The sequence below is a fragment of the Burkholderia sp. ABCPW 14 genome, assembly GCF_001523835.1.
Classification (GTDB): Bacteria; Pseudomonadota; Gammaproteobacteria; order Burkholderiales; family Burkholderiaceae; genus Burkholderia; species Burkholderia mayonis.
In genome coordinates this window covers 1-187917 of the sequence record NZ_LOVS01000111.1, presented here as the reverse complement: position 1 = coordinate 187917, position 187917 = coordinate 1, and the positions used below count along the sequence as shown (strand labels likewise).

At 67.3% G+C, this 187917-nt stretch carries 173 protein-coding genes, 5 tRNA genes and 4 pseudogenes; 76 read left to right on the top strand and 106 right to left on the bottom strand.

What is annotated here, in order from left to right:
• The 13 genes from WS62_RS17335 to WS62_RS17275 all read right to left on the bottom strand — a co-directional run.
• Positions 1-513 (bottom strand): aminotransferase class III-fold pyridoxal phosphate-dependent enzyme (locus WS62_RS17335; RefSeq protein WP_156441025.1); only part of this gene is annotated, 513 nt, incomplete at its 3' end.
• 34 nt (positions 514-547) lie between these two features.
• Entirely contained in the window at positions 548-1882 is a 1335-nt protein-coding gene (locus WS62_RS17330) for a glutamine synthetase family protein (protein ID WP_066572997.1), read from the bottom strand.
• A gap of 32 nt (positions 1883-1914) precedes the next feature.
• Positions 1915-2709: a gamma-glutamyl-gamma-aminobutyrate hydrolase family protein gene (locus WS62_RS17325; protein ID WP_066573061.1), complete on the bottom strand. Its 795-nt coding sequence runs from the start codon at positions 2707-2709 to the stop codon at positions 1915-1917.
• A 290-nt stretch (positions 2710-2999) separates the two neighbouring features.
• Positions 3000-3203, bottom strand: a complete 204-nt coding sequence (locus WS62_RS17320; RefSeq protein ID WP_066572994.1) for a hypothetical protein — start codon at positions 3201-3203, stop codon at positions 3000-3002.
• A gap of 508 nt (positions 3204-3711) precedes the next feature.
• Complete coding sequence (gene hutG / locus WS62_RS17315; protein ID WP_066572991.1) at positions 3712-4515, bottom strand: N-formylglutamate deformylase; 804 nt, start codon at positions 4513-4515, stop codon at positions 3712-3714.
• A 262-nt stretch (positions 4516-4777) separates the two neighbouring features.
• Positions 4778-6160, bottom strand: coding sequence for a formimidoylglutamate deiminase (locus WS62_RS17310; RefSeq protein WP_066572989.1), 1383 nt, complete (start codon positions 6158-6160; stop codon positions 4778-4780).
• 13 nt (positions 6161-6173) lie between these two features.
• Positions 6174-7397: an imidazolonepropionase gene (hutI, locus tag WS62_RS17305; RefSeq protein WP_066572987.1), complete on the bottom strand. Its 1224-nt coding sequence runs from the start codon at positions 7395-7397 to the stop codon at positions 6174-6176.
• Positions 7398-7401: 4 nt separating this feature from the next.
• Complete coding sequence (locus WS62_RS17300; RefSeq protein ID WP_066573058.1) at positions 7402-8016, bottom strand: HutD/Ves family protein; 615 nt, start codon at positions 8014-8016, stop codon at positions 7402-7404.
• A 20-nt stretch (positions 8017-8036) separates the two neighbouring features.
• Positions 8037-9725 (bottom strand): urocanate hydratase, encoded by a 1689-nt coding sequence (gene hutU / locus WS62_RS17295; RefSeq protein WP_066572985.1) that lies wholly within the window; start codon positions 9723-9725, stop codon positions 8037-8039.
• A 42-nt stretch (positions 9726-9767) separates the two neighbouring features.
• Positions 9768-10463: a histidine utilization repressor gene (hutC, locus tag WS62_RS17290; protein WP_066494113.1), complete on the bottom strand. Its 696-nt coding sequence runs from the start codon at positions 10461-10463 to the stop codon at positions 9768-9770.
• 4 nt (positions 10464-10467) lie between these two features.
• Complete coding sequence (hutH, locus tag WS62_RS17285) at positions 10468-11991, bottom strand: histidine ammonia-lyase (RefSeq protein WP_066572982.1); 1524 nt, start codon at positions 11989-11991, stop codon at positions 10468-10470.
• A 488-nt stretch (positions 11992-12479) separates the two neighbouring features.
• Positions 12480-13271: a 4'-phosphopantetheinyl transferase family protein gene (locus WS62_RS17280; RefSeq protein WP_066572980.1), complete on the bottom strand. Its 792-nt coding sequence runs from the start codon at positions 13269-13271 to the stop codon at positions 12480-12482.
• A 95-nt stretch (positions 13272-13366) separates the two neighbouring features.
• On the bottom strand, positions 13367-14377 hold the full coding sequence (locus WS62_RS17275; RefSeq protein ID WP_066573057.1) for an alpha/beta hydrolase family protein: 1011 nt from the start codon (positions 14375-14377) through the stop codon (positions 13367-13369).
• A 10-nt stretch (positions 14378-14387) separates the two neighbouring features.
• On the opposite strand from WS62_RS17275, the gene WS62_RS38220 reads away from it, so the two are divergent.
• Positions 14388-14756: a hypothetical protein gene (locus tag WS62_RS38220; protein WP_231748323.1), complete on the top strand. Its 369-nt coding sequence runs from the start codon at positions 14388-14390 to the stop codon at positions 14754-14756.
• Between the two features lie 660 nt (positions 14757-15416).
• Here WS62_RS38220 and WS62_RS17265 read toward each other — a convergent pair.
• The 4 genes and pseudogenes from WS62_RS17265 to WS62_RS39040 form a co-directional block, all read right to left on the bottom strand.
• The gene (locus WS62_RS17265; RefSeq protein ID WP_066494119.1) at positions 15417-16130 is read right to left on the bottom strand and encodes an autoinducer binding domain-containing protein; all 714 of its coding nucleotides are present in this window, start codon (positions 16128-16130) and stop codon (positions 15417-15419) included.
• An 802-nt stretch (positions 16131-16932) separates the two neighbouring features.
• Positions 16933-17544 (bottom strand): adenylyl-sulfate kinase, encoded by a 612-nt coding sequence (gene cysC, locus WS62_RS17260; RefSeq protein ID WP_066572977.1) that lies wholly within the window; start codon positions 17542-17544, stop codon positions 16933-16935.
• Between the two features lie 130 nt (positions 17545-17674).
• A pseudogene (locus WS62_RS38670) lies at positions 17675-18187 on the bottom strand (FAD-binding domain-containing protein); the annotation flags it as partial.
• Positions 18165-18378: pseudogene (locus WS62_RS39040) on the bottom strand (deoxyribodipyrimidine photo-lyase); the annotation flags it as partial. The pseudogenes WS62_RS38670 and WS62_RS39040, both read right to left, overlap by 23 nt.
• Positions 18379-18876: 498 nt before the next feature.
• Here WS62_RS39040 and WS62_RS17250 point away from each other — a divergent pair.
• From WS62_RS17250 to WS62_RS17215, 9 genes are all read left to right on the top strand, one after another.
• On the top strand, positions 18877-20040 hold the full coding sequence (locus tag WS62_RS17250; RefSeq protein ID WP_066572971.1) for an alkane 1-monooxygenase: 1164 nt from the start codon (positions 18877-18879) through the stop codon (positions 20038-20040).
• A 636-nt stretch (positions 20041-20676) separates the two neighbouring features.
• Complete coding sequence (locus WS62_RS17245) at positions 20677-22965, top strand: nitric-oxide reductase large subunit (protein ID WP_066572968.1); 2289 nt, start codon at positions 20677-20679, stop codon at positions 22963-22965.
• A gap of 76 nt (positions 22966-23041) precedes the next feature.
• Positions 23042-23380: a metal-sulfur cluster assembly factor gene (locus WS62_RS17240; RefSeq protein ID WP_066572966.1), complete on the top strand. Its 339-nt coding sequence runs from the start codon at positions 23042-23044 to the stop codon at positions 23378-23380.
• A gap of 34 nt (positions 23381-23414) precedes the next feature.
• The gene (locus tag WS62_RS17235; RefSeq protein ID WP_066572965.1) at positions 23415-24536 is read left to right on the top strand and encodes a hypothetical protein; all 1122 of its coding nucleotides are present in this window, start codon (positions 23415-23417) and stop codon (positions 24534-24536) included.
• 145 nt (positions 24537-24681) lie between these two features.
• Positions 24682-25905 (top strand): NnrS family protein, encoded by a 1224-nt coding sequence (locus WS62_RS17230; protein WP_066572964.1) that lies wholly within the window; start codon positions 24682-24684, stop codon positions 25903-25905.
• A 349-nt stretch (positions 25906-26254) separates the two neighbouring features.
• Positions 26255-26491, top strand: coding sequence for a hypothetical protein (locus WS62_RS36560; RefSeq protein WP_156441023.1), 237 nt, complete (start codon positions 26255-26257; stop codon positions 26489-26491).
• A gap of 48 nt (positions 26492-26539) precedes the next feature.
• Positions 26540-28303 carry a ribonucleoside triphosphate reductase gene (locus WS62_RS17225; protein ID WP_066572962.1) on the top strand — a complete coding sequence of 588 codons (1764 nt, stop codon included), beginning with the start codon at positions 26540-26542 and terminating at the stop codon, positions 28301-28303.
• A gap of 2 nt (positions 28304-28305) precedes the next feature.
• A complete protein-coding gene (nrdD, locus tag WS62_RS38665; protein ID WP_082716550.1) occupies positions 28306-28518 on the top strand; it encodes an anaerobic ribonucleoside-triphosphate reductase in 213 nt (70 codons plus the stop codon).
• Between the two features lie 16 nt (positions 28519-28534).
• A complete protein-coding gene (locus WS62_RS17215; protein ID WP_066572959.1) occupies positions 28535-29254 on the top strand; it encodes an anaerobic ribonucleoside-triphosphate reductase activating protein in 720 nt (239 codons plus the stop codon).
• Positions 29255-29360: 106 nt separating this feature from the next.
• On the opposite strand, the gene WS62_RS17210 is transcribed toward WS62_RS17215, so the two are convergent.
• The 5 genes from WS62_RS17210 to WS62_RS17190 all read right to left on the bottom strand — a co-directional run bounded on the left by WS62_RS17210 (position 29361) and on the right by WS62_RS17190 (position 33705).
• Positions 29361-29807 (bottom strand): putative zinc-binding protein, encoded by a 447-nt coding sequence (locus WS62_RS17210; RefSeq protein WP_066572956.1) that lies wholly within the window; start codon positions 29805-29807, stop codon positions 29361-29363.
• 100 nt (positions 29808-29907) lie between these two features.
• Positions 29908-30387, bottom strand: a complete 480-nt coding sequence (gene ubiT / locus WS62_RS17205; RefSeq protein ID WP_059473858.1) for a ubiquinone anaerobic biosynthesis accessory factor UbiT — start codon at positions 30385-30387, stop codon at positions 29908-29910.
• Positions 30388-30442: 55 nt separating this feature from the next.
• Positions 30443-31330 carry a U32 family peptidase gene (locus tag WS62_RS17200; protein WP_066572953.1) on the bottom strand — a complete coding sequence of 296 codons (888 nt, stop codon included), beginning with the start codon at positions 31328-31330 and terminating at the stop codon, positions 30443-30445.
• A gap of 40 nt (positions 31331-31370) precedes the next feature.
• Positions 31371-32405, bottom strand: a complete 1035-nt coding sequence (gene ubiU, locus WS62_RS17195) for a ubiquinone anaerobic biosynthesis protein UbiU (RefSeq protein ID WP_066572948.1) — start codon at positions 32403-32405, stop codon at positions 31371-31373.
• Positions 32406-32493: 88 nt separating this feature from the next.
• Entirely contained in the window at positions 32494-33705 is a 1212-nt protein-coding gene (locus tag WS62_RS17190; protein WP_066572945.1) for an NAD(P)H-dependent flavin oxidoreductase, read from the bottom strand.
• A gap of 232 nt (positions 33706-33937) precedes the next feature.
• On the opposite strand from WS62_RS17190, the gene WS62_RS17185 reads away from it, so the two are divergent.
• Complete coding sequence (locus WS62_RS17185; protein ID WP_066572942.1) at positions 33938-35260, top strand: hypothetical protein; 1323 nt, start codon at positions 33938-33940, stop codon at positions 35258-35260.
• Here WS62_RS17185 and WS62_RS17180 read toward each other — a convergent pair.
• The 3 genes from WS62_RS17180 to WS62_RS17170 all read right to left on the bottom strand — a co-directional run bounded on the left by WS62_RS17180 (position 35237) and on the right by WS62_RS17170 (position 39476).
• Positions 35237-35926 (bottom strand): Crp/Fnr family transcriptional regulator, encoded by a 690-nt coding sequence (locus WS62_RS17180; protein WP_066572941.1) that lies wholly within the window; start codon positions 35924-35926, stop codon positions 35237-35239. The two genes, WS62_RS17185 and WS62_RS17180, sit on opposite strands and share 24 nt — an antisense overlap.
• 15 nt (positions 35927-35941) lie before the next feature.
• Positions 35942-37393 carry an oxygen-independent coproporphyrinogen III oxidase gene (gene hemN / locus WS62_RS17175; protein WP_066572940.1) on the bottom strand — a complete coding sequence of 484 codons (1452 nt, stop codon included), beginning with the start codon at positions 37391-37393 and terminating at the stop codon, positions 35942-35944.
• A 148-nt stretch (positions 37394-37541) separates the two neighbouring features.
• Positions 37542-39476 (bottom strand): methyl-accepting chemotaxis protein, encoded by a 1935-nt coding sequence (locus tag WS62_RS17170; RefSeq protein WP_066572939.1) that lies wholly within the window; start codon positions 39474-39476, stop codon positions 37542-37544.
• A gap of 562 nt (positions 39477-40038) precedes the next feature.
• Between WS62_RS17170 and WS62_RS17165 the strand changes: the two genes are divergently transcribed.
• The 7 genes from WS62_RS17165 to sufT all read left to right on the top strand — a co-directional run bounded on the left by WS62_RS17165 (position 40039) and on the right by sufT (position 47444).
• Positions 40039-41235 (top strand): NnrS family protein, encoded by a 1197-nt coding sequence (locus WS62_RS17165; RefSeq protein ID WP_066573046.1) that lies wholly within the window; start codon positions 40039-40041, stop codon positions 41233-41235.
• 454 nt (positions 41236-41689) lie between these two features.
• On the top strand, positions 41690-43144 hold the full coding sequence (sufB, locus tag WS62_RS17160; RefSeq protein WP_066572937.1) for a Fe-S cluster assembly protein SufB: 1455 nt from the start codon (positions 41690-41692) through the stop codon (positions 43142-43144).
• Between the two features lie 31 nt (positions 43145-43175).
• Positions 43176-43946, top strand: a complete 771-nt coding sequence (gene sufC / locus WS62_RS17155) for a Fe-S cluster assembly ATPase SufC (protein WP_066572934.1) — start codon at positions 43176-43178, stop codon at positions 43944-43946.
• A gap of 4 nt (positions 43947-43950) precedes the next feature.
• Positions 43951-45183, top strand: coding sequence for a SufD family Fe-S cluster assembly protein (locus WS62_RS17150; protein ID WP_066572932.1), 1233 nt, complete (start codon positions 43951-43953; stop codon positions 45181-45183).
• Positions 45176-46414: an aminotransferase class V-fold PLP-dependent enzyme gene (locus tag WS62_RS17145; protein ID WP_066572929.1), complete on the top strand. Its 1239-nt coding sequence runs from the start codon at positions 45176-45178 to the stop codon at positions 46412-46414. Before WS62_RS17150 ends, WS62_RS17145 begins: the two co-directional genes overlap by 8 nt.
• A complete protein-coding gene (gene sufU, locus WS62_RS17140) occupies positions 46411-46902 on the top strand; it encodes a Fe-S cluster assembly sulfur transfer protein SufU (protein WP_066572926.1) in 492 nt (163 codons plus the stop codon). Before WS62_RS17145 ends, sufU begins: the two co-directional genes overlap by 4 nt.
• Positions 46899-47444 (top strand): putative Fe-S cluster assembly protein SufT, encoded by a 546-nt coding sequence (sufT, locus tag WS62_RS17135; protein WP_066572923.1) that lies wholly within the window; start codon positions 46899-46901, stop codon positions 47442-47444. The genes sufU and sufT overlap by 4 nt, the downstream gene beginning before the upstream one ends.
• 229 nt (positions 47445-47673) lie before the next feature.
• Here sufT and WS62_RS17130 read toward each other — a convergent pair whose 3' ends face one another.
• A complete protein-coding gene (locus tag WS62_RS17130) occupies positions 47674-47970 on the bottom strand; it encodes a DUF2249 domain-containing protein (protein ID WP_066572921.1) in 297 nt (98 codons plus the stop codon).
• Between the two features lie 192 nt (positions 47971-48162).
• Here WS62_RS17130 and WS62_RS17125 point away from each other — a divergent pair, with 192 nt between their 5' ends.
• Entirely contained in the window at positions 48163-48648 is a 486-nt protein-coding gene (locus WS62_RS17125) for an RrF2 family transcriptional regulator (protein WP_010105195.1), read from the top strand.
• A gap of 152 nt (positions 48649-48800) precedes the next feature.
• On the opposite strand, the gene WS62_RS17120 is transcribed toward WS62_RS17125, so the two are convergent.
• Entirely contained in the window at positions 48801-49214 is a 414-nt protein-coding gene (locus tag WS62_RS17120) for a bacteriohemerythrin (protein WP_066494161.1), read from the bottom strand.
• 398 nt (positions 49215-49612) lie between these two features.
• Here WS62_RS17120 and cyoA point away from each other — a divergent pair, with 398 nt between their 5' ends.
• The 5 genes from cyoA to WS62_RS17095 all read left to right on the top strand — a co-directional run bounded on the left by cyoA (position 49613) and on the right by WS62_RS17095 (position 54972).
• Positions 49613-50503, top strand: a complete 891-nt coding sequence (gene cyoA, locus WS62_RS17115) for a ubiquinol oxidase subunit II (RefSeq protein ID WP_066572919.1) — start codon at positions 49613-49615, stop codon at positions 50501-50503.
• A 3-nt stretch (positions 50504-50506) separates the two neighbouring features.
• The gene (gene cyoB, locus WS62_RS17110; protein WP_066572918.1) at positions 50507-52519 is read left to right on the top strand and encodes a cytochrome o ubiquinol oxidase subunit I; all 2013 of its coding nucleotides are present in this window, start codon (positions 50507-50509) and stop codon (positions 52517-52519) included.
• On the top strand, positions 52519-53124 hold the full coding sequence (cyoC, locus tag WS62_RS17105; protein WP_066572916.1) for a cytochrome o ubiquinol oxidase subunit III: 606 nt from the start codon (positions 52519-52521) through the stop codon (positions 53122-53124). The genes cyoB and cyoC overlap by 1 nt, the downstream gene beginning before the upstream one ends.
• On the top strand, positions 53125-53457 hold the full coding sequence (cyoD, locus tag WS62_RS17100; protein ID WP_066485587.1) for a cytochrome o ubiquinol oxidase subunit IV: 333 nt from the start codon (positions 53125-53127) through the stop codon (positions 53455-53457).
• 384 nt (positions 53458-53841) lie between these two features.
• A complete protein-coding gene (locus WS62_RS17095; protein WP_156441021.1) occupies positions 53842-54972 on the top strand; it encodes a fatty acid desaturase in 1131 nt (376 codons plus the stop codon).
• 170 nt (positions 54973-55142) lie between these two features.
• Here WS62_RS17095 and WS62_RS17090 read toward each other — a convergent pair whose 3' ends face one another.
• The gene (locus WS62_RS17090) at positions 55143-55937 is read right to left on the bottom strand and encodes an ABC transporter substrate-binding protein (RefSeq protein WP_066485572.1); all 795 of its coding nucleotides are present in this window, start codon (positions 55935-55937) and stop codon (positions 55143-55145) included.
• A gap of 403 nt (positions 55938-56340) precedes the next feature.
• Here WS62_RS17090 and gstA point away from each other — a divergent pair, with 403 nt between their 5' ends.
• Positions 56341-56946, top strand: coding sequence for a glutathione transferase GstA (gene gstA, locus WS62_RS17080; protein WP_066572914.1), 606 nt, complete (start codon positions 56341-56343; stop codon positions 56944-56946).
• Positions 56947-56977: 31 nt separating this feature from the next.
• On the opposite strand, the gene astE is transcribed toward gstA, so the two are convergent.
• The 10 genes from astE to WS62_RS17030 all read right to left on the bottom strand — a co-directional run bounded on the left by astE (position 56978) and on the right by WS62_RS17030 (position 67692).
• Positions 56978-58027, bottom strand: coding sequence for a succinylglutamate desuccinylase (gene astE / locus WS62_RS17075; RefSeq protein WP_066572911.1), 1050 nt, complete (start codon positions 58025-58027; stop codon positions 56978-56980).
• On the bottom strand, positions 58011-59351 hold the full coding sequence (astB, locus tag WS62_RS17070) for an N-succinylarginine dihydrolase (protein ID WP_066572907.1): 1341 nt from the start codon (positions 59349-59351) through the stop codon (positions 58011-58013). Before astB ends, astE begins: the two co-directional genes overlap by 17 nt.
• A 13-nt stretch (positions 59352-59364) precedes the next feature.
• On the bottom strand, positions 59365-60828 hold the full coding sequence (astD, locus tag WS62_RS17065; RefSeq protein WP_066572905.1) for a succinylglutamate-semialdehyde dehydrogenase: 1464 nt from the start codon (positions 60826-60828) through the stop codon (positions 59365-59367).
• 5 nt (positions 60829-60833) lie between these two features.
• The gene (gene astA, locus WS62_RS17060; RefSeq protein WP_066572904.1) at positions 60834-61865 is read right to left on the bottom strand and encodes an arginine N-succinyltransferase; all 1032 of its coding nucleotides are present in this window, start codon (positions 61863-61865) and stop codon (positions 60834-60836) included.
• Positions 61862-62920 (bottom strand): arginine/ornithine succinyltransferase subunit alpha, encoded by a 1059-nt coding sequence (aruF, locus tag WS62_RS17055; protein ID WP_066572901.1) that lies wholly within the window; start codon positions 62918-62920, stop codon positions 61862-61864. The genes astA and aruF overlap by 4 nt, the downstream gene beginning before the upstream one ends.
• A gap of 34 nt (positions 62921-62954) precedes the next feature.
• Positions 62955-64190, bottom strand: coding sequence for an aspartate aminotransferase family protein (locus WS62_RS17050; protein ID WP_066572898.1), 1236 nt, complete (start codon positions 64188-64190; stop codon positions 62955-62957).
• Between the two features lie 215 nt (positions 64191-64405).
• Complete coding sequence (locus WS62_RS17045) at positions 64406-65449, bottom strand: GlxA family transcriptional regulator (RefSeq protein WP_197422859.1); 1044 nt, start codon at positions 65447-65449, stop codon at positions 64406-64408.
• Positions 65450-65476: 27 nt separating this feature from the next.
• Positions 65477-66271: an ABC transporter ATP-binding protein gene (locus WS62_RS17040; protein WP_066572892.1), complete on the bottom strand. Its 795-nt coding sequence runs from the start codon at positions 66269-66271 to the stop codon at positions 65477-65479.
• A gap of 21 nt (positions 66272-66292) precedes the next feature.
• A complete protein-coding gene (locus WS62_RS17035) occupies positions 66293-67006 on the bottom strand; it encodes an ABC transporter permease (RefSeq protein ID WP_066485545.1) in 714 nt (237 codons plus the stop codon).
• Positions 67003-67692: an ABC transporter permease gene (locus WS62_RS17030; protein ID WP_010105239.1), complete on the bottom strand. Its 690-nt coding sequence runs from the start codon at positions 67690-67692 to the stop codon at positions 67003-67005. Before WS62_RS17030 ends, WS62_RS17035 begins: the two co-directional genes overlap by 4 nt.
• A gap of 611 nt (positions 67693-68303) precedes the next feature.
• Here WS62_RS17030 and WS62_RS36550 point away from each other — a divergent pair.
• Positions 68304-68462, top strand: a pseudogene (locus WS62_RS36550) (IS110 family transposase); the annotation flags it as partial.
• A gap of 15 nt (positions 68463-68477) precedes the next feature.
• Here the strand turns inward: WS62_RS36550 and bamE are convergent.
• From bamE to hpnI, 5 genes are all read right to left on the bottom strand, one after another.
• Positions 68478-69038, bottom strand: coding sequence for an outer membrane protein assembly factor BamE domain-containing protein (gene bamE, locus WS62_RS17025; RefSeq protein WP_066573042.1), 561 nt, complete (start codon positions 69036-69038; stop codon positions 68478-68480).
• 477 nt (positions 69039-69515) lie between these two features.
• Positions 69516-70562, bottom strand: a complete 1047-nt coding sequence (locus tag WS62_RS17020) for an HpnL family protein (protein ID WP_066572889.1) — start codon at positions 70560-70562, stop codon at positions 69516-69518.
• Positions 70559-71446 (bottom strand): hopanoid biosynthesis-associated protein HpnK, encoded by an 888-nt coding sequence (hpnK, locus tag WS62_RS17015; protein ID WP_066572888.1) that lies wholly within the window; start codon positions 71444-71446, stop codon positions 70559-70561. The genes WS62_RS17020 and hpnK overlap by 4 nt, the downstream gene beginning before the upstream one ends.
• Positions 71447-71449: 3 nt before the next feature.
• On the bottom strand, positions 71450-72871 hold the full coding sequence (gene hpnJ / locus WS62_RS17010; protein ID WP_066572886.1) for a hopanoid biosynthesis associated radical SAM protein HpnJ: 1422 nt from the start codon (positions 72869-72871) through the stop codon (positions 71450-71452).
• Positions 72872-72987: 116 nt separating this feature from the next.
• On the bottom strand, positions 72988-74166 hold the full coding sequence (gene hpnI, locus WS62_RS17005) for a bacteriohopanetetrol glucosamine biosynthesis glycosyltransferase HpnI (RefSeq protein ID WP_066572884.1): 1179 nt from the start codon (positions 74164-74166) through the stop codon (positions 72988-72990).
• 672 nt (positions 74167-74838) lie between these two features.
• On the opposite strand from hpnI, the gene WS62_RS17000 reads away from it, so the two are divergent.
• On the top strand, positions 74839-75849 hold the full coding sequence (locus WS62_RS17000; protein ID WP_066572881.1) for an LLM class flavin-dependent oxidoreductase: 1011 nt from the start codon (positions 74839-74841) through the stop codon (positions 75847-75849).
• Between the two features lie 400 nt (positions 75850-76249).
• Here the strand turns inward: WS62_RS17000 and WS62_RS16995 are convergent, their stop codons facing one another.
• Positions 76250-77473: an alpha/beta fold hydrolase gene (locus WS62_RS16995; RefSeq protein ID WP_066572879.1), complete on the bottom strand. Its 1224-nt coding sequence runs from the start codon at positions 77471-77473 to the stop codon at positions 76250-76252.
• Positions 77474-77658: 185 nt separating this feature from the next.
• On the opposite strand from WS62_RS16995, the gene pdxY reads away from it, so the two are divergent.
• From pdxY to WS62_RS16975, 4 genes are all read left to right on the top strand, one after another.
• A complete protein-coding gene (gene pdxY, locus WS62_RS16990; RefSeq protein ID WP_066573040.1) occupies positions 77659-78522 on the top strand; it encodes a pyridoxal kinase PdxY in 864 nt (287 codons plus the stop codon).
• 490 nt (positions 78523-79012) lie between these two features.
• Positions 79013-81115 (top strand): phosphocholine-specific phospholipase C, encoded by a 2103-nt coding sequence (locus WS62_RS16985; protein WP_066572876.1) that lies wholly within the window; start codon positions 79013-79015, stop codon positions 81113-81115.
• 526 nt (positions 81116-81641) lie between these two features.
• The gene (locus WS62_RS16980; RefSeq protein WP_066572873.1) at positions 81642-82790 is read left to right on the top strand and encodes a branched-chain amino acid ABC transporter substrate-binding protein; all 1149 of its coding nucleotides are present in this window, start codon (positions 81642-81644) and stop codon (positions 82788-82790) included.
• A gap of 98 nt (positions 82791-82888) precedes the next feature.
• Positions 82889-84061: an NAD(P)/FAD-dependent oxidoreductase gene (locus WS62_RS16975; RefSeq protein WP_066572871.1), complete on the top strand. Its 1173-nt coding sequence runs from the start codon at positions 82889-82891 to the stop codon at positions 84059-84061.
• A 281-nt stretch (positions 84062-84342) separates the two neighbouring features.
• Here the strand turns inward: WS62_RS16975 and WS62_RS16965 are convergent, their stop codons facing one another.
• From WS62_RS16965 to WS62_RS16955, 3 genes are all read right to left on the bottom strand, one after another.
• Positions 84343-84804: a DUF2214 family protein gene (locus tag WS62_RS16965; RefSeq protein ID WP_082721037.1), complete on the bottom strand. Its 462-nt coding sequence runs from the start codon at positions 84802-84804 to the stop codon at positions 84343-84345.
• Between the two features lie 55 nt (positions 84805-84859).
• On the bottom strand, positions 84860-85747 hold the full coding sequence (locus WS62_RS16960; protein WP_066572867.1) for a hypothetical protein: 888 nt from the start codon (positions 85745-85747) through the stop codon (positions 84860-84862).
• A gap of 286 nt (positions 85748-86033) precedes the next feature.
• Complete coding sequence (locus WS62_RS16955; RefSeq protein WP_066485511.1) at positions 86034-87098, bottom strand: glycosyltransferase family 4 protein; 1065 nt, start codon at positions 87096-87098, stop codon at positions 86034-86036.
• A gap of 562 nt (positions 87099-87660) precedes the next feature.
• Between WS62_RS16955 and WS62_RS16950 the strand changes: the two genes are divergently transcribed.
• The gene (locus WS62_RS16950; RefSeq protein WP_066572865.1) at positions 87661-89514 is read left to right on the top strand and encodes an ABC transporter ATP-binding protein; all 1854 of its coding nucleotides are present in this window, start codon (positions 87661-87663) and stop codon (positions 89512-89514) included.
• Positions 89515-89847: 333 nt separating this feature from the next.
• Here the strand turns inward: WS62_RS16950 and otsA are convergent, their stop codons facing one another.
• The 3 genes from otsA to WS62_RS36545 are packed head-to-tail and all read right to left on the bottom strand — an operon-like array spanning position 89848 to position 92304.
• Positions 89848-91224, bottom strand: coding sequence for an alpha,alpha-trehalose-phosphate synthase (UDP-forming) (gene otsA, locus WS62_RS16945; RefSeq protein WP_066572864.1), 1377 nt, complete (start codon positions 91222-91224; stop codon positions 89848-89850).
• Positions 91221-92030, bottom strand: coding sequence for a trehalose-phosphatase (gene otsB / locus WS62_RS16940; RefSeq protein ID WP_082721036.1), 810 nt, complete (start codon positions 92028-92030; stop codon positions 91221-91223). Before otsB ends, otsA begins: the two co-directional genes overlap by 4 nt.
• A gap of 1 nt (position 92031) precedes the next feature.
• Positions 92032-92304, bottom strand: a complete 273-nt coding sequence (locus WS62_RS36545) for a hypothetical protein (RefSeq protein WP_156441020.1) — start codon at positions 92302-92304, stop codon at positions 92032-92034.
• An 83-nt stretch (positions 92305-92387) separates the two neighbouring features.
• On the opposite strand from WS62_RS36545, the gene WS62_RS16930 reads away from it, so the two are divergent.
• From WS62_RS16930 to WS62_RS16920, 3 genes are read left to right on the top strand one after another with little or no spacing between them, the layout of a single operon-like run.
• On the top strand, positions 92388-93044 hold the full coding sequence (locus WS62_RS16930; RefSeq protein WP_066572862.1) for an SCO family protein: 657 nt from the start codon (positions 92388-92390) through the stop codon (positions 93042-93044).
• 26 nt (positions 93045-93070) lie between these two features.
• Positions 93071-93517: a copper chaperone PCu(A)C gene (locus WS62_RS16925; RefSeq protein WP_066572859.1), complete on the top strand. Its 447-nt coding sequence runs from the start codon at positions 93071-93073 to the stop codon at positions 93515-93517.
• A 10-nt stretch (positions 93518-93527) separates the two neighbouring features.
• Complete coding sequence (locus WS62_RS16920) at positions 93528-94400, top strand: cytochrome c oxidase assembly protein (protein WP_066572855.1); 873 nt, start codon at positions 93528-93530, stop codon at positions 94398-94400.
• A 54-nt stretch (positions 94401-94454) separates the two neighbouring features.
• On the opposite strand, the gene WS62_RS16915 is transcribed toward WS62_RS16920, so the two are convergent.
• Entirely contained in the window at positions 94455-94961 is a 507-nt protein-coding gene (locus WS62_RS16915; RefSeq protein WP_066573021.1) for a GNAT family N-acetyltransferase, read from the bottom strand.
• On the opposite strand from WS62_RS16915, the gene WS62_RS36540 reads away from it, so the two are divergent.
• Positions 94960-95109: a hypothetical protein gene (locus WS62_RS36540; protein WP_156441019.1), complete on the top strand. Its 150-nt coding sequence runs from the start codon at positions 94960-94962 to the stop codon at positions 95107-95109. The genes WS62_RS16915 and WS62_RS36540 overlap by 2 nt on opposite strands.
• A 32-nt stretch (positions 95110-95141) precedes the next feature.
• Here the strand turns inward: WS62_RS36540 and WS62_RS16910 are convergent, their stop codons facing one another.
• Positions 95142-96008: a pirin family protein gene (locus WS62_RS16910; RefSeq protein WP_066572851.1), complete on the bottom strand. Its 867-nt coding sequence runs from the start codon at positions 96006-96008 to the stop codon at positions 95142-95144.
• A 126-nt stretch (positions 96009-96134) separates the two neighbouring features.
• On the opposite strand from WS62_RS16910, the gene WS62_RS16905 reads away from it, so the two are divergent.
• Both WS62_RS16905 and WS62_RS16900 read left to right on the top strand, forming a co-directional pair.
• The gene (locus WS62_RS16905; protein WP_066572848.1) at positions 96135-97040 is read left to right on the top strand and encodes a LysR family transcriptional regulator; all 906 of its coding nucleotides are present in this window, start codon (positions 96135-96137) and stop codon (positions 97038-97040) included.
• Between the two features lie 145 nt (positions 97041-97185).
• Positions 97186-97698 carry a GAF domain-containing protein gene (locus tag WS62_RS16900; RefSeq protein WP_066572846.1) on the top strand — a complete coding sequence of 171 codons (513 nt, stop codon included), beginning with the start codon at positions 97186-97188 and terminating at the stop codon, positions 97696-97698.
• A 266-nt stretch (positions 97699-97964) separates the two neighbouring features.
• Here the strand turns inward: WS62_RS16900 and WS62_RS16895 are convergent, their stop codons facing one another.
• The 6 genes from WS62_RS16895 to uvrC form a co-directional block, all read right to left on the bottom strand.
• Entirely contained in the window at positions 97965-98954 is a 990-nt protein-coding gene (locus WS62_RS16895) for a CPBP family intramembrane glutamic endopeptidase (RefSeq protein WP_066572844.1), read from the bottom strand.
• Positions 98955-99262: 308 nt separating this feature from the next.
• A tRNA-Cys gene (locus tag WS62_RS16890) sits at positions 99263-99336 on the bottom strand.
• A gap of 113 nt (positions 99337-99449) precedes the next feature.
• Positions 99450-99525: transfer RNA gene (locus tag WS62_RS16885), tRNA-Gly, on the bottom strand.
• 60 nt (positions 99526-99585) lie between these two features.
• Positions 99586-99661 (bottom strand) — tRNA-Gly (locus WS62_RS16880).
• 157 nt (positions 99662-99818) lie between these two features.
• A complete protein-coding gene (pgsA, locus tag WS62_RS16875) occupies positions 99819-100412 on the bottom strand; it encodes a CDP-diacylglycerol--glycerol-3-phosphate 3-phosphatidyltransferase (protein WP_066485484.1) in 594 nt (197 codons plus the stop codon).
• 135 nt (positions 100413-100547) lie between these two features.
• Positions 100548-102773 (bottom strand): excinuclease ABC subunit UvrC, encoded by a 2226-nt coding sequence (gene uvrC, locus WS62_RS16870; RefSeq protein WP_066572841.1) that lies wholly within the window; start codon positions 102771-102773, stop codon positions 100548-100550.
• Positions 102774-102933: 160 nt separating this feature from the next.
• Between uvrC and earP the strand changes: the two genes are divergently transcribed.
• The 3 genes from earP (at position 102934) to WS62_RS16855 (ending at position 106578) form a co-directional block, all read left to right on the top strand.
• Complete coding sequence (gene earP / locus WS62_RS16865) at positions 102934-104163, top strand: elongation factor P maturation arginine rhamnosyltransferase EarP (RefSeq protein WP_066572838.1); 1230 nt, start codon at positions 102934-102936, stop codon at positions 104161-104163.
• Positions 104164-104352: 189 nt separating this feature from the next.
• Positions 104353-104910 (top strand): elongation factor P, encoded by a 558-nt coding sequence (gene efp, locus WS62_RS16860; protein WP_066485477.1) that lies wholly within the window; start codon positions 104353-104355, stop codon positions 104908-104910.
• Between the two features lie 270 nt (positions 104911-105180).
• Positions 105181-106578, top strand: a complete 1398-nt coding sequence (locus WS62_RS16855; RefSeq protein ID WP_066572836.1) for a sigma-54-dependent transcriptional regulator — start codon at positions 105181-105183, stop codon at positions 106576-106578.
• 46 nt (positions 106579-106624) lie between these two features.
• Here WS62_RS16855 and nagZ read toward each other — a convergent pair whose 3' ends face one another.
• From nagZ to WS62_RS16745, 22 genes are all read right to left on the bottom strand, one after another.
• Positions 106625-107653: a beta-N-acetylhexosaminidase gene (nagZ, locus tag WS62_RS16850; RefSeq protein ID WP_066572835.1), complete on the bottom strand. Its 1029-nt coding sequence runs from the start codon at positions 107651-107653 to the stop codon at positions 106625-106627.
• Positions 107654-107680: 27 nt separating this feature from the next.
• Complete coding sequence (acpS, locus tag WS62_RS16845; RefSeq protein WP_010105321.1) at positions 107681-108112, bottom strand: holo-ACP synthase; 432 nt, start codon at positions 108110-108112, stop codon at positions 107681-107683.
• Between the two features lie 5 nt (positions 108113-108117).
• Positions 108118-108891: a pyridoxine 5'-phosphate synthase gene (gene pdxJ / locus WS62_RS16840; RefSeq protein WP_066572832.1), complete on the bottom strand. Its 774-nt coding sequence runs from the start codon at positions 108889-108891 to the stop codon at positions 108118-108120.
• Entirely contained in the window at positions 108888-109757 is an 870-nt protein-coding gene (gene recO, locus WS62_RS16835) for a DNA repair protein RecO (protein ID WP_066572831.1), read from the bottom strand. The genes pdxJ and recO overlap by 4 nt, the downstream gene beginning before the upstream one ends.
• Complete coding sequence (era, locus tag WS62_RS16830) at positions 109744-110643, bottom strand: GTPase Era (protein ID WP_059468917.1); 900 nt, start codon at positions 110641-110643, stop codon at positions 109744-109746. Before era ends, recO begins: the two co-directional genes overlap by 14 nt.
• 69 nt (positions 110644-110712) lie before the next feature.
• Entirely contained in the window at positions 110713-112176 is a 1464-nt protein-coding gene (gene rnc, locus WS62_RS16825; RefSeq protein ID WP_066572830.1) for a ribonuclease III, read from the bottom strand.
• A gap of 152 nt (positions 112177-112328) precedes the next feature.
• Positions 112329-113222 (bottom strand): signal peptidase I, encoded by an 894-nt coding sequence (gene lepB, locus WS62_RS16820; RefSeq protein ID WP_066572829.1) that lies wholly within the window; start codon positions 113220-113222, stop codon positions 112329-112331.
• Between the two features lie 15 nt (positions 113223-113237).
• Positions 113238-115031: a translation elongation factor 4 gene (gene lepA, locus WS62_RS16815; protein ID WP_066572828.1), complete on the bottom strand. Its 1794-nt coding sequence runs from the start codon at positions 115029-115031 to the stop codon at positions 113238-113240.
• A gap of 236 nt (positions 115032-115267) precedes the next feature.
• Positions 115268-115522, bottom strand: a complete 255-nt coding sequence (locus WS62_RS16810) for a glutaredoxin family protein (protein ID WP_082721034.1) — start codon at positions 115520-115522, stop codon at positions 115268-115270.
• A complete protein-coding gene (locus WS62_RS16805) occupies positions 115519-117027 on the bottom strand; it encodes a DegQ family serine endoprotease (RefSeq protein ID WP_066572820.1) in 1509 nt (502 codons plus the stop codon). Before WS62_RS16805 ends, WS62_RS16810 begins: the two co-directional genes overlap by 4 nt.
• Before the next feature lie 16 nt (positions 117028-117043).
• A complete protein-coding gene (locus WS62_RS16800; RefSeq protein WP_010116359.1) occupies positions 117044-118099 on the bottom strand; it encodes a MucB/RseB C-terminal domain-containing protein in 1056 nt (351 codons plus the stop codon).
• Positions 118100-118104: 5 nt separating this feature from the next.
• Positions 118105-118719: a sigma-E factor negative regulatory protein gene (locus tag WS62_RS16795; RefSeq protein WP_066573013.1), complete on the bottom strand. Its 615-nt coding sequence runs from the start codon at positions 118717-118719 to the stop codon at positions 118105-118107.
• Positions 118720-118802: 83 nt separating this feature from the next.
• Positions 118803-119402 carry an RNA polymerase sigma factor RpoE gene (rpoE, locus tag WS62_RS16790; RefSeq protein ID WP_066485440.1) on the bottom strand — a complete coding sequence of 200 codons (600 nt, stop codon included), beginning with the start codon at positions 119400-119402 and terminating at the stop codon, positions 118803-118805.
• Positions 119403-119492: 90 nt separating this feature from the next.
• A complete protein-coding gene (locus tag WS62_RS16785) occupies positions 119493-119966 on the bottom strand; it encodes a hypothetical protein (protein ID WP_066572818.1) in 474 nt (157 codons plus the stop codon).
• Positions 119967-119977: 11 nt separating this feature from the next.
• Positions 119978-121216 (bottom strand): beta-ketoacyl-ACP synthase II, encoded by a 1239-nt coding sequence (gene fabF / locus WS62_RS16780; RefSeq protein ID WP_066572816.1) that lies wholly within the window; start codon positions 121214-121216, stop codon positions 119978-119980.
• A 156-nt stretch (positions 121217-121372) separates the two neighbouring features.
• Positions 121373-121612 (bottom strand): acyl carrier protein, encoded by a 240-nt coding sequence (gene acpP, locus WS62_RS16775; RefSeq protein WP_004197638.1) that lies wholly within the window; start codon positions 121610-121612, stop codon positions 121373-121375.
• 144 nt (positions 121613-121756) lie between these two features.
• On the bottom strand, positions 121757-122506 hold the full coding sequence (fabG, locus tag WS62_RS16770) for a 3-oxoacyl-ACP reductase FabG (protein ID WP_066572815.1): 750 nt from the start codon (positions 122504-122506) through the stop codon (positions 121757-121759).
• Between the two features lie 53 nt (positions 122507-122559).
• Positions 122560-123492 carry an ACP S-malonyltransferase gene (gene fabD / locus WS62_RS16765; protein WP_066572813.1) on the bottom strand — a complete coding sequence of 311 codons (933 nt, stop codon included), beginning with the start codon at positions 123490-123492 and terminating at the stop codon, positions 122560-122562.
• A 73-nt stretch (positions 123493-123565) separates the two neighbouring features.
• Positions 123566-124555, bottom strand: a complete 990-nt coding sequence (locus WS62_RS16760; protein WP_066485429.1) for a beta-ketoacyl-ACP synthase III — start codon at positions 124553-124555, stop codon at positions 123566-123568.
• The gene (gene plsX, locus WS62_RS16755) at positions 124555-125661 is read right to left on the bottom strand and encodes a phosphate acyltransferase PlsX (protein ID WP_066572810.1); all 1107 of its coding nucleotides are present in this window, start codon (positions 125659-125661) and stop codon (positions 124555-124557) included. Before plsX ends, WS62_RS16760 begins: the two co-directional genes overlap by 1 nt.
• 139 nt (positions 125662-125800) lie before the next feature.
• Positions 125801-125980 (bottom strand): 50S ribosomal protein L32, encoded by a 180-nt coding sequence (rpmF, locus tag WS62_RS16750; protein WP_066485423.1) that lies wholly within the window; start codon positions 125978-125980, stop codon positions 125801-125803.
• A 101-nt stretch (positions 125981-126081) separates the two neighbouring features.
• On the bottom strand, positions 126082-126714 hold the full coding sequence (locus tag WS62_RS16745) for a DUF177 domain-containing protein (RefSeq protein WP_066572808.1): 633 nt from the start codon (positions 126712-126714) through the stop codon (positions 126082-126084).
• Positions 126715-127005: 291 nt separating this feature from the next.
• On the opposite strand from WS62_RS16745, the gene WS62_RS16740 reads away from it, so the two are divergent.
• Together WS62_RS16740 and WS62_RS16735 are read left to right on the top strand one after the other, a co-directional pair.
• On the top strand, positions 127006-127653 hold the full coding sequence (locus tag WS62_RS16740) for a Maf-like protein (RefSeq protein ID WP_066572806.1): 648 nt from the start codon (positions 127006-127008) through the stop codon (positions 127651-127653).
• Entirely contained in the window at positions 127650-128372 is a 723-nt protein-coding gene (locus WS62_RS16735; protein WP_066572805.1) for an SAM-dependent methyltransferase, read from the top strand. The genes WS62_RS16740 and WS62_RS16735 overlap by 4 nt, the downstream gene beginning before the upstream one ends.
• A 19-nt stretch (positions 128373-128391) precedes the next feature.
• On the opposite strand, the gene WS62_RS16730 is transcribed toward WS62_RS16735, so the two are convergent.
• From WS62_RS16730 to WS62_RS16715, 4 genes are read right to left on the bottom strand one after another with little or no spacing between them, the layout of a single operon-like run.
• Positions 128392-129393 (bottom strand): S49 family peptidase, encoded by a 1002-nt coding sequence (locus tag WS62_RS16730; RefSeq protein ID WP_066572798.1) that lies wholly within the window; start codon positions 129391-129393, stop codon positions 128392-128394.
• Between the two features lie 9 nt (positions 129394-129402).
• Positions 129403-129798, bottom strand: coding sequence for a Rieske (2Fe-2S) protein (locus WS62_RS16725; RefSeq protein ID WP_066572796.1), 396 nt, complete (start codon positions 129796-129798; stop codon positions 129403-129405).
• Entirely contained in the window at positions 129795-130454 is a 660-nt protein-coding gene (locus WS62_RS16720; RefSeq protein WP_066572794.1) for an HAD-IA family hydrolase, read from the bottom strand. The genes WS62_RS16725 and WS62_RS16720 overlap by 4 nt, the downstream gene beginning before the upstream one ends.
• 5 nt (positions 130455-130459) lie before the next feature.
• On the bottom strand, positions 130460-131362 hold the full coding sequence (locus WS62_RS16715; protein ID WP_231748324.1) for an RluA family pseudouridine synthase: 903 nt from the start codon (positions 131360-131362) through the stop codon (positions 130460-130462).
• On the opposite strand from WS62_RS16715, the gene WS62_RS39035 reads away from it, so the two are divergent.
• The 7 genes from WS62_RS39035 to WS62_RS16685 all read left to right on the top strand — a co-directional run bounded on the left by WS62_RS39035 (position 131330) and on the right by WS62_RS16685 (position 139480).
• The gene (locus WS62_RS39035; protein WP_269435284.1) at positions 131330-131458 is read left to right on the top strand and encodes a hypothetical protein; all 129 of its coding nucleotides are present in this window, start codon (positions 131330-131332) and stop codon (positions 131456-131458) included. The genes WS62_RS16715 and WS62_RS39035 overlap by 33 nt on opposite strands.
• Before the next feature lie 731 nt (positions 131459-132189).
• Positions 132190-135345 carry an Rne/Rng family ribonuclease gene (locus tag WS62_RS16710; protein WP_066572788.1) on the top strand — a complete coding sequence of 1052 codons (3156 nt, stop codon included), beginning with the start codon at positions 132190-132192 and terminating at the stop codon, positions 135343-135345.
• Between the two features lie 139 nt (positions 135346-135484).
• On the top strand, positions 135485-136597 hold the full coding sequence (gene moaA / locus WS62_RS16705) for a GTP 3',8-cyclase MoaA (RefSeq protein WP_066572786.1): 1113 nt from the start codon (positions 135485-135487) through the stop codon (positions 136595-136597).
• Positions 136598-136633: 36 nt separating this feature from the next.
• Entirely contained in the window at positions 136634-137257 is a 624-nt protein-coding gene (gene mobA / locus WS62_RS16700; RefSeq protein WP_066572783.1) for a molybdenum cofactor guanylyltransferase MobA, read from the top strand.
• A gap of 113 nt (positions 137258-137370) precedes the next feature.
• Positions 137371-138669, top strand: a complete 1299-nt coding sequence (gene moeA, locus WS62_RS16695; protein ID WP_066573011.1) for a molybdopterin molybdotransferase MoeA — start codon at positions 137371-137373, stop codon at positions 138667-138669.
• Between the two features lie 35 nt (positions 138670-138704).
• Positions 138705-138980 (top strand): hypothetical protein, encoded by a 276-nt coding sequence (locus tag WS62_RS16690; RefSeq protein ID WP_010105369.1) that lies wholly within the window; start codon positions 138705-138707, stop codon positions 138978-138980.
• A complete protein-coding gene (locus WS62_RS16685; RefSeq protein WP_066572781.1) occupies positions 138977-139480 on the top strand; it encodes a GNAT family N-acetyltransferase in 504 nt (167 codons plus the stop codon). The genes WS62_RS16690 and WS62_RS16685 overlap by 4 nt, the downstream gene beginning before the upstream one ends.
• A 225-nt stretch (positions 139481-139705) precedes the next feature.
• Here the strand turns inward: WS62_RS16685 and WS62_RS16680 are convergent, their stop codons facing one another.
• From WS62_RS16680 to pncB, 5 genes are all read right to left on the bottom strand, one after another.
• A complete protein-coding gene (locus WS62_RS16680) occupies positions 139706-141181 on the bottom strand; it encodes a DNA recombination protein RmuC (protein ID WP_066572778.1) in 1476 nt (491 codons plus the stop codon).
• Positions 141178-142167, bottom strand: a complete 990-nt coding sequence (locus WS62_RS16675) for a 2-hydroxyacid dehydrogenase (protein WP_066573009.1) — start codon at positions 142165-142167, stop codon at positions 141178-141180. Before WS62_RS16675 ends, WS62_RS16680 begins: the two co-directional genes overlap by 4 nt.
• Positions 142168-142240: 73 nt before the next feature.
• On the bottom strand, positions 142241-143680 hold the full coding sequence (locus WS62_RS16670) for a sodium:proton antiporter (protein WP_066572776.1): 1440 nt from the start codon (positions 143678-143680) through the stop codon (positions 142241-142243).
• A 70-nt stretch (positions 143681-143750) separates the two neighbouring features.
• Positions 143751-144413 (bottom strand): LutC/YkgG family protein, encoded by a 663-nt coding sequence (locus WS62_RS16665; RefSeq protein WP_066572774.1) that lies wholly within the window; start codon positions 144411-144413, stop codon positions 143751-143753.
• A 170-nt stretch (positions 144414-144583) separates the two neighbouring features.
• The gene (pncB, locus tag WS62_RS16660) at positions 144584-145783 is read right to left on the bottom strand and encodes a nicotinate phosphoribosyltransferase (protein WP_066572769.1); all 1200 of its coding nucleotides are present in this window, start codon (positions 145781-145783) and stop codon (positions 144584-144586) included.
• A gap of 85 nt (positions 145784-145868) precedes the next feature.
• Here pncB and WS62_RS38825 point away from each other — a divergent pair.
• From WS62_RS38825 to WS62_RS16620, 9 genes and pseudogenes are all read left to right on the top strand, one after another.
• A pseudogene (locus WS62_RS38825) lies at positions 145869-146134 on the top strand (hypothetical protein).
• Positions 146079-146375, top strand: coding sequence for a ferredoxin FdxA (fdxA, locus tag WS62_RS16655; protein WP_331460078.1), 297 nt, complete (start codon positions 146079-146081; stop codon positions 146373-146375). Before WS62_RS38825 ends, fdxA begins: the two are co-directional and overlap by 56 nt.
• A 109-nt stretch (positions 146376-146484) precedes the next feature.
• Positions 146485-146560 (top strand) — tRNA-Asn (locus WS62_RS16650).
• 88 nt (positions 146561-146648) lie between these two features.
• A tRNA-Asn gene (locus WS62_RS16645) sits at positions 146649-146724 on the top strand.
• Positions 146725-146862: 138 nt separating this feature from the next.
• On the top strand, positions 146863-147345 hold the full coding sequence (locus tag WS62_RS16640) for a CreA family protein (protein WP_066572767.1): 483 nt from the start codon (positions 146863-146865) through the stop codon (positions 147343-147345).
• A gap of 36 nt (positions 147346-147381) precedes the next feature.
• On the top strand, positions 147382-148347 hold the full coding sequence (locus WS62_RS16635) for an AraC family transcriptional regulator (protein ID WP_066572765.1): 966 nt from the start codon (positions 147382-147384) through the stop codon (positions 148345-148347).
• Between the two features lie 182 nt (positions 148348-148529).
• Positions 148530-149216: an AzlC family ABC transporter permease gene (locus tag WS62_RS16630; protein ID WP_442855089.1), complete on the top strand. Its 687-nt coding sequence runs from the start codon at positions 148530-148532 to the stop codon at positions 149214-149216.
• Positions 149198-149539 carry an AzlD domain-containing protein gene (locus WS62_RS16625; protein ID WP_066572763.1) on the top strand — a complete coding sequence of 114 codons (342 nt, stop codon included), beginning with the start codon at positions 149198-149200 and terminating at the stop codon, positions 149537-149539. The genes WS62_RS16630 and WS62_RS16625 overlap by 19 nt, the downstream gene beginning before the upstream one ends.
• A gap of 238 nt (positions 149540-149777) precedes the next feature.
• Positions 149778-150563: a DUF4088 family protein gene (locus tag WS62_RS16620; protein WP_066572760.1), complete on the top strand. Its 786-nt coding sequence runs from the start codon at positions 149778-149780 to the stop codon at positions 150561-150563.
• A 177-nt stretch (positions 150564-150740) separates the two neighbouring features.
• Here WS62_RS16620 and WS62_RS16615 read toward each other — a convergent pair whose 3' ends face one another.
• A complete protein-coding gene (locus WS62_RS16615) occupies positions 150741-151256 on the bottom strand; it encodes a hypothetical protein (protein ID WP_066572751.1) in 516 nt (171 codons plus the stop codon).
• Positions 151257-151562: 306 nt separating this feature from the next.
• On the opposite strand from WS62_RS16615, the gene WS62_RS16610 reads away from it, so the two are divergent.
• The 3 genes from WS62_RS16610 to fumC all read left to right on the top strand — a co-directional run bounded on the left by WS62_RS16610 (position 151563) and on the right by fumC (position 155241).
• Positions 151563-151784 (top strand): RNA-binding S4 domain-containing protein, encoded by a 222-nt coding sequence (locus tag WS62_RS16610; protein WP_066485599.1) that lies wholly within the window; start codon positions 151563-151565, stop codon positions 151782-151784.
• Between the two features lie 123 nt (positions 151785-151907).
• Entirely contained in the window at positions 151908-153302 is a 1395-nt protein-coding gene (locus WS62_RS16605) for an MATE family efflux transporter (protein WP_066485365.1), read from the top strand.
• A 526-nt stretch (positions 153303-153828) separates the two neighbouring features.
• Positions 153829-155241, top strand: a complete 1413-nt coding sequence (gene fumC / locus WS62_RS16600) for a class II fumarate hydratase (protein ID WP_066572746.1) — start codon at positions 153829-153831, stop codon at positions 155239-155241.
• A 385-nt stretch (positions 155242-155626) separates the two neighbouring features.
• On the opposite strand, the gene WS62_RS16595 is transcribed toward fumC, so the two are convergent.
• Together WS62_RS16595 and WS62_RS37455 are read right to left on the bottom strand one after the other, a co-directional pair.
• Positions 155627-156133, bottom strand: a complete 507-nt coding sequence (locus tag WS62_RS16595) for an acyl-CoA thioesterase (RefSeq protein ID WP_066572743.1) — start codon at positions 156131-156133, stop codon at positions 155627-155629.
• Positions 156134-156269: 136 nt separating this feature from the next.
• Positions 156270-156410, bottom strand: a complete 141-nt coding sequence (locus WS62_RS37455; protein ID WP_197422857.1) for a hypothetical protein — start codon at positions 156408-156410, stop codon at positions 156270-156272.
• A 235-nt stretch (positions 156411-156645) separates the two neighbouring features.
• Between WS62_RS37455 and WS62_RS16590 the strand changes: the two genes are divergently transcribed.
• Positions 156646-157356 (top strand): ArsR/SmtB family transcription factor, encoded by a 711-nt coding sequence (locus WS62_RS16590; protein WP_066572741.1) that lies wholly within the window; start codon positions 156646-156648, stop codon positions 157354-157356.
• A 160-nt stretch (positions 157357-157516) separates the two neighbouring features.
• Positions 157517-160114, top strand: coding sequence for a DUF6600 domain-containing protein (locus WS62_RS16585; protein ID WP_066572739.1), 2598 nt, complete (start codon positions 157517-157519; stop codon positions 160112-160114).
• A 100-nt stretch (positions 160115-160214) separates the two neighbouring features.
• On the opposite strand, the gene WS62_RS16580 is transcribed toward WS62_RS16585, so the two are convergent.
• Both WS62_RS16580 and WS62_RS16575 read right to left on the bottom strand, forming a co-directional pair.
• Entirely contained in the window at positions 160215-161186 is a 972-nt protein-coding gene (locus WS62_RS16580; RefSeq protein WP_066572738.1) for a thymidylate synthase, read from the bottom strand.
• A gap of 56 nt (positions 161187-161242) precedes the next feature.
• Positions 161243-162628 (bottom strand): sigma-54 dependent transcriptional regulator, encoded by a 1386-nt coding sequence (locus WS62_RS16575; protein WP_066572737.1) that lies wholly within the window; start codon positions 162626-162628, stop codon positions 161243-161245.
• A gap of 384 nt (positions 162629-163012) precedes the next feature.
• Here WS62_RS16575 and WS62_RS16570 point away from each other — a divergent pair, with 384 nt between their 5' ends.
• The 3 genes from WS62_RS16570 to WS62_RS16550 all read left to right on the top strand — a co-directional run bounded on the left by WS62_RS16570 (position 163013) and on the right by WS62_RS16550 (position 167899).
• A complete protein-coding gene (locus WS62_RS16570) occupies positions 163013-163525 on the top strand; it encodes a hypothetical protein (protein WP_231748322.1) in 513 nt (170 codons plus the stop codon).
• 1857 nt (positions 163526-165382) lie between these two features.
• Complete coding sequence (locus WS62_RS16555) at positions 165383-167179, top strand: sigma-54-dependent transcriptional regulator (protein ID WP_156441017.1); 1797 nt, start codon at positions 165383-165385, stop codon at positions 167177-167179.
• Positions 167180-167395: 216 nt separating this feature from the next.
• Positions 167396-167899 (top strand): dihydrofolate reductase, encoded by a 504-nt coding sequence (locus WS62_RS16550; RefSeq protein WP_066572718.1) that lies wholly within the window; start codon positions 167396-167398, stop codon positions 167897-167899.
• 140 nt (positions 167900-168039) lie between these two features.
• Here WS62_RS16550 and pmbA read toward each other — a convergent pair whose 3' ends face one another.
• On the bottom strand, positions 168040-169410 hold the full coding sequence (pmbA, locus tag WS62_RS16545) for a metalloprotease PmbA (protein WP_066572715.1): 1371 nt from the start codon (positions 169408-169410) through the stop codon (positions 168040-168042).
• Positions 169411-169554: 144 nt separating this feature from the next.
• Here pmbA and yjgA point away from each other — a divergent pair, with 144 nt between their 5' ends.
• Both yjgA and mog read left to right on the top strand, forming a co-directional pair.
• Complete coding sequence (yjgA, locus tag WS62_RS16540; protein WP_331460077.1) at positions 169555-170154, top strand: ribosome biogenesis factor YjgA; 600 nt, start codon at positions 169555-169557, stop codon at positions 170152-170154.
• Entirely contained in the window at positions 170132-170755 is a 624-nt protein-coding gene (mog, locus tag WS62_RS16535; protein ID WP_082721027.1) for a molybdopterin adenylyltransferase, read from the top strand. The genes yjgA and mog overlap by 23 nt, the downstream gene beginning before the upstream one ends.
• Positions 170756-170819: 64 nt before the next feature.
• Here mog and orn read toward each other — a convergent pair whose 3' ends face one another.
• The gene (gene orn / locus WS62_RS16530; RefSeq protein WP_066572709.1) at positions 170820-171425 is read right to left on the bottom strand and encodes an oligoribonuclease; all 606 of its coding nucleotides are present in this window, start codon (positions 171423-171425) and stop codon (positions 170820-170822) included.
• A 117-nt stretch (positions 171426-171542) separates the two neighbouring features.
• Between orn and WS62_RS16525 the strand changes: the two genes are divergently transcribed.
• The 3 genes from WS62_RS16525 (at position 171543) to WS62_RS16515 (ending at position 174126) form a co-directional block, all read left to right on the top strand.
• Positions 171543-172802 carry a M48 family metallopeptidase gene (locus WS62_RS16525; RefSeq protein WP_066572700.1) on the top strand — a complete coding sequence of 420 codons (1260 nt, stop codon included), beginning with the start codon at positions 171543-171545 and terminating at the stop codon, positions 172800-172802.
• Positions 172799-173743 (top strand): ribosome small subunit-dependent GTPase A, encoded by a 945-nt coding sequence (rsgA, locus tag WS62_RS16520; RefSeq protein ID WP_066572697.1) that lies wholly within the window; start codon positions 172799-172801, stop codon positions 173741-173743. Before WS62_RS16525 ends, rsgA begins: the two co-directional genes overlap by 4 nt.
• A gap of 65 nt (positions 173744-173808) precedes the next feature.
• Complete coding sequence (locus WS62_RS16515) at positions 173809-174126, top strand: putative signal transducing protein (RefSeq protein WP_066572694.1); 318 nt, start codon at positions 173809-173811, stop codon at positions 174124-174126.
• Positions 174127-174412: 286 nt separating this feature from the next.
• Here the strand turns inward: WS62_RS16515 and WS62_RS16510 are convergent, their stop codons facing one another.
• Positions 174413-175351, bottom strand: coding sequence for a CobD/CbiB family protein (locus tag WS62_RS16510; protein ID WP_066493472.1), 939 nt, complete (start codon positions 175349-175351; stop codon positions 174413-174415).
• A 102-nt stretch (positions 175352-175453) separates the two neighbouring features.
• Positions 175454-176137, bottom strand: a complete 684-nt coding sequence (locus WS62_RS16505; protein WP_066572692.1) for a CoA pyrophosphatase — start codon at positions 176135-176137, stop codon at positions 175454-175456.
• Positions 176138-177440: 1303 nt separating this feature from the next.
• Between WS62_RS16505 and WS62_RS16500 the strand changes: the two genes are divergently transcribed.
• Positions 177441-178034, top strand: a complete 594-nt coding sequence (locus WS62_RS16500; RefSeq protein WP_066572683.1) for a GNAT family N-acetyltransferase — start codon at positions 177441-177443, stop codon at positions 178032-178034.
• A 266-nt stretch (positions 178035-178300) separates the two neighbouring features.
• On the opposite strand, the gene rplS is transcribed toward WS62_RS16500, so the two are convergent.
• From rplS to rpsP, 4 genes are all read right to left on the bottom strand, one after another.
• Positions 178301-178690 (bottom strand): 50S ribosomal protein L19, encoded by a 390-nt coding sequence (rplS, locus tag WS62_RS16495; protein WP_066493469.1) that lies wholly within the window; start codon positions 178688-178690, stop codon positions 178301-178303.
• Between the two features lie 137 nt (positions 178691-178827).
• Positions 178828-179622 (bottom strand): tRNA (guanosine(37)-N1)-methyltransferase TrmD, encoded by a 795-nt coding sequence (trmD, locus tag WS62_RS16490; RefSeq protein WP_066572678.1) that lies wholly within the window; start codon positions 179620-179622, stop codon positions 178828-178830.
• 1 nt (position 179623) lies between these two features.
• Positions 179624-180313 (bottom strand): ribosome maturation factor RimM, encoded by a 690-nt coding sequence (rimM, locus tag WS62_RS16485; RefSeq protein ID WP_066572676.1) that lies wholly within the window; start codon positions 180311-180313, stop codon positions 179624-179626.
• 42 nt (positions 180314-180355) lie between these two features.
• Positions 180356-180610, bottom strand: coding sequence for a 30S ribosomal protein S16 (gene rpsP / locus WS62_RS16480; protein WP_004189402.1), 255 nt, complete (start codon positions 180608-180610; stop codon positions 180356-180358).
• Positions 180611-180775: 165 nt separating this feature from the next.
• Here rpsP and WS62_RS16475 point away from each other — a divergent pair, with 165 nt between their 5' ends.
• Both WS62_RS16475 and WS62_RS16470 read left to right on the top strand, forming a co-directional pair.
• Entirely contained in the window at positions 180776-181924 is a 1149-nt protein-coding gene (locus tag WS62_RS16475) for a PQQ-dependent sugar dehydrogenase (protein WP_066572675.1), read from the top strand.
• A gap of 109 nt (positions 181925-182033) precedes the next feature.
• The gene (locus tag WS62_RS16470) at positions 182034-182501 is read left to right on the top strand and encodes an NINE protein (protein ID WP_066572672.1); all 468 of its coding nucleotides are present in this window, start codon (positions 182034-182036) and stop codon (positions 182499-182501) included.
• 36 nt (positions 182502-182537) lie between these two features.
• On the opposite strand, the gene WS62_RS16465 is transcribed toward WS62_RS16470, so the two are convergent.
• Positions 182538-183698: a PA0069 family radical SAM protein gene (locus tag WS62_RS16465; RefSeq protein WP_066572665.1), complete on the bottom strand. Its 1161-nt coding sequence runs from the start codon at positions 183696-183698 to the stop codon at positions 182538-182540.
• Between the two features lie 110 nt (positions 183699-183808).
• On the bottom strand, positions 183809-184297 hold the full coding sequence (locus WS62_RS16460; RefSeq protein ID WP_059469407.1) for an Lrp/AsnC ligand binding domain-containing protein: 489 nt from the start codon (positions 184295-184297) through the stop codon (positions 183809-183811).
• A gap of 144 nt (positions 184298-184441) precedes the next feature.
• On the opposite strand from WS62_RS16460, the gene WS62_RS16455 reads away from it, so the two are divergent.
• Positions 184442-185728: a D-amino acid dehydrogenase gene (locus WS62_RS16455; protein WP_066572662.1), complete on the top strand. Its 1287-nt coding sequence runs from the start codon at positions 184442-184444 to the stop codon at positions 185726-185728.
• Between the two features lie 115 nt (positions 185729-185843).
• Here the strand turns inward: WS62_RS16455 and WS62_RS16450 are convergent, their stop codons facing one another.
• Entirely contained in the window at positions 185844-187634 is a 1791-nt protein-coding gene (locus WS62_RS16450; protein ID WP_066572657.1) for an acyl-CoA dehydrogenase, read from the bottom strand.
• A 104-nt stretch (positions 187635-187738) separates the two neighbouring features.
• On the bottom strand, positions 187739-187917 hold a 179-nt coding region (locus WS62_RS16445; RefSeq protein ID WP_197422856.1), incomplete at its 5' end, for an electron transfer flavoprotein subunit alpha/FixB family protein.

Genomic DNA, 187917 nt, shown 5'->3' with positions numbered 1-187917 from the left:
GCCGTGGTAGCCGTTCCTGCGCGAGATCACGACCTTCTTCTGCGGCTGGCTCTGCGTGCGCCAGTATTGATGGACGACGCGCAGCACCGTGTCGTTGCCTTCCGATCCGCTGTTGCAATAGAAGAAGCGATTGAACGACGGCGGCGCGATCTCGGCGAGCAGCGCCGACAGCTCGATGATCGGCGGGTGCGTCGTCTTGAAGAACGTGTTGTAGAACGGCAGTTCCTGGAGCTGCCGATACGCGGCGTCCGCGAGTTCCTTGCGGCCGTAACCAACGTTCACGCACCAGAGTCCGGCCATCCCGTCGATGATCTTGTTGCCGTCGGAATCCCATAGATAGACGCCCTCGGCCTTGACGATCACGCGGCTGCCGGCGCGATTGAGCGCGCCCATGTCGGAAAACGGATGGATGTGGTGCGCGGCGTCGAGCGCGCGGTACTGCGCGGTGCTGCGCTGCGACGCGGTCGCGCGCAGCGGCTGTACAAAAGCGATGTCTTCGGTTCGATACGTCACTTTGATCTCCTGAATGCGGCGCGCGAGCGCTCGCTCAAACGTGCAGCAGCAAATGCCTGCGCTCCCACGAGCTGATCACGCGGAAAAATGCTTCGTACTCCGTTTCCTTCAGCGCGAGATAGGCCTTCACGAATTTCTCGCCGAGCATCTCGGCGAGCGGCGTGCATGCGCTCATCAGCGTGAGCCCTTCCTCGAGATTGCGCGGCAACTGATACGGCAGGCTGTAGCCGTCGCTCGCGAGCGGCTGGGTCGGTTCGAGCGCCTGCGTGACGCCGAGATAGCCCGCCGCGAGCGTGCCCGCGATCGCGAGATACGGATTGCAGTCGACGCCCGGAATCCGGTTCTCGATCCGCCGCGCGGCTGCCACCGAATGTGGGATCCGGAAGCCGACCGTGCGGTTGTCGTAGCCCCACTGCACGTTGATCGGCGCGGCCATGAAGCGAGACAGCCGGCGATACGAGTTGATGTACGGCGCGAAGATCGGCATCAGCGCGGGCGTGTACTTCTGCAGCCCGGCGAGATAGCCGCGGAACATCGGCGTCACGTCGCCGCTCGCGTCGATGAAGAGATTGCGGCCCGTCTCGATGTCGACGATGCTCTGATGGATGTGCATCGCCGAGCCGGGCTCGTTCTCCATCGGCTTCGCCATGAATGTCGCGTACATGTTGTGGCGCAGCGCCGCCTCGCGCACCGTGCGCTTGAACAGGAACACCTGGTCGGCGAGCGCCAGCGCGTCGCCGTGCAGGAAGTTGATCTCCATCTGCGCGGCGCCGACTTCGTGGATCAGCGTGTCGATGTCGAGGCCCTGCAGCTCACAGTATTCGTAGATATCCTCGAACAGCGGATCGAACTCGTTGACTGCTTCGATCGAGTACGACTGCCGCCCCGTCTCCGCGCGCCCCGTACGCCCGACGGGCGGCCGCAGCGGCAAATCCGGGTCCTTGTTCATGTCGACCAGATAGAACTCGAGCTCCGGCGCGACGACGGGCTTCCACCCTTTCGCGCGATACAGATCGAGCACGCGGCGCAGCACGAAGCGCGGCGAGATCCCGACGGGCGAGCCGTCGAAATGCACGCAATCGTGAATCACCTGCGCGGTCGGATCGACCGCCCACGGAATCAGGCAGATCGTCGACGCGTCGGGCACGCACACCATGTCGGGATCGGTCACGCCCGTCAGCGTGCCATCTTCCGGGTAGTCGCCGGTCACGGTCTGCACCATCACCGCCTGCGGCAGTCGCATCGATTCGCCCGTTTCGAACTTGTTGCGCGGGATGATCTTGCCGCGCGCAATCCCCGCCATGTCGGGGATGATCGCTTCCACTTCGGTGATCCGGTGCTGCCTCAGAAAATCATCGATGTCTTGCATGTGAGCCTCTCTTCGATAAGCTTCGACGGCCGTCACGCGCGTGTCGCGCGCTCGGCCGCCCTGCGCATTCGGGCGCGGCACGCCGCGCCGAACACCGCAAAAATCTCTTGCGACAGCGGATTGCTGTCGAACCGCCATTCCGGATGCCATTGCACACCGAGCGCGAACGCGCGCGCGTCGCGCACGCCGATCGCTTCGACGAGCCCGTCCGGCGCGCGCGCCTCGACGGTCAGCCCGTCGCCGAGCCGTTCGATGCCTTGCGCGTGCAGCGAGTTGACTTGGACGGTTTCCGCGCCGTGCGCGAGGCGCTGCAGCAGGCCGCCCGGCTCGAGCCGGATCGGATGCGCGGGGCCGTACTGCACGTCGACCGACGCGGACAAGTCCTCGCGATGATCGGCATGGCCGCTCAACGCGTGCACTTCCTGATGCAGCGTGCCGCCGTACGCGACGTTCAGTTCCTGCATCCCTCGGCAGATCGCGAGCATGGGCACGCCGGCGTCGATCGCCGCGCGCACGAGCGGCAGCGTGGTCGCATCGCGTGCCGCGTCGTGCAGCGTGCCGGGTGCGCTCGCCGGGCCGCCATAGCGCGCGGGCTCGACGTTCGAATAGCTGCCCGTCAACAGCAGGCCGTCGACGAGCGCGAGCAGTTCGTCCGCGCGCTGCCGCGCGCCGAGCGCGGGCAGCACGATCGCAATCGCGAGCGCGCCGTCGGCGACCGCGGTCAGGTATTTCTCGCCCGCGACGTGCGCGACATGCAGGCCGACCGTCTTGCGATCCGCGCAGATGCCGACGACGGGCCGCCGCGCGGTGTCGATGCGTTCATCCATCGCGTTTTCTCCGATTCGATACGAGCGACGAACGCGCGCGCGGCACGTGCGATGCACCATCGCGCTCGCCGCAAAAAACGGGAACGACGTTGCGCACGAGCGCGCACGCTCGAACACGCACGCACGTTGCGGACCGCGAGATGAAACGTCGATTCGACGGATGCGCGCGTCGCGCGGCGACGCGACGGCCGCACTTCGCGCGACAGGGCGCGCGCACCGTCCCCTCGCACGCCTCGCGACATCGCGAGGCTGCGCAGCAGCGACGAACCGACGAGTGACGAAAAGAGGCGCTAGGGCAACAGCGAGGCGACGCCGTCGTCGTGAACCGCCATGTAGGCGCGTGCGGCGACCGCGTTGTGACGGCGCACGGAGCGCCGGGACACGGTGGTGAAGATGGACAGGCTTGGGCTGGCGAGAAACTTGCCGCAGCCGTCGTCGGCGGCATCGACGGCGTGCGGAAGATTCGCGCGCCGACTTCGATCCCGTCTGACCAAGGGGCCTTGGACTCTCACGATCACACTCGACTGACTGTTTAAAGTAATGAGCGCGGCAAGCGGCGATGCGACTTCGCATGCGCCGCCGCCCGGCCAGCCGGTCGATCGTCGCGAACGTCGCAGCAGCTCGTTCGCGCGTGGCGACGGCGTCGGAAAACGCCGCCGTTATCGATGTGACGGCTAGCTGACAATCAGCTTATCGTATCTGGAAACGCAGTCAATTCCGTTTCAAAAATACGGAACCAGGGTTTTCCCTGACTACGCTTCGGAAGCGATGCTGGAATATTCGACGACAAGTGTCGAGGAACGCACGCATCGCGCGGCATTTCCGCGCTATCCGATCGGAATCCGAAACATCTCCGCTTCGCACGCACGCATCGCGCGGCAAGCGTGCGAATCACGACCGAAGATCGCACCCGCCTCGAATCGCATGCGGCGGCGCGGCTCCGCACGCAGCGCGCCATCCCGAGCAACGCGCCACGAAAACGGGGCCGCCGCTGCAACGATGTCAACGATGCTCGAGCGCGGCCTTCAGGAGCGCCTCGAGCAGCGGCGCGATGCGCTGCGCCTTCGCTTCGTCGTACGAATAAGGCCGCGCCTCTTCCATGTAGGTCGCCTGCACGAGCTCGAGCTGCACCGACTGCACGCCGTTCTCCGGTGCACCGTAGTGCCGCGTGATGTAGCCGCCCTTGAAGCGTCCGTTCGCGATCGACGTGTAGCCGCCGTGCTTGTCGACGAGCGCGGCCAGCTTGTCGGCGAGCCCCGGCGCCGCGCTCGCGCCGCTCGACGTGCCGAAGTTGAAGTCCGGCAGCCGGCCGTCGAAGAAGCGCGGCACGTGCGAGCGGATCGAATGCGCTTCCCACAGCAGCGCGCGGCCGTGTTCGTCCCTCAGGCGCTGCAGCTCGCCGACGAGCGCATCGTGATACGGCGTCCAGTACCGCTCGCGACGGCGCGCGATCTCGGTGACGGTCGGCTCGTCGCCGTCCGCGTACAGCGGCGCCTTGTCGAACGTGTCGACGGGCACGAGGCCCGTCGTGTCCTGGCCCGGATAGAGGTTTGCGTCGTCGGGCGGACGGTTCAGGTCGACGACGTAGCGCGCATGCGACGGCACGAGCACCGACGCGCCGAGCGCCTTCGCGAAATCGTACAGGCGCTCGAGATGCCAGTCGCAGTCGTCGACGTAGCGCGCGACGGGCGTCATCGTCGCGGCGATTTCTTCGGGAATATGGGTGCCCGCGTGCGGTATCGACACCAGCAGCGGCAGCGTGCCGCGATGCAGCGTGAATACCGGCGGATGCGATGCGGTGTTCATGATCGTTCGACCTCGTTGATGATGCGGCGCCTCACGCGGCGCGCCGGCCGATCCGCGCCGCGCGCCGCGCATGCGGCGGCCGGTTGCGGCGCCGCGTGCGCGAGGCACACGGCTTGCATGCACTTCGTCTCGCCGCGCGGGCAGCCCTGCCCTCGCACCTCGCGCCGCATGTCGGATGCGGCGCGTATGCTAACCGTATTGCGCGGCAGCCGTGCTTCCGTACCTTCGTACCATCATGCGTTCATGCAATCCGGCTGCGTACTCAGCGCAGCAATTGCGCGAGCGCCGCGCGATATCCCGCGTACGCGGATTCCTCGTCGCGATGCCGGCGCGCGCTCACGACCTGCTCGCCGCCGACGTACACGTCGAGCACCGGCGTGTCGCCGTGCTCGGCGAACACCGCGCCCGACAGCCACGTATCGCTGCCGTGCTCAGCGATCGACGGATGTGCCGGATCGAGCACGATCCAGTCGGCGCGCCGGCCCGCTTCGAGCGCGCCGACCGGCCGGCCGGCCGCGCATGCGCCGCCCGCGAGCGATGCCGCGAACAGACGGTCTGCCACGTGAGTATGCGCCGAATCGGCAAGCACATTGCGCTCGCGCCGCACGAGCCGCTGCCCGTATTCGAGGAGGCGCAGTTCGGCGCGCCAGTCGACGGCCGCATGGCTGTCCGAGCCGATGCCGATCGCGCCGTCCGCCGCGAGATAGTCGACCGCCGGGAAAATTCCGTCACCGAGATTCGCCTCGGTCGTCGGACACAGGCCCGCGATCGCGCCGCTGCGCGCGAGCGCGCGCGTCTCGGCCGCGTCGAGATGCGTCGCATGCACGAGGCACCAGCGCGCGTTCACGTCAAAGCGGTCGAGCAGCCACTGCACCGGCCGCGCGCCGTACGCGCGCACGCAGTCGTCGACTTCCGCCGTCTGCTCGGCGATATGAATGTGCACGGGCGCATCGGCCGGCAATCCTCCGAGCAATTCGCGCAATCCGCTTTCCGACACCGCGCGCAGCGAATGCGGCGCGATGCCGTAGCGCAGCCCGCCGTGCTCGGGCAGCGCGCCGCGCAACTCGTCGACGAGCGCGAGCAGCGCGTCGGGCGTGTTGATGAAGCGGCGCTGGTCGTCGCGCGGCGCGCGTTCGCCGAAGCCGCTGTACTGATACGCGACGGGCAGCATCGTGATGCCGATGCCCGCGTCTTGCGCCGCGCCGACGACGCGCGCGGCCAGCTCCGCGCGCCGCGGATAGCGCGCGCCGTCCGGTGCATGATGGACGTAATGAAATTCGCACACCGACGTATAGCCGCTCTTCAGCATCTCGACATAGAGCCAGCGCGCGACCGCGGCGAGCGCATCGGGCGTGATCTTCAGCGCGAAGCGGTACATCAGGTCGCGCCAGCTCCAGAACGTGTCGGACAGGTTCGCGCGATATTCGGTGAGCCCCGCCATCGCGCGCTGGAACGCGTGCGAATGCAGGTTCGGCATGCCGGGCAGCAGCGGCCCGCTCGCGCGCGCGACGCCCGCAGGCGCCGCCGCGTTCGCGCGGACGTCGACGAGCGCGCCCGTCGCGTCCCAGCGCAGCAGCACGTCGCGCCGCCAGCCGCCGGGCAGATAGGCATGCTCGGCAAACAACATCGAATCGATCTTCGTCATGCTTGTCTTCCGGTCAGCGCGCATCGCGCGCGAATACCGTCACGCCGCCCTTCACGACCCGCTCGCACAACGGCCGGCCGAACCAGTACGCAAGCTCCGCGAGCGTCGCCACCGACCACACGGCGAAGTCCGCCTGCCGCCCCGGCGCGAGCGAGCCGTGCCGGTCGCTTGCGCCGAGCGCCGTCGCCGCATGGCGCGTGACGCCGAGGAGCGCTTCCTGCACCGTCAGCTTGAACAGCGTGCAGCCCATGTTCATCGTCAACAATAGCGACGTGAGCGGCGACGTGCCCGGATTGTGATCGGTCGCGAGCGCGATCGGCACGCCGTGCCGGCGCAGCAGATCGATCGGCGGCATTTTCGTCTCGCGAATGAAGTAATAGGCGCCCGGCAACAGCACGGCCGTCGTGCCGGATGCGCGCATCGCCGCGACGCCCGCCTCGTCCAGATATTCGAGATGATCGGCGGACAGCGCGCGATAGCGCGCGGCGAGCGCGGTGCCGCCGCCGTTCGACAACTGCTCCGCATGCATCTTGACCGGCAGTCCGCGCCGCGCGGCCGCCTCGAACACCCGCTCGCTCTGCGCGAGCGTGAAGCCGATCCGCTCGCAGAACACGTCGACCGCGTCGACGAGCCCTTCGTCGGCGAGCGCGGGCAGCATCCGATCGCAGACTTCGTCGACGTAGGCGTCCGCGCGGCCCGCATATTCGGGCGGCAACGCGTGCGCGCCGAGGAACGTCGTGTAGACGCTCACCGGGAAGCGCTCGCCGAGCTGCCGCGCGACGCGCAGCATCCGGCGCTCGCTCTCGAACTTGAGCCCGTATCCGGACTTGATCTCGATCGCGGTCACGCCTTCGGCGAGGAGCGGCCGCAGCCGCGCGGCCGCCTGCTCGAAGAGCATCGCCTCGCTCGCTTCGCGCGTCGCGCGCACCGTCGACACAATGCCGCCGCCGCGCTGCGCGATCTCTTCGTAGCTCACGCCGGCGAGGCGCCGCGCGAACTCGTCCGCACGCTGGCCGCCGTAGACGAGATGCGTGTGGCAATCGACGAGGCCGGGCGTCACCCATGCGCCGCGCAGATCCTCGCGCGCCCAGTGCACGTAGCCGGCCGGCACGTCGCTCGCGCGTCCGAGCCACGCGATCGTGCCGTCGCCGTTCACAGCGATCGCGGCGTCGGCGATCGTATCGTTCGGGTCGCCGTGCGCGCACAGTTTCAGGTTGTGCCAGAGAATCGATTTCATCCGCTCAAGCCTTGTCGTGAAGAAGCGTCAAGCCGACCGCGAGCAACGCGCCGTCGCCGTGGATCGTGCATCGTAGCTCGCCGTTCGCGGGATCGTCGAGGCGCAGCGTGTCGAACGGGCTCAGCACGACGGGCGCGCCATCGCCGAGATCGACGACGGGCGCACCGCTCGCGCAGAACAGCAGCACGGCATGCGCGCGCAGCGCATACGCCGCGCCGCCGCCGTGCCACGCGTCGACGCTGCCGCGCGCCGCGTCGCGCCGCGTCATCAAGTTGAAGTCGCGCGTCGGGCCGTCGTGCAGCTCGGCCGCGAGCGCGGTCTCGCCCGCGAATGCGACGCGATCGAGCGGCGCGCGCAGCACGTGCCGCGCGCCGCCCGGCTCGACGAGCGTCATCCCCGCGCCCGCGAGCAGCACGAGCGTGCGGTCGATGCCGTCGAAACGCGAGAACGGCCCCGGCTGCGCGATGTCCGCGACGCTCACGCGCCACGCGAAGGTGTCGAATGCGGCGCCGGTCGCGCGCTCGCCCGACGGATGCGCGGCGATCTCGCGCGTCACGCCGCCGCCATTCTTCCACGGCGATGCAACGAGCGAATCCGCGCGTATCAGCGTCGCTTGCATCGTAGACGACACCATCCGCGTCAGCGTCCGAGCATCGGCAGCTTGAGACCCGCTTCCTTCGCGGTGCGCTGCGCGAGCTCGTAGCCGGCATCCGCATGGCGCATCACGCCCGTGGCCGGATCGTTGAACAGCACGCGGCCGAGGCGCTCGTGCGCGGCATCGGTGCCGTCGGCGACGATCACGACGCCCGCGTGCTGCGAGAAGCCCATGCCGACGCCGCCGCCGTGATGCAGCGACACCCACGACGCGCCGCCCGCGGTGTTCAGCAGCGCATTGAGGAGCGGCCAGTCGCTGACCGCATCCGAGCCGTCCTTCATCGATTCCGTTTCGCGGTTCGGGCTCGCGACCGAGCCGGTGTCCAGGTGATCTCGGCCGATCACGATCGGCGCCTTCAGCTCGCCGTTCTTCACCATCTCATTGAACGCCTGGCCGAGGCGATAGCGATCCTTCACGCCGACCCAGCAGATCCGCGCGGGCAGGCCCTGGAACGCGATGCGCTCGCGCGCCATGTCGAGCCAGTTGTGCAGGTGCGGATCGTCGGGGATCAGCTCCTTGACCTTCTGGTCGGTCTTGTAGATGTCCTCGGGGTCGCCCGACAGCGCGACCCAGCGGAACGGCCCCTTGCCCTCGCAGAAGAGCGGCCGGATGTATGCGGGCACGAAGCCCGGGAAGTCGAATGCGTTCTCGACGCCCATCTCGAGCGCCATCTGGCGGATGTTGTTGCCGTAATCGAGCGTCGCCGCGCCGCGCTCTTGCAGCGTCAGCATCGCGCGCACCTGCACCGCCATCGACTGCTTCGCCGCCTTCACGATGCTGTCCGGCGCGACCTTCTGCGCTTCGCGCCACGCTTCGACGGTCCAGCCCTGCGGCAGGTAGCCGTTGACCGGATCGTGCGCGCTCGTCTGGTCGGTCACGCAGTCCGGCGTGATGCCGCGCGCGACGATCTCCGCGAACACGTCGGCCGCGTTGCCGAGAAGCCCGATCGACACCGGCTTGCCCGCGCGCTTCGCGTCGTCGATCATCGCGAGCGCTTCGTCGAGCGTCTTCGCCTTCTTGTCGACGTAGCGCGTCTTGAGGCGAAAATCGATCCGCGATTCGTCGCATTCGACCGCGATCATCGAGAAGCCCGCCATCGTCGCCGCGAGCGGCTGCGCGCCGCCCATCCCGCCGAGACCGCCCGTCAGGATCCAGCGGCCGCTCGGATCGCCGTTGAAGTGCTGGTTCGCGACCGAGAAGAATGTCTCGTACGTGCCCTGCACGATCCCCTGGCTGCCGATGTAGATCCAGCTGCCCGCCGTCATCTGGCCGTACATCATCAGGCCCTTGCGGTCGAGCTCGTTGAAGTGGTCCCACGTCGCCCAGTGCGGGACGAGGTTCGAGTTCGCGATCAGCACGCGCGGCGCGTTCTCGTGCGTGCGGAACACGCCGACCGGCTTGCCCGATTGGACAAGCAGCGTCTCGTCGTCGTTCAAGTCTTTCAGCGACGCGAGGATCTGGTCGAAGCAATCCCAGTTGCGCGCCGCGCGGCCGATGCCGCCGTAGACGACGAGCGCGTGCGGATGCTCGGCGACCTCCGGATCGAGGTTGTTCTGGATCATCCGGTATGCGGCTTCGGCGAGCCAGTTCTTGCAGTGCTTCTCGCTGCCGCGCGGCGCACGGATCACGCGGGTCGGATCGAGACGCGGATCGATGTGTTTCGGGTGATTCATGACGACTGCTCCCGGAAAGGAATGTGAAGGTTCGTTAAGCGTTCAGAAATGGCCGGTGAAGCGATAGCGGCTGCTCGGATGCCAGAGATTCACGACCGACGCGACGACGCCTTGCGACCATGTGCGCCGATGCAGCACGAGGCACGGCTCGGTCTCGCCCGTCTCGAGCTGCTCGCGCATCGCGCGCTCGGGCATCGCGGCCTCGATCCGGTACTCGACGCGCTGCAGCGGCGCGACGCGCATCAGGTACTGGTTGGGCGTGATCGTCGAGAAGTCCTGGTCGGCATAGTCCGCGGCGACGGCCGGATTGACCCAGCGCTCTTCGAGCTGAACCGGCTCGTCGTTCTCGTAATGCAGCATCGCCGAGCGGAAGATCTTCGTGTTGAGCGGCACCTGCATCTCGTCGGCGAGCGCATCGTCGGCCTTCATCGTGACGAGGTCGAGCACGCGCGCGTGGTGCTTGTGACCGCGCGCGGCGATCTCGTCGGAGATGCTGCGGATCGCGACGAGCGTCGATTCGTACTTCGGCCGCGCGACGAAGGTGCCCGCCCCCTGGATGCGCGTGAGCACCTGCTCGGCCGTCAGCTCGCGCAGCGCGCGGTTGACGGTCATCCGCGCGACCTTGAATTCGCGCGCGAGCTCGTTCTCGGACGGCACCTGATCGCCTTCCGCCCATTCGCCGGCGTGAATGCGATCGAGGATGAAGTCCTTGATTTCCTGATAGGCGGGCGTGCTCATCGTCTTATTGTTCCGATTCGAACGCGAGCGGGCTCAGCTTCGCGAACGCGCGCTCGCGCACGCGCTGCGCGATCACCGCGATGTCCGGCGCGAAGTAGTGGTCGAGGTCGTAGTGCGCGACGTCCGCGCGGATCGTCTCCATTGCCTTTTGCAGCTTCGGGCTCGTTTCGTGCGGCGCGCGCAGGTCGACGCCCTGCGCGGCGGCGAGCAGCTCGATCGCGAGGATGTGCGCGGTGTTGTCCGCGATGTCGGCGAGCTTGCGCGCGGCGAACGTCGCCATCGACACGTGGTCTTCCTGGTTCGCCGACGTCGGCAGCGAATCGACCGAGGCCGGATGCGCGAGCGTCTTGTTCTCCGACGCGAGCGCGGCGGCCGTCACGTGCGCGATCATGAAGCCCGAGTTCACGCCGCCGTCCTTGACGAGGAAAGGCGGCAGGCCCGACAGCGTCGCGTCGATCAGCAGCGCGATCCTGCGCTCGGCGAGCGCGCCGATCTCGGCGGCCGCGAGCGCGAGGTTGTCGGCCGCGAACGCGACGGGCTCCGCGTGGAAGTTGCCGCCCGACAGCACTTCGCCCGTGTCCGGGAAGATCAGCGGGTTGTCCGACACCGCGTTCGCTTCGATGAGCAGCACGCCGGCCGCGTGGCGCATCTGGTCGAGGCACGCGCCCATCACCTGCGGCTGGCAGCGCAGGCTGTACGGGTCCTGCACCTTGCCGCAGTCGCGGTGCGACACGTTGATCGCCGAGCCTTCGAGAAGCGAGCGGTACGCGCCCGCCGCGTCGATCTGGCCGCGATGGCCGCGCAGCTCGTGGATGCGCGCGTCGAACGGCTTCACCGAGCCCGCCGCCGCGTCGACCGACAGCGCGCCCGACACGAGCGCCGTGCGGTACAGGTCTTCGATCGCGAACAGGTTGTCGAGCGCGAGCGCGGTCGACGCCTGCGTGCCGTTCAGGAGCGCGAGCCCTTCCTTCGCTTCGAGCGTGAGCGGCGCGAGGCCCGCGACGCGCAGGCCGTCCGTCGCGCTCGCGCGCTCGCCGCGGATGAACACTTCGCCGATGCCGAGCAGCGCCGCGGACATGTGCGCGAGCGGCGCGAGATCGCCCGACGCGCCGACCGAGCCCTTGATCGGGATGAGCGGCAGCACGTCGGCGTTGAACAGCTTGACGAGCGCGTCCATCACGACGCGGCGGATGCCCGAGTGGCCGCGGCCGAGGCTCGACAACTTGAGCGCCATCAGGAGGCGCACGACGGGACGCGACATCGGCTCGCCGACGCCCACCGCGTGCGACAGCACGAGGTTCTTCTGCAGCAGTTCGAGCTGGTCGTGCGGAATGTGCGTGCTCGCGAGGCGCCCGAAGCCCGTGTTGATGCCGTAGGCCGGCTCGCCCTTCGCGGCGATGTCGGCGACGGCTTGCGCGCCCCGGTCGATCGCGGCGAAGCTCGCGGGATCGAGCGCGATCTGCACGTTCTCGCGGGCGATCCGGCGCAGTTGCGGGAGAGTCAGGCGGCCTGGGGTCAGCGTGATCATGAAGGGGTCCTGTCTATACAAGTTTCGGAGTGAGATGAAGTGTAGTGACTCGATGTTGTATAGACAACTTGTTTTTCAAAAATCCGGGCTAGGAGTTTCCCCTAACCCGGCGGGGTGCAAGATCGAATCGGGGACGGAGTGGCCGGACGGGCCGCAGCGGGCTCGACGCCGGGGTAGCCGGGATGGCTGGCGCGTTGCGGCGAGGCTTTCGATCGCCGATATCCGCGACGCGAATGACGGTGGCGCAGAGGCTTGCTCCGATGGCTGCCGCGACGTATCGCTATCGCTATCGACATGCGAAGCCGCGAGTCACCGGCGGCCGCGCAATGCGTCGATTGCTTCGATGCGCTGACGCTCGAGCGAACTCGGACGATCCAGACAACCCGGATGATTCGAGCAGCGGGCCGTCGATCCAGGCGGCACGGACGATTCAAGCTGCCGACGATTCGTGCGACTCGCTCGACGAATCTCCGCGAAACGCATCGCCGCTAGAACGCGCCGCCTTCCGCGCGCCGCCACGCGACGCACGCGGCGTAGCCGGCGGGCGCGTCGAGCCAGGCGGCGTCGAACGCCGCCGCGCCGCTCGCCGGCGCCGTCGGCTCGACGATGCCGACGACGGGCGCGGCCGTCTCGCTCGACGGCGCCCCGCCATCGAGCACCGAAAACGCGGTCAAGCCGCCGCCGATCCCGGTGCCAAGCGCTTTCAGAAACGCCTCCTTCGCCGCCCACACGCGATAGAACGCCGCTTCGCGCTCGCCGACGGGCAGCCTGTCGATCGCCGCCGCGTCGGCGGGCGCGAACACCGCGCGGCCGAGCGACTGCCAGTCGACGCCCGCGCGCCGCTCTTCGATGTCGACGCCGACGCGCGTCGCGCGGCTCCATGCAATCAGCGCGTGCGCGCCGGAGTGAGACACGTTGAAGTCGAGCGTCGGCGCAAGCGCCGCGTGCTCGGGCGCGAGCTGCGGCCGGCCGGACGCGTCGGTAGCAATCCGCAGCTCGGCGGGCGGCAGATCGAGCGCCGCGCCGATCAGGCTGCGCAACACGGCGCGCGTCGCCGCGCTGCGCAGCGTGTCCTCCGCGCGAACGAAACGGCGGGCGCGCTCGCGCTCGGCGTCGCTCAACCGTTCCAGCGCGCGCGTGCCGCGCGCCGCAGCGAGATCGAAATCGAGCCGCACGAGCCGCACGCCGGCGCGCTGCGCCGCTGCGGGCGGCGGCAGCTCGACGACGCGGTAGGCGTCGTCGTACGTGAGCGGCAAAGCGGCGTCGGTCGGCTGGCGCATCGGCGGCGGTGCACGTCGTGCATGAAATGGAAAGCGCTCGATGGTAACGGATCTTCACGCGCCGAGTCGCGCCGACCGCGGCCGACGCACGCCGCTCAACCGGCCGCCGTCCGTCCGCCCTCTTCCGCGCGCGCCACGCGGCCGCGCTCGTGCGCGGACGGCTGCCGATGGACGTCGCCCGGCGCGTCGGGCGCGAGCGCGCCCGTCTTCAGCCAGCCGAGCGCGATCGGCCAGAGCGTCTGCTCGAAGCGGCTGTGAAAGAACGCGAAATGCCCGATGGACGCCGTGCCGATCTGCTCGGGCGCGATCCGCAGATGCGTGACCGCGCTGCGCGTGTAATAGCCGAGCAGGCGTTCGACTGCCTCGACGCTGCCGAACTCGTCGTCCGACAGCCCGACGGCGAGCACCGGCGCGCTCAGGCGCGCGAAGCGCTCGACGAGATCGCGCCGCGCGTCGGCCGTCTCCGCGATCGGCCCGCGCACGTACGCGTCTTCGAAGCGCGGCCGGCTGCGGCACCACGACAGCGCGACGCCGCGCGGCGTGTCCTCCATCCAGCCGAGCCGCTTGGCGGGAACGTAGCCGAACAGGCGCGCGATGACGGGCATCAGCAGATGCCATTTGATCAGCATCCGCAGTCGATGCGAGCCCTTGTAATCGCGCCAGTACGCATATTGCGCGCCGACCGTAAACGCGCGCCGCACGAGCGCGTTCGATGCGGCAAGCCCGAGCGTGACCCCGCCGACGCTGTGCGCGACGACGTCGACCGGCTGGCCCGGAAACGTGCGCGACGCGTATTGCAGGACCGCGTCGCAATCGAGACGTCCCCAGTCGAGCCAGCTCGCGCGAAAGCCGGCGAGCGCGGCGGGCCGCGATTCGCCGATGCCGCGATAGTCGTAGACGAGCACGTCGCTGCCGTGGCTAAACAGATAGGCGGCGAAACGGAAGTAGTAGCGGCAGCGCACGGACGTCGCGCAATTGACGACCGTCACCGGCCTGCCGGCCGCCGGGCCGCGATGCCGCCACGCGAAGCCGCGCACGGGAAAGCCGTCGGCCGCCGGCGCGACGAAAGGCTCGGGCGGAATGGCGTCGGGCGGCTGGTCCGGCATGTCGTCTCCTGTGACGGTCGTATCGAGACGGCGCGCCGCGCGGTCGCATGAAGCGCCGGCCGGCGGCAGCCGTCGTTGTTTCGGTTTTCGACGGATCGGCGGGCGAACGTCCGGTGTTCGCTCGCCGAAATCGGGCGGCTTCGCGGCGCGCGAGATCGGCGCGCGAAAACAGCGCGCGTGCCCGTGCGTACGCTGCGTGCGCGCCGCCATCTGCTCAGGTTCTGCGTTTCGCCGCCTCGCACTCGGCCGGGCGAGCATCGCGCAGCCGCGCGCTTCCGGAATCGCCTATCGCACAAGTGATGCCGCGCAGCCGGACAATTCGGGAAGCAGCAACGATACGTTACTCGATTTGCGGAAAAGCAGCAGCGCGGTGCCGTAATCGCGCGATATGCCGGCGAGGGACGCGGAACGCGGAACGCGGAACGCACACGAAGCGCGACGCGCGTGCAACACGCGTCGCAACACGCGCAGCAGAATATATGCGCGCTTCTCCAAAGCAAGCGGTAGCGACGCCGTGCGAACGCCGATTCGCGCTGAGCGAGCGCTGCGTCGAAGATCAGTGGGATCGCCGTCCGATGCCGCGTTGCGGCGGCGTGTCGATGGGTCGAAATCCGGCTGTTCGGGAAACGACGATCGGACACCGCGCAAAGATATAAGAAACAACGTCGTCGCGCACGAATCCGTCAGTAATGCGCGATAACGGATGCCATGACGCGCGAACGCTGACGATACGGAAGCGCCATCGTTGCTCGCGAAATTCGGGGTTGGACATTCGGAGACGGGCGTTCAAGCTTCGATGCCGAGACGCCCGCATCGCGCTGGTAGCCGCCACGCACGTATTCGCCACAAAGCACAATCGGCCGCCGATCCGGCCCTCTCGCCCTCTCGCCCTCTCGCCCTCTCGCCCTCTCGCCCTCTCGCCAACGCGCCAACGCGCCACCGCGCCACCGCGCCACCTCACGTCCTTCAACGATACCGCGCGCGACTCGCCAATCCGGGCCCGCCCGCGCACGCTCGATGCGACTCCGCTCCACTCAGCTCAGCTCAGCAACCCGAGCATCGCCGCGCGCACGACGGCCGCCGTCTTGTTCGCCGTCCTGAGCTTGAGGATCGCGTTCTTCACGTGGAAGTTCACCGTATCGACGGAGATCGCGAGGATCTTCGAGATCTCGCCCGACGTCTTGCCGTCCGCTGCCCACTTGAGCACCTCGACCTCGCGCTCGGTCAGGCCGCGCTCCGGATCCGCCATCAGCTTCGGCAGCATCATGCGGCCGAGCGCGGCGTGCGCGGTGCGCACGAGCCAGCGCATCCGGTACTCCTTCGCGTCGAGCTCCGCTTCCGTCATCGGTTCGCCCGAGCGGACGAGCGCGAGCATGCCCATGCCGCCGTACGCGTCGAAGTTCGACTGCGCCCAGCCGAACCGCAGCCCGAACGATTGCGCCTCGACCCACATCTGATGCGCGGACGCGAACAGCGCCTCGGTCAGGACGATCGGCTGCTGCGACCGGCGGCCGTGCGCGAGGATCGGATCGACGTCGAGAAAACCCGCCTCTCCGTAGCGCCGCTTCCATTGCTCGGGAAAATTGCTGCGCGTCTCGATTCGCGGCCTCGACAGCGGCCACGGCACGCGCAGCGCATACGCGCAGTATTCGAAGTCGAGGGCCGTCGTGGCGGCTTCGATGCTCCGAAACGCCTCTTCCTCGGATCGGGCGCCGTCCAGCCCCGCCAGCAGGTCCTCTGCCCAATTCCCCATCGCCGCCCTCATCGGATCTCCATGTCCAGGCAAGCCGAAGTCTCGCGCGTCGGCGGCGCGAAGCGCCGCGTCCAATGTGTCGATGCGAGGCAGATCAACCGGCCCGAATGATCAGCGTGATTTTTATGATTGTGCTTTTTCAGCTCGTGTTTTCGTGTAATTCGATTCGAATTACACATGCGCGACCTCATTCGGGCAAATGAGATTTTTTCATTCGTCAAAACGGGCCCATACGCGGCTCGAATAGGCGACGGGATCGCTCAATGCTTCTATTGATTATTCACGTGCGTCACCGCGGATATCTCGAAAAAAGGCCGTTGCGCAAGCGCCGGCGGAACGGGCAACGCGTCTCGCTCGTGCTCGTCGGCACACGCGCCGCGCGAAGCTTGCGCGATGTCTCTTTTTTAACCGAAGAGTGAACCCGGATGAATTTCGCGATTGGCGCAATCGCATCGCCGAAAAGAAAAACAACGCGCGCTCGTCGCACCGCAATATACGTTCGGCAATGTCGGCCGGCCCGGTAATGCGAGCCGCGCGCGTCGCGGCAGACGATGGATGAACGCATGCAGTCGGCTGCCTGCGCGCGCCGCGCAGGCCCCTTTGCTCGGCGCCGATGTCGTCATCGGTGAGCGACATGGCGTGCACGCAGCGAACGCACGGGAAACGAAGCAGCGCGCCGGCATGCCCGTCAATGAATTGGAAAGCAGAAAGGAAGCGCGACGACAGGACCCGGCATGCAATGCATGCCGGGCGTGGCCGGCCGCGCGCCGGCAAGCCGGATGCTTCGCCGGCCGAACAATCGTCAGCCGGCGGGCCGCGCAATCGGAAATGGCGCGGACACGGCCGCAGCGAGCTGCGCCGGCAGCACGGTCACTTGGTTGAGCTGCGCCATGACTTCGCCAAGCGAAAACGCGACGCTGCAGTTCGTCGTGTCGATCGAGATGTCGGGTGCGACAGGCGGCTCGTAGGTGCTCGACACGCCCGTGAACTGCATCAATCGCCCTTGCTCCGCGCGCGCGTACATCCCCTTCGGATCGCGCGCGCGACACACTTCGAGCGGCGTCGACACATAGGCCTCGAAAAAGCCGTTCCCGACGATCGAGCGGGCGAGATCACGATGCGCCCTCAGCGGGGAGATCGTCGCGACGACGACGACGTAGCCTTCGCGCTGGAACAGCTTCGCGACGTGCGCGAAGCGGCGAATGTTCTCCATCCTGTCGGCGTCCGAAAAGCCGAGATCCGAGCACAGGCCGGTGCGCAACGTATCGCCGTCGAGCACGATCGCCTTCGCGCCGCTCTCGAGCAGCCGGCTCAGCAGAGCATTCGCGGTCGTCGTCTTGCCGGCCCCCGGCAACCCCGTCATCCACACGACCGGAGCAATCGCCTCCGGCGGAAATCCGCCATTCATGTCCATGCATTCGCCTCTATCAAACTGCCCCTGGCACGGAGCGAGAGTTTAACAACTGAAAAAGATTAAAAATGCGGTCTTTCCGGAATATTTCGGCCATATTAATTACAAAAGATTAAATGCACCAGATCAGGATTCACCTTACGGTCACCAGTGCATCGAGCGCCCGCTTGCGCGCGGCGTCGTGAGCGACGACCGGCAGCGGATAGGTATCGCCGAGCCGCACGCCCGCAGCGGCCAGTTGCGCGGACGGCGCGACCCACGGCTCGTGGATCGCGTTCGCCGGCAAGCCGGCCAGTTCGGGCACCCAGCGCCGCGCGTACGCGCCGTCCGGGTCGAACTTCTTCCCCTGCGCAATCGGATTGAAGATCCGGAAATACGGCGCGGCATCCGCGCCGCAACCCGCGACCCACTGCCAGTTCGCCGCGTTCGACGCGGCGTTCGCGTCGACGAGCGTATCCCAGAACCACGCGCCGCCTTCGCGCCAGTCGGTCAGCAGATGCTTGACGAGGAACGATGCGCATACCATCCGTGCACGGTTGTGCATCCAGCCCGTCGCCCATAGCTCGCGCATACCGCCGTCGACGAACGGATAGCCGGTTGCGCCGCGCCGCCACACGGCCAGCGCCGCGGGATCGTCGCGCCACGGCGAACGACGTGATCGTGTCGGCCTCGTCGCCGCTCAGCAGCACGAGCCCGCTGCCGAGCGCAGCGAGCGCCGCGTCGAGCGCGCGCAGCGCTCCGTGCCGCCACCAGCGCGCCGCGCAGCGAACGTGCACCGGCGCGCTCATCGAACACGTACACGCCGATCACGGGACGTCCCGACTCGGCGGCACGCACCAGCGCGGGATGATCGGACACGCGCAGATCGTCGCGAAACCAGACGACGGCGGGAGCGATCGAGAAAGCGGCGGACAAGTGGTAGACCTCTGCGAAAGAAAAATGAAATATCGTAAATGCGGACTGTATCGGGGCGAGTGCGGCGCGAGAACGGCGAATAAGCTCGCCATGCGGGAAAAACCCGCTCAGTATCGATCTTTCATCCTTCTTGCGCCGTCCCCAAATATACGGAATTACCCTCGGTTTTATACGTCATTCGTTTCGCAATCATGGAATACGCGGATGTTTGAATCATCGCTCGACGCAAGCGACATGGCGGCACCCCCGGCTGCTTCGCTGTTTGGAGGCCGCGCCCTAATCCGAATGTTTGGCTGAACGATAATTGAGCACGTATAAATCAGCGCAACGGGCATGAACTCGTCGGCGCGAGCGACAATTGCTTGCGTACGCAATAAATCGAAACACAACAAAATCGGTACCCAACAATGGAGGGTGACAATGGCAATTCAGCAACCGGCATCAACGGTCTGGACCGACACGAAGCGCTATTGGTGGCTGCTCGGCGCGCTGACGATCACACTGCCGCTCCTGGCCGCGTTCCTCGCGCTGTGGACCGGCTGGCACATCTTCTGGTGGTTCGGGCCGCTCTTCGCGTTCGGCGTCATTCCGGTTCTCGACATGCTGATCGGCGTCGACAGTGAGAATCCGCCTGACGCCGTCGTGCCTCAGCTCGAAAACGACCGCTACTACCGCTACGTCGTCTATCTCGCGACCTTCATCGTCTACGTCGCATTCGCGGGCGCGATGTGGATCGTAAGCACGCAGTCGCTCGCATGGTACGACTATCTCGGCTTCGCGCTGTCGCTCGGCGCGGCGACCGGCATCTCGATCAACACCGCGCACGAGCTCGGCCACAAGACGAGCCCGTTCGAGCGCTGGCTCGCGAAGATCACGCTCGCGCCCGTCGCGTACGGCCATTTCTTCGTCGAGCACAATCGCGGCCATCACGTGCGCGTCGCGACGCCGAACGATCCCGCGAGCGCGCGCTACGGAGAATCGTTCTGGGCATTCTTGCCGCGCACCGTGACCGGCAGCGTTGCGTCCGCGTGGCGACTCGAACGGGAGCGGCTCGCGCGCAGCAGCCGCTCGGCCTTGTCGTGGCGCAACGAAGTGTTGCAGTCGTGGGCGATGACGCTCGCGCTGTGGGGCGCCGCGATCGCGTTCGGCGGCACGAAGGTGATCCCGTTCCTGCTGATCCAGGCGGCGTACGGCGCATCGCTGCTCGAAGTCGTGAACTACGTCGAGCACTACGGACTCGGCCGCAAGCAGTTGCCGACCGGACGCTACGAGCGCTGCACGCCGCAGCATTCGTGGAACAGCAACCACGTGGTGACCAATCTGTTCCTCTATCAGTTGCAGCGCCACGCTGACCATCACGCGAATCCGACGCGCTCGTATCAGGCGCTGCGGCACTTCGACGATTCGCCTCAATTGCCCGCCGGCTATGCGGCGATGATCCTGCTCGCATACGTGCCGCCGCTATGGTTCAGGACGATGAATCCGCGCGTCGTCGCCCACTACGGCACGAACATGGCGCAATCGAACATCAAGCCTTCGATCCGGCGGAAAGTGCTCGCGGATCTGGCCGTCGCGAACACGTGACGATGCGGGCCGTCGCACTGCGACGGGTTCGCCGCATGACGAGCCGCGTGTGCGCGCTGTTGACGCGCGCCGCGGCTTTCTTTGTCGTTCAGATCGGGCGCGGCGCGGCATCCGGCGACGGGTTGTCTTGCTTCTCTTCGCCTTCCGCACTTTCTCGTCTTCACGCCCTCGCGCTTAAAGCCCGCTCCCGCTCGTTGGTTCACGTCAGCCGCCGCATCGTGGCCGTCGCCTCGCGCTGAACGTCACCCCGCCTCATCGCGCTCGCATCCACTGCGGCTTGTCTTTCCGACCACCAGACGCTCGGCTCGTCGGCTTCGCGCTTCGCCCGCACTGCGTGCGATCACGTCCCCCCTGCAACCCGCCTCGCGGCGTCATACCCGCCCGCGACCAATTGACACGCCGTCTTTGCCGTAACGCCCCGCGACCCAATATCGGCGCACCTTCACGGCCTGTCCCATGCGCGGCGCAACCGCGTCGCATCGCCCTGGCGCCGCATCGAGCCTTTACAAGCGCATACCCGTCTCATACCATCCACTAAAACATACATTTGTTGTGCACGTTTAATCGACGGCCCGTCATGCCGCCGTCGCATTGAACGTTTTCTCCACATTCCCCCCTCTTGAAAGGAGAGAGGTCATGCGCTCCACACGTCGTCTATGGACATGGCTCGGGCTCGTCTGCCTCGCGTCATTCGCCGTCCTGCTATGGCTCGGCAGAGACATCTATCTCACCGCACCGCCGATTCCGAACGCGGTCGTCAGCGAAAATGGGCGCGTCATTTTCACTGGCGAGCAGATCAGGCGCGGTCAGCAAGTGTGGCTCGCGTCGGGCGGCCAGCAACTCGGCACCGTCTGGGGCCACGGCAGCTACGTCGCGCCGGACTGGTCGGCGGACTGGCTGCATCGCGAAGCGCTCGAACTGCGCGAAGCGTGGGCAGGCCAGCAATTCGGCGCGCCGTACGCGAAGCTGCCGGTCGATCAGCAAGGCATGCTCGATGCGCGTCTGAAGCATGAGATGCGCGCGAACCGATACGATGCCGCAAGCGATCACCTCACGCTGTCGGACGTGCGTGCTGCCGCGACGCTACGAGTCGCTGAGCACTACGAAGCATTGTTCGGCACCGATTCGTCGCTCGACACGCTGCGCGATCAATACGCGATGACGGCGGGTTCGGTGCCGGGCGCGGCCGACCGCACCGCGCTCGCGTCGTTCTTCTTCTGGTCCGCATGGTCGGCCACGACCGATCGTCCGGGCGACACGGGCATCACGTACACGAACAACTGGCCGCACGAGCCGCTCGTCGGCAACACGCCGACGGCCGCGAATGGCATGTGGTCGATCGCGAGCGTGATCATCCTGCTCGGCGCGATCGCCGGGATGATCTGGTATCACACCGCGCACGGCGAGCACGACACGCCGCTCGCCGTGCCGACGAATGATCCGCTCGTCAACGTGAAGCCGACGCCGTCGATGCGCGCGACGAAGAAGTACTTCTACGTCGTGATCGGCCTGTTGCTCACGCAGGTTCTGATGGGCGCGATCACCGCGCACTATGCGGTCGAAGGCCACAGCTTCTTCGGCATTCCGCTCGCGGACGTCTTGCCGTGGATCGTGAGCCGCACGATCCACACACAGTTCGGTATGCTTTGGATCGCGACCGCGTGGCTCGCAACGGGTCTCTACATCTCGCCGCTCCTGTCGGGCCGCGAACCGCGCCTGCAGAAGCTCGGCGTCGACGCGCTGTTCTGGGCGCTGATCTTCATCGTCGTCGGCTCGACCGTCACCGGCTGGCTCGGCTCGCTCAAGCATCTCGGCACGAACTACGCGTTCTGGATCGGCAACCAGGGCCTCGCCTATACGAGCATGGGCCGCGTCTGGCAGATCCTGCTCTTCGTCGGCCTGCTGTTCTGGCTGTTCCTGATGGGACGCGCGCTGATGCCCGCGCTGAAGAACAAGGCGACCGAAGGCCGCGGCCTCATCGGCATGGTGTTCCTGTCCGCCGCATGCATCGGGCTCTTCTATGCATCGTCGCTCGCGTGGGGGCAAAACACGCACTACTCGATGATCGAGTACTGGAGATGGTGGCTCGTGCACCTGTGGGTCGAAGGCTTCTTCGAAGTGTTCGCGACCGCGGTGATCGCCCTCATCTTCGCGCGCCTCGGCCTCATCCGCTTCGAAAGCGCGAATCGCGCGATCGTGATGGAAACAATCGTGTTCCTGTTCGGCGGCATTCTCGGCACGCTGCACCATCTGTACTTCACCGGCACGACGACGTCGATCATCGCGGTGGGCGCCGTATTCTCCGCGTGCGAAGTGGTGCCGCTCGCGCTCGTCGGCATCGAAGGCTGGCAGACGTATCGCAAGTCGCACGCCGCGCCCTGGATCCAGTCGTACAAGTGGGCGATCCTCTGCTTCGTTGCGGTCGGCGTGTGGAATACCGTCGGCGCGGGCCTGCTCGGCTTCTCGATCAATCCGCCGATCTCGCTCTACTACGTGCAAGGCCTCAACATGACGCCCGCACACGGTCATGCCGCGCTGTTCGGCGTGTACGGGATGCTCGGCATCGGCCTCATGCTGTTCTGCCTGCGCGGCATAACCGCCCGCAGCGCGTGGAGCGATGGCCTGCTCAAGCCCGCGTTCTGGCTGCTCAACGTCGGCCTCTTCATGATGGTGTTCCTGTCGATCCTGCCGTCGGGCATCTATGAAGCGTATGCGAGCGTGACGAAAGGTCTCTGGTATGCGCGCTCGCCGGAGATCGTGCATGCGCCGATCATGAACGCACTCGTGTGGCTGCGCGTGCCGGGCGACATCGTGTTCGCGTTCGGCGTGCTGTATCTCGGCTGGTTCGCGCTGCGCCTGCTGCGCCGGCCCACGCCGTCGCAACCCGACGAATGCGCCGTCGGACAGACCGTGCAACGCACGTAAGCATCGTCACCTGAACTTGCCGGCCGCGCGCGATGCGCGGCCGGCCTTCTCCCCCTCCTTCCGTTCGGGGCCAACCATGTGCAATTCTTCAAGAATCCGAAGCGAAATGCCGGACGAGCGCGCGCTGCGCGACGCGCTCCGAGCCGTCATCGATCCGGAGATCGGCGTCAACATCGTCGACCTCGGTCTCGTCTACAGGATCGAACGCACCGACGAGCGCATCGTCGTGACGATGACGATGACGTCGCCCGCCTGTCCGATGGCGGGCGTCGTGATCGACGACGTGCAGGCGACGCTCGGCGACCTCACATCCGATGCGCTGCCCGTCGACGTCGATCTCGTCTGGGAACCGCCGTGGGCGCCCAAAATGATGAGCGACGCCGCGCGCGAACTGATGGGCTGGCCCATCGCGTAGCACGCTCGACGTCCTCCAAGCCTTGCGGACCGCCATGCGACCGACCGTGTCCCTCACTCGCCCGATCGTCCGCGTCGCGGCGGCCAGCATCATCGTCGCGCTGCTCGCGTGCGGGGTGTTGACGGGCCTCGCGCGGCTCGGTGCGACCGTGCCCACGCACGCCGCGTCGAAGCTCGCTTGGCATGGCGTCCTGATGATTCCGGTCTTTTTCGGTGCGGTGATCGGCATCGAGCGCGCGGTCGCGCTCGGCGCGCGCTGGGCGTATCTCGTGCCGGCCGCGGCCGTCGCAGCGGGCATCACGCTGCTCGCGGGCGCGCCGCCGGCGCGCGCCGCCGCGCTGCTCGTCGGCGCAGCGAGCGTCGCGCTCGCCGTCGGCACCGCGGTGTTGCGACGGCAAAGGGCGCAGTTTCTGTGGGTGCTCGCAGCAAGCGTCGCGTGCTGGTGGGCGGGCAACGTCGTCTGGCTGCTGACGGGCGATCCGTTCTCGGCCGTGCCATGGTGGCTCACGTTCCTGATCCTGACGATCGCCGCCGAGCGGCTCGAACTCACGCGCGTTCGCCCGCTGCCGCGCAGCGCGAGCGCCCTCTTCTGCGGCCTCGCCGCGCTGCTGCCTGTCGCCGCGGCGCTCGCGCCGTGGCACCCGCTGCCCGCGCTGCGGCTATTCGGTGCCGGCGAGTTGCTGCTCGCACTGTGGCTGATCCGCTACGACATCGCGCGCCGCACGGTGCACCAGCGCGGCCTCGCGCGCTTCATCGCCGTCTGCCTGCTGTCCGGCTATGGCTGGCTCGCCGTGAGCGGCGCGCTCGGTCTCGACGGCGCGCTCGCGCCCGGCCATCCGGCGCACGACGCCGCCCTGCACGCGCTCACGCTCGGCTTCGTATTCTCGATGATCCTCGGGCACACACCGATCATCGTGCCGGCCGTCGCACGGTTGCGCGTGGCATATCGGCCGTTCTTCTACGCGCCGCTCGCGCTGCTGCATGCGGCCGTCGCGCTGCGCGTCGCGGGCGGCCTCCTCGACGCGTTCACGCTGCGGCGCGCGGGCGGTGAAGCCGCCGCCGTCGCGATCGCGAGCTTCGCCGTGACGCTCGCGATCGGCATCGGGCTCGCGCGTCAAGCGAAGACGCGCCGAGACAGCGGCAAACGTCCCCTTTAAATCGCCATCTCCGCGACGTCAAAGGTCCGGCACGGCGGCCTTGCGCTCGAGCAAGGCCGCGGCCGTGCAATCTTGTCGCAGGGCTTGCGCGCGTTTCTTCTATATGATGCATTCAGAAAGCAACATATAGAAGAAGGGGAACGTCATGCTGCTCGCCCGCTCGACGGACCGCAACGTACTCGCGCAGCCGGACGGCCGCCGCAGCGCGCTGTGGTCGACCGGCTTCCGGCCTTTCTATCTGGGCGGCGCGTGCTTCGGCGCGATCGCGATGCTCGCGTGGCTCGGCGCGCTCGCCGGCCGCGACTGGGCTGGTCACGCGCCGCCGATGAGCGGCCTGTTCTGGCACGCACACGAAATGATCTTCGGCTTTGCCGGCGCGATCGTGTCCGGCTTCCTGCTGACGTCGGTGCGCACGTGGACGTCGACGAATCCCGCGCAAGGTCCGTCGCTCGTCGCGCTGTGGCTGCTGTGGCTCGCGGGCCGCGTGCTGATGTGGACGGGCCCCGGCTGGGCCGCGGCGGCCGTCGACATCGCGTTCCTGCCCGCGATCGCCTATGCGCTCGTCCGCGCGCTGGTCGGCGCGGAGAATCGCCACGGGATCTTCCTGCCCGTCGCGCTCGGCATACTCGCCATGCTCAACGCGCTATTTCACATAGGGGTCCGGCAAGGACACGCCGCATGGGCGCTGCGCTGCGCCGATCTTGCCGCGGGTTTGCTCGTGCTCTTCATCGTCATCATCGGCGGCCGCATCATTCCGTCGATCACGGCCGCCGCGCTGCCCCGGTTGCCGGTGAAGCAGTGGCGGATCGTCGAATCGTCGGTGATGTCGGTCACGTTGGCGGCGCTCGTAGTCGATGCGGCCGGCGCGCCCGCCTGGGCGATCGCCGCGCTCGCATGGACGGCCGCCGCGCTGCACGCGGCGCGGCTCGTCGGCTGGCGCTTCTGGGCGGTCGGGCGGCGGCCGATGCTGTCGATTCTGCACGTCGCGTATGCGTCGATCGCGGCCGGCTTCGCACTGACCGGCCTGAGCGCGTATGGGCTCGTCGCGCATTCGCTCGCGCTGCACACGTTCACGACGGGCGCGATCGGCTGTGCGATCGCCGGCATGATCACGCGCACTGCGCTCGAGCACACGGGACGCGAACAGGCCGCACGAGCCGCCGAACGCGTCTGCTACGGGCTCCTGATCGTCGCGACGCTCGCGCGCGTGCTCGGGCCGTGGCTCGCCCCCGCCGCGACCGCGCAGTGGCTCGTCGTCGCCGGCATCGGGTGGTCCACCGCGCTGGTCGTCTATCTGGCACGCTATGCCGGCCGTCTGATGTCGGCCGCCGCGATTCCATCCGGTTCGGACACGAAATCCGGCAAGTGAACGTGCTGCGCGGCGGTTACACGCGCTGCGCTCGCTTTCAACCGCCTCGTTCGCCGTTGCGCCGAAAGCGGAGCGCCCGCCGTTCATCGAATACGGATCGGTCGTCGTTCGTCGGTCGTCGGTCGTCGTGCGTCGGTCGTCGTGCGTCGTTCGTCGTGCGTCGTGCGTCGTGCGTCGTGCGTCGTGCGGCTGCGGCGAGTCGACCTCTTCGCTCATTCATCGCAGACCGCGTAATGCGCGGACGCACCCTACCGTAGTCGGCTCATCGTCGACGGCAAATCGGTCCGCACAAAATTGCATGTGTGCGAAGCAGCCCTCGATTCGTTACTCATGATTCGCTCGCGTTCGGATGCCGGACGATCGTGCATCGGCAACGCGCGCGCCGGCAAGCGTCCGTTCGACGCACGCCGAAGTCGTCCTGTCGATGCAGCACGACAAACTCGGCCATCCGTTCCTCTGTGGCGCCTTCGATCCGCGCAACCCGGTCGCCGATGTCGCAGCCCTAATTCGCCGCGCCTTAATCGCCGTCAAGCGCGCGCCAAACTTCGCCAGATCGCCGTTGACCCATACAACATCTGGTATTTAGCATTCATCCCGTCACCAGATTTTGTGCCACAAACAAAAGAGGCCCACGTTGTCCGAGACCACGCTCCCTTCCGTCGCGTCGAACCCGACGTCGCGCGACAAGCCGTTGATCGACGTCGAGACGTCGATCAACGAATACCTGGACCGGCAGGACTGGCGCGTCAACGCGAACGCGAACCAGGGCTACTCGCTCGGCGGCCTGATCCTGAACGTGTCCGGCAAGGTGATCGCGAATTACTGGCTGAGCCACGTGTATCCGGGCGAAATCGGCGAAGCGCATCGCAACGCGGATCTGCACATCCACGATCTCGACATGCTGTCCGGCTACTGCGCGGGCTGGTCGCTGCGCACGCTGCTCGCCGAAGGACTGAACGGCGTGCCCGGCAAGGTCGAGTCGGGGCCGCCGAAGCACATGTCGAGCGCGGTCGGCCAGATCGTGAATTTCCTCGGCACGCTGCAGAACGAGTGGGCGGGCGCACAGGCGTTCAGTTCGTTCGATACGTACATGGCGCCGTTCGTGCGCCGCGACGCGCTCACCTATGCCGAAGTCCGGCAGTACGTGCAGGAGCTGATCTACAACCTGAACGTGCCGTCGCGCTGGGGCACGCAGACGCCGTTTACGAACCTGACGTTCGACTGGACCTGCCCCGACGATCTGCGCGAGCAGGTGCCCGTGATCGCCGGCGGCGAGATGCCGTTCACGTACGGCGATCTGCAGAACGAAATGGACATGATCAACCAGGCGTACATCGAAGTGATGCAGGCGGGCGACGCGGCGGGCCGCGTGTTCACGTTCCCGATCCCGACGTACAACATCACGGCCGATTTCGACTGGCACAGTCCGAATGCCGAGCGCCTGTTCGAGATGACCGCGCGCTACGGGCTGCCGTACTTCCAGAACTTCATCAATTCGGAGCTGAAGCCGAACATGATCCGCTCGATGTGCTGCCGGCTTCAGCTCGACCTGCGCGAGCTGATGAAGCGCGGCAACGGGCTCTTCGGCTCGGCCGAGCAGACGGGATCGATCGGCGTCGTCACCGTGAATTGCGCGCGACTCGGTTATCTGCACGCGGGCGACGAGCGCGCGCTGCTCGCGCGGCTCGACGCGCTGCTCGACCATGGCAAGACCAGTCTCGAGATCAAGCGCGACGTGATCCAGCATCACATGGACAACGGGCTCTTTCCGTATACGAAGCGTTATCTCGGCACGCTGCGCAATCATTTTTCGACACTCGGCGTGAACGGCGTCAACGAGATGATCCGCAATTTCACACACGACGAGCACGACTTGACGACCGACTGGGGCCACGCATTCGCGCTGCGGCTGCTCGACCACGTGCGTGCGCGCATCGTCGAATATCAGGAAGAGACCGGCCATATGTACAACCTCGAAGCGACGCCCGCCGAAGGCACGACGTATCGCTTCGCGAAGGAAGACCGCCGCCGCTATCCGGACATCCTGCAGGCAGGCACGCCGCAAATGCCGTACTACACGAACTCGTCGCAGCTTCCGGTGGGCTTCACCGACGATCCGTTCGAGGCGCTCGAGCGCCAGGACGATCTGCAGCGCAAGTACACGGGCGGCACGGTGCTGCACCTCTACATGACCGAGGCGCTGTCGTCCGCCGATGCATGCCGGACGCTCGTCAAGCGCGCGCTCACCCGCTTCTCGCTGCCGTATCTGACCGTCACGCCGACGTTCTCGATCTGCCCGACGCACGGCTATCTCGCCGGCAGCCACGAGTTTTGCCCGAAGTGCGACGAAGCGCTGCTGCGTCGCAAATTGTCTCAACCCCAACCGATGGAAGCCTGAACATCATGACGACACTGCAAGCCAACAACCCAACCGCCCTCGCCGCGATCTCGCTGTCCGACGACGAGCGTCAACCGTGCGAGATCTGGACACGCGTGATGGGCTATCACCGTCCCGTGTCGTCGTTCAACGTCGGCAAGAAAGGCGAGTTCCACGAGCGCCAGTACTTCCGCGAACGCGAGTCCGGCGAAGTCGCGCTGCGCGCCGCGGCGTAAGCTCATCGCTCGCGCGATGAATCTCGCTCTCGCCCGGCGTCATCCGCTCAAGGTGGGCGGGCTCGTCCCGTTCACCGCGACCGATTATCCCGGCCAGTTCGCAGCGGTCGTGTTCGTGCAGGGCTGTCCGTGGCGCTGCGGGTATTGCCACAATCCGCACCTTCAGGCGCGCTCGCAACCGGCCGAATTCGAGTGGGACGCGCTGCTCACGTTCCTCGCGCGCCGGGTCGGCCTGATCGATGCGGTCGTGTTCAGCGGCGGCGAGCCGTCGATCGATCCCGCGCTCGCCGCGTCGATCGACGACGTCAAGCGGCTCGGATTCAAGGTCGGCATGCATAGCGCGGGCACGCATCCGAGACGGCTCGCGCATCTGCTGCCATCGCTCGACTGGATCGGACTCGACGTGAAGGCGCCGTTCGACGACTACGCGCGCACGACGCGCGTGCGCGCGAGCGGCGGCCATGCGCGGCAAAGCCTCGAAGCGGTGCTCGCAAGCCGCATCGCGTACGAATGTCGGACGACCGCGCATCCCGACCTGCTGCCCGAGCCGGCGCTGCTGCGCATCGCGCACGAGCTCGCGGATCTCGGCGTCGAGAATTACGTACTGCAAGTGTTCCGCACGCAAGGATGCGACGACGGTGCGCTGAATGCGGCGTCGCTCGCCGGCTATCCGAGCGATGCGCTGCTCGGACGGCTCGATCGTCTATTTGTGAATTTTTCGATTCGTCGCGGTTGAATCGGCCGGCGCGCGGCCAGTGGCGACGGCGACGCATTGCTGCCGCCACTCGATTGCCGATCGATTCGGATAGCCGACGAGCCGATCGCGCTTCGTTCGGCGTGGATCAGACTTTGTCGTGCGGTTCGGCGTCGATGTCGATGTCGGCGCCCATGTCGACGCGCGCCGCCTCGGGCTCGTCCTGCGCAAGCTTCAACGCCTCGCTCCGTGCAAGCGAAAGAACGCGATTCGCATCGTCCGGATCGAAATCCTCGTGAAAACGCTTCCTGACGCCATGCTCGCCGAGCTGCAGATGCGCATCCGGAACGATCCCGTGCCGCTCGAGGCTCCTCTTCGCGCACACGAGCGGGCAGCCGTCGATCGCGAGAATCGGCCGGCCCGAATGCGCGACCTTCAATAGCGACGGCACCTCGCCACCGACGCCCGCGATGCACGACATCTCCGCGTCGCCGCCGCGGTCGAGCCGCACCGCGACGTGATTCGCGAGTTGCGCGACGTTCGAGCATCCCGAGCAGGAATAGACGAGCGGCAGCGTTTTCGTTTCGTTCCTCATCCCGTTCTCCTGATCGACTGGCTCGGTTCGCGTACGTACTCGCGTACGTACTCGCGTACGTACTCGCGTGCGTGCTCGCGTACGTATGCGCGTACGTACGTCAGTCGGGCATCCCGCTGCGCTCGATCGGCCTCTGGCGGAACAGCCGCGTCGGCAACCATTGTTCGAGCGAAAACACCGACAGGTCGATCGCGTCGAGCGAGTTCTTCACGAGCAGTCCGAGTTCGGTATCGCCTTCCATCGTCAGGCGCCGGCTGAAGAACAATGTGTCCGGGTCCTCGCGGCGCTGCGACAGCAGATAGAAATCGTAGGCGGTCGCGCCAATCGTCAGATCGACGTCGCCGCGGCCGGGCAGCGGCGAGAACGCGCCGCGCCGGCAGACGAAATCGAATGCGATACCCGCATCCTTCACCTGGATGCGCAGCGGACGATTCTCCAGCAACGCAAGCGTCTCCGCGGGCAAGTGCTTGCGCAGCACGAGATTGATCCCGCCCGCGAGCAGCATCGACCCCGGATACGCGGGCAATGTCGACAGCAGCTTGCCGAGCGCGGGCGGCAATTGATAGATCGGGGCATTCATCGCGGATTCCTCACAAACCAATCGGAAGCGGCGCGGCGCATGCCGCGCCGCGGCTTCAATGCGCGACGCGCTCGAGGCCCGGCTTGCCGTGCCAGTAGCCGTTGCACGACGTCTCCGGCGTCCGCTCGTGCAGCGCCGCAAGCGCGTCGCGCATGCTCGTGCGGCCGATCAGGACGCCATGGAACGCGTCGATCACGTCGGCCATGTGCTGCGATTGCGGGCTCAACCTCACGACGTCGACGTTCAGCGCACGCAGCGCGTCGATCTCGTCGATCAGGTTGTAGACGCGCGCGGACTGCGTCGAGATGCCGTTGAGCACGAGGAACGGCTCGCCTTCGCGCGTGTTCAGCGGCAAGCCGTCCGGATGGTCCATGCACACGTACTGGCAGTTGTCCTTCGGGAAATTGCGATTCCGCGCGGTGAAGCAGCGTGCGGAGAACGCGAGCGGAATGCGCCCGTAGGCGAACACTTCGGTCTGCAGATGCTCCGGCCGATCGGCTTGCATCTTCGCGAGGCCCGCTTCGCTCATCTCGGGCGGCATCACCCAGCGGCGCGCGCCGAGCTCCGCGAGCATTGCGAGCGTCGGCGGGTTGTAGACGTTGAGCCACGGTCCCGCGACGAACGCGCGCGGCGCGTTGCAGCGCACGGCGCCCATGTCGTTCGCCTCGACCAGATAGCGGCCGTTCTCGGCGATCTCGCGCATCGTCTTCAGATCCCGGCCCGATTCCAGCAGCACTTGTGTCGACAGCACCACTTCCTTGCCGGCCGCGGCCAGCATGTCGGCGATCTCGAGCCAGTCCGCGAAGCGCAATTCGTGACGGCGCGAACAGACTGTCTCGCCGAGATAGACGATGTCGACAGGCGTCTCCGACATCGCCTGATAGAACTGCATCGTCGCGACGCGCGGCCAGTAGTACTGCACCGGCCCCAAAGCAATTTTCATGATCCTCGCTCCCGCATTCAGGCATGCGCCGTCATGCGTTTCATTTCCATGGCCGGTGGTAAGCGCCGAGCGTATGCTGCTGCCCTTCCGCGACCTTGTTCAATTCCGTCATCCAGGCGGGCTTCACGTAGTAGCGCGCGAGGTTCGCCGCACACTGATCGATCGCGTCGCGCCACACGCGCGTCACTTGCGCGACGTACGCGGGACTGCGCTGCCGCCCTTCGATCTTGATCGCCCGCACGCCGATCTGCATCAGCTTCGGCAGCAGCTCGAGCGTGTTCAGGCTCGTCGGCTCCTCGATCGCGTAGTAGCTTTCGTCGTCGACCGTGAAGCGCCCTTTGCAGAGCGTCGGATAGCCGGCGTTCTCGCCATCCGCGTAACGGTCGATCAGCACGCCGTTCAGCCGCGACTCGAGGCCGTCCGGCGTCTTCTGCCAGCGCACCGATTTAGCCGGCGAGCACACGCCCCGCGTGTTCGGCGATTCGCCCGTCGCGTACGACGACAGCGCGCAACGCCCCTCGACCATCACGCACAGGCTGCCGAAGCCGAACACCTCGATCTCGACCGGCGTATTCCCGGCAACCTGCTCGACCTGCGTAAGCGACAGCACGCGCGGCAACACTGCGCGCGCGATGCCGAAATGCTCGTGATAGAAATTGATCGCCTCGTAGTTCGTCGCAGAGCCCTGCACCGACAGATGCAGCCGAAGTTCCGGATAGCGCCGGTGCGCGAAGCGCATGAGCCCCGGATCGGCGACGATGATCGCGTCGACGCCCGCGTCCGCCGCGCGGCCGACCGCCTCCTGCCAAGCCGTCCAGCCGTCAGGCTGCGGATACGTGTTGAGCGCGACGAGCACCTTGCGGCCGCGCTCGTGCGCGTAGCGGATGCCGGTGTCGATCGCCTGTGCATCGAAGTTCAGGCCCGCGAAGTTGCGTGCGTTCGTCGCGTCGCGAAAGCCGAGGTACACGCAGTCTGCGCCGTTGTCGACGGCGGCCTTCAGCGCGGGCAGGCTGCCTGCGGGACACACCAGTTCGATTTGCGCGGCATCGGTCGCGCAGTGACTGCTTTGCGTCATAGCATGACGGCTCCATCAAAGAGAGGAGAAACCGCTCGCGGCATGCCGTCGAGCGGCGGGGATGGACATCGCCCGGGTCGAAGCGCCGTCAGCTCAGCGCGGGCAGCGGCACATGAGCCGGCTCGGGCGTTTCGGCTACGGCGACCGCGGGCGTCGCGCCCGTCAGCAGATAGTCGATCAGCTCGCGCGCGGAACGGATCTCGTGACCGAACGGCAGCGTTTCCGAGCCGCGGAAGAACAGGCCGCGCTTGATGTCGCCCGCGAGCGCGAACGCGAGCCGCGTATCGATGCAGAACTGGCCTTGCTTCGCGATGCCGTCGCGCAATCCGCATTGCTGCAGGCAGTCGAAGCCGACCAGACACTTGCGCGGCTTCGCCGCGCGCTGCAGCTTCTTTTCCCGTTCCAGATAGTTCGTGAGCCACGGGGTGCGCACCGCACGCGCGGGCAAGCCCGCGACGCTCATGAACGTGACGATGTCGTCGGGCCCCGCTTCGACGAGCACCTTCTTGAAGTTCGGATGCGCGTCACCCTCTTCCGTCACGGCGAACGGCGTGCCGAGCTGCACCGCGCTCGCGCCGAGCGCGAACAGCTGCCGCACCTGCTCGTGGCTGTGGATGCCGCCCGCCACGATGAGCGGAATGCGTTCACGCTCGATGCCGAGTTCCTTGAACAGTTCGAACGTGCCTTCCAGCACGGCGGGAAATGCGAAATTCGGATTGTTCAGGCTGTCCGTCGTCGGCGCGCCGAGGTGACCCGCCGCGTAGCGCGGATTCTCGATGACGACGGCGTCGGGCAGACGGTTCTTGCGCATCCACTTCTTCAGCACGAGCCCGATCCCGCGTGCATCCGACAGGATCGGAATCAGCGCGACGTCGGGAAAATCGGCGGTCAGCTCCGGCAAGTCGAGCGGCAGGCCCGCGCCGACGACGACCGCATGCGCGCCACTCTCGCACGACTGCCGCACGTACGACGCATACTCGGACAACGCGCGCATCACGTTGACGGCGACGAGTCCGCTGCCGTTCGCGAGCGACTTCGCCGCACGGACCTCGCGATCCAGCGCTTCGAGATTCGCCGCGTCGATGAGCGCGCGGTCGCGCGAGCGGCCGGTGCGCGCCATCAGATCGGGGTGATGTCGACGCAGGTCGACACTCGAGATCGTGCCGCACGCGCCGAGCGACGCGACGGTGCCCGCGAGCCGATGCGCGGACACGCCGACGCCCATCCCGCCTTGCACAATCGGCAGCAACGGCCTGCCCTTGATCACGAGATTTTCGAATGCGGTTTTGACGGCGGACACGGCGAATTCCTGAAAGGGGCGGCTTACGCCCGGTGCGTAAGTGTGCGGCCGAAACCGTTTCCGTCGCCTTAATCCGCGTCAAGATCTCTGTCTGGGCCATGCCCCTGACCGGGGTTATGATCAGAATACCGAAACATGGCTGCGTCGCGTCGCCACGCCTTGGTGTCGCGGCCGCGCGCAACGGCCGCCGCGCACGTTCCCGACGCCGCTCTCGGCCAGCATCTTCTCCGACATGCAGCGCAAACTCGAACTCGACCATTCCCCCGCGCTGAGCGCGCCGCTGCGCTTCTTCATCAGCGCGCCGCTCTTCGCGATCATCGCGGCAGGCGTGCTGCTGTGGGCCGGACCGGATGCGTTCGCGTCGCGCTGGTCGCCGTACGCGCTCGCGCTCGCGCATCTGTGCGCGCTCGGCATGCTCGCGACGACGATGATCGGCGCGATGATCCAGATCATGTCCGTCGCAGCCGGCATCCGGATCGCGTCGCCCGTCGCAAGTGCGACCGCGATCCATGCATGCCTGACGCTCGGCACGCTGCTGCTCGCGGCGGCGTTCGCGTGCGCGGCGCCTGCGTTGTTCGCGCCCGCCGCGCTCATGCTCGGCGCGGCGTTCCTCTGGTTCGCGCTCGCATGCGGGATCGGCTTCGCGCGTCACTGGCGGCGCATGCCGGCAGGCGCTGCGAGCGTGCTGCGCACCGTGCGCCTCGCATTGATCGCGCTCGCGGCGACCATCGCGCTCGGCGTATCGCTCGGGCTCGCGCTCGCGCTCGGCTGGCGTCTGCCCTTCTTCTCGATCGCGCTCGTCGATCTGCACGCGACCTGGGGGCTCGCCGGATGGGTCGGGCTGCTGACGATCGGCATCTCGTACCAGCTCATCCCGATGTTCCAGGTGACCGAACCCTATCCGCGCATCGTCACGCGCTGGCTCGGCCCATGCGTGTTCGCGCTGCTCGGCGCGGCGTCGATCGTCGCATTCGGATTTGCCGGCCGCATCGGCTTGGCCGCCGATGCGATCCGAATCGCGCTGTATACGGCGTACGCGGCATTCGCGGCGCTGACGTTTCATCTGCTATGGACCCGCAAGCGTCCCGACGCCGATACGACGACGCTGTTCTGGCGCACCGCGACGGCAAGCGTCGGATGCGGCAGTCTGCTCTGGATCGCGAATGCGGGCATCGGCGGCCGCGACGTCGCGGTCACGACCGGCGTGCTGCTGATGATGGGCGGCGCATGGTCGGCGATCAACGGCATGCTCTACAAGATCATCCCGTTCCTGCTGTGGTATCACGCGCAGAAGTCGAGTGCGAACGCCATTCCCGCGATGCCGAAGGTCAAGGACATGCTGCCGGACCGCATCGCCCGCCAGCAGTTCTTCGCGCACGCCGTGGCGCTGCTGCTGCTCGTCGCCGCGAGCGTAACACCCGGCGCATTCGCGCGGCCGGCCGCCGTCGCGCTCGGCGTGTCGGCCGGCTGGCTCGCCGTCAACATGCTCGGCGCGCTGCGGCGCTACGCGCAAGTCCGGCGGCGAATCGCGTCAATACTGCATCTCCGAGCGTAGACGGCTCACGTCGGGAATGAAGATGTCGCGACCATTGACGACGACGAGCTCACGCGTGCACAGATCGCGCAGCACGCGCGAGAAATGCTCCGGCGTGAGGTTCAGCCGCGACGCGATCGCCTTCTTGCCCGTTTCGAGGCGAATCTGCAGGCCGGACTCCGGGGGCGTATCGGTCTGTTCGAGCAGATAGCTGATCACGCGCTGCGTACCCGAGCGCAGCGAATACGTCTCGACGTCGACAACCAACTGATGCAGCCGCATGCTGAGGCTCGCGAGCATCCTGCGCGCGAACACCGGATTGTGATCGAGCTCCTCGATCACGGCGGCCTTCGTCACGTGCAGCAGCAGCGTGTCGGTGAGCGCCTTCGCCGTCACCGCATACGGCTTGTCCATGAACATCACCGCTTCGCCGAAACTGTCGCCCGGCCCGAGCAGACGCACGATCTTCTCGATGCCGAGCGGCGAGAACGAACTCAGCTTGATCTGGCCATAGACGATCATGTGGAAACCGCCGCACGAATCGCCGCGGCTGAACACCGTCTGCCCGCGCGGCGCCTGCACGCGCATCGTGCCGCGCGCGAGATTGTCGAGCTCGCCGCGCGAAAGCGCGCTGAAAAGCGGCAATTTCGAGAGGAAGTCCTGTACGGGAATCTTGCTTTCTTTCATCACGCCCCCCCCCGACTAGATCAGCTTCGAATAGGACGCCGAAGCGGGCCGGCCGAGATAGCCGTCGAACACCATGCCGATCGCGCGCACGAACATGCGCCCCTTCGGCGTAATGGCGATTCGGTCAGCGTCGATCGTCAGCAGGCCCGCTTCGCGATAGGGCTCGAGCCGCGCGAGCTCGGGCTCGAAATACCGTGCGAAGTCGATGCCGTGCTTGCGGCCGATCGCGGCGAAATCGAGCGGCGTGCTGCACATCACCGTCATGATGACGTCGCGCCGCAGCAGATCGTCGGGCGTCAGCGCGAAGCCGCGCTCGATCGGCAGGCGCCCGGCGTCGAGATGGCGGTAGTACGTCTTCAGCGAGCGCGTCGATTGGCTGTACGATGCGCCGATCTTGCCGATCGCCGAGATGCCGAAGCCGATCAGATCGCATTCGGCCTGCGTCGTATAGCCCTGGAAATTGCGATGGAGACTGCGTTCGCGCAGCGCGTTGCTCAGCTCGTCGGTCGGCTTCGCGAAATGATCGAGCCCGATGTACACGTATCCCGCATCGAGCAGCCGCCGCGTCGATTCGATGAAGATGCGCAGCCGATCCTCGGCGAGCGGCAGCTCCGGCTCGACGATCAGGCGCTGGGCCTTGAAGCGGCTCGGCAGATGCGCATAGTTATAGACCGCGATGCGATCGGGCGACAGCCGGATCACCTCGTCGAGCGTGCGCGAGAAGCTCGCGGGCGTCTGCCGCGGCAGTCCGTAGATCAGATCGATGTTGATCGACTCGAAGCCGGACGCTCGGCTCGCGGCGAGCGCGCGCTCGACCATCGGCAGCGGCTGGATGCGATGCACCGCTTCCTGAACGGACGGATCGAAATCCTGCACGCCGAAGCTCGTCCGATTGAAGCCGAGCTCCGCGAGCGCCTGCAGCGTCTGCTCGTCGACCGTGCGCGGATCGATCTCGACGCCGAGCTCCGCGTGCGGCGCGAAATCGAAGTGGCTGCGCAGCGCGCGCATCAGGCGCGCGAGCTCGTCGATCGCGAAGAACGTCGGCGTACCGCCGCCGAGATGCAGTTGCGTCGTCACGCGGTCGCGGCCGAGATGCGGCGCCGCGAGCTCCATTTCGCGGATCAGGTAGTCGACGTAAGCGCTCGTCCGGCTATGGTCCTGCGTGATGAGCTTGTTGCATGCGCAGAAGTAGCAGAGCGACTCGCAGAACGGCAGGTGCAGATAGACCGACAACGGCGGATTGCGTCCGGCCGCCGCGCGGCATGCAAGATGCTCGCGGTACGCGTTCTCGTCGAATGTATCGGAAAACCGGTCGGCCGTCGGATACGACGTGTAGCGCGGCCCTTGGCGATCGAAGCGCCGGATCAGCGCTTCGGAAATCTGAACGTCCGCGAACGCGGACACGTCGTGGTGGGGAGTGGGCGCGGTCGTATCCGTGCCGTCGTTCGAATGCGTCGTGATGTCCATCTGCTTGTACCCTGGCATGCCGCGCGAAACGCCGGCGTTCCATTGTCGGGCGAGCGGCACGGACGGACTTGATGTAAATCAACCTCCGACGTTGCACGCGCGCCGCTTGCGGCGCGGCGCGCGTGTACGCTGATGGGCTGGCCGTCCGCTACGCGAGCACGAAGCGCCCGACAAGCTGTCCCATGTGCTCGGCCTGTTCGCGCAGCGACGCGCTCGCGGCCGCCGATTCCTCGACGAGCGCCGCGTTGCGCTGCGTCACTTCGTCCATCTGCGTGATCGCCGCATTGACCTGCTCGATCCCGTCGCTTTGCTGCTCGGACGCCTTCGCGATTTCGCTGACCACGGTGTCGACGCTGCGGATCGACGCGTTCACGCTGTGGATCGCATCGTCCGCACGCTTGAACAGCGACGAGCCGTCGGTCACGTGCCTGATCGACTCGTGAATCAGCTCCTTCACGTCTTTTGCCGCGGTTGCGCTGCGATGCGCGAGCGCACGCACCTCGCCTGCGACGACCGCGAAGCCCTTGCCCTGCTCGCCCGCGCGCGCCGCCTCGACGGCCGCGTTCAGCGCGAGAATGTTGGTCTGGAACGCGATGCCTTCGATCACCGACACGATCTCCGCCATCTTGTTCGAGCTGTCGTGAATCTTCGTCATCAGCGACACCGCACGCCCCATGATCCGGCCGGTGTCCGCCGCGCGTTCGGATGCCTCGGCGCTCAGCGAGCTCGCATGCGACGCGTTCGACGCGTTGTGGCGCACCGTCGACGTCAGCTCTTCCATGCTCGCGGCCGTCTCCTCGAGCGACGCCGCCTGCGTCTCGGTGCGGCCCGACAAATCGAGATTGCCGGCCGCGATCTGCTGGCTGCCGACCATCACGGAATCCGCAACGCGACGCGTCTCGGTCAGCGTCTGCGCCCAGACGTCGAGCAGCGCGTTGAAGCCGTCCTTGATGAACGCGAATTCGTCGCTCCCGCGCACCTCGAGACGCGCGCGCAGATCGCCGTCGCCGACCGCGCGCATGCAGCCGGACAATTGCGCGACGTCGTCGTGCGTCGACATCGCGAACGCGACGAAGAGATACAGCGCGCACGCAACGAGCGCGACGCTCAGCGTCATGACCGCGATCACCTTCGTCTGCTCAGCGTGCGCGCGCTCGGCGAGGCGCTCGCGCAATTGCTCCGCGAGCACGCCGTGTGTGCGGTATAGCGCGTCGATCGCATCGGTGCCTCGCTGGAAGTACGTTTTCGCATCGATCGCCGCGTCGCCGCCCGCGAGCGACGCCACCGCGCGCTGAAATGCCGCGACCGCGCCGAGATCGGCGCCGTCCAGCGCCTGCGCGCCGCCGCTGCCGCCGAGCCCTGCTTTCATCCGCTCGAGATGATGACGGATCACGTTCATCTGCTCGGCGAGCCCCATTGCGCGCACCGCGAGTTCACGCTTGTCGGCGTCGCCGAACGAGCCGCCGCTCAACGCGGCCGAACCCTTGCCGCGCAGCACGCCGACAGTCTCGGCAGTGCCCGGCAGCACGAACAGCACCGAGTCGATCAGGTGATAGTTCGACGCATCCGGATCGATGCCGAGCTGCGACGCGACCGCGAGGTCCTTCTCGAACAGGAAGATCGAGTGTATGACTTCGGTATGCGAATTGAAAAGCGCAGCGGCGGGCCTATCGAGTCCGCCCGCCGCCGCCTTCGCATATTGGCTCGCGAGCGCGTCGACCGGCGCGACGACGTCGAATCTGCCGGTGTCGCGCACCTGCTGCTTCAAGGTCGACACGAAGCGATCCGCGGCTGCGTTCGCCGCATCGAACTTCGCGCGCATCGCGTCGTTGCCCGCGAGCACCGACGCGCCCGCGCCGCGCCGCACCTGCACCGATTTCAGCAGATCCTGCGCCGTTTCGAGGATCGTGATGCCGTCGCGTTCGCTTTGCGTCGTCGCATACGCGTGAAGTGCGGTGGCGAGCGTCGCATAGAGCGCCGCGACGAGCGGCACCATGAACAGCACGGCGAGAATCGCGAGCTTCCTGGGCAATTTCAAGTGCGCCATCACGCGCATTCCAGGTCCAAATAATTGCTTGCTCATTCCTGCCCCTTTTCGATGTGATGAGACGACCGTATCGGCCTCAGTGCTGTATACGGATCGATCGGCCCGAGACTTGAATAAAATCAATCATCGGATATCGACATCGAAAATATCTCCGCATCGTACAAATTGCGCCGCGCGCGGCCAATGCCGTTGTCGGCTACGGCGCGAAGCACGCCGGCGGCACGCACATGCTTCGAAACTCTGCGCACCCCGCGTCATTTGCGCGCATCCAGCGCGACGCCGGCCGCGCCATGCGTCGGCACGCCGCGAATGCGCTAATGCTCGGTTTTCCTGATCATCGTTTGACGCAAATCAAAAACAGCGTTCGATGTGGGATTCCGGCAACGCGCGACGCCGACGAATGCCGGCACGCCATCGCCGCATCGTGCATGTCCGAGGCCGGGCAATTCAGGCCCAGTCGTCTTCTGCTGCCTGCATCGCTCGCGACTACCGCGAAATCGCGACCCGTCGCCGCGCACCAACCCGCGCACAAACGTTGGACCTGCATCGATTCACACACTAAGATACATCGTAAATGCATCTTACGTGGAGCGCCAACATGAAGATCCCTCTCGCGACCCATCAGCCGACTCGACAACCCACCGGCCTGCCGATGCTGCGGCTCGGATTCTGGCCGTTCTATCTCGGCGGCGCGTATTTCGGGGCCGTCTCGATCGCGCTCTGGCTCGCATCGCTGCATGGCTATCCAGTCGCCGGACGGACGCCCGGCATGAGCGGCCTTGTCTGGCATGTACACGAAATGGTGTTCGGCTTCTCGACCGCGATCATCGTCGGCTTTCTGCTCACGGCAATCCGCGCGTGGACGTCGCGCGATACGCCGCATGGCGCGCAGCTCGCCGCGCTGTGGCTGCTGTGGGCCGCCGGCCGCCTTCTCGTCTGGGCGGGCCCTGAACCGCTCGCCGCCATCGTCGACTCCGCATTCCTGCCGGTCACCGCGGTCATCCTGTTGCGCGTGCTGCTCGCCGCGCGCAATCATCGCAACGTGTTCCTGACCATCGCGCTCTTCCTGTTCGGCGTGCTGAATATGCTCTTTCACTGGTGGGCCGCGCACGGACGCTTCGATCTCGCGCTGCAGGCCGCGTATGCGGCCGTCGGCTTCATCATGCTGTTCGTCGTCGTGATCGCGGGACGCATCGTTCCGACGTTCACGATGAACGCGATTCCCGGCTTCACGGTGAAGCGCTGGAAATTCGTCGAGACGCTGGCCGCGCCCGTCACCGTGCTCGCGTTCTGCGCGGATGCGACGAACTTGCCCGCCGCGCTCGTCGCCGCGATCGCGTTCGCGGCGGCCGCGCTGCACGCGATGCGCGTCGTCGGCTGGCGCTCGTGGCGCGTCGGCGCGCGGCCTATCCTGTGGATCCTGCATGTCGCGTATGCGTGGGTGCCGGTCGGCTTCGCGATGCTCGCGCTTGCCGCGCTCGACATCGCGCCGCACTCGCTCGCGATTCATGCGCTGACGGTCGGCGTGATCGGCTGCGCAATCGTCGCGATGATCACGCGCACCGCGCTCGGACATACGGGCCGACCGCCGCGCGCCGGGCCGACCGAGATCGTGTGCTATTGGCTGCTGATCGCAGCCGCGCTCGTGCGCGTGTTCGGGCCGTGGCTCGCGCCCGACGCGACGAGCGTCTGGGTCGATCTGGCGGGTGCGTGCTGGGTGGCGGCGTTCGCCGCGTATGGGCTGCGCTACACCGGCTATCTGACGTCGTCACGCATCGACGGCAAGGCGGGTTGAACCGTCGATTCGTCGCGACCCGATTCGCGACATCCGCGTGGTTCTGCCGCGGCAGAACGAGCGTCGAATGCCGCATTGCGCATCGATCGAACGACGAGAGACACGCGCTCCGATCGGGACGGACTCCGACCGGTTTTCGATCCGGCCCAACTCCGCCCCGACACCGTGCGAAAAGCCGCGCCGCGCCAGCAGGCATCCCGAGCGTGTCGCCGTCCGCCGCGGCAGCACGTTGACGGGACACGGCCCATGGCGCGTGCCGTCCGGCCCCGCCTCGCGTCTCATATTCAGATCGTAAAGACACGACTCGAAACAGGGTCTCCGCTCGATCGCTTGCGGCTCGTCAAATAGCTGCATACCATATACATCAATTAGATTCCAGACCGAATCGAGTCGCGTCCCGCGTTCCGTTCCGAACCGCATCGTCGCGACCGCCCTGCTCTACACGGATTCGCCCATGCTCAACGTCGACCAAGCCACGCCGCTCGCACGAGCGCTCGAACAATCGTATCGGCACGGGTTCGTGACCGACATCGAATCCGACTCGCTGCCGCCCGGTCTCGACGAGAACGTCGTCCGCGAGATTTCGCGTCGCAAGCGCGAACCGGAATTCCTGCTGAAATGGCGGCTCGCCGCGTTCGAGCGCTGGCTGACGATGTCGCCGCCCGATTGGGGCAAGCTGCGCATCGCGCCGATCGACTTCCAGGCGCAGTCGTACTATTCGGCGCCGAAATCGCTGAAGGACCGGCCGAAGAGCCTCGACGACGTCGATCCGAAGCTGCTCGAGGCCTACGAGAAACTCAACGTGCCGCTGCACGAGCGCGCGCGGCTCGCCGGCGTCGCGCTCGACGCGGTGTTCGACTCGGTGTCGGTCGGCACGACGTTTCGCGAGCAGCTCGCCGAAGCGGGCGTGATCTTCTGTTCGTTCTCGCACGCGGTCGAGCATCATCCCGAGCTGATCGAGCGCTATCTCGGCACCGTGGTGCCGCCCACCGACAATTTCTACGCGGCGCTGAATTCCGCCGTGTTCTCCGACGGCTCGTTCGTCTACGTGCCGGAGGGCGTGCGCTGTCCGATGGAGCTGTCTTCGTACTTTCGCATCAACGCGCAGAACACCGGCCAGTTCGAACGGACGCTGATCATCGCCGAGCCCGGCAGCCACGTCAGCTATCTCGAAGGCTGCACCGCGCCGCAACGCGACGAGCATCAGCTGCATGCGGCCGTCGTCGAGCTCGTCGCGCACGACGACGCGCACATCAAGTATTCGACCGTGCAGAACTGGTATCCCGGCGACGAGCGCGGCGTCGGCGGCATCTACAACTTCGTGACGAAGCGCGGACTCTGCGCGGGCGCGCGCTCGCACATCGCGTGGACGCAGATCGAAACGGGATCCGCGATCACGTGGAAGTATCCGAGCGTCGTGCTGCGCGGCGACGAATCGAGCGGCGAATTCCATTCGATCGCCGTATCGAACCACTATCAGCAGGCCGATACCGGCACGAAGATGATCCACCTTGGCCGCAATACGCGCAGCCGGATCGTGTCGAAGGGAATCAGCGCCGGCCGCGCCCAGAACAGCTATCGCGGCCTCGTGCGCGTCGCACGCAGCGCCGCGGGCGCGCGCAACCACACACAGTGCGATTCGCTGCTGATCGGCCCGCAGTGCGGCGCGCACACGTTCCCGTACATCGAGAGCGCACGCCGCGACGCCGTCGTCGAGCACGAAGCGACGACGACGCGCATCTGCGAAGACCGCCTCTTCTATTGCCGGCAGCGCGGCATCGATCCGCAGGAAGCGACGGCGCTCATCGTCGGCGGCTTCTGCCAGGCCGTGCTCGAAGCGCTGCCGATGGAATTCGCACTCGAAGCGAAGGCGTTGCTCGCGGTGTCGCTCGAAGGCGCCGTCGGCTGATCCCCCAAACGTGACGAACCGAGGAAGAACCATGAATCAATCCGAACCTCTGCTGCAGATATTCGACCTGAGCGTCGACATCGCCGAGCGCCGCGTGCTGCAATCGGTGTCGCTCGACGTGCCGGCCGGCGCGCTCGTCGTGCTGATGGGCGCGAACGGCAGCGGCAAGAGCACGCTCGGCATGACGCTCGCGGGCCATCCGGCGTATCGCGTCGCGCACGGCCGCGCGCGATTCGCCGGGCAGGACCTGCTCGCGATGAGCGTGCAGGACCGCGCGCGCGCCGGCCTGTTCCTGTCGTTCCAGGCGCCGCCCGACATCCCGGGCGTAAAGAACAGTCTTTTCATCCGAACGGCGCTCAACGCGGTGCGCGAAGCACGCGGCGATACCGCGCTCGATGCGGTCGACTTTCTCGGCGATGCGCGCGCGGCCGCCACGCGCGTCGGCCTGTCCGATGCGATGCTCAATCGTTCGATGAACGAAGGTTTCTCGGGCGGCGAGCGCAAGCGCAACGAGCTGCTGCAGCTCGCGCTGCTGCGTCCGCGGCTCGCGATGCTCGACGAGATCGACTCGGGGATGGACGTCGATGGCGTGCGCGCGACGATCGATCTCATCGGCCGGCTGCGTGAGCAAGGCACCGCGTTCGTGATCGTGTCGCATTACCTGCAGATGATCGAGTCGCTCGCGCCCGACGCCGTGCTGCTGCTCGATCGCGGTCGCATCGTCGAATCCGGCGATCTCGACCTCGCCCGCGAGATCGCCGCAAAGGGTTTCGTTCGCTCCGACGCGCTCGTGGAGGCCTGACGCGATGACGACGACAGACACCGACAGGCTCGCCGCCCGCCGCCAATTGTCGGCACACGGCTGGATCTCCCGCCGCGCCGAATCGTTCCGTCATCTGCCGCCGCCCGCGGCCGATGCGTGGCTCGGCGACGACGTTCACGGCGCACATGCAACCGATCTGCCCGCCGCACGCGCCGGCTGGATGCTCGCGCCCGTCGGTTCCGGCTCGCTCGAGCATGTCGATGCATGCTGGCTGAGCACCGCCGATCCTGACGAGCGCGCCGCGCTATTCGAGGATCTGCCGACGCAACCCGGCGACGACGCCGCACCGTTTTTCTGGGCGCATCGCGCGCTATGCGAAGCGGGCCTGCGTCTGCGCGTCGGCAGCGGGCCGGCGCGCCGCACACCCACGATGCTGCAGCTTCGGCTGCAACCGCATGCGGGCGTCGAAGCGCCGCTCGTCGTGATCGACGTCTTGCCCGGCGCGCACTGCATGCTGATCGAGTCGCACGAGCACGATCTCGCGGGCCGCAGCGGCCCGATCACGCAGAATCTGCATGCGTACGTCCGGCTCGGCGCCGGCGCGTCGCTCGAACATCTGCGCATCGCGACGCCCGGCGCGCACGACCGGATCGCGCATCACGTGCACGTGCGGCTCGAGCGCGACGCGCAATACCGGCAATCGCTGCTCGGCGCGGGCTGTGACTACCACCTGCAGCGCACCGTGCTCGATCTGCGCGGCGAACGCGCGCTCGCGCGCGCGTCCGGCGTGCTGTTCGCATCGGCACACGCGAAGCTCGAGCAGCAAGTGCGCGCATCGCACGCCGCGGCGCACACACAAAGCTCGATCGATACGCTCGCGCTCGCAAGCGGCGACGCTCAGGTCGTCGCGAATGCGTTTTCGTCGATTGCGGCGGGCGCGTCGGGCGCCGATCTTCGGCAGCGTCTGAGCGGCATTCCGACGAGCGGCGAGCCGCGCGTCGTGCTGCGACCGCATCTCGAGATCCATCACGACGACGTGCAGGCCGCGCACGGCGCGACGTGGGGCGCATTGCCCGACGACGCGCTCTTCTACGCATGCCAGCGCGGTCTCGATCGGCGCGACGCGCTGGCGATGATCGTCGCCGGGATGGCGCACGCGGCGCTCGCGCGCGGCATCGACACGCCCAGCACGCTGGAGACGCTCGGCGGCGACGCGCTGCTCGCGCGCGAAGTCGCACGGCACCTCGCTGAACGACCGGAGAGCCGTCATGGGTGACATGCCGCGCTCCACCACGATGGCGAGCGCGTTTCCGGCGCTCGCGCAGCGCATCAACGGCGTGCCGCTCGTCTATCTCGACAACGCGGCGACGACGCAGATGCCGCAGCCCGTCCTCGCCGCGATGCGCCGCTTCGACGAGCGCGATCGCGCGAACATTCATCGCGGCGTCCATACGCTGAGCCAGCGCGCGACCGACGCGTACGAGCATGCGCGCGATACGCTGGCGCGCTTCGTCGGCGCCGGCGCCGACCACCTGCTCGTCTTCACGTCCGGCACGACCGACGCGCTGAATCTCGTCGCGCAAGGCCTGTCGCTTCCGGGCCACGCGCCCGCGGTACTGCGCGAAGGCGACGAGATCGTCGTCAGCGCGCTCGAGCATCACGCGAACCTCGTGCCGTGGCAGATGGCCGCGCGCCGCTGCGGCGCGCGATTGCGGACCCTCCACGCCGATCCGCAAGGCCGTCTGCATGTGAAGGATCTCGAACGATTGCTGACGCCGCGCACCCGCGTGTTCGCGGTCACGGCCTGCTCGAACGCGACGGGCGAGCGGCCGCCGTACGAAGCGCTGCTCGCGGCCGCGCGCGCGGCGGGCGCGCTGACGGTGCTCGACGCGGCGCAGGCGGCCGGCCACGAAGTACCGGATGTGTCGGCGCTCGCGTGCGACTTCGTCGCCTTCTCCGGCCACAAGATGTACGGGCCGATGGGAACGGGCGCGCTCGCCGGCCGCCGCGAGGCGCTCGAGCGGCTCGTCCCGCTGCGCTTCGGCGGCGACATGGTGAGCTGGGTCGGCGAAACGGACGCAACGTTCGACGCATTGCCGGCACGGCTCGAAGGCGGCACGCCGAACGTCGAGGGCGTCGTCGGGATGGCCGCCGCCGCCGACTACATCGACGAAATCGGCCGTGCGACGATCGACGCGCACGTGCGCGCGCTGCGCGATCACGCGGCCGCGGGCCTCGCGGCGCTCGACGGCGTGACCGTGCTCGCCGAGCACGCATCGTCGGCGATCGTGTCGTTCGTCGCCGACGGCGCGCATCCGCACGACATCGGCACGTTGCTCGACGAGCGCGGCATCGCGGTGCGCACGGGCTACCACTGCGCGCAGCCGCTTCTCGAACGGCTCGGCTGCGGGCCGACGACGCGCGCGTCGTTCGCGCTCTACAACACGCACGACGAGGTCGAGCGTCTCATGGCCGGCGTCGCGCAAGCACTGAAGGTATTGCGATGAATTCGACTTCCTCCCTCGCTGCGCCCACCGACGCGCAAAGCACGCTCTATCAGGAGCTCATCGTCGAGCACAAGCGTGCGCCGCGTCACTTCGGCAAGCTCGGCGATCCGACGCACGAAGCGCGCGGACACAATCCGCAGTGCGGCGACGACCTGAAGGTGCAGTTGCGCATCGAAGGCGGCCGGATCGGCGACATCCGCTTCGACGGCTACGGCTGCGCGATCTGCATCGCGTCCGCGTCGATGATGACGGAGGCCGTGATCGGTCGCGACATCGAAGCCGCGCGGCAGTTGCAGCAGCGATTCCGCGCGGTGCTGACGGGCCAGGCCGAGCACGACGAAGCGTATCTCGGCAAGCTCGCGAGCCTCGTCGCCGTGCAGCGCTATCCGAGCCGGATCAAATGCGCGCTGCTCGGCTGGCATGCGCTCGCGCACGCGCTCGACACGCCCGCGGCCGCTTCGTCCGATCAGGAACCGCATACATCATGAGACGCCCGAAAGAAACTGTCATCGTGCAGCGAGCGGTCGCCGTCGAATGCGTGCCGTCCGGCGCGCCGCTCGACATTCCGGCGGGCACGATCGCCGAAGTGACGCAGGCGCTCGGCACGAACTTTACGCTCATCGTCGGCGGCCAGATGGTACGGCTGCGCGGCGCGGATGCGGACGCGATCGGCCGGGTTCCGCCCGAAACGATCGAAGCGCCGGACGAGGTCTCGCCGGACGAGGCCGAAGCGTTCATCTGGCAGACGCTGAAGACCTGCTACGACCCGGAAATTCCGGTCGACATCGTCGAGCTCGGTCTCATCTACGCGTGCACGATCGAGCCCGCCGAGCACGACCGATTGCGCGTATCGATCAGGATGACGTTGACGGCGCCCGGCTGCGGAATGGGCGAAGCGCTCGCCGACGAAGTTGCCGACAAGGTGCTCGCGCTGCCGTTCGTCGGCGAGGTCAACGTCGACATGGTGTTCGATCCGCCGTGGGATCGCTCGCGCATGTCGGAGACGGCGATGCTGACGCTCGGTCTCTGACGCGAAAGCGCCGTGCCCATGAAGTGACGAAACGCTGAAGCCGATCGCTCGCATCTTCCCGCCCGTGCTCGCGGGCGTTTTCTCTATCGGGATCGACGGCTTCGAAGCCAGGCGAAACGATGCGGGCCTGTGCGGAAGTATCGCGGGCCGCACGACACACCGACGCCCGCCCCCGGGTTCGCCGCAGCAACGCGACGCGACACACAGGCCGGACGTCACAGCACGCGATTCAACCGCCGCAGCTGCCGCCCGAACAGCAACTGTCGCCCGCGTCGTGCCCGAACGCGCCGTCGCGCTTCGCGATCTGCACGCGCCACTGCGACGGCCCGGCCTCCAGATAGGTCCATTCGAACGCATCGGCCGCACGCTCCTCGAGCTGATAATAAAGCGGCTTCGGATCGTGATCGTTGATGAGCTGCAATGCCTCGCCGTCGGGCAATGCGTCGAAGGTGCCGAAGATCAGCGCATGGCGCTTGTGATGAGGAATCCTACGAACGTCGATGATGGATGCGTACTGCGCGGTCATGACTTGGCTCTTGAAAAAGGAGAGGGATGCGGCGCGCGGCCGATGCGCAACGCTCGCCACCCGCCGGGAAACGCCGTTGGCGATCACCCGGCTTGCAACATGCATCGGTTAGCGATATAACGCGCATGTACTGCGCATGTTATAGCGCGCCACCCTCGATAGCAACATAAGACATGCATCTTTTTGCCACGTATGCGACTCTCTGAATACACGGACTACACGTTGCGCGTGCTGATGTACTGCGCGTCGAATCCGGACCGACTCATCACGATCGCCGAACTCGCCGAGCGCCACAACGTGTCGAAGAATCACCTGACGAAAATCGTCAACAGCCTCGCGCGCCAGGGCACGCTCGAGACGACGCGGGGCCGCGGCGGCGGCGTGCGACTCGCGCTGCCGCCCGGGCGCATCGGCATCGGCGACGTGATCCGCGCATCCGAAACCGACTTTCGTCTCGTCGAGTGCTTCGACCGGCACACGAACACTTGCATGCTCGCGGCGAAATGCCGGCTCGAGCGGCTGCTCGACAGCGCACTGCGCGCGTACTTCAAGGAACTGGACGGCGCGACGCTTGCCGATCTTGTCGGCCCACCGGCGAAGAACGGATTGAGCGCTGCCGAGAAGCTGCATGAGTTCGCGATCGCGATGCCGGCGAAGGGCGCTGCGCGAACGCGATGACGGGCATGCGTGCGGAAACGGACGAGCGACGCGCATCGCACTCGAACGCGAGCGCGAGCGACCCGCGATCGTTGCGCGGCTGAGCCAGCCGCAGCCGAGCCCGCTTCCGTTCATCGTCTCCGCGCCGCCGCCCCGCGATCGGCGGGGTCGCGTCAGACTTCGGTCTGCTCGTCCGTCATCGCGAAATTGAGCATCTTCAGGTGAGCGACCATCATCGAGTCCATTGTCCGGACGTGATGATCGAACCATTCCGATACCTCCACCAGCAACTGGCGGCCCAGTTCGAACTGCGCGTCGCGCGCGACCTTGTCGCGCACCGCCGCCGCCACCTTCAGCACTTCGTTGTGATCGGCCGCATGGCAATACTGCGGCCCGAACTTCGTGCTCGCCATCCAGCGCTCTTCTCGTTCGAAGTGCTGCCGGCAGTGATCGGCCCAGGCGTCGAACGCCTGCAGGAAATGCGCGTCGTCCGCGCGCGCGGCCGCATCGAGCAGTTGGACGAATTCCGTATGAACGGCGTCGACGAACGGATCGTCGAGTTTCAGCTCGGGTGAGAGGTCTTGCATCGAAGAACGGAAGTGGTGTGTGACTCGGAGGCGACCTGACGGATCGCGTCTTCGAAGGTACATGCCGCTCGGGCCTTTCGCTCGCCGATCTTCGTTCCCGTTGATTCAGCACAAGCTTTTCGGGCCGCTCGCGGCCATCGACGGCCGTCGGGGCGAGCGCGCGCCGCATCGGCTTTTCCCATTCGAGCCGCCTTTCAGATGCGCATTTTCGTCACGCATTGAGCTCGTCTGAACACACATCAAGACCTCGTCCCATTGGTTGTTTGCGAATCGTCAACATGGGCCGCGCGAAATTCCGCTACATTCCGCCGCCAAAGCGACTGGATGTCGCATCAAGTTCGACGAAGGCGTTTCGACGTCTCGCAAGCCCGCTTCATCACACACTCAGGCGAACTGTCATGGTCCGAAGAATTACGAGTAGAACGTCCGCGATCTTGAGATTAGGACTCGTCGCGGGTCTTTCCGGATGCAGCGAACTGCACGTGCTCGATCCGAAAGGCGCGGTCGGCGCCGCGGAGAAGTCGCTGATCGCGACGTCGACGTGGGCGATGCTGATCGTCGTCGTGCCGGTGATCTTCCTGACGCTGCTCTTCGCGTGGCGCTACCGCGCCTCGAACCGCAACGCGACCTACGCGCCGAAGTGGGCGCATTCCACCGCGATCGAGATCGTCATCTGGACGGTGCCGTCGCTGATCATCCTGTTCCTCGGCATCCTCACGTGGAAGACCACGCACGAGCTCGATCCGTATCGGCCGCTCGAATCGCCGGTGAAGCCGATCGACGTCGAGGTCGTCGCGCTCGACTGGAAGTGGCTGTTCGTCTATCCGGACCTCGGCATTGCTTCGGTGAACCAACTGGCGGTGCCGGTCGGCACGCCGGTCAATTTCCGCATCACGTCCGATTCGGTGATGAATTCGTTCTTCATCCCGCAGCTCGGCACGCAGGTCTACGCGATGGCCGGCATGCAGACGCGCCTGCACCTGATCGCCGACGAGCCGGGCGACTTCGCCGGCATTTCCGCGAATTACAGCGGCCGCGGCTTTTCCGACATGAAGTTCCGCACGCTCGCAACGCCGCGCGACGCATTCGACGCGTGGGTCGCGAAGGTGCGCGCATCGTCGGACCGGCTCGACATGACCGCGTATGGCCAGCTCGCGCAGCCGAGCGAGAAGCAGCCGGTGCGCTACTACTCGACGGTCGATCCGCGCCTCTTTCACAACATCATCGCGAAATACAACAACGGCCAAGTCCTCGATCTGACGGACGCCGCCTGTCGGACGAAGGGGTAACGCATGTTCGGTAAATTGACGCTTTCGGCAATCCCGTTCGATCAGCCGATCGTCATGGGCGCGGCCGCGCTCATGGCCCTCGTCGCGCTGTCGGTCGTCGGCACGCTGACCTACACGAATCGCTGGAAATGGCTGTGGACCGAGTGGCTCACGTCAGTCGACCACAAGAAGATCGGCGTGATGTATCTCGTCGTCGCGGTGCTGATGCTGCTGCGCGGCTTCGCGGACGCCGTGATGATGCGCCTGCAGCTTGCGTTCGCGTACAACGGCCCCGGCTATCTGCCGCCGCACCACTACGATCAGATCTTCACCGCGCACGGCGTCATCATGATCTTCTTCATGGCGATGGCGCTGCTCGTCGGGCTCTTCAACCTGATCGTGCCGCTGCAGATCGGCGCGCGCGATGTCGCGTTCCCGTTCCTCAACTCGCTGAGCTTCTGGATGACGGCCGTCGCCGCGCTGCTGATGAACGTCTCGCTGGTCGTCGGCGAATTCGCGCAGACGGGCTGGCTCGCGTATCCGCCGCTATCGGAATTGCAGTTCAGTCCGGGCGTCGGCGTCGACTACTACCTGTGGGCGCTGCAGATATCCGGCGTCGGCACGCTGATCACCGCGATCAACTTCTTCGTGACGATCATCCGGATGCGCGCGCCCGGCATGACGCTGATGAAAATGCCGGTGTTCACGTGGACCGCACTCTGCTCGAACGTCCTCATCATGGCGACGTTCCCGATCCTGACCGTCGCGCTCGCCCTCCTCGGCCTCGATCGCTATCTCGGCATGCACTTCTTCACGAACGACGCCGGCGGCAACGCGATGGTCTACCTGAACCTGATCTGGGCGTGGGGCCATCCGGAGGTGTATATCCTCGTGTTGCCCGCGTTCGGCATCTATTCGGAAGTGATCGCGACGTTCGCGAAGAAGCCCCTCTTCGGCTACAAGACGATGGTCTACGCATCGTGCGTGATCATGGTGCTCGCGTTCCTCGTGTGGCTGCACCACTTCTTCACGATGGGCTCGGGCGCGAACGTCAACGCGTTTTTCGGGATCATGACGATGGTCATCGCGATCCCGACCGGCGTGAAGATCTTCAACTGGCTGTTCACGATGTATCGCGGCCGCATCGAGTTCACCGCGCCCGTGCTGTGGACGATCGGCTTCATGGTGACGTTCACGCTCGGCGGGATGACGGGCGTGATGATGGCGATCCCCGGCGCGGACTTCGTGCTGCACAACAGCCTGTTCCTGATCGCGCACTTCCATAACGCGATCATCGGCGGTGTCGTGTTCGGCTATTTCGCGGGCTTCCATTACTGGTTCCCGAAGGCGTTCGGCTTCAAGCTCGACGAGAAGCTCGGCAAGCGCGCGTTCTGGTGCTGGTTCGTCGGCTTCTACGTGTCGTTCGTGCCGCTCTACGTACTCGGCTTCATGGGGATGACGCGGCGCCTGAACCATTACGACAATCCGGCATGGCATCCGTGGCTGATTGTCGCAGCATGCGGCGTCGCGCTGATCGCGATCGGCGTGCTGCATCAGGTCGCGCAGGTGTGGGTCGCGGTGCGCAACCGCAACCAGCCCGAATACCGCGATGCGACCGGCGATCCGTGGAACGGCCGCACGCTCGAATGGGCGACGACTTCGCCGCCGCCCGTCTACAACTTCGCGGTGATCCCGACCGTGCACGCGCTCGACGAATTCGCATACCGCAAGGAGCACGGCCTCGGTCTCGGCACCGGCAAGAAGATCGTCTATCAGGACATCCACATGCCGTCGAACACGAGTGCGGGCTTTATCATCGGCATGCTCAGCCTGATCCTCGGCTTCGCGCTCGTGTGGCACATCTGGTGGCTCGCGATCGCGGCGTTCGCCGGCATCGTCGCGACCGTGATCCTGTATAGCGCGCGCGATAACGACGGCTATTTCATTCCGGCCGAAACGGTCCGCAAGATCGAAGAAAAGCGCGGCGGCACGCGCATTCCGGCACGGCCGGCGCAAGTCGAACTGGAGGTCAATTGATGTCGCACAACACGATGATGCTCGACCACGCGGCATCGCACGATCATCCGCCGTCGCATTCGGTGTTCGGCTTCTGGCTGTACCTGATGACCGACTGCATCATTTTCGCGGCGCTGTTCGCCACGTTCGCGGTGCTCGGCAATCAGTTCGCGGGCGGCCCGACCGGCAAGGATCTGTTCGACATTCCCGGCGTCGCGCTCGAAACCGCCGCGCTGCTGCTCTCCAGCATCACGTACGGCTTCGCGATGATCGGCGCGCACAAGCGGCGGCGCGGCGCGGTGTTCGGCTGGCTCGCGGTGACGTTCGTGCTCGGCGCGGCCTTCCTCGCGATGGAGCTGCGCGAGTTCTCGCACCTGATCGCCGAAGGCGCGGGCCCGCAGCGCAGCGCGTTCCTGTCGTCGTTCTTCACGCTCGTCGGCACGCACGGGCTGCACGTGACGGCCGGCCTCGTATGGATGGTCGTGCTCGCGCTGCAGGCGCTGCGCCGCCCCGAGCTGACCGAGCGCGACGTGCGCCGGCTCACGTGCCTCAGCCTCTTCTGGCACTTCCTCGACATCGTCTGGATCTGCGTGTTTTCCTTTGTCTATCTTGCGAGCGTGATCTAAATGGCACATACGCATCATTCTCACGGCGATGAAGCGCACGGCACCGTGGGCGGCTACATCGCGGGCTTCGTGCTGTCGGTGCTGCTGACGGCCGCATCGTTCGGCCTCGTGATGGCCGGCGTGCTGCCGCCGCGCGAAGCGCTCGTGTCGCTCGCCGTGCTCGCGGGCGTGCAGATCGTCGTGCACCTCGTGTACTTCCTGCACATGAACACGTCGTCGAGCCAGCGCTGGAACGTGATGGCGTTCAGCTACACGGTGCTGACCGCGCTGATCCTGATCTTCGGCACGCTTTGGGTCATGCACAACGTCCACATGAACATGATGTCGCGATAGCCGTTTCCTTGCCTTTCGTCGATGCCGTCCCGCGCGGGACGGCATTGCCTTTGTCGTTGCCGGATCGTGTCGGGTCGCATGCGTTCGTGTCGGGTCGCATGCGTGCGTCGGCCGGACCGTTTGCCCGGCGTGAATGCGAAGTTGATTTCGCCGATGTTGCGCGAGCCGTTTCCGATTCGCTCGCCGAATCCTCCGCCGATGCGATCGCCGATCGCGCTCGCCGACGCGGTCAGGATCGCGATGCCGCGCGCGGCGGGCGTTCCGTCTGCGATCCGGCGACCGATATGCGCGCCGCCGCCCTCCTCCGCCCGTCGACGCCATTCGGTCGGCGCATCGCGGAGCGCGGGCGGCGGCGCTTCGATGTCTTTTCGTGGTGCCGATTTTATGAACGACTCTTTCACCCCGGTTCATGTCGACGATCCGATGCCGCACCGCAAGGTCATCCGCTCGTGGATCACGCCGTTCGGCCAGCGCGTGATCGCGCGCTCGATCGTGCTGCTCGTCGTCGACTACCTGCTGCTCTTCGCCGCGTTCGCGGGCGCGCTGCTCGCACCGTCGAGCATCGTGAAAATCGTCTGCGGCATGGCGGCCGGCTTCGTCACCGGACGCCTGTTCATCATCGGCCACGATGCGTGCCACCAGAGCCTCACGCCGAATCACCGGCTCAACCGCTGGCTCGGCCGCATCGCGTTCCTGCCGTCGCTGACGCCGTACAGCCTGTGGGAAGTCGGCCACAACGTCGTCCATCACGGCTATACGAACCTGAAAGGCTTCGACTTCGTATGGGCGCCGCATACGCCCGACGAGTTCGCCGCGCTGTCGCCGACGCGGCGCTTCCTCGATCGCCTCTATCGCAGCGGCTGGGCGCCCGGGCTCTACTATCTCGTCGAAATCTGGTGGCTGCGGATGTACTTTCCGACGAAGACCTATCTCGGCGCGTCGCGGCCCGTGTTCCGGCGCGACTGCCTGCTCGTCACGGGCTTCGCCGCGATCTGGATCGGCGCGGTCGTCTGGATTGCAGCGGCGACGCATCAATCGGCGCTCCTGCTGGTCGTCACGGGCGTCGTCGTTCCGTTCCTGTTCTGGTGCTCGATGTTCGGCTTCGTCGTCTACGTCCACCACACCGATCCGCGGATCTCGTGGCACGCGAACCGCACCGAGTGGTCGCGCACGGCGCCGTTCGTGTCGACGACGCTGCACCTGACGTTCCCGTTCGGCATCGGCGCACTGATGCATCACATCATGGAGCACACCGCTCACCACGTCGACATGAGCATCCCGCTGTACGGGCTGAAGGACGCACAGGCGAAGCTCGAAGCGATGCTGCCGGGGCGGATCGTCGTGCAGCGCTTCAGCTGGCGCTGGTATTTCGATACGGCGCGGCGCTGCAAGCTCTACGACATCGAGCGCAAGTGCTGGACCGACTATCTCGGCCGTCCGACGAGTGACGCGCATCTCCGCGCGGATGCGCCGATGGCGGACCAGCGTCCGATCGACGCGCCGCGCGACGCATGATGCGTGCCGCCGCGCGGCCGATCGCATCCCCGGCGCGTGCCGCGACGGAGAAGTATTCGCGGACGCAACAGCGTTGACCGGGCAAGCCGCGCGCGGAAACGAAACCGGCCGCTTGCGCGGCCGGTCGGATCGAGCATCGAGACGCGGCGGCGAGCCGCCCGTCGAATGCGTTACTTGAGCGTCACGGGCACGCTGAAGTACTTCTTCGCGAGGCCGTCGATCGTGCCGTCGGCCTTCAGCTCCTTCAGTGCCTGGTTGACCGCGGTCTTCAGCTGGGCGTCGTTCTTGCGCAGACCGAAGCCGACACCCGTGCCGAGGATCTCGGCATCGCTCACGTGGTCGCCCGCGAACGCGAAGCCCGCGCCTTGCGGCTTCGACAGGAAACCCTTCGCCCCCGCTTCCGAATCCTGGAACGTCGCGTCGAGACGGCCTGACTTCAGATCTTCATACGCGAGGTCCTGCGTCTGGTACGGCACGACTTCGACACCCGCCGGCGCCCAGCGCTTCTTCGCGTACGCCTCCTGGATCGTGCCCTGCAGCACGCCGATACGCTTGCCCTTCAGCGACGCGGTCGTCGGCAGCAGCCCGCTGCCCTTCTTCGCGATCAGCTGGTTCGGGATCGTGTAGATCGGGTCGGTGAAATCGATCGCCCTGCGACGCTGGTCGGTGATCGTCATGTCGGAGTTGATCGCGTCGAACTTGCGGGCCTGCAGCGCCGGAATCAGCCCGTCGAACGCATTCTCGACCCACACGCACTTCACCTTCAGCTTCGCGCACACGGCGTTGCCGATGTCGACATCGAAGCCCGCCAGCTTGCCATCCGGCATCTTGTATTCGAACGGCGCATACGACGCCTCGACGCCGAAGCGGATTTCCTTCAGGTCAGCGGCGAACGCGCCGCTCGTCGCAAAGGCTGCGGCCGCGGCGAGCGCGCAGGCGGCCGTCTTTTGCCACGTCAACTTCATCAGGGAGATCTCCTCGATACGATCAAATGGATTCAACACGCTACTCGTACCGGCGCATCTTCGCAGCGCCGGATCGTCCGGACAAATGCACGGAGCGCTCTTGATGCGGCGCAACAGCCGCAACCGCGCGATTGTACCGCCCCGTGCGGGCGCGCGCGGCCGAAACGGAGTGAACGGCGATCGTTGCGGCTCGCAACGCGTCAGCGCGCGAAAAGCGCAAGACCATGTCGCATCCGCGCACGTCGGTGCAAATACGCCGCCGTCGCCCATCGCGCATCCTCTCGGCAATTGCGCGCCCGCGTGCCGTCCGCGCGAGCCGGTGCTATTTTAACGATGCGCGCCGGCAGCTTCGGCGCGTCCCGGCCAATCGGCCCCCGGATCTTTCCAAAGGAGGCGTCAACCGATGAAGCTGTATTACTCACCCGGCGCATGCTCGCTCGCCGTGCGCATTGCGCTGACGGAAGGCGGCATTCCGTTCGAAGGCGTCAAGGTCGATCTGCAGAAGCACGAACTCGCGGACGGCAGCGATTATTACGCGATCTCGCCGCGCGGCTACGTGCCGCTCGTCGAATTCGACGACGGCTCGCGCCACACCGAAGCCGCCGCGCTGCTGCAGCGGATCGGCGATCTCGTGAACGCGGGCACGCTGATTCCCGTGCATGGCACCGCCGAGCGCTACGACACGATCGAATGGCTGTCCTTCGTCGCGACCGAGCTGCACAAGAGCTACGGATGGCTATGGCGCAAGGACACCGCCGATTCGACGCGGCAGGCATGCATCGCGCGGATCGACGCGCGCCTGAAGGACGTCGACGCGCATCTCGAAGGGCGCGATTATCTGATCGGCCGTTTCACGGTCGCCGACATCTATCTGTTTACGATCGTCAACTGGTCGAACTTCCTGCAGCTGCCGCTCGATGCGTATCCGCGCGTGCGCGCGTTCATGGAGCGCGTCGCCGCACGGCCGAAGGTGCGCGAAGCGCTCGTCGCCGAAGGGCTCGCGCAGTAGCCCTGCTCCACCGACGCACGCCGCGCGCGGCTCACGCGAGCGCGGCGTGCGTGTCGTCCGTCGTCTCGACGACGAGCAGCCCCGCCCGCAAGCCGGGCTTTACGGACGGATTTGGAAACACGATGCGCTCCTCCGCGCGAAGCACCGCATAGCGGTAGTCGCCGTCGCGCGCGAGCAGCGTGCCTTGCGCGAACGGCGTGAAGTTCGGCACGTCCCTCGCGACGAACAGCTCGAACGCGTCGCTTTGCTTCGTGATCTGGTCGACGACCGTGAACACGCGCGGCAGCGGCCCGCGCAGCGCGTCGCGGCGGCCGGACACAAGGCCGCGCACGGCCGCGTCGGCGCCCGCGAAACGCGCGAGATCGTTCTCGCCGAACGGCATCACCTTGCCGAGCTCGAGCGTGCACGCGAGCGCGCCGCAGGACGCTGCCGTGAAGTGCGAGAACGTGCTGCCCTTGGCCGTATGCAGCAGCACGGCCGCGATCCTTGCTTCGCCGAGCCACTCGAACATCGTGCGCGTCGGCGGCTCGCCCGTGTGCGGCAAGAGCGCGAACTGCTCGAACACCGATGCGCGGATCGCCGTATGCATGTCGATGTGCCAGCGCGCGCCGCGCGCGCGGCCCGCCGTCGAGAAGAAGCGCACTGCGGCCGCCTCCAGTATCGCGGCGCGCGGCGCCTCGCGACTTGTCGCGCGCGGCGCATGAAGGCCGCCGAACAGCCGGTTCAGATCGTCGTCGAGATAGCGCTCGCCCGCGCGCATCGCGCCCGGATTGCCGAGCGCGACAAGCAGCCGACAGCGCAACGGCAGCGCGCCGCGCGCGAGATCGCGCACGAGCATCGACAGCAGCTCGATCGGCGCCGTCTCGTCGCCGTGCACGCCCGCCGACACGAGCACGCTCTGCATCCGCAGCGCCGCGTCGGCCGGCTCGAGTTGCAGCAGGCCGTCGCCGAGCCAGCGCCAGCGCACCGCGCGCGCCGCGCATTCGCCCGCTTCCGTGCGCGGCGTGTCGCCCGCGAGCGTCAGCGCGAGGAAGTCGTCGAGCCAGACGGCGTCGCGGCCGCGATCAGCGCTGGAAATCATAGAGCGAGCCAAGGCCGAGGATCCGCGTCAATGCGTCGAGCGCGGTGCGCGATTCGTCGAGCAGCGCCGGATCGGCGAGATCCGCGGACGACAGCCGGTCGCGATAATGCTTGTCGATCCACGCGTCGAGCGACGCGAACAGCGTATCGTCGATCCACACGTTCGGCTTCACCGCCGCGCGCTCCGCGTCGCTCAGCACGACGCGCAGCCGCAGGCACGCGGGCCCGCCGCCGTTCTTCATGCTCTCGCGCAGATCGAACACGCGCACGTCGCGAATCGGCCCGCTGCCGGCGACGAGCGCGTCGAGATACGCGGACACGTTCGCGTTCTCGCGGCATTCCTGCGGCACGACGAGCATCTGCGCACCGTCTTCGCGCGCCAGCAGCTGGCTGTTGAACAGATACGAGCCGATCGCGTCGGCAACGCTCACCGCGCGATCCGGCACCTCGATCACGTTCAGCTTTGCACCGAGCGCGCCGAGCGATGCGCTCAGCGCATCGTAGATCGACTGCTTGTCGACGAACGCGCGCTCGTGGCAGAACAGCGTGTCGCGATTGCCGACCGCGATCACGTCGTTGTGGAACACGCCCGCGTCGATCACGTCCGGGCTCTGCTGCGCATAGATCGTCGCCTCTTCGCGCAGGCCGTGGCGATGCGCGACCGCGCGGCTCGCCTCGAACGTCTGGCGCGCCGGAAAGCGCGTCGGCTCCGGTCCGCGCCGGTATTCGGCGCGGCCGTACACGAAGAACTCGACGCCCGCCGCGCCGTACTCCGCGCAAAACCGCGTGTGGTTCGCCGCGCCTTCGTCGCCGAGCGCGGGCGTGCCGGGCAGCGCGTCGTGCACGGCAAAGCGCGACTCGTCCGCGAAGATCGCGGCGAGCGTGCGGCGCGTCGATTCGTGCTCGATCGCGCGATGCAGCTTGCTGCACAGGTTCGCCGGTGTGAAGTGCACGCGGCCGTCGCTCGTGTCCGCGGACGGGCTCACCGTCGCCGCGTTCGCGGTCCACATCGCGGACGCGGAGCTCGCGGCCGCGAGGATCTCGGGCGCCTGCCTCGCCGCCTTCGCGATCACGTCGGCGTCCTTGCCGGAAAAGCCGAGCTCGCGCAGCAGGCGCAGCGACGGCCGCTCCTGCGGCGGCAGCACGCCCTGCACGAAGCCGAGGTCCGCGAGCTGCTTCATCTTGCGCAGCCCCTGCTTCGCGGCCGCCTTCGGGTTCGCGTCGGACTTCTCGTTCGACAGCGACGCGACGTTGCCGAACGACAGCCCCGCGTAGTTATGGGTCGGGCCGACGAGCCCGTCGAAATTGGTTTCTTTAGCGTTCATCGTCGCATCCTGCTCAGAAATGAAGGCCCGGCGACAGGCTCGCGGGCATCTGCAATTGCGCGCTTTCGACCGACGCCATCGGGTACGCGCAGTAATCGGCCGCGTAGTACGCGCTCGGGCGATGATTGCCCGAGCGGCCCGCGCCGCCGAACGGCGCCGCCGACGACGCGCCGTTGGTCGGCCGGTTCCAGTTCACGATGCCGGCGCGAATCGCGCGGCGGAACGTGTCCCAGGCTTGGCCGTCGTCGGCGAGGAGCCCCGCCGACAGGCCGAACGCGGTGTCGTTCGCGCGCGCGATCGCGTCGTCGAGGCCGCGATAGCGGACGATCTGCGCGAGCGGGCCGAAGTGCTCCTCGTCGGGCAAATCGCGCACCTCGGTCACGTCGAGGATCGACGCGTTCACGAAGCCGAGCGCGGGATCGCGCTGCTTCATCTCGATGATCGGCACCGCGCCCAGCTCGACGAGCCGCGCCTGCGCGGCGACGAGACGCGCGGCCGCCCGCGCCGAGATCACCGCGCCCATGAACGGCTGCGGATCGGCGTCGTAGACGTCGGCCGTGATCTTCGACGTGACGTCCGCGAAGCGCGCGAGGAAGCGGTCGCCGAACGCGCCTTGCGGCACGAGGATGCGGCGCGCGCACGTGCAGCGCTGCCCCGCCGACAGGAACGCCGACTGGATCGCGTGATGGACGGCCGCGTCGACGTCCTCCACGTCGGCGACGACGAGCGGATTGTTGCCGCCCATCTCGAGCGCGAGCACGATCTCGGGCCGGCCGCCGAACTGCTTGTGCAGCAGCGTGCCCGTGTCCGAGCTGCCGGTGAAGAAAAGCCCGTCGATCTGCCGATGATTCGCGAGCGCGACGCCCGTGTCCTTCTCGCCCTGCACGAGGTTCAGCACGCCCGCGGGCAGCCCCGCGTCGCGCCAGATCTCGACGGTCGCGCGCGCGACGCCGGGCGCGAGCTCCGACGGCTTGAACACGACCGTGTTGCCTGCGATGAGCGCCGGCACGATGTGCCCGTTCGGCAAATGACCCGGGAAGTTGTACGGGCCGAACACCGCGACGACGCCGTGCGGACGGTGCCGCAGCACCGCGACGCCGTCGGCCATCGGCGCGCGCTTTTCGCCCGTGCGCTCGTGATAGGCGATGATCGAGATGTCGACCTTCGCCGCCATCGACGCGACCTCGGTGCGCGCTTCCCACAGCGGCTTGCCGGTTTCCCGGCCGATCATCGTCGCGAGCGCTTCGCGGCGCTCGACGAGCAGCGCCGCGAAGCGCTTGACGATCGCGCAGCGCGCGTCGAGATCCAGCGCCGACCAGCCGGCGAACGCGCGCCGCGCGCTGGCGACCGCGCGGTCGACGTCCGCGGCCGATGCGCTCGCGCCTTCCCACACGCGCCCGTTCGTGCCCGGGTTGCGCGACGAGAAGACGGGGCCCGCGCCGTCGACCCAGGCGCCGTCGATGAAGAGTTCAGTCATGTTCGTTATCCCTGTTTCGGTTTGAGCGGCAGCACGCGCACGAACTCGCCCTCGCTCACGCGCAGCGCGGCGGCATCGTCGGCCGACAGCGTGAACGCGCCGTTCTCGACGAGCCCCGGCGCGACGCCGACGCGGAAATCGGACAGCGACGTGTTCGACACGAGCAAGCGCGGCGCGTCGGCGCGCGCGGCGGGCGCGCCGATCTCGACCGGCACGACGACGCTCTCGCGCACCGTGCGCAGATCCGAGATGTGGCATTCGAGCACGGGGCCCGCGTCGAAGATGTCGACGTGGTTCTGATAGCGCAGCCCTTCCGCTTCGAGCATCTTGCGCGCGGGCAGCGTGTCGCGGTGCGTGACGCCGATGCAGTCCTGCGCGTCCTGCGGCAACAGGTCGACGTAGACCGGAAAGCGCGGCATCAGTTCCGCGAGAAACGACTTGCGGCCATGCGAGCTCAGGTAGTCCGCGGCGTTGAAATCGATCTGATAGAAGTGCGAACCAACCGCGCGCCAGAACGGCGACGTGCCGTCTTCGTCAAAGTGGCCGCGCAGCTCCGCACAGATGCGCTCGGGAAACCGTTCGCGAAACTGCGCGATGAACATGAAGCGCGAGCGCGACAACAGGCCGCCGAAGCCGCCCGTCCGGTAGCGCGGGCTCAGGAACAGCGAGCACACTTCCGCATAGCCCGTCAGGTCGTGCGAGATGTTCAGGAGCGACATCTTCGTCCACACGCCGAGATCCTGGCTCGCGTGGACGACCGTGCTCACGCGATAGTTGTAGAACGGCTGCGTGAGGCCCACTTCGGTCTCGATGCCGCACACGCCGGCGATGTCGCCCGATTGCGAATCTTCCATCACGAAGAAGTAGCCGGCCTCGGCGGGCGTCGCGCAATTCTCGAGCGTGCGCCGCGCGCGCTCGATCCGCGCGGCGAGCGCGTCGCGGTCCGGCTTGAACGTGGTGAGGCCCGGCCCCGTTTCCTGGGCGAGCGAGACGAGCGCATCCACGTCGCCCGTTTGAACGACCCGAACGACGATCATGCTGCGTCTCCTGGTTGGTCCGTCGGTTGGCCGTCGCGCTGATGCAGCGGCACGCAGCGCACCGTGTCGCCGTCGGCGACGCCGAGCGCCGCGCGCGCGTCGGCGGGCAGCGGCGCGTCGGCGCTGTCGGCGGGCAGGTCCGCGAGCACGCAGCGAAACGCGTCGCCGCGCCCGCTCGACAGCAGGTACGTCGTGTCGCCGTGCGCGCGCGCCGCCTCGCGCACCGTGCGCTGCGCGTTCTTCGTCACGCACGCGGTGCGGTCGACCTGCGCGGTCAGCACGGGGCCGGCGTCGAAGATGTCGACATAGCGGTCCGGCTCGAAGCCTTCCTCGAGATGGATGTCGTACGCGAGGAGCGCGTGTTCGTTCGGCTCGCCGAGCACGCGCTGCGCGGCTTCGGGCAGGAGCGGCACGTAGAGCGGATAGGTCGGCATCACTTCGGCGATGAACGTGCGGCTTCGGCCGCCCGATTCGATCTCGACCGCGGCGAAGTCGCGGCCGAAGAACTTGCGGCCGACCGCCTCCCAGAACGGCGACGCGCCCGTTTCGTCGGTGACGCCGAGCAGCAGCGAGAACACCTCGGTCGTGAAGCGACCGCGGTTCGCGGCGACGTACATCATCCGTGCGCGCGAGATCAGGTGCGCGGCGGCGTCGCCGCGCAGCGACGGATCGACGTAGAAGCCGGCGAGCCGGCTCTTGCCCGTCAATTCGTGCGACATCGTGAGCGCATGGATCTTGCGGTTCACGTGCAGCTCGCGCGACGCGTGGATCAGCGCGTCGTTGCGAAACGCGTAGAACGGCTCCGAGTAGCCGGCCGCGGCGACGATGCTCGCGGTGCCGAGCAGCTTGCCCGTCGCGCCGTCCTCGAGCACGAACAGATAGGACTCCTCGCCGGGGAAGTCGACTTCCGCGCGAAACGAGTCCTCGGAAAGCGCGACACGCGCTTCGAGCGCGGCGCGGTCGTGCGGCAGCGAATGCAGCACGGGTTGCGCGGTGCGCGCCATCTGCGCGAGCGCGTCGAGATCGGCGAGTCTGCCGGGGCGTACGAAGAGCATCGTCGTTCCTGTCTACGTCAGTGATACGGGCGGCTTAGCGCGAGGCCGATTCGGCTTGCGCGGCGAGCACTTGCTCGACCGCCTTCTCGAAACGCGCGAGACCTTCGTCGAGCACGTCGAGCGGAATCACGAGCGACGGCGCAAAGCGCAGCACGTTCGGGCCCGCGATCAGCATGATGACGCCGTGCTCGGCCGCGGCCGACACGAAGTCCTTCGCGCGGCCGTCGAGCGCGTCGACGAGCTCGACGCCGATCAGGAGGCCCTTGCCGCGGACTTCCTTGAAGAGCTTGAAACGTGCATTGATCTTGTCGAGCGTGGCCTTCAGCCGCTCGCTGCGTTCGTTGACGCCCTCGAGAAGCGCGGGATCGCTGACGAGCTCGACGACCTTCTCGGCGATCGCCGACGCGAGCGGATTGCCGCCGTACGTGGTGCCGTGCACGCCGACCTTGAAGTGCGCGGCGAGTGCTTTCGTGGTGAGCATCGCGCCGATCGGGAAGCCGTTGCCGAGCGCCTTCGCGGTCGTCAGGATGTCGGGCGTGACGCCCGTGTCCATGTACGCGTAGAAGTGGCCGGTGCGGCCGACGCCCGTCTGCACCTCGTCGAAGATGAGGAGTGCGTCGTGCGCGTCGCACGCTTCGCGCAGCGCCTTCAGGAATGCGGGATCGGCGGGAATGACGCCGCCCTCGCCCTGGATCGGCTCGACGATCACGGCGCAGGTCTTCGGGCCGATTGCGGCCTTGGCGGCGGCGATGTCGTTGAACGGCAGATGCCGGATGCCGGCGGGCACGGGGCCGAAGCCTTCGGAGTACTTCGGTTGTCCGCCGACGCTGACCGTGAAGAACGTGCGGCCGTGGAACGACTGGAGGAACGATACGATCTCGCACTTGTCGGCGCCGTGCCGTTCGAACGCGACGCGGCGCGCGAGCTTGAGGGCGGCCTCGTTCGCTTCGGCGCCGGAGTTCGCGAAGAATGCGCGATCGGCGAACGTGAGCGATTCGAGGCGCTGCGCGAGGCGCAGGACAGGCTCGTTCGTGTAGCCGTTGCCGATGTGCCAGAGCTTGCGGCTTTGCTCGTCGAGCACCTTGAGGAGCTCCGGATGACCGTGGCCGAGCGCGGTGACGGCGATGCCGCCCGCGAAGTCGATGTAATCGCGGCCTTCCGTGTCCCACACACGCGAGCCTTCGCCGCGATCGGGCACGAACGGCGCGGGGGCGAACACCGGCACCATCACTTCATCGAAAGTCTGACGGGACACGTTCGGGCTCTTCATGACGATTCCTTTCGTTTCGTAAGAGGTAACAGATTCAAGTTTAGGCAACGTCGCGCGAGGCGTCTTGCGGAATTGCGACGGGATTTATCGGGTTGGAAGGGGGCTTTGTGCCCTTTCCGGTGGGGACGGTTTTTTGTCGGTTGTTTCGGGTGTGTCATGAATGACCACCAGAACGACACAAGCCACCAAACAAAGAAAGCGCCCCCGAGGACCGCTCAGTCCTCAACAGAAGGCCGCTCGACCAAAGCCCCCGCCCGAGGCGGCTCGGCGCCCCCTTTCCCGTGCTGCCTCTCGAGCCACGCTCGCCGATCCTCGCGCGGCGTGACGCCGAACCGCTCCCGATAAGCATTCGAAAAATGCGCGGCCGAAGAAAACCCGCAAGCGAGACTCACCTGCACGACGGACTTGCTCGTGCGCTGCAACTGCGTGCGCGCCTTCAGCAACCGCAAATTGAGGTAATACTTCGACGGCATCGCGCCGAGATACTGTCTGAAGAGTCGCTCGAGCTGCCGCCTCGACACGCCGACGAACCCCGCGATCTCGTCCGTCGTCAGCGGATCCTCGATGTTCGCCTCCATCAGCAACAGCGCATCGTTCAGCCGCGGGTGCCGCTCGCCCGGCGCCGTCACGAACGGAATCCGCTGCCGCTCCTCGCCGCTCCGAAGCGGCCCCGTGCCGAGCGCGTCCGCAATCCGCTCCGCCAGTTCCGGCCCGTGGTCGCGGCCGATCATCGCGAGCATGAAGTCGGCGGTTGCCTGGCCGCCCGCGCACGTCGCGCGATCGCGGTCGATTTCGAAGATCTGCTGCGTGACGATCGAGCGCTCGAACTGCTCGGCGAACTGCTGGTACGTCTCCCAGTTCACGCTCACCCGGTAGCCCGACAGTTGCCCCGCCATCGCGAGCCACCACACGCCGTGGTGGATGCCCGTCACGACCGGCGTGCGCTGGCCGACACGCGACAGGCTCGCGAGAAAAAGCCGGTAGTCGGCGAACTGCTGGAACCGCTCGCTGACGACGATCAGCCAGTCGCACACGATCGCATCGTTGAACGCGGCGTCCGCGTGCCATTGCGCGCCGCCCGCGAGCGGCACCGCACGGCCGTCCCACGAGCACACCTGCCAGCGGTACAACAGGCGCCCGTCGATCTCGTTCGCGAGGTTCAGCGCGTCGACGATCGGACCCACGCCGGACATCGACACGGGCGGCAACGCGACGATCGCCACCTGTATCGTGCGGGCGGGACTGACTGGACGATTCACGGACGTCACGACCTGCCGCGTCGGCCGTTACTTGAGGCTGCCGGACAGAAACTGCTTCAGGCGCTCGCTCTTCGTGCCGCCGAACACGTCGGCCGGCGCGCCTTCCTCTTCGACGCGCCCCTGGTGCAGGAACATCACGTGGTTCGACACGTTGCGCGCGAAGCCCATCTCGTGCGTGACGACGATCATCGTCCGACCTTCTTCGGCCAGCTTCTGCATCACCTTCAGCACTTCGCCGACAAGCTCGGGGTCGAGCGCCGACGTCGGCTCGTCGAACAGCATCACGTCCGGATGCATCGCCAGCGCCCGCGCGATCGCGACCCGCTGCTGCTGGCCGCCCGACAGGTGCGACGGATACTGCTTCTCGACGCGCGGCGCCAGCCCCACTTTCTCGAGGTATTCGCGCGCGCGCTCCTCGGCTTCGCGTTTCGGCATGCCGAGCACGTGCACGGGCGCTTCCATCACGTTCTCGAGCACGTTCATGTGCGCCCACAGATTGAAGTGCTGGAACACCATCGCGAGCTTCGTGCGGATCCGCTGCAACTGCTTGTGATCGGCGACTTCGAGATTGCCCGCGCGATCGGCCTTCGTGCGCACCGTCTCGCCGTCGACGACGATCTGCCCCGCGTTCGGCCGCTCGAGGAAGTTGATGCAGCGCAGGAACGTGCTCTTGCCCGAGCCGCTCGCGCCGATGATGCTGATGACGTCACCCGCCTTCGCGTTCAGCGACACGCCCTTCAGCACCTCGTTGTCGCCGTAGCGCTTGTGGATGTCCCGCGCCTCGAGCTTGCACGCGGCGTTCGTGGTCGTGGTCTCTGCCAACTGGCTCTCCCTGGAGTGAAATCAATGACGGCCAGCCGCGAGATACGCGAGCCAGTGGCGCTCCGCCCGGCGAAACGCCGCGACGAGTGCGAACGATACCGCAAGATAGATCAGCGCGGCGATTCCGAACGACTGGAACGCCATGTACGTCGCCGAATTCGCGTCGCGCGCGACTTTCAGGATGTCGGGCACCGTGGCCGTAAACGCGACCGTCGTCGCGTGCAGCATCAGGATCACCTCGTTGCTGTAAAGCGGCAAGGCGCGGCGCAGCGAAGACGGCAGGATCACCCGGCGGTACATCGTGAACGGGCTCATCCCGTACGCGCGCGCCGCCTCGACTTCGCCGTGCGGAATCGCGCGGATCGCGCCCGCGAAGATCTCGGTCGTGTACGCGCAGGTATTGAGCGCGAACGCGAGGATCGCGCAGTTGAAGCCGCTTCGGAAGAACGCGTCGAGGAACGCATGATCGCGAACGAACGCGAGGCTGTACATCCCCGTGTAGATGAGGAGCAATTGCACGTAGAGCGGCGTGCCGCGGAACACGTACGTGTAGAAGCGCACGGGCGTCGACAGCCAGCGATTCTTCGACACCCGCGCGACCGCGAGCGGCACCGCGCAGACAAAGCCGATCGCGAGCGACGCGACGAGCAGCCACAGCGTGACGGCGAGCCCCGACATGCGCTGGCCGTCCCAGTAGAAGAACGCGCGCCCGAATTCCTGGAGAATCTCGATCATAGTTCCGCGTGCCTCACGCCGATGGAATAACGCTTCTCGAGCTGCTTGAGCACGAGATTGGAGACCGTCGTGATCGCGAGATAAATGAGCGCCGCGACGAGGATGAAGAAGAACATGTTGAACGTGCTCTTGCCCGCGTCCTGCGCGGCTTTCACGACGTCGGCCAAGCCGATGATCGACACGAGCGCCGTGGCCTTCACGAGCACCTGCCAGTTGTTGCCGATGCCGGGCAGCGCGAAGCGCATCATCTGAGGAAACATGATCCTCGCGAACACGCGCATCCCGCTCATGCCGTACGCGCTGCCCGCTTCGAGCTGGCCGCGCGGCACCGACAGAAACGCGCCGCGGAACGTCTCGGTGAAATACGCGCCGTAGATGAAGCCGAGCGTCAGCACACCCGCGACGAACGGATCGATGTCGATCTGATCCCAGCTCATCAGGTCGGTGAACTGATTGAGCCAGATCTGGATGCTGTAGAAGAGCAGCAGCATCAGCACGAGATCGGGCACCGAGCGGATGAGCGTCGTGTAGCCCGTCGCGATCGCGCGCAGCACACGATTGTGCGAGAGCTTCGCCACCGCGCCGATGAGGCCGAGCGCGATCGCGGCCGCGAGCGAGAGCACCGACAGCTCGATCGTCTGCACCGTGCCGGCCCAGATGAGCGGACCAAAGCCGTATAGGAACACGCTTGTCTCCGTGATCGTGATGGGAATGGCGCACGGACGGCTGCGCCGGTTTGACGCGGATAGTCGCAAGCGAAAAAAAACGGCTCAAATGGCGGTCGCGCGGAATGCTGCGTTGCAATATCGTGCCGGCGGCGGCGCGGGGCGCGCGCACAGCACTGTTTTAGCGGGGTAAACGTCGGTTCCGGACGTTGCCGGCTGCGGGCCGTGCGCCGCTTTTTTGCAAGTTTCGAGTCGCTTTTGCGATAGAGACGATGGGCGGCCGGCAAGCGGCGGCAGCGGGCGGTTCGCGGCGGCGCACGATGGCGGGAAATGGCCGGGAACAGCTTCGGCAGTCGGTAGCCGCGTCGCGCGGCCGTAGGTAAGGCACGCTGTGCGAAGACCAAACGGAAAGATGGACGGCCGGCTCGCGTCTACAAGCGCCTGCAAGCGTTTGCAAGCACCGGCAGGCCAATGGCAGGCTGATTGCGAGCGCCGGCGAATAACGGCGGGGGCCGGCAGGCGTTCGAGAACACTTGTGAGCATCGGCGACGGGCAGCAATCTTCGCGCGTCAGCCGCTGATCGTTGCACGGGGCCGAATCGGTGAGACGTGGCAAGCGCTTGAGCGCGCGTACGCCGCAATCCTGCCATCACCGCCTTCTACCAGCGCTTGATCACCAGCGGCAAACTGCCCAAGGTCGCTCTGGTCGCCTGCATGCGCAAGCTCCTGACCATGCTCAATGCCATGGTCCGATCCAACACCCCTTGCGACAATTCCCTTCATCGCACTTGACTGGCATACGGTTACTCATTGGCCCTTCAGGATGTCCGAGCGCGACGTCGTATAGACGATCCCGTCCGGCCCGAAATGAACGTTGAAAAACGCATCCTGATTGACGCCGTCCTCGAGCCAGCGCCAGCTCCACACCGTCTCCGGCTTGAGCGGATAGCGCGCGACCTCGGTCGGCTTGCCGAGCAGCCGCCGCACCTCGTCCTCCGTCATGCCCGGCCGGATCTTCGCGAAGGTCGCGGCCGTCAGCACCTGCGTCGCCGCGGTGAAGCGGCCGTTCGCGTCGATATCGACCATGTAGGTCTCGTTGCCCATCGGGCCGCGCGGATATTCGAGCCGCTTCGAGCCGTCCGTGTAGACCCGCTCGGTCTCGGGACGCCCCATCTGGCTGCGGATCTCGGCCTCGGTCGTCACGCCGGGCGTGAGTCCCTTGAGGAACAGCGGCGCGGGTTTGATCGCGTTGAAGAAATCCTTGAATCGCTGCACGGTCTGCTCGCTTTGCTGATCGTCGCAGCCGGCAAGCGCGAGCACCGCGCCAAGCAAAGCGACGGGAAGGACACGGAATCGGAACATCGTCATCGGGAAACGGCGCGGCTTGCGCGCATCATCGAACACGCGCGCAAGCATACCGCACCGCGATCGTCGTGCGCCGAAGCGGGACTCGACGCAGCGCTCGAAGCATGCGCGCCGTATCGCCGCGTCGTGCAGCGAGCGCTTGGTGCGCAACGGCCCGCGGTCGGCCCGGAACCGGGCCGCGAAGGGAAGAAAATCGGAATGGCCCCGGCCGCGTGGCCGGGCTACCGCCGGCCGAACCGCCGGGCGGGCACATGGTCGACGCCTTTGAGCCTTTGAGCCTTTGAGCCTTTGAGCCTTTGAGCCTTTGAGCCTTTGAGCCTTTGAGCCTTTGAGCCTTTGAGCCTTTGAGCCTTTGAGCCTTTGAGCCTTTGAGCCTTTGAGCTTTTGAGCTTTTGAGCTTTTGAGCCGCGAAATCAACGGATCAATGGATCAGCGAGTCAACATTCTGAAATAAAAGCGCCCCGCCGCCCAACTGCGCCGTCACGGCAACGACTCGACCTCGCACTCCCGCTGCGCAACGGCGGCCGCCCCGCGGGCCGCGCGCCGCGCGTGGCTGCGAATCCGCCGCCGCGTGCGCGACAACTCGACGAGCTGCCACGAGCCGAGCGCGAACGCACCGAACAGCAACTCGCGCACGCGCTTGACGAGCGCGAGCGACAGCGCCATCTCGCGGTCGACGCCGAACATCTGCGCGAGCAGCACCACGGTCGCCTCCTGGACGCCCAGGCCCCCCGGCACCATGAACGCCGCGTGGCGCACCGCTTGCGTCATCGCCTCGATCGCGACCGCGCCGCCGATCGACACCGGATGGCCGAGCAGCGCGAGCGCCCAGTAGATCTCCAGCGCGCCGACGACATAGCCCGCCAGTTGCCAGAAGAACGCGCGGAACAGCAGGCCCGCGCGCGACATCAACGCGTCGATGTCGGCATCGAGGCGCTTGCCGTCGACGCCTTGCAGCAGCCGGTGGGAATCGCCGAGCAGCCGGCTCGCGAAGCGCTCGATCGCGTGGAAGACGCCGCCGCGGCGCATCAGCACGAACGCGAGCACCGGCATCGGCAGCGACAGCACGAGCGCGACGCCGATCGTCCTCGCGCCGACGCTCTCCTGCGTCGCGATCAGGAGCAGCACGAGGCCGAGCGCGGCGAACGCGTACTGGACGGCGATTGTCACGAGCACCTCGACGATCACCGACGCCGTCACGCGGCTCGCGTCGGGCACGCGCCAGCGCGCGAGCCGGATGCCGACGATCTCGCCGCCGACGCCGACGACGGGCAGCAGCCGGTTCACCGCCTCGCGCACGGTCGCGATCCACCACAGGAACGGCAGCGACGCGCGCTTGTCGAGCAGCAGGCGCCACGCGTGCGCGTCGAGCAAGAGCGGCAGCCCGTGGAACGGCACGAGCCACAACAGCGCGAAACCGGCCTGGCCGATCACGCGAACGACATCGCCGACACCCTCGTGCACGACGAGCGCGAGCAGGATCGCGATCCCGAGCGGCCAGCCGAGCCATTTGATCCAGCGGGTCATGACGGCTGCGCTCCGGTGATCCGCGCGCCGCGCGGCATGCGCGCACGCGCGCCGCCGCCGAACACGTCGGCGAAGCCGCCGCATGCGACGCCCGCCGCCTCCACCGCGGCCGCGACGCGCGGCGACAGCAGCGCGGCGAGCTCGTCGGCCGGCCGGTAGTCGCGCATCGAAGGCGTGATCGGCGCGTCGCCCGCCTCCGCCGGATGGCAGTAGATTTCGCCGACGCCCGGCGGCAGCTTTGCGAGCGCGTCGAGCAGCACGGCTTCGTCCATCGCGCCCGTGCGCTCGATGCCGACCACGTAATCGTTGTGCGCGATCCCCGCGCGGTCGAGCCGCGCGCGCACGAGCCCGATCCACGGCTTGAGCCAGAACGGCGTCGACGGCTCGTACGGCAGCCGCACCGCGCGCAGCCCGAATTCGCGGCCGATGTCGATGATCATCGACAGCACGGTCGGATGCAGGTGGAAATGCTTGTGCGTGTTCACGTGATCGAGCGTGAGCCCGGTCGCCGCGAACGCCTCGAACTGCGCACGGATCTCGCGGCGCAGTTGCGCACGCACGTGCGGCAGGAAGAAGAAGCGGCAGCCGTCCTTCGCCATCGCGTCGCGAAAACGGCCGTCGGGACCGACGAGCGCCGGGATGTCGCTTGCGGGCAGCGTCGCGGGCCCGTCGGCGAGCACGACGTGCAAGCCGACCGCGAGCGACGGCAGGCGCTTGGCGCGCTTGAGCGCATCACGCGCGGCGGACGCGCCGACCATCAGGCTCGCGGCCGCGAGCACACCGTCGCGGTGCGCACGCTCGACGGCCGCATTGACTCGCGGATGCAGGCCGAAGTCGTCCGCCGTGAAGATCAGCGCGCGCGGCGCCGCGTCGGAACCCGCCACCGATTACGCCTCGTGCGCGCGCAGGAAACGGAAGAATTCGACGCCTTCGCGCAAACGGCGCTTCATCATGTCCCAGCTCGTCAGCATTTCGCGGACGATTTCCCAGATCTTCGCCGGCCGGAAATAGAACTCGCGATAGAAGTGCTCAAGGTGGTGATAGATCTCCTCGCGCGACAGATGCGGATAGCCGATCGCGGCGAGCTGCACGCCTTCCTTGCTGACGAGGTTGATCGTCTTGTTCTCCGTGAGCCAGCCGTTCTCGACCGCCTGCTCGTAGAGACGCGTGCCCGGGTACGGCGCGGCGAGCGACACCTGAATCGTATGCGGGTTGATTTCCTTCGCGTACTCGATCGTCTTCTTGATCGTGTCCTTCGTCTCGCCCGGCAGGCCGAGAATGAAGGTGCCGTGGATCTTGATGCCGAGCTTCCTGCAGTCCTCGTTGAAACGGCGCGCGATATCGGTGCGCAGGCCCTTCTTGATGTTCAGCAGGATCTGGTCGTCGCCCGATTCGTAGCCGACCAGCAAGAGGCGCAGGCCGTTTTCCTTCATGATCTTGAGCGTCGAGTACGGCACGTTCGCCTTCGCGTTGCACGACCACGTGACGCCGAGCTTGCCGAGACCGCGCGCGATTTCCTCGACGCGCGGCTTGAAGTCGGTGAACGTGTCGTCGTCGAACATGATCTCCTTCACTTCCGGCATGTTGTCGCGGATCCACTTCACTTCCGCAAGCACGCTCTCGACCGAACGCGTGCGGTAGCGGTGGCCGCCGACCGTCTGCGGCCACAGGCAGAACGTGCACTTCGAGCGGCAGCCGCGGCCCGTGTAGATCGACACGTACGGGTAGTTCAGGTAGCCGATGAAGTAGTTGTCGATCTTCAGATCGCGCTTGTAGACGGGCGCGACGAACGGCAGCTCGTCCATGTTCTCGATCATCGGACGCGGGCCGTTGTGCTCGATCGAGCCGTCCTTCGCGCGGTAGCTCATGCCGAGGATCTCGGCGAACGGCTTGCCTGCCGCGATGTCCTTGCACGTGTAGTCGAATTCCTCGCGGCAGACGAAGTCGATCGCTTCCGTCGCCGTCAGCGAGTTGTGCGGATCGACCGCCACCTTCGCGCCGACCATGCCGACCAGCATCGACGGCTTCATCTTCTTCAGGTCTTCCGCGAACATCGCGTCGGTCGGGAACGACGGCGTGCTCGTGTGGATGATCACGAGCTCGTAGTCTTTCGCGATCTCGAGCGTCTCTTCGACCGACAGGCCGTCGGCCGGCGCGTCGACGACGCGGCTGCCCGGCACGAGCGCGGCCGGCTGCGCGAGCCACGTCGGATACCAGAAGGATCGGATCTCGCGCTTCGCCTGATAGCGGGAGCCCGCACCGCCGTCGAAGCCGTCGTACGAAGGGGCCTGCAAGAACAGCGTTTTCATGAATGCTCCGGTAGCCTGCTGCATAGATATCAATTCGTTCGAGTACAAATGTTTCGTTTCGAAAACCGCGGGCCGCCTGTCGCCGCCCGCGCATCCCATATGGTGTCCGGCGCCCTTCAGCGCCCGTCGCCCGCCTCCACGACCGTCGCGCGCGCATCGCCGCCGACGACCGTCATCCGCGCGCCGCGCCACACGACCTGCGTGCCGAACGCGGCGGCGAGCCACTCGAGTGCGAGCAGCGCGTCGCGCACCGGCACGAGCGGCAAATCGCGCCAGAACGCGCGCCAGCCGGCCGAGCCGCGGGCATGCAGCGCGAGCCGCGCGACCGTGCCGATCGCGGCCGCCGCGCCGGCCGTCGCGCCCGCCGCCGAAGCCGGGTCGAGCCACGCGGCGAGCGCCGCGCCGATAGCGAGCCACGGCGCGGTGAACGTGATGAACAGGAATGCGAACCCAGCCGGATTCAGCGAGCGGATCGTGCGCAGCCAGCGCGTCTCGCGCAGCCACAGCGGCGCGAACGACGGCTCCGCGACGTCGGTCGCCACGTTCACCTCGGACAGCACCGTGCGCAGCCCGAGGCGGCGCGGCAGCTCGGCGAGCCAGTAATCGTCCGCGAGCTCGTCCTTCAGCGCCTTGAAGCCGCCGATCGCGTCGAGCGTCGCACGCGTCAGCGCGAGCGTCGCGCCGAACCCGAAGCGGCTCGACCCGCCGAGATGGGTGATCCGGACCGACGGCGCGAACCACGCATCGACGAATTGCGCGCCGATGCGCGTCCAGAAGCCGCCGACGCTGCGCGCATGATACAGGCAAGTGACGACGCCGACCGTCGGGTCGGCGAGCGGCGCCGTTACGCGGGTCAGATAATCGGGCTCGACCGCGATGTCGCTGTCGGCGATCACGAGGCGATCGTAGCGCGCGTGCTCGGCGAGATTGACGAGATTGCTGACCTTCAGGTTCGAACCGTACACGCGCGCGTCGATCACGAGCTCGATGTCGCACTCGGGATAGTCGGCCTGCAGCCGGCGCACGACGGCGACGGCCGGATCGGCGGCCGACGCGACGCCGAACAGCAACTGGTGGCGCGGGTGCCGCTGCTCGCAGAAGCTCGCGAGATTCTCATGGAGATGCGGCTCCGATCCGCACAGCGGCTTCAGCACGCTGACGGGCTCGAAGCCGTCGCGGGCAGCCGTGCGCGGCACGCGCGGCGCGGGCGCGAACGCGGCGAGCACCGCGTAGCCGCACGACGCGCAGGTGAGCGCGAGCAGCGCCCATTCGACGATGGAAAGCGATCCCGTCATGCCGCGCGCCTCCGAACGATCAGGCGGCAGACAAAACGGGAACGCGATGTTTCGGCGGGGACGATTTCGAACACGATCCCAACTCCTCTTACTTGCACTTTCAACGACGCGCAACGCACCGGAACCGGCCGTGCGGCCGCTATCCCGAGGCTCCTCGTGCGACTTTTCGCGGCAAGCGCAGGGGGAATGGAACGCAATCCGTGAGCGCGATTGGTATATAGGCCGCGAATTTTAGCAGCGACACGCGGACAACGCTTGCCGCACGCGCTGAAAAGCACTGTTTCTGAACGGCAGATCCACGCAGATGTGGTCAATTTCCACGCAATTGCCCTCGTATTAGCGTAAGCGCTTTGCAGGACGCACGCCGTCCAAAACGTAAGGGTTTCTGTGGATTTTTGTACCAGATGAAATATTCGAGCCAAATCGGTGCAAATTTCATCAGATTTCTCGTGATTACAGTCTATTACAGAACAATCTTTCGCGCCGCACCGCGTCACGTCGACGCCTCCGCTCGTCCCTGTCGCCGGCAGGGATATCTTTCGGCCGCCGACGCGATCCGGAACGCTTTGGCACAATCGGCGGCATCTGTTGCGTACACGCATCACCGGCAGGCCGCGCCGCCCGCGCGTCGGCCCGCGTTCCGTCCCCTATGCCACCAGTCTTCACGTCACCATGATTCCGTTTTCCGTTCTCGACCTCGCGCCGATTCCCGCCGGCGCCGACGCCGCACAGGCATTTCGCTACGCCGTCGATCTCGCTCGGCACGCCGAGCGCCTCGGCTATCGCCGCTACTGGCTCGCCGAGCATCACAACATGCCCGGCATCGCGAGCGCGGCGACCGCGGTCGTGATCGGCCACGTCGCGGGCGCGACGCAGACGATCCGCGTCGGCTCGGGCGGCGTGATGCTGCCGAACCACGCGCCGCTCGTGATCGCCGAGCAGTTCGGCACGCTCGCGTCGCTCTACCCCGGACGCATCGATCTCGGCCTCGGGCGCGCGCCCGGCACCGACCAGACGACGGCCCGCGCGCTGCGGCGCGATCTGGCCGGCAGCGCGGATTCGTTTCCGGACGACGTCGTCGAGCTGCAGCGCTACTTCGCCGCGCCCGTCCCCGGCCAGCGCGTGCGCGCGGTGCCAGGAGCGGGGCTCGACGTGCCGATCTGGCTGCTCGGCTCGAGCCTCTTCAGCGCGCAGCTTGCCGCGATGCTCGGGCTGCCGTTCGCGTTCGCGTCGCACTTCGCACCCGACTATCTGATGCGCGCGCTCGACGTGTACCGCGCGCAGTTCCGGCCGTCCGCCGAACTCGCGAAGCCGTATGCGATGGTCGGCGTGAACGTGTTCGCCGCCGACACCGACGACGAAGCGCGGCGCCTCTTCACGTCGCTGCAGCAGCAGTTCCTGAACCTGCGGCGCGGCACGCCCGGGCAACTGCCGCCGCCCGTCGAGTCGCTCGACGCGCTCGGCGCGTCCGAGCAGGAGCTCGCCAACGTCGCGCACGCGCTGTCGTTCGCGGCGATCGGTTCGCGCGACACCGTGCGCGAGCGGCTGCGGCGGCTGATCGTGCAGACGGGCGCGGACGAGTTGATCGTCGCCGCGCAGATCTACGATCACGGCGCGCGGCTGCGTTCGTATGAAATTGCCGCGCAGGTGCGCGACGCGTTGCGCGACGAAGCGGCGGGTTGATGGTAGAAGCGGCGGCGTGGCGGATTGACGTGCCGTGGCGGCGCGAATCCGGCGCGAAATGACGGCGGCGTCGATGTCGATGTCGATGTCGATGTCGATGTCGATGTCGATGTCGATGTCGATGTCGATGTCGATGCCGATGCCGATGTCGATGTCGATGCCGATGCCGATGTCGATGTCGATGTCGATGCCGATGCCGATGCCGATGCCGATGCCGATGCCGATGTCGACGCCGGTACGAAGTTACATCGAGCAGGAAAACGGACACCGCCGCGTGAAAGCCCTCGGATGGCGGACGGCGAACGACTGCGCGCCGATGCCCGGACAGTCGAGGCGCCGACGCGAAGCGGGAACGCGCGCCTCTTCCCGCCAAACCTCGCCGCGCCCAGCGCGGCGATGCCTACTCGCTCGCCGCGTGCGTCGCGTGCGCGGGCTTCACGTCCGCGAGCCCGTCGAGCAGCGCCTTGTGGAACGTCGCCGGATCCTGGATCTGCGGCGCGTGGCCGAGCGACGGGAATTCATAGAGCACCGCGCCCGGAATCGCCGCCTGCGTGCGCTTCGCGAGCGCCGGATAGCGTCCGAGCTTCGCGTGGACGTCGGGCGGCGCGACGTCCTTGCCGATCGCGGTCGTGTCCTTGTCGCCGATGAGGAGCAGCGTCGGCACCCTGATCGCGCCGAACTCGTAGACCACCGGCTGCGTGAAGATCATGTCGTAGACGAGCGCCGAATTCCACGCGACGATGTCCCGCCCCGGCCCGCGATACATGCCGGCGAGCATCTGCACCCAGCGCTCGTAGGCGGGCGACCACTCGCCCGCGTAGTACGTGCGCTGCTCGTAGCGGCGAATGCCGTCCGCGGTCGTCTTCAGCTCGCGCGCGTACCAGTAGTCGACCGGCAGCGCCGGCACGCCGAGCGCCTTCCAGTCCTCGAGGCCGATCGGATTGACGAGCACGAGCTGCCGCGTGTCCTTCGGGTACATCAGCGCGTAGCGCACGGCGAGCATGCCGCCCGTCGAATGGCCGACGATCGTCGCGTCCTTCACGCCGATCGATTCGAGGAGCGCGTGCGTGTTGTGCGCAAGCTGCTGGAAGCTGTACTGATAGCGCGCGGGCTTCGTCGACTTGCAGAAACCGATCTGGTCCGGTGAGACGACGCGGTAGCCCGCCTTCGTCAGCACGTCGATCGTCTGCTCCCACGTGCCTGCGCAGAAGTTCTTTCCGTGCAGCAGGACGACGGTGCGGCCGTTCGGATGCTCGGGGCGCACGTCGAGGTACGCCATCTGCAGCGTCTCCCGCTGCGACGTGAACGCATAGCGATGCACCGGATACGCGTACGCGAAGCCTTCGAGTTCCGCGCCGTACGCAGGGCCGTCGTCCTTCGCGCGCCTGCCCGCGCTCGCCGGCGCGGCGACGGCGGGCGAAGCGCTCGCCTGCGGCGCGGCGGCGCTCGACGCGATGCCCGAAGCGACAGCTGAAACGGCAGCCGAGGGCACGGATGCCCCCGCCGCCGGCGCCACGCCCGGCGAGTCCGCGAACGCCGACGCTTCCGGCATCGTCGTCGCCGTGACAGCGGCCGCGGATATCGCGGCGAGCCGCGCGAACCACACTATGCGAATCTGGAACATCGTCGAAGCCGAAAAGAGAGGAGGAAACGGCAAGCCAGACATTCGTGCGAGCCGCGCGCAATTTTACTTTCGATGGGCTGACGATACCCGCGATACTGTATTACCAGATGTTTCCGCCAATGCGGAAAAGTCATGTATCTTTCGACGTAGTCCGACGCGCCTGCCGCGTGCCGGCACACTCGATCATGAAAAACGTCCTCAGCATCCAGTCGCACGTCATCTACGGCCATGCGGGCAACAGCGCCGCGGTATTTCCGATGCAAAGGCTCGGCGTGAACGTCTGGCCGCTCAACACCGTGCAGTTGTCGAACCACATGCAGTACGGCCATTGGGCGGGCAGCGCGATCGACGCGGCGAAGATGGAGCAGCTCGTCGACGGCATCGCCGCGATCGGCGCGTTGAAGCGCTGCGACGCGGTCCTCTCGGGCTTCCTCGGCTCGCCCGCGCAGGCGCGCGCCGCCGTCGAGATCGTGCGCACCGTGAAGGCGACGAACCCGAACGCGTGGTACTTCTGCGATCCCGCGATGGGACAGACGGGCGGCATCCGGCCCGAGCCCGGCGTCGAAGAATTCATCGTCGCCGAGCTGCCCGAGCTCGCGGACGGCATGGCGCCCAATCACAGCGAGCTGCAAAAGCTCGCGGGGCGGCGCATCGAGACGGTCGCCGAGGCTGTCGAAGCATGTCGCTCGATCATCCGCCGCGGCCCGCAGGTGATCCTCGTCAAGCATCTGCACGACCGCAACAGCCCCGCCGACCGTTTCAACATGCTCGTCGTCACCGAGACCGAAGCGTGGATCGGCCAGCGGCCGCTGTATGCGTTTCCACGGCATCCGGTCGGCGTCGGCGACCTGACGAGCGCGGTCTTCGTCGCGCGGCGACTGCGCGGCGACAGCGTGCGCGCCGCATTCGAGCACACGCTCGCCGCGGTGCACGCGGTCGTCAAGGCAACCTACGACGCGCGACGCTACGAGCTCGAACTCGTCGCCGCGCAGGACGAGATCGCGCGGCCGAGCGAGTGGTTCGGCGCCTGGGTCACGGGCGCGGATTGATGCGGCGCGCGCGCCCGTCCGCGTGTTGATCCGCACGCGCTTTCGCACGCATCTCCTTCGGCCGCCGCGGCGCGGGACGTTCTCGCAGTTCTCGCAGTTCTCGCAGTTCTCGCAGTTCTCGCAGTTCTCGCAGTTCTCGCAGTTCTCGCTGTCCTCGCAGCCACCGCCGCAATCGCCCCCCTCGCCATCGTCACGACCTCGGCCACGCTCGTCGCCGGCCCGCTCGCGCCGCGCCGCCGAACCGCCCTGCGCCCGTCGCCGCATCCGCCGCGTCGATCCGACCCGCGTCGTCGCATTCGAGCGCGCGATCCGGCATCCGTACGCGCACCGGCGCGCGTTCATCCGAATGACACCGTTTCCCCGATATCCTCCCGGCGGCGTTGCGCGGCGGCGCTGCCGCGCGAGACGGCATCACGCATCGCGACCAACTTCCATTCGGCCGCTGCCGCTCCGGCGGTCTTGCCCCCACTCCAGACAAGGAAGCGACAACATGACCAAACAGAATCGCCGCGACTTTCTGCGCCTCGCCGCCGGCACGGCGGGCGCCGCCGCCTTGCAGCTCTTTCCGCCCGTGATTCGCGAAGCGCTCGCGATTCCCGCGAACCACCGCACCGGCACGATCCGCGACATCGAGCACGTCGTGATCCTGATGCAGGAAAACCGCTCGTTCGACCATTATTTCGGCAAGCTGCGCGGCGTGCGCGGCTTCGGTGATCCGCGCCCGCTCGTGATGCAGAACGGCAAGTCGGTGTTCCATCAGCCGGTGCTCGCGGGCCCGGCCGAGCTGCTGCCGTTCCATCCGGACGCGTCGAATCTCGGCATGCAGTTCCTGCAGGACCTGCCGCACGGCTGGCAGGACACGCACGGCGCCTGGAACAAGGGCCGCTGCGACCGCTGGATCGCGAACAAGGGGACGACGACGATGGCGTACCTCGAGCGCAACGACATCCCGTTCCACTACCAGCTCGCCGACGCGTTCACGATCTGCGACGCATACCACTGTTCGATCCCGAGCTCGACCGATCCGAACCGCTACTACATGTGGACGGGCTACGTCGGCAACGACGGCGCGGGCGGCGGCCCCGTGCTCGGCAACGAGGAAGCCGGCTACGGCTGGAGCACGTATCCGGAGACGCTCGAGCAGGCGGGCGTGTCGTGGAAGATCTATCAGGACATCGGCACGAGCCTCGACGCCGCGGGCGGGTGGGGCTGGACGCAGAATCCGTACATCGGCAACTACGGCGACAACTCGCTGCTCTACTTCAACCAGTACCGCAACGCGCAGCCGGGCAGCCCGCTGTACGACAAGGCGCGCACGGGCACGAACGTGAGCGCGGGCGGCACCCTCTTCGACGTGCTGCAGCAGGACGTGAAGAACGGCACGCTGCCGCAGGTGTCGTGGATCTGCGCGCCGGAAGCGTATTCCGAGCATCCGAACTGGCCGTCGAACTACGGCGCGTGGTACGTCGAGCAGGTATTGAAGGCGCTGACGTCGAACCCGGACGTGTGGAGCAAGACCGCGCTCTTCATCACGTACGACGAGAACGACGGCTTCTTCGATCACGTCGCGCCGCCGTTCGCGCCGCAATCGCGCGACAATGGGCTGTCGACGGTGTCGACCGCGGGCGAGATCTTCCCGGGCGACGCGAAGCACATGGCCGGGCCCTACGGGCTCGGGCCGCGCGTGCCGATGCTCGTCGTGTCGCCGTGGACGAAGGGCGGCTGGGTCTGCTCGCAGACGTTCGATCACACGTCGCTGTTGCAATTCATCGAAGCGCGCTTCAATGACCGCTATTCGGTGCGCGCGCCGAACGTGACGCCGTGGCGCCGCGCGGTGTGCGGCGACCTCACGTCCGCGTTCAACTTCTCGAGCCCCGACGGCAGCTGGCCGCAACTGCCGGACACGAGCGGCTACGCGCCGCCCGATCGCAACCGTCATCCGAGCTACGTGCCGGTGCCGCCCGTCGCGCAGTCGATGCCGAAACAGGAAGCGGGCCTGCGCGCCGCTCGCGCGCTGCCGTACGAGCTCTTCGCGTTCGGCCGCATCGACACGTCGACGGGCAAGTTCAAGCTGACGTTCGCGAACACGGGCCGCGCGGGCGCGGCGTTCCAGGTGACGGCCGCGAATCGCATCGACGGGCCGTGGGCGTACACGGTCGAAGCGCACAAGCGGCTGTCGGACGAATGGAGCACGGCGCTCACGCTGAGCCTCTACGACCTGACCGTGTACGGTCCGAACGGCTTCCTGTGCCAGTTCCGCGGCTCGACCGCGGCGGCGCTCGGCACCGCCGCGAACCCGGAGGTGATCTACGGCTACGACGTCGCGAACGGCAACATCACGCTGCGCCTGTCGAACCGCGGCCGCTCGACAGTGCGGCTCACGGTGGCGAACGCGTACGGCAACGACAGCCCGCGTGTCTACGAGCTGAAGCCCGGTCAGCGGATCGACGACTACTGGGATCTGCGCGACAGCCAAAGCTGGTACGACCTGACCGTCTCCGACGGCACGCCGAACGGCTTCCTGCGCCGCTTCGCGGGGCACGTCGAAACCGGCCGGCCGAGCACGAGCGATCCGCTGATCGCGACGGCCTGAGCGTCGCCTCGTGCGATTGCGCGCGCCGCTTCGGCGGCGCGTGCGACGTGCCGGACGCACGCAGGCGATCGTCCGGCTGCGCGATGCCGGGTCGCGCAGCCGCATGACTGATCGACGCCCGCCGGACCGCTCTTCAGGACACGCGGCCGCCGGCCGTCCATCGTCCGCCTCACCTGCGCCGCGAGAAGCCAGCCGCCGCCTCCCATCCGAACATCCCCCACCGCTTCCGACCGCCCGACATCGCTTCGTCGACTTCTGCTGCAATGCGCCACACACAGGCTCGCGCACGCACACGCCGAACTTCGCCAACAGTCTGCAGAATCCGCGCTTCCCCGCCGCTCGCCGACCTCTCGCGCCGCCGCACGGCTATGCGCAAATCCGCACCCGATGCGCCGCAAATCAACAAGACTCGTCCAATTTGGCCTTCTATAAATCGGATAGCCATCGCCGCTCCCGCCAGGCCGGCATCGGCATCTCGCATCCGCGCTTCTCGCGTCCCGTTCGTGCATCGCTACAAGGAATTTACATGAGACTCTGCCCGTCACTGTCCTCCCTCGCCTTCGCCGCCGCGCTCGCGTGCGGCGCAACCGGCGCCGCGCGCGCCGCCGACGACACCCCCGTCAGGGTTGGTTTCGCCGCGCCGCTCACGGGCGTCAACGCGGGCTACGGCAAGGATCTGCAAAACGGCGTGCAGCTCGCGCTCGACGACGCCCGCGCGCAGAAGATCAAGATCGCCGGCAAGCCCGCGCGCTTCGAGCTCGTCGTCGAGGACGACCAGGCCGATCCGCGGATCGGCGTGCAGGCCGCGCAGAGCCTCGTCGACAAGAAGGTGTCGGTCGTCGTCGGCCACTTCAATTCGGGCACGACGATTCCTGCGTCGGTCGTCTACGACAAGGCGGGCATCCCCGTCATCGATCCGGCCGCGACGAATCCCGTCATCACGTCGCGCGGGCTCGCGCACGTGTTCATGGTGATCGCGACCGACGGCCAGAACGCGGGCAACGCGGGCCGCTATGCGGTCGACGTGTCGAAGGCGAAGCGGATCGCGATCGTCGACGACCGCACGGCGTTCGGCCAGGGCGAAGCCGACGAATTCGACAAGGCCGTGAAGGCCGCGGGCGGCGCGATCGTCGCGCGCGAATACACGAGCAACCAGGCCGTCGACTTCCGCGCGCAGATCACGAGCCTGAAGAGCAGGAACGTCGATCTGATCTTCTTCGGCGGCCTCGATTCGCTCGCCGCGAACTTCATCAAGCAGATGAAGCAGTTGGGCCTCACCGCGCAATTCGTCGGCGGCGGCGGCGTGAAGGACGCCGAGTTCATCAAGATCGCCGGCCCCGCCGCGGAAGGCGCGATGGCGTGGGAATACGGCCGGCCGCTCGACCAGTTGCCGCAGGGCAAGGACTTCGAGGCGCGCTTCAAGAAACGATTCGGCGTCGACGTGCTGTCGTACGCGCAGTTCGGCTACGACGCGACGTGGGCCGCGATCAAGGCGATGCAGGCGGCGGGCTCGACCGATCCGGTCGCCTATCAGCCCACGCTGAAGAAGGTCGACTTCGAGGGCATCACCGGCCGCATCGCGTTCGCGGGCGACGGCTCGCTGAAGAGCGGGATGTCGACGCTCTATCAGGTGAAGAACGGCGCGTGGCAGACGATCGTCACGAAGGGGGGCTGATCGGCCGTCCCTGATTTCCGCGGGCCGCACGCGACGCGCTGCACGCGCGCGGCCCTTCTCTCGACCGGCGCGCATCGCGCCCATCCCATGGAGTCTCGATGCATTCGAAAGTCGTCATCGTCGGCGGCGGCGTGATCGGCAGCGCAACCGCCTATTTCCTGCGCACGATGGACCCGGGCATCTCCGTAACCGTCATCGAGCGCGATCCGACCTATGCGCGCGCATCGTCCGCGCTGTCCGCGGCATCGATCCGCCAGCAGTTCTCGACGCCGCTCTCGATCCGGATGTCGCTGTTCGGAATCGAGTTCCTGCGCTCGCTCGGCGAGCGGCTCGCGATCGACGGCGAGCGTCCGTCGATCGATCTGCACGAAGGCGGCTATCTGTTTCTCACGACGCCGGCAGGCGACGCGACGCTGCGCGAGAACCACGCGCTGCAGACGTCGCTCGGCGCACAGATCCGCTATCTGCCCCGCGACGCGCTTGCCGCGACGTTCCCGTGGCTTTCCACCGACGATCTCGCGGCCGGCTGTTACGGCGAGCGCGGCGAAGGCTGGTTCGACGGCTACGGGCTCGTGCAGGCGCTGCGCAAGAAGGCGCGTGCGCTCGGCGCGCAGTATGTGAGCGCGGACGTGACGGGCGCGCGCGTCGACGCACGCCGCGTGACGCAACTGCTGACGGGCGACGGCCACGCATACGACTGCGACGTGATGGTCAACGCGGCCGGACCGTGGGCGCGCACGATCGCGGCGTTCGTCGGCGTCGAGCTGCCCGTCCATGCGCGCCGCCGCAGCATCTTCAGCGTGACGTCGCCGGCCGCGCTGCCGCGCTGTCCGCTCGTCGTCGATCCGAGCGGCGTCTACTTCCGGCCGGAAGGCGCGTCGTTCATCTGCGGCGCGGCGCCGCCGTCCGAGCGCGACGTCGACGATCTGCCGCTCGACGACGTCGACCACGCGCTCTTCGACGACCGGATCTGGCCGACGCTTGCACACCGCGTGCCGCAATTCGAGGCGCTGCGGGTAATGCGTAGTTGGTCGGGCTACTACGAGTACAACCTGCTCGACCAGAACGCGATCATCGGACCGCATCCGGCCGTCGACAACTGCATCTTCGCGAACGGCTTCTCGGGGCACGGGCTGCAGCAAGGGCCGGCGACGGGGCGCGGCGTCGCGGAGCTGATCCTGCACGGACGGTACGCGTCGCTCGACTTGTCGCCGCTCGGCTTCGAGCGCGTGCTGGCCGGCCGGCCGATCGTCGAGAAGAACGTCGTTTGACGGAGGAAGCCCGCGCGGCGCGGGCGGCCAGGTGTGAAGCGGCAAGCGCGCGCGGCAGCAACGCGACGTGCGTCGTCACGCGCCGACGCATATCCGGCTCGCGCGCGCAAACGCGCCCTCAATGCCTTGCGGGCAGCCGCCGTCGCGCACATGGAAAGGGCCGAGGCACGCGCGACGCGTCGCTCGCCGCGCGCATCGGCGCATCCGCCGCCGGCGATGCATCGACACGCGGACCCCGCGGTACGCGGCAGCCGCCGCGCACGCGCGATGCCCCGCGTGCGTCACAGCCCGACGCCGCGCGCCATCCCGGCCGCGGCAAACACGATCACGACGACGAGCGCCGCCTGCGCATGGCCGATCCGCGCATACGCGGGCGCGCGAGCGAGGTCGGGCAGCATCCCGCGGCGCGCGGTGACACGCCAGCGGATGAGCCCCATCATCGGCATCAGTTCGAACACGAGAATCAGCGCGAGCGCGCCCATCTTCAGATGAAAGAGCGGCGCGTGCAGATAGTATTCGCCGCCCTTCTCGAAGCCGCCGAACGCGCGGACGATGCCCGTCGTGATCAGCGCGAGCGCGGACACGCCCCAGATCGCGTCCGCCCTGAACACGTCGGGCAGATCGGCGGACTGCCGCGACGCGGCGACGCGCCGCAGCGCGCGGTTGCGCGCGACGATCGACGCGAACGCGAAACCGAACGCGAGCAGATGGACGGCTGCGAGCAACCATCGAACGGTCAACATCGGTCCTCCTGGTGTCGGCGAAGCGAACGCGGCGGCACGAGCCGGCCCGCCGGCGTCACGCGATCTGCTTGAGCGACGCGTCGAGCGCGCGCGCCGCGACGCGGTCGCCTTCCGTCGCGAGCGGCACGCGCATCACGATCTGGCGGTTATGGCCGACTGCGGCGGGCGAATCCCACAGCAGCTCGATCTTCGGTCGCGCGAACCGCCGGCCGCTGCCCTGCGCGGGCGGCGCGGACGCCGCCGTTCGCGGCGAAGAAAGCGATGCGGCGGGTGCGTCGGCGGTGACGTCGGGCTGCGCCGCGGCGTCGGCTGCGGCGGGCATGACAGATCGAGGCTCGGCGGACCGAGGCGCGGCGCCCTTCGGCCAGCGGACCGACAGTTCGCGCGCATCGTATTGCCCGACCTTGCGGCTTTCCATCCAGACGACGACGGTGCGCGTCAGCGTATCGAGCGAGATCGCGTAGCGGCCAATCGCGTAGCGGCGCGCGGCGACGTTCGTGCGCCACAGCGCGCGCGGCCGGCACATCCAGACAACGGCCGCATAAAGCACGGGCGCGGCGACGAGCCAGCCGTTGCTGACCGTCAGCGCGTGCAGTGCGCGGCGCCAGCCGGCCGCCCATGCGAACACGCCGACCGACCACACCGCGAACAGGAAGCCGAGCAACGCGAAGAAGCGCAGCGCCTGGCGCAGCCACTGCGGAAGCGGATGGAACGGCCGCTCGGCGCGCGCCTGCGCGCCGGGGAGCACGAGCAGCAGGAAGATGAGGACGACATTGATGCATGCCCACGGCGACGACGCCATCGCCGACAGCGACGCGCGATAGCCCATCAGAGACATCGAGAAGAGCCAGCGGGCGAGCAGCACGAGACCGATGGCTCGCAACGCGAAAATGACGCCCGAGCCGGGAGCCGGATTCGCGCGCGTGGTTTTCGTTCTCGCCAAAACTCTCTCCTCTTGACGGCCTTGCCGGGGCCGGATTTTACGGCACGGCCATTATAGGGACATTACTAGGTCGGCTGTGCCCGCGCGCCGCAAATCGCCGGTTTGCGGCGTTTCGGAGCGCGGCGGCGCGGCGCGGATACAACAGATGCCGGACGCGCGCGCCCGGATCGGCCGGGTTCCCGGCCCCGAATGCAAAATGCCCCGCCCGGTGGACCCGGGCGGGGCATATCGATGAAGCATACGGCGCGCAAGCGCGCAGACTCGCGCGCGGGAAAGACGCGACGCGTCAGCCTGCGTTGACTTCGCGCAGCACGGTGCGGCGCTTCTGGCGCAGCAACTCTTCGTAGCCCTTCAGGTAGTTCTGCGCCATCACCTTCGACGTGAAGCGCGCGTCGAACGCGCCGCGCACCCGCTCGCGCGGCAGCGTGTGCAGACGCTTGACGGCGGCGACGGCCGACAGCTCGTCCTCGACGACGAAGCCCGACACGCCGTTGTCGATCACTTCAGGCACCGAGCCGCGCTTGAACGCGATGACGGGCGTGCCGCACGCCATCGCCTCGATCATCACGAGGCCGAACGGCTCCGGCCAGTCGATCGGGAACAGCAGCGCGTGCGCGTTGCCGAGGAACTCGGCCTTCTCGGCTTCGCTGATCTCGCCGATGTACTCGACGTGCGGCAGCGAGAAGAGCGGCTTGATCTTCTCTTCGTAGTACGCGCGGTCGGCCTTGTCGAGCTTCGCGGCGATCTTGATCGGCATGCCGGCCTGCTCGGCGATCCGGATCGCCGTGTCGACGCGCTTCTCCGGCGAGATGCGGCCGAGGAACGCGAGATAGCCCGGCTTCACGTCCGGAATCGGCTTCAGCAGGTTTTCCGGCAGGCCGTGATAGACGGTCGACAGCCAGTTCGCCTGCGGGAGCGGCACGCGCTGGTTGTCGGAGATCGACACGACGGGCACGTTGTTGAACGTGTTGAAGATCGGCTGCAGTTCCGGCAGGTCGAGGCGGCCGTGCAGCGTCGTCAGATGCGGCACCGGCTGGCGCGAGAACAGCGGAAACGGGTAGTAGTCGATGTGGAAGTGCAGCACGTCGAATTCGTCCGCGCGGCGGCGCACTTCCTCGAGCAGCAGCATGTGCGGCGCCATCACGTCGCGGATCGTCGGATCCAGGCGCAGCGCCTGCGGCCACACGGCCTCGAGCTTGGCGGAGGTCTGCGAATCGCCGCTCGCGAAGAGCGTGACGTCATGTCCCATCTCGACGAGCGCCTCGGTCAGATTGGACACCACCCGTTCGGTACCGCCGTACAGTTTCGGGGGAACCGCTTCGTGCAACGGAGCGATTTGAGCGATTCGCATGTGTAACTCCTAAAAAATCGGCAAAAAATAAAGCAGCGGGTTGATTGCCCGCCTGCCGAACGCCGCCGCGACGTCGGTTGGACGTCCGGCGAGCCGGCTCGCGACACTGAAGCTGCGTTGCCTCGCAGGCCGCGCCGCACGCGCAGTTAACGTTTCAGCGGGGAATCCGTTGACAGGTTCCAGTAAAACACCTAAGGGCAAACCCGAGGGCGATTATCGGGTGTCGCGGACAGTGCGGCGCACAACATTTCAAAGTCTTTACGTTGTTACAAAGACGCAACACTTTGCCAATCCCCTGACCTGAAGACCGTTTTAGAGTAGTTGCGTCTGCCTCCGCTCCATGCGCGGACAGGCCGTGCGCGCGGCGATTTTCGTCGAACGACACGAGAGGAACGCGCCACAAGACGCAAAATTTTATCCCAAAATGAGTCGCATACCCCGGCGTTACGCAACTCGGGCGCAGCGCGACGCACCGGCTTGATTACAATGCCGGCTTTCGCCTGCTTCTCGGCGCGACGTTCGGGCGCGGCGTTCAACCCTCGTTTCACCACACGCACTGATTTTGGAAGCTCTCAACCCTGCCCAGCGCAACGTCTACAACGCGAAGCTCGCGAGCTACGCCGATCGGCCGCTCGCGTTTCTGTTCCGCTACATCCGGATGCACCCCGTCGCGCACGTCATCGTGCTCGTCAGCGTGCTCGCGGCGGTCGGCTGCGCGCTCGGCTCGCAATATGCGATCAAGCACCTGATCGACGTGCTCGCCGCCGGCCGCCATCATCCGGGCCCGCTCTGGGGCGCGTTCGCGCTCCTCGTCGGCCTCATCGCCGCGGACAACCTGCTGTGGCGCGTCGGCGGCTGGGTCGCCGCGCACACGTTCGTCGCGGTGACGGGCGACCTGCGCCGCGACCTGTTCCAGTATCTGAGCGGCCACTCGCAGACTTACTATGCGGAGAAGCAGCCCGGCACGCTCGCGAGCCGGATCACGGCGACGTCGAACGCGATCTACACGGCCGAGAACACGATGGCGTGGAACGTGCTGCCGCCGTGCATCGCGGTGATGGGCGCGATCCTGATGATCATCGTCGTCAATCCGCTGATGGCGCTCGGCCTGCTGTCGTGCTCGGCCGTGCTCGCGATCGTGCTGTTCAAGCTCGCGAGGCGCGGCTCGGTGCGCCACCACCGCTTCGCCGCGAGGGCGGCGGCCGTCGACGGCGAACTCGTCGACGTGATCGGCAACATGGGGCTCGTGCGCGCGTTCGGCATGACGCTGCGCGAGCAAAAGCGCTTCGGCGCGACCGTCAAGGCCGAAATGGACGCGCGCCAGCAGAGCCTGCTCTATCTGGAAAAGCTGCGTCTGCTGCACGCGGTGATCACCGCGATGCTGTCGGCGGGCCTCCTCGGCTGGGCGCTGTGGCTGTGGGACCAGGGCCGCGCGACGTCGGGCGACATCGTGCTCGTCAGCTCGCTCGGCTTCACGATCCTGCACGGCACGCGCGATCTCGCCGTCGCGCTCGTCGACGTCACGCAGCACGTCGCGCGCCTCGCCGAAGCGGTGAAGACGCTCCTCGAGCCGCACGGGATGCCCGACCGCTCGGACGCCGTCGCGCTCGCGCCGCGCGGCGGCCGCGTCGACTTCGAGCGCGTGACGTTCGCGTATCCGCACCGCCGGTCGATCCTCGACCACTTCGACCTGCACATCGAACCCGGCCAGCGCGTCGGCCTGATCGGCAAGTCGGGCGCGGGCAAGTCGACGGTGCTCGCGCTGCTGCAGCGCTTCTATGACATCCAGCAAGGGGCGATCCGGATCGACGGCCAGGACCTCGGCTCGATCACGCAGGAGAGCCTGCGCCAGTCGATCGCGCTCGTGCCGCAGGACATCTCGCTCTTTCACCGGTCGATCTACGAGAACATCGCGTACGGCCGCCCCGACGCGACGCACGAGGAAGTGCTCGCCGCCGCGCGCGAGGCGCGCTGCACCGAGTTCATCGAGGCGATGCCGGAAGGCTTCGAGACGATCGTCGGCGATCGCGGCGTGAAGCTGTCGGGCGGCCAGCGTCAGCGGATCGCGATCGCGCGCGCGATCCTGAAGAACGCACCGATCCTGCTCCTCGACGAGGCGACGTCGGCGCTCGACAGCGCATCCGAGGAAGCGGTCCAGGCAGCGCTCGACCGGCTGATGACGGGCCGCACGGTGATCGCGATCGCGCACCGGCTGTCGACGCTGCGCAACTTCGACCGGATCATCGTGATGAGCGCGGGCAAGGTGATCGACGACGGCAGCCCCGACGTGCTGTGCAGCCGCCCGGGCCTCTATCGCGACCTGCTCGCGAAGCAGCACGGCCGGCACCTGCCCGCGCCGGCGGAGCGCCGCGGCGGCAAAGATTCGTCGGCGTCGGGCGACGAGCGCGTCGCGTAACGTCGCGTGCCGTGCGGCGCGCCTCGCGGGCGGCGGTGCGTGCCGATCGAGCCGATAGTGCTCGGCTCGATCGGCACGAGATGGACAAGCTCGGAGCTTCAACAGTAAAAAGGCCCGACCGGCATATGCCGGTCGGGCCTTTTCGTCGCACGCGCCATGAACGATTGGCGCGGCGCCCAGTAGTCGCCATGTCCGGCCTTTCGCCTTTCGCCTCTCGCACGTTGCGTCCCGGCTCTCTGGCTTCGCAAATTTCGCTCTCGACACACATTGCGCACGCGAACGCGTTGCCCCGAACACCGGCAAGCAGCAGCCGTCAGCCGGCGCCGCCGCGCCCTATCGCCCGAGATCCCGCAGGAAGTTGTCGCGCCACACCGACACGTTGTTCTCGCGCAGCCGGGCGAGCATGTCGGCGTGACGCGCGCGCCGCTCGGCGAGCGGCATCGACAACGCACGCGACAACGCGTCGGCCATCCCGCCGATATCGATCGGATTGACGATCAGCGCGCCCGTCAATTCGTACGCGGCGCCCGCGAAGCGCGACAGCACGAGCACGCCGGGATCGTCCGGGTCCTGCGCGGAGACGTACTCCTTCGCGACGAGGTTCATCCCGTCGCGCAGCGGCGTCACGTAGCCGACGCGCGCGAGCCGGTACAGCGCGGCGAGCACCGTGCGCTCGTACTGCCGGTGGATGTAGAGGATCGGCGCCCAGTCGAGCTCCGCGAAACGGCCGTTGATGCGCCCCGACTCGCCTTCGAGCTGCCGGCGGATGTCCTGGTACGCGCGCAGGTCGGCGCGCGTCGATGGCGCGATCTGCAGGAACGACACGTGATTGCGAAACGACGTCTCGTGCTCGAGCAGCTTCTCGAACGCGCGAAAGCGCTCGACGAGTCCCTTCGAATAATCGAGCCGGTCGACGCTCATCACGAGTTGCCGGCCGCGCAGCGACGCCGCGAGCGAACGCACCGCGCGGCCGTTCTCGCCCGCCTTCGCGAGCGCGGCGATCTCGTCCGGATAGACGCCGATCGGATACGCGGCCGCGCGCAGCGTGCGCCCGAACGCGTGGACGCGCGCCGTGCGCGCGGTGCGATCGACGGCGCCGCCCGCTTCGTATTCAACGTACTCGAAGAACGCGCGAAGATCGGTCTCGGTCTGGAAGCCGAGCAGGTCGAACGAGCATAGCGCCTCGACGAGCTCGCGATGCGGCGGCACGTTGACGAGCACCTGCGCGGCCGGAAACGGAATGTGCAGGAAGAAGCCAATCCGGTTCTTCACGCCCGCCGCGCGCAGCGCGCGCGCGAACGGAATCAGGTGATAGTCGTGCACCCAGATCACGTCGTCGTCGCGCAAAAGCGGCACGAGCTGCTGCGCGAGCCACACGTTCACGCGCGAGTAGCCTTCGAACTCGTGGCGGTCGAACTGGATCAGGTCTGCGCGGTAATGGAACGCGGGCCACAGCGTCGCATTCGAAAAACCGCGGTAGTACTGATCGTAGTCGCGGCGCGACAGGCCGATCGTCGCGAACGTGACAGGGCCGTGCTCCTCGACGCGGATCTGCGGCGCACCGGACGCGGCCACCTCGCCGCTCCAGCCGAACCACATGCCGCCCGTTTCCTTCAGCGCGTCGTAGACGCCGATCGCGAGGCCGCCCGCGGCCGGCTCCCCCTCCGAGATCGGCGCGACCCGATTCGAGACGATGATGAGACGACTCATGCCGACGCGCGCCCCGCGTCGATCCAGCGCGCGAGCTGCTCGCGGAACGCGGCGACCGAATCGATTCGCGCGCGCGCCGTCGTGTCGCCCGCGCCGACCTTGATCGACAGCCCGCCGTTCGCATTGACGACGGCGAAGCCCTGCTCGTCGGTCAGATCGTCGCCGGCGAACACCGGCATGCGGCCGGCGAACGGCGGCTCGTTCAGGAACGCGGCGACCGCGCGCCCCTTGTCGACGCCCTTCGGCTTGATCTCGAACACCATCTTGCCCGGCTGCAGCACATATGCGTCCGGATAATCGGCGACGAGCCGCTCCGCCGCCGCACGCGCGGCGCTTTCGCGCTCGGGCGCGTTGCGAAAGTGCAGCGCGAGCGCCGCGCCCTTGATCTCGAGCAGCATGCCCGGATGCCGGTCGACGACCGCCGCGAGCTCGCGCTCGATGCGCAGCAGACGCGGATCGTCGAAGCCGATCCGCTGCGTGTCGCCGTTGGCGTCGCGCCGCTCGGCGCCGTGCAGGCCGGCCACGGGCAGATCGGGCAGCTTGAGGAACGCGTCGATGCTGTCGATGCCGCGCCCCGACACGATCGCAACCGCGCCGTGCGCCAGCCGCCGCAGCTCGTCGACGAGCGCGGGCACGTCGGGCGGCACCTGGATCGCGTCGGGCGTCGGCGCGAGGTCGACGAGCGTGCCGTCGAAATCGAAGAAGAACGCGGTGCGGGTCAGGGGAAGGGAAAGCGGGATGGATTGCATCGATTCGCTGATGAGAATGGCTGCCGGCGGGCGCGCCCGCCGGGCGAATGTGCGCATCTTACCGCGCCTCGTGCAGGATGAACAAAAGCGCGGGCCTGCGACGCGCGGCCGACGCATGCGCATTGCTGCGACATTTTGCCCCGGTTCGGTGCACCGCGCGCGTTTCGAAAAGACGATCCCGATCAAATTGCGCTACAGTCGCAACCGCTAACAGAAACAGCGCGACGCCGATCCGCCGCGGCGCCAGGCTCGCGGCGCGCAGCCGGACGGGGCGCACGGGCCGCGACGCGGCAATGCGCCGGAGGCGCGGCGCGATCGATGCGGCATCCACGGCGTCCGCGCCACGCGCCGCGATCGAGCCCGAGACCGCCGCGCGTCGCCGTCGCGCACGATTGCTTCGAACCGAATTCGCCGATGCCGTTTCCCCTTTTCGCGGCGCGCACGCGCGCCGCATCGCCGGCTTCCGCCCGCCGCGCGCGCGTGATCCGCTTCGCCGCAGCGTGCGCGGCGGCGGCCGCGCTCGCCGGCTGCACGCCGCGCGGCGAACCTTGGCGCCTCGCGAACGTGACGGGCCATCTGCCTGACCTGACGTTCTCGCTCACGGGCGAAGACGGCAAGCCGATCGACGCCTCCGCGTTCCGCGGCCGCGCCGCCCTCGTCTACTTCGGCTACACGCATTGCCCGGACGTGTGCCCCGAGACGATGGCGCGCCTGATGCAGGTACTCGCATTGCTCGGTCCCGATGCGCGCAACGACGTGCGCATTCTGTTCGTGTCGGTCGACCCGGCGCGCGACACGCCGGCCGCGATGCGCGACTACGTCGGCGCATTCGACGCCGAGCATGCGTACGGCCTCACCGGCAGCGAGCGGCAGATCGAGTCGCTCGCGAAGCGCTACCGCGTCGCGTATCAGATGGAAAAGCGCGATCCGAACGGCAATTACGAGGTCACGCACAGCTCTGCCGTCTATATGTTCGATGCACAAGGCCGCGCGCGCCTGCTCGCGACCGATCAGGATTCCCCCGACGCGATCGCCGCCGATCTGCGCCGGATCATCGTCAACCGTTCCTGAACCGGAACTCACTTACCGCCTAGCCGATGACGCTCAAACTCAAATCCCTCGCCGCGCTCGCTGCCCTCTCGCTCAGTCTGCACGCCTATGCCGCCGGCGCCGCTTCGATCAGCGCGCAAAACGCATGGGTGCGCTGGCTGCCGAACAAGCTGCCCGCCGCGGGCTACGTGACGCTCGTCAACGCGAGCGACAAGCCGATCGACCTCGTCGAGGTCGAGAGTCCCGAGTACGGCATGACGATGCTGCATCAGACCGTGTCGAGCGGCTCGACGCAGAAGATGGAGATGGTCGACAAGCTGACGATCCCCGCGCGCGGCAAGGTCGACATCGCGCCGGGCGGCTATCACTTCATGCTCGAAGCGCCGAAGCGCGCGATCAAGCCGGGCGACACCGTGCATCTGCGCATGCAGTTTTCCGACGGCGAGAAGCTCGACGCGCCGTTCGTCGTGAAATCGCCCGCGACCGCCAAGTAAGTCCCGCGCGATGAACCTGCTGTACTGGCTCGAGCCGTGGGAGCCGTCGCCCACCGTCGTGATCGCGGTGCTCGCGGCCGGCGTGCTGTTCGCGCGCGGCGCGCGCAAGGCGAAGGTGTCGCCGCTGCGGCAGTTCTCGTTCTGGCTCGGGCTGACGGCGCTCTACGTCGCGCTGCACACGCGGCTCGACTACTTCTTCGAGCACGAGTTCTTCATGCACCGCGCGCAGCACTTGGTGCTGCATCACCTCGGGCCGTTCTTCATTGCGCTGTCGTATCCCGGCGCGGCGATCCGCGCGGGCATCCCGTTCGCGTGGCGGCGCCGCTTCGTGCGCCCCGCGCTCGCGCAGCCGATCGTGCGCGCAACGCTCGACATCGTGTTTAATCCGGTCGTCGCGGTCGTGCTGTTCGTCGGCCTGATCTATTTCTGGCTGCTGTCGCCGATCCACTTCGTCGCGATGCTCGACTGGCGGCTCTACCGCGTGATGAACTGGAGCATGGTGATCGACGGACTGCTGTTCTGGTGGCTCGTCGTCGATCCGCGTCCCGCGCCGCCCGCGCGGCTCGCGCCGGGGCGGCGCATCCTGATCGCCGTCGCGGCGATCCCGCCGCAGATCCTGCTCGGCGCGCTGATCTTCTTCACGCCGCACGAGCTGTATCCGATCTATTCGATCTGCGGACGCGCGTTCACGTGGCTGAGCCCGCTGCGCGACCAGCAGATCGGCGGGCTGCTGCTGTGGATTCCCGGCTCGATGATGAGCGTGATCGGCGCGCTGATCGCGCTGCGGCACTGGATGCGGCTGTCCGCACGCGGCCGGCTGGCCGACGAGCGGTCGGCGCGCGCCGAACTCGCGCGCGCCCGCGCCGCCCGCCCGACGTCCTGACGAACGCGATGCGCACCGAACCCGCATGCCGCATCGGCGGGTTCGGCGCGGCGTTCATCGCGTGGGCGAACGCATCCACACGTGCGGAATGCCGTCTTCGTCGTGCACGTCCGAACTGGGCGCGAAACCGAACGCGCCGTAGAACTTCTGCAAATGCGCCTGCGCGTGCAGGCTGATCGGCGTGTCGGGCCATTGCGCGCGAATGCGCTCGAGCGCGGCCGCGAGCATCGCGTTGCCAAGACCCATTCCGCGAAACGGCTGCGTCGTCAGCACGCGGCCGATCCGGATGTCCGGCTCCGTCGCGTCGGGCAGCAGCACGCGCAGATAGCACGCGAGACGGCCTTGCGCGTCGTATGCACCGAGGTGCCACGCGTCGGAATCGGCATGATCGATGTCGCGGTAAACGCAGTTCTGCTCGACGACGAACACGTCGCTGCGCGCGGCGAGGATCGTGTAGATTTCCTGTGGCGTCAGCGCATCGAACGGCTTCCAGCGCCATTCGAGCGATGCCGACGGCTCCCCGGCGATAACGGACGAAGCGGCGGTCGTGGATGAAGACATGATCGAAATTCCGAATGAATGGCGGCGCTGCTGCAAAGCGCGCAATGGTCGATTATGCCTCGAACGCGAACGCAATGCCGATGCACCGCCGATGCTCGTCAGCGGCAGCATCCGCACACGCGCACTCGTTCGCGACAGCCGCGCATAGAAAAAAGCCCCGCTCGTCGCGGGGCGCCGCGCTTACGCGCTCATCTTGCCGAAGCGGCCGCTGTTGAAATCGTCGACCGCCTGACGGATCTCCGCTTCGCTATTCATCACGAACGGCCCGTAGCCGACGATCGGCTCGTCGATCGGCTCGCCGCTCAGCCACAGCAGCGTCGCGTCGTTGTTCGCCTCGATCTCGACATCGCGTCCGTCCCGCGCGAACTGCACGAACTGCGCTTCGCGCACGACTTCGTCGCCGTTCACGAGCACGGTGCCGCGCAGCACGACGAGCGCGAGCGTGCGGCCTTCGTCGACGCCAAAGCGCGCGCGGCCGCCTTGCTCGAGGCGCACGTCCCACACGTCGAGCGGCGTGTGCGTGCGCGCCGGCCCGCGACGGCCGCCGAACTCGCCCGCGATCACCCGCACGCGGCCGGCGCCGTCGGGCAACTCGACGGACGGGATGCTGTCGTTCAAGAGCGTCTGATAGCCGGGCTCCGACATCTTGTCCTTCGCGGGCAGGTTCACCCACAGCTGCACCATCTCGAGCATGCCGCCGTTGCGCGCGAACTGCGCCGAATGGAATTCCTCGTGCAGGATGCCGCCCGCCGCCGTCATCCACTGGACGTCGCCCGGACCGATGTGGCCGCCCGCGCCCGTCGAATCGCGATGGTCGACTTCGCCCTGATAGACGATCGTCACCGTCTCGAACCCGCGGTGCGGATGCCCGCCGACGCCGCGCCGGCGGGTCGTCGGCTCGAAGCGTGCGGGGCCGGCGTAATCGAGCAGCAGGAACGGGCTCAGATGCGCGCCGTGGCTGTCGTAGCTGAACAGGGACCGCGCCGGAAAGCCGTCGCCGACCCAATGCGAGCGAGGCGCGCTGTACACGCCGACGATTTTCTTCATCTTCCTCTCCTTTCGTTCATGGTCGAAGCGATCGCTTCAATCGATGGATAGAAGATAGAATCGGAACGATAACTTCGGTAGCCTACGCAAATCGCACGCAGCGTTCCATCTGGAGAACGATAGATCATGCGGGATCTGAACGATCTCTACTACTTCGTCCAGGTCGTCGACCACGGCGGCTTCGCGCCCGCCGGGCGCGCGCTCAACATGCCGAAGTCGAAGCTCAGCCGGCGGATCGCGCTCCTCGAAGAGCGAATCGGCATGCGCGTCATCCAGCGCTCGACGCGCCGCTTCGCGGTCACGGACGTCGGGCAGACCTATTACACGCATTGCCGCGCGATGCTCGTCGAGGCGGATGCGGCCGACGAAGCGGTCGCGCTGATGCGCGCCGAGCCGCGCGGCATCGTTCGAATGACGTGCCCCGTCGCGCTGCTCGATACGCTCGTCGGCGACATGATCGCGGCGTTCATGGCCGAATGCCCGCTCGTCGAGATCCATCTCGAGGAAACCAATCGGCGCGTCGACGTCGTCGGCGAGGGAATCGATGTCGCGCTGCGCGTGCGGCCGCCACCGCTCGAGGACAGCGATCTCGTGCTGCGCGTGCTCGCCGAACGCGGACAGTGCATTGTCGCGAGCCCGCGGCTTCTCGACCGTACCGGTGTGCCGCACGTGCCCGCCGATCTCGCCGCGCTGCCGAGCCTCGCGATCGGGCTGCCGCAGGACGAGCACGCGTGGAATCTCCATGGCCCTGGCGGCGCACACGCGGCGATCCGCCATCGGCCGCGGCTCGTCACGCGCGGGATGTTCGCGGTGCGCGCGGCCGCCGTTGCGGGCGTCGGCGTCGTCCAGCTGCCGACGATGATGGTCCGCGACCAGATCGCGCGCGGCGAGCTGCGGCAGTTGCTGCCCAGCTGGGCGCCGCGGCGCGAGATCGTGCATGCGGTGTTCGCGTCGCGCCGCGGACTGCTGCCATCCGTGCGCGCGCTGCTCGACTTTCTCGCGCAGCGCTTCGCCGCGCTCGAGCCCGATTAGGGGCGCATGCGGGCGTCCGATGCCATGCGCGCTCGAACCCGGAACGCGCGCGCGGTTACGCCGCGCACGACGCCGAATTCCCGTAGACTGCGCAAGCCACCACGGCCGCGCGCGGCCGCCGTTCAACCGTCACGTCACATCGCTCATGTTCGCGCTCTCCGAAGCCCTTCCGTCGTCGAAGCCCGCGCTCTACGAAACGCTCGTCGCACAGGCGCGCGCGCTCGTCGAGTCGGAAACCGACGTCGTCGCCAATGCGGCGAACTTCTCGTCGCTCGTCTATCACTCGCTCGACGGCCTCAACTGGGCCGGCTTCTATTTCCACGACGGCCGCGAGCTCGTCGTCGGCCCGTTCCAGGGCAAGCCCGCATGCGTGCGCATTCCGCTCGGCAAGGGCGTGTGCGGGACGGCTGCGCAGACGCGCAGCACGCAGCTCGTGCACGACGTGCACGCGTTCCCCGGCCACATCGCTTGCGATTCGGCCTCGCAGTCGGAGATCGTCGTGCCGCTCGTCGCGCGCGACGGCGCGTTGATCGGCGTGTGGGACGTCGACAGCCCGCTGATCGGCCGCTTCGACGAAGAGGATGCAAAAGGCATGGAGGCGCTGTGCCGGGTGTTCGTCGACATCGCGTGGGAGAACGCGGCTCGGCTCGGCAAGTAAGTCAGGCATCCGGACAATGCCGGCCGCACAGCGGACGGCATCGCCGCCGAGCGTCACGATCGACGCCCGAACACAGGCGCGCATTCATCTGTCGGCGCGGCGGCACACTCGGAGCCGCGCTGAGCATGTCGACAGGCGTGCCAGTCGACAGATTCGCGCCCCAGTCGGTCGGTCGAGCGCGGCGCGGGCCCTGCACACGATCGGCACGCCTGTCGATTCGGCTGAAGACGGCCGGCTTCGCGCTCCGCGCATCCCGCCATCCGAATCTATCGCTGCGCTTCCCGGCCACCGACGCTGCGCCACTCGAACCGCGAAGCTCGCCCACCGCGCCCCCACCATCGCCACATCGCAAGCACGATGACGACGAGCAGCGGCACAACCAGCACGCTGCCTTCGGGCCCGGCCGCCCCGCCGCTCAGCAGCGCATGGCCGACGGGATGCGCGGTCAGCCGCACGCCCTCGACAAGCCGGCCGCTGTCCGGCGCGCCGTAGAAATACGATTCGCCCCAGTCCCATGCCGCATGAAAGCCGATCGCCCACCAGAGCGACCCCGTATACCAGAGCGACAGGCAGAAGACGAGCCCGAACAGCATCGCCGACGCGAGTCCCATGATCGACTCGTCCGGGCTGATGACGTGCAGCACGCCGAAGAGCGCCGACAGCAACACGGCGCCCCACCAGAAGCCGAGCCAGCGCGCGAGCGTATAGAGCAGGTAGCCGCGCAGCAGCGACTCCTCGAAGATCCCGGTCATCAGGAACATCACGGCCCAGACGGCCGCGTATTCCCACGCGCGGATGCCGTGGATCGCCGGCGCGTCGAAGCGCAGCAGTCCGGCTTGCCACAATACGAATACCAGCGCCGAAATCGCCGCGAAGCCGCACGCGATGCCGGCCGCGAAGCGCGACGCACGCGCGCGGCCTTGCAGCCCATAGGAAAACGGCGAGCGGCGCTCGATCCACGCGAGCACGATGGTTGCGAGCGCAACCGAAGCGAGTTGCATGGCCTCCATGACCGCGCCGTTTGCGACGGGCAACGCCTGATCGTCGGCGGGCATCGGCAACAGCCGGTGCGAGACAAACGCGAATCCCGCGATCGCGCCGACGAAAATCCCGACGAACAGCAACGCGCCCCACGGCGCGCGCAAGCCGTCATGGCCGAAGAAGATTCGGCGCAAACGGCCGCCGTGTCGTCTGGCCGACGCCGACGTCGACGCGCCGCCCGACGGCGCGGGCGAATTCGAATGGATCGGCTCCAAGTGCGCTCCCGCTCGAAGTTGAAATGGACAACGTATGCGTCACCCTCCTCCTCGGATTGGAACGTCCGCGAAAGTGGCTTTGGTCGAAGCTTTGCTCGTTTGATTGTGTATTCCCACGTGCCTGACGGCCGCAGTCGTTTGTTCGCCATGCGCGGTCCACTCGCCTCGATTGCCAATTAGCCAATCTACGGGTGGTCAGCGGTGTTTCTTGGTTGGTTAGACGCGACTTTGTACCACTCTAGACGACTGCCTTACAAGGATCGAGCGGAGCAGAAAAAAGAAAAGCCCTGATAAATCAGGGCTTTTTCTGGAGGCGCGAGCCGGAGTCGAACCGGCCTACACGGCTTTGCAGGCCGCTGCATAACCGCTTTGCTATCGCGCCGTAAGCGGACTGCCAAACGTCGCGAAACCGGCCGGCTTGCAACGATCAACAGATTTCGATTGAAGGCCGTCGGGCCTATCAAACAAAAAGGGAAGCTCGGCTTCCCCTTGTTCTGGAGCGGGAGACGAGTCTCGAACTCGCGACCTCAACCTTGGCAAGGTTGCGCTCTACCAACTGAGCTACTCCCGCATCGTCCTGCATCTGCATGTTTGCCGAACAACGCGCCAAGCAAAACGCTGCTTTCAAACCTGGAGCGGGAGACGAGTCTCGAACTCGCGACCTCAACCTTGGCAAGGTTGCGCTCTACCAACTGAGCTACTCCCGCGTTTTGCTTCATCCACCGCACTGCGTCAGGCGTCGCGCAGTGGAGAAACGAGATTATGGTGAAACAGGATTTATGTGTCAAGCGTTTTTCGCACCCTTTTTCTTCGATCGCGTCATCGCCCGCTTCGACGCGCGATCCGGGCACGCGTTTCAAGCGTTCACGCCGCACCGCCGCGCTCGCGAATCTGCGGCCACGCGAGCTTCATGTAGTAGAGCATCGACCAGATCGTCAGCACGGCCGCGAGATACATGAGCCATTCGCCCCATACGCGCGTGTCGATCGCGACGCCGCCGCCGAACGGCAGCCGCCCGTAGTACAGCAGCATCGGAATCGCGACCATCTGGCACGCGGTCTTGAACTTGCCGAGCGAATTCACCGCGACGCTCTTCGACGCGCCGATCTGCGCCATCCATTCGCGCAGCGCCGAGATCGCGATTTCGCGGCCGACGATCACGAGCGCGATCGCCGCGTCGATGCGCGCGAGCTGCACGAGCATCAGGAGCGCCGCCGTCACCATCAGCTTGTCGGCGACGGGATCGAGAAACGCGCCGAACGCCGACGTCTGGTTCCACTTGCGCGCGAGATAGCCGTCGAACCAGTCGGTCAGCGCGGCGAGAATGAAGATCACCGCCGCCGCCAGGTTGCGATGGTCGGCGCTCAGCATCGCGTCCGGCAAATAGAACACGCCGACGACGAGCGGAATCAGCACGATTCGCACCCACGTCAGGAAAATCGGGAAGTTGAACGGCATGGCACGCGACACGATTGAAGGATTTGCCATTGTGCCGCGTCACCCGCGCCGCCACAAGCGAAGCGCCCGGCGAAGCGCCCGGCGCGGGCCGCGCCGCCCGGCTTGCCGGCCGAGGCGGCACGGATGGCCCGACGCTCAGTGAAGCTGTCGGTAGATCTGCTCGGCGAGCGCGCGCGAGATGCCGTCGACGCTCGCGAGCTCGTCGACGCTCGCCGCGACGACGCCGCGCAGGCCGCCGAAGCGCGCGAGCAGCCGCTGCCGGCGTTTCGCGCCGACGCCTTCGAGCTCTTCGAGCCGCGACGTCTGGCGCGTCTTCGCGCGCTTCGCACGCATGCCGGTGATCGCGAAGCGGTGCGCCTCGTCGCGGATCTGCGCGACGAGCATCAGCGCGGCGCTCTCCTTGCCGAGCTCGAGCGGCGCGCGGCCGTCGGCGAAGATCAGCGTCTCGAGCCCGACCTTGCGCCCCTCGCCTTTCGCGACGCCGACGAGCATCGAGATGTCGAGCCCGAGCTCGGAGAACACCTGCCGAGCGATCTCGACCTGGCCGCGGCCGCCGTCGATCAGCACGATGTTCGGCAGCCCCCCGGCCGACGCGGCCGCATGCACCGCGTTGCCGTCGATGCCGGCCGCCGCGTCGGCCGACGCTTCGGCGGCCGCCTCCTCGACCATCTTCTCGTAGCGGCGCGTGAGCACCTGGCGCATCGCCGCGTAGTCGTCGCCGGGCGTGATGCCCGTGATGTTGTAGCGGCGGTACTCGGACGACTGCATCTTGTGGTGGTGATAGACGACGCACGACGCCTGCGTCGCCTCGCCCATCGTGTGGCTGATGTCGAAGCATTCGATCCGCAGCAGCCCGAGATCGTCGCTCTCGTAGCCGAGCACGTCGGCAAGCGAGCGCGTGCGCGCCTGCTGCGAGCCCTGCTCGGACAACAGCCGCGCGAGCGCGAGGCGCGCGTTTTGCTCGGCCATCGTGAGCCACGCGCGCTTTTGACCCTGCGGCTGCCGCACGACCGCCACCTTGTGCCCCACTTGCTCGATGAGCAGATCGATCAGCTCGCGGTTCGCGGGCGCGTGGCTCACGACGAGAATCGGCGGCACCCGGTTGCCGAGATAGTGCTGCGCGATGAACGCTTCGAGCACTTCGGTTTCGAGCGACGCGGTGCCGGGCTCGGCTTCCTGCGACGCGGCGCCGTCGTCGATTTCGGACGGTACGGTGGCTTCGAAGGCACTCGCCGCGTCGAGGTCCGCTTCCGCACTTCCTTCGGTGTTTTCGTCGACGTTCTCGTCCGCGCTCGCGCTCGCGCCCGCATGCGCTGCCGCGCCGCCGCTCGCGCGCCCGGCGGCCGCCGCCGTTTCGCCGGCGAGCCGGGCCTGCGCGTCCGCTTCGGTGTGCGCTCCGGTGTGCGCTTCGCCTCCCGCTTCACGGCCCGCGTCGGTGTCCGCTTCCGCGCCCGCTTCGCCGGCGAGCGCAAGCGCGCTCTCGACGTGCGTCGGAAAATACGCCTTGTCGCCGAGATGCCGCCCGCCGCGCACCATCGCTAGATTCACGCACACGCGGCCGCCCAGCGCGACAACGGCGAGGATGTCGACGTCGCTGTCGCCGCCGACGTCGATCGCCTGCTGATGCAGCACCTTCGCGAGCGAGCTCATCTGGTTGCGCACGAGCGCCGCCTGCTCGAACTTCAGCTCGGCGGCGAACGCGTGCATCTTCCGCTCGAGCTCGCCCATCACCTCGCCTTGCCGGCCGAGCAGGAAGCGCGACGCGTTGCCGACGTCGCGCGCGTAGTCCTCTTCGCCGATCGCGCCGACGCACGGCGCCGAGCAGCGGCCGATCTGGTGCAGCAGGCACGGACGCGTGCGGTTGTTGAACACCGAGTCCTCGCAGGTCCGAAGCTGGAACACACGCTGCAGGATCTGGATGCTTTCGCGCACCGCCCAGGCACTCGGAAACGGCCCGAAATACTGGTTCTTCTTGTCGACCGCGCCGCGGTAGTACGCCATTCGCGGGAACGTGTGGCCGGTCAGCTTCAGGTACGGATACGACTTGTCGTCGCGAAACAGGATGTTGTACCGCGGCGCGAGCGCCTTGATCAGGTTGTTCTCGAGCAGCAGCGCCTCGGCTTCCGAGCGCGTGACCGTGGTCTCGATGCGCGCGATGCGCGTGACCATCATCGCGATCCGCGGCGATAGCTGCGTTTTCGTGAAGTAGCTCGACACGCGCTTCTTCAGATCGCGCGCCTTGCCGACATACAGCACCGCGCCTTGCGTGTCGTAGTAACGGTAGACGCCCGGCAGGTGCGGCAGTTGGGCGAGGGTCGGCTTGGGTTCGAAAGGAGATTCGGGTGCGTCGGGGGATGTCATGCTCAATCCGGGCGCGAGCGGCGCGCGCGAACAAGGTCATTTAGAATCGCCAGTTTAGAGCATTCGCCGCGCGCGTTCGCGGCGCGATCGCCGCGGCAGCCCTGCCGCGCCCCGTTTGCTTTCCGGTTTGCTCCCATCTCGCCCTGCTTTCACCGCTCCGATGACGTCGTCCGCCCCGCTCGCACCGCCCGCTTCCGCCACTGCCGCCGTTCGCACGCCGCAAGACGCGTCGGGCCCGATCGCGTGCGATATCTTCTGCGCGGTCGTCGACAACTTCGGCGACATCGGCGTGTGCTGGCGTCTCGCGCGCCAGCTCGCGGCCGAGCACGGCTGGCAGGTGCGGATCTTCGTCGACGATCTCACGACGCTCGCGCGGCTGCAGCCGGCCGCACGGCCCGACGCCGCGCGCCAGACCATCGACGGCATCGTCGTCGAGCACTGGCGCGCGCCCGCGCATGCGGGCGACACGCTCGAGATCGCCGACGTCGTGATCGAGGCGTTCGCGTGCGAGCTGCCGGGCGCGTACGTCGCCGCGATGGCGCGCCGCGCGCGGCCGCCCGTGTGGATCAATCTCGAATACCTGAGCGCCGAGGATTGGGTCTGCGACTTCCATCTGCGGCCGTCGCCGCATCCGCGCTATCCGCTGACGAAGACGTTCTACTTCCCCGGCCTCGGGCCCGGCACGGGCGGCGTGCTGAAGGAGCGCGACCTCGACGCGCGCCGGCTCGCATTCGAAGCGAACGACGACGCACGCCGCACGTGGTGGCAAAAGGTCGCGGGCGCGCCGATGCCGGGCCCGGACGCGACCGTCGCGTCGCTCTTCGCGTACGAGAATCCGGCGCTCGACGCACTGCTCGAGCAATGGCGCGACGGCCGCGAGCCGGTCGTGCTGCTGGTGCCGGAAGGCCGCATCTCGGCGAGCATCGCGCGCTTCTTCGGCGTCGGCGCATTCGGCGCATTCGGCGCAGGCGCGCACGCGGAGCGCGGCAGCGTCGCCGCGCACGGCCTCGCGTTCGTCGCCCAGCCTGACTACGATCTGCTGCTGTGGGCGAGCGACGTGAACTTCGTGCGCGGCGAGGATTCGTTCGTCCGCGCGCAATGGGCGCGCCGGCCGTTCGTCTGGCAGATCTACCCGCAGGCCGACGACGCGCACCTGCCGAAGCTCGACGCGGCGCTCGCGCACTTCACCGCGCGCGTCGATCACGCGACGCGCGCGGCGACCGAGCGCTTCTGGCACGCCTGGAACGGTTCCGGCGCGCCCGATTGGGCCGACTTCTGGCGGCACCGCGCAGCGCTCGCCGCGCGCGCGGCGAGCTGGGCGGACGAGCTCGCGGCCGTCGGCGACCTCGCCGGAAATCTGGCGAATTTTGCAAAAACTCAGTTAAAATAAACGGTTATCCAATGGACGACCGCGCAAGCGCGTCCGTTTTCGGCGCGACGCTCCAGGATAAAGGGGCCGCCAGTTCCGGCCACGGCGGATCGCGCACGCGGCCGCCCGGGCTGCCGGATCGAGCCCGCTTGCGCCGTTAGCCGTTGAGCATCGCTCAGGAAATTTCTCTCGTTCAGGATAGTTTTAGTTATGAAAACCGCACAGGAACTCCGCGTAGGCAACGTCGTGATGGTCGGCAACGACGCATGGGTCGTCTCGAAGGCCGAATACAACAAGTCGGGCCGCAACGCCGCCGTCGTCAAGATGAAGCTGAAGAACCTGCTGACCAACGCAGGCCAGGAATCGGTCTACAAGGCGGACGACAAGTTCGACGTCGTCGTGCTCGACCGCAAGGAAGTGACGTACTCGTACTTCGCCGACCCGATGTACGTGTTCATGGACGCCGACTACAACCAGTTCGAAGTCGAAGCGGAAATGATGGGCGACGCGCTCAATTACCTCGAAGACGGCATGACGTGCGAAGTCGTGTTCTATAACGAGAAGGCAATCTCGGTCGAACTGCCGACGATCCTCGTGCGCGAGATCACGTACACGGAGCCGGCCGTCAAGGGCGATACGTCGTCGGGCAAGGTGCTGAAGAACGCGAAGATCTCGACGGGCTTCGAGCTGCAAGTGCCGCTCTTCTGCAGCACCGGCGACAAGATCGAAATCGACACGCGTACGAACGAGTATCGCAGCCGCGCATAAAAAACGTTTGCGCGAGCAGGCCGGACAAAGCGCCCCGAAGGGCGCTTTTTGTTTATTCGACGTCGCTTATTGCATAAAGGCACCACATCATAAACAATGCATCGAGGAAACCCTGACGGGATTCAATTTGTATCATCCGTAACTGTTTTATAGTCGATAATAAATACTGTACGCCAAGTGCGCGATGGGGCATAAAATTCATTTCTCATCCCGAAATGGGGGCTGTATGCCGGTCCGGCCGATGGACCGGCTTTTCAACTCGCGCACACCATGCCACACGCCCTGATTGTCGAAGACGATCCCAATAGCTTATCCGGCCTGACCGCGCTCCTCGCCGCGGACGGGTTCTCGGTCGATACGGCGACATCGCTCGCCGAGGCGCGCGGCGCACTCGCCCGCTCGATTCCCGACGTCGTCCTCGTCGACTTGAACCTGCCCGACGGCAGCGGCTTCGACTTGCTGCAGAACCTGCCGCAGCAACAGCCGAACGGCTCGCTGCCGGTGATCGTCCTGACCGGCAACGCGACCGTCGAAAGCGCGATCGAAGGATTGCGGCATGGCGTCTGGGATTATCTGCTGAAGCCCGTCAACATCCCGCGGCTGCGCAGCCTGCTCGCGCGGATCCCGCGCCCGTACGAGCTGATCGAGGAAGTGCAGGCGCTGCGCGCGTCGCTGCGCCGCCTCGGCCGCTTCGGCTCGCTCGTCGGGTGCAGCGACGCAATCCAGCACGTCTACGACATGATCGAGCACAACGCACGCACCGAAACCGCGGTGCTGTTGTGGGGCGAGCCCGGCACGGGCAAGGAGACGGCCGCGCGCACGCTGCACGACCTGAGCCGCCGCCGCAAGGGCCCGTTCGTCGCGTTCGACTGCCGCGCGGCCGTTCAGTCGCCGCGCAACATCGAAACCAACGGCCGCGCGATCGAGAGCATGCTGCTCGGTCGCGAGCGCGGTGCGTACACGGGCGTCGAGCGCCGCGATCCCGGCCTGTTCGAGCAGGCAAGCGGCGGCACGCTGTTCCTCGAGGAAATCACCACGCTGCCGCTTTCGCTGCAGGAGGCGCTGCTGCGCGCGCTCGATTCGCAGAACTTCATGCGCGTCGGCGGCACGACCGAGATCGCGAGCGACTTCCGGCTGATCGCGACGACGCGCCGCCCGGCGCGCGAAGCGGTCGCGAACGGCACGCTGCGCGAGGATCTGTGGTTGCGCCTCGACGCCGCCTCGATCGGCCTGCCGCCGCTGCGCGAGCGCGACGACGACGTGATCAGGATTGCCGAGGCATTCGTCGACGACCTGAACCGCGACGCACGCGCCGCGGGCCTGAACATCACCGACAAGCGCATCGCGCCCGGCTTCATCCGCGAATGCCTCGCGTACGACTGGCCGGGCAACGTGCGCGAATTGCATGAGCGCGTACGGCTCGCGTACGACCAGTCGGGCGATTTCGTCGAGACGCTGCGCGCGGGCGACGCATACCCGCAGCCCGGCACGGCGCTGAACGGCAGCAGCGTGCAGGTGCGCGTGGGCACGCCGCTCGCCGACGTCGAGGACCTGCTGATCCGCGCGACGCTCGATGCGGTCGGCGGCACGCGCCACCGGGCGGCGACGCTCCTCGGCATCAGCCCGAAGACGCTCTACAACAAGCTGCAGCGCATGAAGATCAGTTGACGTCGACGCGAGGGCGGCTGCGCACCACCCTCCTCGCCCGTCCGCGTTACGCGAACGTGCTGCGCAGGAGTTCCTGCGCGCACAGATAGCGCGGCTCGCGCATCAGCCTGCTCCACTTGAGCGCCTTGCCGCGCGGCCGCATTGGCTTGATCCGCTGCAGCGATTCGCGCGACATCGTGGCGCGCAGTTCGTCCAGCACACGTTCCGCGGCGTCCGGCTGATTGCAGATCAGCACCATGTCGCAGCCCGCTTCGAGCGCGGCCTGCGCCGCCTGCGCGAGCGTGCCGCCTTCGCGCGCCGCCTCCATCGACAGATCGTCGCTGAACACCGCGCCCGGAAAGCGCAGCCGGCCGCGCAGCACGTCCTGCAGCCACACGCGCGAAAAGCCCGCCGGCTTCGAATCGACCTGCGTGTAGATCACGTGCGCCGGAATGACGGCCGCGAGCGACAGCCCGAGCCAGTCGTACGGCGCGGCGTCGTTCGCGAGGATCTCGTCGAGCGGACGGTCATCGATCGGCAGTGCAACGTGCGAGTCGGCTTCCGCATGACCGTGGCCGGGAAAATGCTTGCCGCAGTTCGCCATTCCGCCGAGCGCGAGCCCGTGGTTGAGGCTCTTCGCGAGCAGCGCGACGACGCGCGGATCGCGATGGAACGCGCGATCGCCGATCACCTTCGAGCGGCCGTAATCGAGATCGAGCACGGGCGTGAAGCTCATGTCGACGCCGCACGCACGCAGCTCGGACGCGAGCACGTAGCCGACCGCGGTCGCCGCCTTCGTCGCGTGCAGCACGTCCTTGTCCCATAGCTCGCCGAGCCGGCGCATCGCCGGCAGCACCGTGAAGCCGTCGGTGCGAAAGCGCTGCACGCGCCCGCCTTCGTGGTCGACCGCGATCAGGATGTCATCGCGAATCGAGCGGATCGCGTCGGTCAGCCCAACGAGCTGCGCGCGGCTCTCGAAGTGGCGCGCGAACAGGATCACGCCGCCCGTCTGCGGGTGCGCGAGACGGCGCGCATCGTCGCGCGTGAGCGTCGTGCCGGCGACGTCGAGCATTACCGGACCGGGGGTCAGTTTCATCGAATCAGCGTCCTTGCGGAGAATGGATCAGGAAGCGGCGCCCGAGCGCGCGGCGACGACATCGTCGGGCGCCTCGGCGACGACGAACGTCACCGCGTAGTCGCGCTCGTCGCTGACCGTCACGCGCGCGGTGATGCGGCGCGCGTCGAGCCATGCGGCGAGCTCGCCCGACGCGACGACGTACGGCTCGCCGCTCGGCCTGTTGAGCGTTTGCAGCGCGCGCCACGTCATCGGCCAGTGCATGCCGAGGCCGATCGCCTTCGAAAATGCTTCCTTCGCGGAAAAGCGCGTCGCGAGAAACGCGATGCCGCGCGCCTCGGAGCGCGCGCGCCGCGCGTGAAAGACGCGCAGTTCGTCGGGCCCGAGCACCTTCTCGGCAAAGCGGCCGTCCGTGCGCTCGAGCACGGCGGCGACGCGACTCACCTGAACGAGGTCGGTGCCGATGCCGTAGATCGCCATGCGCGTCAGCGGCCGCCGTGCAGCGCGGCGACGCGCGCCGCGACCATGATCGCCTTCATCTCGCGCACCGCGTTGTCCCAGCCGACGAACACCGCGTGCGCGACGATCGCGTGGCCGATGTTCAGCTCGGCGATGCCGGGCAGCGCGGCGATCGCCTGCACGTTCGTGTAGTGGAGCCCGTGGCCCGCGTTCACCTTCAACCCGAGTGCAATGCCCGCGTCGACGCCCGCCGCGATCCGCTCGAACTCGCGGTGCTGCTCGGCCTCGTCGTGCGCGTCCGCGTAGCGCCCCGTGTGCAGCTCGATCACGGGCGCGCCCGTCTCGTGCGCGGCGCGGATCTGCGCATCGTCCGGATCGATGAAGAGCGACACGCGCGCGCCGACGTCCGCGAGCTGCTTGCATGCGGCACGCACCGCATCGAAATGGCCGACGACATCGAGGCCGCCCTCCGTCGTCAGCTCCGAGCGCTTCTCCGGTACGAGGCACGCGTCGTGCGAACGGATCTCGCACGCGATGTCGAGCATCTCCGGCGTCACCGCGCATTCGAGGTTCATCCGCGTCTTCAGGAGCGGACGCAGCGTGCGCACGTCCGCGTCGACGATGTGCCGGCGGTCTTCGCGCAGATGCAGCGTGATCGCGTCGGCGCCCGCGTCCTCGGCGGCGAGCGCCGCGCGCACGGGATCCGGATACGCGGTGCCGCGCGCGTTGCGCAGCGTCGCGACGTGGTCGATGTTGACGCCCAGTTCGATGGCGGTCGGCGAGGTCAGGAAGAAGCTCATAGGTTTTGCAGGTCGATCAGGATCTGACGCGTGGCGAGCGGCGTGCCGCCCAGATAGGTGTTGAGCAGGAAGCGCATCAGCGTCTTGCTTTGCGCGACGGTCTGCGCCCGATGGTAATCGTCCTCTTCCATGTCGAGCAACGTCTGGCCCGCGATCACCGGCCAGTGCGACGGTATGTCGTCGCCCGCGTCGCGCACGCCACGCTCCGGATCGAACACGTAGAGCTTGTCGGGCTCGACCGAGCGCCGCGCGACCGTGCGCTTGAGCGACATCGCATAGCCCGTCTCGCGCAGCAGCACGCGCTCGAACGAACGCAACACCTGCACGGGCGGCTCGCCGTGCGCGAGGCGCGTGAGCGTGACGAGGTAGTGCTTGAAGAGCGGAGGATGCGGATCCTCGCGCGCGCAGAACTTGACGAGCAGCTCATTCACGTAGAAGCCGCACAACAGCGCGTCGCCCGCGAGCGGCAGCATGCCGCCCACCCATTCGGCGCCCGTCAGCGTGCGCAGCTCGGACTTGCCGGACCACGACAGCGACAGCGGCTGGAACGTCTGCAGCACGCCGCGCAGCGCCGAATGCGGGCGCTTCGCGCCCTTCGCGACGAGCGCGATGCGGCCGTGATCGCGCGTCAGCACGTCGATGACGAGGCTCGTCTCGCGATACGGATGGCTGTGCAGCACGAACGCCGGCTGCTCGGCGATCCGGAACTCGGACGTGCGCGCGGCGGCGCGGCGCGGCTTGCGCAGCGGCTTGCCGGCACCGGGCGCGGCCTGCGCGCCCGGCACGGGCTGCGCGGCTGGCGGTTGCGGATCGGCGTCGGCCTCGTCGGTCATCCCGACATCGGACGTTCCGTCATTCGTACCCATAGGCGCGCAGCCCCGCTTCGTTGTCGGCCCAGCCGCTCCTCACCTTGACGAAGGTCTCGAGATAGACGGGACCGTCGAACAGCTTCTCCATGTCCTGCCGCGCCTCGGTGCTGATCTGCTTGAGCTTCGCACCCTTCTTGCCGATCACCATCGCCTTGTGCGAATCGCGCTCGACGAGGATCGTCGCGAACACGCGCGTGAGGCGCCCCTCCTCCTCGAACTTGTCGATGACGACGGTGCTCGTGTACGGCAGCTCGTCGCCCGTCCAGCGGAACACCTTCTCGCGCAGGATCTCGGCCGCGAGGAAACGCGAACTGCGGTCGGTCAGGTCGTCCTCGCCGTAGATCGGTTCGCCTTCCGGCAGATATGGCTTGATTGTGTCCGTCAGCCGAAGGATGTCTTCCGGATGCTTCGCGGACAGCGGCACGATCTCCGCGAACTCGCGCAGCGCGCCCATCTTCTGGAAGAACGGATACAGCGTGTCCTTGTCCGACACGCGGTCGAGCTTGTTCGCGACGAGGAGCGTCGGCGTGCCGGGCGGAATCAGGTCGAGCACCTTTTGGTCGTCGGGACCGAAGCGGCCCGCCTCGATCACGAACAGGATCGCGTCGACCGACGTCAGCGTCGACGTCACCGCGCGGTTCAGCGACCGGTTGAGCGCCGTGCTGTGGCGCGTCTGGAAGCCGGGCGTGTCGACGAAGATGTACTGCGCGTCGTCGAGCGTGCGGATACCGGTGATCCGGTGGCGGGTCGTCTGCGCCTTGCGCGATGTGATGCTGATCTTCTGGCCGACGAGCGCGTTCATCAGCGTCGACTTGCCAACGTTCGGACGACCGACGATCGCGATCATGCCGCAACGGAAACCGGTGGGAGCGGGTGCGTTCATATCAGGTTGCTGCTGGGTTCGGAAGCGGCCGCACATCCGTGCGCGGCCGCGATGTCGATTGGAACGATGTCAATGACCTGCATCGGCGACGCGCACGGGCGCGGCGGCCAGATCGGGCTCGGCTGCGGACGGCGGCGCCAGTGATGCGTCGCGGGCACGCGGCGGCCGGTCGGCCGTTCCCGCAGCGACGCGCGCGGCGGCGTCGGGCTTATCCGGCGCCTTGTCGGATGCCTTCGCGGAAACAGGATCGGACGACTTGTCCTGCGCCTTCTCGGGTTCCTGGACCTGAGCCTTATCCAGTGCCTGCGCCTTGTCCGGGCCTTTTTCCGGCGTCTTGTCCGACGACGGCTTGTCCGCTTTGTCCGCTGCCGAAGCGGGCCTGTCGACCGGCTTTGCCGCGCGCGGCTCGGCCTTGTCGGCCGAGTGCTCGACGTGCGCGGCGCGGATGACCGCGACGGGCGCACGAGCGGCCGCATCGTCGGCCTGCGCGAGCCCGTCGGACGAAGCGGCGCTCGCATGCGCGCCGGATTTCGCTTCGACGGTTTTCATCTCGGTAGATTTCGACTCGGCCGGCACTCTCGCTTCGGTGGAGGGCGCCTCGGCGGCCTTCTGATCCGCGGGCTTCGACTCGGCCGCCTTCATATCGGCCGGCCTTGCATCGGCGGGCTTCGCGTCGACGGCATTCGGGTCCGCGCGCTTGGGTTCGTCGCCCGCCACGCGGTTCGCGCCGCGCTCCCTGCGATCCGGGGAACGCAAATCGAGCGCCTCCTGCACGCCCTTCACGCCCGGCACGATCTCCGGCTCCACATGCTTCGCGCCGCGCGCGCTCTTCGAGCGCTTCGGCTTTGCGGCGAGCATCGGCGCGGCTGCCAGCACCTCGTCGAGCGCCTTCTTCGCGGCGGCCTGCTCGGCCGCGCGGCGGCTCGCGCCGGAGCCGGACACCTTCACGTCCAGCTTCGGCACCGTGCATTCGACTTCGAATTGCTGATTGTGCGCCGCACCATGCGTCGCGACGACGGTATAGGTCGGCAGCGCGATCTTGTGGCCCTGCAGATACTCCTGCAGCAGCGTCTTCGCGTCCTTGCCGAGCGTGCGCGGATCGATGTGGTCGAGAATCGGGATGTAGAGCCGCTTGATGACCCCTTGGGCGGCTTCGAAGCCGCCATCGAGGAACACCGCCCCGATGATGGCTTCGAATGCGTCCGCGAGGATCGACGGTCTTCGGAACCCGCCGCTGCGCAGCTCGCCCTCGCCGAGCCGCAAGCCGTCGGAGATATTGAGGGCCTGAGCAATTTCGTAGAGCGACTGCTGCTTGACGAGGTTCGCCCGCACGCGCGACAGGTCACCCTCATCCAGCTTGCTGAAACGCTGGAACAAAAGAGCAGCCACCGCGCAATTCAGAACGGAATCGCCGAGAAACTCGAGCCGTTCGTTATGCGTGGCGCTATGACTGCGATGGGTCAAAGCCTGGCGCAACAATTCCGCATTGCGAAATTCGTAGCGCAGCCGGCTTTCCAACTGGGATAGGGGCATGGACAGGAGTATAACGCGGGCGCCGCTTCGGTCGGGAAACGCAGCCGGGCGCGAAAAGGCGTGATGAGGCGGTGTTGCCGCCGGTTCTTGAAGTCATTCGGCAACACGTCGCGCAGCCCGCGCGCGGCGTGTTGCAACGTTCGAAGCACGGCCTAGTTGAACGAGCCGATGCGTTTCAGTTCACTGAAGTTCATCCAGATGAAAAACGCGCGACCGACGATGTTCTTGTCCGGCACGAAGCCCCAATAGCGGCTGTCGGCGCTGTTGTCGCGGTTGTCGCCCATCATGAAATAGTGGCCGGGCGGCACCTTGCAGACGACGCCGCGGCTGTCGTACTGGCAGTTGTCGCGATACGGATAATCGTCCGCACCCATCACGAACGGCGGCACCGCCGGATTGTTCAGGATCGCGTTCTTGCGCGCGCCGAGCGTTTCCTCGAACTGCTTCGCATAGTTCATCCGCTCTTCGTCGAAGTAGTCGGGCAGCGCCGCCTCGGGCACCGGCTGGCCGTTGATCGTCAGCTTCTTGTCCTGATACGCGACCGTGTCGCCCGGCAGGCCGACCGCGCGCTTGATGTAATCGACCGATTCGTCCTTCGGATAGCGAAACACGACGACATCGCCGCGCTGGAGCGGACGGCCTTCGGTGATCTTCTGATTCGTGATCGGCAGGCGCAGGCCGTAGTCGAACTTGTTGACGAGGATGAAATCGCCGACGAGGAGCGTCGGCACCATCGAGCCCGACGGAATCTTGAACGGCTCGACGATGAACGAGCGTACGACGAACACGACGAGGATCACCGGGAAGAAGCTCGCCGTGTACTCGAGCCACCACGGCTGGCGCAGCTTCTCTTCACGCAGACGCGCGCGCGTCTGCGGTGCGTTCTCGTCGGCGAAGCGCTCGCCGATCCGCTCCTGCTGGCGCTCGAACTCGGCGACCGCCGCGTCCGCCGCCTTCTTCCGCTGCGGCAGGAAAACCAACTTGTCCAACACCCACGCAATGCCCGTCAGAACGACGAGCACAAAAAGAATCAGCGCAAAATTCATAAAGGATCAGTCCTGTTATTTGTCTTCGACTCGCAAGATCGCCAGGAACGCCTCCTGCGGGATCTCGACCGAACCCACCTGCTTCATTCGTTTCTTACCTTCTTTCTGCTTTTCGAGCAGTTTCTTCTTGCGCGTAATATCGCCGCCGTAGCACTTCGCCAGCACGTTCTTGCGCAGCGCCTTGATGTTCTCGCGCGCGATGATGTGCGCGCCGATCGCTGCCTGGATCGCGACGTCGTACATCTGGCGCGGGATGATCTCGCGCATCTTCGCCGCGACCTCCCGGCCGCGATACTGCGACTGCGAGCGGTGTACGATCACCGACAGCGCGTCGACCTTGTCGCCGTTGATCAGCATGTCGACCTTGACGACGTCGGACGCGCGGTATTCCTTGAACTCGTAGTCCATCGACGCATAGCCGCGCGACACCGATTTCAGGCGATCGAAGAAATCGAGCACGATCTCGGCCATCGGGATCTCGTACGTGAGCTGCACCTGGCGGCCGTGATACTGCATGTTGATCTGCGAGCCGCGCTTTTGCGTGCACAACGTGATCACCGAGCCGACGTAGTCCTGCGGCATGTAGAGATTCACGGTGACGATCGGCTCGCGGATTTCCATGATCCTCGCGGGCTCCGGCATCTTCGCCGGGTTTTCGACCATGATCGTCGAGCCGTCGCTTTGCACGACCTCGTAGACGACCGTCGGCGCGGTCGTGATGAGATCCATGTCGAACTCGCGCTCGAGCCGCTCCTGCACGATTTCCATGTGCAGGAGGCCGAGGAAGCCGCAGCGAAAGCCGAAACCGAGCGCCTGCGACACTTCCGGCTCGTACTGAAGCGACGCATCGTTGAGCTTCAGCTTCTCGAGCGACTCGCGCAGCGCGTCGTACTGGTTCGCCTCGACGGGATACAGGCCCGCGAACACCTGCGGCTTCACCTCCTTGAAGCCTGGCAGCGGTTCCGGAGCCGGCTTGTTCGCAAGCGTGACGGTGTCGCCCACCTTCGCGGCGGTCAGCTCCTTGATGCCGGCGATGATGAAGCCCACCTGCCCCGCCGACAGCGAGTCGAGATCGCGCGATTTCGGCGTGAACACGCCGACGTGCTCGACGGGATACTGCGCGCCCGTCGCCATCATCTTGATCTTGTCCTTCGGACGCAGCGTGCCGTTGACGATCCGCACGAGCATCACGACGCCGACGTAGTTGTCGAACCACGAATCGATGACGAGCGCCTGCAGCGGCGCGTCGGCGTCGCCCTTCGGCGGCGGCACCTTCACGATCAGCGACTCGAGCACGTCCTCGACGCCCAGGCCCGTCTTCGCGCTGCAGCGCACCGCGTCGGTCGCGTCGATGCCGATCACGTCCTCGATCTCCTCGATCGCGCTCTCCGGGTTCGCGGCCGGCAGGTCGATCTTGTTGAGCACGGGCACCACTTCGACACCGAGCTCGATCGCCGTGTAGCAGTTCGCGACCGTCTGCGCCTCGACCCCCTGGCTCGCGTCGACGACGAGGAGCGCGCCCTCGCACGCGGACAGCGAGCGGCTCACCTCGTACGAGAAGTCGACGTGCCCCGGCGTATCGATGAGGTTCAGGTTGTAGACCTTGCCGTTGCGCGCGCGATACGTGAGCGCGGCGGTCTGCGCCTTGATCGTGATGCCGCGCTCGCGCTCGAGATCCATCGAGTCGAGCACCTGCGCTTCCATCTCGCGGTCGGACAAGCCGCCGCAAAGCTGGATGATGCGATCCGCGAGCGTCGACTTGCCGTGGTCGATGTGCGCGATGATCGAGAAATTGCGAATATGATCCATTCAGTGCCGATCAAGCGAAAAAGGCGCGCTCGACGACTGCGGAGCACGCCTTGTAAGTCGGTGAAAAAACGGCCTATTTTAGCCGAAAAGCCCCGTCGGGGGCGGCATTTTGGACGCCCGGGCGTGCCGCGGCCCGCCCGGCGCGGCCCGGCCGCTCAACGGCCGCGGGACGTCACGGCTTGCACCGATGCGAAGCGGCGCGCCAATCTTCGTTCGGCGCCCGCGCCGACGGCGCGTCACGCCCCGCGCCGCGCGAGCGCCTTCCTGACCCGCGCATCGTCGAAGCGATGCCGGCACACCTCGATGCCGTCGAGCAGCAGCACCGGCACGTCCTCGTCATAGCGCGCGACGAGTGCCGGATCCATGTCGATGTCGACGTAGTCGACGCCCGCCGAGAATTCGGCCGCGACGGGCGCGAGCGCGTCGCGCATCTCGTCGCACAAATGGCACCAGCCGCGGCCGTACAGCGTGAAGCGCGCGGCGGAGCTCACTTCTGGCGCGGCCGGATCGGGATGAACTGCGTGTTGTCGCCGCGCCGCACGAGCACCGCGACCGCGCGCTGCGGATCGAGCTTCGACGTCACGTCGACGAACTGCTTCGCGCTCGTGATGTCGACGTCGCCGACGCGCAGCACGATGTCGCCGCGCTGCAGGCCCGCGCGCGCGGCCGGGCCGTCGACCGCGTCGATCTGCACGCCGTTGCGCAGCTTGAGCGTCTTCAACTGGTCGGGCGACAGGTCGCTGACCGTCAGGCCGAGCGCGTTGCTGCGCGGCTTCTGCTGCGGCGTCTGGCGGCTGTCGGCCTTCGCGGCCTTGTCGGCCGGGAATTCGGCGATCGTGATCGGCAGATCACGCGACTGTCCCTTTCGCCATACCGTCACCGTCGCCTTCGCGCCCGGCTTCGTGTCGCCGACCATGCGCGGCAGATCCGACGCCGCTTCGACCGGACGGCCGTTGAACTTCAGGATGATGTCGCCCGGCTGCAGGCCCGCGCGATCCGCGGGACCGCCCGGCTCGACGCTGCTCACGAGCGCGCCTTCCGCCTTCGGCAGGCCGATCGAGTCGGCAACCTCCTTCGTCACCTCGCCGATCGCGACCGCGATCCGGCCGCGCGTCACCTTGCCCGACGCCTTCAACTGATCGGCGACGCGCATCGCCTCGTCGATCGGAATCGCGAACGAGATGCCCATGAAGCCGCCCGTGCGGCTGTAGATCTGCGAGTTGATGCCGATCACCTCGCCCTGCATGTTGATGAGCGGGCCGCCCGAATTGCCCGGGTTGACGGCAACGTCGGTCTGGATGAACGGCAGGTAGTCGCCGGTGTTGCGGCCCTTCGCGCTGACGATGCCGGCCGTCACCGTGTTGTCGAGGCCGAACGGCGAACCGATCGCGACGACCCATTCGCCGACGCGCACCTTGTTCGAATCGCCGATCGCGACGGTCGGCAGGTTCGACGCACTGATCTTCACGATCGCGACATCCGTGCGCTCGTCGACGCCGATCAGCTTCGCCTTGAACTCGCGCTTGTCGGTGAGCGTCACGTAGATCGTGTCCGCATCGTCGACGACGTGCGCATTCGTCATCACGTAGCCGTCGGGCGACAGGATGAAGCCGGAGCCGACGCCTCGGTTCTGCTCGGTGTCGGGCGCATCGGGCGTGCTCGGCGCGTTCTTCTGCCCGCCGGGCGGCTGCGGCAGCGGAATGCCGAAGAACCGGCGGAAGAATTCCGACATGTCGCCGTTGTCCAGGCCGGGCGGCAGCGCGCCGCGCGTATCGGCCGGCACGTTCGCCGTGGTCCGGATGTTGACGACCGCCGGGCCGACTTTCTCGACGAGGTCCGCGAAATCGGGCAACCCCGCGCGCGGCGCGGGCGCGGCGCTCGTTGCGGCGGGAGCGGTCGTAGCATTCGGAGCCGCCGTCGCCGATTGCGCGGCAAGCGGCGCAGAGGCCGCCACGGCTGCGGCGACGAGCCAGGTGCGCAGCGAGAGTTTCATCATGTCGGAAGCCAAAGGGTTACTTGGAAGCCTTGTATTCTATGGCAGACGCGAACTGCTGCAACGTCGCGGGCGGCGCTTCGCCGAGAACCGTGATCCAGAAATCGCCGCGGCGCTTGACGAGCACGTGCGTCGCGCCCGTACTGCCCGCCCCTTCCTTGCGGCTGTTCTTTTCGGCGGGCTCGATGAAGACCGAAATCGTCGCGAGACCGTCGGTGAAGACGGCCTGATCGACGGGAATCGGCGGATCGCTCGCGTCGCGCGCGGCCATCGGGCGGCGCACCTCGCGGATCTTGCGGAAGCCCGCGACGGTCGGCGCGATCTGCCAGCCCTGCGCCTCGATGTCGATCGGCGCGACGGGCGGCCGAACGACGGTCCAGCCGCCGAGATTGCGCATGCCGGCCGCGATCGCGGTCTTCTGGCTCGGCGCCGCGGCGCCGAGCTGCAATTGCGAAAATGCGATCTGCTCGAGCACGTGATCGTCGGCGTCGAGCGTCTGCGAACGCAGCAGAAGCCCCGTCTTCGCGTCGGTCCACAGCTTGTATGCGAAGCGGTACGCGTCCTTCGGCACGAGTTCGACGACCTGCGCGTCGAGGCCCGCGACGCGGTCTCGGCCGAGCGACTTCGGCTCGTAGACCGACAGGACCTGCTCACCGCTCGCGCCGAGCAACGCGGGGAACGAATCCTTGTTCTGGCGGCGCTCGACGACGCAAAGCCGCCGCTCGGGCACGAATGTGTAGAGATCGTCGTTGTGACGCAGCAGCTTGCGCGGCTTGCCATCGAGGCTTTCGACCCGCTCGTATTCGCCGTCGCCCTTCGACGCGAAATGGACGATTCGCGACGACTGCACGTACGCGCCGCGCTGATAGACGAACGTCCCTTCGTAGTTCTGCTGCTGCGCGGCCTGCTGAATGCGATCGAGCCACTCGGCGGCGGAGCGTCGGGTGGCCACGGGATCGTCGGGCTGCTGCGCGAAGGCGGCGGATTGGACGGACAACAGCGCCGCCGCGCACAGCAAAAGCGCCGGCAGCCGTCTCCAACCGAGGATGGCTTGATTCAACTGCAACGTCCGCATCGAGTTTATTGGCCTTGCGTGGTGACGGCTGTGCGAATGACCGGCATCGAACCCGTCACGACGGGCTGCTGCGCGAACTGTTGATGCGCTTCGAGATATTGATCGAGGCTCGCGTCGCGAATGATGTTTGCGTCCTGCAGCGCGGGCTGCGCGCTCGGCTGGGCAGCCGCCACGCGTTGCAGTTCGCCTTGCTGCGCGGGGCTCACCGACGCGACCTGGACGCCGCCCGGCGCGCCGACACCCTGCATCTGCGGCACGACGATCCAAGTCAGCGTCGCCGCGGCGGCCGCGACCGCGAACGCGGGCACGACTCGGCGGCGCAGCGCCAGCAGCCGGCGCGCGACAGGCGCGGCGGCCGGCGCGAGCAGATGCGGCTCGGACGCAAGGCTCGCCGAGAGGCGGGCCATGAACGCGCCGCTCTCGGCGGGCTCGAGCGCGAGTTCGTCGGACCGCAGCGCGTCGCCGATCACGTGATAATGCGTCCATGTCGCGCGCTCGGCGTCGCTCAGTCCCGCGAGAATCTGTTTCAGCGAAAGGCCTTCAGGCGCTTCGCCGTCGACCAGAGCGGACACGCGCTCGCGTTGCGAGCACGCCTGCGACTGCGTAGAGATCGACCCCATGATGCTCCCCATCTTGCACATACCCCGTCGTGACACACGACTCCGTAACTAGACCCCAAGCCGCTCCGACCCGCCGCGAGCGCTTACCAGCGCTTACCCTCCGGCGTATCGAGCAGCGGCCGCAATTTTGCCGCGATCGCCTCGCGGGCACGAAAGATCCGCGAGCGGACGGTACCGATCGGGCATCCCATCATCTCCGCGATCTCTTCGTAGCTCAAACCTTCGATCTCGCGCAGCGTGATGGCCGTTCGCAGTTCTTCCGGCAGCAACGCCATCGCGGCGTTGACCGTTTGGGCGATCTGCTTGCTCATCAACATCGATTCCGGCGTGTTGATATCCCTTAGTTGGTCGGCGTCGGAGAAAGTTTCAGCCTCTTCGGCATCCGCGTCGGTGGACGTGGGCGCCCGGCGACCCTGGGTCGCAAGGTAGTTCTTCGCCGTATTGACGGCAATCCGGTACAACCACGTGTAGAACGCCGACTCGCCGCGGAACTGCGGCAACGCGCGATACGCCTTGATGAACGCGTCCTGGGCCACGTCCTCGACCTCCGCGGGATCCCGCACGAGACGCGAGATCAGCCTGATGATCTTGCGGTGGTATTTGGAGACCAGGAGTTCGAACGCTGCCTTGTCGCCATTCTGAACGCGTTCGACCAGTGCCTGATCGATTTCTTTTTCACTCACCTGACAAATCCGTAAACGAGGGAAGCAACGCGGAGCGTTATTGTAACGTTCCCGCTCGAGCCGCTCATGAGCGTTTGCGATCGGAAACGGTCATGCCGCCGCGAGCGTCCCGCGCGCGGCGCGCCGGCCCAGCACGCAGAGCGCGCGGAACACGGGCGCGTCGATCGCGTCCGCCGGGATCACGAGCGGCGTCGCGCACCGGCTACGGCCTTGCACCGTCAGTACGACGAGCAGATCGCTCCATTGCGTGCAGCCGGCGATCTGGCCGTGCGCGAGCAGCCGCCCGTCGCGATCGAACGCGGCGAGCACGCCCGCGCCGGCGTCGATCCGCAGCGCAGCCGGCTGGCGCCGTCCGCAAGCGGCCCGCACGCGCAGTGCGACGAGCGCGGCGACCAGCACGGCAAGCGTCGCCGCCCCGCCGCTGCCGACGAGCGGCTCGGCACCGGCGTAGACTGCCGCGCCGACGGCCGGCACGAACAGCGCGCACGCGACGCGCAGCCACGCCGAGGCGCGCAGCACGACTTGCTGCGCGCCTGCCGATGCGGCGTGGAACGGCTCCGTCAAGCGACCCCGCGTCAGACGCGCTTGAAGACCAGCGTGCCGTTAGTCCCGCCGAAGCCGAAGGAGTTCTTCAACGCGACGTCGATCTTCATTTCGCGCGCTTCGTTCGCGCAATAGTCGAGATCGCACTCGGGGTCCTGGTTGAAGATGTTGATCGTCGGCGGCGACACCTGGTTATGGACGGCAAGGGCCGTGAACACCGACTCCAGCCCGCCCGCACCACCGAGCAGGTGGCCCGTCATCGACTTCGTCGAGTTGACGACGATGTCCTTCGCGTGATCGCCGAACGCGCGCTTGATCGCGACGGTCTCTGCCAGATCGCCGAGCGGCGTCGACGTGCCGTGCGCGTTCAGGTAATTCACCTGGTCAGCGTTGATGCCGGCGTTGCGCAGCGCGGCCAGCATGCAGCGGCGTGCGCCGTCGCCGTCCTCGAGCGGAGCCGTCATGTGATAGGCGTCGCCGCTCATGCCATAGCCCGCGACCTCGGCGTAGATCTTCGCGCCGCGCGCCTTCGCGTGCTCGTACTCCTCGAGCACCATCACGCCCGCGCCTTCGCCGAGCACGAAGCCGTCGCGATCCTTGTCCCACGGACGGCTCGCCGTCGCCGGATCATCATTGCGCTGGGACAGCGCCCGCGCCGCGGCGAAGCCGCCGACGCCGAGCGGCGACACGGTCGATTCCGCGCCGCCTGCGATCATTACGTCGGCGTCGCCGTACTCGATGAGGCGCGCCGCCTCGCCGATGCAGTGCAGACCGGTCGTGCACGCGGTGACGATCGCGAGATTCGGCCCCTTGATGCCGAACTTGATCGACAGGTGACCCGAGATCATGTTGATGATCGACGCCGGCACGAAGAACGGCGAGATCCGGCGCGGGCCGCGGTTGAGCAGTTCGGTCTGCGTGACTTCGATCATCGGCAGCCCGCCGATGCCCGAGCCGACGACGACGCCGACGCGCTCCGCGTTCTCGTCGGTGACCTCGAAGCCGCTGTCCTGCATTGCCTGCATGCCGGCCGCGATCCCGTAATGGATGAACGTATCCATGTGGCGCGCTTCCTTCGCCGGGATGTAGTCCTCGACGTTGAAGCCCTTCACCTCGCCTGCGAAGCGGGTCGAGAAGTTCGTCGCGTCGAACTTCGTGATATTGACGATGCCGGACTTGCCGGCCACGAGATTGGCCCAGCCGTCGGCAACATTATTGCCAACAGGCGAAATCAGCCCAAGGCCTGTAACAACAACACGACGGCGGCTCACGGTAACCTCTTTTCCATTGAATGACAAAAACAAAAGCCACAGCGGCTACAGGAACCACCCCTGCGAGCCCTGTGGCTGTTAGCTCGGCCGGCAAGGACGCCGACGCGATCGCGCATCCAGCGCAGCGTGTGCAAAAACTTGCAGACGACGCGCGTGTTACGCCTTGACGTTCGCGCGAGCGTAGTCGATTGCTTGCTGAACGGTCGTGATCTTCTCGGCTTCTTCATCCGGGATTTCCATGCCGAACTCGTCTTCGAGCGCCATCACCAGTTCGACCGTGTCGAGCGAGTCTGCGCCGAGGTCGTTCACGAACGACGCTTCGTTCTTGATTTCAGCTTCGGCGACGCCCAGTTGTTCGGCGACGATCTTCTTGACGCGTTGTTCGATGTTGTCCATTACCCCTCCGAGGGAAAGTTCAGATTTACAAGTGCGCGCATTTTAACAGGTTTGATGCTGCCCAAAATGCGCACCGGCTTTGCGGCCAAACAAGCGCCCGATGCGCTGTTACGCATGCACGGCGCGGATGGTAAACGAATTCCGTTACGACATGTACATGCCGCCATTCACGTGCAGCGTCGTGCCGGTGATGTAGCCGGCCTGCGGCGACGCGAGGAACGCGACCGCGTGCGCGATGTCCTCCGGGCTGCCGAGGCGGCCGAGCGGAATCTGCGTCTTCAGCGCGGCCTGCTGCTCTTCCGGCAGCACCTTCGTCATGTCGGTGTCGATGAAGCCCGGCGCGACGCAGTTCACGGTGACGCCACGGCTGCCGATCTCGCGCGCGAGCGCACGCGTCATCCCCGCCACGCCCGCCTTCGCCGCCGCGTAGTTGATCTGCCCCGGATTGCCCGCGGAGCCGACCACCGACGTAATGTTGACGATGCGTCCGCCGCGCGCCTTCATCATCGGGCGCAGCACCGCACGCGACAGACGAAACACCGCCTTCAGGTTCGTGTCGATCACGGCGTCCCACTCGTCGTCCTTCATCCGCATTGCGAGCTGGTCCTGCGTGATGCCGGCGTTGTTGACGAGCACGTTCAGCGCGCCGAACTCCTTGAGCGTCGATTCGACGAGCGTGTCCACCGCCGACGCGTCGTTGACGTTCAGCACGGCGCCGCGGCCTTCGAGCCCGGCTTCCTTGAATCCGGCTGAGATGCCCTCGGCGCCGGCTTCAGTCGTCGCGGTGCCGATCACCGTCGCGCCGCGGCGTGCGAGTTCGAGCGCGATCGCGCGACCGATCCCGCGCGACGCGCCGGTGACGATCGCGACTTGTTTGTCGAGAGTCTTGTCCATGCAGTGGTTCCGTGTTTCAGGTGAATCGGCAAGCTTGCGCGCTTGACTTGAATTCAAGCGGCGACGAGCTTGAGCGCTTCGTCGAGCGACGCCGGATCGAACACCGACGCACCGACCAGATTGGCATCGATGCGCTTCGTGAGGCCGGCCAGCACCTTGCCCGGACCGCACTCGATCACGTGCGTCACGCCCTGCCCGGCGATGTGCTGCACGCATTCGACCCAGCGCACGGGACCCGCCGCCTGGCGCACGAGCGCATCCTTGATCGACGCGGGATCGGACGCCGCCGCGACGTCGATGTTGTTGACGACGGGAATCTGCGGCGCTTTCACATCGACGTTCGCGAGGTATTCGCGCAGCTTGTCGGACGCGGGCATCAGCAGCGACGAATGGAACGGCGCCGACACCTGCAGCGGCAGCGCGCGCTTCGCGCCCTTCACCTTCGCAATCTCGCAGGCTTTCTCGATGCCCGCCTTCGTCCCCGCGATCACGACCTGCGCGGGCGCATTGAAATTCACCGCTTCGACGACGCCGGCCGCCGACGCCTCTGCGCACACCGCGCGCACCGTATCGTCGTCCAAGCCGAGAATCGCCGCCATGCCGCCTTCGCCCACGGGCACGGCCGTCTGCATCGCCTGCGCGCGGAAGCGCACGAGCGGCAGCGCATCGCGGAACGCGATCGCACCCGCGGCAACGAGCGCCGTGTATTCGCCGAGGCTGTGGCCGGCGACGATCGACGGCCGCGCGCCGCCCGCCTGCTGCCACGCGCGATAGCACGCGTACGCGGCCGTCAGCATCACGGGTTGCGTATTCGTCGTCAGATTGAGTTCGTCAGCCGGGCCGTCGGCGATCAGCTTGCCGATGTCCTGACCCAGCGCGTCGGACGCTTCGTCGAGCGTCTCGCGCACGACGGCGACGTCGGCGAACGCATTGAGCATGCCGACCGATTGCGAGCCCTGGCCCGGAAAAACGAATGCAAATTTCATATCGTCCCCAATTGAATCGATTCAAGCGGCGCGCACGGACCGTGCGCGCCGATGGGATGCGGAGAAGATCCGATCAGAAGCGGAAGACCGAGGCGCCCCACGTGAAGCCGCCGCCGACGCCTTCGATCAGCACGTGCTGGCCGCGCTTGATGCGGCCGTCGCGCACCGCGACGTCGAGTGCGAGCGGAATCGACGCGGCGGACGTGTTGCCGTGCTCGTCGACGGTAACGATCATGCGTTCCTGCGGCAGGCCGAGCTTGCGGCACGTGCTTGTCATGATACGGATATTGGCCTGGTGCGGAATCAGCCAATCGACCTGTTCCGGCGCGAGATCGGCCTTCGACAGTGCTTCGACCGCGACCTTCTCGAGCACGTTCACGGCGAGCTTGAAGACGGCCTGGCCGTCCATGTGCAGGAACGCGCTGCCCGCGATGATGCCGCGGTTCACGTTGCCCGGCGTGCAGAGGATGTTCGAGTAGCTGCCGTCCGCGTGCAGTGCGCTGCCGAGGATGCCCGGCGCTTCGGACGCCGACAGCACGACGGCGCCCGCGCCGTCGCCGAACAGCACGCAGGTCGTGCGGTCCTTGAAATCGAGGATGCGCGAGAACGTCTCCGCGCCGACGACGAGCGCCGTGCGGTGCTGGCCGGCGCGAATGAGCGTGTCGGCGATGGTCAGCGCGTACGCGAAGCCGGCGCACACCGCCTGCACGTCGAACGCGGCGCCGTTGTTCTTGATGCCGAGCTTGTTCTGCAGCAGGCAGGCCGTGCTCGGGAACACGAAATCGGGGGTCGACGTCGCGACGATGATGAGGTCGATCGACTGCGGATCGACATCGGCCGCCTCGATCGCGCGCTGCGCGGCGACGAGCGCGAGATCGCTCGTCGTGACGTCCGGCGCGGCGAAGTGCCGCGCGTGGATGCCCGTGCGCGCGACGATCCACTCGTCGCTCGTCTCGATGCCGTCCTTCGCGAGCCGGCCGGCAAGGTCTTGATTCGTGACGCGGTCGGGCGGCAGGTAGCTACCCGTGCCGAGCACGCGGGAATAGAGGGTCGATTGGGCCATTATGTCTTCGAGGAAAGCGCGGCGGAGGGCTCGGCTGGCTGGCCTGCGGACGGGCTCGCCTGCCCCGCCCCGTCCGCGTCGCGCCCGCTTTCGCCGAGCGGCGCGGCGTTCTCCGCCATCGCTCGCGAAAGGCGCTCCAGCACGCCATTTTTGACGGCATCATACCCGCGTTTGATCGCCCACTCAAACGCGTACGCGTCCGCGGAGCCATGGCTCTTGATGACGAGGCTGCGCAGCCCGAGCAGCGCCGCGCCGTTGTATTGACGATGATCGACGCGCTTCTTGAAGCGCAGCAGCACGGGCAGCGCAAGGAGCGCCATCAGCTTCGACAGCAGCGAGCGGCTGAACTCTTCCTTGATGATGTCCGCGAGCATCTGCGCGAGGCCCTCGGACGTCTTCAATGCAACGTTGCCAACGAAGCCATCGCAGACGATCACGTCGACGGTGCCCTTGTAGATGTCGTTGCCTTCGACGTTGCCGCGGAAATTCAACGTGCTCGCACGCAATAGCTCGCCTGCGCGCTTGATTGTTTCGTTCCCCTTGATGATCTCCTCACCGATGTTGAGGAGACCGATCGTCGGCCGCTCCTTGCCCTCGAGCGCCGCGACGAGCGCGTGCCCCATTTCGGCGAACTGCAGCAGATGCTGCGGCTCGCAGTCGACGTTCGCGCCGAGGTCGAGCATCATCGTGTAGCCCGTCGGATTCGGCAGCGCGAACGCGATCGCGGGCCGCTCGATGCCAGGCAGCGTCTTCAGCACGTAGCGCGACACCGCCATCAGCGCGCCGGTGTTGCCGGCGGAGATGCACGCCTGCGCCTCGCCTTCCTTCACGTGATTGAGGGCGACGCGCATTGAAGAGTCCTTCTTCTTGCGCAGCGCCACTTCGACGGGGTCGTCCATCGCGACCACTTCGGTGGCCGGCGCGACGGACAGCGCAGGCTCGTCGAGCGCCTTGCACTTCTTGAGTTGCGCACGGATCGCGCTTTCGATGCCGACGAGCATCAATTGCGCGTCGGGATGCGAGCGAACGAACTTGACTGCCGCGGGAACGGTCACGGACGGGCCGTGGTCGCCTCCCATGCAATCGATTGTGAGCTTTACAGTCATGGAATGCGACGAATTTCAGGCACAAAAAAGCGGCAGTTGAATGCCGCCTTTTTGTTGAGCCAGGAAAGTGTCAAGCGAACCGGTTGTCGCGCGCGGCGCCCGAATGGCCATCAGACGCGCGTCACGGAGACGGATACGCTTAGTCGTTCTTCGTCTTGACGACTTTCTTGCCGCGATAGTAGCCGTTCGGGCTGACGTGGTGACGCAGATGCACTTCACCCGTGCTCGGCTCGACGGCGAGCGGCGAGGTCGTCAGGAAATCGTGCGAACGGTGCATGCCGCGCTTCGACGGCGACTTCTTGTTTTGTTGAACTGCCATGACTAACTCCTAAAAATTTTCCGAATTCTAACACAGCCCGATCCGGCGCTTGCTACCCCGGCCCTGCGGCCTCACGCCTTCCCGCGCCCCAACCCAACTGCCTAGTGTTTGTTGCCGTCCCCGCCCTTTTTCAGCGCTTCGAGCGCCGCGAACGGATTCGGCCTGTCGCTTTCGCCCGCCGCTTCGTCGGACGTATCGTCCGTATCGGCCGCGGGACCGCTCGCGCCCGATACGAGGCTTTCGTGCACCGCCGGACAGACGTCGTGCCTCGGCACGAGCGGCAGCGAAAGCAGCAACTCCTCTTCGATCAAGCCCATGAGATCGAACTGGCGCGAACCGACGATCACATCGACTTCATCTTCGTCGAGCGGGAATTCGTCCGCCTCTTCTTCGGTGGCGACGATCCGGTACACGACGTCGATATCGAACGACTGCTGGTACGGCGTCATGCAGCGCTGGCACTCGAGCCACGCGGCGCCGTGCAGCGCAAGACGCAGATAAGGCTGCGCCCCCTCGGTGCCGTCGTCCTGCAGTTCGGACTGCGTCGAGCCCTCCGCCTGCCAGGTCAATACCGTATCGCGGTCTGGCGCGTCCGCCGGCACTTCGTTTAACATGCGCGGCAACTGCGAGAGCCGGACGGCACCCGCCGCCTGCCGAGCGCTGCGTGCAAATTCGAACAGATCGATCGCGTGTGGATCGAGCGAAACCGCAGGCTTGCCTGAGGACGGGTTCATGTGCGCTCCTGCCGTATCTGCCGTATCAACCCTTGGTACAACTCGTTCGGTTCGTGCAGGCAGCCTGCGCCCCCCGCGTCCCGCGCGCCGATGCCTGACGCATCCGGCGGCGCTGTCGGGCGCTCGCAAAACCCCTGCCGATGAAAAGCGCAAGAGGATACCTGTTTTATCTTTTCGAGTCAAACACTTAAGACTTCGCCCGACACCACCCCGCGACGCGCCCGCGTGCCGCGCGGCAACGGCGATCCCTCCACCCCGGATCTTTCGAACCGACCGACACCCGACGCCATCATGCCGGACAACCTTTCCAGCCCGCCGCGGCTGATTCTCGCCTCCAGCTCGCGCTACCGGCGCGAACTCCTCGAACGCCTGCGCGTGCCGTTCGACGTCGTCACGCCCGACGTCGACGAAACGCCACTGCCGGACGAAACGCCGTCCGCGACCGCGCTGCGGCTCGCCGCCGCGAAGGCGCGCGCCGCCGCCGAACGCGCGAATTCGCCGCACGGCGCGCTCGTGATCGGCTCCGATCAGGTCGCGACCTTCGACGGGCTGCAGATCGGCAAGCCGGGCTCGCACGCGCGCGCGCTCGCCCAGTTGCAAGCGATGCGCGGCCGCGAAGTCGAATTCCACTGCGCACTGTGCCTGTACGACAGCCGCTCCGGTGCGACGCAAGTCGAGGACATCGTGACGCACGTGCGATTCCGCATGCTGACCGACGCCGAACTCGACGCCTATTTGCGCGCGGAGACGCCGTACGACGTCGCGGGCAGCGCGAAATCGGAAGGGCTCGGCATCGCGCTCCTCGACGCAATCGACTCCGACGATCCGACCGCGCTCGTCGGCCTGCCGCTCATCGCGCTCACGCGAATGCTGCGCGCGGCCGGCTACCCGCTCTTCGGCGCGCCGGCGCCGGCTGCCACGGGAGCGGATGGACGATGACGGCAGGCACCCTCTATCTGATTCCGAACACGCTCGGCGAAGGCGACGCCGCGATGCTGGCGGCCGTGCTGCCCGCCGCCGTGCAGGCGCGCGCCGCATCGCTCGGCTATTACATCGGCGAAAACGCGAAGACGACCCGCGCGTTCCTGAAGAAAGTCGGCGCCGAACGGCCGATCCAGGAAATCGAGATCCGCGAGCTGAACGTGAAGACGCCCGCGGGCGAGATCGACAAGCTGCTCGCGCCGGTGCTCGTGGGCGCCGACGCGGGACTCGTGTCGGAAGCCGGCTGCCCGGCCGTCGCCGATCCCGGCGCGCTTCTCGTGCGGCGTGCGCACGAGCGCGGCGTGAAGGTCGTGCCGCTCGTCGGGCCGAGCTCGATCCTGCTCGCGCTGATGGCGTCCGGCCTGAACGGCCAGAGCTTCGCGTTTCACGGCTACCTGCCCGTCGACGCCGCCGCGCGCGCGAAGCGCCTGCGCGAACTCGAGCAGCAGTCGCGCAAGGCGAATCAGACGCAGATCTTCATCGAGACGCCGTATCGCAATCACGCGATGCTCGATACGCTCGTCGCGACTTGCGCGCCGTCGACGCTCGTGTGCGTCGCGGCCGACCTGACGCTGCCGACCGAGATGATCGCGAGCCGGCCGGCCGGAGCATGGAAAAAGGCGCCTGTGCCCGATCTGCACAAGCGCCCCGCGATTTTCCTGCTGCTCGCGAATTGAGCGTGAGCGAGCCGCGCCGTCAGCGCAGCTTCAGCTCGCTGCCGGCGACGGCCGCCTTCAGCGCGGCGTTGCCGACCGCCGCGCCGAACCGGCGCGCGACGCGGTTGGTCAGGCTTTCCTTGACCGTGTAGTCGACGAGGTCGGGCGCCTTCAGCACGTCGCGCGCGACGGTGTCGGTCGTCCCGTAATCGTCGGCGAGGCCGAGCTCGATGCTCTTCGCGCCCGTCCAGAAGAGCCCCGAGAAGATGTCCGGCGAGTCGTGCAGCCGTGCGCCGCGGCCATCCTTCACCGCCTTGATGAATTGCGCGTGGATCTCGTCGAGCATCTCCTGCGCGTGCGTGTCCATCTTCGGCGTCTCCGGCGAGAACGGATCGAAGAAGCCCTTGTTCTCGCCCGACGTGTGCAGGCGCCGATCGACGCCAAGCTTGCCCATCAGCCCAGTGAAGCCGAAGCCGTCCATCAGCACGCCGATCGAGCCGACGATGCTCGCCTTGTCGACATAGATCTTGTCCGCCGCCGACGCGATGTAGTAGCCGCCCGACGCGCACATGTCGGTGACGACGACGTAGAGCGGCTTCGCCGGATATTTCTTGCGCAGCCGGCGGATCTCGTCGTAGACGATGCCCGCCTGCACCGGGCTGCCGCCCGGGCTGTTGATGCGCAGCACGACGCCTGCCGTGCCGGAATCCTCGAACGCGCTGTCGAGCGCGGAATTGATGTCCTCGGCATTCGCGTTGGTGCTCGCGGCGATCTCGCCGTCGATCGTCACGACCGCCGTGTGGCGGCCGCTCGCGAGCTTGCCGCCGTCGCCGGACACGCTGAAGAATGCAAAGACGAGCGCGGCGAGCACGAACAGGAACGCGAATCGGAAGAAGATCTTCCAGCGCCGTGCCGCGCGCTGCTCCTTGATCGCCGCGAGCGCGATGCGCTCGAGCGCGGCGCGCTCCCAGTTCGGTTCACGGGCGGCGGCGCCCGCCGCGGATCGGGACGACGAATCGGGAGGGTTGATTTGATCGGACATGCGTGAAAGTCAGTGGTCAGAGGAGGCGGGACGCAGTTCGCCGTCGGGCAGCCAGAACACCGCGCGGCCGTCGGGCGTGTCCCGCTCGTCGACCTGAACGGCGCGCAGCCGCGCGCCGCGGCACGGGCCGCCGACGCACTTGCCGGTGTCCGGCGTATAAATCGCGCCGTGCGTCGCGCACATCAAGTATAAGCCCGACGATTCGAAGAACTGTCCCTCGGCCCAGTCTAGTTCCATCGGCACGTGCGCGCAGCGGTTCAGGTAACCGTACGCGCGCCCCGCGTAGCGGACGAAGAACACGACGACGGGCTCGCCGCGCAGCGTCGCGTCGATCCGCACGCCCGCGCCGCCGTCGACGAGCGCGTCGGCGGCGCACACGAAGCGGGCGTCGTCGCCGCCCGTCATGCGTGCTCTCGCAGCCAGCCGGCAAGCGACGCAACGTCCGGCGCGACGAAGCGCGGCGACAGCGCCGCGAGCGCGTCCGCCGGATGCGCGCCGTACGCGACGCCGATGCCCGCCGCGCCCGCGCTCGCGGCCATCTGCAGGTCGTGCGTCGTATCGCCGATCATCACGGTGCGCGCCAGATCCTGCCCCAATTCGCGCGACAGCTCCTGCAGCATTGCCGGGTGCGGCTTCGAGAACGTCTCGTCCGCGCAGCGCGTGCCGTCGAAAAGGCTCGTCAGCTTCGCCTGGTCGAGCGCGCGGTTCAGGCCGACGCGCCCCTTCCCCGTTGCGACGGCGAGCAGGTAACCGGTGTCGCGCAGTTCGTCGAGCATCTCGCGCACGCCGGTGAAGAGCTCGATCCGCTGATCCTTGACGAGATAGTGGAAGCGGTAGCGCTCGGCGAGCCGCGGATAGTCGACGGGATCGAGGCTCGGCGCGGTGACGGCGAGCGCGTCGCGCAGGCCGAGCCCGATCACGTAGCGGGCGGCCTCGTCGGACGGCATGGGCAAGCCGAGATCGTGGCACGCGGCCTGGATGGACTGCGCGATGTGCGCGGTCGAATCCATCAGTGTGCCGTCCCAGTCGAAGACGATCAGATCAAATTGCTGTCGGGCCATGCGTGTCATGCGGTATCGCGCAAGTCGGTGAGTTGGTCGAGAAATTGCCGGCACTCGGCGGGCAGCGGCGCGTCGAACTGCAGCGGCTCGCCCGTTAGCGGATGCGCGAGGCGCAGCCGGTGCGCATGCAGGAACATCCGCTTGAGCGACGGCACCGCGTTCGCGCGGGCGAGCGCCTTGTTCAGCGCGAATTCGCCGTACTTCGCGTCGCCGACGATCGGCAGGCCGAGATGAGCGAGGTGCACGCGAATCTGATGGGTCCGACCCGTTTTGAGTTCCGCTTCGACGAGCGCGTAGCTCGGCCAGCAGTCGACGAGATTGAACACCGTATGCGACGGCAGTCCGTCTTCCTGAACCCGCACGCGCCGCTCGCCGTCGGGCGTCGAGTACTTGAACAGAGGCGCCTTCACCGCGCGGCGGCGGCCCCAGTCGGGCGCCCACTCGCCGTGCACGCACGCGAAGTAGCGCTTGTCCATCCGGTTTTCGCGGATCTGCTCGTGCAGCCCGACGAGCGCCGAGCGCTTCTTCGCGAGCATCAGGATGCCCGACGTCTCTCGGTCGAGCCGGTGCACGAGTTCCAGGAACTTCGCGTGCGGCCGCGCATGACGCATCTGCTCGATCACGCCGAACGCGACCCCGCTGCCCCCGTGCACGGCGACGCCCGCCGGCTTGTTGAGCGCGATGATCGCGTCGTCCTCGAACAGGATCTCGAATTCCGCGGCGGGCACGGGCCCGGGCCCGGCTGCGCGCGCGAGGTCGGCCGCCGCGACGCGCACGGGCGGCACGCGCACGACGTCGCCGTGCGCGAGCCGGTATTGCGCGTCGACCCGGCCCTTGTTCACGCGAACTTCGCCGCTGCGGAGGATCCGGTAAATATGACTCTTCGGCACGCCTTTGCAGACGCGCAGGAGGAAATTGTCGATGCGCTGACCGGCGGCGCCGTCGTCGATCTCGATAAGCGAAACCTGACCGCTTGCGACCGAATTATGGGATTTTTTGCCTAACTCATTCATACTGAATATAATTTTGCGCAGCCTTCCGTAGCGGAGCGGCCTGATCGGCCGGTTTTCGGGCGGACTGCACGAGGCGCAAGCGCAAACTGTTATTTTACTTGCGCCCGGGGCGTGCTGCTCGTCCTCATGAATGAAAGCAGCAAGTTGCACGCACGGCACCCCGCTCAGGCAGGGATCGCGCCCACAGGCGGATTCGGTCCGAGCCGTGCCGCGGTAACGGAATGTTGGACAAAAAGAATTTGTAGGAAGCTGCGGCGCGGCGCGATGTAAGCCCGACGCAGCTCCCTGTTGCGAATAGAACGGCGTGCGCCCGATGTGGTTCCGCAATAGCGCGGGACTTGGCGACGTCAAAACCAAGGAAGGACACCCCAGGCGGGAAAGTCGGGCTGGATTCGATACTCCCCGCTGCGGCCGAGCCGCAGCATATGCCGCCATCCGGCGCCGCGCGCACTTTGCGCCGCGCCACGCGGCTGTGCCCGGTCGGAGGCTTAGCGCGCCCAGTGGCGCGCGGAGTGTCGACGCCGTGTGCTTTGAAGCCGTGTTCGCAGGCGCCCTCTGGCCGCCGCCCCGTCGTATGGGCGCGCGCCTCATCAGGCCATTCTCCCGCCATCGTTCCCGCTCCAGCGTGCTTGTGACAACACAACAAGGCGCGGCCTGCCGTCGTCCCGCGTTCCGTCTGACAAGCGAAGCGCGCCGCCGACAGAACCGCCTGGAGTCGTTCAATGAAACGCATGCTGTTCAATGCGACGCAGCAGGAAGAACTGCGCGTCGCCATCGTCGATGGTCAGAAGCTCATCGACATCGACATCGAAACCGCCGGACGCGAACAACGCAAAGGCAATATCTACAAGGGCGTCGTCACCCGCATCGAACCGTCGCTCGAAGCCTGCTTCGTCAACTACGGCGAAGACCGCCACGGCTTCCTGCCGTTCAAGGAAGTCGCCCGCCAGTACTTCAAGGAAGGCGTCGACATGCGCTCCGCGCGCATTCAGGACGCGCTGCGCGAAGGCCAGGAGCTGATCGTCCAGGTCGAGAAGGAGGAGCGCGGCAACAAGGGCGCGGCGCTCACCACGTTCATCTCGCTCGCCGGCCGCTACCTCGTGCTGATGCCGAACAACCCGCGCGGCGGCGGCGTGTCGCGCCGCATCGAGGGCGACGAGCGCCAGGAACTGCGCGAGACGATGGCGCAGCTTCAGATCCCCGACGGCATGAGCATGATCGCCCGCACCGCGGGCATCGGCCGTAACGCCGAGGAACTGCAATGGGACCTGAACTACCTGCTGCAGCTCTGGCGCGCGATCGAGGCGGCGTCGCAAAGCGGCCATCCCGGCCAGCCGATGCTGATCTACCTCGAATCGAGCCTCGTGATCCGCGCGATCCGGGACTATTTCCAGCCGGACATCGGCGAAATCCTGATCGACACGACCGAGATCCACGATCAGGCCCGCGCGTTCATGGACATCGTGATGCCCGACAATGTCGGCAAGGTGAAGCGCTATCACGACGACGTCCCGCTCTTCTCCCGCTTCCAGATCGAGCACCAGATCGAGACCGCGTACTCGCGCACGGTGCCGCTGCCGTCGGGCGGCGCGATCGTGATCGATCACACCGAGGCGCTCGTCGCGATCGACGTGAACTCGGCGCGCGCGACGAAGGGCGCCGACATCGAGGAGACCGCGACCCGCACGAACCTCGAGGCGGCCGACGAAGTCGCGCGCCAGCTCCGTCTGCGCGACCTGGGCGGCCTGATCGTGATCGACTTCATCGACATGGAGTCGGCGAAGAGCCAGCGTGAAGTCGAGCAGCGTCTGAAGGACGCACTCAAGCACGACCGGGCACGCGTGCAGATGGGCAAGATCTCGCGCTTCGGCCTGATGGAGCTGTCGCGCCAGCGCCTGCGCCCGGCGCTGTCCGAAGGCAGCCACGTCACCTGCCCGCGCTGCAACGGCACGGGCCACATCCGCGACACCGAATCGTCCGCGCTGCAAGTGCTGCGGATCATTCAGGAAGAGGCGATGAAGGAGAACACCGCGGCGATCCACTGCCAGGTGCCCGTCGAGGTGACCGCTTTCCTGCTCAACGAAAAGCGTCAGGAAATCAACAAGATCGAGTCGCGCTTCAAGGTCGGCGTCGTGCTGATCCCGAACAAGCATCTCGATACGCCGCACTACAAGCTCGAGCGCCTGCGTCACGACGATGCGCGCCTCGACGATCCGCGCGCCTCGTGGAAGATGGCCGAGGAAGCCGCCCGCGAGCTCGAGGCGGAAACCGGCTACAGCAAGCGCGCCGAGGAAACGAAACCGCGCCAGGAAGCGGCCGTCAAGGGCATCACGCCCGAACGCCCCGCACCGAGCCCCGCGCCACAGCGCCAGCCCGCACCGGAGGCGGCGCCGCTTGCCGTCGCGCCGGCAAGCGGCGGCTTCGTCAAGTGGCTGAAGAACCTGTTCGGCATGCAGCCGGCCGCGGCGCCCGCACCGGCGCCCGCTGTCAAGGAACCGGCCGCGCGTCCGGCGCGCGAGCGCGGCGAACGCGGCGAGAAGGCCGAGCGTGGCGGCGATCGCAACCGCAACCGTCGCGGCAGTGGCGGCGCGCAGCAGACAGGCGGACGCGACCAGGCCGCTGCTGGCGGCGGACGCGGTCAGGCCCCGCGCGCCGAGCGCGAAGCCAAGGAAACCCGCGAACCGCGCGAAGGCCGCGAGGCCCGTGAAGGCCGCGAGGCCCGAGAAGGTCGCGAAGGGCGCGAAGGGCGCGGCGGCCGGGATAATCGCGAAGGCCGTGAAGGCCGCGAAACCCGTGAGCCGCGCGAGCGCGCGGAGACGGCCGATGCCGCTGAAGCGCCGCGCAGCGAGCGCCGTGAACGCGGCGAGCGCCGCAAGCCGGTCCCGCACGTCGCAACGCTCGAAACCGTGCACCGCGGCGAAAGCGCCCACGCGGAGCCGACCGAGCAGCCGGCTCACGCGCCCGGCGCGGAAGCCGGCGTCGAAGCGGATTTGAACGCTCGCGACGGCGAGGAACGCCGCCGTCGCCGCCGCGGTCGCCGCGGCGGCCGCCGCGAGCGTGACGACGAAACCGCAGGTGCAGCACAAGCGGCGGAAGCCGGCGAAGGCGTGACGGCCGAAACGGCCGCATCCGCAGCCGAAGCGCCGCAAGGCTTTGCGCCGGTCGCCGACCACGAACCGCAGCACGCCGTACAAGCGGGTGCAGGCGTGGCGGCGGTTGCTGCCGCGGCAGTCGCCGCGGAAGCGATCGCTCACGTCGAGAGCGGCGTGAAGGTTGAGCCGCAAGCGGCCGCCGAAGCGCCTGCCGCTTCGGCCGAGCCGATCACCACGGCGCCGGCTCGTGCCGTCGAAGCGCCTGCGGAAGCCGCTCCGGCTGCGACGCATGCCGAACCGGCTCCGGTCGAAAGCGCGCACGAGCAAGCCGCACCTGTCGAAGCTCCGCCCGCTGAAGCCGTGCCGGCCGAGGCGCCTGCCACGGAAGCGTCCGAAGCCGCCCCGGCGGTTGCTCCGGCCCCGATCGCCGAGCCGGCCCCGGCCGTCGAGCCGCAGCCCGCGCCCGCTGCAGTCGCCCCTGCCGAGGCAAGCGTCACGCACGAGCCGGCTGCCGTCGCCGAGGCACAAGCGCCGTCGGCGGCCCCCGCCCAAGCCGTCGCACCGGCTGCGGCAGCCGCCGCGATCGCGGCCGTGCCGAGCGCGAGCCTCGAAACGGTGCTCGAATCCGCCGGCCTCGTCTGGGTCAACACGGACACGGACAAGCTGCGCGCTGCGCAAGCCGCCGCCACGCAGATCGCGCCGCCCATCCGTGCGCCACGCGAACGCAAGCCGCTGCCGCCCGTCGACACGACGCCGATGCAGCAAGTCGAGACGACGCACCGCTGATCCGGTCGTCCATCGCACGAAAAAGCCCGCCCCGAAAAGGCGGGCTTTTTTGTCTGTGCTCGGATTCTGCGGGTTTCCATGCCCGGCCCCGCCTGCCGCTTCCAGCTAGAATGGAGGTCTGGCTCATCTTGCAACGCTCATGTCCCGACGCATCATTCCCGTGATCCCGGTCAGCGCAACGCCCGATCTGTCCGGCGCCCTGCTCGCGCCGAGCGGCACGCTGCGCGACGCCTTCGCGCGCCCGTTGCGCGACCTGCGCATCTCGGTCACGGACCGCTGCAACTTCCGATGCGTGTACTGCATGCCGCGCACCGTATTCGGCAAGGACTATCCGTTCCTGCCGCACAGCGCGCTCCTGACGCTCGAGGAAATCGAGCGTCTCGCGCGGCTTTTCGTCGCACACGGCGTCGAGAAAATCCGCATCACGGGCGGCGAGCCGCTCTTGCGCAAGAACGTCGAATTCCTGATCGAGCGCCTCGCACAGATGACGACCGTCGCGGGCCGGCCGCTCGACCTCACGCTCACGACCAACGGCTCGCTCCTCGCGCGCAAGGCGAAAAGCCTGCGAGACGCGGGGCTGTCGCGCGTGACGGTCAGCCTCGACGCGCTCGACGACACGCTCTTCAAGCAGATGAACGACGCCGACTTCGCAAGCGCCGACGTGCTCGACGGCATCTTCGCGGCCCATGCGGCAGGCCTTACGCCCGTGAAGGTCAACATGGTCGTCAAGCGCGGCACGAACGACGCCGAGATCGTGCGGATGGCGCGCCGCTTCAAAGGCACGGGTGTCGTACTGCGCTTCATCGAATACATGGACGTCGGCACGTCGAACGGCTGGAACATGGCCGAAGTGCTGCCGTCCGCCGACGTGATCGCACGCGTCGCCGAGCACTTCCCGCTCGTGCCGCTCGAACGGCACACGTCGTCCGAAACCGCGCAGCGCTGGGGCTACGCGGACGGCAGCGGCGAAATCGGCGTGATCTCGAGCGTCACGCGCGCGTTCTGCGGCGACTGCACGCGCGCGCGGCTGTCGACGGAAGGCAGGCTGTACCTGTGCCTCTTCGCATCGTCCGGCCACGACCTGCGCAGCCTCGTGCGCGGCGGCGCGACCGACGAGCAGATCGCCACCGTGATCGGCCACGTCTGGCAGGCGCGCACCGACCGATACTCGCAACTGCGCGGCAGCGCGCAGGCGAGCGAAGAAGCGGCGGGCGAGGCGAAGCGCGTCGAAATGTCCTACATCGGCGGCTAGGCGCGCCGCCCGCCTCACGCACTCGCCGCTTTCGCGATGCCGCCGCACGCCGCCCCCTCTTCCACGATCACCGGCCTGCTGCTCGCGGGCGGACGCGGCGCGCGGATGGGCGGCGTCGACAAGGGGCTGCAGCCGCTCCACGGCGAGCCGCTCGCGCTGCACGTGCTGCGCCGGCTCGCGCCGCAGGTCGGCGCGCTCGTCATCAGCGCGAATCGTCATCTCGATACGTACGCATCGCTCGGCGCGCCGTTTGATGCGCGTGTCGTCACGGACACGCACACGGACTTCGCCGGCCCGCTCGCCGGGCTCGCCGCCGGCATGCGCGCGGCCGACACGCCGCTCGTCCTGTGCGCGCCGTGCGACTCGCCGTTCCTGCCCGCCGATCTCGCCGCGCGCCTTGCCGCCGCGCTCGACACGCAGCATGCGGACATCGCGTTCGCGACGACCGTCGACGCGCACGGCGACGTCTCTCCGCAGCCGGTCTTCGCGCTCGTGCGCACCGCGCTCGCCGACGATCTGGCTGCGTATCTCGCGTCCGGCGAGCGCAAGATGCGCGCGTGGTACGCACGCCACAAGACGGTCGAAGTGCCGTTTGACGACGAGCGGGCGTTTTACAATGCAAACTCTTTGCGGGACTTAGCCGGCCTCGAACGTCTGTGACGGGCCGCACGTCGTTCCGCGCGCCGCCCGCCGCTCACGACGCGTGCGTTTCACAGCGCGGCGGCCGGGACGCCGGCCCCGAATACAATCCGCCTAGCGGCGCCTCGTCATCGATGACCACGCACACCACGCCTACGCCATCCGCCACGTCCGAGAACGCCGTCGCGCTGACCGTCGACGAAGCGCGCGCGCTCGCGTTGCGCTTCGCCGAGCCAGTCACGCAAGTCGAGCGCGTCGTGCTGCGCGATGCGCTCGGCCGCGTGCTCGCCGACGACGTCGCATCGCCGTTCGACATCCCCGCCTACGACAACGCCGCGATGGACGGCTATGCGTTCGACAGCGCGGCGCTCGCCGCACCGGCCGCCGACGGCACGCTCGAGCTCTCGATCGCCGGCCGCGCGCTCGCGGGCCATCCGTTCGACGGCCCGCGCGTCGCGCCAGGCGCATGCGTGCGGATCATGACGGGCGCGCAGGTGCCCACAGGCTGCGACACCGTGATCCCGCAGGAAAAAGTCGAAACGATGGGCGACGTCGTGCGCTTTCCGGCAGTGGCCGTCGCGCGCGGCGACCACTGCCGGCGCGCGGGCGAAGACCTCGCACGCGGCGCGAGCGCGCTCGCCGCCGGCCGCGTCGTGCGCGCGGCCGATCTCGGCCTGCTCGCATCGCTCGGCATCGCCGACGTCGCGGTGCGCCGCCGCGTGCGCGTCGCGTTCTTCTCGACGGGCGACGAGCTGCGCCTGCCGGGCGAGCCGCTGCGTGACGGCGGTCTCTACGACAGCAACCGCGCGACGCTCGTCGGGATGCTCGCGCGCATCGGCGTCGACACGGTCGACCTCGGCATCGTCCGCGACGATCCCGTCGCGCTCGAGCAAGTGTTGCAGACCGCAGCCGCGCAAGCGGACGCGGTGATCACGTCGGGCGGCGTGTCGGTCGGCGACGCGGATTTCACGCGCGCGCTGCTCGACAAGCTCGGCGACGTCACGTTCGCGAGCGTCGCGATGCGCCCGGGCCGGCCGCTCGCATGCGGCCGCATCTGGGCGAGCGGGCGCGACGGACGGCCCGCGCTCTTCTTCGGCCTGCCGGGCAATCCGGTCGCGGTCGCGGCGACGTTCCTCGTGATCGTGCGAGACGCGCTCTTCGCGATGATGGGCGCCGACGCGCAGCCGCTTCCCTGCTATCCGGCCGTCTGCAGCGCGCCGCTCAAGAAGCGCGCGGGCCGCACCGAATACCTGCGCGGCCACGCGGCGCGCGACGCGGGCGGCGTCTGGCACGTAACGCCCGCCGGCTCGCAAAGCTCGGCGTCGCTCAAGAGCCTGAGCGACGCAAACTGCTTCATCGTGCTCGCGCACGACGCCGCGCGCGTCGACGCCGGCGCGACGGTCGACATCCTGCCGTTCGACGGCGCCATCTGAATCCGTTCTCAGCACTTCCACGGGGCAACTCGCATATGAAAAAACAAATCTCTTCGATCGCGCCGGGGCAGACCGCGAAAGCGCTGATCCTCGTCTATCTGACGTTCAGCGTGCCGATCGTGCTGCTTGGCATTCTCGTCGCGTTCGTGCGCTACGGGCGCGTCGAGCTGAGCACGATCTTCAGCGCGCTGCTCCTGAACGCGATCCTCGGCTTCGTGCTGCTGTGGATTGCGTGCCACGCGTACAACTGGGTCGCATCGCGCTTCGGCGGCATCGAGATCGTGCTGTCGGACGCGCCGGAGGAAGCATGAGCGCCACGGCGAACGAGACGATCTCGATCCGCGCGGCAGCGCCCGCCGACGTCTCCGCGATGCTCTCGCTGATGCGCGAGCTCGCGGCGTTCGAGAAGCTCACGCATCTGTTCGTCGCAACCGAAACCGATCTCGCCGACGCCCTTTTCGGCGCACGGCCGTCGGCCGAGGCGCTCGTCGCGGTGCACGGCGGCGCGATCGTCGGCTATGCGCTCTACTTTCACAACTACTCGACGTTCATCGGCCGCCGGGGCCTGTATCTCGAAGACCTGTACGTGCAGCCGTCGCAACGCGGCGCGGGGCTCGGCGCGCGACTGCTGCGGCGGCTCGCGGCGATCGCGGTCGAGCGCCGCTGCGGGCGCTTCGAGTGGACCGTGCTCGACTGGAACCAGCCGGCGATCGACTTCTATCGGAAGATGGGCGCGGACGTGCTGTCCGACTGGCGCGTCGTGCGCGTGACGGGCGACGCGCTCGCACAGCTCGCGAACGACGCCGCTTAGCGCGGACAAGGCGCGGCTGCCGGCCGACACACGATAACGTGGCTGGCGGCTGGCACGGACGCCCAATCGTCGCGCGAGGCGATGAACGACGGGCCGCTCGGTCGAGGCCGGACTTGACCGCCGCCATTCGATCGAACCGGTCAAGCAAACGGGGCGCACGCGGCGCCCCGTTTTTCATTTGCATGCGCGCTCGGCAATCCGTCCGCCTTTCGCGCGACGCGCACCTCAGCGCTCGTCCGCCTCCGCTCCATCGGCGCCCAACAGACCGCTCGCGGCCTCGCCCGGCAGCGCCTCGACCTCCTTCAGCTTGCGGTTCATCACGCGCGTGCGCTGCTCGGCCGCTTCGATCGAGCGCGTGACCGTCTCGAGCTGCGACTTCGTCCGCGCGAGCACGTCGCCGAACTTGCCGAACTCGGTCTTCACCGCACCGAGCACCTGCCACACCTCGCTCGATCGCTTCTCGATCGCGAGCGTGCGAAAACCCATCTGCAGGCTGTTCAGGAGCGCGGTCAGCGTCGTCGGACCGGCGATCGTCACGCGATAGTCGCGCTGCAAAAGATCGGTCAGGCCCGGGCGGCGCAGGATCTCCGCATAGAGCCCTTCGGTCGGCAGGAACAGCAGCGCGAAATCGGTCGTATGCGGCGGCGCGACGTATTTCTCGGCGATCGTGCGCGCCTCCGCGCGAATCCGCGCCTCGAGCGCGCGCGCCGCTTCCTCGACGGCCGCCACGTCCGCGCGCTCCTGCGCGTCGATCAGGCGCTCGTAGTCCTCGCGCGGGAATTTGGCGTCGATCGGCAGCCATACCGGCTGCGCGCCGCCCGTCTCGCCCGCGTCGTGCCGTCCCGGCAGGCGGATCGCGAACTCGACGCGCTCGCCGCTCTTCGGCACCGTCGCGACGTTCTTCGCGTATTGATCCGGCGTCAGCATCTGCTCAAGCAGCGCCTCGAGCTGCACTTCGCCCCAGGTGCCGCGCGTCTTCACGTTCGTCAGCACCTTCTTCAGGTCGCCGACGCCCGCCGCGAGCGTCTGCATCTCGCCGAGCCCGCGATGCACCTGCTCGAGGCGATCCGACACGAGCTTGAACGATTCGCCGAGACGCTGCTCGAGCGTCGCGTGCAGCTTCTCGTCGACGGTGCGCCGCATCTCCTCGAGCTTCGCCGCGTTGTTCGCCTCGATCTCCTTCAGCCGCGTCTCGAGCGTCGCGCGCACCTCGCCGATCCGGCGATCGTTCGCTTCCGTCAGGTGCGTCAACTGCTGGTTGAGCGTGTCGCCGAAATGCCGCAGCGCCGCGCCCTGCTCTTCGCGCGCGAGCTGCGACTGCCGCTGCAGCGTCTCGCGCATCGCGTCGAACTGCTGCGTGTTGCCCGCGACGAGCTTCACGAGCTGCTGTGCGAAGCCGTCGATCTGGTTGTTCTGCACGGTCGCGACACTCGAGAGCTGCGCGGCGAGCGTCTGCTGCAATTGCGCGAAGTTGCCGGCGAGCTCGGTGCGCGAGTGGCGCGCGCCGTCGACGATCTCCGCACGCAGTTCGCGCTCGAGGCGCTCGGCCGCGTGCGCATGCGCGTCGTTCGCGTCGTCGATCTGCTCGGCGAGCCGCTCGACGCCGTCGCCGCGCGAGCCGCCGCGCAACAGCACGACGAGCGCGACGATGAGCGCCAACGCCAACGCAACGACGGCGGCCAACCACAGCGTTTCGGTCATATGCGAGCCTTTCCCAACACGCCGGGATTGATCGGATTCGGCGGAAGGCCCGCACGCGGCCCTTCGCCCAACGCCGCGATCAGGTTGTCCGCGGCGAGATTCGCCATCGCGCGCCGCGTGCCTTCGCTCGCGCTCGCGATGTGCGGCGTCAGCACGACGTTCGGCACCTCGAGCAACGCCGGATGCACGCCCGGCTCGCCTTCGAACACGTCGAGGCCGGCCGCGGCGATCCGCTTGTCGCGCAGCGCGTCGGCGAGCGCCGCGTCGTCGACGATCCCGCCGCGCGCGATGTTCGTGAGCGTCGCGGTCGGCTTCATCAGCGCGAGCTCGGCCGCGCCGATCGTGTGATGGCTCTCGGCCGAGTACGGCAGCACGAGCACGACGTGATCGGCCTGCGCGAGGAGCGCCGCCTTCGACACGTACTCGGCGTTCAGCGCCGCCTCGATCTCGGGCGCGACGCGCGAGCGGTTGTGATAGATCACGCGCATGTCGAAGCCGCGCGCGCGGCGTGCGATTGCCTGGCCGATGCGGCCCATGCCGATCACGCCGAGCGTCGCGCCGTGGATGTCCGCGCCGAGGAAGCCGTCGTACGACCACTTGCGCCATTGGCCCGCGCGCAGCCAGTGCTCGGATTCGGCGATCCGCCGCGCGGCCGCCATCATCAGCGCCCAGCCGAAGTCGGCCGTCGTCTCGTTCAGCACGTCGGGCGTGTTGGTGCCGAGCACGTGCGCGGCGTCGAACGCGCCGATGTCGAAGTTGTTGTAGCCGACCGCCATGTTCGACACGACGCGCAGCCGCGGCGCGGCCGCGAGCACCGGCGCGTCGATCACGTCGCCTGCCGTCAGCGCGCCGTCCTTGTCCGAAAGACGCGCCTTGAGCGCGTCGGGGGGAAGCGCGTCGCCGTCGTTCCAGTCGACGTCGAAATACTGCTTGAGCCGCTCGATCACGTCCGGAAAGATCGAGCTCGCGACCAGTATTTTCTGCATTGCCGTCTCCGTCATGCCGTGCGGGCGGCGAACGCGCGCATCGCGCCGCCCGCCGCCCGCGCGGCCGTTATCGTCACCCTGCCTGACCGCTGAAGAATACCCATGTCGTCAGCAAGAACACCGGCACGAGGATCGCGAGCGCCCAGCCGAGGTACGCGAAGAAGCTCGGCATCCTCACGCCGCGCGACTCGGCGATCGCCTTCACCATGAAATTCGGCGCGTTGCCGATGTAGCTGTTCGCGCCCATGAACACGGCGCCCGCCGAGATCGCCGCGAGCGTCGTCGCACCCGTCGTCATCAGCGCCTGTGCGTCGCCGCCCGCGAGATTGAAGAACACGAGATAGGTCGGCGCATTGTCGAGGAACGACGACAGCACGCCCGTCGTCCAGAAGTACATCGCGTCGATCGGCTTGCCGTGGGCATCCGTGACGAGATGGACGATCGGCGCGAACACGCCGTCGCCGCCCGCGCGCAGGATCACGATCACCGGCGCGATGGTCACGAAGATGCCCGCGAACAGCTTCGCGACCTCTGCGATCGGCGCCCAGTTGAACGCGTTGCCCTCGCGCGCCGAGCGCGGCGTGATCGCGAGCGACACGAGCGCGACGACGACGAGCGCGACGTCGCGCACCGCGTTTTGCAGCGCCACGTGCGTGCCGAACAAGTCGAACGTGATGCCCGGCTTCCAGAGGCCGCTCATCAGCACGAGCGCGATCACCGCGCCGAGCAGCACGAAGTTGATCTTGCCCTCGATCGACACGCCGTGCGAATCGGGTGTCGGATCGAGGAACGGCTTCCTCTCCTCGCCGCCCTTTCGATAGAAGTACGTATCGACCACGAAGAAGAGCGTGAGCAGGATTCCGCAGATGAAGAGCATCGGCAGCGCGAGATGGGTCGTCGTCCAGAAGAAATCGACGCCGTTCAGGAAGCCGAGGAAGAGCGGCGGATCGCCGAGCGGCGACAGCGAGCCGCCGGCATTCGCGACGAGAAAGATAAAGAACACGACGACGTGCACGACATGCTTGCGGTTGTCGTTCGCACGCAGGAGCGGCCGAATCAGCAGCATCGCGGCGCCCGTCGTGCCCATCACGCTCGCGAGCACGGTGCCGAGCGCGAGGATGCCGGTGTTGAGCTTCGGCGTGCCGTGCAGGTTGCCGCGCACGCAGATGCCCCCGGCGACCGTATAGAGCGACGTCAGCAGCACGATGAACGGGATGTACTCTTCGAAGAGCGCGTGCGTCAATGTGCCGAACGCGGTGCCGAAGCCGAACGTCGCGGCGAACGGGATCAGGAACGCGACCGCCCAGGCCGCGGCGATCTTGCCGAAATGGTGATGCCAGAACACGGGTGCGATCAGCGGGAAGAGCGCGATCGACAACAGGATGCCCGCGAACGGGATCGCCCAGAACGCGGAAAGCGCGGCACCGTCGAGCGTTGCGGCCGATGCGAGCGCGCGAGCGGCGCCTAATGCGCCTCCCAGCGCCATGCCCGCCCAGGCGGCATGTCGTTTCATGTGATGTCCTCTTGAAATACGGGTGGAATACGGCGCGTAATGCAACGCGGGCAACGCGGCGACGGCGGCGTCACGCGTCGCGCACGACGATCGCGTGCACGCGATACGGGCCGTGCGCGCCGAGCACGATCGTCTGCTCGATGTCGCCGGTGCGCGACGGCCCCGACACGAAGTTCACCGCGCGCGGCAATGCGCCGCGCTCCGCGCGGATCAGCGCGAACGCATCCTCGTGCCCCGCGACGATCCGCGACGCGGGCACGAGCGCGATATGGGTTTCCGGCAGCAGCGCGGCGGACGAGCACGTCTTCGGACTAGACAGCAGAACCAGCGAGCCGGTTTCCGCCGTTGCGCAAAAACAGCCGGTGATGCCGACGCGATCGCTGTCGACCGGCTTGCGGAATTCGATCGCGAGCCCCGCGCCCGCCCAGTCGAGCCCGTCGAGCGTCGGCCACGCGATCGCTTGCGTGCCGAGCCCCATCCGGTGCAGATAAGCGGCTGCCGCGGCGGGCGCGTCATGCATCGACGCGACGGTGTCGACAGTCGTCGCGAGCCGCAGCGCCTCGTCGACGAAGCGAGCGACGAGGTCGCCCGCAAGCGGCGGGCGCGGCCCCGCCGGATGGCGCGCGACGTAATCGGCCGCATGCTCGCGCTCCACCTCGGCCAGCTCGGCCGGGCGGCCCTGCGCCGCGCGGATGCGCGCGAGGATGTTGCGGCGGGCAGCCGATGTGTCCATGGACGGTCCTCGTGACGATGGCCTTCGATACCGGCCCGATTATACCGGCCGATGCGGCGCGCGCCCGTGGCGGCGGATTCGAAAAATGCGGGCCGGACGGCCCGCGTGGCCGACCTGCGTTCCATCCCGATGTCGATGCGGCCGCGCTCGCGCGCCGCCGCGCGGCGGCGTCACTTGCCCGCGTCGTCGTCGGGCGGCTGCGAGATCCCGAACACCTGGCGCAGATACGCGAGATACGCCTTGTCGTCGCACATGCTCTTGCCCGGCGAATCGGACAGCTTCGCAACCGGCTGACCGTTGCAGCGCACCATCTTGATGACGATCTGCAGCGGCTGGTAGCCGAGATCGTTGGTCAGGTTCGTGCCGACGCCGAACGCCAGCTTGCAGCGGCCGCGGAATCGTTCGTACAGCTGCATGACTTTCGGGACGTCGAGCGCGTCGGAGAACACGAGCACCTTCGTGCGAGGATCGCAGCGGTTCGCCTCGTAGTGCTTGATGAGCCGCTCGCCCCACTCGAACGGATCGCCCGAGTCGTGGCGCGCGCCGTCGAAGAGCTTGCAGAAGTACATGTCGAAGTCGTTCAGGAACGCGTCCATCCCGTAGACGTCGGACAGCGCGATCCCGAGGTCGCCGCGGTATTCCTTCGCCCACATCTCCAAGCCGTAGATCTGCGAATCGCGCAGCCGCGGGCCGAGCGCCTGGCACGCCTGCAGATACTCGTGCGCCATCGTGCCGAGCGGCGTGATCTCGTGCGTCATCGCGTAATGGACGTTGCTCGTGCCGGCGAACTGCGCGCCGAGTCCGTCCTGCAGCGTGCGCAGCACTTCCTCGTGCCAGACCTTCGAGAAGCGGCGGCGCGTGCCGTAGTCGGCGATCTTGCAGTCGGCGAATTCGGGCTGCGCGCCGAGCCGCTGGATCTTCTCGCGCAGCCGCTCGCGCCCTTCGCGGTAGTCCGGGCTGCGCTGCGTGTTGCGGAAGTACACCTCGTTGACGATCGCGAGCACCGGGATCTCGAAGAGGATCGTATGCAGCCACGGCCCCTTGATCTCGATGTCGATCTCGCCGCCGCCCTTCGGTGACGGCGAGATCGAGATGTACTTCTCGTTCAGATGGAAGAGCGCGAGGAAATCGACGAAATCGCCCTTGATGAAGCGCAGCCGGCGCAGGTAGTCGAGCTCGGGGTCGGTGAAGCGCAACTCGCACAGCGAGCGCACTTCGGCGCGGATCTCGTCGATGTACGGCACGAGATCGACGCCGGGCGTCCGGCATTTGAAGCGGTATTCGACGCTTGCGGCCGGAAAATGATGCAGGACGACTTGCATCATCGTGAATTTGTACAGGTCGGTATCGAGCAGCGAAGTGATGATCATGATTCCAGACTGCCAAAATCGAGACGGAGCCCGAGCGTTTGCGCGCCCTGCGCGCCCGCCCTCCGGGTTGACGCATGTTACCCGAATGCGGCGCGAATCCGTGCCGAAACGCCCGGCGCACCGCGCGATCCGCCATAAACTAATCACGAAACGGTATAAGCGGGAAAGTCGAGCGCGCGATGCGGGTTTGACGCATCAGTTACAATGCCGCTTTTGGCGCCACTCGCCGCCCCATACATACCTAGATACCGCCGCAGGAGCGTTTTGAATGACCCACGTTGTGACTGAAGCGTGCATCAAGTGCAAATACACGGATTGCGTCGATGTATGCCCTGTGGACTGCTTCCGTGAAGGCCCGAATTTCCTCGCGATCGATCCGGACGAGTGCATCGACTGCGCGGTGTGCGTCGCCGAATGCCCGACCAACGCAATCTACGCGGAAGAAGACGTGCCGGGCGACCAGCAGCAGTTCACCGAACTGAACGCCGACCTCGCGAAGGCCTGGCCGTCGATCACGAAGACGAAGCCCGCGCCTGCCGATGCCGACGAGTGGAAGGATGTGCAGGACAAGCTGCACCTGCTCGAGCGCTGATCGCACGCGCTACCGGGGCGCGGTCCGGCACCGCACGACGCATGCCGATGCTCAAAGGTATTGACAGATCGGCCAGCGCCTCATAAAATCCCATTTCTCTGCTGTTTGTTCCCCGATAGCTCAGTCGGTAGAGCGCCGGACTGTTAATCCGTAGGTCCCTGGTTCGAGCCCAGGTCGGGGAGCCAAGAATTGCAAAGGCCCGTTGCATACGGGCTTTTTCATGGCCGCCATCATTTTGCTGTCCCGGGCGTCAAGCATGCCGAATCGTTTTATTCCCCGATAGCTCAGTCGGTAGAGCGCCGGACTGTTAATCCGTAGGTCCCTGGTTCGAGCCCAGGTCGGGGAGCCAGCTTCGAAGGCCCGTCGTTCGCGACGGGCCTTTTTGCTTTTCTCTTCCGGGTTTTTCGTCGCGTCGCGCACCGTCTCGCCGGCGCCGGCATGCTAGAGTCGTGCACTGCTTCTCGCCACGTCCCCAGATTCGCCACCGATGAAAAACCGTGACTTCGCTGTCCTCGCGACCTGCGCCGCTCTCTTCTCGCTCGCCTCGTCGGCCGCGCGCGGCGAGGAAGTCGCGAGCGTCAACACCAATTTCCGCCTGACAGGTTCCGACCGCGTCGTCGTCGAGGCGTACGACGACCCGCTCGTCAACGGCGTCACCTGCTACGTGTCGCGCGCCCGCACGGGCGGCATCAAGGGCACCCTCGGCCTCGCCGAAGATCCGACCGAGGCATCGATCGCGTGCCGGCAGGTCGGCCCGATCCGCTTCACCGAGCCGCTCAGGCAGCAAACCGACGTGTTCAGCGAGCGGATGTCGTTCGTCTTCAAGACGCTGCACGTCGTGCGCGTCGTCGATAAGAAGCGCAACACGCTCGTCTATCTGACCTACAGCGACCGGATCGCGACGGGCAGCCCGAAGAACAGCGTGACCGCGGTGCCCGTGCCGGCCGGCACGCCGATTCCGGTCAGGTAACGGGCGCGCCCGCTTCGGTCGACGTCCGCCGCCGTCATGCGCTCCGAATACCCGCGTGAGCATGTCCGCTACTGGCGCACGCCGCGGCTGCCGGATGCGGATTTCGTCACGGCGACCTATCGCGACCACGCGTTCGCGCCGCACTGGCACGACGCCTACACGATCCCCGTCATCGAGGCGGGCGCGGAGCGCTACACGTGCCGCGGCGGCGCCTACGTCGCCGACACCGGCTCGATCCCCGTCATCAATCCGGGCGAGATCCATACCGGCTCGCGCGCGGCCGAAGACGGTTGGCGCTATCGCGTGAGCTACGTGCCCGTCGACTTCATCCGCGCGCTCGCCGACGAGATCGCCGGCAAGCCGCAGCCCGCGCCTTGGTTCAGGCTCGACGTCATCCACGACGCGGATCTTGCCGCACGGCTCGTCGTCGCACACCGGCTGATGGAGGCAACCGGCACGACGGCGCCGCGCGCGGCGGCCGATCGTGCGGATCATGCGCGGCTTGGATCAGACCTTGCGCCGGCCGGCGGCGGCGGCGCTTCGGCTTCGCCCGTCGCGGGCGGTCCGCCGTGGGGCGCGATCTCGCCGGACGGCGATCCGCTGTCGGCCGAAACCGCGATGCTCGATGCCTACTCGACGCTGATCGCCCGCCACGCGGGCAATCGCAGCACGCCGCGCGACGTGGCCGCCGACCATCGGCGCGTCGACGCGATGCGCGAGCGGCTCGCCGTCGATCTGTCCGAAACCGTGACGCTATCGGACGTCGCACGAGCGGCCGGATTGTCACCGTTTCATGCAGCGCGCCTGTTCTCGCGCGCGACCGGCATGCCGCCGCACGCGTGGCGCAACCAGTTGCGCCTGCAGCGCTCGCTCGCGCCGCTGCGCGCCGGCGCGAGCGTCGCCGACGTCGCCGCCGCGTGCGGCTTCACCGATCAAAGCCACTTCACCCGCCATTTCAAACGGATGTTCGGCGTGCCGCCCGGCCGCTGGCGGCCGTCGTAGCGCCATCGCGCCGTAACGCAGGCACACAGCGGCGAAGCAAGAACGTACAAGCGGACGCGCGGCCGGCCCGACTATCCTCCCCCGTAGAGGAGGTAGCCGTCTTGTCCCAGTCCCGACCCACTCATTCCCCGCCCGGCCGGCTCGGCGAATTCGCCGCCGGCGTGCGCGACACTATCCCGATGATGATGGGCGCCGCCCCCTTCGGCGTGATCTTCGGCACGCTCGTCACGACCGGCCCGCTCGCGCCGTGGCACGGCGAGCTGATGTCGCTCGCGCTGTTCGCCGGCTCCGCGCAGTTCATCGCGCTCGGCCTGATCGCGGGCGGCGCGAGCTACGCCGTCGTGCTCGCAACGACGTTCGTCGTCAACCTGCGTCATCTGCTCTACAGCGCGACGCTCGCGCCGTACGTCGCGCACCTGCCGCTGCGCTGGCGGGCGGCGCTCGGCGCGCTGATGACGGACGAGGTGTTCGCCGTCGCGTACGCGCATTACCGCCGCGCCGAGCCTGGCGCGACAGGGCCGTATCACTTCTTCGGTTCGGGCATCGCGATGTACGTGAACTGGCAGATCTGGACGATCGCGGGCCTGCTGTTCGGCGCCGCGTTCCCGCGCCTGCAGTCGCTCGGTCTCGATTTCGCGATGGCGGCGACGTTCATCGCGATCGTCGTGCCGCAACTCGCCGCGCTGCGCTACCTCGCCGCCGCCGTGACGGCCGGCGCCGTCGCGTTCTTCTGCCGCGCGTGGCCTTACAAGCTCGGACTGCTCGCGGCCGTCGCGGCGGGGGGCGCGATCGGCGTCGCGCTGACCTGGCTGAACGGCCAGCGTGCTCGCCGCCGCGCGGAGGCCGCATCATGCGCTACGCGCTGCTGATCGTCGGCATGGCGGCGCTCACGTACGCGATCCGCACGACGCTGTTCCTGCTCGGCGACCGCCTCGCCTTCCCGCCGCTCCTGCTCGCCGCGCTGCGCTTCGTGCCGGTGACGGTGCTGACCGCGATCGTCGTGCCGATGACGATCGCGCCGCACGGTGGCGACGCGGAGCTGACCTGGCGCAATCCCCAACTCGTCGGCGGCGTCGGCGCGGCGCTCGTGTCCGCCGCGACGCGCCGGCCGCTCGTCACGATCGCAGCCGGTCTCGCGATGTTCTTTTTCTGGCAGGGAATCGTGCTGCCGCACGGCTGGCTGCCCGGCTAAGCCCTCTGCATCGTCGGGCGCGGCATCGGCGCGCACAGGCCTCAAGTTCTCGCGCGGGCAGCCGTTAAGAGGATGAAGCCCCGCGCCCGGCGACGGGATGTCCACCGATGCAACCCGACGGCGCGACGACCGGCGGCCCGCCGGCCGATCCGCAGCGCCGACGCGCGGCCTGCCCACGTCGGCTGTGCGCGGGCGAAAGCGCCGGTCAAGCCGACCGGCATCGAGCATCGAGATAGACATGGGCCAGATCACTCTCACCCTGAAAGACGACACCGTCGCTTCCTTGCGCAAAGACTTCGACGCGTTCGTGCGCGTGTCGCTCAAGCTCGATCCGCAATTCGTCACGCCGTCGTTCGAGGATTTCCTGCGCGCGAAGCTGCTCGACAGCATGGTGCCGCTCACCGAGCACGCGGTGCAGCGGCTGCTGCAAGGCGGCCAGTATGCGTGGGCGAAGCGCACGCTCGACAAGGAGTTTCCGGATGTCCTCGCGATCCTGATCCGGCAGGCGAGCGAATTCGGCTTCGGCTTCGCGTCGCGTTCCGAATGGACGCCCGACGAGCTCGCGAAAGCGTGCCGCGACTGGGCGGCCGCCGTCGTATCCGGCGCGCAGGGCGACGCGGCGCTCGTCGATCCGCTCGCCGCACAGATCAAGGCGGCCGTCACCGACATTCAGACGCTCGAGGAACGGATGCAGACGCCCGCGTGGCGGCTCGCCGAATCGCTGCGGCAACGCGTGTACGAAGCGAAGCTCGCGTGCGAGATGAACGTCGGCAGCGTCGCGCGCGAAAAGCTCGGCGAGCTGCGCGGCCTGCTCAGGCTCGGCATCGCGCACGGCTCGTTCCAGAAGCAGGAAGCGCAGCAGATCATGGAATACCTGCGGCTCCTGAAGCCCGAGATCTTCATCGAGGAGCCGTACGACGTCTTCACGCGGATCGCCGCATGGCTGCGCAGCGTGTTCATGGTCGCGACGCCCGCGCGCGGCGCGCAGAATGCGTCGCAGCCGCAGGGCCGGCGCCGCCCATAACGCGCGGCGCGCTCGCCGAGTCGCGCAGATTCGCATGCGCGCAACGAAAACGAACCGCACAAACGAAACGGCCCGGGCCGCATGATGCGGTCCGGGCCGTCGTCCATCGGTCGGTGCTCGGCGCGTCGGGCGGGCCTTCCGGGGCGAACCACCCGCGCGCCAGCCGACAACGCTTGCTTACTGGCTCGCGCCGGCCTTCACGCCGCCGTTGACGGACAGCGAGCCGTTCGCACCGCCCGCGACGCCCTTCGCGAGACCGCCCGCCGCACCCGCAACGCCGCCGACCGCATTGCCGGCCGCGCTCGTCGCGCCGTTCACGACGTTGCCCGCTGCGCTCGTCGTGCCATTGACGACGTTGCCCGCCGCGCTCGTCGCGTCGTCGGCCATGCCGCTCGCCTTCGTCTTCGCATCGGCGCCGACTTCGGCCGCTTCGTCAGCCTTCGCCTTGGCCTTGGCTTTCGCGTGCTTCACGTGCTTCTTCGCCGAATGCTTGGCGGCGTTCGCCGCCGCTTCCGGCGATGCCGCCACGTCGCCGCCCGCGTTCAGCTGCGCGCTTGCGCCCGCCTGCTGGCCGAGCACGCCGGCCGAGCCGCCGACCGAACCTTGCGTCGCCACGCCGGCCGTCTGCGCGAAAGCGGTCGTCGCCATTGCCGCCACCGCGGCACCGATCAGCATTGCACGAATCTTGGACATTGCAATTCTCCTCAACAAAGTCGTTGGAACGGCTTACCTTCGAAGGTCGCCGCTATGGGCCCGCCGCAACATGCAGCGAGTCCGTGTACAGACCGGCCGATTTCGTTCGCGGTTCGCCGTTCTCGACAACTGTTACCCACCGTTTCAATTGCTGACGAGTTCGACACACTCGCTTACATGCGACGGCTTCGCACGCGCGCAACCCTGAAAACATTTGACGCCGACCTTACACCGCGAGCGCCGCGCTTCGCTTATGATGCGATGCCGCCGTCGAGCGGCGCGCTCTCTTTTCCCGTTTTCACTGCCATGCCCAATCTGGATTTCACGCTGACCGGCGAATTCGTCGAACTGCATAATCTGCTCAAGCTCACCGGACTCGCGGACAGCGGCGGCTCGGCGAAGATGATCGTCGCGTCCGGCGCCGTGACGGTCGACGGCGCGGTCGAGCTGCGCAAGACCTGCAAGATCCGCGCGGGCCAGGTCGTACTGTTCGGCGACACGCGCATCGCCGTGCACGACGCGCCGTAGCGAGCCCTTGTCCGCCGTAAGGCCATCGGCGGGCCTCATCGACAGCGCTCGCGGAAACTCGTAAGCTGATCGTTTCCCAAAAATAAGCAATGCGCGGGCAGGCCGCCCGTGCGAACGCGTCCCATGTCGCCTACCGGTTTCACGCGAGCGGCCGCCGCGCCGCCGCCCACCCTGTCCCGTCATGCCGCCGATACGGCGCGCCTCGCCGCGCCGCTCGCGATCGCGCAACTCTCGCAAATGGCGATGAGCGTCACCGACACCGTGCTGCTCGGCTCGCTCGGCCCCGACGCGCTCGCGGCGGGCGGCCTCGGCGCGAATCTGTTCTTCGTCGTCGTCACGCTGCTGCAGGGCGTGCTGACGTCGGTCAGCGTGAGCGTCGCGCACGCGCGCGGCGCGAAGGCCGAGCATCGCGTGCCGCACATCTACTGGACGGGCTTCGCGCTGTCGCTGCTGCTCGCGCTTCCGGCGTTCGTGCTGCTGTCGTTCGCGGAACCGCTGCTGCGCGCGTTCGGCGAGCCCGAGACGCTCGCGCGCAACGTCGGCGAATACGCGGCCGTGCTGCGCTTCGCGGCGCCCGGCAGCCTGATCGGCGTCGGGCTGATGCGCTCGTTCCTGCCCGCGATCGGCGCCGCAAAGCGGCTGCTGTGGGTGTCGCTCGCGGGCGTCGGCATCAACGCGTTCCTCAACTACGGCCTCATTCACGGCGCATTCGGGCTGCCGCGGCTCGGCTTCCTCGGCTCCGCCACCGCGACGTCGATCACGATCTGGCTCACCGCGCTCACGCTCGTCGCGCTGCTGCACGGACGGCCGACGTTCAAGCACTTCGTCGCCGCCACGCGGCCGCGGCTGCCGCTGATGGGCGAGCTGTTCGGCATCGGCTGGCCGGTCGCGATCACGTACGGCGTCGAGTCGACGCTCTTCCTCGCGACGGGCTTGACGGTCGGCGTGCTCGGCGAGTCGTCGCTCGCCGCGCACCAGATCGCGCTCAACGTCGCGTCGGTCGCGTTCATGGTGCCGCTCGCGATCGGTCAGGCGGCGAACGTGCGCGTCGGCTACTGGGCGGGCGCCGGCGCGCCCATCGCCGCGCGGCACGCGGGCTTCGTCGCGCTCGGGCTCGGCATCGCGTTCATGTCGCTGTCGGGGCTCGCGCTGATCGTCGCGCCGCATGCGATCGTCGGTCTCTATCTGAAGCTCGACGATCCCGCGAACGCGCACACGGTCGCGCTCGCGACGTCGCTGCTCGGGATCGCCGCCGTGTTCCAGATCGTCGACGGGATGCAGACGGTCGGCTCCGGCTGCCTGCGCGGCCTGAAGGACACGCGCGTGCCGATGCTCGCCGCGACGCTCGGCTATTGGGGCATCGGCTTTCCGACCGGCTACTGGTTCGCGTTCCACGCGGGCCTCGGCGCGCGCGGGCTGTGGTGGGGGCTCGCGGCCGGGCTCGCGAGCGTCGCGGCGCTGATGACGTGGCGGTTCCATCGGAAGAGCGCGGCGCTCGGCGCGCGTGCGGGCGCCTGAGCGCCTGAAGTTCGCGCTTCGGCGTCGGCGCGGACGAACACGACGACAATGGACCGCATAAGCGGTCGTTCGGAGCAGCGAGCCGTCATATGCCGGTTTCGCCGGACGTTGCGGGATGATCGCGCACCATCGCGTCGCGGATCAACCGACGCGCGCCCCCGCGCCCGTCGTCGCCATCGAATCGAGTCGTGACGATGGATTGCGTACGCGTCGAAAAATCGATGGACGTCACCGGGCATCGAGTTCGCCCTCCCCTCGTGCCGCGCCATGCGGCGCGACCGTGCCCGCCCTGCGCCGCACGCGCCGCGACTTGCGTTCGTCACGCAATGGCGAACGTCGCGACGCTCGTGCGCACCGCCCTCCCCGGATTCCCCCACGCATCGATCTCCGATGACGCGCGACGCGGCACGAAATCGCGCGCGGCGCTATGCTTTGCGGTCTAAGGACGCCGTCGCGAGAACGGCTCCGTCCCCGCATGCGCATTGCGTCGCGCCCGCGCGGCGCCCCCTCTTCCGAAGGAGCAATCATGAGCGAAGCAGTACGGATGGAACGCGACACGTTCGGTGAAATCGCAGTGCCGGCGGCCCGGCTATGGGGCGCGCAAACGCAGCGCTCGCTGCAGAACTTCAAGATCTCGACCGAGAAGCAATCGCCCGAGCTGATTCACGCGCTCGCGCTGATCAAGCGCGCGGCGGCCGCCGTCAATCTCGAGCTCGGCGTGCTCGCGCAAGACAAGGCGAGCGCGATCATCGCCGCCGCCGACGAGATCGTCGCGGGCCGGCATCCCGACGAATTCCCGCTCGCGGTCTGGCAAACGGGTTCGGGCACGCAGACGAACATGAACCTGAACGAAGTGATCGCCAATCGCGCGAGCGAGCTGCTCGGCGGCGAACGCGGCGAACGCGGCGAACGCGGCGAGAGCCGCAAGGTGCATCCGAACGACGACGTCAATCGCGGCCAGTCGTCGAACGACGTATTCCCGACCGCGATGCACATCGCCGCCGCGCGCGCGATCGTCTCGCATCTGCTGCCCGCGCTGCGCACGCTGCGCACGACGCTCGACGCGAAAGCGGCCGCGTTCGCCGACATCGTGAAGATCGGCCGCACGCACCTGCAGGACGCGACGCCGCTCACGCTCGGCCAGGAGTTCTCCGGCTACGTCGCGCAGCTCGATCAGGGGATCCGCCACGTCGAAGCGGCGCTGCCGCATTTGTACGAGCTCGCGCAAGGCGGCACGGCAGTCGGCACGGGGCTCAACGCGCATCCGCGGTTCGCCGCGCGCGTCGCGGCCGAGATCGGCCGGCTCACCGGGCTGCCGTTCGTCAGCGCGCCGAACAAGTTCGAAGTGATGGCCGCGGCCGACGCGCTCGTGTTCGCGCACGGCGCGCTGAAGACCGTCGCCGCGAGCCTGATGAAGATCGCGAACGACATCCGCTGGCTCGCGAGCGGCCCGCGCTGCGGGCTCGGCGAGCTGTCGATCCCGGAGAACGAGCCGGGCAGCTCGATCATGCCGGGCAAGGTCAATCCGACCCAGTCCGAAGCGGTGACGATGCTGTGCTGCCAGGTGTTCGGCAACGACGTCGCGGTGAACTTCGGCGGCGCGAGCGGCAATTTCGAGCTGAACGTGTTCCGGCCGATGATCGCGCACAACGTGCTGCAATCAGTGCGGCTGCTGGCGGACGGCGCGCAGAGCTTCAACGATCACTGCGCGGTCGGCATCGAGCCGAATCGCCCGCGCATCGACGCGCTTCTGAACGAATCGCTGATGCTCGTGACGGCGCTCAATCCGCACATCGGCTACGACAAGGCCGCACAGATCGCGAAGAAGGCCCACAAGGAAGGCACGACGCTCAAGGCCGCCGCGCTCGCGCTCGGCTACGTGACCGAAGCGCAGTTCGACGAATGGGTGCGGCCGGAGAAGATGGTCGGCAAGGACTGACGACGACGCGCGACGCACGGCCGGCGGTTGACGTGGCCGATGTCGCGCGTGCTTGCGATATTCGAGCGCGGCGGCGGCAGGTCGGGGGCGGATGCCGGGTTCGATCGTCGCCGCTCGATCGTCGCTGATTGATCGTCACCGCTCGAACGCTGCTTGGATCGGCCCTGCAATCTCGCTCCCGCTCGCGACACGCAATCAAGCGCCTTCGGGCAACAAGCAGCACATGTGCGGCGCGGCAGGCTTCGCATGCTGCATCGCCCATCGCATCGCGCCTCGCCGTCGCCAACGAAAAACGCCGCGAGCGATCGCGGCGTCTTCGCATCGATGCGCCCGGCGTCCCGCGTTCACGCGCCCGTTCGGACGCGCGACGAACGCCGATACGCGCTCACACTTCCCCTTTCGCGACTTCCTCGGGCTTGAGCTCGACGATCTTGTCTAGCGCGCTCCGCACGTCCATCGCATATTGCGCGAGCCGCTTCTGCTCGTCGGTAACGGGCTCGAACGGCGGCACCGGCACCGGGTTGCCGTTCTCGTCGACCGCGACGAACACGACGAGGCAATCGGTCGTCTGGCGCAGCACGCCGCCCTTCGGATCGCCCGCGTGCACCGACACGTGGATGTGCATGCTCGTGCGGCCCGTCGCGACGACGCGCGCCTTCAGCTCGACGAGATTGCCGACGAGGATCGGCCGCTGGAAGCGGATGTTGCCGACGCTCACCGTCACGCAATAGCGGCTCGACCAGATCGCCGCGCACGCGTACGCGGTCTCGTCGATCCATTTCATCAGCGCGCCGCCGTGCACCTTGCCGCCGAAGTTCACGGACGTCGGCTCGGCGAGGAAGCGGAAAACGGTCTCGGTGCGATCAAGCGGCGCGGGGGGCGTGGCGGGCATCTCGGCTGGCTCCAGTTCTGCGGCGTGGCGGGAAAGGAGACGATTATACGTTGCGCTGCGACATAGCGCCGCGCCCGCCATGCGGGCCACGCGCGCGGCGCGGGAGCGGCGCTTGCCCGCTTTCGGCGTCGCGCCGTCAGTTGCGGATCGTCACGCCCTGATCGATCGTGCCGTACATCTCGATGCGGCCGGTGCCGGCGCCGGATACGCCAGCGCCGCCGTACGCGCAGCCCGCGCAGAGGATGGCGGCAATGAGGGTTGCAACAAGCGTTTTCATCGCAGGAAGCATTATCGAGCGGCCGGCGTGCCGCGACGGCGCGCCGACGAATCATCGGACGTCGCATTTTACGCGCGCCGCCGTCGCGGGCGCGAAAGCCGAAACGAAAGTCAGAGCTAAAGCGCGCGGCGCAGCCACGCACACAGCGGATCGCATTCGATATTTCGCCCCGAACTGAAACATCGAATGCGATCCGCGCCTACACTCGAAGCCATCTCCCCTCCGAGGTCCGACGATGTCCGTTTCCGATCGCCACCACCACTTTCCCGGCCTGAGCCGCCTCGGCGCGCTGCTCGCCGACCCCGGACGCGCCGCGATGCTCTGGGCGCTGATGGACGGCAGCGCGCGCCCCGCGGGCGAGCTGACGATGATCGCCGGGCTGTCGCCGTCGGCGGCGAGCGCGCATCTCGCGCGGCTCGCGGACGGCGGCCTGCTCGCGCTCGACGTGCGCGGCCGCCATCGCTACTACCGGATCGCGTCGCCCGACATCGCCGCGGCGATCGAGGCGCTCGCGAACGTCGCGCAGGCGGCTGCGCCACAGCGCCCGACCCCGCAGCCGGCGCGCACGGTGCCGCCCGACATGCGCTACGCACGCACCTGCTACGACCACATGGCGGGCGAGCTCGCGGTGCAGGTGTTCGAACGGCTGATGTCGCGCGGCTGGCTTGCGACGGCGAACGGCGCGCTCGACGCGACCGCCGCGGGCGCCGCGCAATTCGCGCAATGGGGCATCGACGTCGGCGGCCAGCGCGCGAAGCGCCGCCGCTTCGCATGCACGTGCCCGGACTGGAGCGAGCGCCGTCCGCACCTGGGCGGCGCGCTCGGCGCGGCGCTCCTCGACAGCTTCTGCCGGCACGGCTGGATCGAGCACGCGGGCAAGCCGCGCGTACTGCGCGTGACGCCCGCCGGCCAGCGCGAATTCGACGCGCTGCTTACCGGTGAATGACGCGCGCTTTCATCGTTCTGACGAATTCCCGTGCGCCGACAAGTCTTGTTACAGCACGTCAAATCACATAACAAAACGACCGTCTCTGAAACATGCCAAGCGGATAGAGTGGACTCATACGGCGCGTGCCACGCCGGACACAACAGAGACAATGATGACCATGCTTGCCGCTCGTAATCCGCTTGCGCTTTCGCGCATCGCCCGTCACACGCTCATCGCGCTCGCCACGCTCGCCGCGCTGCCGCCGGCCATCGCTCAGGCCGTTGACGCGCCGCCCGCCGGCGTCGCCCGGCAAACGGGCGGCGATCCGCCGAGCCGCGTCGCGCGCCTCAACTACTTGTCCGGTGCCGTGACGACCGAGCCCGCGGGCGCGAGCGACTGGTCGTACGCGGCCGTCAACCGCCCGCTCACGACGGGCGACCAGTTGTGGAACGACTCGGGCGCGCGCTCCGAGCTGCACATCGGCTCGACCGCGGTGCGCCTCGGGCAGTCGACGAGCCTGTCGATCCTCAATCTCGACGACACGAACACGCAGCTCAAGGTACCGCTCGGCACGCTGTCGACGCACGTGCGCGAGTTGCCGCCCGGCACGTCGTACGAGATCGACACGCCGAACCTCGCGCTCGCCGTCGGCGCCCCCGGCGACTACCGCGTCGACGTCGCACCCGACGGCTCGAGCACGACCGTCAGCGTGCGGCGCGGCAGCGCGACCGTCTACGGCGACGGCACGCAGATGCCGGTATCGGCCGGCCAGCGGGTCGTCTTCACGGGCACCGGGCTGCAGGTCGCGGACACGGGCGCCGCGCCGCCGCCCGACGGTCTCGACGACTGGGCCGCGAGCCGCGACGCCGCCGAGGAACGCTCGGTGACGGCCCGCTACGTGTCGCGCGAAGTCCCCGGCTACCAGGATCTCGACGCAAACGGGACGTGGCGCGACGACCCCGATTACGGCGAAGTGTGGGTGCCGAGCGCAGTGCCCGCCGGCTGGGCGCCGTACCACACCGGCCACTGGATCTGGCAAGCGCCGTGGGGCTGGACCTGGGTCGACGACGAGCCGTGGGGCTTCGCACCGTACCACTACGGCCGCTGGGCGTATGTCGACGACTCGTGGGCATGGGTGCCGGGCCCGCTCGTCGTCAGTGCGCCGCCGTGCTACGCGCCTGCGCTCGTCGCGTTCGTCGGCGGAGGCGGCGGCGGCTTCGACTGGAGCGTGGGCCTCGCGGTCGGCGGGATCGCGGCGGCGGGCGTCGCATGGTTCCCGCTCGGCCCGCACGACCCGTGGCGGCCGAGCTGGGGCGGCTGGAGCCCGCACTACTACCAGCACGTGAACCAGACGGTGATCGTGAACAACGTCAACAACATCAACGTCAACAAGACGGTGAACGTGACGAACATCACGAACATCCACAACACGTACGTGAACTTCCGTGCGCCGAACGCGGTGACGGCCGTGCCCGCGACCGCGTTCGTCCATGGGCAGCCGGTGTCGCGCTTCGCGCAGAAGGTCGATCCGCAGCAATGGCGCAACGCGCATATCGGCTCGGGCGCGCCCGGTGTCGCACCGGTGCGGCAGAGCTTCAACGGCGCGCTGCGCAGCGCCGCGTACCGGCCGCCCGCGGCCGCCCAGCAGCGCTCGATCGTCGCGACGCGCAACCCGGTCGTGCCGGCCGCGTATCGCGACAAGCTCGCCGCGCATCTCGCGCAAAGCGGCGCGCGGGTGCCGGGCGCGGGCGCGCCCGTCGTGAAGACCGCCGTGCCGCCGAACTATGCGATGCGGCCCGTGCGCTCGCCCGAAAACACGGGCGCGCCGAACCGCTGGGCGATGCGCAACGTGCAACTCGTCGACACGCATGCGCCCGTCGCGCAGCCAGGACGCGGACCGCAAGGCGGCGTCGGCAATCCGGCCGCGCGTGCGGGCGAACGGCCGCAGCCGAACATGCCGCAGCCGAATGCGGCCCAGCCGAATGCCGCGCGGCCGAACATCGCGCGTCCCGGTATCCCGCAGCCGGGCGTCGCGCAGCCGAACGCGCCGCACGCGCCCGTCGTTCCGGGCGCGACCGCCGGGCCGCAAAACGCGATGCGGCCGAATGCCGCGCCGTCGATCAACAACGGCGTGCCGCGGCCGCCCGCGGCCGGCAACAACCCGGGCGCGCGCAATGAAGCACGCGCGCCGGGCGAAGCGCAGCGCCCGCAGCCGTCGTGGACACAACCGCATCCGCCGATCGGGCAGCAACGCGCGAACGGCGGCCAGTCGCGTGAGAGCGGCACGCCGAATCCGCCGCTCAATTACCGGTCGCCGACGCAGAACGCAGTGCCGCCGATCCGTTCGACGCCAACGCCGACGCACGCCGCGCCGCAGCCCGCCGAGCGCGCACAGCCGCAGCCGGGCTCGCCTGCGCCGCGCAACGAAATGCGCGCTGCCGAAGCGCCGCGCGCCGCACCGCGCGAAATGCCGCGCCAGGAAGTCGCGCCGCCCGCGCCGCGCAACGAATATCGCGCGCCCGCCCCTGCGCCGCGTCCGCAAATGGAAGCCCCGCGGATGGAAGCGCCGCGGATGCCGGCTCCGCGCATGGAAGCGCCGCGGATGGAGCCGCGTCCCGCGCCGCCGCCGCCGCAAGCCGCGCCGCACAGTCCGCCGCCCGCGCCGCGCCAGGAGCCTCCGCGCCAGGAGCCTCCGCGCCAGGAGCCTCCGCGTCAGGTGCGTCCGGATCAGCAGCATGGCTTCGATGCACATCGCGACGAGCGTCGGCACGCATGAACGGGCCGGCCGGCACCAACAAAAAAACCCGCGAAATTCGCGGGTTTTTTTGTTGGTCGGACGACGAACGAGCGGCGCGTCGCCCGCGCCGCTCGTTCGCTCAGACGGCCATCGGCGCAGTCAGCGGCTCGTGATGGCGATAGCCGACGAGCGAGAAATCCGACGGCTCGACGCGCTCGAGCCACTCCGGCTCGTACTTGCCCGTCTTCGCGCAATCGGGCACGCGCTCGGCGATCTCGAGCCGCGGGCTCTCGAACGGCTCGCGCTCGAGCTGCTGCTTCAGCATGTCGAGCTGATTCTCGTAGATGTGCGCATCACCGATGAAGTACGTGAACCAGCGCGGCGTGTAGCCGGTCAGCCGGCCGACGAGCGTCAGGAGCGCCGCGCCTTCCGCGAGGTTGAACGGCGTGCCGAGCCCGACGTCGTTGCTGCGGATGTACAGGCACAGCGAGATCTCGCGTCGCTCGACGTTCGGCAGGAACTGGTACAGCAGATGACACGCGGGCAGCGCGATCTCGTCGAGCACCGCGGGGTTCCAGCCGTGAAACAAAATGCGGCGGCTCGACGGATCGCGCACGATCGTGTCGAGGCAGTCGCGCAATTGATCGATCGCCTTGTGGAGCAGCACCTTGCGCGCGCCGTCCTCTTCGAATCGAGCGACGACGCGAAAGCCGCGCGACGTCGCATCGGCGATCTGCGCGTCGGCGTGCGCGTCGAGCACCTTGTAGCCCGGCCAGCGTCGCCACTGGACGCCGTATACGTCGCCGAGATCGTCGTCGCCGCGACGATACGGATTCGCGAGCCACTGCGCGTTCTCGTTCGCATTCGCGTCCCAGACCTTGCAGCCGAGCGCGCGGAAATCCGCCGCGCTGCGCTTTGCGCGCAGGAAACCGACGAGCTCGCCGATCGCCGACTTGAACGCGAGCTTCTTCGTCGTCACGGCGGGAAAGCCCTGCTGCAGATCGAAGCGCAGCATCGCGCCGGGCATGCTGATCGTGCGTATGCCCGTACGGTTGTTTTGCCAGGCGCCGGCGTCGAGAATGGTGCGAACGAGGTCGAGATACTGTTTCATGCGGGTTCCTCCGGCCGCGGAAAGCGGCCGTGCCCGCCATTTTAGCAAGGCGCGCGCTAGCAGGCCCGACGCAGGTCCTCGTCGCGCTTCGCGCGCGCGCTGCCGTCATCGCGCATCCCGTACGCGCAGAGCAGCCGATAGAGCGTCACGCGCGACACGCCGAGCTCGCGCGCCGCGTCCGCAAGCCGGCCGCGATGCCGCAGCAGCGCGATTTCGATCGCGTGCCGCTCGGCGCTCTCGCGCGCCTCCTCGAGCGACATCGGCGCGACCTCCGCGTAGTTCGACAGCTCGAGATCGGCCGCGCTGATCATGCGCCCTTCCGACATCACGATCGCGCGCCGCACCCGGTTGATCAACTCGCGCACGTTGCCCGGCCACGCGTAGTTGTGAAGCGCCGCGATCGCGTCCGGCGTGAAGCCGCGCAGCCGCCGGTGCGCATCGCCCTTGAAGCGTTCGAGCATGTGCTTCGCGAGGATCTCGATGTCCTTGCCGCGCTCGCGCAGCGGCGGCTCCTCGAGCTTCAGCACGCACAGGCGGTGATACAGATCTTCGCGGAAGCGCCCGTTGCGCAGCGCGACCTGCATGTCGACATGCGTCGCGGAAATGATCCGCACGTCGACCGAAATCGACGCATGTCCGCCGACGCGCTCGACCTTGTGCTCCTGCAGGAAGCGCAGCAGGCTCGCCTGGCTCTCGAACGGCAGATCGCCGATCTCGTCGAGGAACAGCGTGCCGCCGTTCGCGGCTTCGATACGTCCGATCTTGCGCTGGTTCGCGCCGGTGAACGCGCCGCGCTCGTAGCCGAACAGCTCGGCTTGCAGGAGCGTCGGCGGAATCGCGCCGCAGTTGATCGCGACGAAAGGCGCATTCGCGCGCGCCGAGCGCTCGTGAATCGCAACCGCCGTCAGTTCCTTGCCGGTCCCCGATTCGCCGGAGATAAACACGGGCGCGTCGGTCGCGGCGACCTTGCGGATCATCTTGAAGAGCGCAAGCATCGCATCGCAGGTGCCGACCATCTCGCCTTCGTTGCGCACGGTCGCGGCGGCGGGCGCGAGCCCTTCCGACAGCGTGACCATCCCGTACGCGTGGCCGACCGACTCGACGATGCGCTCACGCTCGTAAGGCACCGTCACGTAGTCGAAGCAGTAATCGCGCACGAGCCGGCGCACCGCCTCTTCTTCCATCTGCCCCCGTCGCGTCATCGCAATCCAGCCGACGTTCGGCGTCTTCAGACTCGCTTCGAGCTCGCGCAATTCGGCGGCCCCGACTCCGCACGAAAAATCGAGCAACCCGCCGGCGATCACGCCTCGTGCAGCGGAACGCCGCATCTCGCGCGGCGAATCGACAACGTCGACCTGCCATTCATGCTGGTCGAAACAACGTTGCAGATCCGCATTCGGACGATGGGAATAGTAAATGAGATGCCTTGCCACAACATCCATGACGCCACCCAGTCAATCGATTTGCGTCGCGCGGCCTGGCACAGGGGCGCGACGGAACCGAGCCGGGACCTACGAGAAGGACTCGGCTCGTCATTTTTCACTTCCACTGGAACTGCGTTCCCCGTAGATCGACGCTTGGCTCGAAAATCAAAGGCGGTGGTCACGGCCGCCCCTTTTTCGGATCTGTGTTGCTTCAGCCTACTGACAAGCGTACGACAAAGCAAATGAATTAAACCAACTTTTTTCAGCATCGGCTGCATCAAATCAATTGCATTCTTCTGCTGATATTCCGAAAGACTGTGTTTAACGATTTGCTTAATTCGTCGTGCGCTCGAATAGAAGATTAGATTAGCCCATCGATTTTTGAATCAGCGGTATTCCCGAGTGGCCGTTTCAAAGCTGAAACGTTTTGCTCGCGTTTGGCCGTACCCCGATTCGTCCGCGCATTCGGGCAGCCCATCCAGTCAATGGATTGCGCGCAGTGGCATGCATTTCGCTCGATCACCGACAAACCGGAGAGCCGTCATGCGCATCGCCGCCTGTCTTGCCTATCGACCGCATCCCATCGTCACAGCGCTCGCTGCATTGTTTGCGGTTTTGTCGCCTTTCGTCGTAATCGCGCACGAAAACGATACATATCGGCACGTCGTTACGCCGCCCGTGCACATCGCCGCGACCGAATGGATCGAGCGTTTCGTGCATGTCGATGCCGGCGTATTCGCGCGACAGCGGGAGCGCATGGCGGCTCCTGTTCCCGTCGCGACGCCGACGCCGCTCTTCGACCACAGCTCGGCCGTGACGCTGTGGGACGAGATCGGGCCGCCGACACCGCTGCCCGTGCCGTCCGACGCACAGCGCATGGTCCAAGGCAACGACGCGAGCTATACGAGGCGATGACGGACTCACATGCAAAGGGCCAGGCCCACCGCGACAAAACCACGCAATACGAAGAGGAGACGAGATGACCGTACTGCCCGACGCTTCGCAGCCGTCGTCGCGCCGCGCGTTGCGTGCCTTGCGGATCGGTTCCGCCGCCGCAATCGTGTGCGTCGAGCCGATGGGCGCGGTTCCAGGCAGCGCGGCCTGCGCACAGGCGATCGCATCGCGCGTCGCGCGTCGACATGCGTCGCATATTCGCGATGATCACGATCATCACGACATCACGGCCTCGCGCGCGCAGACACGCCGCACGAGCGCAACCGATGCGCGGAACACGGACGCCGCATCTCTTCCCGGTTCGAAGCACTCACGCATCTCCATCCGTCTCGCTCGGAACGGCGCATCGCATGCGACGACGAGCGCCGGATGCATCGTATTGCCGAACCCGCCGGGTTCGTCGCCCGCGCATCGGCATGCGGGCACAGCAGGTCTTCAGCGCCACAGCGTCGCAACCCGCACGCTGAGCGCCGAAGCGGAGACCGCCTCGGATAGCGAACTATCCGAGGCGGTCCCTAAACACGGAAGTCTGGGACAGTCGGCGGGGGGGCATGAATTGCAGCGGGCATTGCGTCACGGCGACGTGCTCGCGCATCTCATCGGAATCGTCCAGGTCGTCCAGGTAGCCGGAGTCGTTCATGCAACGGCAAACGTTTTGGTGCTCCGTCCCCCGGCGGGCACTCTTTTTGGGCAGAAGAATCCATCCATGTCGGAGCGTCTGATGAAGCGCCTACTCGTTGCAGCGGCGACGATGCTTGCGTCGGCAATCGGTTCCGCGTTCGCTTCGCCGCGCCCTCCCGCTCCACACGGAGCAACCGGCCTCGTGCCGCACGCGGACTTGTCCCGCTGGGTGGCGCATGCCGATCGCGTCGACGCAGCGCCCGACGGCCTCGCCGCGACGGCCGCCGACGATCGGCCAATCACGCGGGCGTCGAGCGTCTCGTGCGGCATGCGCCGTCACTGCGATTCGCATCGCACGCGATCCGCGCGCGATGTCGCCGGCGATGCGCGACTGCGCTCGCGCATCGCCGATCGAGGCCGCGCATCGCTCGCGGCATATCGATCGCCGTTCGTCGATTTGTCGTTCGATCGTTCGGGCAATCCGCCGCATGACGCGCACGAATCGACGTCGACGTCGACATCGAATCGCGCGACCGACTCGGGTCTCGGCGATCCGCAACACGCGCCTTCGATGCATGACGGCCGCTCGTTCGCCGCATTGAAGCGCGTCGTTCAGCCAAGCGATCCGGGTCGCGCGGCATGCGTCTCGACGAACGCGAATGATTCGGCTTCGGCGTACACGCCGAGACATTCGCCACGCATGCGCGACGCCGACCACGTGGCGACACGTCGCATCGTCGCGCCCGTTTTCCCGGCGCGGCGAGCGAGCGTACTCGTCGCGTCGGGCGTGCGCCGCGATGCGACGAGCGCAATCGGCAGCATCGCAACGAAGACCGCCGGCGATGCCGGCAACTGGTAAGACAATCACTCGCGATCGCCGCGCTGAAACGCAGCCGTCGACGACTTACGGGGGAATGCGCATCGCGCCGCCATGACCGCAACGCGACACGCAACGGGGGGGACCGACATGTCCGGGGAAACTGCGCCGACGCCCGCTCGGCCAGCCGCCGCGTTCGCGCCGCGCGTCGCGCGCGCGCACGCTCGATCGTCTGGTCGGCGATCGGCCGGGCACGGCCGACGACCACGCAACACGCCCGCGTCAGCCGACACGACGCTGCCGGCGCGCTTACGTTTTCCGTGCACCACGCGACACACATCGCGCTCGACGCCACGAACCCATCCCGACCGAATGCGCATATGCCGCATCGGCGCGCGAGCCGAGCGCAAGCCGACCGGCGTCGCCCCCCGCGCCGCGCGCCCGCTTCGGTCACTTCGGTCACTTCGGTCACTTCGGTCACTTCGGTCACTTCGGTCACTTCGGTCACTTCGGTCACTTCGGTCACTTCGGTCGCTTCGGTCGCTTCGGTCGCGATCGCCCCTTCGATACGCATCCGCCGACGATCGCGACGATCGCGACGATCGCGCCCGACAACGCATACGACGCGCCGCGAGCCGCCATCGGCGCTACGCATCCCCGACACGTTCCGAACAACATCCATGCAGAGGTGCATCGTGCACGACTTCCGTCCCTACTCCGATTGCACGCCACCTGGTCACGCCGCGCATCCCTCGGCCGCATCGACCGGCCCGACCGCGCACGAGCCGGTCATACGCCCGCTCGTCTACCTGTCGCGCACGCCCGACACGACGCTCGTCGAACATCTGCGCGCGCGGCACTGGAACGTGCACGTCGCGCGCTCGGCGACCGAAGCGGCGCGTCGTGTGAAGCCGAACCAGCCGCAGGCGGGGATCGCGGATCTCGACGGTTTCGCGCCGCGCGAGCTGTCGACGCTCGAATTGGTGCTACGGCAACAGCAGGTCGGCTGGATCGCACTCGCGGGCGACACACGCATCAACGATCCCGACGTGCGCCGGCTGATTCGCCAGTACTGCTTCGACTACACGCAAGGCCCGCCGCCGCACGCGACGATCGATTATCTTGTCGGCCACGCATACGGGATGGTCGCGCTGTGCGATCTGGATGGCGCGGCGGACGTCGCCCAGGCGATGGGCGACGAGATGGTCGGCGCATGCGACGCGATGCAGCAGTTGTTCCGATTGATCCGCAAGGTGGCCGCAACCGACGCGGCCGTGTTCATCTCCGGCGAATCGGGGACCGGCAAGGAACTGACGGCGGTTGCGATTCACGAGCGCTCGGCGCGCGCGAATGCGCCTTTCGTCGCGATCAACTGCGGCGCGATTCCGCCAACGCTCCTGCAAGCCGAGTTGTTCGGCTACGAGCGCGGCGCGTTCACCGGCGCGAACCAGCGCAAGATCGGCCGTGTCGAAGCGGCCGACGGCGGCGCGCTGTTCCTCGACGAGATCGGCGACATGCCGCTCGAAAGCCAGGCGAGCATGCTGCGCTTCCTGCAGGAAGGCAAGATCGAGCGCCTCGGCGGGCACGAGTCGATTGCGGTCGACGTGCGGATCATCTCCGCGACGCACGTCGATCTCGAAACGGCGATGCGCGAAGGCCGCTTCCGCGAGGACCTGTTTCACCGGCTGTGCGTGCTGAAGCTCGAAGAGCCGCCGCTGCGCGCGCGCGGCAAGGACATCGAAATCCTCGCGCATCACATCCTGCATCGGTTCAGGAGCGACGGCGCGCGCCGGATTCGCGGCTTCACGTCGTGCGCGATCGAAGCGATGTACAACTACCCGTGGCCCGGCAACGTGCGCGAGCTGATCAACCGGATCCGGCGCGCAATCGTGATGTCCGACGGCCGCCAGCTATCGGCTGCCGATCTCGATCTCGCGCCATACGCGACGCGCCAGGCGACGACGCTCGCCGAAGCGCGCGAGCGTGCCGAGCGCCAGACGATCGAAGCGTCGCTGCTGCGGCATCGCCACCGCCTGACGGAAGCGGCGGCCGAGCTCGGCGTGTCGCGCGCGACGCTGTATCGGCTGATGGTGTCGCACGGGCTGCGCGAGCTGTCATGGGGCGCCTCGCATCGGCCGGGCGCGGGCGACGCCGACGACGAAGCCGGGCACACGTGACGCGCGCGTTCCGCACACGCGGCACACGGCGCATGACGCGCGGCGAGCGAGGTGTCCGCCGCCGCGTGCGAAGCGCGCGAAGCGGCATTCGGACCGACGCGATGCAAACGCCGCCCATCCCGGCGCGCCGAACGAAGCAGGCACGGCGAGCGATGCGTCGTCGCACGCCGTGCGATCCGGTAGAATCGTGCCCTTCCGGCATCCTTTCTTCCCGTCATGACGACGCTGACCCTGATCGTCGCACGCGCCCGCAACGGCGTGATCGGCCGCGACAACCAACTTCCGTGGAAACTCCCCGAGGATCTCGCGTTCTTCAAGCGCACGACGATGGGCGCACCGATCGTCATGGGCCGCAAGACGCATGAATCGATCGGCCGGCCGCTGCCCGGTCGCCGCAACATCGTCGTCACGCGCGACGCCGCGCGGCGCTTCGACGGCTGCGACACGGTCACGTCGCTCGACGGCGCGCTCGCCCTCGCGGCGCGCGACGGCGCGGCCGAGGCGTTCCTGATCGGCGGCGCGCAGCTCTACGCGGAGGGCCTGCGGCACGCGGACAAGCTGATCGTCACCGAGATCGACCAGGACTTCGAAGGGGACGCGTCGTTTCCCGCGCCCGATCCCGCGCAATGGGAAGAGGTGTCGCGCGATGCGCATCGCGCGGCGGAGCCGAACGATTTCACGTACGCGTTCGTCGTCTACCGCCGCAAGCGCGCCGGTTGACGCGGGCGGCGGCGCGCTGCCGCGACAAGGACACCCCAAAAGACACGCCCCGTTCCGAAAAACGAGGGGTTCGTCAGCATTCTGAAACGCGGCTTGCCGTGGCGCTTTTTACTTTTGCGCGATCGAACCGATCGCGGCGCTCACTGCCCCGCGATCGTCATCTGCTCGATCAGCACCGAGCCCGTCGCCTTCGTCCCGCGCACGATCGAATCCGCGCCGATCGCGACGATGTGGCGGAACATCTCCTGCAGCGTGCTCGCGACGGTGATCTCCTCGACCGGATGCTGAATCTCGCCGTTATCGACCCAGAAGCCCGCCGCGCCGCGCGAATAGTCGCCCGTCACGTAGTTGACGCCCTGCCCCATCAGTTCCGTCAGCAGAAGACCCGTGCCGAGCTTCTTCAGCATCGCGTCGAAGTCGTCGGTCGGCCGCGTGAGCGCGCTCTTCAGCGCGATGTTGTGCGAGCCGCCCGCGTTGCCGGTCGTCTGCGTGCCGAGCTTGCGCGCCGAATACGTCGACAGGAAATAGCCCTCGACGACGCCGTCCTTCACGACGCTGCGCGCGCGCGTGCGAACGCCTTCCTCGTCGAACGGCGCGCTGCCCATCGCGCGCGGCACGTGCGGGTCCTCGACGATCTGCACATGCGGCGCGAACACCTCTTTGCCGAGGCTATCGACGAGGAACGACGTCTTGCGATACAGCGCGCCGCCGCTCACCGCCTGCACGAACGCGCCGAGCAAGCCTGCCGCGAGCGGCGCCTCGAACAGCACGGGCACCTTGCGCGTATCGAGGCGGCGCGCGCCCATCCGCGCGAGCGCACGCTCGGCCGCATAGCGGCCGACCGACTCGGGCGAAGCGAGCTCGTCCGCGCGTCGCTTCGACGTATACCAGTCGTCGCGCTGCATGTGGCGGCCGCTGCCCGCGATCGGCGCGCACGCGATGTAGTGGCGCGAGTACGGATAGCCGGCAAGAAAGCCGCGCGACGTCGCGAGCACGAACTGCGAGTGCTGCGCGGACACGCTCGCGCCCTCCGAATTGCGGATCTGCGGGCTGACCGCGAACGCGGCGTCCTCCGAGCGGCGCGCGATGTCGACCGCTTCGTCGGCCGAGATGCGCCACGGATGATAGAGATCGAGATCGCGCGGATCGGTTTCGAGCAGCTCGGCTTCGGCAAGCCCCGCCGCGTCGTCCTCGGCCGTGAAGCGCGCGATGTTGTACGCGGCCGCAACGGTGTCCTTCAGCGCGGCGGGCGAGAAATCCGACGTGCTCGCGTTGCCGCGCTTCTTGCCGATGAAGACGGTCACGCCGACCGTCTTGTCGCGGTTGTGCTCGATCGTCTCGACTTCGCCGCGCCGCACCGACACCGACAGGCCGTCGCCTTCGGAGATTTCGGTCGCGGCGTCGGTCCCGCCGAGCGCCTTCGCGTGCCGGAGGATGTCCGTCGCGATTTCTTTCAGTTCGTCCTGCGTGTGCGGGAAATAGTGCGCCTGGGCGTCGAGGTTTGCAGCCATCGTCGTGGTATCCGGTGGCGGGCGGTTCGCCCGCGTGTTTCAAAATGTGCGTATTCCGCGATCATAGCAAGGTCCGGCGCGGGCGACGCGGGTCCGCGAACGCGATGCGCGGCGTGCGGTGCGCGCCGCGATACAATGCCGCCCATGACACGCAAAACCCGCATCCAACCGATCGAGGACGCCGACCACGGCTACGATCGCCCGAGCAAATCCCAACTGAAGCGCGACATGCACGCGTTGCAGGAACTGGGCGTCGCCCTCGTCGAGTTGCCGAAGGACGCGTTCAAGCGCATGCCGATGCCGGAAGTTCTCGCCGATGCCGTGCGCGAGGCACGCCGCATCACCGATCATGAGGGCAAACGCCGCCAGATCCAGTATGTCGGCCGCGTCATGCGCTCGCTCTCCGCCGACGAGACGGCCGCGCTGCGGCTGGCGCTCGACACGCAGCGCGGCGTCAACAAGGCCGAGACGGCGCGCCTGCACTGGATCGAGCGCACCCGCGAGCAGTTGCTGGCGAGCGACGACGCGCTGACCGCGTTCATCCACGAGCATCCGGGCGCCGACGTGCAGGAAGGCCGCATGTTGATCCGCAACGCGCGCAGGGAAGCGCAGCAGGGCAAGCCGCCCCGCTACTTCCGCGAGCTGTTCCAGTGGATCAAGACGGCGAGCGGCGCGGCAGGCGACGCGGACGATTCGGCCGATCACTCCTCTTCTTCCGACGATGACGACGACGACGAAGCGTAACCCTCCCGACGAACTCGTGATCGGCCTCGTGTCGATCAGCGACCGCGCCAGCAGCGGCGTGTACGAGGACCAAGGCATTCCCGCGCTGAAGGAGTGGCTCGCGTCGGCGCTTGCGTCGCCGTGGCGGGCCGAGACGCGGCTCATCCAGGACGACGCGCCGACGATCTCGGCGACGCTCGTCGAGCTCGTCGACACGGCCGGCTGTGACCTCGTGCTGACGACGGGCGGCACGGGCCCCGCGCACCGCGACGTGACGCCCGAGGCGACGCTCGCGGTCGCAACGAAAGAGATGCCGGGCTTCGGCGAGCAGATGCGGCAGATCAGCCTGAATTTCGTGCCGACCGCGATCCTGTCTCGGCAGGTCGCGGTGATCCGCGAGACCGCGGATCACGCGGCGCTGATCGTGAACCTGCCTGGCCAGCCGAAATCGATCAAGGAAACGCTCGAAGGGCTGCGCGGCGACGACGGCAAGGTCGCCGTGCCAGGCATTTTCGCTGCGGTGCCGTATTGCATCGACCTGATCGGCGGCCCTTACGCGGAGACGAATCCGGCCGTATGCGCGGCGTTCCGGCCGAAAAGCGCGGTGCGCGCGCCGAAGTGATCGCCGCGGCCTCGCGACGCCCGCCCGCCTCCCCGGCCCGGCACCGCGACGCGCGGGCCGCCGCTCAAGCGGTCTCGCCCGCCGGCGCGGCCGGAATCAGGAAGTGCTTGCGGTAGTATTTGAGCTCGTCGATCGACTCGTGGATATCGGCAAGCGCCGTATGCATCGCGCGCTTCTGGAAGCCCTTGTAGATCGCAGGCTGCCAGCGCCGGCACAGCTCCTTGAGCGTGCTGACGTCGAGGTTGCGGTAATGGAAGAAGCGTTCGAGTTCCGGCATCCAGCGCGCCATGAAGCGGCGGTCCTGGCAGATCGAGTTGCCGCACATCGGCGACTTGCCTGGGGGCACGTGCTGGCCGAGGAACGCCTCGATCTGCGCGGCGGCGTCCGCCTCGGTGACGGTCGACGCGCGCACGCGGTCGATGAGGCCGGAACGGCCGTGCGTGTTCTTGTTCCAGTCGTCCATCTTCGCGAGCGTCTCGTCGCTCTGATGGATCGCGAACACGGGTCCTTCGACCGCGATGTCGAGGGTCGAATTGGTGACGACGACGGCGATCTCGATGATGCGGTCGCTGTCCGGGTTCAGGCCCGTCATTTCCATGTCGAGCCAGACGAGGTTCAGTTCGTTGCGAACGAGCGCGGGCTGGCCGGCCGCGGCGGAGATATCGGTCATGAGCAATCCTGGGAAACGGACAGGCGGCACGCGCGCCGCCAGGCGGACCGGCAAACGACGAGCGTGCCGGGTCCGCAAGAACATATAATTCTCGCATAGATACCACTAGCGCCCTTGATGCCCGCCTATACCTTCACCCTGCTCTTCGCCGTCGCGCTCGTCGCGATGACGAGCACCAAGCTGTGGCTCGCGTCGCGGCAGATCCGCTTCGTCGCCGAGCATCGCGGCCGCGTGCCCGCGCAGTTCCGCGAAACGATCCCGCTTTCCGCGCACCAGCGCGCCGCCGACTACACGGTCGAGCGCACCCGGCTCACGATGTTCGAGATCGTCGTCGGCTCGGCCGTGCTCGTCGGGCTCACGCTCCTGGGCGGCGTCGGCGCGCTCGATTCGCTCCTCACCGGCTGGCTCGGCCACGGTTACGGCCAGCAGGTCGCGCTCGTCGCCGCGGTACTCGTGATCTCGGGCGCCGTCGACCTGCCGTTCGAGTACTACCGCCAGTTCGGCATCGAAGAGCGCTTCGGCTTCAACCGGATGTCGAAGCGCCTGTTCTTCGCCGATCTCGCTAAGAATGCGCTCCTCGGCGCGGTGCTCGGGCTGCCGCTCCTGTTCGTCGTGCTATGGCTGATGAACCAGGCGGGGGCGCTCTGGTGGCTGTGGACGTGGGCCGTGTGGGTCGGCTTCCAGATGCTCGTCCTCGTGCTCTATCCGACCTTCATCGCGCCGCTCTTCAACAAGTTCGAGCCGCTGTCCGACGATGCGCTGCGCACGCGGATCGAGGGGCTGATGAAACGCTGCGGCTTCGCGGCGAAGGGCCTCTTCGTGATGGACGGCAGCCGCCGCTCCGCGCACGGCAATGCTTATTTCACGGGATTCGGCGCCGCGAAGCGGATCGTGTTCTTCGATACGCTGCTCGCCCGCCTCACGGGCAACGAAATCGAAGCCGTGCTCGCGCACGAGCTCGGCCATTTCAAACGCCGCCACGTGATGAAGCGGATGCTCTGGACGTTCGCGCTGAGCCTCGCGCTCCTTGCGCTGCTCGGCTGGCTCGCGCAGCGCGCATGGTTCTACACGGGCCTCGGCGTGATGCCGTCGCTCGCCGGCAGCAACGCGGGCGTCGCGCTCGTGCTGTTCTTCCTGTCGATGCCGGTGTTCCTGTTCTTCGTCACGCCGCTCGGCAGCCTGAGCTCGCGCAAGCACGAGTTCGAAGCCGACGCGTTCGCCGCGAGCCAGACCGACGCGCGCGACCTCGTCAACGCGCTCGTGAAGCTCTACGAAGACAACGCATCGACGCTCACGCCCGACCCCGTCTACACCGCGTTCTACTACTCGCACCCGCCCGCGTCGCAACGGATCGACCGGCTGCTCCAGCTCTCATGAAGCGCACGCCGACGAAGCAGCCGGCCAGGGCGGCCGCGCGCGGCGGCGAGCGCGTCGAGGGACGCGTGATCGCCGCGCACGGCCGCCACTACATCGTCGCGCCCGCCGACGGCGGCCCGATGCTGCAGTGCTTTCCGCGCGGCAAAAAGAGCGACGTCGCGGTCGGCGACCGCGTCGTCTACGAACGGACGTCGGCCGACCAGGGCGTGATCGTCGGGATCGGCGAGCGGCGCAACCTGCTCTACCGCTCCGACCAATTCAAGTCGAAGCTCTTCGCCGCGAATCTCGATCAGTTGCTGATCGTGCTCGCGACCGAGCCGCACTTCAGCGAAGACCTGCTCGGCCGCGCGCTGATCGCCGCCGAGGCGAACGAGCTGAAGCCGATCGTCTTGCTGAACAAGATCGACGTCGAAGCCGCGCTGCCGGTTGCGCGCGAGCGCTTGGCGGCGTACCGCGCGCTCGGCTACGACGTGCTCGAGCTGTCGATCAAGGGCGCGCCCGACGACGCGCGCGCGCAACTCGCGCCGCGCCTTGCCGGCCATTCGACGATCCTGCTCGGCCAGTCGGGAATGGGCAAATCGACGCTCGTGAACCTGCTCGTGCCCGACGCCGAGGCGGCGACGCGCGAAATCTCCGCGGCGCTCAACAGCGGCCGCCACACGACGACGTTCACACGCCTCTACCCGCTCGCCGACGGCGGCGCGCTGATCGATTCGCCCGGCTTCCAGGAGTTCGGGCTCTATCATCTGACAGAAGGCCGCCTCGAGCGCGCGTTCCCGGAGTTCCGGCCGCTGTTGCCGCACTGCCGTTTCTATAATTGTCATCATCTGCACGAGCCGGGCTGTGCGATCCTGGAAGCCGTCGCCGACGGCAAGATCGCGCCCTCGCGCCACACGCTGTACGCGCAGCTCGTGCACGAGGCGAGCCAGATCGTCCGCTAGCCGGGCGCCTCGGCGGCCGCGAGCCGCCCGCTCGCCTGTTCGTCACGCACGGAGGAGACGCCGCGATGCGCTTCAGGGCCCCCGATCTCGCGACCGCCCAGCACTGGGCGAACGTACTCGACGTGGCGGGCGTCGGCTGCGAGTTGCACAACCGCTTCGCGGGCGGCGCGCTCGGCGGCCTGCCGATCGACGCGTGCCTGCCGGAGATCTGGCTCGACGACGAACGCGACGAGGCGCTCGCGCGGCGGCTGATCGAGGCGGCGTCGGCCGGGCCACCCGCCGGCGCGGCGCCGTGGCGCTGCGCGCGCTGCGGCGAGACGCTCGACGCGCAGTTCACCGCGTGCTGGCATTGCGGCGCGAACCGCGACCCGCGCAACGGCTGACGCCGCGCTTTGCCCCCGCTTTACGCGTACTTGGTGCCCATTCGGGCGCCCGCGCCCCGCAGCAGGCGATAGAAGACGCAAAAAAGCCGGCTAGAAGCTTAATGCCGTTCAGTTAAGATCAAAAAGGCCGCTCCGATTGATACCGGAGCGGCCTTTTTCCTGGGTTGTGCAAGGCTAGGCCACTGCGAACCATGCTTAACTGAACGGCATTACGGCTAGAAGCCGGCTTTTTCTCTGGCGATCGTCGTCGGTCCGGACGAAGAACGCGCCACGCCCCGCCTTCGCGTCACGACACCCAGACCGCGATCGTCAGCATCAGCAGGAGCAGCATCCACAGGATCACCGCACGCCACACGAGGCCGACGGCCGACTGCAGCGTGCGCGGCGTGCAGTCGTCGCCGACGGTCATCGGGCCGCTGTCGCCGGCCGCCAGCGCATCGACGCTCGACGGCTCCGCGAGCGGGCCTGCGAGCCGCGCGCCAAGCGCGCCGCTGCCGGCCGCGAGCAGCACGCCGTCGTTCGGGTCGGGCCACTGTCGCGTGTGATTGCGCCACGCGTAGATCGCATCCTCGAAGTTGCCGACGATCGCGAAGCCGAGCGCGGTCAGGCGCGCCGGCACCCAGTCGATCACGAAGAACGCGCGCTGCGCGAACGTCGAGAACGCCGCGGTGCGGTCGTCAGCCGGCACCGACCAGCTACGCGCCAGATATTCGGCGATCCGGTACAGCACCGCGCCCGCGGGGCCGATCGGCAGCACGAACCAGAAGAACACGCCGAACACGTGGCGGTGCGACGCGACGACCGCGTGGATCAGCGTATGGCGGACGATCTCGCTGACCGGCATGTCGACCGTGTCGATGCCCGTCCATTCGCGCAGGATGTCGCGCGCGCGCGGCACATCGTCGTTGTTGAGCGCGAGGTGGATGTCGGTGAAGTAATGGCTGAACTGCCGGAAGCCGAGCGTGAAGTACACGACGACGACGTTCCAGAGAAACGCGAGCACGAAGCTCACCTTGAACAGCAGGAAATAGACGAGCCCGACGGCAAGCACCCAGGGCAGCACGACGACGAGCCACGCGAGCACGCCGTGCTTCCGCTTGCCGGCGTCGAAGCCGTGCGCAGCCGATTCCGCATGAGACTGAAACAGCGCGAAGACCGGATTGCTCGGCGACAGCGCGCGGACCTGTTCGATGATGAGGGCAAGGAGAACCGAGAAGAAAGTCATGCGAAGGGCCGTGCCGTTCTGGGATGATTGATTTTTCGCGTAACGATAGCACAGCGGACGCGCCGGATGGCCTGCGGCGTGCGTCGACTGTGGCGCCCGCCGCTAGGCCGCGAGGAAGCGGTACAGGTTGCGCAGCATGCCCGCCGTCGCCCCCCAGATGAAGTACTGGCCGCCGACCGGGCCGCGCGGATACGGCATCGCGAAGAAACGGCGCTCGCCGCCCTCCCAGCGGAACACCCGCACCTGGTGATGCGCGGGATTCATCAGGAAATCAAGCGGCACTTCGAAGATCTCGGCCACTTCGAGCGTGTCCGCCTGCACCGTGAACGGCGGATGCACGAGCGCGACGACGGGCGTCACGCAAAAGCCGGTGCCCGTCAGATAGTCGGGCAGCGCACCCAGCAATTCGACGCGCTCGCGCGCGAGCGCGATCTCCTCATGCGCCTCGCGCAGCGCGGTGGCGTTCGCGTCGCGATCGTCGGGCTCGCGGCGCCCGCCAGGAAAGCTGATCTGGCCGGCGTGGTCGTTCAGGTGGTCGGCGCGCTGCGTGAGCAGCACGGTCAAGCCGCGCTCGCGCATGACGATCGGCACGAGCACGGCCGCGCTGCGCGGATCGACGCCTTCGACGAGTTGCGCCTCGGCGGGCTCCTGCATCCATTCGAGCGGTCGCGCGAAACGCTCGCGCAGCCCTTCCGGCGTCAGCAACGGCGGCGGAACGGCCGGCAGGCAGGCGCCGGTCGTCTCGATCGGCAGCACTTCGGGGTCGATGATGGGGCGACGGATCAAGGGGACGCTCTTCTCGGAATGAATACGACCATATTGTCGCGCCGGAAAGAAAAAAACGCTCGCCGTGGCGGGTCGTCGGACGACACTGTCATCGGAGACAGAAAAAACCGCCGCGGGTTCGGCTGACGTGCTTTGTCGATTCTCGGCTCATTATATGGTGCCGGAGCAACGCCGTCCGCAGCTCGCCAACCGACGGCATGCAAAGGGCAGCGGGAAATATCGCGCGAAATGTCGATGGCCGGATTCGGCAATTCCATGCTCGAAGCGACCTGCATCGGGATGTTCGACTCGGAAACGGTGCGCGAAAATTGGCCGGTGCGGCGGATTCACGGCGAGTGGCGCGCGTCGACTCGCGCCGTATCGGCCGATTTCGTCATACCGTCGGGTGGCGCTTGCGCCGCCCATTCGCTCTTTCAAGCGCCTCGATCCGGTCAGCGGATTCGGCGCCGCAATTCGACTTCGGGTTGCCCGCGGGCGCTGTGCGCCGATGAAATACGAGCAAAAATGTCAAAACGCCGTCTTGAAGACGGCTCGATCGCAAAAAATACACAACTCCACAATATGTGCCAGGCAGTCTGTTTAGACTGGCTGCGGCCGTGGCGGCTCGAGCCGTGGCGGCGGACGGACACAAGTCGCAAACCCCACCTGTTCGACACGAATTCGGCGACGGCGATTTGCCGTCAGGCCGAGCGGGTTTCCAGAGCGGCCGACGACGGCGCTGCGCGAGTGACGGCATTTGCGCGTATTTTTCGGCGAGTCGAACGGGTCCCGGCCGCCTGGCCATCCGGCGCGCGAAATGAACAGGAAATAGTCGGCGCGGCGCACGCGTGCTTTCCGGTTTCGCGCCCGAAGTCGCCTCGCGACGATCGAGCCCGAGGACGCCACACGTTCCGAATGCAGCGACATTTCGTTCGCGGTGAACCTGCTTGCGGATCGATGTGCACAATGCGTCCGGCATCCACGAGACGCCCGACGCCTGTTGCGATCGAACGAGAATCGACACGCATGAGCGCCCCTGTCCACGCATCTCGCAGATACGGCAACCTGAATGTGACCGCATTCGACGTGGCCGCTCCGCCCGAGAATCGAGTCGCTCGAGCCAATTTTCGGCGCGTACGGATTAATACGAACCCAATCGATTCGACCTCGCTACCAGCGCATACCGGAAGGCTGAAGCCCGCACGCGCGCCGCCGCGCTTCCGGCAACACGATTCGACAACCGGCGGGCGGGCGATTGCCGGATCGACATGAACCGCGATCGGCGCCACGCCGAAAACCTCCGACATCACGACGACTACACACGATGACGAACGCCTACGCACTCCACTCGATTCGCTATAACGACGCGCCCGAAGCGCTCCGGCTCCAGTTCGCCCTGCTGCACCAACGCGTCGATCCCGACGACGCATTCGAGCCCGGCGGCACAGCGCCGGTGATCCACGATCCACGCCTCGACGCGATGTCGTTCTACGTGTCGGCGCCGAAGAGCCGCGACGTCGTCAGCTACGCAGCGGTCGTGCGCAAGACGATTTCGCACGCGGGCGAGCGCTTTTCGATCGGCGGCCTCAGTTGGGTCGCGACCGATCCCGCTCACCGGCGCGCGGGGCTCGGAACGCGCACGGTCGCGGCGGCGACGCAGTGGATGGAAGCGCGCGGCATCGACATCGGCGTGTTCACGTGCGATCCGCCGCTCGCGAGCTTTTACGCGCGAGCCGGCCGCTGGCCGATCGCCTCGCGTGTCACGCTGATCGGCAGCCATGCGGACGGCGCGCTGCGCAGCGACGCGCTGAACAAGGTCGTCGTGATGCGGCTGTTTTCAGCGAAAGCACAGGCAGCCGAAGCGGAACTGAGCCACGCGACGATCGATCTCGATCTGCCGCTCGGCCAGTTTCTATGAGCGGATGCGGCGCGCCTTCGGCCCGGCGATCGAAATCCGGGGCCGCCGGAATGCCTGCCGGCTTCCGACATCGCACGCGCAGTGCGTCGAGCCTCCCGCGATCACTCGGATACGTGAGGATTCAGCGGATACAAAAAAGCCGCGGCGACGCCGCGGCTTTCAACAGGCTGGCGAAAAAAACGCCGTGCGGATGCTTCCGCACGGCGCCTTCCCACGCCTGGCGGAACGCACACCGAATCGGATCCGGCACGCGTTCCCGACTGCGCTTACTGTTGCGCAGCAGCGGCGCGATCCTTCGACACCAGCTTTTCCTTGATTCGAGCCGACTTGCCCGAACGCTCGCGCAGGTAGTACAGCTTCGCGCGACGCACGTCGCCGCGGCGCTTCACGACGATGCTCGCCAAGAGCGGCGAGTACGTCTGGAACGTACGCTCGACGCCTTCGCCCGACGAAATCTTGCGGACGATGAACGACGAGTTCAGACCACGGTTGCGCTTCGCGATCACGACGCCTTCGTAAGCCTGAACGCGCTTGCGGCTACCTTCCACCACGTTCACGTTCACGATCACCGTATCGCCCGGGGCGAATTCGGGGATCGTCTTGCCTGCGAGCGCGCGCTCGATCTCTTCCTGCTCAAGTTTTTCGATCAGATTCATCACTGACTCCTAAAGCCATCTTGTCGGCGTTCGCACCTGCCGGTCGCCCGGTTCGGCCCCGATAGAGGATGGATTCACATCAGGCGCCGCGCACGCATGCACGACGCCGCCATATTCGCGAACGGAGCGCCGCCGCCTCAGGAGGCCTGCTTCGCTTCTTTCGCGAGACTTGCAAGCCACGCCTCGTCGGCCCGGCTCAGCAACTTTTCGCGACGCGCCCGCACAATCAGATCGGGGCGCTTCGCCAGGGTATTTCTCAACGCTTCCTGCCGACGCCAGCGCTCGATCTCGGCATGGTGCCCGCCGAGCAGCACGTCCGGCACGCGCACGCCCTCGTATTCCTCGGGGCGCGTGTAGTGCGGGCAATCGAGCAGCCCGTCGGCAAAGCTGTCCTGCACCGCCGACTGCGCGTCGTTCAACACGCCCGGAAGCTGGCGCACGACGGCGTCCATCAGCGCCATCGCCGGCAATTCGCCGCCCGACAGCACGAAGTCGCCGAGGCTCAGTTCCTCGTCGACGCAACGATCGATCAGACGCTGGTCGATCGCCTCGTAGCGACCGCACAGCAGCACGACGCCCGGCTCCGCGACCATCCGCATCACGCGTTCGTGCGTGAGCGGCGCGCCTTGCGGCGACATCATCACGACGCGCGACGTCGCAACGCCTTGCGCCGCCTGCACGGCCTTCGCCGCGCCGATCGCCGCCTCGAGCGGCTTCGCGAGCATCACCATGCCGGGACCGCCGCCGTACGGGCGATCGTCGACGGTGCGGTAGTTGTCGGTCGTGAAATCGCGCGGATTCCACGTGCGCAAGCCGAACCGCCCCTGCTTCACCGCGCGGCTCGTAATGCCCCAGTCGGTCAACGCGCGAAACATCTCCGGAAAAAGTGTGACGACGTCGAACTGGATCGCGCTCTGCGTGGCTTCGTCCATTTCAGTAATCGGCTTCCCAGTCGACGACGATGCGTCCCGCCGCCTGCTCGACCGCTTTGACGTACACGCCGACGAACGGAATCAGGCGCTCGCCGACTGCCGGCCGGCCGTCCTTGCCGGCCGTCGGATACTCGACACGCATGATCGAATGCACGCCGTTGTCGATCATGTCGGCGATCTTGCCGAGCGCGGCGCCCGCCTCATTGACGACGTCGAGGCCGATCAGGTCGACCCAGTAGAACTCGTCGTCGGCGAGTGCGGGGAAATCGTCGCGGCGCACGAACACGCGGAAGCCGCGCAGCGCGAGCGCCGCATCGCGATCGACGGAGCCGGCCGGATGCGCGACGATCGCGTCGCCATGCAACTTCGCTTGCGTGACGCGCGCGAATTTTCGCTCCGCGCCTTTTTGCAGCCACCAGTCGCGGGCCTCGAGGAGCGTATCGCCGCCTCGACCCGCACCGGCGTGGGCCGCGAGCTTGACCCAGCCTTTGAGGCCGTACGCATCGACAACCGCGCCGACCTCGACCACATCGTCCGGCCACGACTGCGCCGTCTCGATGCGAATTGCTTCCGAATCAGCCGCGCCGCCGCCCGCCTCTTTCGTGGGCGCGCGCTCGACAGGCTTGCGGACGAATACGCCGAACGACGGCGACCGCCCGCGCTTTACGCTACCGGAGTCGTGACCAGCCATCAACGAACCTCACAGCCGGCACTTCCGGCACGCCGCGCCATATTAGGCAGCCGGCTGCGCCTTTTGCGCTTGCTTGACGAGACGCTCGACGGTCGGCGACAGTTGCGCGCCGACGCCTTGCCAGTACGTCAGACGGTCTTGAGCGATGCGCAGTGCTTCGCCCTTCGTCGCGACCGGGTTGTAGAAGCCGACGCGCTCGATGAAGCGGCCGTCGCGACGGTTGCGCGAATCGGTAGCGACGATGTTGTAGAACGGGCGCTTCTTCGAGCCGCCGCGAGCCAGACGGATGATGACCATATGAATTCCTTCGGGAAACCGGGTTCGAAAACTACTGAAACGTGCGATTATAGCCGGAAACCGAAGGCACAACAAACACTTACCCGGCAAAAATCCCGGAGGCGCTCTCCAAAGGCTTACAATTCCCCCCATCGCGCGCTTCGCGCTCGCCCGCCTTCGTCCGCCATGCGTCCGCTCATCACCCTGTCGCGCATCGTTTCCTCAGACCTGCCGGCGCTGCTGCGCACCGCGGCCGCCGCCTGTCTCGTTCTCGCCACAACCGCCGCATCCGCCGCACTGCCAGTCGACGAGTTGAGCGTGCCGCCCGGCTTTCGCGTCCAGGTGCTCGCCGACGACGTGCCCGCCGCGCGTGAAATGGCGTGGTCGCCGCGCGGAATTCTGTACGTCGGCAGCATGGAGGGCCACGTGCATGCGCTCGTCGTGCGCGACGGCCATGTGCGCGCGCACCATGTAATCGCGTCGGGACTCGAGATGCCGGTCGGCGTCGCGTATCGCGATGGCGCGCTGTACGTATCGGCCGTATCGCGAGTTCTACGCCTCGACCTGATCGACGAACGGCTCGCCGCGCCGCCAAAGCCGGTCGTCGTCACGAACGCGCTGCCGACCGAGCGTCATCACGGCTGGAAATTCATCGCGTTCGGCCCCGACGGCAAGCTCTACGTGCCGACGGGCGCGCCGTGCAACATCTGCGTCGCCGACCGCGACCGCTACGCGATGATCGGCCGGATGAACCCCGACGGCAGCGGCTACGAGGTCTACGCGCGCGGCGTGCGCAACACGGTCGGCTTCGCATGGCATCCGGCGACGGGCGAGCTCTGGTTCACCGACAACGGCCGCGACCTGATGGGCGACGACCGCCCCGACGACAAGCTGAACCGCGCGCCGCGCGCGGGCCTCGACTTCGGCTATCCGTTCTGCCATGGCGGCGACGTGCTCGATCCGCAGTTCGGGCACGGCCACGCGTGCGCGAGCTACGTGCCGCCGGTGCTCAAACTGGGCGCGCATGTCGCCGCGCTCGGCATGCGCTTCTACACGGGCGACATGTTCCCGCCCGAATACCGCAACAACATCTTCATCGCCGAGCACGGTTCGTGGAACCGCAGCCGCAAGGTCGGCTACCGGGTCATGCGCGTGATCGCCTCGCCGGACGGCCGATCCGCGCATCAGGAAGCGTTCGTCCAGGGATGGCTGAGGCCCGACGAAAGCGTCTGGGGCCGCCCGGCAGACGTGCTGCCGCTGCCAGACGGATCGCTTCTCGTCAGCGACGACTACGCGGGCGCGATCTACCGGATCACCTACGATGCGACGCATTGACGCAGCCGCTGCGTGACCTTGCGGCGCCCCGCATCGTAGAATGCGAGCCGACCGCCGCGCCCCGTCTCGCCGGGGCGTCTACGAAGAAGACCCACTACCCTGCCCCGACATGTCCAGCAGCACGTCCACGCCGCCCCGCTTTCGCTCGAAGACGCTCACCGCACTGCTCGCATTCCTGTTCGGCTCGCTCGGTGCACACCGTTTCTATCTGTACGGTTGGACGGACCTCGCCGGCTGGGCGCATTTGCTCGCGACGATCGCCGGCATTCCCGGGTTCCTGCTGCTCGCGGCGTCGGGACGCACGGCCGCGCTCGGCTGGTGGCTCGCCGTGCCGGGCGCGATATCGCTGTTCGCCGCGTTCCTCGCCGCGCTCGTCTACGGGCTGCGCGCCGACGACAAATGGGACGCACAATTCAACGCCGCCACGGGCCGCCACAGCCGCTCCGGCTGGGGCGTCGTGTTCGTCGTGATCTTCTCGTTGCTGATCGGGGCGTTCCTGCTGATGACGGGGCTCGCGCTCGCGTTCCAGACCTATTTCGAATTGCAGGTCGAGGCCGCGAAGCAGATTTCGCAATGACGCATCCGCGTGCTCTGTCGATGCGCCACGCGCGAATCAAAACAGGCTGAGTTGCGAACCGTCGTCCGCCTTCCGCGCTAAGCTTGGCAGCGCGAGCGGCTTCGGCTGCTTCAGCCGCTGCGGCGCGCGAAACTGCGAGAAATCGAGAATGCCGCGCGTGCGCTCGTTCAGTCCGCAGCGCTTGACCGCCATCCGGAAGCGCTGCCGGAGCAGATCCGCCCACATCCCTTCGCCCTTCATCCGCCGGCTGAAATCGGAGTCGTAGTCCTTGCCGCCGCGCATGTCCCGCACGCGCGCCATCACGCGCTCCGCGCGATCCGGGAAATGCGCGGCAAGCCATTCGGTGAAAAGCGGTGCGACCTCCCACGGCAGCCGCAGCACGATATAGCTTGCGTGCGTCGCGCCCGCGTCCGCGCACGCCTCCAGCACGCGCTCGAGATCGGGCTCGGTGACGAACGGGATCATTGGCGCGACGCTCACGCCGACCGGAACGCCCGCGTCGCGCAGCGCACGGATCGTCCGCAGCCGGCGCGAAGGCGTCGCGGCGCGCGGCTCGAGTGCGCGCGCGAGCTCGGGATCGAGCGTCGTGATCGTGACGGCCGCCATCACCTGCTGACGCTCGGCCATCCGCGCGAGCAGGTCGAGATCCCGCTCGATCAGCGACGACTTCGTGATCGCGGCGAACGGCTGCCCTTGATCGTGCATCACCTGGATCACCTGCCGCGTGATCCGCAGTTCCCGCTCGACCGGCTGATACGCGTCGGTATTCACGCCGAGCGCGATCGGCTCCGGCACGTAACGCGGCTTAGCGAGCTCGCGCTCGAGCAATTCCGCCGCGTTCACTTTCGCGTAGATCCGGCTCTCGAAATCGAGCCCCGGCGACAGTCCAAGATAGCTGTGCGTCGGCCGCGCGAAGCAGTAGATGCAGCCGTGCTCGCAGCCGCGGTACGGATTCAGCGACACGTTGAACGGAATGTCCGGCGATGCGTTGCGCGTGAGGATCGTCCTAGCGCGCTCCTCGAACACCTGCGTGTGCAACGGGGCAGGCGGCTCGCGTTCGTCGTCGCGCGCCCAGCCGTCGTCGATCACTTCACGCTCGACGGTCTCGTAGCGCCCCTGCAGGTTGTCCACCGCGCCGCGCCCCTTGCGGGGCACGGGCGGCGCCACCGGATATTCGACGTCGGATCGATCGCTCATCACGCCTCTGGTAAGCGACCGAAGCCGCCAATGACAATGCCGCCAATTACTGTATATTTATACAGTAATTGGCGGCACGTGCCAAGCGCTTCGAATACGCGCTCTCGCGCTCACTCGTCGACCGCGATCATCAGCGTCTCCTTGATTTCCTCCATCACGACGTAGCTCTTCGACTGCACGGCACCCGGCAACTGCAGCAGGATGTCGCCGAGCAGCTTCCGGTAGTCGGCCATCTCGCCGATCCGCGCCTTGATCAGATAGTCGAAATCGCCCGACACGAGGTGGCATTCGAGCACTTCGTCGATCTTCATCACCTCACGGCGGAACTGCTCGAACATGTTGCCGTTCTTGTGATCGAGCGTGATCTCGACGAACACGAGGAGCGCCGCGCCGAGCTGCCCAGGATCGACGCGCGCGTGGTAGCCGGTGATCACGCCGTCGCGCTCCATCCGCCGCACCCGCTCGATGCAAGGCGTGACCGTCAGTCCGACGCGCTCGGCGAGGTCCTTCATCGCCATGCGGCCGTCCTCTTGCAGCAGCTTCAGAATGCGCCGGTCCAGCTTGTCGAGCGCGCGCACCGGCTGGCGTTGAGTTCTCATCGCTTTTTACTGAAAATTGAAAAAATACAATAACAAAACCTAGTAACTCAACAATACCATAGCGCAAAAAACTAGGTCGGATGCAGATCGCAGAGCGCATCGGGTGCGCCGCGCGCCGTCCGGCGTTTTCTATCCGGAGCAGCTATGCGTGTGGTTATTTTGGGCAGTGGCGTGGTCGGCGTGGCAAGCGCCTATTATCTGGCGCGCGCGGGCCACGAAGTCACGGTGATCGATCGCGAGGCCGGCCCCGCCCTCGACACGAGCTTTGCGAACGCGGGCCAGATCTCGCCCGGCTACGCGGCGCCGTGGGCTGCGCCCGGCGTGCCGCTGAAGGCGGTCAAGTGGATGTTCGAAAAGCACGCGCCGCTCGCGATCCGTCTCGACGGCACGCGCTTCCAGTTGCAATGGATGTGGCAGATGCTGCGCAACTGCACGACCGAGCGCTATGCGCTGAACAAGGGCCGCATGGTGCGCCTCGCCGAATATAGCCGCGATTGCCTGCAGGCACTGCGAGCCGAGACGTGCATCCAGTACGAAGGCCGCACGGGCGGCACGCTGCAGGTGTTCCGCACGCAGCAGCAACTCGACGGCGCCGCGAAGGACATGGCTGTGCTGCGCGACGCGAACGTGCCGTTCGAACTGCTGTCGGGCGACGAGCTGAAGAAGGCCGAACCGGCGCTCGCCGCGGTCTCGCACAAGCTGGCGGGCGGCCTGCGGCTGCCGGGCGACGAAACGGGCGACTGCCAGCTCTTCACGACGCGCCTGGCCGCGCTCGCCGAGCAGCTCGGCGTGACGTTTCGCTTCAATACGAGCATCGATGCGCTCGCGATTGCGGGCGGCAAGATAGCCGGCGTACAGTGCGGCGGCGAGATGGTGCGCGCCGACGCGTACGTGGTCGCGCTCGGCTCGTACTCGACGAACCTCGTCGCGAATCTCGTGAAGATTCCGGTGTATCCGCTGAAGGGCTATTCGATCACCGCGCCGATCGTCGATGCCGCGAAGGCGCCCGTGTCGACCGTGCTCGACGAGACCTACAAGATCGCGATCACCCGTTTCGACGATCGCATCCGCGTCGGCGGAATGGCGGAGATCGTTGGCTTCGACAAGCGGCTGCGCCAAGCACGCCGCGAAACGCTCGAAATGTGCGTAAACGACTTGTTCCCGGGCGGCGGCGATACGGCGAATGCGTCGTTCTGGACCGGCCTGCGCCCGATGACGCCGGACGGCACGCCGATCGTCGGCCGCACGCCCGTGCCGAATCTGTTCCTCAATACGGGCCACGGCACGCTCGGCTGGACGATGTCGTGCGGCTCGGGCCAGTTGCTCGCGGACCTGATGTCCGGCAAGAAGCCCGCGATCCGCGCGGACGACCTGTCGGTGCATCGCTATCTGACCGAAACGGACGGCGAGCACCGCCCGGCATACGCATGACGCGCTGACGCGCGACCGGCGCAGCCGCATGTGCGTGCGGCCGCACTTCCCAAAAAGAACGGCGCCCTCAGGGGCGCCGTTCTTTGTTTCCACGTCTACGGACCGAACCGGACGATCAGAACTGGTCTTCCGTCAGCGCGAACACGCTCTGATCGCCCTTCGCAGCGACGATCGACGCTTCGAACGCGCTTGCCTGCACGAGGATGTGCTCCGCGTAGAACTGCGCGATCGCGATCTTCGCGTCGTAGAACTTCGGATCGTCGGCACGCTTCTGCTGTGCGACGAGAAGCGCGCGCGCCATTTGCCAGCCGCACAGCACGACGCCCGCGAGCTTCAGATACGGCACGCTGCCGGCGAACACGGCGTTCGGATCACCCTTCACGTTCGCGACGACGAAATCGACGACGTCCGACAGCGCGCGCGCACCGTTCGCCAGTTGCGCCTTCATCGCGGCGAATGCCGGGCCGTCGTGCGCGCCGAGCGCTTCGACTGTCTGCCGGATCTCGCCGACGATCGCCTTCGCGACCGCGCCGCCGTCACGCGCCGTCTTCCGGCCGACGAGGTCATTTGCCTGGATCGCGGTCGTGCCTTCGTAGATCGCGAGAATCCGCGCGTCGCGGTAGTACTGCGCGGCGCCCGTCTCCTCGATGAAGCCCATCCCGCCGTGCACCTGAATCCCGAGGCTCGCGACCTCGTTGACCATCTCGGTGCTCCAGCCCTTCACGACCGGCACGAGGTACTCGTAGATCGCCTGATGCTTCGCGCGCACGCTTTCGTCGGCGGCGCGATGCGCGTGATCGCTATGCGCGGCGGCGACGTACGACAGCGCACGCGCGCCTTCCGTCAGCGCGCGCATCGTCGCGAGCATCCGGCGCACGTCCGGATGATGGATGATCGTTACCGACTGCTTCGCGGAGCCGTCGACAGGGCGGCTCTGCACACGCTCCTTCGCGAACTCGGCGGCCTTCTGGTATGCGCGGTCGGCGACGCCGATCCCCTGCATGCCGACGCCGAAGCGCGCCGCGTTCATCATGATGAACATGTACTCGAGGCCGCGGTTCTCTTCGCCGATGAGATAGCCGATCGCACCGCCGTGGTCGCCGTACTGCAGCACCGCGGTCGGGCTCGCCTTGATGCCGAGCTTGTGCTCGATCGACACGCAGTGCACGTCGTTGCGCGCGCCGAGGCTGCCGTCGTCGTTGACGAAGAACTTCGGCACGATGAAGAGCGAGATGCCCTTCACGCCCTCGGGCGCGTTCGGCGTGCGCGCGAGCACGAGGTGGACGATGTTGTCCGCCATGTCGTGCTCGCCCCACGTGATGAAGATTTTCGTGCCGAACACCTTGTACGAGCCGTCGCCTTGCGGCTCCGCGCGCGAGCGCACGAGCGCGAGGTCCGAGCCTGCCTGCGGCTCGGTCAGGTTCATCGTGCCCGTCCACTCGCCGGAGATGAGCTTCGGCACGTAGCGGGACTTCTGTTCGTCGGTGCCGGCCGTGAGGAGCGCTTCGATCGCGCCGTCGGTCAGGAGCGGGCACAGCGCGAACGACAGGTTCGACGCGTTCAGCATCTCGATGCACGGCGTCGCGATCAGCTTCGGCAGACCCTGGCCGTCGTATTCGGTCGGATGCTGCAGCCCCTGCCAGCCGCCTTCGACGAACTGGCGAAACGCCTCCTTGAAACCGGGCGTCGCGGTGACGGCGCCGTCCTTCCAACTGCTCGGATTCTTGTCGCCGTCGACGTTGAGCGGCGCGAGCACCTCGCCGCAGAACTTCGCCGATTCGTCGAGCACGGCGGCAGCCGTATCGAAGCCGGCATCCTCGTAGCCGGGCAGCTTCGCGACCTCGTCGATGCCGGCCAGCTCCTTCATCACGAACAGCATGTCCTTGACGGGTGCGGTATAGCTCATGGTGCTCCTCTCCTAGTCCGTTTATGGTGTGAAAAGGGGCGCTCGCCGCGCCCCTTTGTTCATGTTCGACTTGCTCGTGCGTTGAACGCGACGCGCGCTGCGCGTCAGCCGAGCTCGTTCACGAGTTCCGGCACGAGCGTGAACAGATCGCCGACTAGGCCGTAATCGGCCACGCTGAAGATCGGCGCCTCGGGATCCTTGTTGATCGCGACGATCACCTTCGAATCCTTCATCCCCGCCAGGTGCTGGATCGCGCCCGAAATGCCCACCGCGATGTACAGCT

What these genes read in the sequence shown, in the direction of transcription:
- WS62_RS17330 (WP_066572997.1), bottom strand. Translation starts at nt 1,882, where the DNA reads ATGCAAGACATCGATGATTTTCTGAGGCAGCACCGGATCACCGAAGTG.
- WS62_RS17325 (WP_066573061.1), bottom strand. Translation starts at nt 2,709, where the DNA reads ATGGATGAACGCATCGACACCGCGCGGCGGCCCGTCGTCGGCATCTGC.
- hutG (WP_066572991.1), bottom strand. Translation starts at nt 4,515, where the DNA reads ATGAACACCGCATCGCATCCGCCGGTATTCACGCTGCATCGCGGCACG.
- WS62_RS17310 (WP_066572989.1), bottom strand. Translation starts at nt 6,160, where the DNA reads ATGACGAAGATCGATTCGATGTTGTTTGCCGAGCATGCCTATCTGCCC.
- hutI (WP_066572987.1), bottom strand. Translation starts at nt 7,397, where the DNA reads ATGAAATCGATTCTCTGGCACAACCTGAAACTGTGCGCGCACGGCGAC.
- WS62_RS17300 (WP_066573058.1), bottom strand. Translation starts at nt 8,016, where the DNA reads ATGCAAGCGACGCTGATACGCGCGGATTCGCTCGTTGCATCGCCGTGG.
- hutU (WP_066572985.1), bottom strand. Translation starts at nt 9,725, where the DNA reads ATGAATCACCCGAAACACATCGATCCGCGTCTCGATCCGACCCGCGTG.
- hutC (WP_066494113.1), bottom strand. Translation starts at nt 10,463, where the DNA reads ATGAGCACGCCCGCCTATCAGGAAATCAAGGACTTCATCCTCGATCGC.
- hutH (WP_066572982.1), bottom strand. Translation starts at nt 11,991, where the DNA reads ATGATCACGCTGACCCCAGGCCGCCTGACTCTCCCGCAACTGCGCCGG.
- WS62_RS17280 (WP_066572980.1), bottom strand. Translation starts at nt 13,271, where the DNA reads ATGCGCCAGCCGACCGACGCCGCTTTGCCGCTCACGTACGACGACGCC.
- WS62_RS17275 (WP_066573057.1), bottom strand. Translation starts at nt 14,377, where the DNA reads ATGCCGGACCAGCCGCCCGACGCCATTCCGCCCGAGCCTTTCGTCGCG.
- WS62_RS17265 (WP_066494119.1), bottom strand. Translation starts at nt 16,130, where the DNA reads ATGGGGAATTGGGCAGAGGACCTGCTGGCGGGGCTGGACGGCGCCCGA.
- cysC (WP_066572977.1), bottom strand. Translation starts at nt 17,544, where the DNA reads ATGGACATGAATGGCGGATTTCCGCCGGAGGCGATTGCTCCGGTCGTG.
- WS62_RS17250 (WP_066572971.1), top strand. Translation starts at nt 18,877, where the DNA reads ATGGCAATTCAGCAACCGGCATCAACGGTCTGGACCGACACGAAGCGC.
- WS62_RS17245 (WP_066572968.1), top strand. Translation starts at nt 20,677, where the DNA reads ATGCGCTCCACACGTCGTCTATGGACATGGCTCGGGCTCGTCTGCCTC.
- WS62_RS17240 (WP_066572966.1), top strand. Translation starts at nt 23,042, where the DNA reads ATGTGCAATTCTTCAAGAATCCGAAGCGAAATGCCGGACGAGCGCGCG.
- WS62_RS17235 (WP_066572965.1), top strand. Translation starts at nt 23,415, where the DNA reads ATGCGACCGACCGTGTCCCTCACTCGCCCGATCGTCCGCGTCGCGGCG.
- WS62_RS17230 (WP_066572964.1), top strand. Translation starts at nt 24,682, where the DNA reads ATGCTGCTCGCCCGCTCGACGGACCGCAACGTACTCGCGCAGCCGGAC.
- WS62_RS36560 (WP_156441023.1), top strand. Translation starts at nt 26,255, where the DNA reads ATGCCGGACGATCGTGCATCGGCAACGCGCGCGCCGGCAAGCGTCCGT.
- WS62_RS17215 (WP_066572959.1), top strand. Translation starts at nt 28,535, where the DNA reads ATGAATCTCGCTCTCGCCCGGCGTCATCCGCTCAAGGTGGGCGGGCTC.
- WS62_RS17210 (WP_066572956.1), bottom strand. Translation starts at nt 29,807, where the DNA reads ATGAGGAACGAAACGAAAACGCTGCCGCTCGTCTATTCCTGCTCGGGA.
- ubiT (WP_059473858.1), bottom strand. Translation starts at nt 30,387, where the DNA reads ATGAATGCCCCGATCTATCAATTGCCGCCCGCGCTCGGCAAGCTGCTG.
- WS62_RS17200 (WP_066572953.1), bottom strand. Translation starts at nt 31,330, where the DNA reads ATGAAAATTGCTTTGGGGCCGGTGCAGTACTACTGGCCGCGCGTCGCG.
- ubiU (WP_066572948.1), bottom strand. Translation starts at nt 32,405, where the DNA reads ATGACGCAAAGCAGTCACTGCGCGACCGATGCCGCGCAAATCGAACTG.
- WS62_RS17185 (WP_066572942.1), top strand. Translation starts at nt 33,938, where the DNA reads ATGCAGCGCAAACTCGAACTCGACCATTCCCCCGCGCTGAGCGCGCCG.
- WS62_RS17180 (WP_066572941.1), bottom strand. Translation starts at nt 35,926, where the DNA reads ATGAAAGAAAGCAAGATTCCCGTACAGGACTTCCTCTCGAAATTGCCG.
- hemN (WP_066572940.1), bottom strand. Translation starts at nt 37,393, where the DNA reads ATGGACATCACGACGCATTCGAACGACGGCACGGATACGACCGCGCCC.
- WS62_RS17170 (WP_066572939.1), bottom strand. Translation starts at nt 39,476, where the DNA reads ATGAGCAAGCAATTATTTGGACCTGGAATGCGCGTGATGGCGCACTTG.
- WS62_RS17165 (WP_066573046.1), top strand. Translation starts at nt 40,039, where the DNA reads ATGAAGATCCCTCTCGCGACCCATCAGCCGACTCGACAACCCACCGGC.
- sufB (WP_066572937.1), top strand. Translation starts at nt 41,690, where the DNA reads ATGCTCAACGTCGACCAAGCCACGCCGCTCGCACGAGCGCTCGAACAA.
- sufC (WP_066572934.1), top strand. Translation starts at nt 43,176, where the DNA reads ATGAATCAATCCGAACCTCTGCTGCAGATATTCGACCTGAGCGTCGAC.
- WS62_RS17150 (WP_066572932.1), top strand. Translation starts at nt 43,951, where the DNA reads ATGACGACGACAGACACCGACAGGCTCGCCGCCCGCCGCCAATTGTCG.
- WS62_RS17145 (WP_066572929.1), top strand. Translation starts at nt 45,176, where the DNA reads ATGGGTGACATGCCGCGCTCCACCACGATGGCGAGCGCGTTTCCGGCG.
- sufU (WP_066572926.1), top strand. Translation starts at nt 46,411, where the DNA reads ATGAATTCGACTTCCTCCCTCGCTGCGCCCACCGACGCGCAAAGCACG.
- sufT (WP_066572923.1), top strand. Translation starts at nt 46,899, where the DNA reads ATGAGACGCCCGAAAGAAACTGTCATCGTGCAGCGAGCGGTCGCCGTC.
- WS62_RS17130 (WP_066572921.1), bottom strand. Translation starts at nt 47,970, where the DNA reads ATGACCGCGCAGTACGCATCCATCATCGACGTTCGTAGGATTCCTCAT.
- WS62_RS17125 (WP_010105195.1), top strand. Translation starts at nt 48,163, where the DNA reads ATGCGACTCTCTGAATACACGGACTACACGTTGCGCGTGCTGATGTAC.
- WS62_RS17120 (WP_066494161.1), bottom strand. Translation starts at nt 49,214, where the DNA reads ATGCAAGACCTCTCACCCGAGCTGAAACTCGACGATCCGTTCGTCGAC.
- cyoA (WP_066572919.1), top strand. Translation starts at nt 49,613, where the DNA reads ATGGTCCGAAGAATTACGAGTAGAACGTCCGCGATCTTGAGATTAGGA.
- cyoB (WP_066572918.1), top strand. Translation starts at nt 50,507, where the DNA reads ATGTTCGGTAAATTGACGCTTTCGGCAATCCCGTTCGATCAGCCGATC.
- cyoC (WP_066572916.1), top strand. Translation starts at nt 52,519, where the DNA reads ATGTCGCACAACACGATGATGCTCGACCACGCGGCATCGCACGATCAT.
- cyoD (WP_066485587.1), top strand. Translation starts at nt 53,125, where the DNA reads ATGGCACATACGCATCATTCTCACGGCGATGAAGCGCACGGCACCGTG.
- WS62_RS17095 (WP_156441021.1), top strand. Translation starts at nt 53,842, where the DNA reads ATGAACGACTCTTTCACCCCGGTTCATGTCGACGATCCGATGCCGCAC.
- WS62_RS17090 (WP_066485572.1), bottom strand. Translation starts at nt 55,937, where the DNA reads ATGAAGTTGACGTGGCAAAAGACGGCCGCCTGCGCGCTCGCCGCGGCC.
- gstA (WP_066572914.1), top strand. Translation starts at nt 56,341, where the DNA reads ATGAAGCTGTATTACTCACCCGGCGCATGCTCGCTCGCCGTGCGCATT.
- astE (WP_066572911.1), bottom strand. Translation starts at nt 58,027, where the DNA reads ATGATTTCCAGCGCTGATCGCGGCCGCGACGCCGTCTGGCTCGACGAC.
- astB (WP_066572907.1), bottom strand. Translation starts at nt 59,351, where the DNA reads ATGAACGCTAAAGAAACCAATTTCGACGGGCTCGTCGGCCCGACCCAT.
- astD (WP_066572905.1), bottom strand. Translation starts at nt 60,828, where the DNA reads ATGACTGAACTCTTCATCGACGGCGCCTGGGTCGACGGCGCGGGCCCC.
- astA (WP_066572904.1), bottom strand. Translation starts at nt 61,865, where the DNA reads ATGATCGTCGTTCGGGTCGTTCAAACGGGCGACGTGGATGCGCTCGTC.
- aruF (WP_066572901.1), bottom strand. Translation starts at nt 62,920, where the DNA reads ATGCTCTTCGTACGCCCCGGCAGACTCGCCGATCTCGACGCGCTCGCG.
- WS62_RS17050 (WP_066572898.1), bottom strand. Translation starts at nt 64,190, where the DNA reads ATGAAGAGCCCGAACGTGTCCCGTCAGACTTTCGATGAAGTGATGGTG.
- WS62_RS17035 (WP_066485545.1), bottom strand. Translation starts at nt 67,006, where the DNA reads ATGATCGAGATTCTCCAGGAATTCGGGCGCGCGTTCTTCTACTGGGAC.
- bamE (WP_066573042.1), bottom strand. Translation starts at nt 69,038, where the DNA reads ATGACGATGTTCCGATTCCGTGTCCTTCCCGTCGCTTTGCTTGGCGCG.
- WS62_RS17020 (WP_066572889.1), bottom strand. Translation starts at nt 70,562, where the DNA reads ATGACCCGCTGGATCAAATGGCTCGGCTGGCCGCTCGGGATCGCGATC.
- hpnJ (WP_066572886.1), bottom strand. Translation starts at nt 72,871, where the DNA reads ATGAAAACGCTGTTCTTGCAGGCCCCTTCGTACGACGGCTTCGACGGC.
- hpnI (WP_066572884.1), bottom strand. Translation starts at nt 74,166, where the DNA reads ATGACGGGATCGCTTTCCATCGTCGAATGGGCGCTGCTCGCGCTCACC.
- WS62_RS17000 (WP_066572881.1), top strand. Translation starts at nt 74,839, where the DNA reads ATGATTCCGTTTTCCGTTCTCGACCTCGCGCCGATTCCCGCCGGCGCC.
- WS62_RS16995 (WP_066572879.1), bottom strand. Translation starts at nt 77,473, where the DNA reads ATGTTCCAGATTCGCATAGTGTGGTTCGCGCGGCTCGCCGCGATATCC.
- pdxY (WP_066573040.1), top strand. Translation starts at nt 77,659, where the DNA reads ATGAAAAACGTCCTCAGCATCCAGTCGCACGTCATCTACGGCCATGCG.
- WS62_RS16985 (WP_066572876.1), top strand. Translation starts at nt 79,013, where the DNA reads ATGACCAAACAGAATCGCCGCGACTTTCTGCGCCTCGCCGCCGGCACG.
- WS62_RS16980 (WP_066572873.1), top strand. Translation starts at nt 81,642, where the DNA reads ATGAGACTCTGCCCGTCACTGTCCTCCCTCGCCTTCGCCGCCGCGCTC.
- WS62_RS16975 (WP_066572871.1), top strand. Translation starts at nt 82,889, where the DNA reads ATGCATTCGAAAGTCGTCATCGTCGGCGGCGGCGTGATCGGCAGCGCA.
- WS62_RS16965 (WP_082721037.1), bottom strand. Translation starts at nt 84,804, where the DNA reads ATGTTGACCGTTCGATGGTTGCTCGCAGCCGTCCATCTGCTCGCGTTC.
- WS62_RS16955 (WP_066485511.1), bottom strand. Translation starts at nt 87,098, where the DNA reads ATGCGAATCGCTCAAATCGCTCCGTTGCACGAAGCGGTTCCCCCGAAA.
- otsA (WP_066572864.1), bottom strand. Translation starts at nt 91,224, where the DNA reads ATGAGTCGTCTCATCATCGTCTCGAATCGGGTCGCGCCGATCTCGGAG.
- otsB (WP_082721036.1), bottom strand. Translation starts at nt 92,030, where the DNA reads ATGCGCACATTCGCCCGGCGGGCGCGCCCGCCGGCAGCCATTCTCATC.
- WS62_RS16930 (WP_066572862.1), top strand. Translation starts at nt 92,388, where the DNA reads ATGCCGTTTCCCCTTTTCGCGGCGCGCACGCGCGCCGCATCGCCGGCT.
- WS62_RS16925 (WP_066572859.1), top strand. Translation starts at nt 93,071, where the DNA reads ATGACGCTCAAACTCAAATCCCTCGCCGCGCTCGCTGCCCTCTCGCTC.
- WS62_RS16920 (WP_066572855.1), top strand. Translation starts at nt 93,528, where the DNA reads ATGAACCTGCTGTACTGGCTCGAGCCGTGGGAGCCGTCGCCCACCGTC.
- WS62_RS36540 (WP_156441019.1), top strand. Translation starts at nt 94,960, where the DNA reads ATGATCGAAATTCCGAATGAATGGCGGCGCTGCTGCAAAGCGCGCAAT.
- WS62_RS16915 (WP_066573021.1), bottom strand. Translation starts at nt 94,961, where the DNA reads ATGTCTTCATCCACGACCGCCGCTTCGTCCGTTATCGCCGGGGAGCCG.
- WS62_RS16910 (WP_066572851.1), bottom strand. Translation starts at nt 96,008, where the DNA reads ATGAAGAAAATCGTCGGCGTGTACAGCGCGCCTCGCTCGCATTGGGTC.
- WS62_RS16905 (WP_066572848.1), top strand. Translation starts at nt 96,135, where the DNA reads ATGCGGGATCTGAACGATCTCTACTACTTCGTCCAGGTCGTCGACCAC.
- WS62_RS16900 (WP_066572846.1), top strand. Translation starts at nt 97,186, where the DNA reads ATGTTCGCGCTCTCCGAAGCCCTTCCGTCGTCGAAGCCCGCGCTCTAC.
- pgsA (WP_066485484.1), bottom strand. Translation starts at nt 100,412, where the DNA reads ATGCCGTTCAACTTCCCGATTTTCCTGACGTGGGTGCGAATCGTGCTG.
- uvrC (WP_066572841.1), bottom strand. Translation starts at nt 102,773, where the DNA reads ATGACATCCCCCGACGCACCCGAATCTCCTTTCGAACCCAAGCCGACC.
- earP (WP_066572838.1), top strand. Translation starts at nt 102,934, where the DNA reads ATGACGTCGTCCGCCCCGCTCGCACCGCCCGCTTCCGCCACTGCCGCC.
- efp (WP_066485477.1), top strand. Translation starts at nt 104,353, where the DNA reads ATGAAAACCGCACAGGAACTCCGCGTAGGCAACGTCGTGATGGTCGGC.
- WS62_RS16855 (WP_066572836.1), top strand. Translation starts at nt 105,181, where the DNA reads ATGCCACACGCCCTGATTGTCGAAGACGATCCCAATAGCTTATCCGGC.
- nagZ (WP_066572835.1), bottom strand. Translation starts at nt 107,653, where the DNA reads ATGAAACTGACCCCCGGTCCGGTAATGCTCGACGTCGCCGGCACGACG.
- acpS (WP_010105321.1), bottom strand. Translation starts at nt 108,112, where the DNA reads ATGGCGATCTACGGCATCGGCACCGACCTCGTTCAGGTGAGTCGCGTC.
- pdxJ (WP_066572832.1), bottom strand. Translation starts at nt 108,891, where the DNA reads ATGAGCTTCTTCCTGACCTCGCCGACCGCCATCGAACTGGGCGTCAAC.
- recO (WP_066572831.1), bottom strand. Translation starts at nt 109,757, where the DNA reads ATGGGTACGAATGACGGAACGTCCGATGTCGGGATGACCGACGAGGCC.
- era (WP_059468917.1), bottom strand. Translation starts at nt 110,643, where the DNA reads ATGAACGCACCCGCTCCCACCGGTTTCCGTTGCGGCATGATCGCGATC.
- rnc (WP_066572830.1), bottom strand. Translation starts at nt 112,176, where the DNA reads ATGCCCCTATCCCAGTTGGAAAGCCGGCTGCGCTACGAATTTCGCAAT.
- lepB (WP_066572829.1), bottom strand. Translation starts at nt 113,222, where the DNA reads ATGAATTTTGCGCTGATTCTTTTTGTGCTCGTCGTTCTGACGGGCATT.
- lepA (WP_066572828.1), bottom strand. Translation starts at nt 115,031, where the DNA reads ATGGATCATATTCGCAATTTCTCGATCATCGCGCACATCGACCACGGC.
- WS62_RS16805 (WP_066572820.1), bottom strand. Translation starts at nt 117,027, where the DNA reads ATGATGAAACTCTCGCTGCGCACCTGGCTCGTCGCCGCAGCCGTGGCG.
- WS62_RS16800 (WP_010116359.1), bottom strand. Translation starts at nt 118,099, where the DNA reads ATGCGGACGTTGCAGTTGAATCAAGCCATCCTCGGTTGGAGACGGCTG.
- WS62_RS16795 (WP_066573013.1), bottom strand. Translation starts at nt 118,719, where the DNA reads ATGGGGTCGATCTCTACGCAGTCGCAGGCGTGCTCGCAACGCGAGCGC.
- acpP (WP_004197638.1), bottom strand. Translation starts at nt 121,612, where the DNA reads ATGGACAACATCGAACAACGCGTCAAGAAGATCGTCGCCGAACAACTG.
- fabG (WP_066572815.1), bottom strand. Translation starts at nt 122,506, where the DNA reads ATGGACAAGACTCTCGACAAACAAGTCGCGATCGTCACCGGCGCGTCG.
- fabD (WP_066572813.1), bottom strand. Translation starts at nt 123,492, where the DNA reads ATGAAATTTGCATTCGTTTTTCCGGGCCAGGGCTCGCAATCGGTCGGC.
- WS62_RS16760 (WP_066485429.1), bottom strand. Translation starts at nt 124,555, where the DNA reads ATGGCCCAATCGACCCTCTATTCCCGCGTGCTCGGCACGGGTAGCTAC.
- plsX (WP_066572810.1), bottom strand. Translation starts at nt 125,661, where the DNA reads ATGACTGTAAAGCTCACAATCGATTGCATGGGAGGCGACCACGGCCCG.
- rpmF (WP_066485423.1), bottom strand. Translation starts at nt 125,980, where the DNA reads ATGGCAGTTCAACAAAACAAGAAGTCGCCGTCGAAGCGCGGCATGCAC.
- WS62_RS16745 (WP_066572808.1), bottom strand. Translation starts at nt 126,714, where the DNA reads ATGAACCCGTCCTCAGGCAAGCCTGCGGTTTCGCTCGATCCACACGCG.
- WS62_RS16740 (WP_066572806.1), top strand. Translation starts at nt 127,006, where the DNA reads ATGCCGGACAACCTTTCCAGCCCGCCGCGGCTGATTCTCGCCTCCAGC.
- WS62_RS16735 (WP_066572805.1), top strand. Translation starts at nt 127,650, where the DNA reads ATGACGGCAGGCACCCTCTATCTGATTCCGAACACGCTCGGCGAAGGC.
- WS62_RS16730 (WP_066572798.1), bottom strand. Translation starts at nt 129,393, where the DNA reads ATGTCCGATCAAATCAACCCTCCCGATTCGTCGTCCCGATCCGCGGCG.
- WS62_RS16725 (WP_066572796.1), bottom strand. Translation starts at nt 129,798, where the DNA reads ATGACGGGCGGCGACGACGCCCGCTTCGTGTGCGCCGCCGACGCGCTC.
- WS62_RS16720 (WP_066572794.1), bottom strand. Translation starts at nt 130,454, where the DNA reads ATGGCCCGACAGCAATTTGATCTGATCGTCTTCGACTGGGACGGCACA.
- WS62_RS39035 (WP_269435284.1), top strand. Translation starts at nt 131,330, where the DNA reads ATGACTCTTCGGCACGCCTTTGCAGACGCGCAGGAGGAAATTGTCGAT.
- WS62_RS16710 (WP_066572788.1), top strand. Translation starts at nt 132,190, where the DNA reads ATGAAACGCATGCTGTTCAATGCGACGCAGCAGGAAGAACTGCGCGTC.
- moaA (WP_066572786.1), top strand. Translation starts at nt 135,485, where the DNA reads ATGTCCCGACGCATCATTCCCGTGATCCCGGTCAGCGCAACGCCCGAT.
- mobA (WP_066572783.1), top strand. Translation starts at nt 136,634, where the DNA reads ATGCCGCCGCACGCCGCCCCCTCTTCCACGATCACCGGCCTGCTGCTC.
- moeA (WP_066573011.1), top strand. Translation starts at nt 137,371, where the DNA reads ATGACCACGCACACCACGCCTACGCCATCCGCCACGTCCGAGAACGCC.
- WS62_RS16690 (WP_010105369.1), top strand. Translation starts at nt 138,705, where the DNA reads ATGAAAAAACAAATCTCTTCGATCGCGCCGGGGCAGACCGCGAAAGCG.
- WS62_RS16685 (WP_066572781.1), top strand. Translation starts at nt 138,977, where the DNA reads ATGAGCGCCACGGCGAACGAGACGATCTCGATCCGCGCGGCAGCGCCC.
- WS62_RS16680 (WP_066572778.1), bottom strand. Translation starts at nt 141,181, where the DNA reads ATGACCGAAACGCTGTGGTTGGCCGCCGTCGTTGCGTTGGCGTTGGCG.
- WS62_RS16675 (WP_066573009.1), bottom strand. Translation starts at nt 142,167, where the DNA reads ATGCAGAAAATACTGGTCGCGAGCTCGATCTTTCCGGACGTGATCGAG.
- WS62_RS16670 (WP_066572776.1), bottom strand. Translation starts at nt 143,680, where the DNA reads ATGAAACGACATGCCGCCTGGGCGGGCATGGCGCTGGGAGGCGCATTA.
- WS62_RS16665 (WP_066572774.1), bottom strand. Translation starts at nt 144,413, where the DNA reads ATGGACACATCGGCTGCCCGCCGCAACATCCTCGCGCGCATCCGCGCG.
- pncB (WP_066572769.1), bottom strand. Translation starts at nt 145,783, where the DNA reads ATGATCATCACTTCGCTGCTCGATACCGACCTGTACAAATTCACGATG.
- WS62_RS16640 (WP_066572767.1), top strand. Translation starts at nt 146,863, where the DNA reads ATGAAAAACCGTGACTTCGCTGTCCTCGCGACCTGCGCCGCTCTCTTC.
- WS62_RS16635 (WP_066572765.1), top strand. Translation starts at nt 147,382, where the DNA reads ATGCGCTCCGAATACCCGCGTGAGCATGTCCGCTACTGGCGCACGCCG.
- WS62_RS16630 (WP_442855089.1), top strand. Translation starts at nt 148,530, where the DNA reads ATGATGGGCGCCGCCCCCTTCGGCGTGATCTTCGGCACGCTCGTCACG.
- WS62_RS16625 (WP_066572763.1), top strand. Translation starts at nt 149,198, where the DNA reads ATGCGCTACGCGCTGCTGATCGTCGGCATGGCGGCGCTCACGTACGCG.
- WS62_RS16620 (WP_066572760.1), top strand. Translation starts at nt 149,778, where the DNA reads ATGGGCCAGATCACTCTCACCCTGAAAGACGACACCGTCGCTTCCTTG.
- WS62_RS16615 (WP_066572751.1), bottom strand. Translation starts at nt 151,256, where the DNA reads ATGTCCAAGATTCGTGCAATGCTGATCGGTGCCGCGGTGGCGGCAATG.
- WS62_RS16610 (WP_066485599.1), top strand. Translation starts at nt 151,563, where the DNA reads ATGCCCAATCTGGATTTCACGCTGACCGGCGAATTCGTCGAACTGCAT.
- WS62_RS16605 (WP_066485365.1), top strand. Translation starts at nt 151,908, where the DNA reads ATGTCGCCTACCGGTTTCACGCGAGCGGCCGCCGCGCCGCCGCCCACC.
- fumC (WP_066572746.1), top strand. Translation starts at nt 153,829, where the DNA reads ATGAGCGAAGCAGTACGGATGGAACGCGACACGTTCGGTGAAATCGCA.
- WS62_RS16595 (WP_066572743.1), bottom strand. Translation starts at nt 156,133, where the DNA reads ATGCCCGCCACGCCCCCCGCGCCGCTTGATCGCACCGAGACCGTTTTC.
- WS62_RS37455 (WP_197422857.1), bottom strand. Translation starts at nt 156,410, where the DNA reads ATGAAAACGCTTGTTGCAACCCTCATTGCCGCCATCCTCTGCGCGGGC.
- WS62_RS16590 (WP_066572741.1), top strand. Translation starts at nt 156,646, where the DNA reads ATGTCCGTTTCCGATCGCCACCACCACTTTCCCGGCCTGAGCCGCCTC.
- WS62_RS16585 (WP_066572739.1), top strand. Translation starts at nt 157,517, where the DNA reads ATGCTTGCCGCTCGTAATCCGCTTGCGCTTTCGCGCATCGCCCGTCAC.
- WS62_RS16580 (WP_066572738.1), bottom strand. Translation starts at nt 161,186, where the DNA reads ATGAAACAGTATCTCGACCTCGTTCGCACCATTCTCGACGCCGGCGCC.
- WS62_RS16575 (WP_066572737.1), bottom strand. Translation starts at nt 162,628, where the DNA reads ATGGATGTTGTGGCAAGGCATCTCATTTACTATTCCCATCGTCCGAAT.
- WS62_RS16555 (WP_156441017.1), top strand. Translation starts at nt 165,383, where the DNA reads ATGCCGCATCGGCGCGCGAGCCGAGCGCAAGCCGACCGGCGTCGCCCC.
- WS62_RS16550 (WP_066572718.1), top strand. Translation starts at nt 167,396, where the DNA reads ATGACGACGCTGACCCTGATCGTCGCACGCGCCCGCAACGGCGTGATC.
- pmbA (WP_066572715.1), bottom strand. Translation starts at nt 169,410, where the DNA reads ATGGCTGCAAACCTCGACGCCCAGGCGCACTATTTCCCGCACACGCAG.
- yjgA (WP_331460077.1), top strand. Translation starts at nt 169,555, where the DNA reads ATGACACGCAAAACCCGCATCCAACCGATCGAGGACGCCGACCACGGC.
- mog (WP_082721027.1), top strand. Translation starts at nt 170,132, where the DNA reads ATGACGACGACGACGAAGCGTAACCCTCCCGACGAACTCGTGATCGGC.
- orn (WP_066572709.1), bottom strand. Translation starts at nt 171,425, where the DNA reads ATGACCGATATCTCCGCCGCGGCCGGCCAGCCCGCGCTCGTTCGCAAC.
- WS62_RS16525 (WP_066572700.1), top strand. Translation starts at nt 171,543, where the DNA reads ATGCCCGCCTATACCTTCACCCTGCTCTTCGCCGTCGCGCTCGTCGCG.
- rsgA (WP_066572697.1), top strand. Translation starts at nt 172,799, where the DNA reads ATGAAGCGCACGCCGACGAAGCAGCCGGCCAGGGCGGCCGCGCGCGGC.
- WS62_RS16515 (WP_066572694.1), top strand. Translation starts at nt 173,809, where the DNA reads ATGCGCTTCAGGGCCCCCGATCTCGCGACCGCCCAGCACTGGGCGAAC.
- WS62_RS16510 (WP_066493472.1), bottom strand. Translation starts at nt 175,351, where the DNA reads ATGACTTTCTTCTCGGTTCTCCTTGCCCTCATCATCGAACAGGTCCGC.
- WS62_RS16500 (WP_066572683.1), top strand. Translation starts at nt 177,441, where the DNA reads ATGACGAACGCCTACGCACTCCACTCGATTCGCTATAACGACGCGCCC.
- rplS (WP_066493469.1), bottom strand. Translation starts at nt 178,690, where the DNA reads ATGAATCTGATCGAAAAACTTGAGCAGGAAGAGATCGAGCGCGCGCTC.
- trmD (WP_066572678.1), bottom strand. Translation starts at nt 179,622, where the DNA reads ATGGACGAAGCCACGCAGAGCGCGATCCAGTTCGACGTCGTCACACTT.
- rimM (WP_066572676.1), bottom strand. Translation starts at nt 180,313, where the DNA reads ATGGCTGGTCACGACTCCGGTAGCGTAAAGCGCGGGCGGTCGCCGTCG.
- rpsP (WP_004189402.1), bottom strand. Translation starts at nt 180,610, where the DNA reads ATGGTCATCATCCGTCTGGCTCGCGGCGGCTCGAAGAAGCGCCCGTTC.
- WS62_RS16475 (WP_066572675.1), top strand. Translation starts at nt 180,776, where the DNA reads ATGCGTCCGCTCATCACCCTGTCGCGCATCGTTTCCTCAGACCTGCCG.
- WS62_RS16470 (WP_066572672.1), top strand. Translation starts at nt 182,034, where the DNA reads ATGTCCAGCAGCACGTCCACGCCGCCCCGCTTTCGCTCGAAGACGCTC.
- WS62_RS16465 (WP_066572665.1), bottom strand. Translation starts at nt 183,698, where the DNA reads ATGAGCGATCGATCCGACGTCGAATATCCGGTGGCGCCGCCCGTGCCC.
- WS62_RS16460 (WP_059469407.1), bottom strand. Translation starts at nt 184,297, where the DNA reads ATGAGAACTCAACGCCAGCCGGTGCGCGCGCTCGACAAGCTGGACCGG.
- WS62_RS16455 (WP_066572662.1), top strand. Translation starts at nt 184,442, where the DNA reads ATGCGTGTGGTTATTTTGGGCAGTGGCGTGGTCGGCGTGGCAAGCGCC.
- WS62_RS16450 (WP_066572657.1), bottom strand. Translation starts at nt 187,634, where the DNA reads ATGAGCTATACCGCACCCGTCAAGGACATGCTGTTCGTGATGAAGGAG.